Genomic DNA, 202,072 nt, shown 5'->3' with positions numbered 1-202,072 from the left:
TGCGTCCCCGCGCCGCACGCCGAACCCCGGCTTGCGCGGCCCAACACGCCCCGAACGCCTCACAACCCCGGGTTCGGCACCGTCACGACCAGCCGTAGGCCGCGACCCATCGCACGATCTCCGCGAAGTACACGGCACGTGGACCCGGCGCGGAGAGGGCGAGGTCGTGGATCCCGCCGGGGATGCGCACCACCGTGACCACGCGCCCCAGGTTCGACGCCCGCCGGGCGAGCGGCTCGACGTCGAGCACGATGTCCGCGCTGCGCATGTTCTCCGTCCAGCGTGTGCTGAACAACGAGCGCTCGGCCAGCAGCACGAGGACCGGGCAGTCGATCGACAACCCGGCCGCCACCTGCGCGTGGCCGGCGATGACGGCGCGGAGCCAGCCCGCTCTCACGGGGAACGAAGGGACCGGGCGCCACGCGTCGTCGATCGTCCACGCCCCGTCCTCCCGGTCACGGAGTGTGCGCGCGTAGTAGCCAGGGTCGACGTTCGGCAGCGGAGCGCGAGGCTGGAAGCGCGCGAGCTGACGGATCGCCGGCCCTGAGACGGTACGGGCCACGGACGACCCCTGGAGCTCGAGCCAGGGACTGTTGAGCACCAGGCCGCGGACCCGGCCCGGATGGCGGTGTGCCCACAGCGACGCCACGAGCCCACCGGTCGAGTGGCCCATGAGCATCACGGCGGCGTGCGCGCCGAGCTCCTCGCGGACGACGGCGAGCGCGGCCTCGAGGTCTTCGTCGTAGACGTCGAGGGAGTCGGCGTAGCCAGGGGTCTGGTGCGGACGCAGGCTCCGCCCGTACTTGCGGAGGTCCACCGCGTAGAACGCAGCACCCTGCGCGTGCCAGAGCGCGGCGAGCTCTGTCTGGAAGAAGTAGTCGCTCCAGCCGTGCAGGTAGACCACGGCGCGGGCCGGCCGCACCGCCTCGGGCGCAGGCGGTGCGTAGCGGACGAGCGTCGCGACCACCGGCCCCTCGTCGTCGTCGGCCAGCTCGAGGGTGCGCCGGGCGTAGCCGTCGCCCAGGACGTCCGGCTCCCAGGCGGTGCGCGCGTCGGGCACGGGTCTGCTCGCCCGCGCGGTCAGAGGAGGGGCAGCATGCGGCCGAGGTCCGGAACCGCCTCGGACGTGTGCACGGGCGTCAGTGCCTTCGCGAGCTGGTCGACGTCGTAGCGTTCGCGGCCCGTCGCGAGCCGCACCCACAGCATCGGGTCGTGCACCTCCAGGCTCCAGCCGCCGCGCACGACCACGACGTGCAGCAGCTCGGCCGCGACCGCGTCGAGCGCGCGCGGGTCCACGGGGTCGTCGTGGATCTCGGGGAACGACCGCGACAGGTCGTCGGCGTGGACGACCAGCTCGACGACCCGGGAGACCACCATGTCCTGGAGCGTGATGGGGCCGCGGCGCGCCTGGACGACGCGCTCGCCGGCCAGTGCGTCGAGGCGGGCGAAAGCCTGCGCGGCCCGGTCCTCGACCCCGCCGAGCCGGTCCGGCGCGATCTCGGCGTCGAGCGTCCGCGTCGCCTCCGCGATCTCCTCGGCGCGGTCGGGATACGTGCCGAGGTACTCGGCGAACGAGAGGGGCACCGTCCCCGGCGCGACGGGCCCGCACCGCGCCAGTGCCTCCATCACGCGGCCGAGATGGGAGACGAGCTCGCCGATCGACCACCCGTCGAGGACGCTCGGGCGGTCGACCGCGCGTCCCAGCTCACCCCCGAGACCGCGCAGCCAGCGGTCGAGCCGATCCCACTGGGAACGGAGGTGGTCGGCGGCGGCGTCGACGTCGATGCTCATGGGCCCATCGTGCCTGTTCGACAGGGCGTGACGCACGCCAGGTCCACGCCGGGCCCGGCCTCGAGCGTTCGCCTCAGTCGCGCGCGGGGGAGGGCTCGGGCAGGAACTCCGCGACGAGCGGCCCGAGCTGGTGGTGCTCGACGAGGAACCCGTCGTGGCCGAAGTCGCTGTGCAGGGTCCGGAGCGGCTCCGCGCCCGGGATCCCCGCGGCGATCCGTGCGCAGTCGGCGGGCAGGAAGAGGCGGTCCGAGTCGACGGCGACGACCAGGGCGCGCGCCGTGATCGAGCCCAGCGCGCCCTCCACCCCGCCGCGGTCACGGCCGAGGTCGTGCGTGAGCATCGCCTGGGTGAGCACGAGGTAGGAGTTGGCGTCGAAGCGGCGCGCGAGCTTGTCGCCGTGGTGGTCGAGGTAGGACTGCACGGCGTAGCGACCGTCGGTGAACGGGTCCTCGCCGCCCTGCGGGATCCTGCCGAACCGGGTGTCGATCTCGAGGGCCGAGCGGTACGTCGCGTGCGCGATCTGACGGGCGATCCCGAGACCGACGTGCGGCCCGTCGCCGTCGGCGGCGTCGTAGTAGTCGCCGTCGCGGAACCGCGGGTCGGCGCGGATCGCGCCGATCTGCGGGTGCGCCCAGGCGATCTGGTCGCCGGTGGTCTGCGCGCCCGTCGCGATCGCTGCGAGCGACTCGACACCGATCCCGGCCTCCGGGCCGAGGATCGCCCACTCGAGCACGCGGTGACCCCCCATGGAGGCCCCGACGACGAGCGCCCACGACGTGATGCCGAGCGTGCGTGCGAGCTCGATCTCGACGGCGACCTGGTCGCGCGTCGTCACGCGCGGGAACCGACCGCCCCAGGGCGCGCCGTCGGGCGCGGTCGACGCCGGTCCCGTGGTGCCCTGGCACCCGCCGAGCACGTTCGGCGCGACGACGAACCACCGGTCCGTGTCGATGGGCGCGCCCGGCCCGACGAGGTCCTCCCACCAGCCCGCGGTGCGATGGCCGGCACCGGCGGGGCCGCTCACGTGCGAGTCGCCCGTGAGGGCGTGCAGGACGAGCACCGCGTTGGAGCCGTCCGGTGCGAGCGTGCCCCACGTCTCGTACGCGACGCGCACGTCGGGCAGGCGCGCGCCGGACTCGAGGTCGAAGGTGCCGACGTCCGCGAAGAGGCGACGCCCGACGTCGTCCCCCTCGCGCCACGCGCTGCTGGCCGGGACCGCCGTGGTGGCACGAGGGCGCGACGACGGGACCGCGCTGCGCGGAGGCGCGGAGCGGGCCGGTCGGGTCGGGGGGAGCTCGTCGGTCACGGGATTCACCGTCGGCCACTGTACGGCCGGGGCGCCGACGGCGCCCCGGCTGTCCAGATGCGTCATCGTGCGCCCTCCGCGGTCACGCATCCCGCGCGGACTTGGCGGCGGTGAAGCCGAGCTCGAGGTCCGCGAGGATGTCGTCGACGTGCTCGATCCCGACCGCGAGGCGCACGAGCCCGGGTGTCACGCCGGAGAGCGCCTGCTCCTCGGGTGTGAGCTGGCTGTGGGTCGTCGACGCCGGGTGGATGACGAGCGAACGGACGTCGCCGATGTTCGCGACGTTCGAGTGGAGCTGCAGGGCGGAGACGAACGCCTGGCCCGCCTCGGCACCGCCGTCCAGCTCGAACGCGAGGACCGCGCCGGCGCCGCGAGGCAGGTACTTCTGCGCGTTCGCGTGCCACGGGCTCGACGGCAGGCCCGCGTAGTGGACCGTGCGGACGTCGTCTCGCGCCTCGAGCCACCCGGCGACCCGCTGCGCGTTGGCGACGTGCCGCTCGACGCGGAGCGAGAGGGTCTCGATGCCCTGCGCGATGAGGAACGCGTTGAACGGCGAGATCGCGGAGCCGAGGTCGCGCAGGAGCTGGACGCGCGCCTTGAGCACGTAGGCGAGGTTGGCGCCGAGGATCCCGTCGACGCCGAGGTCGCGCGCGAACACGAGGCCGTCGTACGACGGGTCGGGCGTGTTGAAGCCCGGGAAGCGCTCGGGGTCCGCCGCGTAGTCGAACGTGCCGCCGTCGACGATCACGCCACCGATCGCCGAACCATGGCCTCCCAGGTACTTCGTCGCGGAGTGCACGACGACGTCGGCCCCGTGCTCGAGCGGGCGCAGGAGGTACGGCGTGGCGACGGTGTTGTCGACGACCAGCGGGACGCCGACCTCGTGCGCGACAGCGGCCACCGTCTCGATGTCGAGGACGTCGGCCTGCGGGTTGGGGATCGTCTCGCCGAAGAACAGCTTGGTGTTCGGACGGACGGCGTCGCGCCACGCCTGCGGGTCGTGCGGGTCGGTGACGAACGTCGTCTCGACGCCGAGCTTGGCGAGCGAGTACCGGAGCAGGTTGTACGTGCCGCCGTACAGGCTCGGGGAGGCGACCACGTGGTCACCCGCCTCGGCGACGTTGAGGATCGCGAACGTCGTCGCGGCCTGACCGGACGCGAGCAGCAGGGCACCGACGCCGCCCTCGAGCGAGGCGATCCGGTTCTCCACGACCTCCTGCGTCGGGTTGCCGATGCGCGTGTAGATGGGACCGAGGTCCTTGAGCGCGAACCGGTCGGCGGCGACGGACGCGTCCGGGAAGACGAACGACGTGGTCTGGTAGATCGGCAGCGCGCGCGCCCCGGTGGTGGGGTCGGCGGACTGGCCGGCGTGGACCTGGCGGGTCTCGAAGGACCAGGCGGGGGACTGCTCGGTGCTCATGGTCTCGCTCCTGCGGGTGTCGGTGGCGGTGCCGGTCGGGATGCCGGTGTCGGCGGAGGCGGGTGCGCCGGGGCGCCGCAGGAGAGTCACGACCCGGCGGCGGAAGGGGCAGCGCACGGGGACGTGGTGCCCGGTCGTCGCGGGTACCGCCGTCGTCGGCGGCACCGGCCACGGGGCAGGCGAACGTGCGCTGGGGTCAGCAACACATTCGACGGGTCATGGACCGACAGTAGGCACGCCCGACGCGAGCCGGAAGGCCCGTCTCGCGATGCGAGACCACATGTTGAGAAAGGTCCCGCGTTCTCGGATCGCGCGTCCGCGGACCGCCGGGCAGACTGCAACGGGCGGCGCGTCGTCTGTCAACGCGACGCGCCGCGCAGGGCGGCGCGGGTTCCGGGACCGGTGCCGCAGGACGACGGCGCGCGACGGGAGGGTCGGCATGAGCGGATCGAGACGCGGTCGCACGGTCGCGACGAGCGCGGCAGCCCTCGCTCTCGCCCTGGGCCTGGGCGTCGGGTTCGCGCCCGCCGCGACGTCGGACCCCGCTCCCCCCGGGGCGTCGGACCCGGCGTCGGCCCCCGACGAGGACGTGCGCTCCGCCCACGAGGACGTCGATCGCGCGAGCGGGGACGTCGCGGCGATCGAGGCCGACCTCGCCGCGCTGCGCGACCGCCGGTCGAGCGCTCAGGCCGGCGTGCAGAGCGCCGCGGAGGACTACGCCGCCGCGCAGGCCGTGCTCACGCAGGCGGACGCGGAGCTGCGCACCGCGCGCGACGACCTGGCGGTGGCGGAGGCGGCCGAGGACGAGGCGCGTGCCACGCTCGGCGCGCTGTTCCGTGCCTCGCGCCAGGGCGCGGACGACCTCGACGCGCTGCGGGCGGTGGTCGAGGCCGACGGCGTGGCGGAGGTGGTCGAGCGCGAGCAGGCCGGGAGGGTGGTCGGACGCACCGCCAGCCGGGCGGTCGACGAGCACGCGACCGCCCGGGCCGTCGCGGACACCGCCCGTGCGCGCGCGGACGCCGCCCTGGTGCACCAGGAGGAGGTCTCCGAGCGGGCGCGCGGCGCGCTCGCGAACGCCGAGCGGGCGGCGTCCGAGCTCGACGCCGCGGTCGCCGACGCGGCGGCACGCCGGGAGACGCTCGTCGCCCAGCTGGCGCAGGCGCGCGCGACGAGCGTCGAGGTCGAGCGGCAGCGTCAGGACGCGCTGGACGCCGAGCAGGCACGGGCCGACGAGGAGCGGGCACGCGAGCGCGTGGGCGCCGGGGGGCACGCGCCGTCGGGCACCGGCGAGGCGACGACCCCGCCCCACGCGACGACCCCGCCCCACGCGGCGGCCCCGTCCACGCCGCCCGGCTCGCCCGGACCCGAGGCGTCGCCGCCGGCGCCTGCTCCTCAGCCCGCTCCTGCGCCGGCTCCCGCTCCTGCGCCGGCCCCCGCCCCGCAGCCCGCCCCGGCTCCCCGGCCCGAGCCGCCCCCGGCGACCGCGCCCCCCGGCACGGCCGTCGGGAGCGCGGCGCAGGGCCAGGCGGCGGTGGCGTGGGCGCGGACCAAGATCGGCTCGCCGTACGTCTTCGGCGGGACGGGGCCGGGCTACGACTGCTCGGGCCTGACGTCGCGCGCCTGGTCCGCGGCCGGCGTGGACATCACGCGGACGTCGCGGTCGCAGTACCAGCGCGTCGCGAAGATCTCGTACGCCCAGCTCCGCCCGGGCGACCTCGTCTTCTACGCGAACGACACCTCCGACCCGTCGACGATCCGGCACGTCGCGATCTACGCGGGCGGCGGCATGATGGTCGAGGCCCCGCAGCCCGGGGTGGACGTGCGCGAGGTGCCGATGCGCTGGACCGACGCGATGCCCTACGCCGGTCGCCCCTAGCGCTCGTGCCCGGCATGCCGGGCGCGACGCGCGACCTGGGTCGCGCACCGTCACGACCTGCGGTCGACGCGCGCGGGGCGGGCCGGTGGCGAGCCTGGTCACATGAACGACACCTCCACGCTCTCGTCCCGCCCGCCCGTCCCCACGGCGCTCGTCGTGACGGCTGCCGTCACGGCCTCCGCGACCCTCGCCGCCGGCGTCCTGCGGTGGACCGGTCCGCCGCCCGAGGGGTACTCGGCGATCTTCGCGCCGCTCGGGGTCGCACCGGCCGCCGGGGCGCTCGCGCTGGTCGCGCTCGCCGTGTCCCGCAGCCGGACGACGCCCAGGTCGCTCGTCGTCGGGCTCGGCTGGGGCGCCGTCGTCCTGCTCTTCTGGGCGGCCGGGGGACTCGCGCTCGACGCGTTCCGCGCGTTCTTCGCGGTGACGGGGATCCCGGCGGGCGACTTCGCGGTCGTCGACGTCCGGGGTGCGCTGGTGCGCGCGCTGAGCGCGACGACGGCGGTCGTCACGGCGCTGCACACCTGGTCGGCGACCACGCCGGGCTCCGCTCCGGTCCACCGCCGCTGGCCGCGCGCGCTCGCGCTGGTGATGTGCGTGCCGTACCCGGCGCTCAAGGTCTACTGGTGGCTGGGCGGTACGCTCGGACGGCCCGAGCCGCACACGGGGGGAGTGCCGCTGATGGAGCTCGCGCTGTTCGCGACCGCCGCCCTGCTGGCGCTCGCGCTGACGCACCGACCGCTGCCGGGCCGGCTCGTGCGGGGTGGGCTGCAGGCGGTCGGATGGGTCGCGGCGTCCGCGGGCCTGACGATGGGAGCTCTCATGGTGTTCGGTACCGCCGCGCAGCTCCTGGGCCTGGACGACGGCCCCGTCGACCTCGACGCGGGGGCGATCACCGTCCTCGTCGCGCTGACGTACGCCACGTGGCTCGTGATCGGCGTCGCGCTCCTGGTCGCGACCCTGGACGCGCGCGACGCGGCCCGCCTCGCTGTCCGCTCCGGGCGCGAACGGCACGCCGCCCCGGACGTCACCGTGCGCGCCGCGCGAAGGACCGTCGCCCCATGAGCGTGCTGCCCCCGCGGGGGGACGTGCTGCTCGCCGGGGCGGTGGCGCTCGTCCTGCTGCCCGCGACGTGCGTCGTCGCCGTGGCCTCGCTCCCGGCGCGCGAGGCCTGGGCCGTCGTGGCGCTCGCGGCGGTCGCGCACGTCGCGCTCGCCGCACGCCGGTCGGCACCGGTGCTCTCGCACGTCGTGGTCGCCGTCGCGCTGGCCGGCCTGCTCGCCGTCACGGGACTGTACTTCCTGCTGCCCTCCGCGCTCGTGTTCCTCGTCTCGGTCCAGGCGTGCACCGCGTGGGGCCCGGCGCGTCCGCTCGGCCTGGTGACCGGCGTCGTCGGCGCGGCCGTGACCGTGCTCCGGTACCGCGACGACCCGAGCGCGACGGCGTCGGCCGTCGGTCCGAGCCCGTGGCTGCTGGGCCTGCTCCTCCTCGCTCTCGTCGTGGTCGCCTGGACGATGGGGCTGCTCCGTCGGGCGCAGGAGCGGGTGCGGCTCGAGGCGCAGGCCGGGCGGGTCCGGGCGGAGGCGGAGCGTGAGGAGCGGGCCGCGCGGGCGGTGCTGGCGGAGCGCACGCGGATCGCCCGCGAGATGCACGACGTCGTCGCGCACTCGCTCTCGGTGGTCGTCGCCCAGGCCAGGGTGGGACGAGCGGACCCCCGGCATGCCTCGCAGGCGCTGGAGGTCGTCGAGGAGACGGGACGCGAGGCGCTGCGCGAGATGCGCGGCCTGGTGCACGTGCTCCGAGCGGAGCCGGGGGACGCGGTCGACGGCACGCTGCTCTCGAACCCGGCACCGACGCTCGACGACCTGCCCGGGCTGGTCGAGCGTGTCCGGGCGACGGGGCGCACGGTGCGGGTCGTCGAGTCGGGTCTTCCCGCGCCGCTCGGACCGACCGCCGGGCTCGCCGTGTTCCGCACGGTCCAGGAGGCGCTGACCAACGGTGCGCGCCACGCCGTGCCCGGGTCGACGTCGACGGTCACCCTCACGTGGCACGCGGACCGGCTCGACCTGGAGGTCGCCGACGTGCCGCCCGGTGCGAGCCCGGCGCCGGGGCGCCTCCGTGCGGCGTCGCCGAACCGTCCTGGTCCCTGTGACGAGCGGGATCCCGGGACCGGCCCCGGGGCCGGTCTCGGTCTCGTGGGGATGCGGGAGCGGGTCGAGGCGACGGGCGGGACGCTCGAGGTCCGGACAGGTCGCGCCTGGACGGTCGCCGCGACGATCCCCTTCACGCACCGTCGTCCCGACGTCCTGCCGACGGGCGCGCGGTCACGACCCGAGGAGGCGCGATGATCCGGGTGCTGGTCGTCGACGACCAGGACCTCGTCCGCGCCGGGGCGGTCGCCGTGATCGACGCCGCCGCGGACCTGTGCGTCGTCGGGGAGGCTGCCGACGGGGCCCAGGCGCTCGCCGTGCAGCGCGAGCGACGCGCGGACGTCGTCGTGATGGACGTCCGCATGCCGGTGCTGGACGGTATCGAGACGACCACCCGGCTGCTGGCGGCCGGGATGCCGCCCTGCCGGGTGCTCGTCCTGACGACGTTCGACCTCGACGAGTACGTCTACGCGGCGCTGCGCGCCGGCGCCGCGGGGTTCCTGCTCAAGGACGCGCCGACCGAGGAGCTGCTCGCGGCCGTGCGCACCGTGCACCGGGGCGACGCCGTGATCGCGCCGTCTGCCACGCGACGCCTCCTCGCGCAGGTCGTCCCCGCGCTCCCGGACGTCGCGGCGCGCGAACGCGCCCTCGACGTCCTCACGGAGCGAGAGCGCGACGTCGTCGCGCTGCTCGCGGACGGGATGTCGAACGCGGAGCTCGGCGCGCGGCTGTTCCTCTCGGAGGCGACGGTCAAGACCCACGTCGGCCGGGTCCTCTCCAAGCTGGGCCTGCGCGACCGCGTGCAGGTCGTCGTCTGGGCGTACCGGAACGGGCTCGCCCGCCCGTGACAGACGACGGCGGCCGCCCACCTCGCGAGGTGGGCGGCCGCCGTCGTGCGTGCTGGACCGGGTGTCAGTGGCCCGGCGTGTGGTACCCGCTGTCGATGGCGCGCTGGATGGAGCGCTCGATCTCGGCCTCGGCCTCGGCGCGGCCGGTCCAGTGGGCGCCCTCGACGGACTTGCCGGGCTCGAGGTCCTTGTAGACCTCGAAGAAGTGCTGGATCTCGAGACGGTGGAAGTCGGACACGTCGTCGATGTCCTGGCGCCACGCGGCACGCTGGTCGCCCGTGGGGACGCACAGCACCTTGTCGTCGCCGCCGGCCTCGTCGCGCATGCGGAACATGCCGAGCGCGCGGCAGCGGATGAGGCAGCCGGGGAACGTGGGCTCCTCCAGGAGCACGAGGGCGTCCAGCGGGTCGCCGTCCTCACCGAGGGTTCCCTCGATGAAGCCGTAGTCGTCGGGGTAGCGCGTCGACGTGAAGAGCATGCGGTCGAGACGGATCCGGCCGGTCGCGTGGTCGACCTCGTACTTGTTGCGCTGGCCCTTGGGGATCTCGATCGTGACGTCGAACTCCACTGCTGTCCTCCAGTCGTACCGGCACCGCGGTTCTCGGGCGGTGGCTGGTCGGGTTGATCGACGGACGACGCCGTCGTGCGGCTCCTAGTGTGACACGGGCGCCCTCGTCGGACGGGCTCAGGAGTGCGGGTGAACGCGGCCCGGTGAGTGATAATGCGCACGTGCTCGCGCCCGGTCCTGTCCTCGCCGACGCCCGGCACGTCCGCACCGGAGGTCACGAACAGGGGAGTCGCATGGGCTGGGGTACGCGCGCGGGGGTGGCGCTCGGCGTCGTCCTGGCGCTCACCGGGGGCTACCTCGTCGCGGACGCCGCCGACGTCGTCCCCGGCCTGCTCACGACGGAGCCCCTCCCGCCCGAGCCGGCGCCCTTCCCCGACGCGCCCGGCGCGGTGGCCGCGCCGCCGCTCGTCGCCGGGCTCCCCGTGCTCGACGACGCGGCACCGGTCCCTGCGGCCGGGACGGTCCAGGAGCTCACCGACGCGCTCGTGGCGGACCAGCGCCTCGGCCCGCGGGTCGGCGCGCTCGTGCTCGACGCGACGACGGGCGAGGTGCTCGGCGAGGCCGGCGCGGGCACGGGGCACGTCCCGGCGTCGACGATCAAGGTGCTCACGGCGGCCGCCGCGCTCACGTCCCCCGGCCCGCGCACGACGCTCGTGACGCGCGCGGTCCTCGAGGGCCAGGACACGGTCGTGCTCGTCGGCGGGGGCGACATGATGCTCGCCGCCGGGGCCGGTGACCCCACGGCGGTCAACGGTCGCGCAGGGCTCGCCGACCTCGCCGCGCAGGTGTCCGAGGAGCTGCGCCTCACCGGGCGCACGACCGTGACGCTCCGCCTCGACGACACGTACTTCACCGGTCCCGCCGTCAACCCCTCCGTGTTCCCCGGCAACGTCCCGGCGGGGTACATCGCGCCGGTCGCGGCGCTCGCCGTCGACATCGCGCGTCTCGAGGACGAGGAGTACGCGCGCCGTGCGGAGGACCCGGCCCTCGCCGCGGCCCAGGCGTTCGCGACGGCGCTCGGCGAGCAGGGCATCACGGTGGAGGGCGACCCCGTGCGTGCGCCCGCGCCCGACGACGGCCGCGTCGTCGGCGAGGTCGAGTCCGCGCCGCTGGGGGACGTCGTCGACTACCTCCTCCAGCACTCCGACAACACGATCACCGAGGTCGTGGGGCGCGTCGTCGCCCTGGACGCAGGTCTGCCGGGCTCCGCCGAGGGCGCGACGCAGGCCGTGCGCGCCGCCGTGGAACGCCTCGGCGTCGACCTCACGGGCGCCGTGCTCGCGGACTGCTCGGGCCTCGGGGACGGGTCGTCGCTCACGCCGCGCCAGCTCGCCGACGTCGTGCGCCTGCTCGCCGACGCGGGTCACCCGCAGCTGCGCACCGCGGCCGTCGGGCTGCCCGTCGCCGGGCTCTCGGGCACGCTCGACGACCGCTTCCTCGACAACGCGGGCCGCGGCGTCGTGCGGGCGAAGACGGGCAGCCTGCCGAACGTCACGTCGCTCGCGGGGACCGTCGTCACCGCCGACGACCGCCTGCTCGTCTTCGCGCTCATGACCGACGCCGTGCCCGACGGCGGCACGTACGGCGCGCGCATCATCCTCGACGACTTCGTGGGCACGCTCGCGGAGTGCGGCTGCACCGGCTGACCCGCCGGGCCTGCTCAGCGGGCGCCCGGAGCCCCGTCGCCGGCCAGCCAGTCCTCGATCTCGAGGCCAGGGACCCGGGAGAACTCACCGACGTTGTTCGTCACCATGACGAGCCCGAGCGACCGCGCGTGGCCGGCGAGGAGCGCGTCGTAGGGCCCGATCGGCGTGCCGCGGTCGGCGAGCATCGCCCGGATCCTGCCCGCGTGCATCGCTGCCATGCTGTCGAGAGGGATCACCTCGACGAGGGACAGCAGCTCGTCGACCGCCTGCCGGTTGCGATGGGCGTCCCGGGACCGCTCGACGCGGCACGCGAGCTCCATCTCGCTCACGGTGGAGACGGCGATGCGGCCCTCGGCCTGCCGGAGCCGTGCGCGGGCGGACTCGCCACGGCCACGGAGCAGCGCGATGAGGACGTTCGTGTCGAGCAGGTAGAGCGAGCTCACAGGGCGTCGCGCTCGTCCGCAGATCCCTGGTCCCGACCGTCGAGGAAGTCGTCGGTGGCTCGCAGGCCGTGCTCGAACCACTCGTCCCACCCGGTGAGCCCGGCGGTGCGGTACCCCTGCCACGCGCTCTCGTCGAGGGCGGCCACGGTCGCGGCAGGGATACCGTGGAGCGGTGACGCTCGTCGAGAAGCCCGACCGCCCGCCCGTCGGGCCGTCGATCGTGGACTGGTCCGCCGCCGCGCAGGTCGCGGGACGGCTCGCCCGCCCCGGCCCGCAGGCGTCGCGCGACGAGCTCGCGGACCTCGTCGACGGGCTGCGGGACGCGGCGTCGCGCGCGGTGCCGCACGTGCTCGACGTGACGCGCATGACGCCCGCCGGCGTCGCGCGCCCGGCCGAGCTCGGGTCGGTGTTCGTCGTGGACCGGGCGCGCTGGGCGCAGGCGAACACGGAGATCATGGCGTCGCTCACCGCAGGGGTCGCGGACGCGCTGCTCTCCGACGGGTCCGACCGCCCGCCGCGCGTGCCGCAGGCGACCGCGCTCGTCGGTGCCGCGCAGGTGGGTTCCGTGCTCGCGGTCCTCGCGAGCCGCGTGCTCGGGCAGTTCGACCCGTACAGCGGCTCGGCTGCCGCGGCCGAGTCCGGCGGCCGGACCGACGGCGGGACGGACCGAGAGCTGCCGGCCGGAGAGCCGGGGCGCCTCGTGCTCGTCGCGCCCAACGTGCTGCAGGTCGAGCGCGCGCTCGATCTCGTCCCGGCCGACTTCCGGCTCTGGGTGTGCCTGCACGAGCAGACGCACGCGCTGCAGTTCGCGACGGCACCCTGGCTCGCGTCGCACCTGCGCGAGCGCGCGGGGAGCCTGCTCACCGACCTGTCCGCGTCGTCGCGGCGGCTCGCCGAGGCACGGCTGGGGGAGAAGCTGCGGACCGTGGGGCGCGCGGTGCTCGACGCCGTGCGGGGCGAGGGCGGCACGCTCGTCCACGGGTTCCTCACCGACGACGAGCGCCGCCAGCTCGAGGACGTCTCGGCGGTCATGGCCCTCCTGGAGGGGCACGCCGACGTCGCGATGGACGCCGTCGGGCCGCGCACGGTCCGCACGGTGCGCAGCATCCGCCGGAAGTTCGAGGCGCGCCGAGACGGCGCAGGGGCGTCGGGCGCGGACGTCGTGCTGCGCCGGGTCCTCGGGATGGACGCCAAGATCGCGCAGTACCGCGACGGCGCCGCGTTCGTGCGCGCGGTCGAGAAGGACGTGGGTCGCGACGGCTTCAACGCCGTGTGGGCGGCGCCCGAGAACCTGCCCACGGCCCGCGAGATCGCCGACGCGCGCGCGTGGGTGCGCCGCGTCCACGGCTGAGCGTCGTGGGGGGACCGGCGCCCGTCGTGGCGGACGCGCGCCGCGCGGTGCGGGCGGCGCTCGCGGACCTCGCCGCGGGCGACCTCGTGCTCGTCGCGTGCTCGGGCGGCGCGGACTCGACGGCGCTCGCCGCGGCGGCGGCGTTCGTCGCGCCGCGGCTCGGGCTGCGGGCGGGCGCGGTCGTCGTGGACCACGGGCTGCAGGAGGGGAGCGCGGAGGTCGCGGCCGAGGCGGCCGACCGGTGCCGCGGGCTCGGGCTCGACCCGGTCGAGGTGCGTCGCGTCGTCGTCCCCGCGTCCGGGGCCGGCCCGGAGGCCGACGCACGCGACGCGCGGTACGCGGCGCTCGACGCGGCGGCCACCGCGCAGGGCGCCGTCGCGGTCCTGCTCGGCCACACGCTCGACGACCAGGCGGAGACCGTCCTGCTCGGCCTCGCACGCGGGGCCGGGGGGCGCTCGCTCGCCGGCATGGCGCCGCGCCGCGGGATCCTGCGCCGCCCGTTCCTCGGGCTGCGCCGCACGGACACCGAGGCGGTGTGCCGGACCCTCGCCCTCGACTGGTGGGACGACCCGACCAACGACGTGCCCGGCGGGGCAGGACGACGGGTCGCCGGGGCGGCCTCGGGGCCCGGCCCGGGTGCGCCGCTGCGCTCGCGCGTGCGGGCGGCCGTCGTCCCGGTGCTCGTCGAGGTGCTCGGCCCGGGCGCCGTGCCGGCGCTCGCACGGACCGCCGACCTGCTGCGCGACGACGCCGACCTGCTCGACGCGCTCGCCGCCGGCCTCCTCGACCGGGCGCTCGTCGCCCCCGACGTCGGCCCCGTGGGCACCGTGGTCGAGCTGGACCTGGACGTGCTCGCCACGGCGCACCCCGCGCTCCGGCGACGGGCGCTGCGCGCCGCGGCGCTGCGCGCCGGCTGTCCCGCGAGCGACCTGTTCGGGGTCCACGTCGACGCGCTGGACGCGCTCGTCGTCGACTGGCGCGGGCAGGGCGCGGTGCACCTGCCAGGCGATCTCCGGGGGCGCCGGTCGTGTGGCAGGCTTGCTCTGGGTCCTCCGGGGCCACCCCTCCGCACGGACCCGGCACCGACCACCGCCCCCACCCCTGCACCCCAGACCTAGGAGCGTCACCCGTGGAAGCATCGGACGTCGCAGGCGACCTCGAGAACGTGCTGCTCACCGAGGAGCAGCTCGCCCAGAGGCTCGACGAGATCGCCGCGCAGATCGACCGTGACTACGCGGGCAAGGACCTCCTGCTCGTCGGCGTGCTCAAGGGAGCGGTCATGGTCATGGCCGACCTCGCGCGGCGCCTGAGCCACCCCGTCGAGATGGACTGGATGGCGGTGTCGTCGTACGGCTCGGGCACCAAGTCGTCGGGCGTGGTGCGCATCCTCAAGGACCTCGACGCCGACCTCACGGGCCGCAACGTGCTCATCGTCGAGGACATCATCGACTCGGGCCTCACGCTGTCCTGGCTCCTGTCGAACCTGCGCTCGCGCGGCCCGGAGTCGGTCGAGATCGCGGCGATGCTGCGCAAGCCCGACGCCGCGAAGACCGACGTGGACGTGCGGTACATCGGGTTCGACATCCCCAACGAGTTCGTCGTCGGGTACGGCCTGGACTACGCCGAGAAGTATCGCAACCTGCCGTTCGTCGGCACGCTCGCGCCGCACGTCTACTCGGCCTGAGGCGCTCTGCAGCCCGACGCCGCACGGTCGCCCTCGCGGGCGGTCGTGCGGCGCGTCCGTCCACGCCCTGGGCGAACAGGGCCGTGAAGCACAGCGGACGTCAAGGTCCAGCGTGTAGTTTCGAGCCCGAACACTTGCGCGAGCGGAGGGATCCGGGGCGCGCGCCCCGTCGCCGATGAACATCAAGAAGATTCTCAGTGGGCCGATCGTCTGGATCGTGCTCGGCCTCGTGATCCTGTGGATCGCGTTCACGACGCTGTCGCGGCCGACCGTCCAGCGCATCGACACGTCCGCGGGCCTCGAGCTCCTGACCGGCGACACCGTCGACCAGGCGCTCATCGTCGACGGCGACCAGCGCGTCCGCCTGACGCTGTCCGAGAACTACGTGACCGACGAGGGCACGGACGACGAGCACGACTACGGCACGAACGTCGAGTTCTTCTACGTCGCGCCGCAGGGCGAGGCCGTGGTGGACGCCGTCGTGGCCGCCGAGCCGGTGGACGGGTACAACTCCGAGGTCGCGCAGCCGTCGTTCTGGTCGTCGCTGCTCGGGCTGCTCATCCCGTTCCTCATCATCGGCGTGCTGTTCTGGTTCCTGCTCTCCCGCATGCAGGGCGGCGGTTCGCGCGTCATGGGCTTCGGCAAGTCGCGCGCCAAGCTGGTGTCGAAGGACACCCCGCAGGTCACCTTCTCGGACGTCGCGGGCGCCGACGAGGCCGTCGAGGAGCTCCACGAGATCAAGGAGTTCCTCGCCGAGCCCGACAAGTTCCAGGCGGTGGGCGCGAAGATCCCCAAGGGCGTGCTGCTCTACGGGCCTCCCGGGACGGGCAAGACGCTGCTCGCGCGCGCCGTCGCGGGCGAGGCCGGCGTGCCGTTCTACACCATCTCCGGCTCGGACTTCGTCGAGATGTTCGTCGGCGTCGGCGCGAGCCGCGTGCGCGACCTGTTCACCCAGGCCAAGGAGAACTCGCCGGCGATCATCTTCGTCGACGAGATCGACGCCGTCGGCCGCCACCGCGGTGCCGGCATGGGCGGCGGGCACGACGAGCGCGAGCAGACGCTCAACCAGCTCCTCGTCGAGATGGACGGGTTCGACGTCAAGACGAACGTCATCCTCATCGCGGCGACGAACCGCCCGGACATCCTCGACCCGGCGCTCCTGCGCCCGGGCCGCTTCGACCGGCAGATCGCCGTCGAGGCGCCGGACCTCAAGGGCCGCGAGGCGATCCTGCGCGTGCACGCGCAGGGCAAGCCGATCGTCCCCGAGATCGACCTCGCCGCCGTCGCACGCCGCACGCCGGGCTTCACGGGCGCCGACCTCGCGAACGTGCTCAACGAGGCCGCGCTGCTCACGGCGCGCAGCGGCGCCCAGCTCATCGACGACCGCGCGCTCGACGAGGCCATCGACCGTGTCGTCGCGGGTCCGCAGAAGCGCACGCGCGTGATGAACGTCAAGGAGCAGAAGATCACGGCGTACCACGAGGGCGGCCACGCCCTCGTCGCCGCGGCGATGCGCTACACGGACCCCGTCACGAAGGTGACGATCCTCCCGCGCGGCCGCGCGCTCGGGTACACGATGGTCATGCCGACCGAGGACAAGTACTCGACCACGCGCAACGAGCTCCTCGACCAGCTCGCGTACGCGATGGGTGGCCGCGTCGCCGAGGAGCTCGTGTTCCACGACCCCACGACGGGCGCCTCGAACGACATCGAGAAGGCCACCGCGATCGCCAAGAAGATGGTCACCGAGTACGGCATGAGCGAGCGCGTCGGCGCGATCAAGCTCGGCACGGGGTCGGGCGAGCCGTTCATGGGCCGCGACATGGGGCACACGCGCGACTACTCCGAGTCGGTCGCGGGCACGGTCGACCACGAGGTGCGCAAGCTCGTCGAGGCCGCGCACGACGAGGCGTGGGAGGTGCTCACGCAGTACCGCGACGTGCTCGACGCGCTCGTGCTCGAGCTGCTCGAGAAGGAGACGCTCAACCAGGCCGAGCTCGCGCGCGTCTTCGAGCCGGTGATCAAGCGCGACCCGCGCGACGTGTGGCTGTCGAGCGAGCAGCGCTCGGTGTCCCAGCGCGGTCCCGTCCTCACCGCCGCCGAGAAGGCCGCGCAGAACGGCCACCCCGTGATCCCGCAGGACGAGGCCGCGGCGGCGAACGACGAGCTCCCGCCCGAGCGCATCGGCGAGGTCCCCGCGAGCTCCCCGCTCGACCGCGCGATCGGCGGTGCCGACGCCGGTGACGGCGTGAGCGACGCCCGCGGGCCGGGACAGGCCTGATGAGCACGGACTCTGCGCCGAGCGGCATCACGCGCTCGCGGTCGGCCGAGGACCTGCCTGCTCCCGCGGACGTCCCCCCGTACGACGCCGAGCGGGCCGAGGCCGCGGTGCGCGAGCTGCTGCTCGCCGTCGGCGAGGACCCGGAGCGCGAGGGCCTGCGCGAGACGCCGGCCCGGGTCGCGCGCGCCTACCGCGAGATCTTCGCGGGCCTGCGCCAGGAGCCGGGGGACGTCCTCACGACGACGTTCGACCTCGGCCACGAGGAGATGGTGCTCGTCAAGGACATCGAGGTGTACTCGACGTGCGAGCACCACCTCGTGCCGTTCCACGGCGTCGCGCACGTCGGCTACATCCCGAACGTCGACGGTCGCATCACCGGGCTGTCGAAGCTCGCGCGGCTCGTCGACGTCTACGCGCGGCGGCCGCAGGTCCAGGAGCGACTCACGTCGCAGGTCGCCGACGCGCTCGTCGAGCACCTGCAGCCGCGCGGCGCCATCGTCGTCGTGGAGTGCGAGCACCTGTGCATGTCCATGCGTGGCGTGCGCAAGCCGGGGTCGCGCACCGTCACGTCGGCGGTCCGCGGCCAGATGCGCGACGCCGCGACCCGTGCCGAGGCGATGAGCCTCATCCTGGGCCGCTGACCCGTATGAGTCCCGGCGGCGCGCCACGCCCGACGCGCTCGCGCGCGGTCGCCGGCCTCGAGATGCTCGCCGGGCTCGACCGGACGCTCGTCATGGGCGTCGTCAACGTCACGCCGGACTCGTTCTCCGACGGCGGCGAGTGGTACGAGCCCGACGCCGCCGTCGCGCACGGGCGCGAGCTCCTCGACGAGGGCGCCGACATCCTGGACGTCGGCGGCGAGTCGACACGACCGGGGGCGAGCCGCGTCCCGGTGGCGGAGGAGCTGGCGCGCGTCCTGCCGGTCGTGGCCGCGCTCGCGGCGGACGGGGCGGTCGTGTCGGTCGACACCACGCGCGCCGTGGTCGCCGAGCAGGCCGTCGCGGCGGGGGCCCGGATCGTCAACGACGTCTCGGGCGGCCTCGCCGACCCGGGCATGGCGGGCGTCGTCGCGCGCACCGGCGTCGCGTACGTGTGCATGCACTGGCGTGGGCACGCCGACGTCATGGACGACCTCGAGGACTACGACGACGTCGTCACGGACGTGCGCGCGGAGCTCGCCGCGCGGCTCGAGACGCTGCACGCGGCGGGAGTCCGGCGCGAGCAGGTGGTCCTCGACCCGGGACTGGGGTTCTCGAAGTCGGGAGCGTCCAACTGGCCGCTCCTCGCGCGACTGGGCGAGCTCCAGGACCTCGGTCTGCCGGTGCTCGTGGGAGCGTCCCGCAAGCGCTTCCTGGGCCATCTCCTCGCGGGCCCGGACGGGCAGGCGGTCCCGCCTCTGGCGCGCGACGACGCGACCGCCGCCGTCACGACGCTCGCGGCCGCGGCCGGGGCGTGGTGCGTGCGCGTGCACGCCGTCCGCGCGTCGGCCGACGCGGTCCGCGTCGTCGCGGCCTGGGACCGGGCACGTGCCGCAGTCCCGGGTGCGGCGACGGTCCGGGACTCGACGGAGCGGCCCGCGACCTAGCAGGATGGGCGGCGGCGGCACGACAGCGCCGTGAGTGACAGCATCGACAGCGATCCACCAGCGATCGACAGCAACGGCACGACCGATCGGCACGACCGATCGCACGAGACAGCGGAGCACGAGCGTCCCCGGACGCCACGTGCTCCCACGTCAGGACGGGAGCACGACGTGACCACAGCGTTCGCAGGAGCGGTCCTCGACGCGGACGGCCGGCCGTTCGACCGGATCCGCCTCACCGGGCTCAGCGCGACCGGACACCACGGCGTGCTCGAGCACGAGAAGGCCGAGGGGCAGCTCTTCCGCGCCGACGTCGTGCTGCACCTCGACACGCGCGAGGCGGCACGCGGGGACGACCTCGCGGACACCGTGAGTTACGCGGGGGTCGCGGAGGACGTCGTCGCCGTCCTCGAGGGCTCGCCGGCCGACCTCGTCGAGACGGTCGCCGAGCGCATCGCCGCGACGATCCTCACGCACCCCGACGTCGTGGCGGTCGACGTGGCCGTGCACAAGCCGCAGGCGCCGATCACCGTGCCGTTCGAGGACGTCGAGGTCGTCATCCGCCGAGACCGGGTCGTCGTCCCGGTCGTGGCGCCCCTCGCCCGGCGGCACGACGCGCGCGAGGCACCACCGGTGGCCCCCATCCCCGTCGGCTCGGTGGCGCCCGCGCTCATCCACGGCGTGGAGACCGCACGCGACCCGGAGCCCGAGCCGGTGCTCGCCGAGGCCCCGGCCGTCATGCCGCCGAGCATCCCGCCCGCGAGCACGGTCGAGCGGCCGGCCGAGCCGGAGCCGTTCACGGCCGTGCCCGACGTCGCCGCCCCGGCCGGGCTCTCGGCCACCGGTTCCCCGGCCACCGGGGCCTCGGACGCCGGGTCGGTCGCGGAGGCTCCCACCACCGCTCCGACCGCCGCGACGGTGGACGCGCTCGGCCACCCCGCTGGCGGAGTGCCGGTGCCCCCACCGGGTCCGGGACCTCAGGCCGTCGAGGACCCGCTCTCCGGGCGGACGGACGCGCCTCAGGGCGCCTCCGGTCCCCAGGACGACGGCGGCGAGGAGACCGGTGTCGCGCACCAGCCCGCCCACGACGCCTCCGACCATGCTGCGGCAGTCGTCGCGCACGGCCAGCCCGCCGACGCGCAGGCCGCGCACGACCCGGTCTCCGACACCGCCACGCGCGAGGCCCCGCTCCTCGCACCGCAGGAGGTCGCCCCGTCCTGGGGGGTCGCCTCGGCGCAGGAGCCGGACCCGGCTCAGGACCTGTCCGATCTGGGCGCCCCGTCGGTGCCGCCGCCGTTCGTGGACGCCGTACCGACGAGCGCCCCGACCGGCCACCCGGCGCCCCCGGCGGACGAGGTGCCCGACGTCGCGGTCGCGACGGGCCCTGCGGCCTCCGTGGCCCCGGACGCCGGTGCCGACGCAGCGCCGAGCGCCGAGCCCACGCCCGCCGGACCGGCGGTAGCCGGGCACCCGGCCGCCGAGTCTCCGGCGGCCGAGCCGCCGGTCGCGGTGCCCCCGGCCGGCGAGGAGGTGCGCGAGCGCGACCGGATGAACGACGTCCCCGCCGACTTCGTCGAGGTCGTCCTGGCGCTCGGCGCGAACCTCGGAGACGCGCAGCAGACCCTGCGTGACGCGATCACGGACCTCGACAGCATCTCGGGCCTCGAGCTGACCGAGGTGTCCCCGCTCGCGCGCACGGCGGCCGTGGGTCCGGAGCAGCCCGACTTCCTCAACGCCGTCGTGCTCGCGCGCACGCGGCTGTCCGCGCGCGACCTCCTGGAGGCGTGCCAGGCCGTCGAGCGAGCGCACGGCCGTGTCCGGCACGAGCGCTGGGGGCCGCGCACCCTCGACGTCGACCTCATCGTCTACGGCTCCCTGACGGCGGTCGCCGACGACCTCGAGCTCCCGCACCCGCGTGCTCACGAGCGCGCGTTCGTGCTGGAACCGTGGTCGCAGATCGACCCGGGCGCGGTGCTGCCGGGCCTGGGCGGCGGTCCCGTGGCCGCGCTCGCCGCGACGGCCCCGGACCGGGCAGGGATCCGCTGGCTCGCGCTCGACTGGCTCACCGAGGGGGCGCCGAACCCGACGGGCGCCGTGCCGATCGCGAGCGCCGGTCCGGCATCACCCGACGGCGGCGAGCCGGCGCAGGCAGGACCGCCGGCTCAGGTCCCGCCGTCCGCGCCGACGCCTCCGCCTGCTCCGACGCCCGCGCGGGCGGTCCAGGCGGGTCCGCCGGACCACGACCCGGCGGTGCCACCGGCCCCGGACGCTCAGACCGGCCCGCACGCCCCGGCGGTGCCGCCCGCACCGGATGCCCGGACCGGCCCGCCGGCGGCTCCCGCCCCTGCGGCGGGACCCGGGGGCGTGCCCGAGACCGAGCAGCCGTCGCCGTTCCCGTTCGACCCGCCGTCACGCTCCCAGGCGGCGCCGCACGCCTCCGCCCCGCACGCGACGTCCGCCCCGCACGGCGGACCGTCCACGCCGCCCTCGCCGTTCCCGCCCGTCATGGCCGTCACGGATCCGGCTCCTGGTCCGGCCGAGCCGCTCGTCGCGGTGCCGGTCTTCAGCCCGGTGCACGCGGAGGAGCCGGAGCGCCGCCCGGGCGAGCCGACGTGGCGCGGCGAGCCGTCGTGGCCGGCAGAGGCGGCCGAGCCTGTGCGGGACGAGGAGATCATCCGCGGGGTGCCGTTCGCCCCGGTGGGCTCGCCGTCAGGAACCCGGGACGACGCGCCGACGGGTGCGCCGGGCGCTGCGCCCGGGCCGCTCGCGGACCCGGCGCTGCACCAGGTGCTCCGGCCCCTCACGCCGTCGCCTCCCGCCCAGGGGGCGGCCCCCGCCCCGGGGACGCCGGCGGAGCCGGCCCAGCCGGTCCCGCCGGGGACCGAGCACTGGTCACCGTTCCCGCCGGTGTCCGCCCCGCCGTCGGCCTCGCAGCACTGATGCGCCGCACGTCCGTCCGGACCCTGCTGCTCGTCGCGGTCGTCACGGCGGTGGTGGGCTGGCTCGTCGTGCGGTTCGTCGAGGGTCGCGGCACGTACCTCCCAGCGGTCCCGTGGGTGGTCGACGTCGCGATCGTCGCGCTCGCGGCCGGAGTCTTCTGGGCAGGCTGGGTGGTGCGCGCGTACCAGAAGGGTCGCCGCCCGGGGCTCGACCCGATCCGTGCCGCACGGACCTTCGTGCTCGCGAAGGCCGCGGCGCTCACCGGGGCGCTGCTCACGGGCTGGTACGGCGCGCAGGTGCTCGCCGCGGTCCCGGACCTCGCGATCGAGGCGCGACGCGACCGGGCCGTCGCTGCCGGCATCGCGGTCGCGTGCGCCGTCGTCCTGGCCGGGGCGGGTCTGCTCGCGGAGCGGTTCTGCCAGCTGCCGCCCCCGGGCGACGAGGACGAGCCGGGTGCCGAGCGCCGCAGGGCGGCCGAGGCCGACGGCGAGGCCGGCGCCTCCGCCTGACCTCGACCCGGTGGCACCCGCCGGATGGGAGAATCGAGACATGACCGACTCCGACCGAGCCCTGACGCGCGACGCCGCGGGTCCGTTCGACCCGCCCGGGATCGTGTGGTCGCGCGTGTCCCCACGGTTGATCACGGCGCGCCTCCTCTCGACGGTGATCACGCTCGCCGTCCTCGCGGTCCCGGTCGTCGTCCTCGCGATCCTGTTCCCGCACTGGTGGCAGTGGCTCGTCCTCGGCGTGCTCGCGCTGATCGCCCTCTGGGCGCTGCTGCTGGTCCCGCGCCAGGTCCGCGCCATCGGGTACGCGGAGCGCGACGACGACCTGCTCATCCGCAAGGGCATCATGTTCCGCTCGCTCGTCGTCGTGCCGTACGGGCGCATGCAGTACGTGGACGTCCAGGCAGGCCCGCTCGCGCGGAAGCTGCGCATCGCGCAGATCCAGCTCCACACGGCGTCCGCGTCGACGGACGCGACGATCGACGGCCTCGAGCCCGCCGAGGCGGACCGCCTGCGCGACCGCCTCGCGTCGCGCGGCGAGGCTCGTCTGGCGGGCCTGTGAGCGGCGACGTCCCCGGCCCGCCCGACGCGCCGGCCCAGGACGACCACGTCCACGACGAGCGCGGCCACGACGTAGCGCCCCCCGAGGGGTCGACGACGGCGCTCGCCTGGCAGCGCGTGCACCCCGTCACGCCGCTCGTGCGCGGCTGGACGGTCATCGCGGTGCTGCTCGTCGTCGTCGGCCAGCAGACGCTCAACGGACTGCCCGAGGGGCAGAACCTCCTCGAGGGCGACCGCTGGTGGCAGATCCTGCTCGGCGTGCTGGCCATCGGCCTCGTCGGGCTCGGCTACTCGGCGCTCGCGTGGCGCATGACGAGCTACGCGGTCGACGACGAGTCGGTGCACCTGCGTACCGGGGTCCTGTTCCGCCAGCAGCGGCGTGCTCGGCTCGACCGCCTGCAGGCGGTCGACGTGGTGCAGCCGCTCCTCGCCCGGTTCTTCGGCCTCGCGGAGCTCAAGCTCGAGGTCGCGGGCGGCGGGGACTCGGGCGTCAAGCTCGGCTTCCTCAAGCAGGACGACGCGGACCGGCTGCGCGTCGAGCTGCTCGCTCGCGCCGCGGGCCTGCGGGTCGGGGCGGCCCCCGCGAGCCCGTCCGGCACGCACGGACCGGCCGACCAGCCCGCGCACGGCGCCGCCGCCGGGCCTGCGCCGGACGGGCAGGCCGTTCCTGCGCCCCTGCAGGAAGCGCCCGAGCAGCCCGTCACCGCGCTCCAGCCGGGGCGGCTCGTCGCGTCGCTCCTGCGCTCGGGCGCGACGCTGGGCCTCGTCCTCGGCCTCCTCGGCATCGTGGGCGTCGTCATCGGCACGCGCGAGATCGGCATCCTGTTCAGCGCGCTGCCGGCCGTCCTCGGCTTCGGTGGCTACCTGTTCCAGCGGTTCACGGGCGAGTTCGGCTTCCGCTCCGCGATCTCGCCCGACGGCATCCGGCTGCGCCACGGCCTCCTCGAGACTCGGTCGCAGACCATCCCTCCCGGCCGGGTCCAGGCGGTGCGGCTGCACCAGGGTCCGTTCTGGCGGGGACCGGACTGGTGGCGCGTCGACGTCAACGTCGCCGGGTACGGGCCGAGCGCCGACGGCTCCCAGACGAAGAGCGTCCTGCTGCCCGTCGGCACGCGCGACGAGGCGCTCGCGGCCCTGTGGCTCGTCCTGCCGGACCTCGGGACGGCCGACCCGCGCGCTCTCCTCGACGAAGGGCTGTCGGGGCGCGACGCGGGCGAGCACTTCGTGGCGATGCCGCGGCGGGCCCGGCTCCTCGACCTGGTCTCGTGGCGTCGCAGCGGGTTCGCGGTGACCGAGCGCGCGCTCGTGCTGCGCTCGGGCCGGGTGTTCCGCAGCCTCGTCGTCGTGCCGCACGAGCGCACGCAGTCCCTCGGCATCGAGCAGGGTCCGCTGCAGCGCCGGTTCGACGTCGCGACGTTCGCCGTGCACTCGACGCCCGGCCCGGTCGTCCCGAAGGTCTACCACCTCGACTCCGCGGACGCCGCGCACCTCCTCGACACGCAGGCGGCCCGGGCCCACGAGGCCCGGGCGCACCAGGGCCCGGAGCTGTGGATGCGGCGCGACGAGGTGCCCCTCGACGTCCCGGCCGGCCCCGCCCCGGACGCACCTGGCGCGGCGCCCGACGCCGTGCCGGACGCGCTGAGCGGCAGGCGCGACGCGGGGAGCGACCAGTGACCGCACCCGAGGCGCGCCGCCCCGGACGGCTCGGCGTCGGCGTGGTGGGCGCGGGTCGTGTCGGCGCCGTGCTGGGCAGCGCGCTGCGCGCGACGGGCCACGCCGTCGTCGGGGCGAGCGGCATCTCGGAGGCCTCGCACGACCGCATCGACGCGCTCCTGCCGGGCGTGCCCGTCCTCGAGGTGCCGCAGGTCGTCGAGCGCGCCGAGCTCGCCCTCCTCGCGGTGCCCGACGACGCGCTGCCGGGTCTCGTGCGCGGCCTCGCCGACGTCGGGGCGTGGCAGCCGGGCCAGATCGTCGTGCACACGTCGGGCCGCTACGGCGCTGCGGTGCTCGACCCGGCGCGCGCGGCGGGCGCGATCCCGCTCGCGATCCACCCCGCGATGACGTTCACCGGGACGTCGCTCGACCTGTCGCGCCTCGAGGGGACGACGTTCGCCGTGACGGGGCCGACGCCGGTCCTGCCGATCGGGCAGGCGCTCGTCGTCGAGATCGGCGGAGAGCCGGTCGTCGTGGCGGAGGAGTCCCGCGGGCTCTACCACGCAGCCCTCGCGCACGGCGCGAACCACCTCGTCGTGCTCGTCGCGCAGGCGGCGCAGGCGCTGGAGGCGGCGGGGGTCGAGCAGCCGGGCCGCGTGCTCGCGCCGCTGCTCTCGGCCGCGCTCGACGGCGCGACCCGGGCCGCCGACCGCGGCGCGGAGTCGGGGGCCGGGGGAGCCGCGGGCGCGATCTCGGCGCTCACCGGGCCCGTGTCGCGCGGCGACGTGGGGACGATCGTCGAGCACCTCGCCGCCCTGCGCGCGCTCGCGGCGACGAGCGACGCGGCCGACGTGCCGCCGTCGTACACGACCTTGAGCCGCGGGGCGGCGGTCCGGGCCCGCGCGACCGGGCGCATCGACGCCGCCGCGGCGCAGGCCGTGCTCGACGCTCTGGACGCCGCCCCGGACGAGGCGCCGGACCTCACGCCCGACGACGACCAGGACGGTCACCAGGAAGGACCACGATGAGCCGGGACCGCGGCGCGGACCTGATCGACGACGGCTCGGGCACGGCCGACCGCGGCACGGGACCGACGGCCCCCCGCGTCGTGACGACACGCGCCGACCTGCGCGCCGCTCTCGCCGACCGACCCGCCCCCGCGAGCCGGCCGCGGCGAGCGGTCGTCATGACGATGGGCGCGCTGCACGCGGGCCACCTCGAGCTCGTGCGGCGCGCGCGGGAGGCCGTGGGCGCGGACGGAGAGGTCGTCGTCACGGACTTCGTGAACCCGCTGCAGTTCGGCCCGGGCGAGGACTACGAGCGCTACCCGCGTGACGTCGCGAGCGACGTCACGCTCCTCGCGTCCGCCGGCCCCGACGCCCGCGTGGACCTCGTGCTCGCCCCGGGCGTCGAGGAGATGTACCCGGGCTTCGGGCAGGGCGGCGACGCGCCGATCGTGCGGGTGACGTCCGGCCGCATCGGCGCCGTGCTCGAGGGCGCGTCCCGGCCGGGGCACTTCGACGGCGTCCTCACGGTCGTGCTCAAGCTCCTGCACCTCGTCCGGCCCGACGTCGCGGTGTTCGGCGCGAAGGACGCGCAGCAGCTCCTCGCGGTGCGGCGCCTGGTGGCCGACCTCGACGTCGACGTGGAGATCCTTGGCGTGCCCACGGTCCGCGAGAGCGACGGGCTCGCGCGCTCGTCCCGGAACGCGTACCTCACGCCCGAGGAGCGCGAGCACGCGCTCGCGCTGAGCCGTGCGCTGCGCGCGGGAGCGGACGCGGCGGACGCGGGCGCCGACGCCGCAGAGGTCCTCGCCACGGCGCGGGGAATCCTCGACGGTGCTCCCGGTGTTGACCCGGATTATCTGGTGCTCGTCGACCCGGCTACCGTGGAGGACCTGGCGCCCGGCGCCGTCGGCCCGGGACTCCTCCTCGTGGCCGCGCGCGTGGGCACCACCCGACTCATCGACAACACGGCCGTCAAGATCCGTGCAGCCGCCGGTGCCCGCGACCCGGGCGTCCCGACGGCCGGCGACCGTGCCCAGCACCCAGGAGGAACCGCGTGACCGCGCCGACCCCCCGCCCCGCCGAGCGACGCCCGGCGTCGCTGCAGCGCCCCATGATGATCGGCAAGATCCACCGCGCGACGGTGACGCAGGCTGACCTGCACTACGTCGGCTCGATCACCGTGGACGCCGACCTGCTCGACGCGGCCGACCTCTACCCGGGCCAGCAGGTCGACGTCGTCGACGTGACGAACGGCGCGCGCCTGACCACGTACGTCATCCCCGGCGAGCGCGGCGCGGGCCAGGTCTGCATCAACGGCGCCGCGGCGCACCTCGTGGACCCGGGCGACGTCGTCATCCTCATCGCGTACGGGACGCTCTCCGACGAGGACGCGCTCACCTACCTGCCGCACGTCGTGTTCGTCGACGAGCGCAACCGCATCGTCGAGCTCTCGGACGAGCCGGGCCTCGTGCCGGACGTCCCCGCGGCGCGCGGGCTGGAGCCGAGCGGGCTGGCCTTCGCGGCCGTCCGGGCGGGTCATGACGCGGGCCACGACAGCGTCCCCGGAACGGTGCCCACCGGCCTGCCCGACGGCGCGGCGCGGCGCGGGTGAGCACGCTCGCCCGCTCCCTCGCCGCCCCGGAGCCCGGCTGGACGACGACGGCCGACGCCATCGTCGTCGGGTCCGGCATCGCGGGGCTCACCGCGGCGCTCGAGCTGCGCACGCGCGTGCCGCGGGTCCTGCTCGTCACGAAGGGCGAGCTGTCGTCGGGGTCGACGGTCTGGGCGCAGGGCGGCATCGCCGCGGCGCTCGACCCGGAGGACTCCCCGGAGGCGCACCTCGCGGACACGCTCGTGGCGGGCGGCGGGCTGTGCGACCCGGTCGCGGTCGAGGTGCTCGTCACCGAGGGACCGGCACGTGTGCGCGAGCTCGTGGCGCTGGGCGCGCGGTTCGACCGCGCCGCCAACGGCGACATCGCGCTCACGCGCGAGGGCGGGCACCACGCCGACCGGATCGCGCACGCCGGCGGCGACGCCACGGGTGCCGAGATCTCGCGCGCCCTCGTCGCGCAGCTCGACGCGGTACGTTCCGACCCCGGCATCGAGGTCATCGAGAACGCGCTGGTCCTCGACGTCCTCACCACCGCGCCGGACGACGAGCCGGGCGGGCGGCCGCGAGCCTGTGGCGTGACGCTCCACGTCAAGGGCGAGGGCACGCGCGACGGCGTCGGCGCGGCGCTCGCGCGGGCCGTGGTGCTCGCGACCGGGGGAGTGGGCCAGGTCTTCCGGTCCTCGACGAACCCGCCCCAGGCGACGGGCGACGGGATCGCCGCCGCGCTGCGCGCGGGCGCGGCGCTCGGGGACCTCGAGTTCGTCCAGTTCCACCCGACCGTGCTCTGGCTCGGCCTGGGTGCCAAGGGCCAGCTCCCGCTCATCTCGGAGGCGGTGCGCGGCGAGGGCGCGATCCTCCTCGACACCGACGGGCACCGCTTCATGCCCGCGCAGCACGCGATGGCCGAGCTCGCGCCGCGCGACGTCGTCGCGCACGCGATCGTCCGGCAGATGGCCGCGACCGGGTCCGACCACGTGCTGCTCGACGCGCGGCACCTCGGCGCCGACTTCCTGCGCTCGCGGTTCCCGACGATCACCGAGCGGCTGCTCGACAACGGCATCGACTGGACCGAGGAGCCCGTGCCCGTCGCCCCCGCGCAGCACTACCACTCGGGCGGTGTCATCACGGACCTGCACGGACGGTCGTCGCTCGACGGCCTGTACGCGATCGGCGAGGTCGCCTGCACCGGGGTGCACGGCGCCAACCGGCTCGCGTCCAACTCGCTGCTCGAAGGGCTCGTGTTCGCCCACCGCGCGGCGCGCGAGATCACCGGCCGTGTCGCAGCGGGCGACCTCGTCCTCGGGACGCCCTCGCCCCGCCCCGGGCCGTCCGCGCTCGTCGCCGCGGCCGCGCGGTCACGGATCCAGTCGGTCGCGTCCGCCGGGCCCGGCGTCATCCGCGACGCCGAGGGCCTCGCTGCCGCCGAGCGCCGCCTCGCCGCGATCCGCACGGACGCGCACGAGGCGAGCGACGTCGTCGCGCAGCCGCAGGCGGCGGAGTGGGAGACCACGAACATCCACCAGGTCGCGACGGCCCTCACCGCGGCGGCGACGCTGCGCACGGAGAGCCGCGGCGGCCACTTCCGCACCGACTTCCCGGCGCCGGACCCGGCGTGGGAGCGCCGCGTCGTCGTCTCGCTCGACGACGACGGCACCCTGCTCGTCCGCTGACCGGCTCCGCCGGCCGGGCTTCCCTGCCGAACACGACCTGACGGTCGTCCTGCGCGCCACAACGGCCCTCATGTCGTGCTCGACAGCGCGCAGGGTCGTGTTCGGCCGTCGCGGGGCGGCGAGGACGGCGGCTACGGTGGGGGACCGTGAGCACCCCCGCCGAGCCCGTTCCCGCCCGCCCGTCCGTGGGCGACCCGCAGCCCGGCGTCCCGTCGCGCGTCGAGCCGGGTCTCGACCCGGCGTGGGTCGCCGAGACCGTGGCGCGCGCGCTCGACGAGGACCTCGGCGCCGCACCCGGGCGCGACGTCACCACCCAGGCGACGGTCCCGCCGTCGTCCACGGGCACCGCGCACCTCGTCGCGCGCGCGGACGGCGTCGTCGCGGGCCTCGTCGTGGTCGAGGAGGTGACGCGCCAGGTGGCCGTGCGGCTCGGGCTGCCGCCCGTCGTCGTGACGTTCTCCGCCCGTGACGGCGACGCGGTCGCCCGCGGCCGCGTGCTCGCCGCGCTGACCGGTCCGGTCCAGGTGCTGCTCGTCGCGGAGCGGACGCTGCTCAACCTCGCGTCGCGCGCGTCGGGCGTGGCGACGGCGACGCGCGCGTGGGCGCGCGAGCTCGCCGGCACCGGGGCGCAGGTCCTCGACACGCGCAAGACGACGCCCGGCCTGCGCGCCCTCGAGAAGTACGCCGTGCGCGCCGGCGGCGGGACGAACAAGCGCATGGGCCTGTACGACGTCGCGATGGTCAAGGACAACCACGTCGTCGCCGCGGGCTCGGTGAGCGCCGCGATCGAGGCGATCCGCCGGACGTTCCCGGACGTGCTGGTGCAGGTGGAGGCCGACACGACCGACCAGGCGCTGGAGGCGCTCGCCGCGGGCGCCGACTTCCTCCTGCTCGACAACATGCCGACGACCGTCCTCGCCGACACGGTCGCGGCGGTCCGCGCACGGGAGGGTCGCGACGGCGTCCCGGCGAAGGTCGAGCTCGAGGCGACGGGGAACCTCACGCTGGACCGCGCGCGCGAGGTCGCCGGCACGGGCGTCGACTACCTCTCCGTCGGCGCCCTGACGCACTCCGCCCCGATCCTCGACCTCGCGCTCGACCTGCTGCCCACGGTCCCGTCGGTCCCGTCGGTCCCGTCCGTCCCGCCTGTCCCCCCGGGGTCGTGACCCGGCTCCGGCCACGGAGGGGGCGTCGGTAGACTCGTCCGCGTGACTCCCCCCGCCGGAAACCCCGACCCCTCCACGCCCGACGAGGACGACGTCCCCGAGCAGATCCAGGTCCGCCGCGACAAGCGCGAGCGCATCCTCGCGCGCGGCGACGAGGCGTACCCCGTGGGCGTGCCGCGCACGCACACGATCGCAGAGGTCCGGGCGGCCTACGCGCACCTGGAGACCGGCGAGGAGACGCAGGACGAGGTCGGGGTCGCCGGCCGCGTCGTCTTCCTGCGCAACACCGGCAAGCTGTGCTTCGTCACGCTGCAGGACGGCGAGGGCAACCGGCTGCAGGTCATGCTCAGCCAGGCCGTGGTCGGCGAGGAGTCGCTGTCCACGTTCAAGGCGGACGTGGACCTCGGCGACCACCTCTTCGCGCACGGTCGAGTCATCAGCTCGCGTCGCGGCGAGCTGAGCGTGTTCGCCGATTCCTGGAAGGTCGCCGCGAAGGCGTTGCGCCCCCTTCCCGTGCTGCACAAGGACCTGTCGGAGGAATCACGCGTCCGACAGCGTTACGTGGATCTCATCGCACGCCCCGCGGCGCGCGACACGGTGCGTCTGCGTGCCGCGGTCGTGCGCTCGATCCGTGAGAACTTCTGGGGGCGCGGGTTCGTCGAGGTCGAGACGCCCATGCTGCAGACGCGACCGGAAGGTGCTGCGGCGCGTCAGTTCGAGACGCACATGAATGCGTTCGACATCGATCTTTTCCTGCGCATCGCGCCCGAGCTGTTCCTCAAGCGTGCTGCGGTCGGCGGGGTCGAGAAGGTCTTCGAGATCAACCGGAACTTCCGCAACGAGGGCGTGGACTCCACGCACTCCCCGGAATTCGCGATGCTCGAGGCGTACGAGGCCTATGGCGACTACGACACCATGGCGGTCCTCACGCAGGACCTCGTCCAGCGCGCCGCGCAGGACGCCCTCGGCACCACGCTCCTCACGCTCGCGGACGGCACGGAGTACGACGTCGGCGGCGAATGGACGCAGCTGCGGATGTACGACTCCTTGTCGGACGCGCTCGGGGAGCAGATCACGCCGGAGACGTCGGTCGAGCGCCTGCTGACGTTCGCCGAGAAGTTCGAGCTCTCGTTCGACCCGAGGAGCACCAACCACGGAAAGCTCGTCGAAGGGCTGTGGGAGCACCTCGTGGGCGACCACCTCGTCGCACCCACGTTCGTGCGTGACTTCCCCGTCGAGACGTCGCCCCTCACGCGCGACCACCGTCGGGTGCGCGGCCAGGTCGAGAAGTGGGACCTCTACGTGCGCGGTGTGGAGCTCGCGACGGCCTACTCCGAGCTGGTCGACCCGGTGGTCCAGCGCCAGCGCTTCGAGGCGCAGGCGCTGCTCGCCGCGGCGGGGGACGACGAGGCGATGCGCCTGGACGAGGACTTCCTCACCGCGATGGAGTACGCGATGCCGCCGTCGGGCGGGATGGGCCTCGGCATCGACCGCCTGCTCATGGCCCTGACGGGTCTGGGCATCCGCGAGACCATCCTCTTCCCGCTCGTCAAGCCGGCCCAGTAGCCGGGTCTAGGATCGAGAACATGAACGACCTGCTCCCCGCTCTCGGCGCCCTCGTCCCGTCGGTCGGCGTCGGTCTGCTCTTCTGGTTCGCCATGCGCTATATCGTGCGCGCGGACCGCAACGAACGTGCCGCGCTGGCGCGTCTCGACGCCGAGGAAGAAATGCGTTCCGCCGCGGCGGTGCATTCCACGGTCCGCGGCGACGGCGCGTGACTTCAGGGCCGGCCGCGATTCACCGCGGACGACGATGATTTCTCCCGGACACGCGCTCACGACAATTGACGTGCTTGTCGCGCTGGGGCATCCTGGACAGGTCATCTCCTTCCTGTGAAGCGTGAGGAATCAACAGTGGCCCAGAAAGTCCAGGTAATTCTCGTGGACGACATCGACGGAGGGGCGGCGGACGAGACGGTGACCTTCGCGCTCGACGGCGTCTCCTACGAGATCGATCTCAGCACGAAGAATGCGCAGCAGCTGCGTGACGATTTCGCCTCGTGGGTCGGCAACGCCCGCAAGGTGTCGTCGCGCACCTCCTCTCGCCCGGCAGCGCGTCGTGGCCGCAGCACAGGTTCCGCCCGTGCCACCGAGATCCGCGAGTGGGCCCGGGCGAACGGCCACAAGGTCAACGACCGCGGCCGCATCTCCCAGGAGATCCAGGCCGCGTACGACGCGGCGCACTGACGCACGACCCAGCACGCACCGCACGGGGCGCTCCACCGGCCCGGTCCTCGACCGGGCGGTGGGCGCCCCGTCGTCGTGTCGGGAGTCGGCGTCCGGCGAACTACGCTCGGGACATGGCCCTCTCGACGCGCACCCTGTGGATCGGCACCTACCCGCACCCTGCGTCGGACCTGCAGGAGGGCGTGTGGCGGGTGGAGGTCGACGTCGAGCGGGGAGTCTTCGTCGGCGGACGCCTCGCCGCCACGACGCCGTCGCCGTCGTTCCTCGCGCTGACGGCCCCCGTCCCGCCGGGGAACGGCGCGACCCGCACGCTCTATGCCGTCGGTGAGGCCCAGGAGGGCACCATCTCCGCGTTCGACGTGACCCAGGACGGCACGCTGCGGCGGTTGGGCGCGGCGGTGCCGACGGGCGGCGACTCCCCGTGCCACGTCCTCGCGCGGCCCGGCGAGGTGCTCGTCGCCAACTACGGCGACGGCGTCCTCGCCGTGGTGCCGACGGCCGACGACGGCGCCCTCACCGGCCCGGCGCGTCGGTACGGGCACGTGGGGACGGGCCCGGACACGGACCGCCAGGACGGTCCCCACGCGCACTTCGTCGCGGACGACGGCGAGGGGGGCGTGCTCGTCGTCGACCTCGGGACGGACGAGCTGCGTCGGCACGACCCCGCGGCGCCCGAGGGCGCGCCGCCCGAGGTCGTCGCGACGTTCCCGCCGGGCACCGGCCCCCGGCACCTGGCGCCCCTCCCGGGCGGACACCTCGTCGTCGTGGGCGAGCTCGACGCCGCCCTGTTCGTCCTCGCGCCCGCGGGGGACGGCCGCTACGACGTCGTCGCGCGGTACCCCGTGACCTTCGCCGCGGCTCCGGACGGTGGGCGCAGCTTCCCGTCGCACGTCGAGGTCACGCCGGACGGGGCGCGCGTCGTCGTGGGCGTGCGGGGTGCGGACGTCCTCGCCGTGCACGCCGTCGAGCCCGGGCCCGACGGCGCGCCCCCGCGGCTGCGCCACCTGGCCGACAGCCCGGTGGGCGGGACGTGGCCGCGCCACCTCGCGGTCCTGCTCCCGGTGTCGGGCGAGGAGCCGACCCACGACCTCGTCGTCGTGGCGAACCAGCAGGACGACCCGCTGACCGCGGGCGAGGGGCCGTCGTCGAACCTGGCGCTCCTGCGCGTGCGCCGCAGCGACGGCCTGGGCGAGGTGCTCGACGTCCTCGCCCTGCCTGCGCCGGCCTGCGTCGTGGAGGCGTGACACGGTGACGGCGGACCGCCCGGACGGCGACGCCCTGCGCGTCGCGATGCTGTCCGTCCACACCTCGCCCCTGGACCAGCCGGGCACGGGCGACGCGGGCGGCATGAACGTCTACGTCACCGAGCTCGCGCACGCGCTCGCGCGGCACGGCGCGCAGGTCGAGATCTTCACGCGCGCGACGTCGTCGGCCCAGCCGCCCGTCGTCGAGGTCGCGCAGGGCGTGACCGTGCGGCACGTCGCCGCCGGTCCGTTCGAGGGCCTGGACAAGAACGACCTGCCCGGGCAGCTGTGCGCGTTCACCGCGGGCGTGCTGCGCGCGGAGGCGCGGCACCACGTCGGCTGGTACGACGTCGTGCACACCCACTACTGGCTGTCGGGCCAGGTCGGGTGGCTCGCCGCGGACCGCTGGGACGTGCCGCTCGTGCACACGATGCACACGCTCGCGCGCGTGAAGAACGCCGCGCTCGCGCCCGGGGACGCGCCTGAGCCGCTCGGGCGGATCATCGGGGAGGAGCAGGTCGTCGCGGAGGCGGACGCGCTCGTCGCGAGCACCGACGCCGAGGCCGACGACCTCGTGCGCGACTACGCGGCCGACCCCGCGCGCGTGCACGTCGTGCCGCCGGGGGTGGACCTCGACCTCTTCTCCCCGGGTGTGCCCGACGGCGCCGGGCCGGGGGAGCGCGCCGAGCGGCGCCGGGCGCTGCGGGACGAGCTCGGCCTGCCGGTCGAGGGACAGGTCGTCCTGTTCGCCGGACGCGTCCAGCCGCTCAAGGCGCCCGACGTCCTCGTCCGTGCCCTCGGGGTGCTCGCGGACCACGACGAGCCGGTGCCCACGCTCGTCGTGCTCGGCGGACCGAGCGGTCGGCCCACGGCCGTGCGCGAGCTCGAGGCGCTCGCCTTCCAGGTGGGGGTGAGCGACAAGGTCGTCGTGCGACCGCCCGTGGCGCGCGAGCTCCTCGTCGACTACTACCGTGCCGCCGACCTCGTGGCCGTGCCGTCGCACAACGAGACGTTCGGGCTCGTCGCCGCCGAGGCGCAGGCGAGCGGGACCCCCGTGGTCGCGGCTGCCGTCGGCGGGCTGACGACCGTCGTGGTCGACGGCGAGTCCGGCGTCCTCGTCCCGGACCACAACCCGTGGACCTGGGCGCGTGCGCTCGCGGACCTGCTCGCCGACGACGACCGACGCACCGCGCTCGCCGTCGGCGCGCGGCGCGTCAGCGAACGCTTCGGCTGGGACGCCTCCGCACGCCGCATGCTCGACGTCTACGCCCAGGCGACCAAGGTCCGCGCGGCGCGCTGACCTCGGCTGCCCGGACCGCAGGCGCCCGCGCGGTGTCAGGCGTCGACGCGCTCCAGCACGAGGACCGGGATCTCGCGCGACGTCCTCTCCTGGTAGTCCGCGTACGGCGGGTAGGCCGCGACGGCGCGCTCCCACCACAGCGCCTTCTCCTCGCCGTGCACCTCGCGCGCGACGTAGTCGTGACGCTCGGCGCCGTCCTGCAGCTCGACCTGCGGGTGCGCGAGGACGTTGTGGTACCAGACGGGGTGCTCGGGGGCGCCGCCGAGGGACGCGACGACCGCGTACGCGCCGTCGTGCTCGACGCGCATGAGCGGCGTCTTGCGGACCTTCCCGGTGCGTCGCCCGAGGGTCGTCAGCACGACCACCGGCATCCCGTTGAGCGTCGTGCTCTTCGTCCCCCCGGACGTCTCGTACGTCTCGGCCTGCTTGCGGGCCCAGCCGCTGGTGCTGGGCGCGTAGTCTCCGTGGATCGGCATGTCCGACCCAACGTGCCGGCGCGGGACGCCATTCCCCGCGGACGCGCTCGCCGTGGGGACGTTCGTCCCGGGACCGGCGACGTCCGTCATCAGGCGTCACCAGCACGTGGACCGGACGTGCCCCGCCCCGGACCCGTGCGGCAGGATGGAGCCATGACCTACACCCTCGTGCTGCTCCGCCACGGCGAGAGCGACTGGAACGCCAAGAACCTCTTCACGGGCTGGGTGGACGTGCCCCTGTCCGAGAAGGGGATCGAGGAGGCGAAGCGTGGCGGCGTGCTCCTCGCGGAGTCGCAGATCGCTCCCGACGTCGTGCACACTTCGCTCCTGCGCCGCGCCATCACGACGGCGAACCTCGCGCTCGACGCCGCCGACCGGCACTGGATCCCCGTCAAGCGGTCGTGGCGCCTCAACGAGCGCCACTACGGCGCGCTGCAGGGCAAGGACAAGAAGCAGACCCTCGAGCAGTACGGCGAGGAGCAGTTCATGCTCTGGCGCCGCTCGTACGACACGCCCCCGCCGGAGATCGAGCTCGGCTCGGAGTTCTCGCAGGACGCGGACCCGCGCTACGCCGACGCGCCCGTCGTGCGCACGGAGTGCCTCAAGGACGTGCTCGAGCGCGCCCTGCCGTACTGGGAGGGCGAGGTCGTCCCCGACCTGAAGGCCGGCAAGACCGTCCTCGTCGCCGCCCACGGCAACTCGCTGCGCGCGCTCGTCAAGCACCTCGACGGGATCTCCGACGAGGACATCGCCGGGCTCAACATCCCGACGGGCATCCCGCTGCTGTACGAGCTCGACGAGGACTTCGTGCCCGTCACGCGCGGTGGTCGTTACCTCGACCCCGAGGCCGCCGCGACGGCCGCTGCGGCCGTCGCGAACCAGGGTCGGTAACGCTCCCGCGTCGTCCGGTCGAGTCCGGACGGCCGACCTGACGGGGGCGCGGATCTACCATCCGCGCCTCCTTCGTCGGCGCTCCCGCCAGGCCCGCCACGATCCGCGCCCCCGCCAGGTCACCCGTCCTCGTCGTGACGTCTCCCGGGAACGTGGTTTCGTCCCGGTTCCCTCCCGAGCACCGAGACAGCGCTGTGGCCCGTCCGGAGGTCCGGACGGGCCACGGCCGACTGCTGGGTGGTGAGGACTACGCGGTCGCGCGGGTCTGGCCCGAGGGGATGCCGCGGTCGTCGGCGAAGTCGCCGGTCACGAGGTACGTGACGCGCTTCGCGATGGAGACGCCGTGGTCGCCGAACCGCTCGTAGTAGCGGCCGACGAGCGTCACGTCGACGGTCTCCTGCGTCGTGCCGTCCCAGGAGTGGTCCAGCAAGGCCGTGAACGTGTCCTGGTGGAGCCGGTCCAGCAGGTCGTCGTCGCGCTCGATGTTCGCCGCGACCGTGAGGTCCCGGGTCGTGAGGAGCGTCGTCGTGCGGCGGGCGACGCGGACCGCGGCGTCGTTCATCTGCTCGAACGTCCGGTGGAGCGTCGGGGCGATGGCGCGCGACGGGTACCGGCCCCGGGCGACCTGCGCGACGTGGCGGGCGAGGTCGCCCATGCGCTCGAGCGTCGCGCTCATGCGCAGCGCGCTGACGACGATCCGCAGGTCCGTGGCGACCGGCTGCTGCTGCGCGAGCAGCAGGACGCAGCGCTCGTCGAGCTCGCGCTCGATGGCGTCGATGGTGTGGTCGGCGGCGATGACCTGCTGCGCGAGCTGCAGGTCCGCCGTGAGCAGCGCCTGCCCGGCGCGGCTCATGGCCGCCTCGACCAGCCGGCTCATCTCGGCCAGGTCGTCACCGACCTGCTTCAGCTCGGCCTCGAAGATCTCCCGCATCGCTTCCCTCTCGTCGTGACCGGACGGCACCGGACAGCACCGGTCGGCGCGCCCGGGACGCGGCGGCGCAGTGCTCCTCGTGGTCCTCACAGGTTCCTGGCAGCCGGATGCGTCGTCGGCTCCGGTCACCCTTCCACCCGTGGTGGTCCGCGCGATGAACGCCAGGACGCCGCCAGGTGAACTCTTGCCGTCCCGGTGCGGGGAGGGCGGCTCGCCGTCGGAGAGGTGCCACGGCCGACCGTAGTCTGGACGGGTGGAAGCCGAGAGCCTCATCGAGGGCGCGACCGTCCTGCTGGCCGGGATCGTCGGCGTCGTCGTCGGCGTCGTCGCCGCGGTCGCGTTCCGTCTGAGCGAGCGCGAGCAGCGCAAGGCCGCCCCCGAGACGGCGCGCGAGCTGGACGAGGGCCTCGTCCGCGTGCTCGCGGTGCTGCGGTCGGCGGCGGTCGTGCTCGACGGCGAGGGCGACGTCGTGCGCGCGAGCCCGCCCGCGTACGCGCTGGGGGTCGTCCGGGGCGACGCGATCGCGCACGCGGCGATCCGGGACCTCATCGACGACGTGCGCCGCGACGGGGTGATCCGCGACGAGGAGCTCGAGCTGCCGCGCGGCCCGGTCGGCCGCGGCACGGTGCTGCTCCAGGTGCGCGTCGCGCAGGTCGGCCCCGACCACGTGCTCGTCCTCGCCGAGGACCGGACCGAGGCGCGCCGGGTGGAGGCGATCCGGCGCGACTTCGTGGTGAACGTGTCCCACGAGCTGAAGACGCCGGTCGGCGCCCTGGCGCTCCTCGCGGAGACGGTGCAGGACGCCGCCGACGACCCGGTCGCCGTGCGACGGTTCGCGGCGCGCATGCAGTCGGAGGCGACGCGGCTGTCCGCGCTCGTGCAGGAGATCATCGAGCTCTCCCGGCTCCAGGTGGCCGGCGCGCTGCAGCAGGTCACGGTCGTCCCCGTGCGGGGCGTGATCGAGGAGGCCGTGGACCGCGCCCGCACGACCGCCCAGGGCAAGGGCATCACCCTCACGACCGGCGGCGACCTCGACGCCGCGGTGTACGGGGACCACAACCTGCTCGTCACCGCGGTGCGCAACCTGCTCGACAACGCGGTCGCGTACTCGGGGGAGAACACCCGCGTCGGGGTCGGGGTCGCGCGGGCCGGCGACCTGGTCGAGATCGTCGTCGTCGACCAGGGCATCGGCATCGCGGCCGACGAGCAGGACCGGGTGTTCGAGCGGTTCTACCGGGTCGACCCCGCACGCTCTCGCGACACGGGCGGGACGGGGCTCGGCCTGAGCATCGTCAAGCACGTGGCCGCCGACCACGGCGGCGAGGTGACCATGTGGTCGGAGCCCGGCAGGGGCTCGACCTTCACGATCCGCATCCCCGCCGCGGTGCAGATCCCGGCCGGCACGATCCACGACGGTCTCTCCCGCAGCTCCCCCGACGGTGCCAGGAACGCTGCCGACGCCGGCGGGACGAACGACACGACGAACGATGAAGCACGGAACAAGGAGGTAGGCGCGTGACGCGCATCCTGGTGGTGGAGGACGAGGAGTCGTACCGCGACCCGCTGGCGTACCAGCTGCGGCGCGAGGGCTTCGACGTGATCGAGGCGGCCACGGGCACCGAGGCGTTGGAGCAGTACGACGCGGGCGGGGCCGACATCGTGCTCCTCGACCTCATGCTCCCGGGCCTGAGCGGCACGGAGGTGTGCCGCGAGCTGCGCCAGCGCGGCGACGTCCCCGTCATCATGCTCACCGCGAAGGACTCCGAGATCGACAAGGTCGTCGGGCTCGAGCTCGGGGCGGACGACTACGTGACGAAGCCGTACTCGTTCCGCGAGCTGCTCGCCCGTGTCCGCGCGGTGCTGCGCCGCAAGGGCGGGGAGAACGGGCACGAGGCCGTCGACGACGGGACGCTCGAGGTCGGGCCGGTCCGCATGGACGTCGAGCGGCACACGGTCACGGTCGCGGGCGAGGTCGTGCCGTTCCCGCTCAAGGAGTTCGAGCTCCTCGAGCTCCTGCTGCGCAACGCGGGCCGCGTCCTCACGCGCGGGCAGCTCATCGACCGTGTCTGGGGCACCGACTACGTCGGCGACACGAAGACGCTCGACGTCCACGTGAAGCGCATCCGCTCGAAGATCGAGCCGGAGCCGGCGTCACCGCGCTTCCTGCTCACGGTCCGCGGTCTCGGCTACAAGATCGCCGACGGCGCGACGGTCCAGCCCTAGCCCGACGTCCCGGAACGCCCGAGACGGGACGTTCCGGGACGAGCCGCGGACCGCCCGGAAACGTCTGTGCACTGTTCACCTCGCGTTCATCGGGACTCGGTGAACGCGTCACCCGCTCCTCCTACCGTCCTGGACGTCACCGGTATTCGCCGGTGCCTCGCACAGCTTCGAACAGGATGGATCGACTCGTGAAGCTCAGCCGAATCTCCCGCGCGGGTACCGCGGTCATGGTGGGCGCTCTCGCCCTCACGCTGGCTGCCTGCAGCTCCGACGGCTCGGACGGCTCCGACACCGAGCCGGGCGGCACCGAGAGCTCTGCCGGGGGCGACCTCGAGAGCCTCAGCGGCACGCTCGCCGGTGCGGGCGCCTCCTCCCAGGAGAAGGCCGTCGAGGGCTGGATCGCCGGTTTCGCGGACCTCGCTCCCGGAGTGACCGTCACCTACGACGCCGTCGGCTCCGGCGGTGGCCGTGAGCAGTTCATCGCCGGCGCGACGCAGTTCGCCGGCTCGGACGCGGCGCTCGACGAGGAGGAGCTGGCCGCGGCGCAGGAGCGCTGCTACGGCGGCGACGTCCTCGAGCTCCCGCTCTACATCAGCCCCATCGCGGTCGTCTACAACCTGCCGGACGTCGACGCCGACAACATCAACATGTCCGCCGAGACGATCGCCAAGGTCTTCAACGGCGACATCACGACGTGGAACGACCCGGCGATCGTCGCCGAGAACGAGGGCGTCGAGCTGCCCGCGATCGACATCATCCCGGTGCACCGCTCCGACGAGTCGGGCACGACGGAGAACTTCACCGAGTACCTCGCGGCGGCGTCGAACGGCGCCTGGCCGCACGAGGCCAGCGGTGACTGGCCGGTCGAGGGTGGCCAGTCCGGCGCCCAGACGCAGGGCCTCATCGACACGGTGACCGGCGCCGAGGGCGCGATCGGCTACGCGGACGCCTCGCGTGCCGGCGAGCTCGGCACCGTCGCGGTCAAGGTCGGCGAGGAGTACGTGCCGTTCTCGCCCGAGGCCGCGGCCGCCGTCGTGGACGCCTCCCCGCGCGCCGAGGGCGCGTCGGAGACGCAGCTCGTCGTCGAGCTCGACCGCGCGACGACGGAGCCCGGCGCCTACCCGCTCGTGCTGATCTCGTACTCGATCGCGTGCGGCACCTACGAGGACCAGGCCGACGTCGACAACGTCAAGGGCTACCTGGGCTACGTCGCCAGCGAGGAGGGCCAGGCCCGCGCGGCACAGCCCGACGTCGCCGGCGCCGCCCCGATCTCGGACGACCTGCGTGCCGAGGTCGAGGCAGCGCTCGACAGCATCACGGTCCAGGGCTGACCTCCCCCGGGCGGGCGGAAGGACGACTCGTCCTCCCGCCCGCCCGAGGCGGTCCCCCCGCACCTCGTCCCCACCACACGACGGAGCACCAGTGAGCGTCACCAGCCCACCCCGGCGAAGCGCCGTGGCCGCGTCCCCGCAGCGCGGGAAGCCCACGGCCGGCGTCGGCGGCAAGATCTTCTCCGGCCTGGCGCACGGCGCCGGGATCATCATCCTCGTCACGCTCGCCGCCGTCGCGGCCTTCCTCGTCATCGAGGCGTGGCCGGCCCTCACGGCGAGCCCCGAGGAGCTCGCCGAGATCTCCTGGTTCTCCGGGGGGACGCTGCTCGCGTACATCGGCCCGCTCGTCTTCGGGACCGTGCTCGCGTCGATCCTCGCGCTGCTCCTGGCGGTACCCGTCTCCGTCGGCATCGCGCTCTTCATCTCGCACTACGCACCTCGGCGCCTCGCGCAGAGCCTCGGCTACCTCGTCGACCTGCTCGCGGCCGTGCCGTCGGTCGTCTTCGGCCTGTGGGGCGCGCTGTGGCTCGCGCCGATCCTCGACCCGTTCTTCCGCTGGCTCTCCTCCGCGCTCGGGTTCATCCCGCTGTTCGAGGGCTACCAGGCCCCGGCGCGCAACATCATGACGGCGGCCGTCGTGCTCGCGGTGATGCTGCTGCCGATCGTCACCGCCGTCTCGCGCGAGGTCTTCCTCCAGACGCCGACGCTGCACGAGGAGGCCTCCCTGGCCCTCGGCGCGACGCGCTGGGAGATGGTGCGCCAGGCCGTCATCCCGTTCGGCCGCTCGGGCGTGATCAGCGCCGCGATGCTCGGCCTCGGCCGTGCGCTCGGGGAGACCATGGCCGTGCTCATGGTCATCTCGCCCGGGATGCTCTACTCGTTCTTCCTCCTCAAGCCGGGCCAGCACCAGACGATCGCGGCGAACATCGCGGCGCAGTTCCCCGAGGCGTCGGGCCTCTCCGTGAGCGTCCTCATCGCCACGGGCCTCGCGCTCTTCGTCATCACCTTCGCCGTCAACTTCGCAGCGCGCGCCATCGTCGCCCGCCGCAAGGACTTCTCGGGAGCCAACTGATGACCGTCGACACCCCCGTCCAGCAGACGGCGCTGGAGCTGACGGCGAACGGCACCCGTCTTCCTCGCTGGGTGCCGTGGGCGTTCGTCGGCGGGTCGCTCGTCGTCGCGTTCCTCGTGCTCCTCGTCGTCGCGTCACCGACGCTCGGCGGCGTCGTCGGCCTGGGCGCCGTCCTCTACGCCGTCGGGCTGACGATCACGTCCCGCGTGGTCGAGGGCGGCCGCTACGCCACCGACCGCCTCGCGACGACGCTCGTGACCTTCGCGTTCCTCCTCGCGATGATCCCGCTCGTCTCCCTGGTGTGGACCGTCCTCTCGAAGGGCGCCGAGCTCTTCAGCTGGGAGTTCCTCACCACCGACATGATGGGCGTCTTCGGCGCCATGACGAGCGGCGGCGTCTACCACGCGATCGTCGGGACCCTGCTCGTCACCCTCGCGTGCTCCGTCATCGCGGTCCCGCTCGGCATCCTCACGGCGATCTACCTCGTCGAGTACGGCCGCGGCGCGCTCGCGCGCGGCATCACGTTCCTCGTCGACGTCATGACCGGCATCCCGTCGATCGTCGCGGGCCTCTTCGCCTTCGCGCTCTTCACGCTGGTCTTCGGCCCGGCCTACCGCGCGGGCATCATGGGGGCCGTCGCGCTCGCCGTGCTCATGACCCCGGTGGTCATCCGCTCGGTCGAGGAGATGCTGCGCCTGGTCCCGAACGAGCTGCGTGAGGCGTCCCTCGCCCTCGGCGTGCCGAAGTGGCTGACGATCGTCAAGGTCGTCCTCCCCACCGCCATGGCGGGGATCGTCACGGGCGTCATGCTCGCCGTCGCGCGCGTCATCGGCGAGACGGCCCCGCTGCTGCTGACGATCGGGCTCGTCAACTCGGTCAACTGGGACCTCTTCGACGGACGCATGGCGACCCTGCCGGTGTTCGCCTACCGGCAGTGGGCGCAGGGCGGGACGGGCGTGGACCGCGCCTGGGCCGCGGCGCTCACCCTCATCATCATCGTGATGCTCCTCAACCTGGTGGCCCGCCTCGTCGGCCGCTGGTTCTCGCCCAAGAAGGGCCGATGAGCACCCCGAGCGCCGCGCGTGGCGGCGGAGCACACACGACCCCTCGGCCGGCGGCGCACCGCGCCGGGACCTCGGAAGGACCGCACGACATGAGCAACCGCATCGACGTCAAGGACCTCAACATCTACTACGGCGACTTCCTCGCCGTGCAGGACGTGAGCATGGCGATCGAGCCCAAGTCCGTGACGGCCTTCATCGGCCCGTCCGGCTGCGGGAAGTCGACGTTCCTGCGCACGCTCAACCGGATGCACGAGGTGATCCCCGGCGCGCGCGTCGAGGGCACCGTCGCGATGGAGGGCGTCGACCTGTACGGCAACGGCGTCGACCCGGTCGCGGTGCGCCGTCAGGTCGGCATGGTGTTCCAGCGCCCCAACCCGTTCCCCACGATGTCGATCAAGGAGAACGTGCTCGCGGGCGTCAAGCTCAACAACAAGCGGATCTCGCGGTCGGACGCCAACGACCTCGTCGAGGCGTCGCTGCAGGGCGCGAACCTGTGGAACGAGGTCAAGGACCGCCTCGACCGTCCGGGGTCCGGGCTCTCGGGCGGGCAGCAGCAGCGCCTGTGCATCGCGCGCGCGATCGCCGTGAAGCCGCAGGTGCTCCTCATGGACGAGCCGTGCTCGGCGCTCGACCCGATCTCGACGCTCGCGATCGAGGACCTCATCGCGGAGCTCAAGGACGAGTACACGATCGTCATCGTCACGCACAACATGCAGCAGGCGGCGCGCGTGAGCGACCGCACCGCGTTCTTCAACATCGCCGGCACCGGCAAGCCGGGCCGGCTCATCGAGATGGACGACACCGCGACGATGTTCTCGTCGCCGTCCCAGCAGGCCACGGAGGACTACATCTCCGGCCGCTTCGGCTGAGCCGAGCCGCCCGGGCCCACGGCCCACGCACGACGGCGCCGCTCCCCCCGGGGGAGCGGCGCCGTCGTGCTGCGTGGCGTGGCGCGGCGGGTGGCCGCGGCAGGCTCAGGGGATCAGGTGCGCGTACTCCTCGAGCGTGCCGTCGAGGACGGGCAGGGAGAGCGCCTCCTCCTCGCCGGTGCTCACGGAGACGGTCACGGGCAGGACGCCGCCCGGCGCGACGTCGACGCTGCCGAGCTGGGCGTCGAACCCGTCCTCGGTGCCGAGGTAGACGGTCGACCCGGCCTCGACGGGCACGGTCAGGCCGGCACCGCCCTCGGGCGCGAGCTCGAACTCGACGTCCTCGCTGGTGTCGTTCGCGAAGGCGCCGATGACGGCGCCCGGCTCGCCCTCGCCCGCGGTGACGACCATGAGGTTGAGCCCGCGGAGCTCGTCCGTGAGGTTCACCCGGAGGCCGTCGGACGGCGAGTAGGGCCGGTTGGTCTCGATGGGGGAGCACGCGGCGGTGGCTGCGACGGTCGCGACGACGACGGGGACGGCCCAGGCCCGCAGGGTCCGGCGTGCTCGGGTGGTCGTGGTGCGGGTCACGTGCTCTCCAGGGGCGCGAGGGGGCTGGGGTTTCCGGCCCCAGCCTAGTGCGTCGGCGTGCGGGAGGGTGGCCCGGCGACCCGTGGTGGCGCGGGCGTGAGCGGCGTCACGCGCCGGGCCGGGGGCCGCTCGTCCACCGATGCCGCGCCGACAGGCTCCGTGTCGAGCGACGGAACGTGCTCCACGGCCGGCGGGCTGGCGTTCGCGGGTTCTTCGCGCGGAGCGCCGCAAGCCCTCTGACCTGCACAGATACCCGCGTGAACGGGCGCGAAAAGGTGCCCGGGGCTCGGATATCCACAGATCCCCGTGGTAAGATGGCCGTCCGCGAAAGGGGACATCTGCAGATGACGTTCACAGTAGGCGAGACCGTTGTCTACCCGCACCACGGCGCCGCACTGATCGAAGAGATCAAGACGCGTACGATCCGCGGCGAGGACAAGATCTACCTCAAGCTCAAGGTCGCCCAGGGTGACCTGACCATCGAAGTCCCAGCCGAGAACGTCGACCTCGTCGGCGTGCGTGACGTCGTCGGCCAGGAAGGCCTGGACCGCGTGTTCGAGGTGCTTCGTGCACCCTACACGGAGGAGCCGACCAACTGGTCCCGCCGGTACAAGGCGAACCTCGAGAAGCTCGCGTCGGGCGACGTCATCAAGGTGGCCGAGGTCGTGCGTGACCTCTCCCGCCGGGACGCCGACCGGGGCCTGTCGGCCGGGGAGAAGCGGATGCTCTCCAAGGCTCGTCAGATCCTCGTCTCGGAGCTCGCGCTGGCCGAGCACACCGAGGAGGACAAGGCCGAGGCGATCCTCGACGAGGTCCTCGCGTCCTGACCCAGCGGTCGATCCACCGGGCACACCCGGCGCTCGACACCACGGGAGGGTGACCGTCCACGGACGGCCACCCTCCCGTCGTCGTTCCCCACGGCGCAGCCGATGGACTGGCGGGACGTCCGGAGCGGAGCGACCCGGGATACGGTGTGGCCGTGCCGACTCTCGCCGTCCTCACCGCCGCGGGCTCCGGGACGCGCCTCGGGATGGACGTCCCCAAGGCGCTCGTCGAGCTCGAGGGGCTGCCCCTCGTCGTGCACGCCGCGCGACGGCTGTGCTCGTCCGGGGTCGTCGACGCCCTCGTCGTGACGGCGCCTGCAGGCCTCGTCGACCACGTCGGCGCGATGCTGCGCGACGATCCCGGCGTCGACCGCCCGGTGCACGTCGTGGCCGGCTCAGGCACACGACAGGCCTCCGTCGCCGCCGGGCTGCGCGCAGGCCTGGCCGGTGCCGACGCGGCGTCCGGCGCCGGTCCGGTCGACGTCGTCCTCGTGCACGACGCCGCCCGGCCGCTGGCGCCGCCCGCTCTCGTGCGGCGCGTGGTGGAGGCGGTCCGGGCCGGGCACCTCGCCGTCGTCCCCGGGCTCCCCGTGACGGACACGGTCAAGCGCGTCGACCCGGCGGGTCCCGACGACCCCGTGCACGCCGAGCGGGTCACCGCGACCGTCGACCGGTCGGCGCTGCGCGCGGTCCAGACGCCCCAGGGCTTCGACCGTGCCCTGCTCGAGAGGGCGCACGCGGCCGCGGAGCACCGCGGGGACGACGAGTCGGCGGCGGCGACCGACGACGCCGGTCTGGTCGAGGACCTCGGGCACGCGGTGCACGTCGTGCCGGGCGACCCCGCCGCGGCGAAGATCACCACGCGGCGCGACCTGCGGGTCGCCGAGCTCACCCTCCAGGAGTCACGATGACCGATCCGGCGGAGCCCGTCGTCCAGCCCTCGTCGCCGCGGATGCCGGCAGGGCTCCCGCGCACGGGCGTCGGGGTCGACGTCCACGCGTACGCGGCGGAGGGCGAGGACCGCCCGCTGTGGCTCGGCGGGCTGCACTGGCCGGGCGAGAGAGGGCTCGCGGGCCACTCGGACGCGGACGTCGCCGCGCACGCCGCAGCGGACGCCCTGTTCTCCGCGAGCGGGCTGGGGGACCTCGGGTCGAACTTCGGCACGTCCGCGCCCGAGTGGGCCGGGGCGAGCGGTGCCCGCCTCCTCGCCGAGGCCGCGCGCCGCGTCCGGGCGTCGGGCTTCGAGATCGGGAACGTCGCCGTCCAGGTGATCGGCAACAGGCCGCGACTCGGCCCCCGCCGGGCGGAGGCGGAGGCCGCGCTCAGCGCGGCGGCGGGTGCCCCCGTGACCGTCACGGCCACGACCACCGACGGTCTCGGCCTCACGGGGCGCGGCGAAGGCCTCGCGGCGCTCGCGACGGCGCTCGTCGTGGCGGTCAGCCCGCCGGGGTGACCTGCACGCTCGTCAGGACGGAGCGCGTCTGCTCCGCGCCGTCGGTGTCCTCCACGGCGTGGGACGCGGTGAGGTAGACGGTCCACGGTTCGCCGTCGGCGGCGGTCGACCCGACGAGGACCACCTCCTGGGCGACCGGCGTCCCGCCGACGTCGACCGTGCCCGACACGCGGTAGGCAGGGACGTCGCCGAGGGTCGTCGCGCCCTGGCCCTCGGCGTCCGGCAGCCAGCCGTCGATCGCGGCGACGCGCTCCGCGGTGGCGGCGCCGGCGTCCTCCAGCGGGCCGTCCGCCGCCTCACCCGTGACGACGACGTCGGCGCGGAACGCCGGGTCGCCGAACCCGTCGGGGGAGCGGACCGCGAACGCGCCGTCCTGCGTCAGGCGCTCCCAGCCCGCGGGCGCGGTCACCGAGACCGGGACGTCGGGGACCGCGTACGTCGCCGGGCTCGCGGTCGCGTCAGGTTCCTCGGACGCCCCGCAGCCCACCAGGGCGAGCGTGGTGGCGACGAGGGCCGCGCCGAGCAGGGGGTGGTGAGCAGGTCGCACGGTGCTCCGTCTCGTGAGGTGCCGTCGTCGAGGTGTCATCCGACGCGCCATTCTCGCGCGCCCCGGACCCCGCGTGCCAGGCTGGTCGCAGACCCGTACGATCGTGGGAAGCCTCGCGATGTGTTTCACTTTCCCAGAGCACGACACTTGGGATGAACCGCACATGAACCGTATGTCCGTCGAAGAACGCCGGGCCCAGCTCGTAGACGCCGCGATGACCATCGCCGTCCGCGAGGGGGTGGAGGCGGTGACCATCCGTGGGGTCGCCGGCGAGGCAGGCGTCTCCCTGGGCGTCGTCCACTACTGCTTCGAGGACAAGGACGAGCTCCTCCAGGCGATGGGCAACAGCCTCGCCCTCGTCGCGTCCGAGCCGGTCCGTGCGTCGCTCGACGTGAGCACCGACGTCGTCGTGCTCGCGCACGCCGCGGCCGACGCGCTGTGGGAAGGGCTCACCCCTCGTCGGCACATGCGCCTGCTGACGTTCGAGTTCGCGACCGCGGGCGTGCGCAGCCGTGCGCTGCGGTCCGTCGCGCACGCGCACCTCGAGCAGACGTGGAACATGACCCAGGGGATCCTCGAGGAGGTCGCCCGCCGCGCCGGGGTGAGCTATCGGCTCGACCTGCGCTTCCTGTCGCGGCTCGTGGCGGGCTACATCGACGGTATCGAGATCGCCTGGCTGGTCGAGCAGGACGACGACGTCGCGATCGCGAGCTTCCACGCGCTCGCCGACTACGTCCTGACGCAGGTCGTGCAGCCGGAGGACGACGGGGTCCGGGCGGACGCCTGACGGCCTGCGGTCGACGCGACCTCCCGCGCCTCCGGTGATCTCGGAGCCGCCTGTCTACCGGCCGATCTCACGGCCCGGGGGCGGGCCGAGGACCGTGTCGGTGTACGGGTTCGAGAACACGCCGCCGGGGTCGACGGCGTCGCGCACGGCGAGGAAGTCGTCGAACCGCGGGTAGAGCGCGCGGAACCGTTCGGCGTCGAGGCCGTGGAGCTTGCCCCAGTGCGGGCGGCCGTCCACCTCGGCGACGATCCTCTCGACCGCGTCGAAGTACCGCTCGTGGGACAGCCGGGCGTACTGGTGCACGGCGACGTACGCCGTCGGGCGACCGTGCGCCGTGGAGAGCCACACGTCGTCGGGCGCGGCGAAGCGCACCTCGACCGGGAACGGGACGTGCTCGCCCGACCGCTCGAGCCAGTCGTCGACCGCCGTCAGGACGTCGACGAGCCGGTCGCGCGGCACCGCGTACTCCATCTCGCGGAACCTGACCCGGCGCGACGTGACGAACACCTGGTACGACGGCGCGACGTACGTGCGCGGGGCGAGGGCTCGCGCGGAGACCGCGTTGAGGTGCGGCGTCGCGCGCGGCACCGCCTTCGCGACGCGGTTGACGAGCTCGAACGCCCGGTTGGAGAGCAGCTCCTCGTCGAGCCACGTGCGGGCACGGGCGACGGCTCCCGGCCCGGTGCGCAGGCGCTCGAGCTCGGAGGCCTCGTCGTCGGGCGCGAGGCGGTTGTTGCGCTTGGTGAGGGCCCGCCGCGTGTGGGGGAACCAGTAGAACTCGACGTGGTCGTTGCCGCCGACGAGGCCGGCGGGGTCGTCGTCCGGGGCGCTGAGCCCGTCGAGCACGCGATCGAGGGGCCACGGTTCCTCCTGCGCCCGCAGGAGGAACGCCGGGACCACCTCGAGCGTCACCGCGGACAGCACACCGGTCGCGCCCAGCCCGAGCCGGCTCGCCTCGAAGAGGTCCGGGTCCTGCGTCGGCGTCGCCTCGCGGACCGTCCCGTCCGCGCCGACGACACGGACCCCGCGCACCTGGGTCGCGAGCCCGCCGAGGCGCGCGCCCGTCCCGTGCGTGCCCGTCGAGATCGCGCCCGCGACCGACTGCCGGTCGATGTCGCCGAGGTTGCGCATCGCGAGCCCCGCCGCGGCGAGGGCCTCGTTGAGCCGGTGCAGCCGGATCCCGGCCCCGACGGTGACGTGGATCGCGTCGCCCTCGCGCGCGATCCGCTCGACGAGGCTCAGCCGGTCGAGGTCGAGGAGCAGCCCGTCGGTGACGGCGGCGGGCGTGAAGGAGTGGCCCGCTCCGACGGCGCGCACGCGCAGCCCGTCGGCCGCGGCGCGGGCCACGTGCGCGGCCAGGTCGGCCTCGTCGCGCGGGGCGGCCCGACGGCGCGGGCGAGCGGTGGCCGTGCGGGCCCAGTTGGTCCAGACGAGGGCGTCGTCGCTGCTCACAGCACGTACTGTCTCACGCGCGACGCGTGCCGCGGCGTCGTCTCGGTGGCGTACGTTTCTCCCATGGGCGAGGCCACGACGACGGCGCGAGCGGTGGGGGGCCGCGCCGCCGGGACCGACGAGCAGGACACCACGGGGACAGGGACGTCGCCGTCGCTGCTCGCACGTCTCACCCGGGCGACCGAGCGCCTCGACGGCCCGCTCGCCGTCGTGGACCTCGACCGGTTCGACGCGAACGCCGACGAGCTCGTCGCGCGCGCCGGGGGGACACCCGTCCGCCTCGCGTCGAAGTCGGTGCGCGTGCGGGCCCTCGCGGACCGCGCGCTGGACCGCGGGTTCCGCGGCGTCATGGCGTTCTCGGTGCGCGAGGCGCTGTGGCTCGTCGGGCAGGGCACGCGCGACGTGCTCGTGGCGTACCCCAGCGTCGACCGGGGCGCGCTCGCCGCGCTGGCCCGGGACGAGGAGGCGCGCCGCGAGATCACGCTCATGGTCGACGATGCCGCGCACGTCGCCCTCGTCCGCCAGGCGCTCGCGGGGGTCGGCCACGGCACGGACGCGGCGCCGGTGCAGGTGGCGCTGGACGTCGACGCGTCGCTGCGGGTCGGCCTCGGACCGTTCGTCGCGCACCTCGGCACGCGGCGCTCGCCCGTGCGCACCCCCGACGACGCCGCGGCCCTCGCCGCGCGCGTCGCCGCCGAGCCGGGCCTGCGGCTGCGCGGCGTCATGTTCTACGAGGCGCAGGTCGCCGGGCTCCCCGACGCCAGCCCCGCGGTCCGCCTCGTCAAGCGGGCGTCCGTCGCCGACCTCGCGACGCGCCGCGGCGAGGTCGTCGGGGCGGTGCGGGACGTCGTCGGGCACGACGTGGAGCTCGTGAACTCGGGAGGGACCGGGTCGCTCGAGACGTCGTCCGCGGACCCGGTCGTGACCGAGGTGACCGCCGGATCGGGCCTCTACGTGCCCGGCCTGTTCGACGGCTACCGCGCGTTCCGCCCGCGACCCGCGGCGTTCTTCGGGCTCGACGTGGTCCGCGTCCCGGCGCCGGGATGGGCCACGGCGTTCAGCGGCGGGTACGTCGCGTCCGGGCCCGCGGCCCGCAGCAGGCTCCCGCTCGTCGCGACGCCCGGGTGGTCTCTCACCGGGCGCGAGGGCGCGGGAGAGGTCCAGACCCCGCTGCACCGCACGAGCCGGCGGGCAGCCGACCTCGAGATCGGCGACCGGGTGTGGTTCCGCCACGCCAAGGCCGGCGAGGTGATGGAGCGCTTCGACGTCGTGCACCTCGTGCGGGGGGACGAGGTCGTGGACGTCGTGCCGACCTACCGGGGCGAGGGCCGCGCCTTCGGCTGACCGGTCCGCGCGCGACGACGGTCGCGGCGCCGGGTCGCGGTTCGGACCGCGACGCGCCGCCCCGGTACCCTTGCGGACGTGACCCTTCGCCTGTTCGACACCGCCACGCGGGACGTGCGCGACTTCGTGCCCCAGACCCCGGGCGAGGTCGGCATCTACCTGTGTGGCGCGACCGTCCAGGCCGCACCCCACATCGGGCACATGCGCTCCGCGGTCGCGTTCGACGTCCTCGTGCGCTGGCTGCGCCGCGCGGGGTCACGCGTCACGCTCATCCGGAACGTCACGGACATCGACGACAAGATCCTCGCGAAGTCCGCCGCGGCCGGCGAGCCGTGGTGGGCGTGGGCCGCGACGTACGAGCGCGCGTTCACCGCGGCGTACGACGCGCTCGGCGTGCTGCCGCCCACCTACGAGCCGCGCGCGACAGGCCACGTCCCCGACATGGTCGACCTCATGGAGCGGCTCGTCGAGCGCGGCCACGCGTACACCACCGGACCGGGCGACGTCTGGTTCGACGTGCGGTCGTGGCGCGAGTACGGCTCGCTCACCAACCAGCGCCTCGAAGACCTCAACCCCGTGCCCGACGACGTCCCTGCCGACGCGCAGGAGGCCGCCGCCAAGCGCGACCCGCGCGACTTCGCGCTGTGGAAGGCGCCCAAGGACGACGAGCCGGCCACGGCGTCGTGGGAGACGCCCTTCGGCCGCGGGCGGCCGGGCTGGCACCTCGAGTGCTCGGCGATGGCTCGGCGCTACCTCGGCGACACGTTCGACATCCACGGTGGCGGTCTCGACCTGCGCTTCCCGCACCACGAGAACGAGCAGGCGCAGTCCCGGGCCGCGGGGTACGGCTTCGCCCGGCACTGGCTGCACAGCGCGTGGGTCACGCAGGGCGGCACCAAGATGAGCAAGTCGCTCGGCAACGGGCTGCTCGTGCGCGAGGTCCTGGCGTCGACCAGCCCCGCGGTCCTGCGCTACGCGCTCGCGTCCGTCCAGTACCGGTCGATGCTCGAGTGGACGCCCGCGACCGTCACCGAGGCGCAGACGACGTGGGAGCGCCTCGCGGGGTTCGTCGAGCGCGCCACGGAGCGCGTGGGCGACGTCGGCGACGTGCGCGACGCCGAGCTGCCCACCGCCTTCACCACCGCGATGGACGACGACCTCAACGTGCCCGCGGCGCTCGCCGTCGTGCACGAGCACCTGCGCGCGGGGAACTCGGCGCTCGCCGACCGCAGCAGCGCGGCCGACGCCGTCGCGCGCCACCACCTCGTCGCGCTGCGCGCGATGCTGGAGGTCCTCGGCCTCGACCCGGGCGACCCGCAGTGGGCCGACGCGGGCGACTCGCGCTACGCCGCCGCGCTCGACGCGGTCGTCGGCGCCGAGATCTCTGCCCGCGCCGAGGCTCGCGCAGCACGGGACTTCGCGACCGCCGACGCGATCCGGGACCGCCTCGCGGCGGCCGGGATCGTCGTCGAGGACTCCGCCGACGGCGCGCGCTGGAGCCTCGGCTGACCGAGCATGGGACGAGGGGCTCGCACGAGCTTCCCGGCCTCCGCCGCCCGCGCCCCGCGCGGCGGCGCACCACGACCTGAACGACCGACGACACGACGGGCAGACCCATGGCAGGCAACTCACAACGACGCGGCGCGATGCGCAAGGCCGGGAGCAAGAAGGGCGCGACCGTCGGCTCCGGCGGTCAGCGCCGCAAGGCGCTCGAGGGCCGCGGCCCCACGCCCAAGGCCGAGGACCGCGTCTACCACCCGGCGCACCAGCGCAAGGTGGCCGCCGAGAAGAAGGCCGCGGGTCAGCGACCGGGCGGTACGCGCGCCGGTCGCGGCGGCGGCCCGAAGGGCCGTGGCGGCGTCCAGGAGATCGTCACCGGGCGCAACTCCGTGCTCGAGGCGCTGCGCGCCGGCATCCCCGTCGAGGCCGTCTACCTCTTCTCGCGCCTCGACGCGGACGACCGCACGCGCGAGATCCTCGACATCGTGTCCGGGCGGGGCTACGAGCTGCTCGAGGTCGGCAAGCCCGAGCTCGACCGGCTGACCGACGGCGCCGTGCACCAGGGCGTCGCGCTCAAGGTCCCGCCGTACGACTACCGGGACGTCGACGACCTGCTCGACGCCGCCGCCGCGTCCGACCGCCCGCCGCTCATCGTCGCGCTCGACGGCGTGACGGACCCGCGCAACCTCGGCGCGGTCCTGCGCTCGGCGGGGGCGTTCGGGGCGCACGGCGTGCTCGTCCCCGAGCGCCGGGCCGCCGGCGTCACGGCGTCGGCGTGGAAGGTGTCCGCCGGGGCCGCGGCGCGCGTGCCCGTCGCGCGGGCCACGAACCTCGTCCGCGCGCTCGGCGAGCTGAAGCAGGCGGGCTGCTTCGTCGTCGGGCTGGACGCGGGCGGCACGACGTCGATCGGCGACCTCCAGCTCGCGACCGAGCCGCTCGTCGTCGTCGCCGGGTCCGAGGGCAAGGGGCTCTCGCGCCTCGTGCGCGAGGCGTGCGACGTCGTCGCCTCCATCCCCATCGACTCCGACACCGAGTCGCTCAACGCGGCCGTCGCGACCGGCATCTCGCTGTACGAGGTCGCGCGCCTGCGCGCCGCTCAGGACTGACGTCCCGCGACCTGTCAGCGCTGCACCGCCCGCGGGCCCCGTGGAGCGCTGACAGGCGCGAGCGCCCGCGACCTGTCAGCACGCCACCGGTCTGCGAGCCGGTGCCGCGCTGACACGTTGCTGCACCTGGGGAGCTGCCGCGGGTCAGCCGTAGTACTCCGGGTCCTTCTCGCCCGGCGCGAGGCCGAGGATCGACTTCTCGTCCGGCCGGTGCTGCAGCACGTTCTCGACGTACGAGCGCGTGGCCTCCGCCATCGGCACGTCCCGGCCCGCGCGCTCCGAGATGAACCACCGGTGGTCGAGGATCTCGTGGAACAGCTGCGCCGGCTCGAGCTTGCGGCGCAGGTCGCGCGGGACGGCCTGGATCGTCGGCTCGAACGCGCCGCTCAACCAGTCGTGCGCGACGAACTCCTCGTCGTCGTTCTGGCGGTCCGCCGCCGCCCGGTACGAGTCGAGGTCGTTGAGCAGCCGCCGGGCCTGGTTCTCCTGGACGTCCAGCCCGGTCAGACGCAGCAGGCGCCGCGAGTGGTGACCCGCGTCGACCACCTTCGGCTGGATCTGCACTGTCGTGCCGTCGATGTCCGTCGTGATGGCGAGCTCGCCGACGTCGAACCCCAGGTCGTTCAGGTGCTCGATGCGGGCAGCGACCCGCCACCGCTCGTTCGCGTCGAACGACTCCGACGTCGTCAGCGCCTCCCACAGCTCCTCGTACCGCGCGACCAGGGCGTCACCGATCGCCACCTCGTCCACGTCCTCGTCGAGCAGCTCGCCCGCCGCGAGGTCCATGAGCTCGCCGATGATGTTCGTGCGCGCGAGGTCGACGTCGTACGAGCGCTGGCCCGGGGACAGCTCACGGTGCAGGTCGCCCGTCTCCGCGTCCACGAGGAACGCCGCGAACGTCTCCGCGTCGCGGCGGAACAGCGTGTTCGACAGCGACACGTCGCCCCAGTAGAAGCCCACGAGGTGCAGCCGCACGAGGAGCACCGCGAGCGCGTCGATGAGACGCGTCGCCGTGTCCGGCCGCAGCGACTGGCTGAACAGCGCGCGATACGGCAACGAGAACTGCAGGTGCTCCGTGATGAGCACCGCCTCCAGCGGCTCGCCGTCAGGGTCCTTCCGCCCCGTGATGACCCCGACCGGCACGACGCTCGGCACCTCGAGCCGGCGCAGCTGGCGCAGCAGCTCGTACTCCCGGTACGCGACCGACTCGCCGATCTCCTTGATCGCGATGACCCGGCCCGAGAGGCGGACGAACCGCACGATGTGCCGGGAGATACCGCGGGGGAGCGCCGCGAGCGTCTCGGCCGGCCAGTCCTCGAGCGGGACGTCCCAGGGCAGGTCGAGGAGAGCCGGGTCGGGGGCAGACGCGGTGATCTGCAGGTTGTGCACCGTCACGCGCTCCATTGTCCATGGTCGTGGGGCGTGGGGCGTGGGGCGTGGGGCGTGGGGCGGCGGGTCGGGTCCGCCGACGCCTGCGCGGGGGCGGGGCGGGTCTACCATCCACCGCTCGTTCCTCGCGGCTCCCGCCAGACCCGCCACGACCCGCCCCGCCCCGCTCCGGCGTCGGCTCGTCCTGCGGCGGCGCCACGACCCGCCCCACCCCCGCTCCGGCGTCGGCTCGTCCTACCGCCGAACCCGGGGTTGTGCGCCCTGGCAGCGTTGTCTTGGCAACACAACCCGGGGTTCGGCGGGCTGGGGTGCCCGACCCGGGGTTCGGCGGGCTGGGGTGCCGAACCCCGGGTTGTTGGCCGATGGACGGGTTGAGCGGCGTACAAGCCGGAGTTCGGCGGTCGCCGTGTGCGCAACCCGGGGGTCGGCGGCTGCGGTGCGGACGACGAAGGGCGGGCCCGACCCGGAGGTCGGACCCGCCCTGTCGGCGGTGCAGAGGTCAGCTGAGGCGCTGGCCCGACGCGGCCGAGAAGACGTGCGAGTTGCCCGGGCGGATCGCCACGTAGATGCGCTCGCCCTTGGCGGGGACGTTGCGCGGGTCGACGCGGACGATGACCTGGTTGTCGCCGGCGCCCGAGTGGACGTCGGCCTGAGCGGCCAGCTCGCCCTTCAGGGTGCCGTAGACGAACGCGTCGGAGCCGAGCTCCTCGACGATGTTCACCTCGACGGGGAACGCGCTCTCGTTGGCCTGCGACACGACGTCGAGGGCCTCGGGACGGAAACCGATCGTCACCTTGCCGTTGTCGGCCTCGGTGAGCTTCGCCGCCACGTCGCGCTCGAGCGGGAGGCGGGCCGGGCCGACCTCGGCCACGCCACCGTTGACGGTGAACGTGCCGATGTTCATGGCCGGCGAGCCGATGAAGCCCGCGACGAAGACGTTCTGCGGGGTGTCGTACATCTCGCGCGGGGTGCCGACCTGCTGGAGCAGACCGTCCTTGAGGACCGCGATGCGGTCACCCATCGTGAGGGCCTCGGTCTGGTCGTGCGTGACGTAGACCGTGGTGACGCCGAGACGACGCTGGAGCGACGCGATCTGCGTACGGGTCTGGACGCGGAGCTTGGCGTCGAGGTTCGACAGCGGCTCGTCCATGAGGAACACCTGGGGCTGACGCACGATCGCGCGGCCCATGGCGACGCGCTGGCGCTGACCACCGGAGAGCGCCTTCGGCTTGCGGTCCAGGTACTCGGTGAGGTCGAGGATCTTCGCGGCCTCCTCGACGCGCTGGCGGATCTCCGCCTTCGGCGTGCCGGCGATCTTCAGCGCGAAGCCCATGTTGTCCGCGACGGACATGTGCGGGTACAGCGCGTAGTTCTGGAACACCATCGCGATGTCGCGGTCCTTCGGCTGGACGTCCGTGACGTCGCGGTCGCCGATGTAGATGTTGCCCGCGTTGACGTCCTCGAGGCCCGCGAGCATGCGGAGCGAGGTCGACTTGCCGCAGCCCGAGGGGCCGACGAGGACGAGGAACTCGCCGTCCTCGATGTGCAGGTTCAGCTGGTCCACCGCGGGGCGCTCGGTCCCGGGGTAGAGCCGCGTTGCGTGGTCGTAGGTGACCGTAGCCATGACTGGTACATCCCTCCACCGGCAGGTACGTGCCGGACGATCCGTTGTGCAGTGACGTGCCACGTCGACGTAGCTGTTCGCGATGGCGGACGAGCGTGTCTTCGACGACACAAATGAAGCCGGACCCCCGAACGGCAGGGACCCGACGTCATCGTGGAGCCGATACTACCCCCGGCGACTGAGTGCCAGGTCACACCCGGGTGCTCCGGAGGTCACGATCCGGTCCCGACCTCGCGGGTCAGCGCGCGCGCGAGGAGGTCGAGAGCGGCGGCCAGCGTGTCGGCGTCGGGCACGCGCTGCGACGCGGCGGTCGCGCCCGGCCCCACCTTGATGCCCAGGTCGTCGCCGTCGAGGATCCCGAGGACGGTCTCGTCGGTCGTGTCGTCGCCCGCGTACAGGACGCGCGTCCGGCCGCTCGTCCCGGCGTCCTGCCCGACGTCGTCGCGCAGCCGGTCCACCGCCTCGCCCTTCGACACGGTGAGGACGGCGATCTCGACGACGTCCTTGCCGTGCATCGCGTGCAGCCCCAGGTGCTCGGCCACCGCGTCGGCCGCGGCCTCGGCCGCCAGGGTGTCCTCGGGGGAGGCGAGCCGCGTGTGCAGGACGGCGGCGCTCGGCTTGTGCTGCACCCAGGCACCCTCGCGCCCGGCGACCGCGGCGGCCAGCCCGGTCCGCAGCTCGGCGAGCGCGCGCTCCTGGTCGTCCGTGAGGACGAGGGGGACGGCGTCCACGCCGTGCTCCGTCACGCGTCCCGTCTCGGCGCCGTGGCTCCCGACGAGGAACGTCCCGACGGGTGGCTCCCCGCGCTCGGCGAGGTCGGTGAGGTTGCGCCCCGACACGAGCGCGAGCCGCGTCGTCGACCCCTGCACCGCCGCCGCGAGGCGGTCCACGGCGGCCCGGGCCGCGGGCGTCATGCGCGCGGCGAGCGGGTCGTCGACGAGCGGCGCGAGCGTCCCGTCGAAGTCGAGGGCGACGAGGCGCGCGGGGGGCGGTCCGTCGCCGTCGGCCGCGAACGCGAGGACCGCCTGGGCGACGTCGGGCGGCAGGGTGACGTGGGACGGCGTGCCCCCGCTCATGCTCCGCGCTCCGCGTCGTCGTCCTGCGCGTCCCGGGCGGGCTCGGCGGACCGGCGCGGCACCCGCGACGGCATGGCGGTCAGGACGCCGAGGAACGACTCCGACCACTTGGCGACGTCGTCGGCGAGGACGCGGCGGCGCAGGCGCCGCATGCGCTTGCGCTGCTCGCGGTGGTCCATGTGCGCGGCCGCGACGATGATGTCCTTCATCCCGTCGATGTCGTGCGGGTTGACGAGCAGGGCGCCCGACGCGAGCTCGTCGGCGGCGCCCGTGAACTCCGACAGGACGAGGACGCCACGGTCGTCGGAGCGGGCCGCGACGTACTCCTTCGCGACGAGGTTCATGCCGTCGCGCAGCGACGTGACGAGCATGACGTCCGCCGCGAGGTACAGGGCGGCCATCTCCTCGGGCGGGTACGAGTGGTGCAGGTAGTGGATGGCCGCGTGCCCGATCTCGGCGTACTCGCCGTTGATGCGCCCCACCGCGCTCTCGACGTGCTCCCGCAGCTCCTGGTACGCGTCCACGTTCTCGCGGCTCGGGCTCGCGACCTGCACGAGCGTCGCGTGCTCGACGTCGAGCCGGCCGTCCTGCAGGAGCTCGCCGTACGCCTTGATGCGGTGGCGGATGCCCTTCGTGTAGTCCAGGCGGTCGACGCCCAGGATCATCACGTCGGGGTCGCCCAGGTCGGCGCGGACCTCCCGGGCGCGCTGCTGGACCTCGGGGGTGCGCGCGAGCTCGTCGAACCGCCGGGAGTCGATGGAGATGGGGAAGGCGGCGGCGCGCACGTGCCGGTCGTGGCCGTCGGCCGTGGGGACGGTGATCATCGGGCCGCGCGTCGTGTAGGCGCGCAGCCGGCGCACGGCGCGGATGAAGTTCGCGGCGTCTCCCGCCCGCTGGAACCCGACGAGGTCCGCGCCGAGCAGGCCGTCGAGGACCTGGCGCCGCCACGGGAGCTGCTGGAACAGCTCGAGCGGGGGGAAGGGGATGTGGTTGAAGAACCCGATCCGCACGTCGGGCCGCTGCTCGCGGACCATCTGCGGCACGAGCTGGAGCTGGTAGTCGTGCACCCACACGACGGCGCCCGGCGCGGCCTGCGCGACGGCGGCGTCGGCGAAGCGCTGGTTGACGCGGCGGTACGCCTCCCACCACGTGCGGTGGTAGGTGGGTGGCGAGATGACGTCGTGGTAGAGCGGCCAGAGGGTGTCGTTGGAGAAGCCCTCGTAGTAGCGCTCGATCTCGTCGGCGCTCAGGGTGACGGGGACGAGGCGCATGTCGTCGGCGTCGAACGGGTCGTGGGCGAGGTCGGGCGCACCGGACCAGCCGACCCACGCGCCGTCGGACGCCTGCATGACCGCCTCGAGCGCCGTGACCAGGCCGCCCGGCGAGCGGTCCCACGAGACGTCGCCGCTGGCGTCCACCGTGAAGTCCACGGGCAGCCGGTTGGCCACGACGACGAGGTCGAACCCTTCTTTGCCTGACAACGGAATTCTCCTTGGTGCTCCGATGGAACGCGGATGACGCGTCCCAGGGTAGACGGACGGTCGGGCACGGCGCGGCTCGACACCGGCGGCCACGGGCCGCCGGACGTCGCGTCTGCGGCTACCTTGTCACCATGGAGGAGTCCACGCAGCGCGTCGCCCCGACGGCGGGCGGCCGCGGGCCGGCCCCCGGCAGCGAGGTCGGTGGCTACCTCATCGGCGCGCGCCTCGGCTCCGGCGCCATGGGGACGGTGCACAGCGCGCACGACGGCGGCGGCAACCTCGTCGCGATCAAGTTCCTCCACGCGCACGTGGACGTCGACGCCGCGGCGCAGGGCCGCGAGCGCCTGCGTCGCGAGGCGCTGGCCCTCCAGCGGCTGCGCCACCCCGCCGTCGCGCAGATCCTCGACGTCGAGCTCGACGGGCCGGACGCGTTCATCGTCACCGAGCTCGTCGACGGGCCGACGCTCGAGGACGAGATCGCCGACGGCGGCCCGCTCGACGCGTGGGACCTGTACGAGCTCGCCGACCAGCTCGCCGCGGCGCTCGAGGCCGTCCACGCGGCGGGCGTCATCCACCGCGACCTCAAGCCGAGCAACGTCCTCGTGGCGTCGCGCGGTCCCGTGCTCATCGACTTCGGCATCGCGCAGGGGCTCGAGGACGCGCGCGTCACGTCGACCGGACTCGTCATGGGCACGCCCGGCTACCTCGCGCCCGAGCTGCTCGAGGGCGCGTCGCCGAGCGCCGACACGGACTGGTGGGGCTGGGCCGCCGTGCTCGCCTACGCCGCCACGGGTCGGGCGCCGTTCGGGGTGCGACCCACCGACGTCGTGCTCGCCCGCGCCCGCAGCGGACGGCCGGACCTCGCCGGCCTCGGGCCCGTCACCGCGCAGGCGCTCGCGGGCGCGCTGCACGCCGACCCCTCCCAGCGCCTCGGCCCGACCGAGGTCGTCGCGGCGCTGCGCCGCGCCGCCGACACGGGCGACGCCCCGACCCAGCTCGTCGGGCCACCGACCGGCCCGACGCAGGTCGTGGCGCCCGCGGCAGCCGCCGCCGGTGCCGGTGCCGCGTGGGCTGCGGCCCCCGCGGTCGTGCCGCCGCCCCTGCCGGTGTCGCAGACGCAGGTGAACGACGGCCGCACCGTCGCCGTGCCCGCCGACGGCTTCGCCGACCCCGACCTCCTCGACGACCTCGGGGCCCCGCCCTCGGGCGAGGCGGGCGAGCCGCTGTACGTCCGCCCGGTCCCTGCGTCCCGGCGCACGGTGCTCGCGCTCCTCGCGGTGCCGCTCGTGCTGCTCGGTGCGATGTTCCCCGGGCTCGCGTTCGGCGCCCTGGCGCTGTTCGTCGTGCTCGCGCGCGTCGTCGGCGTCACCACGGAGTCGTTGCACACGCGCCGCGAGCGCAAGGGGGTGCAGCGCAGCGACACCGCGCGCTCCGTCGCCGCGTCGCCCTGGTACGTGGTGCGGGCGCTGCTCGGCGCGCTCCCGTCGCTGCTCGTCGCGGCGTGCGCGGGCGTGCTCGTCGTCGTGGCGGGGTGGTGGCTCCTCGAGGCGGACCGCTGGGTCGTCGTCGAGGGGCCCGACGGCGGCAACTCGCCCGTCGTGACGACCGTCCTGCTGGGGGTCGCGATGCTCGCGGCCGTCGTGCTCGCGTGGGTCGGTCCGCTCACCTACCTCACGCGCTACGGGACCCGCACCGCGCTCGCCCGGGTCGCCCCGGGACGGACCGGGACGCTCGTCCTCCTCGGCCTCGGGATCGCCCTCACGATCGTGTGCGTGGTGCTGCTCGCGTCGGACCGCCCGGTCGAGTGGTGGCCGTTCCCGGGCCCGCCGGACCTGCGCTGACGTCCGTGGAGCGGCCGACGGGTGTCCTGCCGGCACCCAGGCTCGTCCCAGCCGGCGTGTGTAGTCTGGGCGCCGTGCTCCGGACGACGGCCACGCGCGGACTGCCGCGCGGCGCGACGAGGACGTCCGTCGTGCCCGCGACCGGGCCGTTCCTCGGCCCCGGCGTCCTCCTCCTCACGCTCGCCGCGGCCCTGCTGACGAACCTCGCGGACCGCGGGTTCGCCGTCGTGCACCAGTGCGTGACGGTCCCCGGCGCCTGGGGGATCGCGGGGATGCACCTCGCGCTCGTCCACGAGACCCCCGACTGCCCGTCCGGCACGGCGCTCGGCGGCGACGGCGCCGCGATGGTGACCGTGCTCGGCGTGCTCGCCGTGCCCGTCCTGCTGGGCCACGCGGTCGCCGCGCTCGTGGCGTGGGGCGTCTCGGCGCGCGTGCGCCGCGCGCACACGCGGGCCCGCGAGCTCTCCGCCGGGGCGGTGCGCGTCCTGACAGCGCTCCTCGCCCACGTCCTCGGTGCCTCGCAGGGACGCCGGGTCGCCGGGCCGCGTGCCCAGCGGCTGCCGCGGCCCGACGTCGTCCCCGCCGCCCTGCACCACCTCGCCGACGCCGTGGTGCGCACCCGGCGCGGACCCCCCGTGGCCGCCCTCGCCTGACGGCTCCCGCACCCGAGCCCGACGGCGGCACGCCCCCGCCCTCCGTCGTCCCCGCACGACGACCGCACCGCACCCGAAGGACCCACCATGCCCAGCAACGAACCCCAGACCAAGGCCCAGCGCCGCGACGCCGCGCGCGCCGAGGCGCTCGCGCTCCGCGAGGCGCAGGCCAAGCGCGACCGCCGCAACCGGCTCATCACGATCGGCGCGCTCGTCGCCGGTCTGGCCGTCCTCATCGGCGTGTTCCTCTACTTCTTCATCCCCGCCCTGAACGACCAGAACGAGACGATCGACGCGGTCGCGGCGGGGAACCTCAGCGAGGTCACCAACCCCGAGAACTCGACCGACGGCGGCATCCCGATGGGCGCCGACGGCGCCGCCGGGACCGAGAACGGCGCCGAGGCCGTCCAGGTCGACGTCTACCTCGACTACATGTGCCCCATCTGCGGCGACTTCGAGGAGGCCAACGGCGCCTCGCTCGACGCGCTGCGCGAGTCCGGCGACATCACCGTCGTGCTGCACCCCGTGTCGATCCTCGACCGCTACTCGCAGGGCTCGCAGTTCTCCACGCGCGCCGCGGCGGCCGCCGGCTTCGTCGCCGACCAGGCTCCCGAGGCCATGAACGAGTTCAACACCCTCATGTTCACCAACCAGCCCGCCGAGGGCACCGAGGGCCTGACCGACGAGCAGATCGCGGACCTCGCCGAGCAGGCCGGCGTCCCCGCCGACGTCGCGGCGCAGATCGCCGACGGCACGGCGACCGAGCAGTTCGCCGACTGGGCCGCTACGGCCACGAACCTCGTCACGCAGGACGAGTCGCTCGCCAACCCGCAGTCCGGCGGGTTCGGCACGCCGACGATCGCGATCGACGGCGAGCGCTGGGACGGCAACTGGTCCGACCCGAGCGCGCTGCCCGCGGCGATCGAGGCCGCGCAGCAGGGCTGACGCCGACCGGGTCGCGCCGGACGAGCGGGTATCCTGCTCTCTCGTCCGGCGCGAGCCGGTGCGCCGCCTTAGCTCAGCTGGTAGAGCACTCGCCTTGTAAGCGAAAGGTCGTCGGTTCGAACCCGACAGGCGGCTCCGCACGAGCCCCCGACCCGCACCGGGTCGGGGGCTTCGTCGTGCGCGGCTTCGGGAGCGGACCGTTCGGCGGTTCCCGCGTCCTTCGGCACGCGCTGCGCTCGTCGGCAGCTCGTGCTGCCGAACTGGCGCACGAGCCGCCGAACCGTCGTCCTCAGCCCTCCGCGAGCGGGACCGGCTGGAGCTCCGGGGCCTTCGGCAGCCGCCCGTCGCCCGACGACGTCCCGGTGAGCCGCCGCTGCACCCACGGCCCGACGTGCGCCCGTACCCACTGCCCGTGCTGGCGCGCTCGGTCGAGCGCGGGCGACGGCGGCAGGGGGGTCAGCGGGTCGTCCCACGCCGCGTCGTCGGGAGCCTGGCCCAGCCCGACGAGCGCGGCCTGCGCGACACGCCGGTGCCCCTCCGGCGTCAGGTGGATCCGGTCGTCCGACCACATGCGCCAGTCCTGGAGCGCGCGCAGGCCCCACAGGTCGACGACGTACGCCCCCTGACGCCGGGCGATGGCCCAGATGTGCGCGTTGTAGACCCCGACGCGCGAGCGGGTCAGCCCGACGAGCGGGGAGTGCGACGCGTCGAACCCGGTGCCCATCAGCACGTCGATCCCCGCCGCCCGCAGGCGGGAGACCGCGTGCTCGAGGTTGCGTGCGAGGCGGTCGACGTCCGCGTTGGGTCGCAGGATGTCGTTCCCCCCGCCGATCAGGCTCACGAGATCCGGCTGCAGCGCGAGGGCCGCGGGCACCTGCTCCGTGAGGATCGACCGCAGCTTGCGGCCCCGGATCGCGAGGTTGGCGTACCGCAGCGGCTCGTCGCCCGCAGCGACGCGGCGTACCGCGAGATGTTGCGCGAGGAGGTCCGCCCAGCCGCGCTGGTGGTCGTCCTGGCCGGGATACGGGTCCCACAGCCCCTCGGTAAATGAGTCACCCACCGCGACGTAGCTGCTCCAGCGCGGCGGGGAGGTCTCGGGGGCGGGCGTTCCGGCGGACGGGGAGGTCGTCGGGTTCGGCGTCGTCACCCGACCATTCTGCTCCTGCAGCTCGCGTGGTCCCGGCAGCTCGAGGGCGCGGTGAGGGGCAGTTCCGCGGTGGTTCCCGGGACGCGCGCGCGGTCCACCATCCGCCGCTCGTTCCTCGCGGCTCCCGCCAGGCCCGCCACGACCGCGCGCGCGTCCCGTCCACCACCGCTCGTCCGTCGCCTCGCCCACGCCACGCCACGACCGCGCGCGTCCCGACCACCACCGCTCGTCCGTCGCCTCGCCATGGCGCGGACCGGCGACGTCGCCGCGCATCGCTCGTCCGTCGCCTCGCCACCCTCCGACACGGTCCTGATCCGGTCGGACGTCCCCCTCGCCTAGGTGGTCGGGAGGTGCCAGTCGACGGGGGCGGCGCCCTGGGCGACGAGGAGCTCGTTGACGCGTGAGAACGGGCGGGAGCCGAAGAAGCCGCGGCGGGCCGAGAGCGGGCTCGGGTGGGCGCTCGCGACGACGGGCGTGTCGCCGAGCATCGGGCGCAACGTCGCGGCGTCGCGGCCCCACAGGATGGCGACGAGCGGGGCGTCGCGCGCGACGAGCGCCCGGATCGCCGCCTCCGTGAAGGTCTCCCAGCCCTGGCCGCGGTGGGATCCCGGCTCGCCGGGACGCACGGTGAGGACCCTGTTGAGCAGCATGACGCCCTGGTCGCTCCAGGCGGACAGGTCGCCGGTCGCGGGGGTGGGGGCGCCGACGTCGTCCGCGAGCTCCGCGAAGATGTTCTGCAGCGATCGCGGCACGGGGCGCACGTGCGGCTGCACGGAGAAGGACAGGCCCATCGCGTGGCCCGGGGTGGGGTACGGGTCCTGCCCGACGACGAGCACGCGCACCTCCGCGAGCGGGCGCGAGAACGCGTTGAGGATGGCCGACGGCGCGGGCAGGTACTCGCGGCCCGCGGCGACCTCCGCGCGCAGGAAGTCGCCCGTCGCGTGGAGCTGCGGCTCCACGGGTGCCAGGGCCTCGGCCCAGTCGGGGGCCATGATGCTCGCGAGCGAGGGGCGGGTCGTTCCGGGTGCGCTCTCCACGGGGACCGAGCGTAGCCCGCGCCCGGCGGGGACGAATGACACCGGTGTGGTTCGCTGCGTACCCTGGGGACGGTCCGGCCCTCGCGCCACGACGAGGGCGGACGGTTTCGGTGACGAGAACGTGCACGACGGGAGGGAACCATGAGCGAGGCCGCACACGTCCTCGAGGGACCCGACGCGACCGCGCCCTCCGGCGGCGACGGCGCGGCGTCGGGGCTGAGCGCGCGCGACCAGGAGATCCTCGACTTCGAGCGCCAGTGGTGGAAGTACGCGGGCGCGAAGGAGCAGGCGGTCCGCGAGCTGTTCGACCTGTCCGCCACGCGGTACTACCAGGTGCTCAACGCGCTCATCGACTCGCCGGCCGCGCTGGCCCACGACCCGATGCTGGTCAAGCGGCTGCGGCGCATGCGGTCCACGCGCCAACGCGCCCGCACCGCACGCCGTCTCGAAGGTCTCTGAGGCGGTGCGAGCGGTGAAGAACCGGCGAACCGGACGTTTAGCCATCGGCCGCGACCGGGCTACCCTGTCGCCGTGACGAAGAGCCGCTACCCCTACGCGCCCGACGAGTTCGACGCTCCCGCGCCGCAGGGTGCGCCCGTCGGCGTGCACCGCTCGCCCCGCACCCGGTGGAGCAAGACCTGGCCGTTCCTCCTCGTGGCCGTGGTGTTCGCCGGGCTCGCGTACGGCGGCTTCACGCTGCTGTCGGACGGGAGCGGCGAGGCGCCGCCGCAGGCGGAGTCCACGGACCCCCCCGCGGCGTCGACCGAGACGCCCGGCGACGCCGCGACCGAGACTCCCGCCGAGACCGAGGAGCCGCCCGCCGAGACGGAGGAGCCACCGGTCGAGGAGACCCCGGCCGCTCCGGACCTCGACGCGCTCATGGCGGCCGCCGACCCGAGCGCGTACGTGCGGGTGCTCAACGCGAGCGGGCTCCAGGGCATGGCGGCCCAGGGCGCCGAGGCGCTCGAGGCGCGTGGCTTCACGGAGGTCGAGGCCGCCGACTACGAGGGCAGCCCCGACGACGTCGCCGTGACGACCGTCTGGTACGCGGAGAACCGCAGCGACACGGCCGCCGCCGTCGCGGCGGCGCTCGGTGTCCCTGCGGAGAACGTCGTCCAGCAGCCCCTGCGCTCCGGCGACGTCGTCGTCATCGTGAAGTCGGAGCTCACGCCCGCGGGCTGACCTGGCACGGCGTTCTCCTTTCCCCGGCCCTCCGTCGCCGCTAGGCTCGCCGTACCACGAGGCGGCGGTCGTCCCGTGGGTGACGACGCACGAGGAGATCTCGATGGCTCAGGGCACCGTGAAGTGGTTCAACGCCGAGAAGGGCTACGGGTTCATCACCCCGGCCAGCGGCGGTCAGGACCTGTTCGTCCACTTCAGCGCCATCCAGTCCGACGGCTACCGCTCCCTCGAAGAGGGCCAGGAGGTCGAGTTCGAGCTCGGCCAGGGCACGAAGGGGCCGCAGGCCGAGCAGGTGCGGCCGCTCTGACCGTGCTGACGACGGTGCTGCCGAGGGGCTGAGCGAGCGCGGTGGAGAACCTCGACGCGGTCGTCGTCGGCTCGGGCCCGAACGGTCTGGCAGCCGCGGTGACGCTCGCCCGTGCCGGGCTGGCGGTGCGCGTGCTGGAGGCGCAGCCGACGATCGGCGGCGGTGCGCGGACGCTCGACCTGGGCCTGGCGGACGGGCTCGTGCACGACGTGTGCTCGGCGGTCCACCCGATGGCGTGGGCGTCGCCGTTCTTCGAGGCGTTCGACCTCGGAGCGCGCGGGGTCGACCTCGTCGTCCCGGAGGTCTCGTACGCCCAGCCGCTCGACGGCGGCCGGGCCGGCATCGCCTACCACGACCTCGACCGCACGGTCGAGCGGCTCGGCGGGCCCGACGGCGCAGCCTGGCGTGCGCTGCTCGGTCCCCTCGCGCACGGGTGGCGCGACGTCGCCGCGGTCGCGCTGGGCGACAAGCGCTCGGTGCCGGGCCGCGTGCTGCGGCCGGAGGGCGCCGTCGTCGCGGCGCGGTTCGGCGCGGCGGTGCTCGAGCAGGGCAGCCGTGCGTGGGGCCGTCGCTTCGCGACCGAGGAGGCCGCGGCGCTGCTCACGGGCGTCGCCGCGCACGCGATCACCCCGTTGCCGTCGCTCGCGGGTGCGGGGACCGCGCTGCTCCTCGCGGCGCTGGGCCACGCCCCGGGTGGCTGGCCGCTCCCGCGCGGCGGGTCCGGTGCGATCGTCGCGGCGCTCGTCGAGGACCTGCGCGCGCACGGGGGCGACGTCGTGACGGGTCACCGCGTGGCGTCCCGGGCCGATCTGCCCCCGGCCCGCGCGTACGTGTTCGACACCGTGCCGCGCGTCGTCGCGGACGTCTTCGCGGACCGGCTCGCGCCGCGCGCCGCCACGGCGCTGCGGCGGTTCCGGCACGGCGATGCCGCGGCCAAGGTCGACCTCGTGCTCTCGGGCCCGGTCCCGTGGGCGGACGCCGAGGTCGGCCGGGCGGGCACCGTGCACGTCGGCGGGACGCGCGCGGAGATGGCGTTCGCCGAGGCGGAGGTCGCGGCCGGGCGGCACGCGGAGCGGCCGATGCTCCTCGTCAGCGACCCGACCGTCGTCGACCCCGGGCGCGGAGCGGGCGGGCTCCGGCCGCTGTGGACCTACGCGCACGTGCCGGCCGGGTCGACGCGCGACGTCACGGAGGACGTCGTGGCCCAGATCGAGCGCTTCGCCCCAGGGTTCCGCGACGTCGTGGTGGCGTCGCGCTGCGTGCCGGCGGCAGAGATGAGCCGGCACGACGAGAGCTACGTCGGCGGCGACATCGCCGGCGGCGCCGTGACGATGTGGCAGATGGTCGCGCGGCCGAGTCTTCGCCCGGACCCGTACGCGGTCGGCCTGGAGGGCGTGTACGTGTGCTCGGCGTCGACGCCGCCCGGCCCGGGAGTGCACGGGCTCGGCGGCTGGTACGCCGCGCGCCGCGTGCTGCGGCGCGAGTTCGACGTGCGCGACGCCCCCGACCTCGCGCCGCGGTAGGAACCGCCCTACCGCTCGGCGGCGTCCAGCTCGACGAGAGCGAGGACGACGAGCGCCGAGCTCCACGACAACGGTGCGACGGCCGCGGGCGACCCGTCGGCCAGCACCTTCTCCGGGATGGCGCCGGACGCCGTGCGGTGCTCGTCCACCCAGCGCAGCCACTCGCGCGCGTCGGCCCGGTCCTCGGCGTCGGACGACGACGCGGCGGTCAGGGCGTAGAGCGTCGTCTGCGGCGTCCAGGAGATGCCGTCCTCGCGCCACCCCGCGCCGGGAGCGAGGCCCCCGGCCGGCCGCAGCATCTCCGTGACGGACGCCTGCCAGGCCTCGCGCGCGCCGTCGAGCGGCTCCGGCTGGAACGGCGGGAGGACGAACGCCGTCGAGGCGTCGCGCGGGCCGCCGGTCACGTGCCGCGGGTACCCCTGGCTGCCGAACGCGTCCTCGACGGCGGCGCGCAGCCGGTCTGCGGCCCCGGACGTCTGCACGACACGCGTCCACGTCCCGACCGCGGCGCCGGTGTCGGTGCCGACATCGTCGACGGCACCACTCGCACCCTCGACGCCTGCACCGGCCCCGCCCGCACCGGCTGCGCCCGCCGCACCGGCTGCACCGGCCGTGCTCGCCGCGTCTGCCGGCTGCGGGACCCTGCCGACCCCCGCGCCGTACACCGTCGCGCGTCGCGGTCGTTCGGTCGCGGCGGCGGTCCGGTAGAAGTCGGACGCCGCCTCGAGCCCGGCGAGGAGAGGCCCGGCGGTGCCGAGCGTGAGCGACGTCGGCTCGACCTCCCAGTAGTCGCTCGACGCCGGTGGCAGCGCGTCGGCTCCGGCGACGAGCGACAGCGCGTGCGCGGTGGACGCGTCGACCAGGGGACGCAGGCGGGCGACGACGTCGGCCCGGTCGGACGCGGGGGCCTCGGCCACCACGACGGCCGCCGCCCACAGGACCCAGCCGGTGCCGTCGGACTGGAGCCCGCGGTCGTCGGGGACACCGGAGCCGTCCGGCAGGTACCGCGCGTGGAACGACCCGTCCTCCTCCTGCACCCGGGCCAGGAACCCGAGCACGTCGAGGGCGTCGTCGACGTGACCCGTGCGGGCGAGCGCCGCCGCGGTGAACGACGCGTCGCGCGGCCACACGTAGCGCCACTTGGGCGAGGGCGCGGCGAGCGACGCCCCGTTGTCGAGCACGAGGGCGCGCAGGTCGAGCAGCGCGTCCTCGCCGAGCTCCGCGTACGGCCCGCCGGTGCCGGGGACGGTGCCCGCGGCGAGCCAGGCGCGCGAGGAGGCTGCGGCGTCGTCGGCGGCGGACGCGTCGAGGAGCGCGGCGGCGTCGAGGGGAGCCCCCGCGACCTGCGCGAGGCGGCCGGCCTCGCCGTCGGCCGGGTCGACGCCTGCGGCGAGCGCGGCGGCGTCGAGACTCGCCGGGTCGAGGACGCGGCTCCCGTCGAGATAGGTCACGGCGGTCCCGGACGGCAGGCGCAGGAGCGCGCCGGAGGTGACCGCGACACCGTCCTGGTACAGCTCGATGTGCTCACCCTCCGGTTCGGCCGAAGGGGTCGCCGCGCTGAGCCCCAGGCTCGGGACCAGCACGAAGCCGGCCACCGCACCGAGGCGCCACGTCGCTGTTGCGCGGATCACACCGCGCATCCTAGGGGAGCACGGCCACGACATGGACCGGCGCCGACATTCCGCCGCGGGCGATACGGGGGAGAAGGGGCCGTCGCTGTCTTGCACTCGCAGGGTGCGAGTGCCAATAATGGCGTTAGCACTCTCCCTGTGAGAGTGACAGAAGTGACCAGCGCAGGCAGCCGTTCAGGCGGGTGCCGCGCAACAACACCAGGTCGACAGGTGAGGCCCGCCCCGGCGGCGTGACATGAACGCCGCCCGACGCGGGTCGTCCGTCGCGGGCGCCCGCCGACCGCCGAAAGCCACCAGCGGAGGATCATTCCCCATGGCAAAGATCATCGCCTTCAACGAGGAGGCCCGTCGCGGGATGGAGCGCGGGCTCAACGTCCTCGCCGACACCGTGAAGGTCACCCTCGGCCCCAAGGGCCGCAACGTCGTGCTCGACAAGAAGTGGGGCGCGCCGACGATCACGAACGACGGCGTCTCCATCGCCAAGGAGATCGAGCTCGAGGACCCGTACGAGAAGATCGGTGCGGAGCTCGTCAAGGAGGTCGCCAAGAAGACGGACGACGTCGCGGGTGACGGCACCACCACCGCGACCGTGCTCGCCCAGGCGCTCGTGCGCGAGGGTCTGCGCAACGTCGCCGCCGGCTCGAACCCGATCGCCCTCAAGCGCGGCATCGAGAAGGCCGTCGACGCGGTGACCGAGCAGCTGCTCAACGCCGCCAAGGAGATCGAGACCAAGGAGGAGATCGCCGCCACGGCCGCCATCTCCGCCGGCGACCCCGCGATCGGCGAGCTCATCGCCGAGGCCCTCGACAAGGTGGGCAAGGAGGGCGTCATCACGGTCGAGGAGTCGAACACGTTCGGCCTCGAGCTCGAGCTCACCGAGGGCATGCGCTTCGACAAGGGCTTCCTCGCGCGCTACTTCGAGACGGACCCCGAGCGCCAGGAGGCCGTGCTCGAGGACCCGTACGTCCTCATCGTCGAGTCCAAGATCTCGAACGTGAAGGACCTGCTCCCCGTCCTCGACCAGGTCATGAAGCAGGGGCGCTCGCTCCTCATCATCGCCGAGGACGTCGAGGGCGAGGCTCTCGCGACGCTGGTGCTCAACAAGATCCGTGGCACGTTCAAGTCCGTCGCCGTCAAGGCCCCGGGCTTCGGCGACCGCCGCAAGGCCATGCTCCAGGACATCGCGATCCTCACCGGCGGCCAGGTCATCACCGAGACGGTGGGCCTCAAGCTCGAGACCGCGACGCTGGACCTGCTCGGCCAGGCGCGCAAGGTCGTCGTCACCAAGGACGAGACCACGATCGTCGAGGGTGCCGGCGACGCCGACCTCATCGCGGGTCGCGTGAACCAGATCCGCTCCGAGATCGAGAAGTCGGACTCCGACTACGACCGCGAGAAGCTCCAGGAGCGCCTCGCGAAGCTCGCGGGCGGCGTGGCGGTCATCAAGGCCGGCGCGGCGACCGAGGTCGAGCTCAAGGAGCGCAAGCACCGCATCGAGGACGCCGTGCGCAACGCGAAGGCGGCCGTCGAGGAGGGCATCGTCGCCGGTGGTGGCGTCGCGCTCATCCAGGCCGGTGCCGTCGCGTTCGCGAAGCTCGAGCTCGAGGGTGACGAGGCGACCGGTGCCGCGATCGTGCGCGCCGCGATCGACGCCCCGCTCAAGCAGATCGCGATCAACGCCGGCCTCGAGGGCGGCGTCGTGGCGGAGAAGGTGCGCAACCTCCCGTCGGGCCACGGCCTCAACGCCGCGACCGGTGTCTACGAGGACCTCCTCGCCGCCGGCGTGAACGACCCGGTCAAGGTCACGCGCTCCGCGCTGCAGAACGCCGCCTCCATCGCGGCGCTCTTCCTCACGACCGAGGCCGTCGTCGCCGACAAGCCGGAGAAGTCCGCCCCCGCGGGCGACCCGACCGGTGGCATGGGCGGCATGGACTTCTGATCCACGCCTGACCCGCGTCCCGGCCTCGTCCGGGTCGCACAGCAGGACATCGAGGGCCGTCGGCCGGGTTCGCCCGGTCGGCGGCCTTCGTCGTGCCCGCACGCCCGCGGTGCGGTACACACGCGTATAACGCGGCGTATACACGTCGGACACATGCGACGGGCAGGATCACCGCCATGCACCTGACACCTGGTGACACCGAGAAGCTGCTGCTCGCCGTCGCGGGCATGGTCGCCCGCGACCGGCGCGAGCGCGGTGTGCTCCTCAACTATCCCGAGACGGTCGCGCTCCTCACCACGTGGGTGATCGAACGGGCTCGCGAGGGCGTGAGCGTCGCCGAGCTCATGGTCTCCGGCCGCGAGGTCCTGGGCCGTGACGAGGTCATGGAGGGGGTCGCCGAGATGCTCCCCGACGTGCAGGTCGAGGCGACGTTCCCCGACGGGCGCAAGCTCGTCACCATCCACCAGCCGATCGCCTGACGGCGACCCGCACGAGCAGCAGCGCAGGACGGAGCCGACGATGGCGGGTATCAGCACGAGCGGGCCGGGCGCGATCCGGCTCAAGCCGGGGGCGGAGGACATCCCCGTCGTCCTCAACGCGGACCGCACCGACGACGAGCGGCTCACGCTCGTCGTGACGAACACCGGCGACCGGCCCGTGCAGATCGGGTCGCACCTGCACCTGCCCGACGCCAACGCGGCGCTCGACCTCGACCGCGCCGCAGCGCACGGTTTCCGGCTCGACGTCCCGTCGGGCACGTCGCGCCGGTTCGAGCCGGGCGCGTCGGCCGAGGTCGAGGCCGTGGCGCTCCGGGGCCGACGTCGCGTGCCCGGCCTCCAGCGCGGCAAGCCCGACGGCGGCCGCCTCGACCCCACGACGACCACGGAGGACTGAGCGATGGTCGCGATCTCGCGCGAGCGCTACGTCGCGCTGTACGGGCCCACGAAGGGCGACCAGGTGCGCCTCGGCGACACCGACCTGTGGATCGAGGTCGAGGAGGACCGGACGTTCGGCGGGGAGGAGGTCGTCTTCGGTGGCGGCAAGTCGATCCGCGAGTCGATGGCGCAGGGCACGACGACCCGCGCCGAGGGTGCGCTCGACACCGTGATCACGAACGCCGTCGTGCTCGACTGGTGGGGGATCGTCAAGGCGGACGTCGGGATCCGCGACGGGCGGATCGTCGCGCTCGGCCGGGCCGGCAACCCCGACGTCGCGGACGGCGTGCACCCGGACCTGCACATCGGGCCGTCCACCGACGTCGTCTCGGGCGAGGGCAAGATCCTCACCGCGGGCGGGATCGACTCGCACGTGCACCTCATCTCGCCGTCGCAGATCCACGAGGCGCTCGCCACGGGCATCACGACCGTCGCGGGCGGCGGCACCGGCCCGAGCGAGGGCACGAAGGCCACGACCGTCACGCCGGGCGCGTGGCACCTCGAGGCGATCCACCGCTCGCTCGACCGCCTGCCCGTGAACGTGCTCCTGCTCGGCAAGGGCAACACCGTGAGCGCCGAGGGGCTGCGCGAGCAGGCGATGGCCGGCGCGGGCGGCTACAAGGTGCACGAGGACTGGGGCTCGACGCCCGCCGCCATCGACGCGGCGCTGCGCGCGGCGGAGGACTGGGGCCTGCAGGTCGCGCTGCACTCCGACTCGCTCAACGAGGCCGGGTACGTCGACTCGACGCTGCGCGCGATCGGCGGCCGGTCGATCCACGCGTTCCACGCCGAGGGCGCCGGGGGCGGGCACGCGCCCGACATCCTCACGGTCGCGAGCCACCCGAACGTCATCCCGGGCTCGACCAACCCCACGCTGCCGCACACCGTCAACACGGTCGCCGAGCACCTCGACATGCTCATGGTGTGCCACCACCTCAACCCCGCCGTCCCGGAGGACCTCGCGTTCGCCGAGTCGCGCATCCGCGGCACGACCATCGCCGCCGAGGACGTGCTGCACGACCTCGGCGCCATCTCCATCACGTCGTCCGACGCGCAGGCGATGGGCCGCATCGGCGAGGTCGTGACGCGCACGTGGCAGGTCGCGCACGTCATGAAGGCCCGGCGCGGCGCCGACCCGGGCGGCGGGCGCGGGCCCGCGCTGCCGGCCGACAACCTGCGCGCGCGCCGGTACGTCGCGAAGTACACGATCAACCCGGCGGTCGCGCACGGCATCGACGGCTACGTCGGCTCCGTCGAGCCCGGCAAGGCCGCGGACCTCGTGCTCTGGGAGCCCAAGTGGTTCGGCGTCCGGCCGAGCGTCGTCATGAAGGGCGGCGCGCTCGTGTGGGGCGCGCTCGGGGACCCCAACGCCTCGATCCCGTCGCCTCAGCCCGTGCTCATGCGCCCGGCGCTCGCGGACGCGATCGGCGCGGACGTGTCGATGTCGTTCGTCTCGCCCGCCGCGCTCGACGACGGCCTCGAGGAACGGCTCGGCCTCGCGCGCCAGCTCCTGCCCGTCGCCGACACGCGCGGCGTCGGGAAGGCGCAGATGAGGCTCAACGACTACCTGCCGCAGATCGACATCGACCCCGAGAGCTTCGCGATCGAGGTCGACGGCGAGCTCGTCGTCCCCGCGCCCGCCGAGCGGCTGCCCCTCGCGCAGCTCTACTCGCTGTTCTGAGCCGTGGACGAGATCACGCCGGAGGCGGCTTCCGCGGGCGACGGGCGGGCCGAGCTCATGCTCGCGCTGCTCGCGGACGCACGGCTCCCGACCGGCGGGCACACGCAGTCGGCCGGGCTCGAGCCGGCGCTGCGGGCCGGCATGGACCCCGCCCGCGTGCCCGACTACGTGCGCGCGCGCCTCGCGACCGTGACGCGTGTCGAGGCGGCGACGGCGGTCGTCGCACGCCACGCGGTGCTCGCAGGCCTGCCCGACGGCGCGAGCTCGCCCTACCTGCCCGCCTCGTCGTCGTCCGTGCCCGACGCCGCGTGGTCGCCGGCGTCCGGTGCCCTCGCCGACACGTGGCGCGCCTGGGCCGCGCGGACGCCGTCGCCCGCGCTGCGTGAGACGTCGCAACGGCTCGGGCGGGGATACCTGCGGCTGCTGCGCCGCCTCTGGGCCGGGCACCCGGGCGTCGTCGCGCTCGACCAGGCGGCCCGCCTCCTCGCGGCCGAGCAGACGGCCGCCGCGGCCGGGTCACCGCGCGAGCGCGCGGCGACCGGTTCGCCGACCCGCGAGGGCGACCGGGCGGCGTCGGGCCGGACGCGCGCGCCGTCGCCGCCGCGTCCGCTCGTGCTGGGCGTGACGGCGGCGTGCGCGGGCCTGTCCGCGCTGCAGGTCGCACGTCTCGTCGGGTACGAGGACGTGCAGACCGTCGCCGCGGCGACGCTCAAGCTCGCCCCGGTCGACCCGGTCGACGCCACCGGCTGGGTCGTCGCCGCGCAGCCCGCGATCGACGCGCTCGCCCGTGACGTCGCCCACCTCACCGATCCCCGCGCGATCCCCGCGCACGGCGCACCGCTCGTCGAGCAGTGGGCCGAGACCCATGCCCGCACCACCGAGAGGCTGTTCAGTGCCTGACAACCTGACCGACCAGAGCACCACCCCTGCCACGCCGTCCACGAGATCGCTGCGCCTCGGCGTCGCCGGCCCCGTGGGGACCGGCAAGAGCTCGCTCATCGCGCTGCTGTGCCGCGAGCTGTCCGGGGTGCTGCAGCTGGGCGTCATCACCAACGACATCTACACCGACGAGGACGCGCGCTTCCTGCGGTCCGCCGGCGTGCTGGACCCCGAGCGCATCCGCGCGGTCGAGACCGGCGCGTGCCCGCACACGGCGATCCGCGACGACGTCACGGCGAACCTGCTGGCCGTCGAGGACCTCGAGGAGGACTTCGCACCGCTGGACGTCGTGCTCGTCGAGTCGGGCGGTGACAACCTCACGGCCACGTTCTCGCCGGCGCTCGTCGACGCGCAGATCTTCGTGCTCGACGTCGCGGGCGGCGGTGACGTCGCGCGCAAGGGGGGCCCGGGCATCGCCCGCGCGGACCTCCTCGTGGTCAACAAGACGGACCTTGCGCCGTACGTGGGTGTGGACGTGCCGCAGATGGTCGCCGACGCGACGGCCGCGCGGGACGGCGGCCCGGTGCTCGCGCTCTCGCGGCTCGACCAGGAGTCGGTCGACGCCCTGACCGCGTGGCTCCACGTCCTGCTCGCGGAGCACCGCGCGGGCAGCCACGTGCCGCAGGACCCGGGGCCCATGGCGCCGCACTTCCACGCGGACGAGGACGGGAACGGGTTCCTCCACACGCACGACGACGGCGACGCCGGGCACGACCACGCGCACGCGGACGGACCCGCGGAGGGGCACGCGCACGTCGACGGCCACCACCACGACGACGCGCCGGCCGGCGCGCGCGGCTGATACCGGCCCGCACGAGGAGAGGACCGGATGGACGGCACGACGCGGGTCGGGGTGACCCGGGCGGCAGGGCGCGTACGGTGCGACCTGCGTCCCGGGGCGCTCAGCGCGCGCGTGCTGTCGACCGGTCCGGGTGTCGCGCGGGTAGCGCTCGTCGCGACCCGTGCGCTTCTGCTCGGCGGTGACCACGTGCGCGTCGAGGTGCACGTGGGGGAGGGCGTCGAGCTCGAGCTCGTCGAGGTCTCCGGCACGGTGGCCTACACCGGGCGCGGGCGGGCTGCGTCGTGGTCCGTGGACGTCGTCGTGGAGGCCGGTGGCCTGCTCGTGTGGGACGCGCTGCCGTTCGTCGTCGCGGAGGGGGCCGACGTCGCGCGGAGCACGGACGTGCGGCTCGGTGCGGGCGCCGTCGCGCTGCTGCGCGAGACGCTCGTGCTCGGCCGGACGGGGGAGACCGGCGGCCGGCTGCGGTCCAGCACGCGCGCCGAGCACGTGGTGCGGCCCGTGCTCGCAGGTGGTCCCCAGCACGACGGCGGTGAGATCTCGCCGCCCGGCCGGTCGGACCCCGTGTGCCTCGAACCTGCGCGCGAGCTGTTCGTCGAGGACCTCGACCTCGGCGCGGACCGTGCGCTGCCCGGGATCCTCGGGACGGCGCGCGTCGTCGACTCCGTGCTCCTCCTCGGTGCACGGCCCCCGGCCCTCCACCCGGACGACGCCGTCGCCACCGGGCGGCACCCGCTGCGCCTCGACCTGGACGGCCCGGGCGCCGTCGCACGTCACCTCGGCGCGAGCACGCACGACGCCGGCCTCGACACCGTCGTCGCCACGTGGGCCGCGGCGGCGCGCGCCGCCCGTTCCGCGCCCCTCATCGACGACCAGGAACAGACCGCCTTGCTGCAGACGACAGGAGCCTGACATGCACGTCCCCGACCACTTCCTCAACGACCCCACGTCGGCGACCACCGCCGTCGTGTCCCTGGCCGCCGTCGGGTACGCCGCGTACCGCGCCCGGGCCGACCTCACGCCGGGCCGCGTCGCCCTCACCGCCGCGACCACGGGCTTCGTGTTCGCCGTGCAGATGCTCAACTACCCCGTCGCCGCGGGGACGAGCGGCCACCTCATGGGCGGGGCGCTCGCGGCGGCGCTCGTCGGGCCGTGGCTCGGCATGCTGTCCGTGACCCTCGTCCTGCTCGTGCAGGCGCTCGTGTTCGCCGACGGCGGGCTCAGCGCCCTCGGCACGAACGTGCTGCTCATGGCCGTGGTCGGGACGCTCGTGGGCTGGGCCGTGACGCGCGGCGTCCTGCGCCTGACGCGTGGTCGCTGGTCGCCGGCCGCTGCGGGGGCGGGCGCGCTGGCGAGCGTCCCCGTGTCGGCGGCGGTGTTCGCCGGGCTGTTCGCCGTCGGCGGGACGGTGCCCGTGCCGCTCGGTGAGCTCGTGGGCCAGATGCTCTCGGTGCACGTGCTCGTCGGGCTCGGCGAGGCCCTCATCACCGCCGGCGTCGTGGGCCTCGTGCTCGCCGTCGCGCCGGGGGTCGCGGCGATCGAGCCGGTCGCCCGGGCGGCGCGCGGTGCCGTCGTGCCCGACGCCGCGGGGTCGGCCTCCCCGGCCCTGTCGCCGTCGGCCGCCGCGTCCGCCGTCCTGACTGCCGCTCCGGCGGGCGGTGTCCGCCGGGCCGTCACCGCTCTCGGCGGCGGCGCGCTGCTCGCCGCGGTCGTGCTGTCGTCGTTCGCGGCGGCCACTCCCGACGGGCTGGAGGCGACCGCGGAGGCCGTCGGGTTCGCCGGAGCTGCGCGCGACCACGCGTTCGCCGGGCTGCCGCTCGCCGACTACGGCGAGGCCGGCGGGATCTTCGTCGGGGTCGCAGGGTTCGTGGGCGTCGTGCTCGCGGTCGCGGTGACGTGGGCGCTGCTCGCGGGCGCCCGTCGCGCGCTCGGCGCACGGACGGCCGCTGCACCCGCTGTCTGACGCTGCTCGACGACGGCCCGCCGCACCCTGGTGCGGCGGGCCGTCGTCGACGTGTCCGCCGGCCAGACGAGGAGCACGTACTCCTCGACGGGCTCGGAGACGACGAGGTCCCAGTGGGTGTCGCGGCCCCTGCCGGCGACGAGGACGTGGTGCAGCCCGGGCGCGTCGGGCTCGAAGACCTCGGACGTCGTGCCGTCGTCCAGGCCGCAGAGGTTCAGCGGTTCCTCGACCGGGACGGTCAGCCGGGTGACGTCCCACCCGGAGCGGGCGAGGAGGGCCTGCGGCGGGCGTGACCGGATCGTGACCCTGCGACACGCAGCGTTAACACGAGGGTGAAACCGCCCGAAACACGGCCTCTCTAGCGTCGACACCAGTGGGCACGGTTGCGGACACGTCCTCGTATACGTCCGCGTACACCCTGCCCGCGGCACGCGGTCCTCCCGCCCCGGAGGCCGCGCCGACCCGCTGAAAGGACCTCCGGTGACACCTTCACGCGCCACGACCCGCCTCGCCCCGGCAGCCGCCCTCGTCGCCCTCACGCTCGTGCTCACCGCCTGCGGAGCGCGCACCGAGAGCGGCGACACGGCCGGCGAGATCTCCGCTGCCGAGAGCTGCGTCGACACCTCGGGCGACACCGTCAAGATCGGCTTCCTCAACTCGCTGTCCGGCACGATGGCCATCTCCGAGCAGACCGTCGCCGACTCGCTCGCCCTCGCGGCGGCCGAGATCAACGCCGACGGCGGCGTGCTCGGCAAGCAGCTCGAGATCGTCCAGGAGGACGGTCAGTCCGAGCCCACCGTCTTCGCCGAGAAGGCGGAGAAGCTCATCACCAGCGACTGCGTCGCCGCCGTCTTCGGTGGCTGGACCTCCGCGTCCCGCAAGGCCATGCTCCCCGTCTTCGAGGCCCAGGACTCGCTGCTGTTCTACCCCGTCCAGTACGAGGGCCTCGAGTCGTCGCCGAACATCTTCTACACCGGCGCGACGACCAACCAGCAGATCGTCCCCGCCCTCGACTACCTCAAGGAGCAGGGCACCGAGTCGATCTTCCTCGTCGGCTCCGACTACGTCTTCCCGCGCACCGCGAACAAGATCATCAACGCCTACGCCGAGGCGAACGGCATGGAGGTCCTCGGCGAGGAGTACGCGCCCCTCGGCCACACCGACTTCTCCACCATCGTCAACAAGGTGAAGTCCGCCGGCGCCGACGCCGTGTTCAACACGCTCAACGGCGACTCCAACGTCGCGTTCTTCAAGGAGTACAAGAACGCGGGCCTCGGCCCGGACGCGATGCCCGTCGTGTCGGTGTCCATCGCGGAGGAGGAGGTCGGCGGCATCGGCGTCGAGAACGTCGAGGGCCAGCTCACCGCCTGGAACTACTACCAGACCATCGACAGCCCCGAGAACGCCACGTTCGTCGAGGCTTTCCAGGCCGAGTACGGCGACGACCGCGTGACGTCCGACCCGATGGAGGCCGCGTACACGTCGCTGTACCTGTGGAAGGGCATGGTCGAGAAGGCCGAGTCGTTCGACGTCGCCGAGGTCCAGGAGGCCGCCGACGGCGTGACGTTCGACGCGCCGGAGGGCTCCGTGACCGTGAACGGCGACAACCACCACATCGCCAAGACCGCGCTCATCGGGAAGATCGGCGCCGACGGCCTCATCCACACCGAGTGGAGCTCCGAGGAGCCCATCGAGCCCGACCCGTTCCTCGAGGGCTACGACTGGGCCGAGGGCCTCTCCTGACCCCGTGAGTGCTGGGTATTTGTCGTCCAGGAAGGCGCTGGACGACAAATACCCAGCACTCAGCGAGTTCCTGCCCGCACCCACCGGAAGGCGCGCCGCCCATGGATGTGCTGTTCTCCCAGCTGTTCGCGGGACTGAGCCTCGGCTCCGTCCTGCTCCTCGCCGCCCTCGGGCTGGCGCTCACGTTCGGTCAGATGGGCGTCATCAACATGGCGCACGGCGAGTTCATGATGGCGGGCGCCTACACGGCGTTCGTCGTGCAGGGGGTCGTCGGCAGCGCGGGCGTCTCGCTGCTCGTGGCGCTGCCGCTCGGGTTCCTCGTCGGCGGGCTGCTCGGTCTGCTGCTCGAGGCCACGCTGATCCACCGCATGTACAAGCGGCCCCTCGACACGCTCCTCGTCACGTGGGGCGTCGCGCTCGTGCTCCAGCAGGTCGCGCGCGACGTGTTCGGCGCGCCGAACGTCGACGTGCGCGCACCGTCGTGGCTGAGCGGGGCGTTCGACCTGTTCGGTCTCGCGGTACCGAAGACGCGCCTGTTCATCCTCGCGCTCGCCGTCGTCGCCGTCGTGGCGCTGGCCGTCGTCCTCAAGGCGACGCCGCTCGGGCGGCGGATCCGCGCCGTCGTGCAGAACCGCGACCTCGCCGAGGCGAGCGGCGTCTCCACCCGCGCCACCGACCGCCTGTCGTTCTTCATCGGCTCCGGCCTCGCCGGCATCGCGGGCGTCGCGCTCACGCTGCTCGGGTCCGTCGGCCCGACGCTCGGTACGAGCTACATCGTCGACGCGTTCCTCGTCGTCGTCGCCGGCGGCATCGGCCAGATCAAGGGCACCGTCATCGCGGCGTTCGCGCTCGGTCTGCTCCAGGCGACGTTCGAGTACTCGACGACGGCGAGCATCGCCAAGGTGCTCGTGTTCGTCGCCATCGTCGCCTTCCTCCAGGTGCGACCCCAGGGCCTCGTGTCGGTCCGGACGAGGAGCCTCGCATGACCACCGTCACCGCACGGGCCCAGACCCTGTTCCGCTCGTCGCGCGCCCGCGTGATCGTCGGGTTCGCCGTCGCCGCCGTGCTGCTCTTCGCGGTCGCGCCCGCCACGCTCTCGACGTTCCGCCTCGGGCTGCTCGGCAAGTTCCTGTGCCTCGCGATGGTCGCCGTCGGCATCGGCCTCGCGTGGGGGCGCGGCGGGATGCTCACGCTCGGACAGGGCGTGTTCTTCGGCCTCGGCGCCTACATGATGGCGATGCACCTCAAGCTCGCGGACGCCGAGCAGGCGTCCGGGCCCGGCGGCGTCCCCGACTTCATGATGCTCTACGGCTCCGGCGTCGTACCGGGGTGGTGGGAGCCGTTCCGCTCGCCCGTCGTGACGATCCTCGCGATCCTCGTCGTGCCGGCCGCCGTCGCCGCGCTGCTCGGCTGGGCCGTCTTCACGCGGCGCGTCCGCGGCGCGTACTTCGCGATCCTGTCCCAGGCGCTCGCGGCCGCGTTCGCGATCCTCCTGATCGGCCAGCAGGCGACGACGGGCGGCACCAACGGGCTCAACGGCTTCCGGTCCTTCTTCGGCTACGACCTCGCCGACCCGGTGAACAAGCGCATGCTGTTCTTCATCGCCGCCGGGGCGCTGCTCGTCATGGTCGCGATCGCGCGCCAGCTCATGGTGTCCCGGTTCGGCGAGCTGCTCGTCGCCGTGCGCGACCAGGAGAACCGGGTGCGGTTCCTCGGCTACGACCCGGCCATGGTCAAGGTCGTCGCCTACGCCGTCGCGGCGCTCATGGCGTCCGTCGGGGGAGCGCTGTTCGTCCCCATCGTGGGCATCGTCTCTCCCGCCGACGTCGGGGTCGTGCCCTCGATCGGCTTCCTCATCGGGGTCGCGATCGGCGGCCGCGCGACGCTGCTGGGCCCGGTGCTCGGGTCGATCGCGGTGAGCTGGGCGCAGACCAGCCTGTCCGAGCAGTTCCCGTCCGGGTGGATCTACGCCCAGGGCGCGCTGTTCATCGTCGTCGTCGCGTTCCTGCCGGGCGGTCTCGCGGAGCTGTTCACCCGGTGGCGCCGCTCGCGCGGTGCTCCGGTGCCCGACGCCGGTCCCGCCCCGGGCGGCGACGTCACCTCCGGCGCCGGTCCCGACGAGACCGAGCGCACCGCCGTCGACGTTCCCTCGGGGAGGGCCTCATGACCGAGCAGCACACCGCACCGGACGCCGCCCTCGAGGTGGGCGTCGCGGGCGACGGCCTCGACCTGGAGGCGGCCCAGGCCGTCCTCGGCGTCGACGACTCCCGGTTCCGGCACGACTACCTCGAGGTCCGCGGCCTGCGCGTCGAGTTCGACGGGTTCGTCGCCGTCCAGGGCGTCGACCTCACCGTGACGGCGGGCGACCTGCGCTTCCTCATCGGCCCGAACGGTGCCGGGAAGACGACGATCGTCGACGCGATCACCGGCCTCGCGAAGGCGTCCGGCTCCGTGCAGTTCGGCGGCGTCGAGCTGCTGGGGAAGAAGACCCACCGGATCGCCCGCGCGGGCGTCGGGCGCACGTTCCAGACCGCGAGCGTGTTCGAGGAGCTCAGCGTCCTGCAGAACCTCGACATCGCCGCGGGGGCGGGGCGCGGGGCGCTCACGCTCCTGCGCCGGCGCGGCCAGGTGCCCGAGTCCGTCGAGCAGGCGCTCGAGACCGTCGGCCTCGCGCACCTGCGGGACACGCAGGCCGGGATCCTCGCACACGGGCAGAAGCAGTGGCTCGAGATCGGCATGCTCCTGGTCCAGGACGCGCGACTGCTCCTGCTCGACGAGCCCGTCGCGGGCATGAGCCAGGCGGAGCGCGAGCAGACGGGCGAGCTGCTGCAGCGCATCGGCGCCCAGCGGACGGTCGTCGTCGTGGAGCACGACATGGAGTTCCTGCGCGCCTTCGCCTCGTCGGTCACGGTGCTGCACCTCGGCCGGGTGCTCGCCCAGGGCACGTACGCCGAGGTCCAGGCCGACCCGCGCGTCCAGGAGGTCTACCTCGGCAGCGCGGGCGCGACCCGCGGCGCTCGACGGCCCGGGCGAGGCGCCCCGGACGGCGAGCCCGCGGCGTCGGGCACGGGACCGACAGCGGGGCCGCAGGGCCGCGCGACCCACGAGGAGGAGGCGTGATGCTCGAGCTCACGGGACTGCACGCCGGCTACGGCCGGACCATGGTGCTGCACGGCGTGGACCTCACGGTGCCCGCGGGCGGCGTGGCCGCGGTGCTGGGACACAACGGCGCCGGGAAGACGACGCTCCTGCGGACGGCCCTCGGCCTCCTCAAGCCACGGTCGGGCACCGTCGTGCTCGACAGCGAGGACGTCACCCGGCTGCCGACGTTCCAGCGGGTGCGGCGCGGGCTCGCGTACGTGCCGCAGGGGCAGCAGTCGTTCGGCGACCTCACCGCGCGCGAGAACCTCCAGCTCGTCGCGGACATGTCGCGCGAGGGACCGCGCCGGCTCGACGACGCGCTCGACCTCTTCCCGGCGCTGCGCGGACTGCTCGGCCGTCGGGCAGGACTGCTCTCGGGCGGCCAGCGCCAGCAGCTCGCGATCGCGCGCGCGCTCATCACCGGCCCGCGCGTCCTCGTGCTCGACGAGCCGACCGAGGGCATCCAGCCGTCGGTCGTCACCGAGATCGAGGACGCGATCCTGACCCTCACGGACGCGGGCGGCCTGTCGGTGCTGCTCGTCGAGCAGCACGTCGGGTTCGCGCTCGGCGCCGCGAGCGACTACGTGGTCCTCCAGTCGGGACGCGTCACGAGCCGCGGGGCGGGCGGCGAGGACGCCGAGGCCGGGGTCCGTGCGGCGATGGCGGTGTGACGACGCCGGGCGCGCGCACGGTGCGCGAACGGTGGCCGTGCCGGTGCGGGAGGATGGGGCAGGGGACGCAGTGGCCGGACGAGTCAGGAGAGCCAGCATGGACATCGTGACCGCGACGACTCCCGGCGCGGCCGCGCGCTCCCTCCGGGACACCGTCTACACCCGGCTGCGCGCCGAGATCCTCAACGGCCGCGTCGACCCGCGCGAACGGCTCACCGAGCCCAAGCTGAGCAAGCTCTTCGACGTCTCGCGCACGCCGGTGCGCGAGGCCCTGTCCCGCCTGCTGTCCGACGGGCTCATCGAGAGGACCGACTTCGGCTACGCCGTCGTCGTGCCGAGCCTCGCGGAGCTGCACGACCTCTACGAGCTGCGCGTCACGCTCGAGCTGCGCGGCGTCGAGCGGATCATCGAGAACCCCGAGCTGCGCTACGACACCGACGCGCTGTCCGCCGAGCTCACGTACTGGCTCGGGCTGCGCGCGGACGTGCCCGAGCCCGACCCGAGCTTCGTCATGCTCGACGAGCGCTTCCACACGGTGCTCTCGCGCGCGGCGGGCAACGAACGGCTCACCGAGGCCCTCGTCGAGGTCAACGAGAAGGTCCGCGCGGTGCGGATGTACGACTTCGTCGAGCCGGAGCGCATCCGCATCACGATCGACGAGCACGTCGAGATCCTCGAGCTCGCGCTCGCGGACCGGCTGCCCGAGGCCCGCACGGCGCTGCACAAGCACGTGGGGGAGTCGCTCGCCGTGGTCATGGAGCGCGCCGCCCGTGCGCTGTCGCGCATGGCGCTCGCCGTCTGAGACCCCGCGCCCGGCGGTGGCACGCCGGGCCTACAGTGTCGTCGTTCGACCCGACGGCGCGGCACCCTCTCGCCCGCACGGCACCCGGGAGGGCGATGACCGCCACGCTGCTCGTCGCGAACCGCGGCGAGATCGCCTGCCGCATCCTCCGCAGCGCCCGCGACCTGGGGCTGCGGACGGTCGCCGTGCACTCCGACGCGGACCGCGGGGCCCGCCACGTGCGTCTCGCCGACGACGCGGTGCGGCTCGGGCCGGCGCCCGTCGCCGAGTCCTACGACGACGGCGGGCGGCTCCTCGACGCCGCGCTCGCCGCGGGCGCTGACGTGCTGCACCCCGGGTACGGGTTCCGCTCCGAGGACGCCGCGTTCGCCGGGGCCGTCGAGGCGGCGGGTGTCGCGTTCGCCGGCCCGACCCCCGGGCAGCTGCGCGTGCTCGGCGACAAGGCCCGCGCGCGGGCGCTCGCGGAGGAGTGCGGGCTGCGGGTGCTGCCCGGGTCGCCGGTGCTCGCCGGGCTCGAGGACGCGAACGGCTGGGCGCGCGAGATCGGCTTCCCGCTCGTGCTCAAGGACGCGGGCGGCGGTGGCGGCACGGGGGTCCACGTGTGCCGCGACCCCGGCGAGCTCGCGGCGGCGTGGCACCGTGAGTCGTCGCGACCGGGGACGTCCGGGCGGCTGTACGTCGAGCGGCACGTCGAGCGCGCGCGGCACCTCGAGGTGCAGCTCTTCGGGGACGGGGCGGGCCGCGTCGTCACCCTCGGCGACCGCGACTGCTCGGTCCAGCGCCGTCATCAGAAGGTGCTCGAGGTCGCGCCCGCGCCGCACCTCGACCCGGCCTCGCGGACCGCGCTGCACGACGGCGCGCGCCGCCTCGCGGAGCGCGTCGCCCTCCGCTCCGCCGCGACCCTGGAGGCGCTCCTCGACGCCGACACCGGCGACGTGACGTTCCTCGAGGTGAACCCCCGCATCCAGGTCGAGCACACGGTGACGGAGGAGGTGACGGGCGTCGACCTCGTCGCGTGGATGCTGCGCCTCGCGCTCGGGGACACGTCGATGCTCGAAGGGGTGCCGGCGTCGGGCCCGGCCCTGCGCGGTGCGGCCGTGCAGGCCCGCGTCTACGTGGAGGACGTGCGGCACGGACGACCGGTCGCCGGGACCCTCGCGCGGCTCGACCTGCCGTCCGGTCACCGGTCACGCGACGGGGGCGCGCGCCGTGCTCCGGTCGGGCGGGCGGACGGCACCCCGGCCGGACGGGCGAGGGCGACCGTCCGCGTCGAGACGGGCGCGAGCGTCGGCGACGAGCTCGGTCCGCACGCGGACCCGCTGCTCGCCAAGGTCGTCGTCCGCGCGTCGACCCACGCCGGCGCCCTCGGGGACCTGCGGAAAGCGCTCCGGGACGTGCGCGTCGACGGGGTGCCCACCAACGTCTCGCTGCTGCGCGCCGCGCTCGACGACCCCGCCGTCGCGGCGGGAACGGCGACGACCACCACGCTCGGACGGGTCCACGACCCGTCCCCGTCGATCGAGGTGCTCGACCCCGGCGTGCTCACGACCGTCCAGGACTGGCCCGGCCGCACCGGGTACTGGGCGGTCGGGGTGCCACCGTCGGGGCCGATGGACGACCTCTCGTTCCGCGCGGGCAACCGCGCGCTCGGCAACCCCGAGGGACTGCCCGGCCTGGAGGCCACGCTCACGGGCCCGACGCTGCGGTTCACGCACGCCGCGACGGTGTGCGTGACCGGGGCGCCCGCGCCGGTCACGGTGGACGGCGAGCCCGTGCGTCAGTGGGAGCCGGTCGAGGTCCCGCCCGGAGGGGTGCTCGCGGTGGGCGGGCCGCACGCGGTCGGGCTCCGCACCTACGTGCTCGTGCGGGGCGGGCTCGACGTCCCGACGTACCTCGGGTCGTCCGCGACGTTCCTCCTCGGCGGCATCGGGGGCTACGCCGGGAGGGCGCTCGCCACGGGCGACGTGCTGCACCCGCGCAGCTCCCGCGTCGGCAGCAGCGAGGAGAGCCCGGCGCCGCGGCCCGTGCCCTCCGACGAGCGCCCGCGCATGGGCCACTCCTGGGAGATCGCCGTCGCGACCGGCCCGCAGCCGACGCACCTCACGACGGCGGCGCTGGGCCGGCTGCGCACCTCCTGGTGGCGCGTCCTGCCGCACGCCGACCGCACCGGGGTACGGCTCTCGGGGCCGCCCCTCACGTGGGTACGGGCCGACGGCGCCGACGCCGGGCTGCACCCCTCGAACGTGCACGACAACCCGTACTCCGTCGGCGCGCTCAACGTCAGCGGCGACACTCCGATCCTGCTCGGCCCGGACGGCCCGAGCCTGGGCGGGTTCGTGTGCCCGCTGACCGTCGTCGCCGGCGCGCGCTGGAAGCTCGGACAGCTCCGGCCGGGGGACGTCGTGCGGTTCGTCGTCGTGGACGACGACGCGGCGCGGGTCCTGCGCACCCGTGCCGCGGCGCGTGCCGCGGCGCGGGTCCCCGCCTCCCGGCGTACGGTCCCGGACGACGGCGTGCTCGCGCGTCGCGACGGGGACGGGCCCGTCGGACGTCCGGTCGTGCGGTACCTGCGCGGCGCCGAGGACAACGCGCTCGTCGAGTACGACGACGACGGCGCAGGAGACCCGCTGCTCCTGCGGCTGCGGGTCCACGCGCTGGCGCAGGCGCTCGCGGAGAGCGCTCCGCGGGGCGTCGTCGACGTCACGCCCGGGGTGCGGACCCTGCACGTCCACGTCGACCCGGACGAGCTGCCCGCGCGACGTCTCGTCGGGTTGCTGGAGGAGATCGAGGGCGACCTCCCGCCGTCCGCGGAGATCGAGGTCCCGAGCCGCGAGCTGCGCCTCCCGCTGAGCTGGGACGACCCCGCGATCCACGAGGCCGTCGAGCGGTACGCGGCGGCCGTCCGGGAGGACGCCCCGTGGCTCCCGTCCAACGCAGACTTCGTGCGGCGCGTCAACGGGCTCGGCTCCGTGGACGACGTGCGGCGCACCGTGCTCGACGCGCAGTACCTCGTGCTCGGCCTGGGCGACGTGTACCTCGGTGCGCCGCTCGCCCTGCCTGTCGACCCGCGGCACCGCCTCCTCACGACGAAGTACACGCCCGCGCGGACCTGGACACCCGCCGACGCCGTGGGACTCGGCGGGACGTACCTGTGCGTCTACGGGATGGACAGCCCGGGCGGGTACCAGCTCGTCGGCCGCACGGTGCCCATCTGGGCGCCGCACGCGCAGCGCGACCCGTTCGAGCGCGGCGTCCCGTGGCTGTTCCGTGCGTTCGACCGCATCGTGTGGGAGCCGGTCGACGCGGCGGAGCTCGTCGAACGGCGGGCCGCCGCCCGGGCAGGTGTGCTCGACGTGCCCGTGAGCCCGGGGACGTTCTCCGGGCGCGCGCACCTCGACCTGCTCGCCACGCACGCCGACGAGATCGCTTCCGTCACCCGCTCGCGCCGCGCCGCGTTCGACCGCGAGCTCGAGGCGTGGGCGGGCGCGGGCGAGCTCGTCGGCGCTCCCGGCCGGCGTGCCCGACGGTCCCGAGACGACACCGGGGGCCGATGGTCCCGCGACCGTACCTCGGACGGCGACCCGGGGATCGGCGCTGCGGCGCGTGGTCCGGGTGACGATCCCCGAGTGCCGGGAGCCGACGAGGAGCACGACCCGGACCGCACGGTCCTGCGCGCCCCGATCGGCGGCGTCGTCTGGCGTCTGGAGGCCCGCCCGGGCGACCGGGTGCCGGCAGGAGGGGCCGTCGTCGTGCTCGAGGCGATGAAGCTCGAGCTGCCGGTGACGACGGCCCTCCCGGGGCGGGTGACCGAGGTCCTGGTCCGCCCCGGCGACCACGTCGCACCCGGCGACGCGCTCGCCGTCGTCGTCACCGTCGCCTGAGCGGCGGCCACCGCCGGCGCGGTCCTCGCTCGGCCGCCTCCGGTCAGCGGGCGACGAACAGGCGCGACGCCTGGGCCTCGGCGTCCGCGTACGTCTGCGCGGCCGACCCGAGAGCGGCGGTGATGGCGTCGAGCGCCGCCTCGACCTGGACCTGCGTGCCCTGCCACTGCACCATGACGCCCGTGAAGGCGTCGGCGGCTCCGCCGCGCCACGACGCCTGCAGGTCCGTGAGGTGCCGCATCATCGCCGCGACCTCCGAGCGGATCGCCGTCACCGACCCGTTCACGGCCGTGCTGGCCTGCGCGACGCGCGCGCTGTCGACCTCGTACCTGCTCATCGTCGTCCTCCGTCGTGTCCGGCGACCCTCGCGGGCCGCGTGACCCCGGCCGTCCGCCGGGTTCACGAGGACGCTAGGGGAGCGGGCGACGCCACCGCCCCCGAGCGCAGCGCTCCTGTGGACAGCGGCTCAGGACGAAGGGGCTGTGGACGGCGTGGATCGTCGCGTCAGCTTGATCTGCTCCTTGCGCAGGCGCTGGAGCTCGGCGTCGAGGTTCTGCCGAGCGGGCTCCTCCCAGGCCGCACCGAGCGGGCTGGAGAACAGCGACCGCCGCTCGAGCAGCTTGGTGAGGATGGCCATGCGCGCCCGGACGTAGTCCTCGGGCGGGATGTGCGCGTACTCGTCGCGCACGTCCTTGAGGTACTCCTTGTAGCGCTGCGGCTCGGCGGCGAGCACCGCCAGGTCGGCGTCGCACAGCACGGCGCAGTCGAAGTCGGTGGGGTCGGGCGCGTGCCGCACGAGGGCGTTCACGAGGTGGGCGACACGGCGCGCCGCGTCCTCGGGGACGCCGAGCTCCGTCAGCTCTGCCAGCGCGAGGGCGGCGCTCGCCGTCTCGTCCTCGCCGCCCTTGTTCGCGTAGGTCGCGCGGCCCTTCGCGTCGAAGACCGCGCCGTGGTACCAGGCGGCGAGCCGCACGAGGTCGGGGTCGTGCGTCTCCTGCGAGAGCTCGTCCACCCGGCCGAGCACGTCCGCGAGGTGACGCAGGTTGTGGAAGTTGCGGCCGGGGGTGTCCCAGCGGTCGAGGAGTCCTTGCCCGACGGCGCGGATCTCGTCGTCCGACGCGGTCGCTCCGGCGCCCCGGGCGCTGCGGACGAACGAGGAGAGGAACCACTGCGGTGCGTCGATGCTCGTGACGCCCATGGAGATCAGCCTTCTTCGACGACGAGGGAGGAGCGGCACCGGCCGGGGGAACCGACCGGCAGGCCCGACGTCGTCAGCGTTCCTGCCGGGCCTTCGCTTCCAGCCTAGGTCGATCCACCGACGACGACGCGCCATCGTAGCCCCTGCCCGGCGGCAGGTGTCAGGACGACGGGTCGCGGCCTGGGGCGAGCGGGAGCTCCACCCGGACGGTCAGCCCGCCGTCGTCGTCGGTCCTGCGCACCGAGACGTGCCCCCGGTGCGCGGCGACGATCGCCGCCACGATCGCGAGGCCGAGGCCCGAGCCGCCGGACGCGCGGTTGCGCGACGAGTCCGCCCGGTAGAAGCGCTCGAACACGCGGTCCTCCTGCCCGGCGGGGACGCCGGGGCCGTGGTCGCGGACCTCGAGCACCGCCGTCGCCCCGCGCGGCACGCCGTGCTCGGCGTCCGCGGCAGCCGCCCTGCCCGCGGGCGGCGGGGGCGCCGCGACGACACCGAGGGCGATCTGCGCGGCCGTGCCGGGGGGCGTGTGGCGTGCGACGTTGCCCACGAGGTTGGCCAGCACCTGCCGCAACCGGTCCTCGTCGCCGACGACGCGCAGCGGGTCCGGCGCGACCGACCCCGCGGCGAGCCCCACGACCTGCACGTCGCGCGACGGGTCCAGCGCGTGCAGGTCCTGCGCGGAGTCCTTGGCGAGCGCGGCGAGGTCGACCGGCTCGTGGCGCAGCGGCCGGCCCTCGTCGAGGCGCGCGAGCGCCAGCAGGTCGTTGACCAGCGTGCCCATGCGGGTCGCCGAGTCCTCGATGCGCCCCATCGTGTCGTCGACCTTGTCCGGGGTGTCGAGCGCCCCCATCCGGTACAGCTCTCCGTAGCCGCGGATGGTCGCGAGCGGCGTGCGCAGCTCGTGGCTCGCGTCGGACACGAACGTCCGCATGCGTGCCTCCGAGGCCTCCTGCACGGCGAACGCCTCCTCGATCTGCGACAGCATCGCGTTGAGCGACGCCGCGAGCGAGCCGACCTCGGTGGTCGGCGGTGCCGGCCGCACGCGTCGCGCGAGGTCGCCTCCCGCGATCCCCGCGGCGGTCTCCTCGATCTCGCGCAGCGGCCGCAGCGCGCGGTGCACCGCCAGGTAGGCGACCGCCCCGCCGACGAGCGCGATCCCCAGCGCGGACAGCGCGAGCGTACGGCCCAGCACCTTGACCGTCTCGTGGATGCCGGTCAGCGGCAGCGCGACGAACGCGGTCCCCTGGATCTCGCCGGTCAGCTCGCTGCGGATGAAGAAGGGGACGACCCGCCACGTCGCCGGGTCCGACCCACCGGTCGACGACACGGTGAACGGCTCACCGGACCGCTCGCGCACCTCGGGGTCGGACATGGCCGGGATGTCCGGCTCGCCGTACCGCGAGACCGTCTGCGGCCAGCTCAGGGGCGCGCTGTTGCCGTCCCGGTCCCGGGCGAGCACGTAGTAGTCGCTCGGGAGCACGCTGCGGACGGGCCCCTGGTTGAGCGTCGACTCGGCGACCTCGCCCGCCGACCGCCCGAGCTGTTCGTCGACCTGCCGCACGAGGAACTCGGACACGACCGTCGTCGTCAGGAGCGCGGCGATCCCCTGACCCGCGACGAGCAGCAGCACGATGATCGCGACGAGCCGCGCGCGCAGCGGGACGCGCGCGAACCAGCTCCAGTCCCCGGTGGGCACGCGCCGGCCGTAGGGGCGCTGCGTCGTCGGGCCCGGGGTACCCGTTCCGCTGCCGGCCGTGCCCCCGGCCGTGCCCGACGGCGCGTCGCCGGCCGGGCGCGCGGCGTCACCGGAGGGTGGGGGCGGCACGGCAGGCCGGTCGGTCGTCGTGCGGTCGGACCCTGCGGTCATGACGACGGTGCACCCGGCGGCTGCCGCAGCAGGTACCCGACGCCGCGCTTGGTGTGGATGAGGGGCGGCAGGGCGACGGGCTCGCCGTCCGGGCCCGGCACCGTGAGGTTGTCGATCTTGCGGCGCAGGTAGGAGATGTACGACTCGACGATGTTCGCGTCGCCGCCCCAGTCGTACTGCCACACGTGGTCGAGGATCTGCGCCTTGGACAGCACGCGGCCGGCGTTGAGCATGAGGTAGCGCAGGAGCTTGAACTCGGTGGGGGACAGGTCGACGTCGACGCCTGCGCGGCGGACCTCGTGCGAGTCCTCGTCGAGCTCGAGGTCGGCGAAGCGGAGCACGGCGTCGTCGAGGGGCTCGGCGTGGGTGCGGCGCAGCACGGCCCGGATGCGGGCGACGACCTCCTCGAGGCTGAACGGCTTGGTCACGTAGTCGTCGCCGCCGACGGTCAGGCCGGTCACCTTGTCGCGCGTGTCGTCCTTCGCGGTGAGGAAGACGACCGGCGTGCGCTGGCCCTTCTCGCGCATGCGGCGCGTGACGGTGAACCCGTCCATGTCGGGCAGCATGACGTCGAGGACGACGAGGTCCGGGTCGACGTCGCGCACGAGCTTGAGCGCGCTCTGGCCGTCCGCGGCGGCGTGCACCTCGAACCCTGCGAAGCGCAGGGAGGTGGCCAGGAGCTCGCGGATGTTCGGCTCGTCGTCCACCACGACGAGGCGTGCCTCGGGAGTGCTCATGGATCCAGTGTGCGCGCGTCCTCTGGGAGCTGCCTGGGAGACCGCTCCACCGGTGCCGGTGCTCGTCTCAGCCGCCGAGACGTGAGCTTCCGCCCCGGGATCGGCCGGATCAGGGCGGGAGCCCACGTCTCGGCGGAGCGGTCGTGGGCGGCGGCGGGCAGGATGGCGGGGTGCGCATCACCGTGGAGCAGCGTCGTCGCCTGCTCGTGGCCCGTCAGCTCGCCCCCGGCGTCGACCGTCCCGGCCTGCCCGCCGCACGGACGGTCGAGGACGTCGTCGACCGCGTCCTCGCCCTGCACGCCACGGACGCCCCGAGCGTGTACCTGTCCGTCCTCGCACGCGTGCCCGGGCTCGAGCTCCAGGACGTCCGCGACGCGCTGTTCGGGCGGCGCACGCTCGTCAAGGTGCTCGCGATGCGCCGGACGATGTTCGTCGTGCGGCGCGAGCTGGTCCCGGTCGTGCACGCCGCCGCGGGGGCGGCCGTCGGGCGACGCCTGCGCACCCGTCTGCTCAAGGAGCTCGCGACCCTGCCGACCGACCCGCCGGTCGAGGACGCGCAGGCATTCCTCGCCGAGACCGAGCGGCAGGTGCACGCCGCGCTCGCGGAGCAGGGCCCGCTCGACGGCGCGAGCCTGTCCCGCGCCGTGCCCGCGCTGCGCACCGCGTTCCTGCCGACGACCACGAAGTCGTGGGACGTGCGGCGCACGGCCACGAGCCAGCTCCTCTCGATGCTCTCGGCGGAGGGCGTCGTCGTGCGCGGGGAGCCGCGCGGCTCGTGGTCCTCGAACCGCCACGTGTGGGCACCGATGGACGACTGGTTCCCGGGCGGGATCCCGGAGGTCGACGAGCCGACGGCGCGTGCCGACCTCGCGCGCGCCTGGCTCGCCGCGTTCGGGCCGGCGACCGAGAAGGACCTGCAGTGGTGGACCGGCTGGAACCTCCGGGACACGCGTGCGGCGCTCGGCGCGCTGGACGTGCGCGAGGTCGACGTGGAGGTGGGCGCACCCGGCGGGACGGGGGAGCGGGAGGCCGCGCGCGGCGTCGTGCTCGCGCAGACGCTCGACGACGGGTCGCTGGACCTGCCACCGGACACGGTCGAGAGCGTCGTCTCGCTCGTGCCCTCGCTCGACCCGACGACGATGGGCTGGTACCAGCGGGACTGGTACCTCGGGCCGCACCGCGACCAGCTCTTCGACACGATCGGCAACGCGGGCGCGACCGTCTGGTGGGAGGGGCGGATCGTCGGCGCGTGGACCGTGCGACGCGGCGGGGAGCCCGTGTTCCGCCTGCTCGAGGACGTCGGCGCGGACGCCGAGGCCGCCGTGGGCGCCGAGGCGGGGCGCATCGCCGCGCTGCTCGGCGGGGACGGCACGACGGCGTCGTTCCCCACCCCGCTGTACCGCGAGCTGCACGCCTGAGCGCGCAGCCCGCGGCACGCGTCAGAGGTAGCGCAGCGGGTCGAAGTCCGCGAGGGGGATGATCCGGACGCGGGGGAGCATCGTCGTGAAGGCCCCGGCGTGGTCCTCGAGGTCGAACACCTCGAGCCCGCGCGCGGTGAGCTCCGAGAGCCGCACGTTGACGAACTCGCGGAACGCGAGCACGCCCACGCGCCGGTCCGGGTCCTCCAGGAGGGTCTCGACCTGCGGCAGGAAGTCGCCGTCGTGGCTCGCGAGCAGGACGTCGCCGGGCCGGTCGCGCAGCGCGTCGAGCGTGCGCTGGATACCGATGTCCACGACCTTCTCGCTGCCCGTCCCCGCGAGCGGGATGGGCCGGTAGCCCATCGCGAGCAGCGCCTGCACGAACGACATCGGCATCTGCCCGGACGACGCGTTGAGGAAGAACAGCGGCGTGACGTCCTGGCCCCAGGCCTGGCGCGCGAAGTCGACGATCCGGTCCCAGCGCGGACGCTCCTCCGGGGCCGGGCGGTGCCCGAGGACGTTCATGCCGAGCGTCGCGTCGATGTTCTCGCCGTCCACGACGAGGTACGTGCGGCGCGGCTGCTCGACGGCGGGCGGGGGCGCGACGATCTGGGGGTCAGACATGCGGTCAGCCTAGCCGTGACCCGTGTCCCGGGCTCCGGCGGTCCGGCCGTGTGACGTCGCGGTTTGCGTCGTGCGGGGGGCCAGTGGGTACGGTCGTCCTTCGTGACCACGTTCGACACCCCGTCCGGCCCGTCCGGAGCGCCCTCCGGGACCGCCGGAGCCCCGCTCGGCCCCGAGCGTCCCGCCGTGCGCCTCACGGTCGTCCAGAGCTCCGCGGACGTCACGCTCGACACCTGGGCCGACCACCTCGACGCCGACCTGCGCGTCGTGCGGGCCTACGACGGCGAACCCGTCCCCACGGTCGGCGAGGTCGGCGACGGCCTCGTCGTGCTCGGCGGCCACATGTCGGCGTACGACGACGCCCGCGCGCCCTGGCTCCCGGCCGTGCGGGAGCTGCTGCTCGGGTCGGCGACGTCCGGCGTCCCGACGCTCGGCGTCTGCCTCGGCGCCCAGCTCCTCGCCGTCGCGGGCGGGGGCCGGGTCGAGGTCGCTGCGCCTCCTGGGCGGGAGGTCGGCGCGACGCAGCTGTTCTGGCGGCACGCCGCCGAGTCCGACCCCGTCCTCGGGGCCCTCGCGACAGGCGACGACCCGGTCCGCTGGGTGGCGAGCGCGCACGGCGACGCGGTCGTCGACCTGCCGGCAGGCGCTGTGTGGCTCGCGTCGTCGGACATGTACCCCTACCAGGCGTTCCGCCTCGGCTCGGCGCTCGGCGTCCAGTTCCACCCCGAGGTCTCCTGGGCGAGCCTCGCCGGCTGGTGCGACCGCTACGACGACGTCGACACCGCCGCCGTGCTCGCCGGGTTCGACGAGCACGCCACCGAGATCGCCGACGCCGGCCGCCGCCTCGCCGCCGCGTTCGTCGCCGAGGTGCGCGCCGCCGTCGAACGGCGGTTCGTCACGGCCTGAGCCGCCGAGCTGCTGAGCCGTTTGAGTCGTTGGGCCATTGAGCCGTTGGGGCTGGGCGGCGTGGGTCCGCGATCGACGGCTCCACGAGGAAGGGGCCGGGTCTACCATCCGCCCGCTCGTACCTCGCGGGCTCCCGCCAGACCCGCCACGACCCGGCCCCTTCCTCGCTCCGCCGTCGACCGCTCGGCGACTGGTCTCGCCTCCGATCGCATGGTGACGCGTCCGCACGTCGATCGCTCGCGACCCCACGCCGAGGTGACGCGAGGCACGAGCGATCGCATGGTGACCCGTCCGCCACCGATCGCTGGCGACCCCGCGCCGAGGTGACGCGAGGCACGAGGGGTGGGGGCGGCGTCGGATGCGAAGGGCGTAAGAGCCGCGCTCCTAGGACTGACGGCTGACAGTGCGAGGTGACGGCGCGGCAGCCCGAGCACCGACGGCGCCCCCACCGCGGGGCGCACCCACCGCCGCGGACCCGACCGAGCGTCCAGGGCCCCGCGTCACCAGCCCGACGTCGGCGCGTCCTGGGTGGTCGTGCCGGACCCGATCTCGGGGGTGACCTGCGTGGGCGCGACCTGAGGAGCCGACGAGGCCGACCCGCCCTTGAGCGCGGCGAGGCGCGCCTCGATCTCGATCGCCTCGCCGGACGTCTCGAGCTCGGCGAACTGCGCGTCGAGGCTCGACGCCGCGACCTCGGCCTGGCCCATCGCCATCGCCTCCTCGCGCCGCACCATGTCCTCGTAGCGGGAGATCTCGCTCGTCGGGTCGAGGACGTTGATCGAGCTGATGGCACCCTGCACGGTCTGCTGCGCCTGCGCGCTCTTCTGGCGGGCGACGAGCGAGTCGCGCTTCGAGCGCAGCTCGCCGAGCTTGTCCTTCATGAGCGCGAGACCGGACTTCAGCTTCTCGACGGTGTCGCGCTGCGACGCGATGAGCGGCTCTGCCTGGCGCACCTCGCCCTCCGCGGCGATCTGCTTGCCCAGTGCGAGCTTGGCGAGGTTGTCGAACTTGTCGGCGTTGGCGGTGTCGCCGCTCTGGCGGTAGCGGTCCGCCTGCGCGGAGGCGGCGACGGCCTTCTGCCCCCACTCCTGCACCGCCGCGACGTCCTCGTTGTAGTCCTGCTCGGCGAGGCGCAGGTTGCCGATGGTCTGCGCGACGGCTTGCTCGGCCTCGGCGATGTTGTTCGTGTAGTCCCGCACGAGCTGGTCCAGCATCTTCTGCGGGTCCTCCGCGTTGTCGATCAGCGCGTTGATGTTGGCCCTCGTGAGCTGGGCGATGCGCCCGAAGATGCTCTGCTTCTCCGCCATGGTGCCTCTCCTGTCGTTGCGTGGTGCCGTGACCGGGTGGTGCTGCCTGCCATCTGGTGCGTGCCGTGCCTTGCCGTGCCGCAGGTGCGCCGATGCGGGTGCCGGAGCGGGGCTTCTCGTCAGAACCGCCCGCCGCGTCCCGAGCGGCCCCCGGACGACCTGCCGCCGGACCGTCCGCCCGAGCGCCCGCCGCCGAAGCCGCCGCCGCCGAACCCTCCGCCGAAGCTGCCTCCGCCGAAGCCTCCGCTGCGACCGCCCCGGCCGCCGCCCCCGCGCAGGATCGAGTCGAGGAGGATGCCGCCGAGCACCATGCCGCCGACGTTGCTCCCTCCGCCCGAGCCGTAGCCGCCGCCCCCGCCGAAGCCGCCGAGCCCCCCGCCCTGCGAGGCGTCCCACCGGGACGCGTCCTGCTGGGCGAGCTGCGCGGCGGCCTGCGCCTGCGCATCGGCCTGCTGCGCGCGCTGCAGGGCGGTCACCGGGTCCGTGGGCTGGAGGGAGCGGGCCTCGCCGAGCAGGCGGATCGCCTCCGAGAGGCGGGTGCGTGCCTCGGGCCCGACGGCGCCGCGCCGGGTCTCGATGAAGTCGTTCGTCGCGCGCACCTGGGAGTCCACGCGCAGCAGGGTCTCGCGCAGCAGCGCGTTCGCGCGGGCCGACTGCTCCGCGCGCTCGCGGAACGGGGCGAGAGCCGTGTCGAGCGCCGCCTCCGCGTCGGTGAGGCGTCGCAGGGCGGCGAGGGGGTCGCCGCCGTCGTGCACCGTCGCCGCCGCCTCGGCTGCGGCTTGCGCCTCGGAGAGGGCGGGCACGACCGCAGGGTCCTGCGGTGCGAGCCGGCCGGCGTCGGCCAGGTCCGCCCGGATCGAGGCGAGCCCCTTGTCCAGACGAGCGCCCGCCTGCGCGAGGTCCGTCCCCGCGCGCTCGACCGCGTCGAGGAGCGTGACCGCCTGACCGACGGCGTTCTGCGCCGCACGGGCGAGCGCCACCGCCGCTGCCCGGTCCTTGCGGGTGAGGGCCTCCCGGCCCCGGGTCACCGACTCCTGCGCCCCCGCGACCAGCGCCTCCGCCTGATCCGGGTTCTGCGCGACCGACGCGAGCGCCGTCGCCGGATAGGTGCGGGCGAGGGTGTCGAGCGTCGTGCGGGACGTCGGGACGCGTGCGAGAACCTCGGTCGCGCGCTGGTCCGTCTCGTCGAGCACCTGCGGCGCGCGGGCCTGGAGGTCGCGCAGCTCGTCGAACGTCGTGGACTGCGCGTCGAGGGCGTCCGCGACCTCGTCGCACAGCGTGATGATCCGCGCCATCAGCGCGCGGGCCTGCGGCTCCGACTCCGGGGTGCTGTCGTCAAGCTGTCGGCGCAGCGCGAACGCCTCGGTCACCCGCTGCTTGCCCGCGGCCAGAGCCGCCGAGAACTGCTGCGTCGCCTCGATCCCGAACTGGGCCTGCGCGAAGCCGAGCTCCTGCTCCGACGTCTTCAGCGCGTCGTCGATCGCGACCAGCGCGGCGCTCGCCCGACGGTCCAGCTCGTCGGTCGGCAACGACTCCAGGCTCCCGGGAGCGGGCCCGGCGGCGGCGCCGGCGCGCTCCGCGCGGCGTCGGCGGTTCGCGACGGCGCGCACCACGAGGACCACGACGAGCACGAGCAGCCCGCCCACCGCGAGCACGAGGAACCAGCTCACCCCGCCGCCGTCACCGCCGGTCGCCGACTCCCGCGCGGTGTCCGCGGCGGCGATCGCCGCGCCCGCCCAGTCGTCCTCCCGCAGGTGGTCCTCGACGGCGGACGTGATCCGGTCCAGGCCGGCGTCGCTCAGCGCGACGTTGTTGTCGTACGACAACCCGTACCGGCGGTCCTGGGTGCCCACCGCGAGCAGCAGGTCGTCGACGCCGAGGCCCGACAGGTTCGCCGTCGTGTTCGCCCAGTCGATGCCGTCCATGCCGTCCAGGTCGGGCACGTACACGACGAAGAGCTGCAGGTCCGTGTCTGTGGCCAACCGGTCGAGGGCGTCCTGGACCTCGCCCGTGCGGTCGCCGAGGACGCCCTCAGGGTCCGTGATCTCGCCCTCGACGGCGAGCGGCGCCTCGGCGGGGAGCGGTGACCCGGCGACCGGGGGGCCGGCGAGCGGCGACGTCGCGGGGAGCGCCGTGGCCACCGCCGTCGGGCCTGCTGCGAGCAGCACACCCGTCACGAGCGCCAGGACCCCGGCGACGCGACGCCGGATCCCGTGGCTCGCCGTCGTGACGGGGGCAGGGGAGGGCGTACGCACGAGCGGTCTCACGCGCCCGATCCTTTCCCAGGGACCCCCGGCCTGCAATCGCAGGCCACCCTCTACTGCGCAGTGTCGGTGATGCCCAGGTCCTCGGTGCTCATGGTCGGACCCGGGCGCCGTTCCGCGCCGGGCGGGTGCCGCGCTCCTGCGTCGCAGGGCCCCCACCCGTCACTGCACGACGCCCAGGTCCTCGGCGTCGACGATGCGGTAGGCGTACCCCTGCTCCGCCAGGAACCGCTGGCGGTGCGCCGCGAAGTCCTGGTCGACGGTGTCGCGCGCGACGACGGCGTAGAAGTGCGCCGTCCTGCCGTCCGCCTTGGGTCGCATGACGCGGCCGAGGCGCTGGGCCTCCTCCTGGCGCGAGCCGAACGAGCCGGACACCTGGATCGCGACCGACGCCTCCGGCAGGTCGATGGAGAAGTTCGCGACCTTCGACACCACGAGCCGCGAGATCTCGCCCGAGCGGAAGGCCTCGAACAGGCGCTGGCGCTCGCGGACCGTCGTCGCGCCGGTGATGAGCGGCGCGTCGAGGTGGTTGCTCAGCTCCTCGAGCTGGTCGAGGTACTGCCCGATGACGAGCACCTGGTCGTCCGGGTGCTGCGCGACGATCTGCTCGACGACGCGGTTCTTGCCCGCCGCCGTCGCCGCGAGCCGGTACTTGTCCTCGGGCTCCGCCACGGCGTACGTCATCCGGTCGGACTCGGGCAGCGTGAGGCGCACCTCGACGCAGTCCGCGGGCGCGATGTAGCCCTGCGCCTCGATGTCCTTCCACGGGGCGTCGTAGCGCTTCGGCCCGATGAGCGAGAACACCTCGTCCTCGCGGCCGTCCTCGCGCACGAGCGTCGCCGTGAGGCCGAGCCGGCGCCGAGCCTGCAGGTCCGCGGTCATGCGGAAGATCGGCGCGGGCAGCAGGTGCACCTCGTCGTAGACCACGAGGCCCCAGTCGCGCGCGTCGAGCAGCTCGAGGTGCGTGTAGACGCCCTTCCGCTTCGTCGTGAGCACCTGGTACGTCGCGATCGTGACGGGCTTGATCTCCTTGCGCGCGCCGGAGTACTCGCCGATCTCGTCCTCGGTGAGCGAGGTGCGGCGCACGAGCTCGTCGCGCCACTGCCGCGCGCTCACGGTGTTCGTCACGAGGATGAGGGTCGTCGTCCCGGACCTCGCCATCGCACCGGCCCCGACGATCGTCTTGCCGGCGCCGCACGGCAGCACGACGACGCCGCTCCCGCCGTGCCAGAACCCGTCCACGGCCTGGGCCTGGTAGGGCCGCATCTCCCACGGCTTCGGCGCCTCGCCCTCGGTGCGCGGCGGCGTCGTGGGACTGAGCGCGATCTCGTGCTTCTCGCCGTCCACGTAGCCCGCGAGGTCCTCGGCGGGCCAGCCGAGCTTGACGAGCACCTGCTTGAGGTGGCCGCGCTCGGAGGGGTGCACGACGACGGTCGTCTCGTCGATCCGCTCGCCCACGAGGCCCGCGGTCCGCTTGGACTTGAGGACCTCGGCGAGCACGGCGCGGTCGGTCGCCTCGAGCACGAGCCCGTGCACCGGGTGCTGCGCGAGCGTGAGCCGCCCGTAGCGCGACATCGTCTCGGCGATGTCGATGAGCAGCGCGTGCGGCACCGGGTACCGCGAGTACTCGATGAGGGTGTTGACGACCTGCTCGGCGTCGTGGCCCGCGGCGCGCGCGTTCCACAGCCCGAGCGGGGTCAGTCGGTACGTGTGCACGTGCTCGGGGGCGCGCTCCAGCTCGGCGAACGGCGCGATGGCGCGTCGCGCCTTGCCGCCGCGCGGGTGGTCGACCTCGAGGAGCAGGGACTTGTCGCTCTGGACGATGAGGGGGCCGTCGGTCATGCGTCTCCTTGCCGAGGTGGTGCCGAGGTAGTGCCGTGGTGTGCGAGGTAGAGCCGTGGTCGGCGAGATGGAGCCGTGATCGGTGACCTGGGCTCTACCTCGGCGACCACGGTTCTATCTCGCCCCGTCGTGGTCGCTCGACCGCGCCGGGGTGACGGAGGCGATGCGGTGCACCGCGACGGTGAGCTCGGCGTCGCGCGCCGGGTCCTGCGCACGCAGGCGCCCGCCGTCGAGCGTCAGCGGTCGCACGAGCCGCCGGGTCGGGGTCCCGACGGACCCCACGACCTCGAGCCACACCGACGAGCCGTCCGCGATCGCCTCGCGCAGGAGACCCAACGCGGCCGCCGGGTCCGTTGTTCCATCCCCGTCTGCCTGCCGGCTCGCGCCGCGCACCGCCGATCCCTCCGCGGGCGCCGCGTCCCCGGGCGCCGTGCCCGTGCCCGACGACGCCCGCCCGCCCCCACGGCCCGTCGCACCGTCCGGGGAGCCGGGCAGGGCAGAGCCACCGTCGCGTCGCCGGGACGAGGCACCGGCGCGGCCCGACGGTCCGCCGCCGTCCTGTCCCTGCCCCTGGAACTGACCCGCCGCCGCGTCGGCCGCGCGCAGTCGCGCGACGAGCGCCGCATACTTCTCGCCGCTCGGACCGGCACGCCCGTCGCCGGGCCGCAGGGCGTCGTCGTCGGCACCGGGGCCGAAGCCTGCCGCCACGGCACGGGCACGTCGTCGGCCCACGACCTGGCGACCGCCGCCCGGCGGGCCGGGGCGCCGACCGCCGTCGGCCACCAGCACCCGCCCGTCCGGGCCCTCGACCGCCGAGACCACGCCACGGTCGCGCAGCGCCGACTGGAGCTCGCTCGCCGGGACCGCCGCGACGAGCACGGTGGGTGCGATCCGCACGAGCCCGAGGTGCCGCAGCGCGGACGCCTCGACCAGGCCGGCGAGCAGCGCCGGGTCCTCCGCGCGGACATAGCTCGACGCGGTGCCGACGCGCACGCGCCCGTGCCGCCGCGCGGCGTCGCGCACGAGGTACTCGAGCGCCTGGGGGACCGGCGTGCGCGAGTGCGCCGCGAGCTCGGTCAGAAGGTCGTCGGCCGTGCGCCCGTGGTCGAGCGCGCGCACGACCGACTCCGCGGAGAACCGGACCGTCGTCGCGGCGCCGCGCGACTCGACGTCGGCCGCGATCTCCACGAGCCGGCTCAGCGGGCCCGACGGGCGCCCCGGCACGATCCCGGTGAGGTCGCCCTGCAGCAGGAGCTCGTCGACCTCGGGCGGCAGGACGGCCGCGAACGCGGCGGGGAGCGTCGGAGCGTTGTCGTCGTCCTGACCGAGCAGGGCGCGCCCCGGCGCCGAGAGCGCCCCCGCGCCCGTGACGCCCAGCAGCGCGGCCTCGCGCAGGAGGCCGGCGACCGCCTGCTCCGGCGGGACGGCGCGGGGCGTGCGCCAGCGCAGCACCTCGACGACCTCGGGTGCTCCAGGTCCGCGCCCGGGGGCGTCGGCGAGGACGTCCAGCACCGTCCTGCGCAGCCGCGGCACCCACGGGCGCCACAGCTCCGGGTCGAGCGCGCCGCGCAGCGCCCCCTTCTCGTCGCGGCTGCCCACGAGCCACGGGGTGCGGCGTGAACGCCACCAGCCGCGCGCGAGGGTCGCCCACCGGTCGCCGAGGTCGTCGTCCAGCCAGTCCTCGGCGGCAGGCGTCGCCGTGAACGACGGCGGGTCGTCGCCGTCGTCCGCGACCAGCCCTGCCGCAGCGGCGAGCTCCACCACCGCTGCCGCGGTCGCGTCGTCGACCTCGAGCGTCGCGGCGGCGCGGCGCAGCTCCCGCACGCCGAGCCCGCCGGAGCGCAGCACGCCGGGCGGGTCCTCCTGCCACGCCGTGACGAGCCGGGCCACGAGCCGCACGGCCTCGATCCCGGCGCTCGCGGACTCGGCGTCGACGGTCGCCTCCGGGACCTCGCGGACGTCGGGCACGGGCGCCGTCGTGCGCACGTCACGGTGCGTGCGGCCGCCGCGGAGCGCCAGCCCGACCTCGCGGGGCAGCACGACGTGGCGGTCGTCGGTCGCGTGCAGGTACCCGTGGTCGACGAGCCAGGCCACGGCGCGCCGGGCCGCCGGGTCGGTGCGCGGCGCGACGCCGACCGGCGGGCCCCACGTGAGCGCGTCGAGGATCGCCGACGCACCGGGCGGGGCGTCGGCGGGGACGGGGACCGTCGGCACGTCGTCGGGCGCGACGCCCGCCGCAGGACCGAGCCCGGCGGGATAGGGCCCGAGGATCTCGGCGAGGCCCGGCGCGGGGCGGCGGCTCGCAGGCCGCGCGGGGTCCGGGGCCCACACGAGCGCCGCCTCGGCGAGGCGCGTCAGGGCCTCCGTGGTCGCCCGGACGCCGGCCGTGCCACGGATGCCGAGCGCGGCCGCGATCTCCCGGGGGGTCGTCGGACCGGTCACCGGGTCGAGGAGCAGCACCGACTCGAGCACGTGCAGCTCGAACGCGCTCAGCCCGGCCAGGGCGCGCTCCAGGCTCGTGCGGCTCGACGCGCGGGCGGCGAGCGACAGGAGCGTCGACGGCGAGGGCGTGGCCAGGTCGGGGCGTCGCGTCAGGAGCGCGACGAGTCGCGCGTCGTCGCTCGAGCGCACCGTGTCGCTGAACGTCGCGGACCGTCCGGAGGTGGAGATGGCCATCCGTTCGATGCTACGCGGGCGGAGCGCTCACCTGCGCATGCCTGCGATGCCACGGACGTCGACGGTTCGGCGGCTCGTGCTCGCGTTCGGCGGTTCGAGACGCCGAACGGCGCTGGGAGCGCCGACCTGTGCACGAGCCGCCGAACTGTCGTGCGGCGCGCTCGGATCAGTCGAGGGGAGGGAGCCAGCGGTCCGGACGCAACTCCGACACGACGGCGCGCGGCACCCGACGCAGCACGCGCGCTCCGACCTCGGCGGGCCTGTCGCGCGCGGTGAACCGCAGGACGTGACGCCCGGTCGCCTCCATCGCCTCCTGACGGCGCTTCTCCGCCACGAGGACGCGCCCCGGGTCGTGCCGTGGGGCGAGACCGTCGCCGGAGGTCCGGTACTTCACCAGCCCGTCGAACTCGAGGAGGAGCCGCCACTCCTCCCAGCCCAGGTCGGCCCGCACCCAGCCGATCTCCGTGCGCAGGCTGAGCTGCGTCGTCGGGCGCGGCAGGCCGAGGCGGAGCACGACGTAGCGCAACCACGACTCCCACGCGGACTCGGCGCCGCCGTCGGCGAGCGTGAGCACGTGCCGTGCGGACGGGTTGCCCGCAGCACGCGGTCGACGCGCAAGGAGCGCAGCCACCTCCGCCCGGCCTATCCCTCGGGCGAGCGCGGCATCGGCGACGACCAGCCCGTCGAGCGCGGGCAGCGTGCGCAGGCAGTCCGCGACCGTGCGCGCGAGCGTGGTGACGGGCAGGCCCTGGACGACGCAGCGCTCGTCGTCCGGGACGCTGCCGAGGTGACGCGCCACCGCCGGGTCGGCACTCGCCGATCGTCGGTACCCCTGCACGACGTCGACCTGCTCCGGGAGCGACCACAGACGCAGACCGTGGACGAGCGCGGCCGTCCGGTGGCTCAGGACGTGGTCGGCGGTGAGGCCGAGGTGGAGCGCGGTCGCCCGGTCCACCAGCAGGGCCCGTCGTGCGGCGTGCCCTACCGCGATGCCGGCGTCTGCGTCGCGGTAGGCGCCGCGCCGGACCCGTTCCCACCGGCCCGAGGACGCGGCGCGCCGGACCGTCGACGGCGGGTGCTCGCGGGAGAGGCGGAGGTGTCGTCGGTCGGGCGTGCCCTGGGACGGGCTGTCGTCGGTCGTCACCCGCGCAGGGTGCCGGTCGGCCGGTGCCGGGCGCTGCGGCGGACGACGTCCCTGTGGACGAGGTGTCGTCCGTCGGGACTGTGGACGAGCTTCGGGCCGCCCACCGGGCCGCATCGGCGTCTCGCCCGCACCGCGCTTCGACGACGGTTCGGCGGCTGGGTACCGCGTTCGGCACCTGGAACCGCCGAACACCGCACCAGGTGCCGAGCGCGGTACGCAGTGCCGAACGGTGCGCACGCGCGCGAGGCGCCCCGCCGCCCGCAGCTACGCCGACCAGCAGCGCGCGGTCCCGCGACGCGCCGCTCCGCCGCAGGGCGCTCAGCCGCTGGGCGCTCAGCCGCCGGCCGTGCGGCGGCAGACCTCGTCCCAGGGCGTCGGCTCGATGCCGAACCGGGCGCGGGCCGCCGAGTCGTCGAGGACGTAGGGGCGCTCCCACTGGTAGATCAGCTCGCGGAGCTCGCGCATCAGCGGGGAGAACAGCCCCACGGCGGCGAGCCCGGCCCCGCGCAGCGACCGCACGCGCACCGGTGGCAGCCCGGCGCTCGCGAGGACGTCGGTCAGCGCCTGCTCCTGGCTGCGCGGCGCGTTGCTCGGGGTGTGCCACGTGCGGCCGTGCGCGCCGGGGTCCTCGGCGGCCGCGACGAGCGTGCGCGCGGCGTCCTGCACGTCGGTGAAGGTGTGGGGGAGGTCGGTGCGGCCCATCATCGTCACGGCCTTCCCGCGCGACGCCGCCGGGACGACGCGCGACACGTGGCCGTTGCCCCCGACGCCCGGGCCCATGAAGTCCGAGCTGCGCACCTCGACGGCGCGGACCCGTCCGTCGCGGTGCGCGGCGAGCGCGTCGGCCCAGAGCCGGGCGCGCAGCACGCCCTTGTGGTCGGTCGCGGCGTCCGGCAGGTCCTCGGTCAGGGGTGCGTCGACCGGCCCGTACGGGTAGAGGTTGCCGGTGATGGCGTAGACGGCCCCGCTGCGCTCGGCGGCCGTGAGCAGCGACGCGGCGAGCGGCGGCCACACGCGCTCCCACTCGGTGTAGTCCCCGGGGTTCGCGCAGTTGTAGAGGACGTGCGAACCCTCGACCATGCGGCTGAGCGCGTCGGCGTCGGACGCGTCGAGCGCGACGTGCCGGACCCCGGGGACCCCGGTGTCGCGGCCGCTGCGCGTGACGACGGTGACGGACGACCCGCGCGCGGCGAGCAGGGAAGCGACGTGACGGCCCACGGGGCCGGCGCCGACGACGACGTGGCGGTCGAGAGGCGTGCTGGGCATGACGGTCTCCATTTCCGAGAGCGGTGCTCTCTTTTCGAGCAGCCTGGCATGGACGGCCGGAAAGAGCAAGAGCAGTGCTCTCTTCCGAGGTTGCTGCTCTCGTTGGCGGACACTGCTCTCGTCTGGGACCCTGGGGCGCATGGCAGCACCCCGGAACGCCCGCGCCCTGGCCCGCGAGACCCTCACGCGCGAGATCCTCGACGCCGCGCGCGCCCGCCTCGCGACCGACGGCCCGAGCGCACTCTCGCTCCGGGCGGTCGCCCGCGACGTCGGCATGGTGTCGTCGGCGGTCTACCGGTACTTCCCCAGCCGTGACGCGCTCCTCACGGCGCTGCTCGTCGAGTGCTACGACGGCCTGGGCGCCGCGGTCGAGGACGCGGAGGCGGCCGTCGCGCGCGACGACCTCGAGGGCCGCTGGCTCGCCGCGTGCCGCGCGCTGCGGTCGTGGTGCGTCGCGCGCCCGGGCGACTTCGCGCTGCTCTACGGCACGCCGGTACCTGGCTACGCCGCACCGAGGGACACCGTCGAGCCGGCGACACGGGTCGTGCGGGTCCTCGTCCGGATCGCGGGGGACGCGTGGGCGGCCGGGCGGGGACCCGTCCCGGAGCCGGTCGGCGCCGACGACGCCACCGTGCTCGTCGCCGACGCGCGCGCGTACGTCGCCGAGCGTGGGCTGGTCGGCCCGGACGCGCCGACGGAGAGCGTCGTGCGGACCCTCATCGCCTGGACGACCCTGTTCGGCACGGTCTCGTTCGAGCTGTTCGGGCACCTCGAACGCACGGTCGGCGACCGCGCCTCGTGGTTCGACGCCGTCGCGCTGCGGGTCGGCGCCGACCTCGGCGTCGTCGGGCGCGCCGCCGACCCCGGGAGCGGCGCGCCGTGAGGCGCCGTCCGGCGCGCGGTATCGATGCGGCGACTGCCCGACGAGGCCGGTAGCCTGAGGTCTCTGGTCCCTACGAGCACGAACGAGGTCCACGTGCCCACCGGCAAGGTCAAGTGGTTCGACACCGAGCGCGGCTTCGGCTTCATCGCCGACGACGACGGCGGCGAGGTCTTCCTGCACGCCTCCGCGCTCCCCGCGGGCGCGCCCGCCCCCAAGCCCGGAGCGCGCGTCGACTTCGGCGTCGCCGACGGCCGTCGTGGCCCTCAGGCGCTCGCCGTCAAGCTCCTCGACCCCGCGCCGTCGGTCGTGAAGGCCAAGCGTCGCTCGGCCGACGAGATGGCCGTGATCGTGGAGGACCTCATCAAGGAGCTCGACGGGATCGGCAACGGCCTGCGCCGCGGCCGGTACCCGGAGAAGGGCAAGGCGACGAAGGTCGCCGCCGTGCTGCGCGCGGTCGCGGACGAGATCGAGGCCTGAGCATGAGTGCCGTGGCAGCCGCCGAGGAGCGCGTGCGCGGGGTGTCCGCGCGAGCCGCGCGCGACGCCGTCCTGACGGGCGCCGTCGACGTCGCCCGCGCCGCGGCCGAGGAGGTCGCGGAGAACCCTCAGGACGTCGGCGAGCACCTCGGCACCGTCGCGGAGGCCGACAGGCTCATCTCGCACCGGTTCGCGTGCACGATGCGCGGGTACTCCGGCTGGCACTGGACCGTGACGCTCGCGCGCGTGCCGCGCGGGCGGGTCGCGACCGTGTGCGAGGTCGAGCTCCTGCCCGGCGACGGCGCGCTGCTCGCGCCCGCGTGGCTGCCGTGGTCCGAGCGTCTGCGGCCGGGTGACGTGGGTCCTGGCGACGTGCTGCCGTTCCGCGCGGACGACCCGCGCCTCGAGCCCGGCTACGTGCCGACGGGCGACGAGCAGGAGGACGCCGTCGCGATCGAGGAGCTCGCGCTCGCGCGCGCTCGCGTGCTCTCGCCGCAGGGCCGGGACGAGGCCGCCGAGCGCTGGTACCGCGGCTCGCGCGGCCCGACGACGCGTGGCGCCGTCGCGTCGGCGGCCGAGTGCGGGTCGTGCGGTTTCCTCGTGCCGCTCCAGGGCGCGCTCGGCCAGGTGTTCGGCGTGTGCGCGAACGCGTGGTCGCCCGACGACGGCAAGGTCGTCAGCCTCGACCACGGGTGCGGCGCGCACTCCGAGACGGACGTGGACCCGCAGCCGAGCGACTGGCCCGACGCCGCACCGCTCATCGACGAGATGCACGTCGAGCTCGTCTCGATGCTCGAGGCGGCGGCCCCGACCGAGGCCTCCGCCCGGACGACCGACACCGCGACCGAGGCCGAGGCTGACGCGTCGGACCCGCCCGACCCCGAGGCCGACGGCTCGACCGGACCGGGCGCCGTGAGCGAGACCGAGGCGGCGGAGCCGTCGCGACCGGCTGAGGACGAGCCCGGGGCGTGAGCCACGACCCCCTCGGGACCGCGGCGCTGCGTCGCGCCGTCCTCGAGGCCTGGCGGTCGTCGCCGACCCGTCTGCGCGAGGACGCCAACACCGAGGAGGACCACGCCCACGGCTCCTACCGGGACCGCGTGGTCGTCGAGCTCGCGCAGAACGCCGCCGACGCCGCCGCTCGCGCCGGGGTGCCCGGCCGGCTGGTCCTGTCCCTGAGACCGTCCGGACACCGCGGCACCGGCGACACCGCCGACGAGAGCTGGGTGCTCCGCGCCGCCAACACCGGGGCGCCGCTGGATGCGGCGGGCGTGGCGTCGCTCGCCGCGATGCGCGCGTCCGCGACGGGGGAGCGGGGCGCCGGGACGACGGTCGGCCGGTTCGGTGTCGGGTTCGCCGCGCTGCGCTCGGTGTCCGACGAGATCCGCATCGGTGCCGGGGAGCGCGCGGTCGGCTTCGCGCTGGACGGCACCCGCGTGGCGCTCGAGGACGTGGTGCGCGACGACGTCGCCCTCGCGGCCGATGTCGCCCGGCGCGGCGACCGGCTGCCCGTCCTGCGGCTCCCGTTCCCGGCGGTCGTCGAGGTGCCGGACGGTCACGACACCGTGGTCGAGGTCGTCCTGCGCGACGCCGCCGCCCTCGCCGCGGTACGGGCGGAGCTGGCGGACGTCGGCGACCCGTTGCTGCTCGCGCTGACCGCGCTCCGGGAGATCACCGTCGACGACGGCGACGGCCCGCCCCGACGGGTCGCCGACGTCGAGGAACGCTGGACGACGGTCCGCCGCGGGGGCCTGGTCGATCCGGAGCTGCTCGCCGGGAGGCCGGTCGAGGAGCGGTCACGCACCTCCTGGGCGGTCACGTGGGCGCTGCCGCGCGCGGCGGACCCGCCGCGCGGCCGCGACGTGCTGCACGTCGTGCACGCGCCCACGCCCACCGACGAGCCCGCGACCTTCCCGGCGTTGCTGCTCGCGTCGTTCCCGCTCGACCCGTCGCGCCGGCACGTGTCTCCGGGAGCGTTGACCGAGCACGTGGCGCGCAGTGCGGGCGAGGCGTACGCGGAGCTGCTCGGGACGGAGGCGTCGGCACGCGGGGTCGACGTCCTGAGCCTCGTGCCGACGGGGCTGCCGGCGGGCGCCGTCGACGCCCTCGTGCGCGACGCCGCCACCGACGCCCTGCGCGCGACGCCGCTCCTGCCCGTGGCAGGGTCGCGTCGCCTGGTCCGCCCCATCGACGCGCGGGTGCTGAGCGGCGACGTCGGCACCGACCCCGCCGTGCTCGACGTGCTCGGCGTGCCCGACCTCGTCGCGGTGCCGCGGCACCACCTGCCGGTCGCCCGATCCCTCGGGGTGGGGGTGCTCGACCTCGCGGACGTCGTCGACGATCTGCGGACGCCGGTCGGTCCCGACGGCTGGCGCGGCCTCTACGACGCGCTCGCCCCGCACGCCGCAGACCCTTCCGTGCGGGAGGCGCTCGGCGCCCTCCCCGTGCCCCTCGCCGACGGCCGCACCGCGCGCGGGGCGCGCGGGCTCGTCCTGCTGGACGCTCCTGCCTCGCGTCACGACGCCGACGAGCTCCGCCCCGCCGGCGCCCGGTCGGCCCTCACCCCGCACGACGCCGCAGCCCTGGGCCTGCGCGTCGTCGACCCGGACGCGGCGCACCCGCTCCTGGAGCGCCTCGGCGCTCGTCGGACGTCGGTCCGCGACCTCGTCGCCGACGACGCGGTCCGCGCGCGCGTCCTGGCCGTGGCGGCTGCGTCCGACGACGAGGAGGACGTCACGGCGGCGGTCGAGTCTTTGCTCGCCCTCGTCGGAGCGGCGGTCGCGACGGGGCTCGACGCCGCGCCGTTCTGGTGGGGAGAGCTCCCGCTCGCGACAGCCGACGGCGAGACGGCGGCGGCGCGCTCGCTCGTCCTGCCGGGGTCGTGGGCGAGCGGTGTCCTCGACCTGGACGTGGTGGGCCGGGACGTGGTCGAGCACTGGGGCGAGCCCGTGCTGCGGGCGGTGGGGGTCGTCGTCGGGCCTGCGGTGCACCGGGTGCGTGACGTCCTGACGCCCTCGCCGGGCGAGGACCCGGTCCTCGCGCCTCACGGCGCCGAGGGCTGGTTGTCGGACTGGTCGGGGTACCTGGAGCACCTGACGACCGTGCTCGGGGCCGGGGTCTTCCTGGGTGACCTCGCGGCCGTCGCCGACCTCGACGCGGTCGCCGACGACGCGTGGCCCGAGGTCCTCGCGGCGATCGCCGCGGACCCGGCCGCGCGGGCCGCGCTGCTCGAGCCGGTGCGGTCACCGGCCGGGCGAGAGGCGCCGTCGTACACGGCGTGGTGGCTGCGCGGCGAGCTCGGCGGCCCGTTCGCCCGGGGCGACGTCCCGTTCCTGCGCCCGGTCCCGCCGGAGCTCGCCGGGCTCGACGGCCCCGAGACCGACGAGGCGGTCCTCGTCGCGCTCGGCGGTGTGCGAGGCCTCGACCTGCTCGTGCCGGACGAGTGGGTCGGTCTGCTGGACGCGCTGCCCGACCTCGGGACGCGGCTCGACGCCGCCGACGCCGTCGCGCTGTGGCGCGCGCTGGCGAGCCTCGCCGCCCGCGGCGAGGAGCTCGACCCGGCGCCGGACCGGCTGCCGGCTCTCGGTCCGCGGGGCGTCGAGGTCGCGGACGCGGCCGAGGTCGTGGTCGCGGCGGACCCCATGTGGTCGCCGCTGCGCCCGGTGGTCCCTGCTCCCGCTGCCCTGGTGGGCGCCGTCGCCGACCTGCTCGACGTCGCCGCCGCCCCCCTCGCCCCGCCCCCTGACGCCGCGGGCACGCCGCGGGACCTCCCCGAGCCGGTGCGCCGGGTCCTGGGGGACGACGCGCCCGGGACGTGGTGCGAGCACCCGGACCTGCGGGTCGAGGGCGTGCGGGTGCCGTGGTGGGTCGTCGGGTCGGGGGCTGCGGCCGAGGTGCACGTCGGCGCACCGCGGGCCCTCGCGCCGGCGCTGGCCGCGTCTGCGGGGAGGTTCGACCGGCGCCACCTCGTCGAGGAGGTGCTGCGCGACCCCGAGAGCGCCGAGCGGGCCGTGGCGTCGTCGTTCTGGGACCACGACGCCTGAGCGGCGCGCTCCGGGGTACGGCGGGTCAGTCGGTCGTGCTGTCCCTGCGGTCGTCGCGCGGCACGACGGGGAGCTCGGTGGTACCGGCGCGATAGCTCTCGCGGTGCCCGCGCTCCCACCACAGGCCGATACCTCCGAGCACGAGGCCGACGACGCTCGTCGCGACGCCGCGGCCCGTGGGCATGCCCGTCGTGAGGAGCACGACGCACACGAGGAGGGCCGCCGCCCACAGCGCGACACCCCACAGGATCACGGCACGCAGGTCCACGCGCAGGGGCGCGGGCTCGGGCCGCCGGCGGTCGGGGTGGAGCAGGAGCGTGACGAACGTGGGCACACCGCCATCGTACCGGGGGCCCTTTTCACCCGGTGATCCAGGTCACAGGGGTCCGTACGGGGTCTCTTACCTGGTGTGATGATCTCCAGCGTCGCCGGCCGGCACGCCACGACGCGGCGGCGAGGTTCGACGACCCGGGTCGCCACGCTCCCGGCGACCGGCCGGCGGAACGACCGAACTGGACGATCGTCCAAACTCTTTCAGTCCCGCTCCGCGATTGCAGGAATCGTTGGAATCGTGCGCTTCTCGGGTGTCGCCGGATCACGTCGGTCCGACACCTTCTCACCCGGGTGAAAGCCAGCGGGAATTCACTTTCCGGATCATCGACGAACCTAGGATGAGTCGCCATGCAGGGGTATCAGAGGACAGGAGGTGGACGGGTGTCCCACGACGTCGAGCACGACACGCGGCGCGGTCTGCGCTCCTTCCTCGCCACCTCCCCGGCAGCGCGGGTGCGCCGCGCGCGGGCGGCCTTCACCGACAGCCACTGGCAGCTGGCCTACCGCCGCCGACTCGTCCTCACGGACACGGCCGCCATCGCGGTCGGCGTGCTCGTCGCGTACTTCCTGCGCTGGGAGCAGTTCGTCGAGCAGCCGGTCCGCAGCAACCTGCAGATCCCGTACGTCGCCCTCAGCCTGCTCCTGGGAGTCGCCTGGTCGATCTCCCTCGTCGCGACCCGCACGCGCGACCCCCGCGTCCTCGGCAGCGGCCCCACGGAGTACCACCGCGTGTTCGACGCGTCGTGGCGACTCTTCGCGGTCCTCGCCGTCCTGGCGTTCCTGCTGCGGTTCCAGGAGGCGCGCGGCTACCTGGCCTTCGCGTTCCCCATCGGTCTCGGCGGTCTCCTCCTCGGACGCTACCTGTGGCGTCAGTGGCTCCACCGGCAGCGCGCCCACGGGTTCGCCCGCTCCGCGGTCCTGGCCATCGGTCACCGTGAGCAGGCGGAGCGGCTCATCCGTGACCTCAACGGGCGCAGCGAGTCCGGATACCGCGTCGTCGGCGTCTGCGTCCCGTCGGGCCGCATCGAGGAGGGCGAGACGGTCGACGGCATCCCCGTGCTGGGTTCCCTGCGCGACGCCGGAGAGGTCGCCGCGCGGGTCGAGGCGGACATCGTCGCGGTCTCCGGCTCGGACGCCATCACGGCCGAGGTCGTCCGACGGCTCGGCTGGGAGCTCGAGCCGTACGGCGTCGACCTCATGCTGACGGCAGAGCTCGTCGACGTCGCCGGGCCGCGCATCACGATCACCCCGGCCGAGAGCGTGGCGCTCCTGCACGTCGACGCCCCGCGCTTCACCGGCCCGCGCTTCGCGGTCAAGACGCTCACCGACTGGTTCGGCGCCGCGCTCATCACCCTCGTGCTGCTGCCCGTCCTGGTGGTCGTGGCTCTCGCGGTGATGCTCACGAGCCGCGGACCGGTCTTCTACCGCCAGGAGCGCGTAGGCCGCAACGGGCAGGTGTTCCCGATGTTCAAGTTCCGGTCGATGCGGTCGGGCGCGGAGCACGAGGTGGGCGCCCTCGTCGAGCAGAACGACGGCGCAGGCCCCCTGTTCAAGATGCGCGACGATCCGCGGGTCACGCGCGTGGGCAAGGTGCTGCGCCGGTACTCGCTCGACGAGCTCCCGCAGCTGCTCAACGTGCTGCGCGGCGACATGAGCCTCGTGGGCCCGCGGCCCCCGCTGCAGAGCGAGGTGCAGAAGTACGAGAAGAAGGTGCGCCGTCGTCTGCTGGTCAAGCCGGGGCTCACCGGGCTGTGGCAGGTGGGCGGCCGCTCGGACCTGTCGTGGGAGGAGAGCGTCCGTCTGGACGTGTACTACGTCGAGAACTGGACCCTCTTCGGCGACTTCCTCATCCTCGCCCGCACGGCGCGCGCCGTGTTCTCCGGGCACGGCGCCTACTGAGGTGGGGGTGGTCCGCCGTGAGGGTCTCCGTCATCGGGTGCGGTCGCCGCGGTGCGGTCCAGGCGGCGTGCCTCGCCGCGGCGGGCCACGACGTCGTCGCCCTCGAGGCTGACCCGTCGGTCCGTCGGCGGCTGCGTGCCGGGCTGCCCGCGACTGCCGAGCCGCGGCTGCGGCGCCTTCTCGCCCTCGCTCTCCTCAGCGGGAGGCTGCGGCTCACCGGTGACCGGACCGCCGTCGCCGGCGCCCGGGTGCACGTCCTGGCCGTGGGGTCTGGCGTGGTCCCTGGAGGTCTGGCCGTCGCGGACGATGACGCGCAGGCGGGCGCCCGCACGGCGATGCTGCGCGACGCCGTCGAGCAGCTCGCGCCGCACCTCGGGCCGGGGGACCTCGTCGTCGGCCGTGCGGGAGTCCTGCCCGGGACCGCCGCGTGGCTCTCGGCGTCGCTCGCCGCCGACGGCGTGCGGGCCGACGTCGTGTGGGTGCCTGACGAGCACCGGTCTGGCCACGCGGTCCTCGACACCCTGCGCCCGGCGCGGCTCCTGTACGGGGTGCCAGGTGGGGCGGCGGGGGAGCGGGCGGCGGCGATCCTCGACGCGCTCCACGCGCTCCAGCTCGCCGCGGGGACGCCCCGCGAGACGACCCTGGTCGAGCACGCGGAGCTCGTGGGAGCACCGGTCCCGGCCGTGCTCGGCGCCGCGTGAGGCGTGCCACGGCGGGGCACCCTATCCCGGTTACGCCCCCGTAACCCGCGTCTGGCAGCATTCTCCCCATGTCTTCCCCCACCTCCGTCCGAGAGGACGAGCAGGCGCCTCCGCCTGCCAACAGCGCGATCGACCGCTTCTTCAAGATCAGCGAGCGCGGCTCCACCATCGGCACGGAGGTCCGCGGCGGCCTCGTGACGTTCTTCGCGATGGCCTACATCATCGTGCTCAACCCGCTGATCATCGGGACCGTGCAGGACGGCACGGGCCAGTTCCTCGGCGGCGGCGACGCGCCCGACTTCGGCAAGGTCGCCGCGGCGACGGCGCTCGTCGCGGGTGTCATGACCATCGCGATGGGGGTCTTCGCCAACTTCCCGCTGGGACTGGCGGCGGGCCTCGGCCTCAACGCCGTCGTCGCGTACTCGATCGCGTCCCTGCCGGGCGTCACCTGGGCCGACGCCATGGGCCTCGTGGTGATCGAGGGCCTCATCATCCTGCTGCTCGTGCTCACCGGGTTCCGGGAGGCGGTCTTCCGTGCGGTACCGGTGGAGCTCAAGACGGCGATCAGCGTCGGCATCGGCCTGTTCATCGCGCTCATCGGCCTCGTCAACGCGGGCTTCGTCACCGCGGGCAGCGGCACGCTCCTCGCGCTCGGCGACCTCGGCACGTGGCCGATCCTCGTCTTCGTCGTGGGCCTCGTGCTGACCATCGTGCTCTGGGTGCGCAAGGTCAAGGGCGCGCTGCTCATCGCGATCCTCACCGCGACCGCGCTCGCCGTGGTCCTCGAGAACACCCTGAACATCGGGGCGAAGGCGCCCGACGGCTCGAACCCCGACGGCTTCAACCTCAACGCCCCGACGTTCGACGGCGTCGTCGACGTCCCGGACTTCGGCCTCCTCGGGCAGTTCTCGCTGCTGGGCTCGTTCGAGAACATCGCGACGGTCACCGTCATCCTGCTGGTCTTCTCGCTGCTCCTCGCCGACTTCTTCGACACGATGGGGACGATGGTCGCGGTCGGTGCGGAGGCCAAGCTGCTCGACGCCGACGGCACCCCGCCGCGCTCGCGAGCGATCCTCGTCGTCGACTCGATCGCCGCGGCCGCCGGTGGCGCCGGGTCCGTGTCGTCGAACACGAGCTTCGTCGAGTCGACCACCGGCGCCGGCGAGGGCGCGCGGACCGGTCTGGCGTCGGTCGTCACGGGTGTCGCGTTCCTGCTCGCGACGTTCCTGTCGCCGCTTGTCGCGCTCGTCCCCTACGAGGCCGCGGCGCCCGCGCTCGTCTTCGTCGGGTTCCTCATGATGACCCAGATCGCGGGGATCTCCTGGAAGAACGTCGAGATCGCGATCCCGGCGTTCCTCACGATCATCGTCATGCCGTTCACGTACTCGATCGCGGACGGCATCGGTGCGGGCTTCCTCGCGTTCGTGCTCATCAAGCTCGCGCTCGGCAAGGTCCGCGCGATCCACCCGCTCATGTGGGTCTCGTCGGCGATGTTCGTCGTGTACTTCCTGCTCGGCCCGATCCGCGAGGCGCTCGGCCTGTAGGGCAGGCGTGGCACGGGGCGACGACGGTGGGTCGATGAGCGCGGCGCGGGGGACGGCCGCGTTCTACCGGCTCGACAACACCGTCCAGCGGTACGACTGGGGGTCGACGTCGGCCCTCCAGGACCTCCTGGGCCTGGAGGCCGACGGCCGACCCGCGGCCGAGCTGTGGATGGGGGCGCACCCGCTCGCGCCCTCGTCGCTCGCCCCCGTGCGCGGCGACGCGGACCAGGGAGCCGGGACCGCGTCGTCGGGCACGCTGCTGGACCTCGTGCGGGCGGAGCCCGCCGCCGTGCTGGGCACGCGCGTGCTCGACACGTACGGGCCGCGGCTGCCGTTCCTGCTCAAGGTGCTCGCGGCCGAGCGCGCCCTGTCGTTGCAGGTGCACCCGCACCCCCACCGGGCCCGCGCGGGGTTCAACCGGGAGAACCGCGAGGGCGTGCCGCGCGACTCGCCGATCTGCAGCTTCCACGACGACCAGCACAAGCCGGAGATGGTCGTCGCGATGACCCGGTTCGAAGGGCTGTCGGGGTTCCGGCGGCCGCAGCGTGCGCTCGAGCTGCTCGACGGCCTTGACGGCGAGCTCGTCGCCCGCATGCGCGCGGCCCTCGCGGCGCGTCCCACGGAGGCCGGGGTCCGGGACGCGTTCACGCTCGCGCTGCACGCGCGCTCGGGGCCCGACGTCGCGGCCGACCTCGAGCGGACCGTCGCCTCGGTCCGCTCCCGGCAGGCCCTGCGGTCGCGGCGCGCCGACGCGACCGTGCTCAGCCTCGCGGAGCAGCACCCGGGCGACCCGGGCGCGGTCGTCTCGCTCCTGCTCAACCGGGTGACGCTCGAGCCAGGGGAGTCGATGTTCGTGCCGTCGGGGCACGTGCACGCGTACCTGTCGGGGTGCGCGGTGGAGGTCATGGCGAGCTCCGACAACGTGCTGCGCGCGGGGCTCACCACGAAGCGCGTGGACGTCGACGCGCTGCTCGAGTGCGCCACGTGCGCCCCTGGGCCGGCAGCCCGCCCGCGGGTGTCGGTCGACGCCGGGTCCGGGCTCTCGACGTACCGGCCGCCGGTCGCGGAGTTCGCGCTCACTGCTGGGCGCGTGCGCGCGGGCGGTGCGGTCGCGCTGCCCGACGCCGGCCCGCGCGTCGTCCTGTGCCTCGCCGGGGAGGTGGTGCTGGCAGCCGGGGCGGACGGCGAGCTGCGGCTCGCGCGCGGGGAGTCCGTGCTCGTGCCGCACGCGGCGGGGCCGCTGACGGTGCGCGGCGACGGCCACGTGGTCGTGGCGTACGTCCCCTGATGCGCACTGGGTCGGGTGGATAGAAACCATCCACGATAGAGGTCAGCCTGTATGGTTTCTATCCATGGGGACCGCTCTGGGGTCGCTGCCCGCGACCTTTACGACGAAGACCGCACGCGAGCTCGGCGTCCACCCTCGCGACCTGTACCGGTGGCGTGACGACGGCGACATCATCGAGCTCTCGCGCGCCGTGTACCGGAGAGCGGACGCGCCCCAGGCGACCTACCCCGACCTGCTGGCGGTCGCTCACCGAGCACCGCGCGCGATCGTGTGCTGCGTGACTGCTGCCGCGGTCCATGACCTGACGGACGAGCTGGAACCGACGGTGCAGATCGCCGTCTCTGCGGCGCACAACGCGGTCCGCATCGCGTTCCCTCCGACGACCGTGCTCCGCTTCGACCCGGACACGTTCGAGCTCGGGATCGACGAGGTCGAGGCGGCACCAGGAGAGAACGTCCGGATCTACGACCGGGGCCGTACCGTCGTCGACCTGATGCGCCTGCGCGGTCGGTTCGGCGAGCCGGTGGCCCACGCGGCCCTCAACCGCTACCTCCACGCCCCCGGCGCTCGGCCGGCGCTCCTGCTCGAGTACGCCAAGGCTCTGGACGTGTTCGGGCCCGTGCGAGCCGCCCTCGACGTGGTGAGCGCGCGATGAGCCGCCCGCGCCGCGACTCGGCATCCGGTCGGGCCTACCTCGACCTGCAGAACAGTGCGCGCCGCGAAGGTCGGCGTACACAGGACCTGCTGACCATGTACGTCGTCGAGCGGTGGCTGGCCCGGCTCGCACGCTCGCCGTACGCCGAGGACTTCGTACTCAAGGGCGGCATGCTGCTCGCGGCCTTCGGCACGCGCCGACCCACGGTCGACGCGGACGCACTGGCCCGCAACATGGCTGCCGACGAGAAGGTGGTCGCCGCCCGCGTGGCTGAGATCGCAGCGATCGACGAACCCGACGACGGCGTGGAGTTCCTGCCGAACACCGTCAGGACTGTGATCATCCGTGACGACGCGCTCTACTCGGGCGTTCGCGTCACGATGGAAGCCGGGCTCGGGACGGCACGGCTCAAGCTGAGGCTCGACATCAACTTCGGTGACCCGGTCACGCCTGATCCCCAGGTGGTGGAGCTTCCCGCCCTGCGTCCGGGAGCAGAACCGGTGCGCATGCTCGGGTACCCGGTCGAGACGGTGCTCGCGGAGAAGATCTCGACGGCGCTCGATCTCGGACCGGCCAGCACCAGGGTGCGCGACTGGGTCGACATCTACTCGCTCGTCCATACCCACGACCTGACGGCCCGTGCCGTCCGAACGGCGCTCGACGCGACGGCAGGGTTCCGAGGCGTCGCACTGCGCCCGCTCTCGGAGTCGGTCGGCGACCTCGTGGCGCTGCGGTCGGCGACCTTCGCCGCGTTCCGCCGCAACCTCGGCCCTGACGGCGATCACCTTCCGGCGGAGTTCGCGCCTGTCGTCGATGCCGTGGTCGCGTTCGCGGATCCTGTCCTCGGGCACGGTGTTGACGACGGACGCTGGATCGCTGCAGAACGGCGCTGGGTGAACTGACGTGTTCACGTCGGCCGAGGCGCCTGGACGCGTTCCGGTCGACTACCGGCACGGCGGTACCATGTGCGCGGTCGGTGCGCACGGGCAACGACCGTGGATCGAGCGAGACGGTGACAGTGACGGCACGCGGGGGCTCCCGCCTCGACGAGGCGCGCAAGGCCCTCTGGCACCTTCGCCGCGGCGGTTTGTCCCAGTTGCAGACGTATCTCCGTCGACGCAGCATCGCGAGGCCGGCGGGCGCGCAGGGTGCGATCCGCACGCAGAGTGGTGTGACGTTCGAGCCGTGGACACCCGTCGAGCGTCCGGTGGTGCGGCCGTCGCTGCGCGTCGGCGTGGTCCTCGACGACTTCTCCCGCCTCGCGTTCGGGTTCGAGTGGGACCAGGTGGCCCTGACGCCGCAGTCGTGGCGGACGGAGCTCGACGCGTCGCGCGATGGTGACAGCCCGGGTCTCGACCTGCTCTTCGTCGAGTCGGCGTGGAACGGCAACGCGGGCGCGTGGCAGTACCACCTGACGGGCCCGACGGCGCCCCGACCGGCCCTCGTGGAGCTCCTCGCCGCATGCCGTGAGCGCGGCGTGCCGACGGTCTTCTGGAACAAGGAAGACCCGGTGCACTTCGAGGACTTCCTCGACGCCGCGGCTCTGTTCGACCACGTGTACACGACCGACGTCGGACGCGTGGATGCGTACCGCGAGCGGCTCGGCCACGACCGCGTGGGCGTGCTCGCCTTCGGTGCGCAGCCGGCGATCCACAACCCGGTGCGCGCGCACGGGGACGGGCCGAGCGGTGACGTCGCGTTCGGCGGCATGTACTTCGCGCACAAGTACCCGGAGCGCCGCGCGCAGATGGACCTGCTGCTCGGTGCCGCGGCCGACGTCTCGCCGCGCATGGAGCACGGGCTCGATATCTTCTCGCGCTTCCAGGGCGGGGACGAGCGCTACCAGTTCCCCGCGCCGCTCGGAGCGCACGTGGTGGGGTCGCTCGAGTACGACCGGATGCTCACGGCGTATCGCGAGTACAAGGTCTTCCTCAACGTGAACTCGGTGGTCGATTCACCGAGCATGTGCGCGCGCCGGGTCTTCGAGATCACGGCGTGCGGAACGCCGATGGTGACGACTCCGAGTGCGGCGATCGGTGAGTTCTTCCCGCCGGACGAGGTATTCGTGGTGGGGGAGCGTGCCGAGGCGGAGCACACGATCCGCGCGCTCGTGCGCTCGCGGGAGCTGCGCGACCGTGCCACCCATCGTGGGCAGCGGCGTATCTGGCGCGAGCACACCTACGGCGCCCGGGTGCAGCGTGTGCTGCACGACGTCGGGTTGGCAGCGTCCCCGACGGTGCGTCGCCCGGGTGTGAGCGCTCTCGTGTCGACGAACCGGCCCGGTCAGCTCGACCACGTCCTGCGGAAGGTCGGCGCACAGCGCGACGTCGACGTGCAGCTCGCGCTGCTCGTGCACGGGTTCGACGTGGACGAGGGGGACGTGCGCGTGCGAGCGAAGGAGGCCGGGGTCGAGGACCTCGTGCTCCTCCGTGCGGGAACCGACGTGTCGCTGGGGGAGTGTCTCAACCGGCTCGTCGTGGCGTCCGACGGGGACGTCGTCGCGAAGATGGACGACGACGACCTCTACGGCGTGCACTACCTCTCTGACCAGCTCGACGCGATGGCGTACTCCGGCGCCGACGTGGTCGGCAAGCAGGCGCACTACATGTATGTGGCGGCGCTCGACGCGACCGTGCTGCGGTTCGCCGAGCGCGAGCACCGGTACACGGACTTCGTGATGGGCCCGACGATCGTGGCCGACCGCTCGCTCGCCGAGCGGGTGAAATTCGCCCATTTGGCACGTGGCGAGGACACCGGCTTCCTACGATCGGCGGTGGACGCCGGGGCACGCGTGTTCTCGGCTGACCGCTTCAACTTCGTCCAGGTGCGCACCGGCGGCGCGCACACGTGGAACGTCACCGACGCCGAGCTGCTCGCGAGCGGTGAGGTGCAGTTCTACGGGCGTGCAGACGCGCACGTCCTCGTCTGAGGGGAATCATGACCAGCACCACTGTGTGCGTCGTCGGGCTCGGCTATATCGGGCTCCCGACGGCGGCGATTCTCGCGTCGAACGGCGTGAACGTCATCGGCGTGGACATCAACGAGCGCACGGTAGAAGCCGTGAACCGCGGCGACGTGCCCTTCGTGGAGCCCGACCTAGCGACGTACGTCGCCGGAGCGGTGACCCAGGGGACGCTGCGGGCGACGACGAAGCCCGAGCCGGCCGACGCGTTCATCGTCGCCGTCCCGACGCCGTTCACGGACGGGCACAAGCCCGATCTTTCGTACATCCAGGCCGCGGCCGGGGCCATCGCGCCGCACCTGTCAGCAGACGCACTGGTGATCCTCGAGTCGACCTCGCCGCCGCAGGCCACGCAGCAGATGGCAGACTGGATCCTCGCCGCCCGCCCGGACCTGTCCCTCGACGGCTCTGAGGGCCGCGCGGTCATCCACGTGGCGCACTGCCCCGAGCGCGTGCTTCCTGGCCGCGTGATGATCGAGCTGGTGACGAACGACCGGATCGTCGGTGGGCTCACCGCGGCGGCCGCGGAGCACGCCAAGGAGCTCTACCAGGTCTTCTGCCAGGGCGAGATCCTGCTCACCGACGCGGTGACGGCCGAGATGGCGAAGCTCGTCGAGAACTCCTACCGCGACGTCAACATCGCGTTCGCGAACGAGCTGTCCCTCATCTCGGCAGATCTCGGCATCGACGTGTGGGAGCTCATCCGGCTCGCGAACCACCACCCGCGAGTCAACATCCTGCAGCCGGGGCCGGGCGTCGGCGGCCACTGCATCGCGGTTGACCCGTGGTTCATCGTGGATGCGGCGCCGGAACGGGCGCGGATCATCCGCGCCGCGAGGGAAGTAAACGATGCAAAGCCACGTCACGTCATTGACGAGGTGCTCTCCTTTGTGCGCGCGAAGCGACCGCAGCGGATCGCAATAATGGGCCTGACGTTCAAGCCAAATATTGATGACCTGCGACAATCCCCATCGGTCGAGATCGCGACGACGCTCCTTGCGGATCTAGACGAATCTGTGACGCAATTAGTCGTCGTCGAACCACATATCGAACACTTGCCTTCGGGTCTGGAAACTGCGAAACTGACCCGCCGCCCAGAGGAGCTCAACCTCGAAGAGTTCGACCTCCTCGTCGTTCTGGTTGCACATAGTGCATTCACCGAAATTCTCCGCGGCGAGCACGCCGTGCCCATCCTAGATTTTGCCGGAACATCGAAGCGGCGGACCGAAATTGTGGAGGCTTAAGTTGCAAAAGTTCCGCCAAGCGCGCGCCAACCTTCGAAAAGTAGTTGCACGAGTTCGCCGCCCACGTATGGCCAGTGCCCCGGACGCAGCCGTTGCTCGCAAACCCGGCAATTCGAGTGCCGCCGTCGGGAATCGTCACGGAGGCATTGAGATCACGTTCGCACTTGGACTGCCAAGCCCCAAAGCGACGATCGAACTCCGTACGACACAGCTATTAAAAGAAAAGAGCCTTATCGCCGTTGTGCGTCGAATCAATGGTAAAGCCACGACCCGAATGGCCTTGGGGTCCGGGTGGACATACTCGAGCGTCATGGGCGGGATGTACTCATACAACCCCGCGGTAGGAGCGCAAGGCCAGTGGCAGCTACCACCTTTGGAGTCCAACAGTCAACTGCTGACCGAGGTGGAGATCGCGGTCTACGCATGGGGTGCGTACGGCTCAGACCCGCAACAATCCATCACTAGGACGATTGCGCAATCCGTGCCCGCAGACCAATCGGTAGGAATTAAGCAGGTTCAGGCAATTGGACAGCCCGGGAAGGTAGGGGCATGACAGACCAGGCGGCTCACACTTCGATCGTCATCGGCTTTCGCGACTGGGGCTTGGGTCGACTGGAACTCTGTCTCAAGGCGCTCAAGGGAGCATTCGCGGGGACAGGCTATGAGGCCATTGTCTCGGACTTTGGCTCATCCGACGCTGCTAGTGTTCAGAAAGTTGCAGAGAATGCCGGAGCAAAGTATGTCTATACCCACTCGGATGTCTGGGCGAGATCGCGAGCACTAAACCGAGGATTCGAGGTTGCCCGGGGTGACGTAATCATGGCAACCGATGCAGACATGCTCTTCAGCCCCGGAAGCCTTGCGCAAGTGGCCACCTCCGTCCGCCGGTCCCCCAACTCTGCGGTGGCGATTCAGTGCAGAGATCTCCCGCAGCAGTACAGCAGCGAAACTGTGGCCGAGGCAGGATTTACTTGGGAAGACTTCGAAACTCAATCTAGGCTGCGACCTCGATGGGGCATGGGAGGCCTCTTCGCCACGACGCGTCGGGCTTTCGCTTCGGTCGGAGGCTATGACGAACGCATGCACACCTACGGTGGCGAAGATCTTGACTTTGCCCAGCGCTGTCAGCGCTCTGGGCTTCGCATTGTGTGGCGGGATGACCCGTCCGTACGCATGTACCACATGTGGCACCCCCCGAGCCGTGCAGCGATCGAGACCTCTACCGTGGTCAAGGAGGCCGTCGACGCCAACACACAAATCGTCAAGAACGATCCGACGGTTCTGCGCAATACGCGCGCGCGAAATGCAATGGTCGCAGCACCACTAGTCAGTGTCGTGATTGCGACTCGCGATCGCGGGGAATATCTGCGCGAGTCAATCAACTCGGTACTGGCCCAATCAGTCCAAGACTTCGAAGTAGTCGTTGTGAACGACGGTTCGAGTGACGATACGTTGGAAGTCCTCGACAAGATCGGTGACCGCCGAGTGCGTGTCTTTTCGCAAGAGCCCAAGGGGATCTCGGCTGCGCGAAATCTTGGGACGGATCGGGCGCGTGGTAGGTACATCGCCGTCCATGATGACGACGACATTATGATGCCAACACGTCTCGAGCGGTCGCTCAATGCAATTAGGCCTGGCGTGCAGGCGACCTTTGGATCATGGGTGAACTTTGACGACGTGTCCGGTGAACTCGCGCTGAATGTGTCGAAGAAGGAGTTCGAGCCGTCGACGGTCTTCAACACGGGCGCGGCCCCCGGCCACTCGACGTGGCTCCTGGAGAGGGAACTGATCCACCGCGTGCGATATGACGAGCAACTCACCTCCGCTGTTGACCATAACCTCGCCGTCCGCCTAATGAACGCAGGCGTCAAATGGGCTCATGTCGGACGGGTGCTCTTTCTCCGACGGATGCACAGCCGACAGGTTACAGTGAGCGACGGGGATGGGCAGAAACTCGCGGCAATCCTGACCAACAATTGGTACAAGGCGCAAGGGGACTCCGCACATCGTCAGAACCAGGCTTCAAGCGGCAAGAGCGCCCCTTGGCCGCGTGTTCCCGAGAAGGATGACCTCGAGGGCAGCGTCGTGCCCTATCTGCCGGACCATCTTGCGTACCGGCATGTGCTTGTTCGCGGGACGTTGACTGAAGACTCTGCCCTTCGCCTCAGTTCATCACGCCGTACCGAGTTTCAGTACGAGATTAGGACCGAGGTGGGTCCCGTGATTTCGGGTACATTGTTTCGGGACGTCCCTTGGGAAGATTTGCCCCAGCTTGCTGCGTCTGGCGTCTCATATGAGGTGTTCGGGGGTCGTCGGATTGGTCCAAATCGGGTATCGATCAGTGACGCAGAGGTTCGCCAGCGCGAGCGTTCCGCAATTCTACGGGAGTGTCTCGCCGCAATCCCGAGCTCAGTGGGTTCGCAACACGTAACGATCGCAATGCACCGACGGAAGTTTCGGGGGACACAGCGGTTCATGCTGGGTTCTGTATCTCGCGCGGGGGAGAAGCCACTTGTCATCACGGGATCTCTTCATGACGACAGAAGGGACGCGGAACTAGCTGCGCAGGAGATCGCGGACTCGGGCTCGGCACTGACGTGGGTAGTGGAGCGATGACCGCGCGGGATGGAACAGGATTCTGAATGAAGATCTCATGGCAAGAGACGTCGACGCACGGAGCGGTCCTTGAAGCTGGCTCACCGGGCCGCTGGGACGGATCCCCTAGGAGGAAACGACTTTCGCTCGACGTGATTCCAACCAGCGTCGACCACAATCGCGTTGCGGTGGCGTCAACCCTCCTCTTTGGTGAGTACATGGGCGGTACCGTCGAGTTTGCGCACCGTGTGAACATTGTAACTGCGAGTGCCGTACAGCGCTTTTGTGAACCTGCAAGGGTCTTCCCGCACAATATTGACGAGGGGCCAAAGCCCATTCCGTCGGGTGACGGTGCGCTGGAAGTCGATGTCTTCACGGGCGAGGCAGAGCTTTTCTGCCCTCCCTCTCGAAAGTCGCCGGATTTACATCGCCGACTCAACTGCGTTCCGCGGGGCCCTTTTGCATCATCGAGGAGCTCTTGTGGGTACCAATTCTCCCGCTTTCGACGCCAGCCACGAGTGCCGGGCGCCCGTCGGCGCCTTGGCGGTCGGCGTGCTGTTCGCCCAGCATTTCCACGCCGCGAGCATTGCGATTGACCTTGGCGAGAGTGTCACGCTGGATTGGGTGCAGCGTTGCCGTGATCTGCTCTCGAGTGTAGGACTTGGCCTCGAGACGCCTATCGCTGGAAGGTCCTAACAATGGCACGTGTTCTGGTTTCAGTTTTCACGGTGGCCAACTGGGGTGGACTACATGAGAACACGTTGGCAACCGTCAGAGCACTCAGGAATGCCGGCCATGAGGTCGACGTTGTCTGTAAGAAAGGCCCGTTCGCAGATGCGTGTTCCGGGCTTGGGGCTCAGATCATCGAAACTGACTGGGCTGATCCCGTACATTTCGCTCGCGCCGTAGCCGACAGTGGCGTACGCCCGGATATTGTTTATGCCTCGCCGCAAGCTTCCAGAATCTTCGGGCTTGAGATCTCTCGTCTGATAAACTGCCCGCTGTACGTAATGTTCCATGGGTACTATGCGGATGGCGCAGCCTATTGGCGAGGTGACGTTAGGAAATTTGCAGGTGTGAGTCCCTCTATTGTAGAGCTGCTCACCGGCTACTGCGCAATCGATCCATGGCGTGTTGAGATGATCCCGAACGGTATTCTGGATGAGTATCTTGATGCGCCCCGCAGGCCGCTCTCTGACAAGCTATCCACCGGCACTGGTCGCGTTGTATCGGCGGGAAGACTAGAATCTGACAAGGTTGCGCAGCGCGAAGTCTTCTCCGAGTTGGTGCCAGCACTGGCCGAGAGACGTGGCGTGTCCTGGGAGATCATTTTTCTCGGGGATGGGGATGAGCGTGGTGGAATGGAAGAATTTCTCGGAGCCCTCACCGGACAGTTCAGCAATGTCTCCTTTCGGTTTAGTGGCTGGGTCTCTCCCACCGAAGTCGAGCGAATAACGCGGCGTGCGACATTCTCTGTCGGAGCGGGTCGCTTCGCGGCGCTAAGTATGGCAACGGGCACACCGTGCTTTGGAGTTGGGAAGCACGGCTCAGCCGGGTTGCAGTACGGATCGAATCTTGGCATCGGGGCCTGGTCGAATTTTGGGGACTATCCGTTGCGGAAGGCCGTCCAGGAAGTGACTCCGATTGCGAGTGATGTCGGCGCCCTCTTAGAGAGCGACTATGCGGCGATCGCGGACGATGGCTGGCATTTTGTTTCGCGTACGAGACGTCAATCAAAGGTTGATGGCGAGACTCTCGAGTTCCTAGACCTGTAGTAGAGGGCACATTCCTTGGTGCTCGACCGGCCATGCTTGGCGCCTCGGCACCTTGATGCGGGAGAGAAGTAGATGCGGAGAATTGTTGACGAGCTCGACGCGCTGAAGTTGGTCGAGACACCCGTTTTGTCCTTCCGTGACGTGCGTCCCGCGGGGAAGACAGTGAGATACCGTCACATGGTGGGCGGCGGTTTGCCTCTCGATGCGCTCGTTGTCGATCAAGGTTCGGACACGTTGGTCGTGTCCTTCCACGGTGCGCTTGACCGAAAGAAGTTCTCCTTGCCACGCTTCGAGCGGTGTCGGACCATTGTTGAGGCTGGTTACAGCTACCTTGGATTGACGGACCCGTGGCTTCACGTGAACAATTCGCTCCAATTGTCCTGGTTTACAGGCGACGTGAGGACTGATCTCTGGCCGCTGCTCGCTGATTGGGCGGCGACCGTTGCGGACCGGCTCGGTGTAAATAATTTGATCCTGAGTGGTTCCTCTGGTGGCGGTTTTGCGGCACTTCAGACTTCCGCGCTCGTCCGGGGTTCCGTGGCGCTGGTCTTCAATCCACAAACCGAGATTTATCGTTATGTCCTACCGAACGGAAGCGTATGGGCTCAGCGGCAGTACCTTGATGCGGTACTTCCGGAGCTATGGCCACCTCGCCTCGAGGACCTTGGAACGGACATGGACTGGACGCTGCCACTGGGTGACCGCCTATCGGCGCTCAGGCGTCACGTGCGTCTCGGTGGCACGCGGGTCCTATATGCGACGAACGTAAAAGATCATCACCACCAGCAGCATTTCGAGCCGTTTGCCCGGGCTCTGATGAGCAGTGGTCGCGCGGGATCACTTCGGGTCCTTGAATACGATGACGGTTCGATTCACCGGCCGCCCGACACCGACCGTTTCATCGGTGCGCTGGGTATTGCAGTCGACTGGGCGCGGCGGTAGGTCCCCAGGCTGTCAGATTTCTTTGGGGTCTGGCTACCTCGTTGGTGGAGACCGCTCTCGCTAGATCGCGGGGCGACGAGTGCACTGTCCGATGTCGTCGGGTTGAAAGTGGTGGATATGTTGGAGAAATCCGCGATTATTGTTCGAGTTTCCGGATAGGCGTCGCAGGGACGCCGCCAACAAGGGTGTGCGCGTCGACGTCATGAACCACGACGGCGCCTGCGGCAACAATCGCCCCCTCGCCGATGCGCACACCCCCCAGGACGGTTGTTCCTGCGCCGATCCATGCGCCGTTTCCTACGCTGATCGGGTCGACGCGGTTGGTGCCGGCACGGCGTGCGCTGGATGCGATGTCGTGCGAATCTGTAATGAGTCTAACGAATGGGCCGAGGTTGACGTTCTGGCCTAATGTGACTTGGTTTCGGATATACGCGGATCGGTTGATGTATGTTCCCTCTCCTATAGAGATGCGACCGATCAGTTCTCCGTGCCTAAGGATCTTGACGTTCCTGCCGACGAGGACCGGGTTCGATGGTGACCCCAACAGGGTTACGGTCGGGTCGATTTCACATCCGGCTTGGACGATCGCGTGCTCTCGACGACCCCCCAGTGATCGCCGAAGTTCGGTCAGCGCTGTCCGGAGTTCATATAGTTCCTGGCGCAAGCGGGCGTCGTCCACCACTACGTCCTCCACTGTCCTGCGGTTCCGGGGCGCATTCCTGTGCTTTGGGGCCTCGTGTTCGACTTTCAATCGCGGCCGAAGATGTCGCGGGTGTAAACCTTCTCTACCACGTCGCTCAACACTTCGGCACGACGATTTGTGACGATGACGTCTGCGCGCCGCTTGAAGTCGTCGAGATCGTAGACGACCTCGGAATGGAAGAATTCTTTCTCTTCAAGAGTCGGTTCGTAGACGATGACCTCGACGCCCTTCGCCTTGATCCGCTTCATGACGCCCTGGATTGACGAGGCGCGGAAGTTGTCTGATCCCGACTTCATGATCAGGCGGTACATGCCGACGACCTTCGGGTCCCGGCGGAGGATGTCCGCGGCGATAAAATCCTTGCGCGTGGTGTTGGCATCGACGACCGCGGCGATGAGGTTCTGGGGCACGTCCTGGTAGTTGGCGAGAAGCTGTCGGCTGTCCTTGGGGAGGCAGTAGCCCCCGTAGCCGAATGAAGGATTGTTGTAGTGGGTGCCGATGCGAGGATCCAGACCGACACCGTCGATGATCTGATCAGAACTGAGCCGGTGCGTTGCCGCATACGTGTCGAGCTCGTTGAAGTAGGCCACGCGCAGGGCGAGGTACGTGTTGGCGAAAAGCTTGATCGCCTCGGCCTCCGTCGGGTCCGTCAGGCGGACGGGAGCGTTCTGGTCAACGGCGCCCTCGACCATGAGGTCGGCGAAGAGCTTGCCGTGCTCGCCACGGTCGCCGACGACGATGCGGGAGGGGTAGAGGTTGTCGTGGAGCGCGCGTCCCTCGCGGAGGAACTCGGGCGAAAACACTATTGCCGCACCTGTGTGCTGCGCGCGCATCCGCTCCGTGAACCCGACCGGCACGGTCGACTTGATCACGACCATGACGTTGGGGTTGGTTGAGAGTGCTTGTTCGATGACGGACTCCACCGTCGACGTGTCGAAGTAGTTGGTGTCCGGGTCGTAGTCGGTGGGCGTCGCTACGACGACGAGCTCCGCATCCCGGTACGCCGCGGTCGCGTCGGTCGTCGCCGTGAGTGACAGCGGCTTTTCGCGCAGATACTCCTCGAGCTCCGTGTCGATGATCGGCGACTCGCGGCGGTTGACCGCATCGACTCTGCCCTTATCGACGTCCACCGCGACCACATCGTGGTGCTGCGCAAGGACGACTGCGTTGGACATTCCGACGTAGCCCAGTCCGGCTATCACGATCTTCATGCGGCGAGTCTCCTGCCTAGAGGGAAAAGGCTTCACGAAACGAACGACGGAGCGCGTCGAGGACGACTTTCGAGCTCTGTCCGTCTCCGTAGGGGTTCCTTGAGCGCGCGGACGCGCCCACGGGTCTTCGCGCGTGGATCTGTGTTCCGACCTCAGTCACGATGCGCTCCTCGTCGACACCGATGAGGCGTACGACTCCGGCCGCGACGGCTTCAGGGCGCTCCGTGTTCTCCCGCATGACGAGCACCGGCTTGTTCAGGCTCGGCGCTTCCTCCTGAACACCGCCCGAGTCAGTGAGGATCACCGCGCTCAGCGACATGAGCCGCGCGAACTCGCCGTACGGCAGCGGCTCGGTGACCGTCACGTTGTTGAATCCGTCGAGCTGCGGGAGCACGGCGTCTCGGACAACGGGGTTTCGATGCGCAGGCAGGACGATCTCGACGTCTGGGAAAGCGCGTGCGATCCGTGCCAGAGCACGGCCGACACCCTCCATCGTCCCGCCCCAGTTCTCGCGGCGGTGCGTGGTGACGAGCAGGATGCGCCGCCCAGAGACAGCGAGGTGTTCGAGGCGAGGATCGGTGAAGGCTACGTCCTTGCTCACCGTCATGAGGAGCGCGTCGATCACGGTGTTGCCGGTCACGACGATCGTCGTGGGGTCGATGCCTTCAGCCAGGAGGTTGGCACGGCTCGTCTCGGTGGGAGCGAGGTGCAGGGCGGCGATCTGGGTGGTGAGCTTGCGGTTCGCTTCCTCCGGGAAGGGCGACATGATGTTCCGCGATCGCAGCCCGGCCTCGAGGTGCACGACTGGAATCTGTCGGTAGAACGCCGCCAGTGCGGCCGCCGTCGAGGTCGACGTGTCGCCCTGGACGATGAGAGCGGCCGGCTTCTCTTTCTCGAGGATCGGGTCGAGACCCGCCAGCACACGCGCGAAGATCTGCGCGAGCGTCTGCCCGTGGCTCATGATGTTCATGTCATGGTCGGGCACGATGCCGAACAGCTCGTTCACCTGGTCGAGCATCTCGCGGTGCTGGCCGGTCACCACGGTCACCGACTCGAAGTCGGGGCTCTCCTCGAGTGCCTTGATCACGGGCGCCACCTTGATCGCCTCGGGCCGAGTCCCGTAGACGGTCATGATCTTGAGGGTCATGCGTCGGCAACCTCCGCGGTCGTCAGCGGGGCCTTTGGATCCCGCTCGTGCCTTGGGCGATAATGCCGCCCTGGCGGCTCCTCGATCTGCACGTGCGTCTCCGTCTTCTCCGCGAGCGCGTCTTCGATGATCTTCTTCGCCTCGTCGGGCTTCTCCTTGGCGATCGCCCACGCCCACTTGCGGTAGCGCAGCGCCACGTCCTCCGCCGGACCGTCGAGCACGAGCCGGCCGTAGTTCAGCCAGATCGCGCGCGTGCAGGTCTCCTCGATCGTCTTGGCCGCGTGGCTCACGAGGAACACGGTGCCGGCGTTCTCCCGCAGGCGGTTCATACGCGCCTCGCTCCGTTCGCGGAAGGCCGCATCGCCGGTCGCGAGTGCTTCGTCGATGAGCATGATGTGCGGGTTCGCGGCGGTCGCGATGGCGAACCGCAGGCGCGCACCCATGCCGGAGGAGTACGTCTTCATCGGCAGGTAGATCGACTTCCCCAGGCCGGCAAGCTCCACGACGTCCGGGATCGCCTTCTCGGTCTGCTCCGGCGTGAGGCCCATCGCCAAGCATCCGAGCCGCACGTTCTGCTCACCCGAGAGGTCGGGCACGAGGGCCGCGTTCACCCCGATGAGCACCGGCGTGCTCTCCGACAGCACCCGCCCGCGGGCCGGCCGCTCGAGCCCCGCGATGATGCGCAGGAGCGTGCTCTTGCCCGAGCCGTTCTGGCCGACGAGGCCGATCTGCTCCCCGGAGCGCGCGACGAACGAGATGCCCGACAGCGCGCGCACTAGAACCATCGGCTGCTGGCCCAGCACCGACTTCGCGGCACGGACGATCCGGTTGGACCGACGGCGCTCCGCGGCGTCCGTCGAGGGCACTCGGTACCGCACGTGCACGTCCTGCACCGCGACCGTCGCTGCGGCGAACGGGTCAAGCTCGGCCATACGACTCCTCCCCGCGGTAGAAGAAGAGGAAGCCGACGACGAGCGTCCCGACGGCCCAGGCACTGAGCCCCAGCCACGACGACAGAGCCGGCGTGACCCCGTAGAGCACGCAGTTGCGCACCATGTCGAGCACCATGAACATCGGGTTGAGCTCCATGACCGCGAGGAGCGTCGGATGGCTGATGAACTTCTCGTACGAGAAGAACACGGCCGACCCGTACAACCACAGTCGTGTCGCGAACCCGATGAGCTGGTTGATGTCCGGCACAACTGCGGCACACCGCGCGAGAAGCAGCGAGAGCCCGGTCACGAACAGCACCTGTAGTGCGAGGACGGCGGGCACGAGCGCGACGCGCCAGGTGAACTCCTCGCCGGGCGGCAGCACGATGATGATCGCGGCCATCGCGCCGAGCACAGGCACCATGTTGAGCATCTCGCGCAGCACGACGGCGATCGGCAAGGACGCCCGGGGGAACGCGAAGGCGCGGATGAGATTTCGACCGGCGGAGATCGACTTCGCCCCGCCTGTGACGCAGCGCGTCGTGAAGGAGAAGAGGAAGACGCCGATGACGAGGTAGCCGAGGAAGTTGTCGATCCCGCGGTCCGACTGCAGCAGCAGCCCGAAGATGAGGAAGTACGTCAGACCGTCGAGGACCGGCTTGAGCACGAGCCACACGGTGCCCAGCAGGTTCTCGCGCGTCCCGCTCGTGACCTTGGCGCGCGCCTCGGCCCACAGGAAGTGCCGCCGGTTCCACAGCTGGCTCAGGTACACCCCGAGCGGCGGCCGGGCTCCGACGCGCGTGAGCCGGCCGCCCGAGACGACCTCCGTCGTCGACGGCGGCCCGGCGAACAGCATCGAGTAGAGGTCGCCGCTCGTCGGCTCCTCCTGCTCGGTGTTCGTGTTCCCGGCCATCTGCGGCATCCTAGGACGCCCCCGTGGGGGCGTACTCCGTGCCGTACGTCGCGACGTACGCGTCGAGCGTGTCCGTGCGCACCGCCTCGCCGAGCGCTGCGGTCTGCGCCGCGTCGACGAGGTTCACCGACGCACCCCCGCGGTTCCCGAACCCGGTGACGGGCACCATGAGCCCCACGACGTCCTCACGCTCGAGCTCGGCGGCGAGCGGGACGAGCGCGAGGGCGTCGTCCACGTCGAGGTCGCCCGTGATCTTCACGTTGCGCACGAGCATCGGGACGAGCTCTGCCAGCACGGCCGGCTCGTCCGCGCGCTCCGCGATCCGGTCGAGCATCCCGACGAGCGCCGCGCGCTGCCGTTCTGTGCGGTCGAGGTCGCCGAGCGGGAGGCGCTTGCGCTCGCGCACGTAGATGAGTCCGTCCGTCCCCGAGAGCGTGATCCGCCCTTCGGGGAAGTCCACCACCCGACCTGTGCTGTTCACGGTCACCGTGCTCGCGTGCCGGTTGTCGACCTCGAACCCGTCGAGCGCACGCGTGAGCGCGATGAAGCCCGCGAAGTTCGACTGCACCACGTAGTCGATCTCGACGCCCCCGAGCACCTGGGAGACGGTCTGCGCGAGCGTGTCCGTGCCGCCGGGCGCGAACGCCGCGTTGATCTTGCCCTCGCCGAGCCCGGGGATGTCGACCCACATGTCGCGCGTGAACGACACGAGGTACAGCTTCTCCCGGTCCGCCGGCACGTGGGCGAGCAGGATGGTGTCGGCGTTCCCCGTCAGGTCCGCCGGGTCGCGCGAGTCCGACCCGACGAGCAGCGCGTTCACCGGCCCCTCGGGCAGCGGGTCCGGCGGTCCGGTCGGCGTGGGCGAAGGAGCCGCGGTCCGCGGCACCGACGGAGTCGACGCAGAGGGTGACGTCGTGGCCGACGGCGCGGGGTCGGCCGGCTCGGCCGTGCACCCGGTGAGCACGAGCAGGGCGGCGGCGACCACGCCCGCGAGAGCACGGCGCAGGAGGGCGGATGTCATCGTGCCCCTCCAGCCAGTGCTCGTGCGTACACCTCGCGGTACCGGGCCGTGTTCGCGGCCCACGTCCTGGTGGCCGCGAGACCGCGACCGCGGGAAAGCATCGCACGACGCCCCGCGGCGTCGTCGAGCACGTCCGCCACGGCAGCGGTCCACGCGGAAACTTCACCCGGTGCGACGAGCACACCGGCATCCCCGACCGCCTCGCGCAGCGCGGGCAGGTCGCTCGCGACGACGGGCCGACCGACCGCCATCGCCTCGACCGGCTTGAGCGGTGTGACGAGACGGGTCACGCGGTCGTCTCGTCGCGGGACGAGCACGACGTCGAGCGCGGCGAGGTACGTCGTCGCGAGCGCGCGCGGGACGCGGCCGGGCAGGACCGCGTGCTCGCCCAGCCCCATCTCGTCGGCGAGGCGGAGCAGGCCGGGGCGCGCGACGCCGTCGCCCACCACGAGCGCCGTCGCGTCCACGCCGCCCGCGCGCAGGGCGGCGACGACGCGGAGCACGGTGTCGAGTCCCTCGTAGTCGACGAGGCTGCTCACCGTGCCGACCACGGGGCCCGGCGCGACGAGGCCGAGACGCGCCCGGGCGTCCTCGGGCGACGGGTGCGTCGTCTCGAGCAGCGACTCCGGCACCGCGTTCGGCACGACGGTGACGCGCGCCCCCGGCACGCCCCGCGCCACGAGCTCGGCGCGCATCGTCTCGCTGAGCGTCACGACGTGGTCCGCGGCGAGCGCGAGCTCGGTCTCCTTCGCGCGGATCAGCGTGTACCGGCCCGATGCCTCGGCCGCCCGCCGAGCCTCCGGCGACCGGTGCGACGCGGCCCACGTCTCCTCCGGCAGCCCGCGCACCTCGTACACCCACGGCACCCCCAGCCGGCGCGCGGCCTCCCGCGCGGCGGTTCCGGTCGTGTGCGGCGTGGTCGCGTGCACGACGTCGGGCGCGAACCGCTCCCCGGCCCGCACCAGGAGGTCGACCTCCGCCCGGGCGCGCGCCTCCGGGTCGGCGCGCTGGACCCACGGAAGCAGCCGTTCGTACCGCACGCCGTCGACGACGTCCGCGCCCCGGGCTCCGAGGACCCCGATGGTCACCGGGTACGCCGCACGCGTCGTGGCGAAGACGGTCAGCCCGGCCTCGCGCTGCGCGCGCAGGATCGCGTGGCTGCGCAGCGTGTACCCGCTCTGGGTGTGCGGCAGCGAGTTCGTCAGGTGGTGCAGCACGCGCGGGTGCCCGACGTCGGTGCTCGCCCTCGACGCGGGGCGAGTCCTCGCGTCGTGGTCGGCGGGGGAGAGGCCCAGCGCCCGCACCTGCGCGCGGATCGCGCGCAGCGTGCGGCGCTCCGCCCGGCCCGACGCCGTCGCGCGGGTCAGCGCTTCCACGTCACCCGCGTGCCACAGCGCGCGCAGACGTGCCGGGCCGGGGTGGGGGACGCCGTCGAGCAGGTCCGGGCTCCCGACGGCGACCGCGACCTCCGCGGCGACCCGACGCGCCAGCGCCCCACGTCGCGGTGCGGCGAGCAGGGCGGCCGCCGACGCGGCGGCGGCCTCGGGGGCGCCGTCGAGGTACAGGCCGAGCGCGCGCCGGGCCGAGGGCTCGCGTGCAGCCAGCAGGGCGCGCACGACGCCCGCCCGCACCGGCCCGGGCGCTCGGCGAGCCGCCTGGATCGCAAGCCACACGGGGTCGTCGAGCAGCGTGCGCACGCCGAAGGACGCGGCGAGGGTCAGGGCGCGCGCGAGATCGCGCGCGGGAGCCGGCGTCACCGGCACAGCCCGTCGAGGAGCTCGACGTACCGGGCGGCGAGCGCGTCGTCGTCGGCGTTGAGGGCGACCCACTCCTGCGCCGCCGGGCCGATCGACGGGACCGCACCCTCGCGGACGAAGCCCGACCACAGGGCGACGAGAGCGGCGACGTCCCCCGGCGGGACGACGTCGCCCGCCTCGAGGGACAGCACGAGCTCCGCGGCCTCGCCCGCGAGGCACGCGGTGACGTGCCGGCGCGTCGCCATCGTCTCGTACAGCTTGGACGGGACCGTCCACTGGAACGGCTCCCAGTCGCGCAGCGACACGAGCACGGTGTCCGCCCACGCGTACAGCGCGGGGACGTCCGAGTGCGGGACGCGTCCGAGGAACGTCACCGGCGCCCCGAGCGTCGACGCGAGGGCTGTGAGATGCGGGACGTCCGCGCCGGTGCCGGCGATCCGGACCTCGACCGGGAGGCCGCTCCCGGCGAGCGACGCCGCGGCGTGGATCGCGACCTCGAGCCCCTGGGACCGTCCGATCGTCCCCACGTACACGACGCGCAAGGGCCGGTGAGGGCCGAGGCGCGCGGAGTCGTCGGGCAGCGCCTCGACCTCCTCGCCGACGTCGTCCGCGAGTCGGTCGGCGCCGAAGGTCGTGCCGTTGCGGACCACGCCCACGTGCGGGGCGCCGCGGCCCGCGACGACCTCGGCGAACGTCTCGGTCGTCGTGACGACGAGGTCGCTGCGAGCCTGCAGCCGGACGATGGCACGGTGCGCGACGGCGACGACGGCTGCCCGCAACCGCTGACCCCGACCGTCGGCGACGACCCCGGCCGGGCGGATGAGGTCCGGCCACGCGTCGCGCATCTCGACGACGAACTGGGCCCGGAACAGGCGAGCGAGGGCCCACGCCGCGAACATGCTGGGGATCCCGGGGACGGTGCCGACGACGACCGTCGGCCGGTGCGCCCGCGCGCGCAGGTGCCGCCAGCCGAGGACGACGGAGTGCGCGGCGGCCACGACGTGGTCGGCCGTGCGGGACGCGAGAGAGCTCGTGTGCTCGCGGTAGCGGACGCGCAGGATGCGCTCCCCGTGGCGGCCACGCTCCACCCGCCCGGGACGGATGTCGGCGTGCGCCGGGTCGAGCGTGCCGGCGGGGTAGTGCGGGGGCGGCGCGAGAACGCTCACACGGATGCCCGCGTCGACGAGGCGGGGGACGAGCGCGCCCCAGCGGCGCTGCGGAGCGCCGGTCTCCGGCTCGTAGTGGTGCGTGACGAGCAGGAGGTGGTCGCGCGACGTCCTGGTGCGCGCCTGGGGCAACCGACGTCGAGCATGCCTCGCGGCAGTGCTGGACATGTCGCCCCCTGGCTCTCGTCGTCCTCAGGGCATCGGACCGACGAGGAACTTCGTGCTCATTACGGCACGATCGTACCGCCCGCAAACCGGGGGGTCCCGTGAAACGGCGGGGGACCGCGGGTGAAGAGGCCCGGTGACAGGCCGATCCGGGCCCTTCGGCCTGGGTGCGGACCGTAGGATTCGCCCGTGGCCGACACCCTCTTCCCGCCTTCCCCCACGCCCGAGCCGCCCGGCGAGCGACGTCACGCGCGCCGTCGTCGCGGCACCCGCACCACGCTCGTGGTGCTCGGGTCGCTCCTGGCGGTGCTCGTTCTCGGTGGCGTGGGTGGCGCGCTGTGGTTCCAGAAGCGGCTCGACGACAACATCGAGAAGCTCGCCGACCCGTTCGAGGGCCTCGAGAACCGTCCTGACCCCGCGCCGTCACCGACGGAGGAGGGCGTCACCACCGAGGCGGTGAACTTCCTGGTGCTCGGCTCCGACAGCCGCATCTCCGCGGGCGACCCGTCGCAGTGGGAGGCCGGCGCCCAGCGGACCGACGCGATCATGCTCGTGCACCTCCCGGCCGACCGCGAGACCGCGCAGGTGGTCTCCATCCCGCGCGACGCGTGGGTCCCGATCCCCGGTCACGGCGAGGGGAAGATCAACGCCGCGTTCTCCTACGGCGGGCCGTCGCTCATGATCCAGACGGTCGAGCAGCTCACCGGGGTGCGCATCGACCATTTCGCCGTCACGGACTTCGAGTCGTTCACCGCCCTCACCGACGCGCTCGGCGGCGTGCAGATCCGCATCCCCGAGGACATCGGCGACGGCAAGAAGGTCTTCTTCGAGGCCGGCGTGCACCAGATGAGCGGCGAGGAGGCCCTGACCTACACGCGTCAGCGCCACGGGCTCGCCAACGGCGACTTCGGCCGTGTCCAGCGCCAGCAGAACTGGATGCGCGCCATGCTCGGCAAGATCAACAACAACCGCAACGACGTCGCGATGATGACGCGCTTCTTCACCGCGGTGAGCGAGTCGGTCGCCGCCGACGAGGGCCTGACCATCGACGAGATGCGCACCCTCTACATGAGCGCTCGCGGCCTGAGCACCAACGACGTCACGTTCATGACGGCGCCCAACTCCGGTACCGGGCGCAGCCCGGACGGGCAGTCGATCGTCGTGCTCGACCGCGCCGCGCTCGACCCGCTGATGGCGTCGATGGCCAGCGACACCGTCGCCGACTACCTCGCCCAGAACGCCGCGGCGCTCGAGGTCCTGCCCCCGACGGTGAAGTGACCTCCGGGTCGGGCGACGGGACGCGGAGCGTCCTGATCCACGGGAGCTGCGTCACGCGTGACGCGTTCGCGCTGGAGGACGAGCGGTACCGCCTCGCGGACTACTACGCGCGCAGCTCGCTGGCGTCGGCGTTCGCGCCGCGCGGCGTGGACGGGGTGGACCTCGCGCGCGTGGAGTCGCCGTTCCAGCGCCGCATGGTCGCGCGCGACCAGGACAAGTCCTTCCGGCGGCAGCTCGCGACGACCGGCGCCGACGTGGTGGTCGTGGACCTCGTCGACGAGCAGTACGACCTCGTCGTGTCCGCGGACGGCGGGGTCGCCACCCGGTCGCTGGAGTTCCTGCACGCCGGGGGAGACGCGACGACGGGAACCCGCGTGGAGTCCGGGTCCCCGGACTTCCTCGTGCGCTGGGAGGCCGGCTGGGCCGACTTCGTCGAGACGGCGACGGCGCACGGCCGCCTGGGCCGCGTCGTCGTGCACGAGGCGCGATGGGCGCACGCGAGCGCCGACGGGACGACGTTCGACCACGCGCGCGTGGAGGCGGCGAACCGCACCCTCACGTATCTGTACGCGCGGATGCGCAAGGACCTCCCGGAGCGACGGTTCCTGCGCGTGCCGGACCGCTACCTCCTGGGCGACCCCGGGCATCGGTGGGGCGCGTCGCCCGTCCACTACGTCGAGGACTACTACCGCGCGTTCCTGGACCTGCTCGACGACGCGACGTCGGGCCGGGGCTGACGCCGCCTGCCCGGAGGAGTCAGGCGACTCCGTCGATGACGACGATGCCGTCCTTGAACGCGACGTCGGTGATGCGCACCCCGGGGTCGGTCCGCTGGACGAGGCGCTGCACGTCGAGCGCGATCCGGGCGTCGGGCAGTACCCGGACCGAGCCCGCAGGCAGACCCTTGGCCGCGACGACGGACTCGATGCGGCTCGCGGCGAGACCGAGCAGCTTGTGCGCGGGCAGGCCGCCCGCGCTCGCGTCGACCGCGATCGTCGCGACGCCGTCGGCGAAGCGCTCCACGCGGAGCCGTGCGCGCGCCGTCGGGGCGACGCGGGTCGCGAGCTTGAGCGGTGCCGGCAGGCGCTTGACCTGACGCGGGTCCACGACGAGGTCGAGCTCGTCACCGCGCCCGGACACGGAGGTGATGAACGAGGGCAGCTTCTTGCCCAGGAGCCCGAGCGCGTGGAGGGTCTCGGCGAGCGTCAGTTCGTGGTGCACGGCGCACACCATAGCGGACGAGCGGGACGTCTCGGACGCCTGCTCGGTGACCCTGCCGGGGCGTCGACTACTTTCATTACCCGAGGTAATGAGTTAGGGTAATGATCATGCCTGCTGCGGACCCCACTGCCCCGACCAGGAGCCAGTGCCGGCCCGCCACCCTCGGCGGCGAGCTCCGCGTGGCGCTCACGCGCATCTCCCGCCGGCTGCGCTCGCAGCGCGGCGAGGCCGACCTCCCTGAAGGGCAGTTCGGCGTCCTCACCGTCCTGCACAAGCACGGCGCCATGTCGCCCGGCGCGCTCGCCGAGCACGAGCGCGTCCGCCCGCCGTCCATGACCCGGGCCGTCAACCGCCTCGTCGAGCTCGGTCTCGTCGAGAAGGTCGAGCACGAGACCGACCGCCGCCAGGTCGTCGTCCGCCTGACCGACGCCGGCGTGCACGAGGTCAAGGAGACGCGGCGCCGCCGCGACGCGTGGCTCACGCAGCAGCTGACCACCCTCACCCCCGACGAGAGAGAGACCTTGGCCCGCGCCAGTGAGCTGTTGATCAGGATCGCCGCCCGATGAGCGCGACGTTCTCCTCCCTGAAGTACTTCAACTACCGCGTCTGGTTCGGCGCCGCGCTCGTCGCCAACATCGGCACCTGGATGCAGCGCGTCGCGCAGGACTGGCTCGTCCTCACCGATCTCACGGACGAGTCCGGCATCGCCGTCGGCGTCGTCACCGCGCTGCAGTTCGCGCCCGTCCTCGCGCTGTCCGCCTGGGCGGGCGTCCTCGCGGACCGGCTCCCGCGCCGTCGGCTCCTCATGGCCACCCAGAGCGCGATGGGCCTGCTCGCGCTCGGCCTCGGTGCGCTCGTGCTCTCCGGCCACGTCCAGCTCTGGCACGTGTACGTGTTCGCGACGCTGCTGGGCGTCGTGTCCGCGTTCGACAACCCCGTGCGCCAGACGTTCGTCGCCGAGATGGTCCCCGCCGACAAGCTGTCCAACGCCGTCGGGCTCAACAGCGCGTCGTTCAACGCCGCGCGCCTCGTGGGACCCGGCGTCGCCGGGCTGCTCATCGCCGTCGTCGGCTCGGGGTGGATCTTCGTCATCAACGGCGTCACCTTCGCCGCGACGATCCTCGCGCTCGGCTACATGCGCACGCGCGAGCTGCACACCATGCCGAGCGCCCCCCGGCAGAAGGGCCAGATCCGCGAGGGCATCCGGTACGTGCGCGGCCGGACCGACATCATCGTCATCATGGTCGTCGTCGGCGTCGTCTCGACGTTCGGGCTCAACTTCCAGCTCACCTCCGCGATGATGGCCAAGGTCGAGTTCGGCATGGGCCCGGGGGAGTACGGCATCCTCGGCTCGATCCTCGCCATCGGCTCCCTCACCGGCGCGCTGCTCGCCGCGCGGCGCGAACGACCGCGCGTGCGCCTCGTCATCGGCTCGGCCTTCGGGTTCGCCGTCGCGACCGGCGTCATGGCCCTCATGCCGACCTACGCGAGCTTCGCCGTCGCGTGCATCCCCGTCGGGCTCGCGTCGCTCACCATGATGACCGCCGCGAACTCGACCATCCAGATGTCCGTCGACCCCGTCATGCGCGGGCGCGTCATGTCGCTCTACATGATCGTGTTCCTCGGTGCGACGCCGGTCGGGTCACCGCTGGTCGGCTGGGTCGCCGAGGCCTGGGGCCCGCGCTGGGCCATCGGGATCGGGTCCATCACCGCGGCGCTCGTCGCCGTCGGCGCGGCCGTGTGGGCCGTGCGGAACTGGCACCTCGAGGTGCGCTACCGAGTGCTCCAGCGGCCGCACCTGCTCGTGCGCTACCTCGACGTCGGCACCCCGGTCGAGACCGGCGCCCGTGCGGAGACGAAGCGTCGCCTCGGGGTCGAGGACGCCGAGGAAGCGGTCCGCGCCGCCTGAGGCTGGTTCTGCTGCCACAGCCCGCGTGGTGCGGTCGGGTGGCGGTCGGGGGCGCTCGCGCCGGGTCTACCATCCGCGTCGCTCGTTCCTCGCGCCGCTCCCGCCAGACCCGCCACGACCCGGCGCGAGCGCCCCCGACCGCCCTCGTCAGGTCACCTCGCGAGTCGGCGAGCCTGGTGACACGACGGACGAGCGGGTGGCGCGACGGCAGGGCGGACGAGGCGACACGACAGACGAGCGGGTGGGGCGGCGTCGGATGCGAAGGGCGTCAAGCCGCGCGCGGAGACGCACGGCCGAACGCCCGAGGTGACGGCGCGGCAGCCCGAGCACCGACGCCGCCCCACCCGCGGTGGTGACGAGCACCCGACGCCCGAGGTGACGGCGCGGCAGCCGGGCGCCGAGATAGCGACGTACGGGCACGGAACCCGGGTTAAAAGCCCTGTGCGTCGCTATCTCGGCCGTGCGTCGCTATCTCGCGGCGACCGTCGAGGCGCTGCCGTCAGGCCAGGCGGTCGACGACGTGGTCGACGCACGCGGTGAGGGCGCGGACGTCGTCGGGGTCGATGGCGGGGAACATGGCGACGCGGAGCTGGTTGCGGCCGAGCTTGCGGTAGGGGAAGACGTCGAGGATGCCGTTCGCGCGGAGCGTCGCGACGACCGCCGTGGCGTCGATTCCGTCGTCGAGGTCGATCGTGCCGACGACGGTCGAGCGCTCGGCGGGGTCCGCGACAAAGGGCGTGGCCCACTCGCGGGCCTCGGCCCAGCCGTAGAGGTGGGCCGCGGACTCGGCGGAGCGCGCCGCGGCCCACGCGAGGCCGCCTTGGGCGACGAGCCACTCGACCTGCTCGGCGAGCATGACGAGCGTCGCGACGGCCGGGGTGTTGAGGGTCTGGTCCTGGCGCGAGTTGGCCGCGGCGGTGCGCAGCGACAGCGACTCGGGCACCCAGCGCGTCCCGCTCGACTCGATCTCCTCCGCCCGGGAGAGCGCGTCGGGCGAGCACAGCGCGAGCCACAGGCCGCCGTCGGACCCGAAGACCTTCTGCGGGGCGAAGTAGTAGACGTCGGTCTCCGCCACGTCCACGGGCAGCGCCCCCGCGCCCGACGTCGCGTCGACGAGCGTCAGCGCGCCGCGCTCACGCGAGCCGGCGACGCGACGCACCGGTGCCATGGCTCCGGTCGACGTCTCGTTGTGCGGCCAGGCGTGCACGTCGACGTCGTCCGCGGGCTCGGGGTGGGCGACCGTGCCCGGGGCGGCCGTGATCACCTGCGACGGGTCGAGGAACGGGGCCGCCGTCGTCGCCGCCGCGAACTTCGCGCCGAACTCGCCGAACGCCGCGTGCTGCGCCTTGCGGCGCACGAGGCAGGCCGTCGCGACGTCCCAGAACGTCGTGGAGCCGCCGTTGCCGAGGACGACCTCGTACCCCTCGGGGAGGTCGAAGAGCTCCGCGAGCCCTTCGCGCGTGCGGCGCACGAGCGACCTCACCGGCGCCTGGCGGTGGGACGTGCCGAGGAGCGAGGCGCCGGCGTCGGACACCGCACGCACCTGGGCGGCGCGGACCTTGCTCGGTCCGGACCCGAACCGGCCGTCGGCCGGGAGCAGGTCCGCGGGGATCGTGATCTGGGCGGTGGTGGCGGCAGGCGATGCGGGCTCGGTCACAGCGTCACCCTACGCGCGCGCGAGGTGCGGGTTCCGCGGCGTCCGGGGACGTCGTCCGACGGCGCTCGTTCTTCCGGGATTCTCCCCGGAAGTCGTCAGGGGATCGCCATAGACTGTCCCCCAGCCGACGGACGACAGGAGCGCGACGTGACCGATCTGATCGATACCACCGAGATGTATCTGAAGACGATCTACGAGCTCGTCGAGGAGGGCATCACCCCCCTCCGCGCGCGCATCGCGGAGCGCCTCGGGCACTCGGGCCCCACGGTGTCGCAGACGGTCGCGCGCATGGAGCGCGACGGCCTCGTCGTCGTGACGGGGGACCGGCACCTCGAGCTCACGCCCGCGGGGAACGACAAGGCGACGCGCGTGATGCGCAAGCACCGCCTCGCGGAGCGCCTGCTCACGGACGTCATCAAGCTCGACTGGGAGCACGTGCACACCGAGGCGTGCCGGTGGGAGCACGTCATGAGCGAGCTCGTCGAGGAGCGTCTCATCGGGCTGCTCGACCACCCGCACTTCGACCCGTACGGGAACCCGATCCCGGGGCTGGCCGAGCTGGGAGAGCAGTTCGAGGGCGTGGAGTTCCTCGACGGGGTCGTGCCGCTGCCCACGTACGTCGCGCAGCGCCGCGCGGCGGGCGACGACGAGGTCGAGGTCGTCCTGCAGCGCATCGCCGAGCCGATCCAGGTGGACATCGAGCTCCTGGCCCGGTTCGCGGAGGCGGGGGTGCTCCCGCGGCGGACGCTCGTGGTGCGACAGGCGGTCGGCGGGCTCGTGGTCCAGGGCAAGGGTTCCGAGCTCGTCCTGGACCTGCCCGACGAGATCGCTCGTCACCTGTTCGTCACCCGGTCCTGACTCGCGTCCCTGGCCGGGGTAGCGCTCCCACGACGCGCTGACCTGGGAGAACTTGCTCCCGAGGTCCCGGCTCGCGCGGCGGTCCCCAGACGTCGTGATGGGAACGTGACATTTGACAGGGTGTCCTGTACGGTCGGTGCTGCTCCATCGGAAGACCTGTCCGGCGGAGTCCTCGAGCGGAACGCCTAACCCTGTCGCTGCCCGAGGTTCACGACAACCCGACGACAGGGACGGGGGACCCAAATCCGGGCGCTGGAGACAGCGTCCTTGGGGTGAAGCCCGACGGACCTCGGTCCGTCAGGCCGGGTGTTTCTCCCACCCGAACCCGACAGCTGACCTCGCAGGCGTCCAGGAGAGGCAACACGTGACCGTGAGCACGACTCGCGCCCGCCACCGTGCGGCGCGGCGTCCCATGACGCCACTCAGCACCATCGCCCAGGCCGCCTCGGACCAGATGTCGACCGTCGGGCGTCGTACCGCCGTCGTCGCCGCGTCCTCCGGTCTCATCGTCTCGATGATCGGCGCCGCCGCCCCGGCGACCGCCGCCCCCGTCGACTCGGAGCCGAAGCTCAACTCCGTCGACCTCAGCGCCCTGACCGCACAGGCGCGTCAGGCCCTCGAGGCCGCGCCGGCCGTGACGGTCGCCGCTGACGCGGCGTTCTCGATCGAGGCTGCACCGGTGACGGTGACGCCGGCCCCCGAGCCGGAGCCCGAGCCCGAGCCGGTCGTCGAGCGGATGCAGAGCACCAGCCGCACGCAGGAGCGTCAGTCGACGCAGACCGAGGCCGAGGCGCCTGCCCAGGAAGAGGCCGCGGTCGCCGTCCCGGCGTCGGCCTACGGCAGCACGATCGTCTCGATCGCGGCGCGCTACGTGGGCGTCCCGTACGTCTACGGCGGCACCACGCCCGACGGCTTCGACTGCTCCGGCTTCACGAGCTACGTCTACGCGCAGGTCGGCATCAGCCTTCCCCGCACGTCGGGCGCGCAGGGCTCCGTCGGCACCAAGGTCCCGCGCTCCGAGGCGCAGCCGGGCGACCTGATCTGGACGCCGGGCCACATCTCGATCTACGCCGGCGACAACATGCAGATCGACGCGCCGCGTCCGGGCAAGACCATCCAGTTCCGTCAGATCTGGCAGTCGAACCCGACGTTCATCCGCGTCGCCTGATCGCAGGCGCAGCACAGCACGTCACCCGAGCCCCGTCCCTCCGCGAGTCGTCGCGAAGGGGCGGGGTTCGTGGCATTCTTGACTCGTTCGTGACCTGTGGTGGAGGTTCTGCCCAGGGCGCCTCGGTGACGTCGGTCGCCGGACGGCACGCGGCCGTCGAGAGGAGAGTCACTGATGACCCGCACGGAAACCGTCCTGGTCGGCGTCGACGGGTCGGCACCCAGCCTGCACGCCCTCGACTGGGCTGCCGCGTACGCCCTGCGCGTCGGTTGGTCGCTCCACGTGGTCTGCACCTACTCGCTGCCGTCGTTCACCGCGGCGTCCCTCGACGGCGGCTACGCCGCGCTCGACGACAGCGCGATCCAGGAGGGCGCCCGCGCGGTGCTCGAGGAGGCGCGCGCACGCGCCGACGCCGCCGGGGTGCGCGTCACCGCGACGGTCACGACGGGCGACGCAGCGGGTGTGCTCGTCGAGATGTCCCGCGACCACTCGCTCGTCGTGGTCGGCACCCGCGGTCGCGGCGGGTTCACCGAGCGACTGCTCGGCACCGTGTCCTCAGCGCTCCCGGCGCACGCGCACTGCCCCACGGTCGTCGTCCCGTTCCGCGCGCGGACCAAGGGCGACGACGCCGCGACCGAGGAGCTGCCGGTCGTCACCCCGCTGCGGCGCATCGTCGTGGGCGTGGACGGCTCGCCGTCGGCGGAGATCGCCCTGCGGCACGCGATCCGGCAGGCTCGCGCGTGGGACGCCGAGCTCGTCGCGGTCGCCGGGGTACCGGTCGGTGCGGGCGCCGGGTTGCTGGCGTGGCTCCCCGCGTCCATCGACCACGAGCAGGTGCTCGCCGACGTCACAGAGGGCCTCAACGTCATCATCGCCCGCCACGAGGCAGAGAACCCCGGGCTGACCATCAAGCGGATCGTGCTCGACGGGACCGGCGCCGAGCTGCTCACCGAGTTCTCCACGGCGTCCGACCTGATCATCGTCGGTTCTCGTGGACGCGGTGGGTTCCGCGGGCTGCTGCTCGGGTCGACGAGCCAGGCGGTGCTGCACCACTCCGCGTGCCCGGTCATGGTCGTGACGAAGAAGTGCGACGACGGGGCCGAGTCGGGCTGAGCCGCAGAGGCAGGACCGCAGCCGGGTCCGTGGAGCGTCGCGGTCCCGCTCCGGGCCGGCGGTCCTGCACGTCGAGCACGTCGGTGCCGGAGGCAGCATCGGGGCACACGCGGCGACGGTCGACCAGGTGATGACGGTCGTGAGCGGCCGGGCTCGCGTCGAGGGTGGGGACGGTGGCGAGGCCGAGCTGGAGGCCGGTGACGCCGTCCACTGGGGCAGGGGCGAAGTTCACCGGACGTGGGCGCTGACGGACGTCGTCGCGACGATCCTGGAGGCTCCGGACGGCATCGAGGTCGCCGGCGCCGAGGCGTGACGGGGCACGCCTCGGATGTCAGCTGCGGTTGCGGTACAGGCGCATCGTGATCGGGGCGAGGACCGCGGTGAGCACGACGGACGCGACGAGCACCCACATGATCCCGTCGACGTCGGGCTCGCCCGCCATGAGGCTGCGGACGGCCGTGACGAGGTGCGTCACCGGGTTGATCTCCACGAAGCGCTGCAGGACCACCGGCATGGTCGACGGGTCGACGAAGATGTTCGACGCGAACGTCAGCGGCATGAGCACGAGCATCGACGTCCCCATGACGGCGTTCGGCGAGCGCAGCACGAGACCGAGCGCCGTGAAGACCCAGCTCAGCGCGAACGAGAAGACGAGCAGCAGCAGGACACCGAGCACGACCCCGACGACCCCGCCCGGCGGCCGGAACCCGAGCACCAGACCGAGCGCGAGCGTGACCACCGACGCGATCGTGTAGCGCACGGTGTCGCCGAGCAGCGCGCCGACGATCGGCGCCGGCCGCCACACGGGCAGCGAGCGGAACCGGTCGAAGACGCCCTTCGAGATGTCGGTGTTCATCGTGTAGCCCGTGTAGATCGTCGTGAAGAGCACGGCCTGGACCAGGATGCCGGGCAGCAGGAACTGCAGATAGCTCTGCACGTCGCCGGCGAGCGCGCCGCCGAACAGGTACGTGAACATCAGCGTGAAGATGATCGGCGACACGGTGACGTCGAACAGCTGCTCGGGCACGTGCTTGATCTTGAGCAGCGCGCGCCAGGTGTACGTGAGCGTCGCCGACACGGGCGAGGGACGGCTCGGGCGGTGCTCGAGCGCGACGGCCTCGCGCAGCGCGCTCGCCTCCGGGGCGCGCAGCTCCGCGGCAGTGGTGGGTTCGGTCGCCATCAGGCCACCTCCTCGATCTGCTCGTCCGGTTCGTCGACCGGCTGGCCGGTCAGGGCGAGGAACACCTCGTCGAGGCTCGGCTGCCCGAGCGTGAACTCCGGGACCGTGATGCCTGCGTCACCCAGCGCGGGCAGGAGGCCCGCGACCGAGGTGGCGCCGTCGTCGGGTACGCGGGCCGAGAAGGCGTAGGGATCGTTGGCGAGCGACACCTCGGTGCCCAGCACGGAGCCGACGATCTCCGCCGCGCGTGCGCGCTGCGCGGAGTCCGCGAGCCGCACGTGCACCGCGCCCTCGCCCACCGAGCGCTTGAGCTCCGTCGCGGTGCCTTCGGCGATGACCTTCCCGTGGTCGATGACCGCGATCTTGTCGGCGAGCTGGTCGGCCTCCTCGAGGTACTGCGTCGTGAGGAGGACCGTCGCGCCGTCGGCCACGAGGACGCGCACGATGTCCCACACCTGGTTCCGGCTGCGGGGGTCGAGGCCCGTCGTCGGCTCGTCGAGGAAGAGCACGCGCGGGCTCATCACGAGGCTCGCGGCGAGGTCGATGCGGCGGCGCATGCCGCCGGAGTACGTCTTGACCTGACGGTCGCCCGCGTCGCCGAGACCGAACGCGTCGAGCAGGTCGGCGGAGCGGCGGCGCGCCGTCCCGCCGAGGAACCCGTACAGCCGCGCGAGCATCACGAGGTTCTCGGTCCCCGTGAGGTCCTCGTCCACCGAGGCGTACTGTCCCGTGAGCCCGACGACGGAGCGCACCTTGTCGGCGTCGCGCACCACGTCATGACCCAGGACGGTGGCGGTCCCGGCGTCCGGCTGGAGCAGCGTCGCGAGCATCCGCACGGCGGTCGTCTTGCCCGCGCCGTTGGGGCCGAGGACTCCCAGGACGGTGCCCTCCGGGACGGAGAGGTCGATGCCGTCGACCGCCTTGGTCACCGACTTCTTGGACGTGAAGTGCTTGACGAGACCTCTCGCCTCGACGGCGAGGTCACCGGTCGACGAGCTCATGTCCCTCCTCAGGTCGCGCGTGGAAGCACCCGGGCGGTCCCACCACCCACGCTCCGACCGGGCCGTCCAGCGGAACTCATCGGTGCACACACCCATCGTGCGCTGAGCGTCCGGCACGGTCCAGTGAGATCTGTCAGCTGCCGGGGTAGTACCCCGCCCGGCGCCCCCACCCACCCCGACATCCAGGGCGACCACGCGCCGTCGGGCACGACCGCGGTTCTACTGAGCGGCCTGCTCCGCGGCGGCGAGCAGGACGCACGTCGCGACGCCGTCCATCGCGACGCGGACCTCCTCGAGCGGGGGCAGCGACGGTGCGAGGCGCAGCACGGTGTCCTCCGGGTCCTTGCCGTACGGGTACGCGGCGCCGGCGGGCGTCAGCGCGATGCCCGCGGCCTTCGCGAGCTCCACGACACGCGACGCCGTGCCCGGCGGCACCTCGAGGCTCACGAAGTAGCCGCCCTTCGGCTCGGTCCACGACGCGACGCCCCACGGCCCGAGGCGCTCGGCGAGGATGCCGGTCACGGCCTCGAACTTCGGCGCGAGGATGTCGCGGTGCCGGCGCATGTGCGCGCGCACGCCCTCGGCGTCGCCGAAGAACAGCGCGTGGCGGAGCTGGTTGACCTTGTCGGGGCCGATGGACCGCGACGAGAGGTTCTTCCGGAACCACGCGACGTTGGCCGGCGACGACGCGAGGAACGCGACGCCCGCGCCCGCGAACGTGATCTTCGACGTCGACGCGAACAGGACGACGCGGTCCGGGTTGCCGGCCTGCGCAGCGAGACCGATCGCGTCGGCCGTCGTCACCTCGTCCTGCGTGAGGTGGTGCAGCGCGTACGCGTTGTCCCACAGGATGCGGAAGTCGGGGGCGGCGGTCGGCATCGACACGAGCCGGCGCGCCACCTCCTCCGTCACGACCGATCCGTCCGGGTTGGCGTACGTCGGCACGACCCACATGCCCTTGATGCTCGGGTCGTCGGCGACGAGCGCGGCGACGGCCTCGGCGTCGGGGCCGTCCGCGGTCATGGGCACCGTGACCATCTCGATCCCGAGCGCCTCGCACACCGAGAAGTGGCGGTCGTACCCGGGCACGGGGCAGATCCACCGCACGCGCTCCTCGCGTCCCCACGGGCGCTCGGAGCCGGGAGCGCCGAAGAGCATGGCGTCGGCGAGCGTCTCGTACATCATCGTGAGGCTCGCGTTGCCGCCCGCGAGGAGCTGGTCCACCGGGACGCCGAGCAGCTCGGCGAAGATGCGCCGCAGCTGCGGAAGCCCGTCGAGACCGCCGTAGTTGCGCACGTCCGTGCCGTCGGCGTCCGTGTGCACCCCCTCGCCGGGGAGGGCGAGCAGCGCCTCGGACAGGTCGAGCTGCTCGGCGGACGGCTTGCCGCGCGTGAGATCGAGCTTCAGCCCGAGCGCCTGCAGGTCCGCGTAGGCGCGGCGCAGGTCGTCGAGGGACGCGGCGAGGGCGGAGGGGTCCGGGTGCACGGTGGTCACGCTCCGGACTCTACCGATCGTGGGCCAGCGCCGTCAGGGCATTCTCGAGGGCGGACAGACCGGTCTCGAGGTCGTCGGCGGAGATGGTCAGCGGGGGAGCGAGCCGGATCGTCGAGCCGTGCGTGTCCTTGGCGAGCACCCCGCGGGAGAGCAGCGCCTCGCACAGGTCGCGGCCGGTCCCGCGCGCAGGGTCCAGGTCGAGCCCGGCCCACAGCCCGACGCCGCGCACGCCGTCGAGCAGGTCGGTCTCCACGAGCCCGGCGAGCCTCGCGTGGAACGACGAGCCCAGCGCGCGGGCCGCCGCCTGCGGCTCGCCCGACCCGAGCAGCTCGACCACCGCGAGCCCGACCGCGCACGCCAGGGGGTTCCCGCCGAACGTGGAGCCGTGGGTCCCCGGGGTGAGGACGTCCAGCACGTCGCGGCGGCCCACGACCGCGGACACCGGCAGGATCCCGCCGCCCAGCGCCTTGCCGAGCGTGACGAGGTCGGGTCGGACGTCCCACAGCTCGCACGCAAGAGTCGTGCCCGTGCGCCCGAGGCCGGACTGGATCTCGTCGGCGACGAGCAGCACGTCGCGCTCGGCGGTGAGCGCACGCAGCGCCGGCCAGAACCCGTCGGGCGGCACGACGACCCCCGACTCGCCCTGGATCGGCTCCATGAGCACCGCGACGGTCGTGTCGTCGATCGCCGCGGCCACGGCGTCGACGTCGCCGAACGGCACCACGCGGAACCCGGGCGTGTACGGGCCGAACCCGTCGCGCGCGTCGGGGTCGTCGGAGAACGACACGACCGTCGTCGTGCGGCCGTGGAAGTTGCCCGACGCGACGACGATCGTCGCCTCGCCCGGCGCGATCCCGCGGACGTCGTACCCCCACTTGCGCGCGGTCTTGATCGCCGTCTCGACGGCCTCGGCGCCGGTGTTCATGGGGAGCACGGCCGTGCCCGGACCACCCTCGGCGCCACCCGTCGTGAGCGGGCCGACGAGCGCGGCGAGCGCGTCGGCGAACGGGTCGAGCAGGTCGTGGTCGAACGCGCGCGACGTCAGGGTGACGCGCCCGAGCTGGCGCGCCGCGGCGTCGACCAGCGTGGGGTGGCGGTGGCCGAAGTTCAGCGCCGAGTACCCGGCGAGCAGGTCGAGGTAGCGACGACCGCCGGTGTCCGTGACCCACGACCCCTCGGCGGTCGCGATCGTCACGGGGAGCGGGTGGTAGTTGTGCGCGAGCGCGCCGTGCTCGCCGGCACCGGCGGCGGCGGTGCGCACGGCGGCGCGCGGGCCCGGTGACCGCACGTCCTGCGCGGTCACGCGGCACCACCGGCGTGGAGCCCGCGGATCTCGAGCGTGCAGCACTTGGCGCCGCCACCGCCGCGCAGCAGCTCGGACGTGTCCACGCCGATCGGCTCGTAGCCGCGCTCGCGCAGCGCACCCGCGAGGTGCTCCGCGCGCGGGTTGTGCACCACGTGCTTCCCGTCGCTCACCGCGTTGAGCCCCAGCACGACGGCGTCCTCCTCGGTCGCGAGGAGCGCGTCGGGGAAGCGTTCGCGCAGGGTCTCCTGCGCGGCGGGGGAGAAGGCGTCGGGGTAGTAGGTGACGTCCACGGAGGGGACGTCGACGAGCGCGGGGTGCGCCCCGCCGTCGGGCGCCGTGGGGACGGCCGGTGCGCCGGTCGCGCCGCGGTTGCCGCGCAGGACCGTGAGGGCGGTGTCGAGGTGGTAGAAGCGCGGGTCGACGAGCTCGAGCGTCACGACCTCGCGACCCCACAGCGCGGCGGCCTCGGCGTGCGCGGCGCGGTCCGTGCGGAACCCGGTGCCCGCGAGCACGACGTCGCCCGCGACCAGCAGGTCGCCCTCGCCCTCGTTGACGTGCTCCGCCAGGTGCGTGACGTACCCGTGGTCGGCGAACCACTTGAGGTAGGCGGGGCCCTCGGCGGCGCGCTCGGGGTGCAGGAACCGGGCCGAGTAGACGAGGCCGTCGACCACGGTCGCGCCGTTCGCGGCGTAGACCATGTCGGGCAGCCCGGGGACCGGGTCGATCGTCTCGACGGTGTGCCCGAGGTCGCGGTAGGTGTCGCGCAGGCGCTCCCACTGGGCGACGGCGAGCGGCGTGTCGACCGGCCGGTTGCGGTCCATCCAGGGGTTGATCTCGTAGCTGACCGTGAAGTACGTCGGCCGGCACATGAGGTACCGCCGGGGGTGGTCTGCGTGCATCGCCGCCTCCTCGCTGAGACCGGGCCGCGGGGTGGTGGCCCGGGGTGACCCGGCGGTGGGTGTCCGGCCGGGTGACGTGCTGGCTGCCAGCGTACGTCCGGGGGCGACGTCGGGCCCGCCACCACACGGTCCGGGCAGGGGTGTTGACAGCGATACGCTATCGATATATCGTTAGCGTATCGCTGAGCCACGAGCTGCGACTCGCGATCCCGCCCGAGGCGACGACACGTCCCCCGGCGACAGGCCCGCCGCACAGTGCCGCGGGCCCTCCGAACACCATCACCCAGGAGAACTTCCATGAGCTACGTACACCAGAACCGGGGTCGTCACCCCGAGAACCTGTCCCAGCCCTCCGGCGACCTCGGCGGGCGCGGCCCGCGGCGGCGTCGTCGCGACGGCTTCCCGTCCGTGCCCGACGACGCGGCGTGGTTCCGCGGCGACGCCCCCTCCGGCCGTGGCCGGGGCGGTGCACGCCGTGGGGCCGGGGGCTTCGGCGGCCCGGCCGACGAGCCACGCGGTCCCGAGGGTCGCGGCTTCGGCGGTCCCGAGAGGCGTGGCGGCCCGGGCTTCGGCGCCGGGTTCGGACCGGGCTTCGGCCCAGGCTTCGGGCTGGGCGGGCACCGCGGCGGCCACCGCGGCCGTGGGCCCCGCCGCGCGGGCCGCGGCGACGTCCGCGCCGCGATCCTGCTCCTCCTCGCCGACCGGCCGATGCACGGCTACCAGCTGATCCAGGAGATCGCCGACCGCAGCGAGGGCCAGTGGCGCCCGAGCCCGGGCGCGGTCTACCCGGCGCTCAACCTCCTTCAGGACGAGGGGCTCGTCGAGCTCTCGGCCGAGGGCGGGCGCAGGCTCGCCTCGCTCACCGAGGCCGGGCGGGCCGTCGTCACCGAGCAGGCCGACCAGCTCGGCGACCCGTTCGCCGACGCGGCGGGCCGGGGCGGGCGCTCGCGCCACGCGCTGCGCGCCGGCGTCGAGGCGGTCGCAGCCGCCGTGCACCAGGTCGCCCGCACGGGCACCGACGAGCAGGCGAAGGCCGCGGCCGAGCTGCTCGAGCGCACGCGCCGCGACCTCTACCTGATCCTCGCGGGCCCGACGCCGTCGGACGCCGCGGTGGACGTGCAGGACGCCCCCGTGGTGGACGACGCGCCGTCGGGCACGGGCGACGAGCCCACCGCCTGAGCGACTGGTCACCACCCACGCCGAACCCCGGGTCGAGCCCCGATCAGACCGCTGATCGAGGCATGACCCGGGGTTCGGCGTCTGCGGTGACAGTGCGCGCTGCGGGCACGGGCCGGCGGGTCTGCCGAGCGGGCCGGGTCAGGCGCGGCGCGCGGTGAGCCGCGTCTCCAGGCGGCGCAGCGACGCGTGCATCATCCAGCGCAGCGCGAGGCCGACGAGCGGCGCAGTGAGCGCCCGGGGGAGCGGACCGGCGAGGTACGCGTCCTCCCACCACACGACGCGGCACCGGCCGGAGCCCAGCGGCTCGACGTCGAAGCCCGCCTCGCCGAGCAGCACGGGCCCTTCCTTGCGCACGCTCGTGCGCCCGGCCCGGCCCGCGGTCGTCGACGGCCGCTCCAGGGACGTGACGACCATCCGGTCCACGACGCCGCGCGCGCCGCGACCGAGGAACGGTCCGCTCACCATCGCGAACCGGTCGCCGACCTCGGGACCGCGCCCGGCAGGCGTCGCCATCCGCGTGAGCGGGATGAAGCGGGGGTGCGTGCGCGGGTCGGCCACCCAGGCGAAGGCGACGGTCGCGTCGACGGGCAGCTCGCGGCCGACCGCGACCCGGTGGGTGGTCACCCGGCGTCTCGCGTCGGGTCCGGCCGGCGACGGCGCCCGGGCAGGAAGCGGCGCCGTCCGCGCGACGGCGCGGCGTCCTCGGGGACGGGGACGAGCGTGGGCCGCGCGTCAGCGGTCGGCGCCTCGACGACCTCGAGGATCCGGCCGAACGTCGACGGCGGCGGGCCGAACGCCCGGCGCGACTGCGCGACGACGCCGTGCCCGAGCGCCCGCGCGCCCGCGACCCCGACGACCGCGCCGATGCCGAACGGCACGAGACGGCCCAGGGCGAGGCCGGACTGCTTCGCGAGCTGCGTGCGCAGGAAGCGGTTGCCGAGGGCCTTGTTGACCTTGACGAGCGTCCCGGCGGGCATCCGCGTCAGCAGCACCTTGCCCCAGGCGAGGCCGGAGCCCTGCGCGGCCTTCTCGACGTCGCGCGCGCCCTTCTCGCCGAGGACCGAGGCGAGCAGCAGAGCACGGCGACGGGCGACGTCGTCCACGGCGATCCCGTGCACGTCGGCGACGGCGAGCGAGAACGCCGCCGACGACGCGAAGAAGGTCGCGATGTCGCTGGACGTGAGGACGATCCCCACGCCGGTGCCCACCGCCGGGAAGCCCGCCGCGGCACCGACCGCGCCCCCGGCGGCCTGGATGACGAGAAGGTACTCCCGCTCGAGGATGCGGATGACCTCGGCCGGGCCCGCCTCCGGGTTCCGACGGCGCACGGAGTCGACGTGCGCCCGGATCACCTGCGACGGGATCGTGACGGACTTGTCGAGCGCGGCGTCGAGGAGCGGGGTCGGCCGGTACGCGGCCCACTCGGCGACGTCCTGGGGCGCACCGGCGTCGCGCGTCGCGACGTCGTCCGGTGCGCCCAGGCGCGGCGGTGTCCCGTAGTCCGGGGTGCCGCCGTAGGGCGTCGGGGTCCTCGAAGGGTCCTGCTGGTGCGGCATCACGACTCCCGTCCTCCGTGCGTCCCGGTCATTCCGGCGGTCCTGTCGATCCGGCGGTCCTGTCGGTCCGGCGGTCCGGTCAGGCCCGCGGGTCCGGTCAGGCCGCTGGCCGGTCAGGCCTGCGTCTCGACCTCGCGGCCCGCGCCCTCCGGCTGGAAGAGGTACTCGACCTCGGCTCCTGCCTTGACCGTCCGTCCTACGGTGCACGCCTTGTCGATCGCTCGCTCGGCGACGGTGATCAGACGGTCGCGCGCGTCGTCGTCGAGCGACGTCAGGTCGATGTCGTACGTGCCGGTGATCTTCGGGTACCGGTCCTCCTCGACGAGCTTGGCGCCCTCGACGTGGATCGTCACCCGGTAGTCGTCGCCGAGCCGTCGCGCGAACGTGCGGTCCGTGCTCATGCCCGCGCACGCCGCGAGCGCGATCTTCAGCAGCTCGCCCGGCGTGAACACCGCGCCCTCGCTCGCGGGGCCGATCGAGACCTGCGCGCCGCGCGCCGAGTGCCCCGTGTACGTGCGGTTCCCGGTGCGCTCCACCCACAGGGGGTCGGTCGGGGCGGGCGACGCCGCGGGGACGTCGCGCTCCGCCTCGTCGGCGGTGCTCAGGGTGCTCTCGGCAGGCTGGGTCGTCATGCGTCGATCCTCGCACTCCTCGGGGGGCGGCGGCCGGACGGTCCGTCGTCGGAGGAACGTGCGGGAAGCGTCGCCGATTCCCGCTCCGGCCAGCACCACGGCAAGCCGGCACGACGCGGGTGTCACAAGATCCCGCGCCGATCGGTCAGGAGGGTGGCGGGCGGCAGAGCGTCGCGCGCACGAGAGGAGAACGTCATGAGGATCGTCGTGGTCGGAGGAACGGGTCTTATCGGGAGCCAGGTCGTCGCACGCCTGCGGGACGCCGGGCACGAGGCGGTGGTCGCCGCGCCGAGCACCGGCGTGGACACGCTGACCGGCGCGGGGGTGGACGAGGCGCTCGCTGGTGCGGACGTCGTGGTGGACGTGTCGAACTCGCCGTCGTTCGCGGACGACGACGTGATGCGGTTCTTCACGACGTCGACGCGCACGCTGCTCGACGCCGAGGCGCGGGCCGGTGTCGGGCACCACGTCATCCTGTCGATCGTCGGCACGGACCGGACCGACGCGGGCTACCTGCGGGCGAAGGTCGCGCAGGAGGACCTCGTCCGCGGGTCGGGGCGTGGATGGTCGGTCGTGCGGGCGACCCAGTTCTTCGAGTTCGCGCGGTCCATCGCGGACGGTGCGACCGCGGACGGGGTCGTGCGGATCCCGCCGGTGGCCTTCCAGCCGGTGGCGTCTGCCGACGTCGCTCGCACGGTCGCCGAGGTCGCGACAGGGGCTCCGCTCGACGGCATGGTGGAGCTCGCGGGCCCGGAGCGGCTGCGGTTCGACGAGTTCATCCGGTCCGCGCTCGCCGCGCAGGGGGACGAGCGGGAGGTCGTCGCGGACCCCGAGGCCACGTACTTCGGGGCGCGGCTCGTCGAGGACTCGATCGTCCCGCAGGGCGAGTCGCTGCGCGGCGGGACCACGTTCGCGCAGCACGTCGCGTGACCCGAGCCGCGAGCAGGGGGCAGACGCGCGGCCGGTCGAGGTCGTAGCGTGACCGCATGACGTCAGGACCGCACACGGTCGAGCGCCCCGAGGCCCCGGAGGACCCCGGGGCGCTCGACGCGTTCCTCGCGGCCCGCCCGCAGCTCTTCGGCATCGCGTACCGCATGCTCGGCAGCGTCCCCGAGGCGGAGGACGTCGTGCAGGACGCCTGGATCCGCTGGCAGGGCACGGACCGCGAGGTGGTGCGCAACCCGGCCGCGTTCCTCACCACGACGGTCACGCGCCTCGCGATCAACGCGGCGACGTCGGCCCGTGCACGCCGTGAGACGTACGTGGGCCCCTGGCTCCCCGAGCCCGTCGACACGTCCGACGACCCCGCGCTGGGCGCGGAGCGCGCCGAGGCGCTGGAGATCGCGACCCTCGTGCTCCTCGAGCGGCTCACCCCCGTGGAGCGCGCGGTCTACGTGCTGCGCGAGGCGTTCGGGTACCCGTACCGCCGCGTCGCCGAGATCCTCGACATGACCGAGGCGAACGCCCGCCAGCTCGCACGCCGCTCCCGCGAGCGGCTGGGCCGCCGGGAGGCCGTCCCGGTGGACCCCGGCGAGCACCGCCGCCTCCTCGACGAGTTCGTCGCCGCCGCGCACGACGGCGACCTCGCGCGCTTCGAGCGGTTCCTCGCCGACGACGTGGTCGCCCGCCCCGACGGCGGCGGGAAGGTGCACGCGTCACGCGTCGAGCTCTACGGCGTCGCGCGCGTCTCGCTGTTCTTCGACAACGTGTGGCGCAAGTACTGGGCCGACGCGGACGTGCGCGTCGTCGAGGCCAACGGGCTGCCCGCGCTGCTCGTGCGGATCGACGACGCGCCGTTCGCGCTCATCTCGCTCGAGGTCACGTCCCGCGGGATCGAGCACGTGTTCGTCCAGGTCAACCCGGACAAGCTCGGCGGGTACGCCGCGCCGGCCTGACCCCGGTCCCGGAGCGTGCTCAGAACAGGTCCGCCGCGACGGCCGACAGGAAGGGCAACGCGATCGGGACGACTGCTGCCGTGACGAGCAGCACGACGACCGTGCCGACGATCCACCGCAGCTCTCGTCGTCGGTCCTCGGCGGCCGGTCTGCGCGACATGGCGGCAGCGTAGCGGGCCCTGCGCGGTCGCCGGCTAGCGCGCGTCTCTCAAGTCGGGGGTCCCGGCCCGGTGGTCGTTGATGCGGCAGAATCTCGGCTGTGATCAGGGTTGGCTTCACGCGCAGCATCGAGGACAGCTACGAGGCGATCGTGCTGCTGGACGTGGAGTCGGGAGACACGATCGAGTTTCAACGCTCGCTGGCCCACGACCGGAAAGACGTGAGGCTGGGTATGGATACCTACGCGATCGTGCGTGGTGGTGCAGCCGTGTACTACGGCGGGCTTGTGCGGTTCGATGTGCAGGGCGACGTCCTTGCGCTCGAACTGGACTCTGAGGCAGCCGGAGCGCTCGAGCTGCCCAACCTGGTCGAACTCGCCTTGGACGGAGCAGCAGCCGGGATCATCGAGCAGCACCTGCCTCGGATCGTGGCACCGACTCGTTGATCACGGAGTGCTCGACGCCCAGAGCAGGATCGCTGCGAGAACGGCGCCGCCGCGGTAGACGAGCGCGTGCTTGTCGTAGCGGGTCGCGAGTGCTCGCCATTGCTTGATGCGGTTGATGAACCGCTCGACCGTGTTGCGGCCGCGGTAGGTGACGGAGTCGTGGGTCACGGGCCGTCCGCCGCGTGACCCGCGTCGGTGCCGGTGGGCTTTGTTGGTCGCGGGGTTCGGGGATGACCGCGACGATGCCGCGTCGGCGCAGCTCGGTGCGGATCGCGCGCGAGGAGTACGCCTTGTCGCCCAGCACGGCATCCGGCGTCGTGCGCGGCCGTCCCGCCCTTGCCCGGGGGACCCGGATCGCGTCCAGCAGCGGCAGGCACATCGGGGCATCACCGCCCTGGCCTGGTCCCACGAGCACCGCGAGCGGTCGCCCGTCGCCGTCGACAGCGGCGTGGATCTTCGTCGACAGCCCGCCCCGGGATCTGCCCAGCGCGTGGTCAGCCGGTTCGCGCCGTTCCGGATTGTTGTGATTCGCCAGTGCCCCCTGTGGTCCGGGGCAAGGTCGCGGCGTGCTGGTGCGCCCGGTTGATCGTGGAGTCCACGCTCACCCGCCAGTCGATACCGCCGTTCGCGTCCGCACGAACCTGCGAGGCCGTCAGGATCTTGTCCCACGTCCCGTCGCGCGAGAACCGCGCATGCCTCTTCCACACCGTCTGCCACGGGCCGAACCGCTCGGGAAGATCACGCCACGCCACCCCGGTCCGATACCGGCAAACGATCCCCTCCACGACCTGACGATGAACACGCCACGGGCGCGACCGCCCAGAAACCTGCGGCATCAACTGGCCGATCGCCGCCCACTGCTCGTCCGACAACTCCCGACCACGATCCACGACCGCCCACTCTGCAACATCGTGGCTGCGGCACCAAGGAGACACGCCCTCGCTAAGTGGCCGTGCCGCGTGGCGGACTGGGCGATCCAAGCTGGATTCTCGGCACAACGCAGAAGAGAGGGTAGCGGTCGCGCCCGGTTTGACACTACTGTTGGCGATGTCCTTGCGACCCATTCGCAACGATGCATCAAGGCCGCGCCGTGCCCGCATTGAGGGCCCAAAGCTGAAGGACAGCAGTCATTCTTAAGAGAAAATTCGGCGCCATCGTCGGTGCCGCCGCCATTGGTCTTGGACTGGGCGCAGCCGCACCAGCCATCGCAACAGGGCGAGACGACGCAGCCATCGCAATCGATGCGATCGAGACCATCGCCCCGGCGTCCCTCAACGCGGTCGCCACGCACGACGGCGTGGTCGTCTCCGATCCAAGCGGCATGCAGACTCCGAGCGGCATGGAGACGGAAGAGTTTGAGCGGGCCAGGATCGAGAACGCGATGATTGACCCGACCAATCCGGACAGCAAGATCAAGGTTGATCTTCCCGATGACCCGGCCGACGGGATTGTCGTGGAGCAAGTCGGATTCGAGAGCATCGTCATCGGACTCCCGAACAGCGATCGCGCTGACGATGCTCAGTACGGTGATCTCGACATCGTCACCTACGACAACAACGACGGGTCAACGACCGTGCCCATCCTCAACCCGGATGGAACCGTGCAGATCACAACCGTGATTTCCGGACCCGATGCTCCGACGCGGTACGCCTATCCGATCACCCTGCCGAAGGGCGGCAAGCTCGTCGATGCCGGCGACGGGTATTTTGCCATCCTGCGAGCCGACACGACTCCGCTAGCAATGATCGAACCTGCGTGGGCTCTCGATGCGAACGGCAACAACGTCAATACCCACTATGAGATCGAAGGCAACTCGCTGGTCCAGGTTGTTGAGCACGGGGCCGGGACCACATATCCCGTCGTTGCTGACCCTGCAGTGGTGGGAAAGTACATCAAAAAGTTCACCATTACACAGCAGTCGAATGGATTCACATTCGGGATCTACCCGGTCAATGCCTGGAATGTAACGGTGAGTCCGGACGAGTACTACGCGGAGTACAAGCTGTACGTCAATTCGCACTATGAGGGGCAGAAGTACTACGACCAGATTAGATGCCACTGGGACTTCGCACCCTTCAAGTCCCCATGGAACATCGATTCCTGGCGTCCGAACGTCGGGTACGCCGCGACCGTTGCGGCTGGGTGCAACCCGACGTGACAAATAAGTCGAGAGCACGCCGACTGTGGATGTTGCTCATGATCCTCGGCGGATGCCTACTCGTCGCAGCGGCAGCTGCTGCGATCATCGAGGGGTACGCGTCAGACGCGCAGCAGCGCGGTGGCAACCTGGCCCTCGCATTCACCCTCTTCGTCGTGGCTGTACTCGCCATAATTGTCGGGTTCATTGGATACGTCCGGTCGCCACATCGGACGGAGGGCATCGTGGCCCAGGGGGACGAACCCAACTCTGCATCACCGTCCGAGAAGTAGGGGCAGGACACTACGCAATCCGAGATGCCATTCTCGGTATACCCGGCCAAGAAGTTGTTGTCAGTTCGGGTTGCCGAACGGGGGAACCTCCGGGCTTCGTGGAGATGTCTAAAGTCTCCACAACCCGGAGGTCCCCCCGGAGGGCGTGCGCGGGCTAGCGCACTTCTCGCGTCGCACACCTGAAGCCAGTGTCCACCCGCGTGAAATCTCACGCATTAGGTTACCGGCACTATTCTGGTCGTTTGCGCGTCGATTTCGCGCGGCACGAGATGCCGCGATCCCATGGGGGAAACAGTACCCATCGTCTCCTTTTCAGGTGCTAGTGATCGCGAGCCCGTCCCGTCGCTACCGGTGGGGTCGGACAGGGCAACTCAGACTGGATTGGACGGGCGTCCATGCCAGCAGGACCGCTAACGCGCAACCCCCGGGCATGCTCGACAAGCCATCGCCTGGCTCGCGCAGCGCTGCATGGGGTGCCTGAGGGACTAGCGACCAGCATCCACCCACCGAGAATGCTCCCGTGCTGGCGCGGCGACACCTGGCCCACGAGCTCGGCGACTGCCGTTGGGCCGTGCTGGCCATCGGCGACACCTACAGCGTCGATCTCGAAGCCGCCTTCAAACCACACGATGGTGGGCCCTCACGAGCCACGTCGAAGACTTGGGAGACGCAACCTAGGTCTCGTCGGCTTCCGAGGGCAGCACGGGCTCGCCGTCGGGGCCGAGCGGGGCCACGAGGACGAGGTCCTCGGTCTCGGGGTCGACCCAGCGCTGGTAGCCCGGGCCGGTCCGGGCGGTCTCGAAGCGGACGGCGACGCGGCCGTCGTCGCCGACGCGCACGACCCAGCCGCGGCCGTGGGCCGCGGTCTCCACGTCCAGGCCGGGGGCGACGTCGGCGGCCACCACCCGCACCGGTCCGGCCGCGCCCGGCAGGGCCGGGTCCGGTCCGCCCGGGTCCGGTGCGGCCGGGCCCGTCGCGGCCAGGTCCTGCCCGGCCGGGACCGGTCCGGGCGACGGTGCGGCGGTGCCCGCTCCAGGATGCTCGGCCTCGTCGTCGAGGGGCAGCATGAGCTGCGCGTGCTCGGACAGGGCGTGGAACGAGGTCCCGAGCAGGCGTACCGGCTCGGTGACCTCGGCGAGCTCGAGCGCCCGGTGCGCCGCGGCGCGCAGCGCGCCCTCGTCCGACGTCGGGCGGGGGAGCGTCACCGACCGGGTCAGGGTCGTGAACGACGAGAGGCGGACCTTGACCACGACGGTGCGCGCCGCGACGGCGTGCCGCTCCAGGCGGGCGAGCGCGGAGTCGACGACGCGGTCGAGCTCGCGCGAGATGGCCGCCCGTCCGTGCAGGTCGGTGTCGAACGTGTGCTCGGCGCCGGCGGACTTGCGCTCGCGCACCGTCGTCACCGGCCGGTCGTCCCAGCCGCGCGCGATCCGGTACAGGTTCGTCCCGCCCGCCTCCCCGGCGACCATCAGCAACGTGTCCAGCGGTTGGCGGCGTAGGTCCGCCACGGTGCTCACCCCGAGCTCGTCGAGGCGCGCCGCGGACACCGGGCCGACGCCCGCCAGCGCCCGCACCGGCAGGGCCAGCAGGAAGTCGTCCTCGTCGTCGGGATCCACCACGCGCACGCCTCCCGGCTTGGCGTCCTCCGAGGCGAGCTTCGCGACGAGCTTCGAGCGGCCGAGCCCGATCGAGACGGACAGCCCGCTGAGCTCGCGCGCACGCTCGCGGATCCCCAGGGCGAGCTCCTCGAGATCCATGTCCTGACCGGCCGCGGCACCGAGGTCGGCGTACGCCTCGTCGATGCTCACCGGCTCCACGAGGTCGGTGACCTCGCGCAGCGCCGCCATGATCCGCGCCGAGTAGGCCGCGTACGCGGCGAACCGCGGCACGACAACCACGGTGGACGACGGGCACAGCCGACGCGCGAGCTCCATCGGCATCGCCGAGCGCGCCCCGAACCGCCGCGCCTCGTACGACGCCGTCGCGACGACGCTGCGTGGACCGACCCCGCCGACGAGCACGGGTCGGCCGCGCAGCGACGGGCGCTGGTGCTGCTCGACGCTCGCGAAGAACGCGTCGGCGTCCAGGTGCGCGACCGTCGCGCGGGCGCGCAGCACCGGGGCGAGCGGTACGCGGACGAGGTTCACCGCACCACTGTGCCGTGCCCCTCCGACACCCGGGCACGAGCCTCCTCCCGTCCGGGACGCCGCGAGCTCCCCGACCTGCGACGGAAGCCCTGAGTCAGGCGGCCCGGGCCCGCCCGTCCGTGGCCGGCGCGCCAGGCTCGGCGACCGCGGTCGTCGCCGTCGTCGGAGCCTCCGCCGGCCCGCTCGGAGCCTCCGCCGGCCCGCTCGGAGCGGCGGCCACGAACGCGGCGCGGGGACGTTGCACCGAGGCGAGCGAGACGACGTCGCGCCCGAAGAGCCCGGCGGTGAGCCACACGGCCAGCACGCGGACCTTGCGCTCCCACGTGGGGATCGCGAGGACGTGGTACCCGCGGTGCATGAGCCACGCGAGCGGTCCGCGCACCACGAGGCGGCGGTACTGGAAGATGCCGGAGCCCAGCCCGAGCGTCGCCACGACGCCGAGGCTGCCGTGCACGTACGGGTGGGTGGACCGTCCGCGGCGAGCAGCGACGAGGTTGCGCGCGAGGCGCCGCCCCTGTCGGACCGCGTGCTGCGCGTTGGGCACGGTGAGCGCTCCGGGGCGCGGCACCGCGAGGTCGGGCACCGCCGCGCCGTCGCCCGCCGCCCACGCGTCGTCGACGGGCTGGTCGACCGTGCCGACCCGCAGGTCGGGCTGCACCACGAGATAGCCGCGCGCGTCGACCGGGAGGTCGGTGTGCGTCGCGACGACGGGGTTCGCCGCGTTGCCCGCGGTCCACACGAGCAGGCCCGAGGCGAACTCCTCCCCGGTCGACAGTCGGACGACGCCGCCCGCGGCCGACTCGAGCCCCGACCCGAGGTGCACGTGCGCCCCGCGTCGCTCGAGCTGCCGCACGACCCACCGGCCCGGCCGCTCGGTGACCTCCGGCAGGATCCGCGTGTTCCGCTCGACGAGGTGGAGCTGGAGCTCCGACGCGTCGATCTCCGGGTAGACGCGCAGCAGGTCGTGCGCGAGCGACAGAAGCTCGGCGAACCCCTCGACGCCGGAGAAACCGCCGCCGACGAACGTCGCGGTGAGGAGCCGCTCACGCTCCGGCCCGGCGGGCAGGCTCGCCGCGCGGTCGAAGGACGTGAGGAGCTGGTCGCGGACGGCGACGGCCTCCTCGACGTGCTTCATGCCGATGGCGTGCTCCGCGACGCCCGGGACGGGGAAGACGCGCGTCACGGCACCGGCCGTGACGACGACCGTGTCGTAGCCGAGCTCGTACTCGTCGCCCGACGACGGCCGGACGCGGACGACGTGGTGCGCGTGGTCGACGCGCGTCACCGACCCGTCGACGAGCCGCGTGCGGCGCAGGTGGCTCCGATGGGCGACGGCCGCGTGCCGCGCCTCGACGGATCCGGCGAGCACCTCCGGGAGGAAGGGCTGATAGGTCATGTAGGGACGCGGGTCGACCAGCACGAGCTCGACGTCGCCGCGTCGCAGCTCGCGTCGCAGCCCCTTCTCGAGCTCCCGGGCCGCCGTGAACCCGGCGTAGCCCCCGCCGACGATGACGATGCGTTCCATGACCGCCTCCAGTGCGGCGCGCTCTCTGCGCGCTCTCACCCTCTCGACCACGCAGCAAGGGCTTTCGTGACGTCGCGGTGACATGGCGTACGTCACGCCCGTGCGCCCGCCGTCCGAGCCTCCGTGCGCGGTTGTCACAGAACGGTGGCAGCCTCGGTCGTGTCCAGTGGTGGCCGGCACGTCTCCCGGCGCCCGGCCCTTCGTGGACCGTCCCTTCCGAGCAAGGAGCACGAGCATGAGCGCCTCCGCGTCAGCACCCACCGTCGTCCTCGTCCACGGCGCCTTCGCCGACTCCACGAGCTGGAACGGCGTCGTCGAGCGGCTGCGCGCCGCCGGCCTGCCCGCCGTCGCGAACGCGAACCTGCTGCGCTCGCTGTCCGGTGACGCCGCCTACCTGCGCGACGTCCTCACCGGGATCGACGGCCCGGTCGTCGTCGTCGCGCACTCGTACGGCGGCATGGTCGCCACCCAGGGCGCCTCCGGTGCGCCGAACGTCGTCGGCCTCGTCTACGTCGGCGCGTTCGCGCCGGACACGGGCGAGAGCGCGTTCGAGCTCTCGGCGAGGTTCCCCGGGAGCACGCTCGGCGACGCCGTCGTGCCCACGCCGCTGGCGGACGGGGGCGCGGAGCTCACGATCCGTCAGGACCTGTTCCACCAGCAGTTCGTCGCCGACGTCGACGAGGCGACGGCCGCCCTCATGGCCGTGGCCCAGCGCCCGGTGACCGTGGCGGCGCTGAACGAGCCGCTCGCGAGCGAGCCGGCGTGGCGGACCGTCCCGTCGTGGTTCGTCCACGGTGCCGAGGACCGCAACATCCCGGCCGAGGTGCTGCGGTTCGTGGCCGAGCGGGCCGGCTCGCGCGGCACGACCGAGGTGCCGGGCGCGTCGCACGCGCTCGCGGTCTCGCAGCCCGACGCCGTCGCGCAGGTCGTGCTCGACGCCGTCCGCGCGGTGGGCGAGGCCGCCGCCTGAGGTCGACCGGCCCGGGAACGACCGCGGGCCTGGTGCCGTCCGAGGACGGCACCAGGCCCGCAGGGTCGTGAGAGGTCAGGCGTGGCTGCGCTTGGTGAGCGCGCCGTACACGCCGAGCGTGATGAGCGACCCGAGGATGGCGAGGAGCCAGGTCCGGAAGTCGCCGAGGTCGCCGAGGCTCGTGCCGAAGAGCACGGAGCCGAGCCATCCGCCGAGGAGGGCGCCAAGGATCCCCAGGAGGATCGTGATGATCAGCGAGCTGGTCTGCTTGCCAGGAAGGACGAAGCGCGCGATGAGTCCGGCGATGAGCCCGAGCACGATGTAGGCGAGCCAACCCATGGTAAATCTCCGTTTCGTCGGATCTGTGAGTTTTTCCCCCTACGACCGTGAACACTGGCAGAGGTCGCGCGACCTCGCACGCCGAAACGTCGTCCCGCGGCGTCCGGCCTAGACTGACGGCCGTGGCCACCGACTCACCGTCCGCCGTCCCCACGCCGTACGAGGACCTCCTGCGCGACGTCCTGGAGAACGGGACGCCCAAGAGCGACCGGACCGGGACCGGGACGCGCAGCGTGTTCGGCCGGCAGATCCGGTACGACCTCTCGCAGGGCTTCCCGCTCGTCACGACCAAGCGCGTGCACCTGAGGTCGATCGCGTACGAGCTGCTGTGGTTCCTGCGCGGCGACTCGAACGTCCGATGGCTGCAGGAGCACGGCGTGACGATCTGGGACGAGTGGGCCGACGCCGACGGCGAGCTCGGGCCCGTCTACGGGGTCCAGTGGCGCTCGTGGCCGACGCCGGACGGTCGCCACGTCGACCAGGTCGCCCAGGTGATCGAGCAGATCCGCAGCAACCCCGACTCGCGGCGCCACATCGTCTCGGCGTGGAACGTGTCGGAGCTCTCGACGATGGCCCTCCCGCCGTGCCATGCCTTCTTCCAGTTCTACGTCGCCGACGGCCGGCTCTCGTGCCAGCTCTACCAACGCTCGGCAGACCTGTTCCTGGGCGTGCCGTTCAACATCGCGTCGTACGCGCTGCTCGTCCACATGGTCGCGGCGCAGACGGGTCTCGAGGTCGGCGACTTCGTGTGGACCGGCGGTGACGTGCACATCTACGACAACCACGTCGAGCAGGTGCGCGAGCAGCTCACGCGCGCGCCCTACCCGTACCCGACGCTGCGCCTCGCGCCGCGCGACTCGATCGACGCGTACGAGTACGAGGACATCGAGGTCGTCGGGTACCAGCACCACCCGACGATCAAGGCGCCGATCGCGGTCTGATGCTCGGACTGATCTGGGCCCAGGCGCGCGACGCGGCCGGGCGGCCCGTCATCGGCGCGGGCGGCACCATGCCGTGGCACCTGCCCGAGGACCTCGCGCACTTCCGGCGCGTCACGTCGGGACGCCCCGTGGTCATGGGGCGGCGGACGTGGGACTCGCTCCCGCCCCGGTTCCGGCCGCTGCCGGGCCGGACGAACGTCGTCGTGACGCGCCAGGACGGCTGGGCTCCGGGCGGCGCGGTGCCCGACGGCGCGCCGTCGCCCGCGGACGTCGGCACGCCGGTGCGCGTGGCCCGGTCGGTGGACGACGCCCTCGCCGTGGCGCGCGCGGACGCGGGAGCGGACGGCGAGGTGTGGGTCATGGGTGGGGCGCAGCTCTACGCGGCGACGATCGAGCGGGCGGACCGGTGCGTCGTCACCGAGATCGACGCCGTCGTCGCGGGCGACACGTTCGCCCCGTCAGTGCCGGCCGGGTGGCGCGCGGACGCGGGGGAGTGGGCGACGTCGTCCACCGGCCTGCGCTTCCGCACGGTGGCGTACCTCCGGTCCTGACCTCGGGCGCCGTCTCCGTGACTATATTGACGCGCTATCTAGTGTGCCCTACGGTCTAGTGGTGACCTCGGACGCGGAGTGGCCCAGCGAGTGGCTGCGTGGCGTCCTGGCGGTGTGCGTGCTGCGTGTGCTCGCCGACGGGCCGACCTACGGCTACGCGATCGCGTCGGCACTCGCCGACGGGGGCCTCGGCCCGCTCAAGGGCGGGACGCTCTACCCGCTGCTCAAACGGCTCGAGGACTCCGGCTGGGTCGTCACCGAGTGGCGCCCCGGCGAGGGTGGCCCCGGGCGCAAGTACTACGCGCTCACCGCGGAGGGGACCGGCGAGCTGAACCGGTCCGCCGCGCAGTGGGAGGCCTTCACCACGACGACGCGCCGGATCGTCCGCGAGGGCGCCCACCGCCCGGCGACCACGGAGGGGAACCGATGAACAGCACGGCCACGGGTGCGAGCACGGGCACCGGCAAGGAGCGGCGAGGCGCCCGGCGCTACGCCCTCGAGCGCGAGGTCGCGCCGCACGTCGACCCGCGCTGGGCGGAGGCGATGCTGATCGAGCTGCGGCTTCAGGGAGTGGGCGGGGCGCACGTCGGCGAGGCGCTCGGCGAGGTCGACTCCCACTGTGCCGAGAGCGGCGAGGAAGCACAGGACGCCTTCGGGGACCCGGTCGAGTACGCCCGCAGCCTCGGTCTTCCGACCAGCCCCGAGCAGGAGCCGACCGCGACGGCGCGCGCGGTGCTCCCGACGGTCGTGCAGCTCGTCGGCATGTTCCTCACCCTGTGGTCCGTGCCCGCGCTCGTCGCGGGGGATCCGGTCGATGTCTCGGTCGGCCAGGCGCTCGGCGCGGTCGTCCTCGCGGCGGCCGTCGGGGTCCTCGCCTGGCGCGCCGAGCCCGTGCTGCGGATGCTCGTGCACCGCCCCGTGGTCGGGGCGCTCGCGATCGGTGCCGGCGCGACGGCTCTCGTGCTGCCCCTCCTCCTGCTGCAGACCGAGCTGTTCGCGGTCCCCGCCGTGCCGGCGCTCGTGCTCGGCGGGGCGCTGCTCGGTCTCGGCGTGGGGATGGAGCTGCGGCGCGCGACCGGCCTGCGGTCGACGGACCCCGTCGTCGCCCCGCTGCAGGACCCGGCCACCACCGCGCGCCGGCGACGGGAGGGTCGCCGGATCGGGCTGCTCGGCGTGCTCCTCGTGCCGGCGTGGACGGTCGTCGTCGCCGTGCTGCTCGGGTGGCTCGCCGCCTGACGTTGCGCGGGCGTCAGATGCCGGTCGGCTCGATCGGGTCGAGGCGCGGCGGAGGGACGGGGTGCGGCTCCTCGAGCGTCTCGACGTCGGCGTCCTGCGGCGCGGTGAGGCGCTCGACGGCACCGTCGAGGTTCGCGGTGATCGCGGCGACGAGGCCGTCGGCGTCGCGGGCCTCGAGCCGCTCGACGATGTCCGCGTGCGACGCCGCCGAGTCGCGGCGCACGGCGTACTCGTCGCTCACCGTGAAGGTCGCGACACGGACCTCGACGATGAGCGTCGTCATCCACCGCAGGAGCCACGGGTTGCCCGCGGCCGCGACGAGCGTCCAGTGCAGCGTGAGGTCGGCGTCGCCGATCCGCCGAGCGTCCTCGGAGCGGCCGGCCTCGACGAGCGCGTCGTAGGCACCGCGGACCGCTGCGACCTCGGGGTCGGACGCGCGGGCCACGGCCAGGCGCGCGGCCGTCGTCTCGACCGTCGCGCGCGCCGCGTACAGGGCGGGGATGCGCTCGCGGCCGATGGTCACCACGCTCAGCCCGCGACCGGGCGTCGCGGTGAGCAGGCCCTCCTGCACGAGGCGCTGGGCGGCCTCGCGGAACGGCCCGCGGCTCACGCCGAGCTGGCTCGCGATCTCGACCTCGCGGATGGGCGTGCCGACGCGCAGGGCGCCGGAGTAGATGGCGTCGCGGAGCTCGCGGACGATGAGGTCGACCGTCGACGGGCGCGTCACCGGTGAGAGGAACGGCGCGTTGCCGAGCGGTGCGCGCGAGGCGGGGCTCATCGGCTCTCCTTCTCTGAGGTCGTGGGGTGGTGGGCCCGCCGGACCGGGTGTGCGTGCGGGACGGTCGAGGTCACGATCCGGTATCACATCATCCCCTGTCGGAGGCCGGAGCGCGGCCTGCGGTCGAGCCGCCGAGACGTCCGCGGCCCGGTGATCGCGCGGCGAGCGTCGGTGCAGGTCAGCGAGGTTCCGGGCTGCCCTGGAACGAGCGCCGGTGACGCCCTGACGGACACCGTGCATGGTGGCCGTGTCTGATTGTAGACAATCTGACAGTCCGACGAGCGGATTGTCGAATGGTCGACATCGCGTTAGCGTGTTCGATCGTCCAGCCACCCACGACCGTCCGCCGCGCCACGCGTCCGACGGGCACGAAGGGAACCATGACTTCCACGCGATCCACCGCGACCCGACGCCGCGCGCTCCTCTCCGCGAGCGCCGTCGGCCTCCTCGCCGTCACCACCGCCTGCTCGAGCGTCGACTCCGGGGGCGGGAACGGCACCGGCGGCGAGACGGCCGAGGGCGGCAGCGGCACCCTCGCGGAGCTCCAGGAGAGCGGGTCCATCACGGTCGGGTTCGCCGGCGAGGAGCCGTACAGCTTCCAGGACGACGGCGGCGAGCTCACCGGCGCGGCCGTCGCCCTCAACGAGGCGATCTACTCCGAGCTCGGCATCGACACCGTCGAGGGCACGCTCACGGAGTGGAACTCCCTCATCCCGGGCCTGAACGCCGACCGCTTCGACTCGATCAGCGCGGGGATGTCGATCCTGCCGGACCGCTGCGAACAGGCCGCGTTCAGCGAGCCCGAGATCATGTACACGACGGCGTTCCTCGTGCCCGAGGGCAACCCCGACGCCCTCGACGACTGGCAGTCCGCCGTCGACGCCGGCGTCACCCTCGCGGTGATGGGCGGCGCCATCGAGGCCGGCTACGCCGAGGACACCGGCGTGGAGACCATCCAGGTCGGCAGCCCGCAGGACGGCCTGGACGCCGTCGTGTCCGGTCGCGCGGACGCGTTCGCGCTCACCGGGATCTCGCTGCGCGCGCTCGCGGAGCGGTCGGACGCCCCGGTGGAGGCGACCGAGGCCTTCGTCGCCGTGATCGACGGCGTGCCGCAGATCGGCGCGGGCGCCACGGTGTTCCGTCAGGCCGACTCCGAGCTGCTCGACGCCTACAACGAGAAGCTCCAGGAGATCGTCTCCGACCCGGAGAGGTACGAGGACGTCCTCGGCCCGTTCGGGTTCACCGAGGCCGAGCGTCCCGTCGAGGGGCTGACCGCCGAGATGCTCTGCGAGGGCGACCTCGAGGCGATCGCCGACGAGCTCGGCCCGGAGCTGGGTCTGGACTCCTGACCCGATGTCCGACGACATCCAGACACTTCTCGACCGGCTCCCGCAGCTCGGTGAGAGTGTCCTCGTCACCCTGCAGCTGACGGTCGGCGGCGCGGTCCTCGCGATGGTCGTCGCCCTGCTGCTCGGGTTCGGCTCGCGCACCCGCTCCGTGTGGGTGCGCGGGCCCTCCCGGGTCGTCGTGGAGTTCTTCCGCGGGACGTCCCTCGTGGTCCAGTTCTTCTGGCTCTTCTTCGTGCTGCCGGTCTTCGGCTTCAAGATGGAGTCGCTGGCGGTCGGGATCGTCGCGCTCGGCCTCAACTACGGCGCGTACGGCGCCGAGGTGGTCCGGGGCTCGATCAACTCCGTCCCGGTGGGGCAGTGGGAGGCGTCCACGGCGCTCAACCTGGGCCCGGTCCACCGCATCCGGCGCGTGATCTTCCCGCAGGCGTGGGCCCTGATGATCCCGATGCTCACGAACCTGCTGATCCAGCTTCTCAAGGGCTCGGCGCTGGCGACCTACATCTTCCTCCACGACGTGAACTTCTTCACCGACCAGCTGCGCCGCACCACGCAGGACACCGTGTTCTCCTACTCGGTCGGCCTGCTCGTGTACTTCGCGATCGCCTACCTGCTGACGCTCGGGATGAACGCGCTCGAGGTGCGCGCGAAGAACCGGCTCGGCGCCGGTCCGAGCCTGCGCGAGGTGCTGCGGCTCGCCCCGGTCCCCACGACGGCGAAGGCAGGTGCGGCATGAGCGACATCTGGAGCTGGGAACGCGCCTGGGAGGTGCTGCCCGCACTCCTCGAGGGCTTCAAGATCACGCTGGTGGCGACGGTCGTCGGCATGGCGATCGCCTCGGTGCTCGGTCTGCTCGTCGCCCTCGTGCGGCGGTCCGGCTCGCGCTGGGTGACCGTGCCCGTCGGCGTCGTCGTCGAGTTCATCCGGTCGACGCCGCTGCTCGTGCAGCTCGTGTTCGCCGCGCTGCTGCTGCCCACCGTCCCGACCCTCGCCATCGGGTGCGCGGTGCTGGGCGTGCACTACGCGACGTACATGTCGGAGGTCTACCGCGCCGGCATCGACGCGGTGCCTCGCGGCCAGTGGGAGGCGGCCACCGCCCTCAACCTGCCGCGCGGGCGCACGTGGCGCGCCGTCGTGCTGCCGCAGGCGATCCGCAAGACGCTGCCCGGCCTCGGCAACTACGCGATCTCCATGTTCAAGGAGACACCGTTCCTGTTCGCCATCTACGTGGTCGAGATGTTCGCCGCGGCGCAGAACTACGGAGCCAACACGTTCTCCTACATCGAGCCGCTCACCCTGGTCGGCCTGATCTTCCTGGCGGCGAGCTACCCGACCTCGCTCCTCGTACGACGGATGGAGAGGCGCCTTGCCTGACGTGATCGACCCTGTGACCGACCCCCTGACCGACTCAGCGACATCCCCGGAGGACAGCGTGTCGACCACCCAGGGCACCACCCCCGCGATCGAGTTCCGCGACGTCGTCAAGCGGTTCGGCGACAACGTCGTGCTCGACGGGCTGAGCTTCAGCGTCGCCAAGGGTGACCGCGTGACGCTCATCGGCCCGTCGGGCTCCGGCAAGACGACGATCCTGCGCCTGCTCATGACCCTGGAGGAGTCGGACGGGGGGCTCCTCCTCATCGACGGCGACCCGTACACGCACGAGTACCGCGGCGAGAAGCGGGTCGAGGTGCCCGAGAAGCGGCGGCGCGTCGTGCGCAACCGCGTCGGGATGGTCTTCCAGCAGTTCAACCTGTTCCCGAACATGACCGTGCTCGAGAACATCATCGAGGCGCCCGTCCACGTGCTCAAGCAGCCGAAGGCCGCGGCGATCGCCCGGGCGGAGCAGCTGCTCGAGCAGGTCGGGATGTCGGACAAGCGCGACTTCCGGACCAACCAGCTCTCGGGTGGCCAGCAGCAGCGCGTCGCCATCGCGCGGGCGCTCGCGATGGACCCGGAGATCCTCTTGCTCGACGAGGTCACGTCCGCGCTCGACCCCGAGATCGTCGCCGACGTGCTCGGTGTGCTGCGGGAGATCGCCGAGACGACGGACATCACGATGCTGCTCGTGACGCACGAGATGCAGTTCGCGCGCGACGTGTCGAACCGCGTGCTCATGTTCGACCACGGGCACATCATCGAGGAGGCGCACCCCGAGACGATGTTCACGAACCCGACGCACGAGCGCACGCAGGAGTTCCTCAAGGCCGTGCTGGGCTGACGGCTTCGCTGTGGGCATGAAGTGGGCTCGGTTTCCGCCGCGGAACCGGGCCCAATTCATGCCCACAGCGTCAGCCGGGGTCGCCGATGCGGCGGAGGGCGTCGACGACCTGGGTCCAGAAGCGGTCGTGGTCGAGCGTGACGGCGACCTGGGTGCGGCACTCGGCGGGTTCGTCGCCGCGCAGGTCGACGACGGTCATGCCGGTGGTGAGGGTGCCGGTGAGCTCGACGTCGACCGGCGCGCGGCGCGTCGTCATGACGTCCGGGTCCGCCACGTACGCGACGGCGCACGGGTCGTGCACCGGCGGGTGCGGGAAGTCCTGGGTCGCGCGGTAGGTGCCGCCGTAGAAGTCGAGCAGCTCGCCGACGAAGCGCGACGGCGCGGTGCCGAGGCCCGCGATGCGGACGCGGACGTCGGGGGTCGCGACGGCCTGGTGCGTGAGGTCGAGACCGACCATCGTCACGGGCCACGCCTCGTTGAGCACGACGTGCGCGGCCTCCGGGTCGGCGAGCACGTTGAACTCCGCCGTGGGTGTGCGGTTCCCGCCGTGGAACGCGCCGCCCATCATCACGACCTCACGGACGCGTGGCACGATGCGCGGCTCCTTGCGCGCGGCCGTCGCGATGTTGGTCAGCGGACCGACGGGCACGAGCGTGATCTCGCCGGGCTCCGCCGCGAGGACCGTCTCGATGATCAGGTCGACGGCGTGCCGCGGGTAGACGGCGCGGCGCGGGGCGGGCAGGACCGGCCCGTCCATGCCCGAGTCGCCGTGGATGTCCGGCGCGACGATCCGCGGCCGGACGAGCGGGCGGTCGCAGCCCGCGGCGATCGGCACGTGGATCCCCGCGACCTCGGCGACGGACAGCGCGTTGCGCGTCACCTTCTCGAGCGTCTGGTTGCCCGCGACGGTCGTCACCGCGACGAGGTCGATCGCGGGGGAGCCGTGCGCGAGCAGCATCGCGACGGCGTCGTCGTGGCCGGGGTCGCAGTCGAGGACGATCTTCCGCGGGGAGGAGGGCTCGAGGGTCACGCGCCCATCCTCGCGCGGCGCGGCACGCCCGGCACGTGCCCGACGGCGCGTGGCGCGCTTCGCGTCGGACGGCCCCTGGCGGCTAGGCTGTGCTGCGGCCCCGCCCCCCGGGGCTTCGCGCCTGTAGCTCAGGGGATAGAGCACCGCTCTCCTAAAGCGGGTGTCGCCAGTTCGAATCTGGCCAGGCGCACAGCGTGGGTGCTTTCCACGGTAGTGCTCGTCCCGAGGCATCTCGGAGGCGAGGCGCAGGAGGCGTCGAGGCGCCGTCGTCCTGCTGGTGAGCGTGGCGGTCGGTGGCCGTCTCGTGCTGCGGGTCGTCCGTGGCGCGACGAGAGAGGGCTGCGGCAGAGCCCGCCGTCGCGGCCGGTCGAGCGGCGTCCGTCGCCGCCTGGACGCGTACGCGCGCTCTCGTAGGTCGCGCGCAGGCGGTGGTCGTCCGGAGACGGTGCGAGACGACACGGCACCCGCCCTGTCCTCCGGGCAGGTCGCGACCCGGCGTGCTCGCCAGGGTCGGTGGGAGAATGGAACGAAGGAGGAGACGTGGCTCGAACAGGCCAGCGACGGTCCGGTCGCGCGCGCCCTGACCCCGGTACCGAGCGCCGTCGCGCGCCGCGCCCCTCCGAGAAGGGGATCATCCCGGTGCTCGCCGGGATCGCGCGTGATCTCGACGGCGCGGTCCGGCGACCGCCGACGCGCCCCGCGGTGCGCACCCAGTTCCAGGTCGTCGCGCTGCTCGTGCGCGAGGAGCGCGCCCGGGTCATGGCCGACGCCTCCCTGAGCGCGGGCAAGCGCGACCAGGAGCTCAAGCGGCTCGACGGCGTCGCGACGCTGCTGGCCAAGATCGCCGTCCGTGACACCACGCTGCTCACCCTCCTCGGCGAGGACGCCCGGCTCTCCGACGCGGCACGCGAGTACAAGGCCACCGTGATGCGCGCCGGCGGACTCGAGCCCCCGGAGGAGCCCGCACCGGCCGCGCCGGTCGCGCCGACCGCGCAGGCACCCGCCGTCGAGAAGCGCGTGGTGCCCCGGTCCGTGATCTCGCGTCAGCTCGCCAACCCGTTCCTCGCCCCGGACTTCGAGGCCGCGGCCGAGCGTACGGCCGCGCGGGCTCGGCGACTGGCCGGCTGGGAGCTGCTCGAACCGCTCTTCCGATCCTTCGAGCAGGCCGGCCCCGGCGCGCCCGCGTGCATGGCGCTTCCCGAGGCCCGCTCGCTGTCGGCGTCGTTCGGTCGCGAGCTCATGCCGCACCAGGCTCAGGTCGTCGCGGCGACCGCCCGCGGCCACCGCACCTTCCTCCTCGCCGACGAGCCCGGGCTCGGCAAGACCGCCCAGGCGCTGCTCGCAGCCCAGGCGGCCGACGCGTTCCCGCTGCTCGTCGTGGTACCCAACGTCGTCAAGACGAACTGGGCGCACGAGGTCGGGATGTGGACGCCGTTGCGCCGCGCCACGGTCGTCCACGGCGACGGCGACAAGGTGGACGCGTTCGCGGACGTCGTCATCGTCAACTACGAGATCCTGGACCGGCACGTCGGCTGGCTCGGCGACCTCGGCTTCCGCGGCATGGTCGTGGACGAGGCGCACTTCATCAAGAACAAGGGATCGCAACGGTCCCAGCACGTCCTCGCGCTCTCCGAGCGGATCCGCGCCCGCACCGCGCGGCCGCTCCTCATGGCGCTCACCGGCACCCCGCTCATCAACGACATCGAGGACTTCCGGGCGATCTGGCAGTTCCTCGGCTGGATCGACGAGACGAAGCCGGTCGGCAAGCTGATGACCGCCCTGGAGGACACCGGCCTGACCCCGGCGGACCGGGGCTTCTACGCCGCCGCCCGGTCCGCCGTGATCGACATGGGCATCGTGCGTCGTCGCAAGGTCGACGTCGTGGCCGACATCCCCGCACGCCGCGTGGCCGACCTGCCGGTCGAGCTCGACGGCGCGGCCGGCCGCTCGATCCGTGCCGCCGAGGCCGCGCTCGCGCGCCGACTGGCCGACCGCTACCGGTCCGCCGTGGCGGCGCGCGCCGGCGACGGCGCCGCCGAGACGGTCGGCGGAGAGATCGACCTCGACCTCGCCCGCCGCGTGGCGGCCGCGGAGCTCAAGGACTCGAGCTCGAAGACCGGCGGCGAGAACGTGTTCACGATGGTCCGCCGGATCGGCCAGGCCAAGGCCGGGCCGGCTGCCGACTACGCCGCGCAGCTCGCGCGCAACGTCGGCAAGGTCGTGTTCTTCGCCAAGCACGTCGACGTCATGGACGAGGCCGAGCAGACCTTCGCCCAGCGTGGGATCCGCTACGCCTCGATCCGCGGCGACCAGACGCCGAAGGTGCGCGAGAAGAACATCGACGCGTTCGTGAACGACCCGGACGTGTCGGTCGCGGTCTGCTCCCTGACGGCCGCGGGCGTGGGGCTGAACCTCCAGGTCGCGTCCAACCTCGTGCTGGCCGAGCTGTCCTGGACCGACGCCGAGCAGACCCAGGCCATCGACCGCGTCCACCGGATCGGCCAGGACGAGCCCGTCACGGCCTGGCGGATCATCGCGGCCCAGACCATCGACGCCAGCATCGCCGAGCTCATCGACAGCAAGTCCGGGCTGGCCGCCCGGGCGCTGGACGGGGCGTCGGACGACGACTCCACGTCGGCCAAGGACGTGCAGCTCGAGGCCCTGGTCGGGCTGCTCACCGACGCGCTCGGCGCCGACGGCGCGGACTGAGCCCGGCGCGTCGTTCCGGCGGGCCCGGCGGCCCGGAGGCCACGACCCGGGCTCGTCGGTGGCCCGGCGTACCGTGAGGCAGGTCACATCGTCGAGACCAAGGACGTGCCATGACCGACCCCTCCTGGGAACCGCCGCTCGCCGGCACCGACGTCGAGCATCTCGTCGGGACCCTCGAACGGCTCCGTGCCACGTTCCGCTGGAAGGCCGACGGCCTCGACGTGGAGCAGCTCCGGGCCCGCGCGGTCCCGACGTCCGAGCTGACCGTCGGCGGCCTGCTCAAGCACCTCGCCGTCTGCGAGGACGACGTGTTCTGCTGGCGCATGTCGGGGAGGCCCCCGGTCACGTTCCTCTCGGTGCCCGAGGAGGACGTCGCGCGCTGGCAGTTCACGGTCGACCCCGACGAGACGGCCGAGCAGGTGTACGGGCTGTGGGAGGCCGCCGTCGGGAGATCGCGCGTCCGGCTGCGCGAGCTCGTGGCCGACGGCGGTCTGGACCAGCCGGGGCACCTGGAGTTCGGCGACGCCCGCCCCACGGTGCGGCGCCACCTGCACGACATGATCGAGGAGTACGGGCGGCACACCGGTCACATGGACCTGCTCCGCGAGGCGATCGACGGCCGCGTCGGCGAGGACCCGCCGGCCGACTGGCCGATGCTCCCGCCCGACGACCGGGAGGCGTGAGCCGGAACGGCTGTCGTCAGCCGACGACCCGCACGGTGACCACGTCGCACTGCACGGGGAACGACTCCGCGCAGGCGTCGACGACCCACACCTCGACCTCGTCCCCCGACGCGAGACCGTCGGACTCGATCGGCTCGCCGTCCGCGCCCACGAACGACGTCTCCGCCGACACCAGGCCCATGCCGTCGAAGTAGTCGTCCGACGGCTCCGTCAGGACGGCGCGGGTCCCGGTGCGCTCGACGACGCCCGTCACGTCCGGTCCCCGGTCGGGGACGCCGCCGCCAGCCCCGCCGTCGCAGGCCGTCAGGAGCATCGCCAGCGCGACGAGCGCCGCTGCTGCCGAAGCGGTGGGAACGGACCAGGTCGAGATGCGTCGTCGGGCCATGAGGGCCATGCTGCTCGACGCCGAGAGTCCGCGGAAGGGCTACGCGCCGGGTGCGCCCGACGTCGCCGGAGCCGGCTCGGCCGAGCTGCCCGTCGTCCCGCCGGTCCCTGTGCCACCGGACGAACCGCCGGGACCGCCCGTCGAGCCGGCATCGGCTCCCGTCTCCGTGCCGCCGGTCCCCGTCCCGCCACCCGTCGGGTCCGTGCCACCGGTCTCACCGGTGCCAGGAGTCGTCGGCTCCGTGGGCTCCGGCGTCGGCGTCGCCGGATCGGTGGGCTCGTCGGTCGGGACCTCGGTCGGTGCGTCCGAGGGCTCGTCCGTCGGGAGCTCGGTCGCGTCGTCGGTGGGCGCGGCCGGGTCGGGTGTCGGCGTCGTGGTGCCGCCGTCGGGCAGCTCCTGCGACGGCGTGACGGTGCCCGTCCCGGTGCCCTCGTCGTCCGCGGTGGTCGTCCGGCTGATCGACGTGCCCGACCCCTCCTGCCCCCGCACGGCGTCGGAGATCGGCTTGCCGATCGCGAGCTCGACGACGAGCACGACGCCCATGACGACGACGAACAGCGCTGCGGCGGAGACCGCGAGCACCTTGCCCGTCCCGTAGCGGTCGATGAGGCGGAACCACGGGCCGGGGCGCGCGTCGTCGTCGGGCGACCCGGCGTCGTCCTCGGTCCGGGGCGGCGCACCGGCCGTCACCGTGACCGAGGAGGTGCCTGCGTCGTCGGCCGGGACGCTCCCGCGCGGCACGGCGGTCGCCGTGTCGTCGGCCGCGTCGGTGCGCGGCCGGTGGAGCGGCTGCGTGTCGTCGCCGCGCGGGACCGCCGGCAGCCTCGCCGTCCCGCCACGGGCTCGCGGCGCGAGATGGCTCACGACGGGCTTGAGCTGCTCGTGGGTCTTCTGGATCGACCGCGTGTACGCGTAGTTCGCCACGACGGTGATGACGCTCGCGGCTCCGGCCCCGATGATCGTCCCGGCGATCCCGAAGTACGAGAGCAGCACCGTCGTGCTCACGGCGGCGAGGGCGCTCGCGATCATCTGCGTGAGCGAGAGCTTCGGCGCCTCGGGAGCCTTCTCGTCGGGCGCCTCGGGCGCGCCGTCGGGCACGCCCGGGGAGGGGCGGGTGCTGGGGGAGGTCGTCACGTCGTCTGTCGTCCGCGCTTTCGAGTCGGGTGGCTGGTCTCGCCCGCTCTCCTCCGGCCGGCGCGTGCGCCGGGCGCTCCGCGGTCCGGCGTCGGATGCGGGCGTCCTTCCAGGGTAGCCACGCGGTGTGGGCACGCCCGCGGGCGCAGGTGACCGGGACGTGTCGGAAGGAGGAGATCGTGTGTCGGCGGACGACGTGTGACCAACGTCCCTAAACCTAGACGCGTGTTCAGGTTTATGGTGGGAGGGCCGGGCGGTCCCCGAACCGTCCCCTCGGTGGGCCGCCCGGCGACAGCAGCACAGCCAGGCGAGAGGAGTGGCCATGAAGGCCGTCCAGTACCGAGAGATCGGCGCACGACCCGAGGTCGTGGAGATCGAGACCCCTGAGCCGAAGCCGGGGGAGGTGCTGCTCAAGGTCTCGGCCGCGGGCCTGTGCCACTCCGACGTCTTCGTCATGGAGCAGCCCGCGGACGAGTACGCCTACGGGCTGCCGCTCACCCTCGGCCACGAGGGGGTCGGCGTTGTCGAGGCGGTCGGCGCGGGCGTGGACCCGGGTCTCGTCGGGACCGCGGCCGCGGTCTACGGGCCGTGGGGCTGCGGCGTGTGCCAGCGGTGCGCCGCAGGCCAGGAGAACTACTGCCTGCGGGCGGCCGAGCTGGGCATCGCCCCGCCCGGACTGGGTGCCCCCGGCGCGATGGCCGAGTACATGATCGTCGACTCGCCCCGCCACCTTGTGCCGATCGGCGACCTCGACCCCGTCCAGGCCGCGCCCCTCACGGACGCCGGCCTCACGCCCTACCACGCGATCAAGCGCTCGCTGCCGAAGCTCACGGCCGGCACGACGGCGGTCGTGCTCGGCGTGGGCGGCCTCGGCCACGTCGGCGTGCAGATCCTCAAGGCCCTGAGCGGTGCCCAGGTCGTCGCCCTCGACGTGACCGAGGAGAAGCTGGCCCTGGCGCGCGAGGTGGGCGCCGACCATGCCCTGATGTCGGACGCGTCCGCCGTCGAGGCGGTCAAGGACCTGACCGGTGGCCGAGGCGCCGACCTCGTCGTCGACTTCGCCGGCGTCCAGCCGACCATCGACCTCGGTCAGCAGCTGCTCGGCGTCGGCGGGGACTTCACGCTCGTCGGGATCGGGCACGGCTCGCCGTCCGCGAAGGTGGGGTTCTTCCAGTCCCCGTACGAGGCGTCGTTCCTCGTGCCGTACTGGGGCTACCGACAGGAGCTGTTCGAGGTCCTGGAGCTCGCCCGGCAGGGTCGTCTGACCGTCCACACCGAGGTCTTCAGCGTCGACGACGCCCCCGCGGCGTACGGCAGGCTATGGGACGGAACGCTGCGGGGACGTGCGGTCGTGCGGTTCTGACCGACCGATTCCTGCGCCGGACATGGACGGTCGTCCAGATGTCATCTGAGCCGTTCGGGGTGAATCGCGGCGCGTCCCGCGGCTTCACCCGGAGGCGAGTTGACGCGCTCCCGTGAAGCGTGCAAACTAGTGCCCGACGGAGCGCATCGCCTGCCCCCTGCGCGGTGCGCTCCGTTTCCACGTCCCGGCCCACGAGCCGGAGGGCAGAGCCCCGGACCGATGGTCCGGGGCTCTTTGCATTACTCCGGGAGAACGCCGTCCTGGGCATTTCCCAGGGCTTCTCCAGGAAGTCGACCGGACGACCGTCCGGGTCGGCACGGCGGGCGATTCGGCCTCGTCGCAGCGCCGGCACGGCGTCGTCGTGCGCCCCGAGGTCGCGTGCCCGGAGGAACCTTCCCCGGCGTGCCTCGGCCGGGCGCCGCGCCGGCACGGTTAGCGTCAGAGGGTGAATGCCGCAGCCCGCACCAGCTCAGCCGCCCGGAGCGTGGCCGATCCTGCTCGGCTGCCCACCGACCCCGCCGGCACGCCGCCGGACGCCGACGACGAGGCGACACCACCGCGTCCCGTGCTCGTGCGCCCGCCCACGACCGCCGAACTCGTCGACGAGGCCGTCGCCCGGTGGCGGGCCGGCCTCGTCGAGCTCGCCGGCGGCTCTTCGCTCGCCGACATCTCGCTCCTCGGCGACGCCGTCGTCGACCTCACCGCCGCCCACCCGTCCGGCGTCGCGCAGCTCTTCGCCGGCCGACCGACCCGGCTGTCCAACCTCTTCCGGGAGGGCGGCTCGCTCCCTGCGGCGCGGCGTCGCGCTCGCGCCGTCGTGGTCCGCGCCGCCGAGCACGCCCAGCGCTACGGCGTCGCGCCCACGTACCTCGCGATCGGTGTCGCGACCTGGACCGAGAGCGAGCCGGCGGCCTCCCGGCCGGCCGACGACGTCGGTGCGCTCGCTCGCGTCGCCGGCCGCGCGTCACGGCCTGTGACCGCGACCATCGAGGTCGCGCCGGACCCGGCGGACGTGACCGACGCCGTGCCCGGCGAGACGTCCGACGACGGGCACCCCGCAGTCCTGCCGGCGCACGACGACGACCCGAGCGAAGCCCGCGCAGCGGACGGGGAGCCCGGCACGGACGCCTCGACCGAGGACCCCGCGGACGCGGGCGTGCGCACCGTCCGGGCCCCCGTCCTCCTGCGACCGCTGACCGTCACGCCGCGCGGCGACGGCGAGACGGACTACGAGCTCACGCTCGAGCCGACCGCCGAGATCAACCCGCTCCTCGCCCGCACGCTGCGCGCGCACGGTGCGCTGCTCGACCCGGTGACGCTCGCACGCAGCACCTTCACCGGCGCCGGGTTCGACCCCGGCGACGCGACGGACCGCATCGCGGCGCTCGGCCGCGCCGTCCTGGGCGACTTCGGCCTCACGCACCGGGTGCTCGCCGGCACGTTCGTGCACCCCGGCCAGGTCCTCGTCGACGACCTCGACGAGCTCGTCGCAGGCCTCGAACGGCACGAGATCGTCGCCGCGCTCGCGGGGGACGAGGACGTCGCCGCGACCGTGCGGCGCGAGCTGCCCCGCCCGCGCGTCGGCGACGCGGACCCCGAGCTCGAGCGCGGAGTGGGCGACCTCGACCCGTCCCAGCGCCACGTCGTCGACGCGCTCGCGAGCGGCTCCCACCTGTTCGTGGACGCGCCCGCCGGGTCCGACGTCGCCGGGACGCTCGCCGCCGTCGTCGCCGAGGCCGCGGCGAGCGGTCGCCAGGTCCTGTACGTCCCGGGTCACCGTCGCGCCGCGGACGCGCTCGTCGCGCGCCTCGAGAGCCTCGGGCTGGGCGGTCTCGTGCTCGACGTCGCGCCCGACCCCACGTGGCGGGCGACGGTCTCCCACCGCCTGCTGTCCGCGATGGCGAGCGAGCCGGAGCCCGCGGACGACGACGCGGTCGAGCGCACGCGCGACGCCCTGCTCGGCTCCCGTGCACGGCTCGCCGGGTACATCGAGGCGCTGCACCTGGTCCGCGAGCCGTGGAACGTCTCGGCCTACGACGCGCTGCAGGCCCTCGCGCGCATCGTCGCGCAGCGGCCCGCCCCCGACACGAGGGTGCGCCTGGCGCCCGAGGTCGTGCTCGCCGTCGGGCCGCAGCGCGACCAGCTCGCCGACGACCTGCGCGACGCCGCCGAGCTGGGGGCGTTCACGACGCGCGCGACGTCGACCCCCTGGTACGGGGCGAACCTCACGACCCGGCAGGAGGCGCACGACGTGCTCGTGCGCGTCGAGCGCGTGCGGACGCACACGCTCCCGCAGCTGCGGGCAGAGGTCGAGCGGGTCGCCGAGGTCACCGGCCTCACGCCCGCCACGACGCTGCGCCAGTGGGGGGACCAGCTCCGCATGCTCGGCGGCATGCGCGGCACGCTCGACGTGTTCCAGCCGATGATCTTCGAGCGCACCGCCCAGGACATGGTCGAGGCGACAGCGACCCGCCAGTGGCGCGACGCGCACGGCGTCGACATGGGATGGTTCGCGCGCCGCCGGCTGCGCCGCCAGGCGCGGGACATGGTCCGGCCCGGCGTCCGGGTCCCGGACCTGCACGCCGCCCTCGTCGAGGTCCAGGCGCAGCGGGCGGTCTGGCAGACGCAGGCACCCGGTGGCGGCTGGCCACGCCTGCCCGAGGGCCTCGCGGCGATCGAGGACACGCACGAGGCCGTGCGCATCGACGTCGAGGAGATCGAGCCGGTCCTCGCGGGCACGCCGCAGGGCGCCGGGCTGCTCGACCTGCCGCTCGTCGACCTCGCCGCGCGGCTCGACACGCTCGCCGAGGACACGGAGTCGCTCGACCGGCTCCCCGCCCGCACCGCGGTGCTGCGCCGGCTCTCCGCGGCCGGTCTCGACGACCTCCTCGCCGACCTCGCCGAGCGGCGCGTGGAGACCGACCTCGTCGGTCCCGAGCTCGAGCTCGCGTGGTGGAGCTCGGTGTTCGAGCAGATCCTCACCCAGGACCACGCGCTCGCCGGACAGGACGGCGCCGGGCTCGACGCGCTCGCCCGGCGCTTCCGCGAGCTCGACCGCGCGCACGTCGCGTCGCTCGCGGCCCCCGTGCGCGCCGCGGTCCGCGAGCACCTCGCCACGGCGATGCGCGAGCACCGTGACGAGGCCGAGGACCTCTTCACCGAGCTGCTCGAGGGGCGGCTCGTCAGCCTGCGCGAGACCGCGGAGAAGCACCCCGACGTGCTGCGCCGCCTGCGGCCGGTCGTCGTGGCGACGCCCACGCTCGTGCCGCACCTGCTGCCGCCCACCCGCACCGTGGACCTCGTCGTGCTCGACGCGATCGAGCACGCGCCCGTCGAGCTCGTCCTCTCGGCGCTCGCGCGCGGGCGCCAGGTCGTCGCCGTCGGCGACCCGCGGGCGTCGTCGTCGTCGACCGTCCGCGACCTCGCCGACCTGCTGCCGACCGTGACCCTCCTCGCCGACGGCTCGCGGCGGGACCCGTACGTCACGACGTTCCTCGCCGAGCACGGCTACGCCGGCATCCTGCGACCCGCCCCCCTGCCCCGGGCAGAGGCGCTCGTCCAGCTCGACGTCGTGGACGGGGCCGGGATGCCCGACCCGACGTCCGGGGCGGTCGAGAGCACGCAGGTCGAGGTGGACCGCGTCGTGGAGGTCGCGATCGAGCACGCGCTGACCCGGCCCGACGAGTCGCTCGCGATCGTCACCGTCACGCCGCTGCACGCCGACCGCATCCGCGAGGCGCTGCTCGTCGAGGTGCGGCAGAACCCGGCGCTCGCCGGGTTCTTCGCCGCGTCGCGGCCCGAGCCCGTCGTGGTCGCGGACGTCTCGGGCGTCGCAGGGCTCGTGCGCGACACGATCGTCCTGTCCGTCGGCTTCGGGCGGACGCCGCACGGACGCGTGCTGCACCGCTTCGGCATCCTCAACACGCCCGGCAGCGAGGCGATGCTGCTCGACACCGTCGGGGCGTCGCGCCGACGCCTCCACGTCGTGTCCTGCTTCGCCGCGGCCGACCTCGACCCCGAGCGCCTGCGCGGCGGCGGCGCGAAGCTCCTCGCCGAGGTGCTCGACCTCGCAGAGCAGCGCAGCGGCGTGGCCGACCAGGTCACGCTCGGCAACGGGGTCGACGTGGGCGGCACCCCTGACCGGCTCGTGCTCGACCTCGCCGAGCGCCTCTGGCGCGCGGGCCTCGTCGTCGAGACCGACTACGGCGTCGGCGACGGCGACCGGATCCCCCTGGTCGTCGGGCACCCCGACCTGCCGGGGGAGCTGCTCGTCGCCGTCCTCACCGACGACACCGCGTACGTCGCCGAGCGCAGCGTCCGCGTGCGCGACCGGCAGACCGCCGAGCGGCTCGAACGGATCGGCTGGACGGTCGCGCAGGTGTGGTCGGCAGCCGCGTTCCTCGACCCCGCCAAGGAGGCCGAGCGCATCCGGCGCGTCGTGCAGGGGGTGCGGGACGCTCGCCTACCGGAGACCGGGGGCGTGGCCCAGACGGGCGGCGGTGACCGGATCGTCGTCGTGCCGGTGCTCGACGACGACGCCGACCACGGCGACGACGACCTCTGAGGTCTCTCACCGCGCAGCCGCCGCGACGGTGTCAGGGTGACGCGTCACGGGGATGACCTGTGGCCCTGACGCGTTGGTCGGGCGGTCCGGCGTGGTGCGACGATGGTCCCGTGACTTCCGCCCGGCACGACGACACCGCCCCGGAGCCGACGCCGTCACGTCCCGTCACGCGGCGTCCGCGCCGTGCGGTGCGCCGCGGCACGGAGACGACGGCGGTCCCTGGCGTGAGCGACGACGAGCGCCCGGGCGGCTGGGGAGATCCCGCGACGAGCGACGGCGGCGGGAACGGGCAGAACGACGACCGCCTGCTGCGGGACGTGCCTCCGCACTACGGGAAGCACTGACCGGGGCGCTCCGTCCTGGTCGTCAGAGCCGGTCGGTGGGACCGCCGAGGGTACCGCCGGCCGGCCCTGCGCCGGACGCGCCCGGTCCGTGGCCTGCTGCACCGGCCTGCGCGGCGAGCAGGTCGCGGATCTCCTGAAGGACGCGGACGTCCTCCGCCGGGGCCTCCGGTTCGGGCTCGACGTCCTGCTTGCGGCGTGCGGCGAGGTGGTTCATCGGCAGCACGATGACGAAGTAGATCGCGACGGCGACGAGGAGGAACTGCAGGATCGCGTTGAGGATCAGGCCCATGTTGATCGTCGCCTCGTTGATCGGGCCGATCTCCCACATGTTCGAGATGTCCGGCTTGCCGAAGATCATCGCGATGAGCGGGCTGATCAGGCCGTCGACGATCGCGGTGACGATCGAGGTGAACGCGGCGCCGATGACCACGCCGACCGCGAGGTCGATCGCGTTCCCGCGCAGCACGAACTCCTTGAACCCGTTGAGCACACTCATCCGGTAGATCCCCTTCACGTCTGTGGTCCGCGTGGCGGCGGCGCCACGTCAGTGCATCTGGTGCAGGGCAGATCCTCCCAACGCCACGCACGGACGGCAACAGCGGTTCCGGGCCCACGGACGGGTGCCGGCCACGGCCGGGTGCGGGTCAGGGGACGAGGACCGCCGTCACCTGGCCCCAGCCCGCCACGGCGGCGAGCCGCTCCGCCTCCTCGGGGAGCACGGCGACGAGCGTGGTCTGCTCGCCGGTCGTGGCGGGGGAGCCGAGCAGTCCACCCGAGGCCGACTCGTCCGGCCGGCCGGGCACGACGACCGCGCCGCGCGCGAGGTAGGGGTCTGCGCCGTCGGCCGCCGCCGGCTCGCCGGCCACCCCCGTGAGGCCGGTGGCGGGGGACGCGACGAGCAGGTCCACCCGGTCGCCCGCCGCGAGCAGCCCGCTGACCCCGGGGTCGAGCCGCACGGGTGCCACGACGGTTCCCGGCGGTGCGGCGGAGACGAGGTCGCCCGCCGCGACGAGCGACTCCTGGAGAGCGGTCCCCGGCGCGATGCGGACGGACGCGGACCGGCCGACGGCCTCGTCGGGCGACCGCAACGCCTCGGGGGCGAGGCCGGCGGGCACCTCGACGACCCGGACGTCCGCCGCGGCGAGCTCGTCACCGGCGGAGACCTCGCGCGCGGTCACGACGACGGGGACGGTCGGCGGAGGTTCGGGGCGCAGGGCCGAGACGGTCGCGGTCGCGGCGAGGCCGCAGCACACCGCGGCCACGACGAACCGCAGGCGCCACCACAGGACCCCCGCCCGACGGCGCACCGCACGGGCACTGGCCCGGGCGTCGTCGGGCACGGGAGCTGGGCGAGGGGTCCAGGACATGGCCGCGACGCTAGCGAGGACCCGCGCACGACCGCCGTCGCCCTTGTGGACGACGGCGGTGACGATTCCCCGGGCAGATGCCGGGGCCCTCGTGGTGCGCGCCTGTGGTCGACCGTGCGCGGCGGGTTGCCGCGCGGCGGTCGCGGGAGTCAGGAGGCGGGCGTGCTCGCGGCAGAGCTCGACGAGGACGAGGCCGAGGAGGAGCCCGCCGAGGAACCGTTCGAGGAGGACCCGGACGTGCTCGGGCTGCTCGCGCTGCCGTTCGACGAGCTCTTCGCGCTCGTGGACGCCGAGGTGGACTTCCCGCCCGAGCGCGAGTCGGTCCGGTAGAACCCCGACCCCTTGAAGGTCACGCCGACGGGCGAGAACACCTTGCGCAGGCGACCGGAGCACTCCGGGCAGACCGTGAGGGCCTCGTCCGTGAAGGACTGGTGGATGTCGAAGGCGTGACCGCAGGCGGTGCAGGTGTACGCGTAGGTGGGCACGGGTTCTCCTCGTTCACGTGACGGCGACCCGACGGGGCCAGGCCTCTGCCGCCAGGTCAACACTCGCTGGCACTCGATTCTTCCGAGTGCCAATCATACGCGGGCGGGCGCGGACCCCGGCCGGGGTAGTCTCGCACCGTGTCTGCGCACGAACCCGTCGAGAAGCCTGCCGGTGACGACCCTGAGACCGTGACCGGCACGCGCCCGGCCCGGCGGACCGGCCGACGTGTGCTCATCGCGGTCGCTGCCGTGCTCGTCGTCGTGCTCGTGGCGGTGACCGTGCTCGTCGTCACGACCGTCCGCCGTCCGCTGCCGCAGACCGGTGGCGAGATCTCGCTCAGCGGGCTCGAGGCCGAGGTGACGGTGCTGCGCGACGCGCAGGGCGTCCCGCAGATCTACGCCGACACGCCCGAGGACCTCTTCCGTGCCCAGGGCTACGTCCAGGCGCAGGACCGCTTCTTCGAGATGGACTACCGCCGGCACGTCACGTCCGGACGCCTCACCGAGCTCGTCGGCGACAACCCGGACGCTCTCGCTGCCGACAAGGTCACGCGGACGTTCGGCTGGCGCGAGGTGGCCGAGCAGGAGTGGGACCTCATCGCCCCGGAGACGAAGGCCTACCTCCAGGCCTACGCCGAGGGCGTCAACGCCTACCTCGAGAACCGCAGCCCGAGCGAGATCGCCCTCGAGTACACGGTGCTCGGCCTGCAGGTCGACGTCGCGGACCCCGCGCCGTGGGACCCGATCGACTCGCTCGCGTGGCTCAAGGCCATGGCGTGGGACCTGCGCGGCAACTACGACGACGAGCTCGACCGGGCGCTCGCGTACGGCACGCTCCAGGACCCGGCGCGCGTCGCCGAGCTCTTCCCGGCGTACCCGTCGGACGTCAACGCACCCATCCTCCAGCCGGGCGAGCTCGAGAACCCGCAGCGCGTCTCCGCCGAGCTCTCGCCGGAGGTCGCGCAGACGTACTCGTCCGACGGGCTGCAGGCCGCGGTCGCGTCGGCGGACCGCGCCCTCGCCGCCGTCCCCGTGCTCATCGGGCGCGGCGAGGGCACCGGCTCGAACTCGTGGGTCGTGTCCGGCGAGCACACGGCCAGCGGACAGCCGATCCTCGCGAACGACCCGCACCTCGGCCTCTCCGCCCCCGGCATCTGGGCCCAGGTGGGACTGCACTGCACGACGGTCGGCCCGGACTGCGCGTTCGACGTCGCAGGCTTCTCGTTCGCCGGGTTCCCCGGCGTCGTCATCGGGCACAACGCCCAGCTCGCGTGGGGCCTGACCAACATGGGCGCGGACGTCACGGACTTCTTCGTCGAGCGGGTGCGCGACGACACGTACCTGCGCGGCGACACGTGGGAGCCGCTCGACATCCGCACCGAGACCCTCGAGGTCGCGGGCGGTGACGACGTCGAGCTCGAGATCCGCTCGACGGTCCACGGGCCGATCGTCTCGACCGTCATCCCCGCGACGGCGTCGGCCGAGGACACCCCCGCGCCGGACACGCAGCTGGGCGAGTACGCCGTCTCCCTCCAGTGGACCGCGCTCGAGCCCGGCCGCACCGCCGACGCGGTCTTCGCCTTCAACCTCGCCGCCGACGCCGAGGACATGCAGGCCGCCGCCGCGCTGTTCGAGGTGCCCGCGCAGAACATCGTCTTCGCCACCACGGACGGACACATCGGCTACCAGGCCCCCGGGAAGATCCCGGTCCGGCAGGTCGTCCCGGACTCCGCGGTGCCGTCCGACGGCACGTGGCCCCGCGACGGCTCCGACGCGCGCTACGACTGGCAGGGCTACGTCCCGAGCGACCAGATGCCGCGCGTCGTCGACCCCGCCGAGGGCTTCGTCGTGGCCGCCAACCAGGCCGTGCTGCCCGCCGGCCTCGAACCGTTCCTCACCACGGACTGGGACTACGGGTACCGCTCGCAGCGCATCCGCCAGCTCCTCGAGGAGGAGATCGCGGCCGGGCGGGCGATCGACGTCGACACCATGAACGACATCCAGGTCGACGACCGCAGCCCGTTCGCCGAGGCGCTCGTCCCGATCCTGCTCGACCAGGACATCGACGACGACTTCGCCGCCCAGGGCCAGGAGCTCCTCGCCGACTGGGACTACCGCACCGACACCGACTCCGCCGCCGCGGCGTACTTCGCCGCCGTGTGGCGCAACCTGCTCCAGCTGACGTTCTGGGACGAGCTGCCCGAGTCCGCACGACCGAGCGGCGGCAGCCGGTGGCTCGCCGTCGTGCAGCGGCTCGTCGAGAACCCCACCGACCCGTACTGGGACGACCGGCAGACCGTGAGCGTCGTCGAGACACGCGACGAGGTGCTCACCCAGGCCCTGATCTCCGCGCGCCTCGACCTCACCGTCGAGCAGAGCAAGGTCCCCACCGACTGGGCCTGGGGAAAGCTGCACCAGCTCGAGCTCGAGCACCCCGTCCTCGGCGGCCAGTCGATCCCGGCGCCCGTCCGCGACTACGTCAACCCGGACCCGGTGGGCATGCCGGGCGGGTCGTCCATCGTCAACGCGACGGCGTGGGACGCGGCGTCAGGCTCGTTCGAGGTGACCGCCGGGCCGTCCATGCGCATGGTCGTCGACCTCGACGACCTCGACCGCTCCACCTGGGTCACCGTGACCGGCACGTCCGGCCACCCGGCGTCGAAGCACTACGACGACCAGCTCGGCACGTGGGCCCGCGGCGAGACCTTCGCGTGGCCCTTCACGGTCGAGGCCGTCGCCGACGCCGGGACGGACGAGCTCATCCTCGTCCCGTAGCGTTCGGTCGGGGATGGGCCGGAAGCACGAAGCAGTACCGCGGTCCTTATGCCCGATGGCGCGTGGTCGCCCTGGGTGTCGGGGTGGGCGGGGGCGCCGCGTCTACCATCCGCCGCTCGTTCCTCGCGGCTCCCGCCAGACCCACCACGACGCGGCGCCCCCACCCACCCCTCCCGGCGTCGTCTCACCCTGGTGCGCGCTCACCGCGAGATAGAGCCCTGGTCGCCGACGTAGAGCTCTGGTTCGGCGAGGTAGAGCCCTGGTCAGACGACCACGGCTCTACCTCGGCAACCACGGCACGACCTCGCGGGACCGGGGTACTACCTCGCGACGCCACGCCGCGGCGAGCAGGACCGCCCTCGCCCCGCCGTCGGACGGCGACGTGCGCGATCGACCGCCACCGCACCGTCGCGCAGTGCCGGTCACGACCGACAACTGCCGGACGGTGACGGGCAGGACGAGCGGCGGGGTCGAGGTGTGTGCGAAGGGCGTAGAAGCGCGCGCGGGAACGCAAGCCGACAGGCAAGGGTGACGGCGCGCCAGCCCGAGCGCACACCTCGACCCCGCCGCGGACCCGACCCGAGGGACGCGACCTGAGAACGCGAACGCCAGGACACGAAGGCCGGGACGCGAGCGCGAGCCGACGGCGCGCACCGATGGCGAGGGCTCAGGGGAGCCAGCGCCAGCCGAGGGGCGTCGCGACGGCGTCGACGGTCTTGTCGTGCGGTTCGAGGGGGAGGGGGCGGTCGTCGGCGTCGTACACCTCCTCGGGGAAGACGACGGCGACGACCCGCGCGCCGGGGCGGATGTGCTCGAGGGCGCGGTCGTACCAGCCGCCACCCTGGCCGAGACGGACGCCGCGCGAGTCGACGGCGAGCGCGGGCGCGACGACGACGTCGGCGAGCGCGAGCGCTTCCGGGCCGAGGGGCGCGGTGCCGGGTTCGGGCGGGCGCCCGGGGGCGCGGACCTGCAGGTCCGCCGGGCCGCCGTACTCGGCCCAGTCGCGCTGCAGCCCGGCGCCCAGCACGGGAAGCAGCACGCGGACGCCGCGCGCGGCGAGCCGTTCGAGCATCTCTGCGGTGCCGGGCTCGGTGGGGCGTGCGGCGTAGGTCGCGACGCAGGTCGCCGCCGCGACGTCGGGGATCGTCTCGATCACGTCCGCGACGGCGACGGCCGCTTCCTTGCGGAGCCGTTCCGATCGGGACTGTCGGTTCGTCCGGATGGCCTTGCGGAGGATCTCCTTCGCGTCCTCGACCTCGATGCTTCCGTGCAGGGGGTAGGGCTGGTCCGGGCCACTCATGTCCCTATTGTCACCCGGGCGGTGCGCTGGGCCGTCCACCGCGCCGGGGATGTCCCGACCGCCGTGCTCGAGGACGGGGTTCCCTCGACGCTCCGGACGGACCTATGATCGGGAGCGTACTAGTACGGACTCCTGACAAAAGCGTTCGTCCGCTCGTGTCAGGGCCGGCCAGCGCCGACCAGTGAGGACGCCATGACCGCGCCGACGACCGTCCCGACGACCGCTCCGTCCCCCGCTCCGACGCGCCGCCCGCCCGGGGGACCGGCACCCCGGACGCCCAGCCCTTCCTCCGCCGCGTCGTCGGTCCGCGCCACGCGTGCGGCGGTGGTCCTGGCTGCCGGTCACGACGCCGCGTCGCGCGACCTGCTCACCCGGCCGCTCGGGGACGCGACCGTCGTCGAGCTCGCCGTCGCGACGGTGCGCAAGGTCGTGGACCCGGGTCGCATCGTCGTCGTGGTCTCGCCCGACGACCCGACGGTGCGTGAGCTGCTCGGGGAGGACGTGGTCTACGTCGAGCAAGGCGAGCCGCGGGGCACGGGGGACGCGGTCCTCGCGGCGCGCGGGGCCGTCGCGTCCGTCCTCGGGGCGGGCGCGGACGGCCCTGTCCTCGTCGCCTACGCGGACACGCCGCTGCTGCGTCCCGAGTCGCTCCTGGGTCTGCTCACGCGCCACACGCTGACGCGCGCCGACCTGTCGCTCCTGTCGGCGGTCGTCGACGAGCCGCAGCCCAGCTCGGGTCTCGTGGTGCGCGCCGACGGGGAGATCAGCGCGATCCTCGAGCCGGAGGACCGTGCGGGCACGCCGGTGGGGGAGCGACCCGAGGTCAACGTGGGCGCGTACGTCGCCTCCCCGGCCCTGCTCTTCCGGGAGCTCGAGGCCATGGCCGCGGGTGGTGAGCACCGGCTCACGGAGCTCGCGCGCCGCGTGATCGGTGCCGGTCGGAAAATCTCCTCGTACCGGATCTACGACACCGACGAGGTGCGCGGCATCAACACGCCCGACGAGCTGCAGGAGGCTGCGGACGTCGTCCTCAAGCGGCTGTTCGTGCCGACCAAGAACACCGACACGAAGATCGTGTTCGGGACCGGTGGCTGGCGGGCCGTCATCGGCGAGGGCTACACCCTCGCGAACGTGCGCCGGCTCTGCCAGGCCATCGCGAACGAGACGGTGCGCCGCGGGCTCGACGGCAAGGGCGTCGTGATCGGCGGCGACCGCCGGTTCCTGTCGCGCGAGTCCGCGATCGCCGCGGCGGAGGTCTTCGCGGGCAACAACATCGGGGTCACGCTCCTGCCCGACGACGTCCCCACGCCTCTCGTGACGTTCGCCGCCCCGTACCTCGGGGCGGCCTACGGGATCATCGTCACGTCGAGCCACAACCCGCCCGAGTGGAACGGCATGAAGGTGTTCCGCCAGGACGGGTCGCTGCCGCTGGACGACGAGACGGACCGCTACCAGGACGAGGCCAACGCGCTCTCCGTGGACGACGTCATCACGCTCGACATCGAGGTCGCGCGCCGCACGGGCGTCGTCATCGACCGCGCGCTCACCGACCCGTACGTGGACGCGATCGAGCAGATCATCGACGTCGACGCCGTGCGCGGGTCCGACCTGCAGGTGGTCGTCGACCCGATGTACGGGACGAGCCAGCTCACGCTCGGCACGATCCTGTCCGACATGCGCGTCCGCTCGGAGTTCATCCACGCGGCGCACAACCCGCTCTTCGGGGGTGTGGCGCCGGCGCCCGACCTGCAGCGCCTCAGCACGCTCGTGTCGATGATCCGCCAGGGCGACGGGCGTTACGACCTCGGCATGGCGACCGACGGCGACTCCGACCGCATCGGCATCGTCGACGAGACGGGCGAGTACATCTCGACGAACGACCTGCTCCTGCTCCTGTACTGGTACCTGCACGAGGTCCGCGGCGAGAAGGGTGGTGTCGTGCGCAACCTCGCGACGACGCACCTGCTCGACCGTCTCGCAGCCCACTTCGGCGAGGAGTCGCGCGAGGTCAAGGTCGGCTTCAAGCACGTCACCGCGGGGATGGAGGAGATCGGCGCGGTCCTCGGGGGCGAGTCGTCGGGCGGCCTGACGATCCGCGGCTGGATCCTCGGCAAGGACGGGATCTTCGCGTGCGCGCTCGTCGCGGAGATGCTCGCCCGGACCGGGAAGCGGATCTCGGAGCTGCGCGCGACGGTCTACGAGATCACCGGCCGCCTGTACACGCTCGAGGCAGGGGTTCCCGCGACGCCGGAGATGCGTGTCGAGGTCCCGCGCAGGCTCGCCGCCGAGCCGCTCACGCACGTCGGGCCGTACCCGGTCGTGTCCGTGTCCCACCTGGACGGCACGAAGATCCTCCTCGAGCACGACAACTGGGCGCTCCTGCGGTTCTCGGGTACCGAGCCCGTCCTGCGGATGTTCGTCGAGGCGGACTCGCCCGAGAAGGCCGGTGAGCTCCTCGACTGGCTCCGCGGCTTCGTCACCGCCGGCGTCTGAGCCGCACCCGGCGCGAGCCGGGCGCGCCGACCCCGGCGACCACGCGCCGTCGGGCACGCGCGACCACCCGACACATCGGACCACCCGAGCAGCACCCCCGGAGAGGAACCCCAGCAACGATGCGCTACGGCCGCTTCGACACCGCACGCGACGAGTACGTCGTCGAGCGCCCCGACGTCCCCGTCTCGTGGACGAACTACCTCGGCACGAAGGACCTGTGCACGGTCCTGTCGCACACGGGCGGCGGGTACTCGTACTACAAGAGCTCGCAGCAGGGTCGCATCACGCGCTTCCGCCCCAACGGCGTGCCGCTCGACCGCCCCGGCCACTACGTCTACGTGCGCGACGCCGACGACGGCGACTACTGGTCGGTGTCCTGGCAGCCGGTGGGCAAGCCGTTCGTCGGGCCGGACGAGGAGGTCGACGCCGCGGGCGGCGCCGGCCGGTGGACCACGCGGCACGGGCTCGGGTACTCGACCTTCCGCGCCGAGTACAAGGGCGTCGACGCCGAGCAGACCGTCTTCGTCCCGGTCGACGACGACGTCGAGGTGTGGGACGTGCGCCTGACGAACACGACGGACCGCGAGCGCCGCCTCACGGTCTCCGGCTACGTCGAGTTCAGCTTCCACACCATCACGATCGACAACCAGAACCTGCAGATGTCGCTGTACTCGTCGGGCTCCTCGTACGAGGACGGGATCGTCGAGTACGACTTCTACTACGAGCCGTGGACGTTCCACTGGTTCGCGTCGAGCGAGACCCCGTCGTCGTACGACTCGCTGCGCGACTCCTTCATCGGCCCGTACCGGAGCGAGGCGAACCCGATCGCGATCGAGCGCGGCCACGGGTCGGGCACGAGCGCCACGACGCAGAACCACTGCGGGGCGCTCCAGCACGAGATCGTGCTGCAGCCCGGCGAGACCAAGCGCCTCGTGTACCTGCTCGGGTACGGCTCGCGCGACGCGGCCGGCCGGGCGATGCAGGCGAAGTACGCGGACCTGGACGCCGACGTCCCGGCCGTCGACGCCGAGCGCGCACGCCTCGCCGCGTACTGGAAGGCGAAGCAGGACGCGCTCCGCATCCGCACGCCTCACGAGGGCATGAACACGATGATCAACACCTGGACGCTGCTCCAGGCGGAGACGTGCGTGCAGTGGTCGCGGTTCGCGTCGTTCGTCGAGGTCGGCGGTCGCGCGGGGCTCGGCTACCGCGACACCGCGCAGGACGTCCTGAGCGTCATCCACTCGAACCCGACGAAGACGCGACAGCGCATCGTCGAGCTCCTGCGGGCGCAGACACAGGCCGGGTACGGGCTGCACCTGTTCGACCCGAAGGCGTTCGACCCCGACGCCGAGAAGCTCCCCGACGTCCCGTCGCCGACCATCGTGCCCACCGTCGACCCGAAGGACCTCGTCCACGGTCTCGAGGACACGTGCTCGGACGACCACCTGTGGCTCGTGCCCTCGGTCGTGGAGTACGTCAAGGAGACGGGTGACCGCGCGTTCCTCGACCTGGAGATCCCGTTCGCGGAGGGGGCGCCGGCCACGGTGTACGAGCACCTCGTCCGGGCGCTGGAGTTCTCCGCCGAGCAGGTGGGCCAGAACGGTGTCGCGCTCGGCCTGCGCGCGGACTGGAACGACTGCCTCAACCTCGGCGGCGGCGAGACGTCGCTCGTGACGTTCCTGCACGCGTGGGCGATCGGCGCGTTCCTCGAGATCGCGGAGCCCCTCGCCGCCGCGGGCGACGAGCGCGCGGAGGCGGACGTCGTGCGGTTCACGGCGGAGCGCGAGCGCATCGCGAAGGTCGCCGACACGCAGCTCTGGGACGGGCGGTGGTGGATCCGTGGGTACACGCGCGACGGCGTGAAGATCGGCTCGGCCGAGAACGCCGAGGGCAAGATCTTCCTCGAGCACCAGGCGTGGCCCGTCATCGCGGGCATCACGACGCAGGAGCGCGGCGAGGCGTCGATGGACGCCGTGCGCGAGCTGCTCGGGTCCGAGTACGGGAGCCATCTCAACTGGCCGGCCTTCACCCAGGTCGACGACACGGTCGGGTTCGTCACGCGCGTCTACCCGGGCATCAAGGAGAACGCCGCGATCTTCTCCCACCCCAACGCGTGGCCGATCATCGCCGAGGCGCTGCTGGGCCGCGGCGACCGGGCCGTGGAGCTCTACGACGCGATCCTGCCCTACCACCAGAACGACAACATCGAGGTCCGCGGGGCCGAGCCGTACGCCTACGTGCAGTTCCTCTACGGGCGCGACCACGAGTGGTTCGGCAAGGCCCAGAACCCGTGGCTCACCGGCACGGCCGGGTGGATGTACACCGCCGTGACCAAGTACGTGCTGGGGGTGCGCCTCGCGCTCGACGGCCTCGTCGTCGACCCGTCGATCCCGCGCGACTGGGACGGGTTCGAGGTGCGGCGCGAGTGGCGCGGCGCCGTCTACGAGATCGAGGTGCGCAACCCCGACCACGTGTCGACGGGCGTGCGGGCCGTGACCGTCGACGGCGTCGACCACGACCCGACGCTCCCGGTCCCCGTGCAGCCCCCGGGCAACGAGGTGCGCGTCGTCGTCACGCTCGGCTGACCGCGCGGCGGTCGCGGGTGGTGACACCACCCGCGACCGTGGTACACCCTGTCAGCGAGGCCGGGTCGTCCGTGCTTCGGCACGCGCGAGGAAGGCCGAGGATGGACGCCGCACGAAGGACGCCACGATGACGGGGAAGACGGCACGCGCGTGGACCGTCACCAAGCCCTGGCCGGTCACGTTGCGCGAGGACACGCTCGACGGGTCCGTGGTGCTGCGCCCGCTGCGGCGGCGCGACGCCCACGACTGGATGACGCTGCGCGCCCGCAACGCCGGGTGGCTCGAGCAGTGGGAGGCGACGTCGCCCCGCCCGGGTCCCGGTGGCTCGCCCACGTTCGGGGAGTACGTCCGTGCGCTCGCCTCCCAGGCGCGCAACGGCTCGTCGCTGCCCTTCGCGGTCGAGTTCGACGGCGAGCTCGTCGGCCAGCTCACCGTCTCCTCCATCACCTACGGGTCCCTGTGCGGGGCGAGCGTGGGCTACTGGGTCAGCGAGCACGTCGCCGGGCGGGGGATCATCCCGACCGCCGTCGCCATGTCGGTCGACTACTGCTTCGCCGTGCTCGGCCTGCACCGCATCGAGATCAACATCCGGCCGGAGAACGGACCCAGCCTGCGCGTCGTCGAGAAGCTCGGCCTGCGCGACGAAGGTCTGCGCGAGCGGTTCCTTCACATCCAGGGCGCGTGGCGCGACCATCGCACGTTCGCGATCACGACGGAGGAGGTCCCGGAGGGGCTCCTCGCGCGCTGGCAGGCGACCCGCCGCGGCGACGGCTGAGGGGTCGCGGGCCACGCGGCGTCGGGCGGGTGCGCGATGCCGGGCGCCCGACACGCCGGAGCGCGTCCGGGCCGCGTGCGAGCGCCTCGCCTACCGTCGGAACGTGGAATCGGCCTCGGGGATCGTCGCGCTCGCGGTGGTCCTGCTGTGGCTGGGGTACTACGTGCCCCACCGCGTGCAGCACCGCCAGCAGCTGCTGGAGGCGCGCACGGAGGACCGGTTCTCGGGCGCGCTGCGCGTCCTGTCCGTCGCCGGGCGGGGCCTCGGGGCGCCCGAGCGGATCGTGCCGACGCTCGACGGGACGCTCGCCGTGACGGCGGGACCGTCGGGCGGGGGCAGGGCACTGCTCGGCGCGGCCCCGGGGAGCGCCCCGCGGTCGACGGCCGCCGCCGGGGCGACGGGCACGACGAGCACGGCAGGATCGGACCGGTCGGACGGTCGGACGCACGACGAGGTGGAGGACGCCATGGAGATCAGCGGCAGCGCGTCCCCCCGGGGGACGGTCCCGAGCGCGGGGCGGGCGTCGACGTCACGCCTCGCCCTCCTCGAGCGCCGCGCGGCCGCCGCGCGGCGCCGTCTCGCGCTCACCGTCGTCCTGCTGCTCGCGAGCGTCGCGGCGTGGGTCGTCGTCGGCCTGGGCCTCGTGGCGTGGTGGGCGGCCGTCGTCCCGACGGCGCTGCTCGCGGTGGTCCTCGTCCTCGGCCGTCGGGCCGTGCTGGCCGCCCAGCGGGCCGACGCCGCGTGGCTCGCCGAGCGTCGGGCGGAGGCCCGTGCCGCGCGCGGCACGGTCGCCGGCAGCCCTGCCGCCCCGCGCAACGTCCGTCCCCGGGTCACGGGCCGGGCCGTGCACGGGTCGCAGCTCAGCACGCAGATGATCCCGCGCGTCACGGCGAAGGACCTCGCGCGGGCGAGCGCGGCCGCTGCCGCCGACAGCGCCGCAGCCACGGTCGCGACGTCGGGCACGTCCGCGCGCGGGACGTCGCGCGCGGGCTCGGGCGCCCCGCGCACCGACGACGACCCCGCGGAGGACTCCTCGGCGCGCCCGGAGCGCGACGAGCCGCAGACCACCGCCACCGCTGACGCGGCCGAGGACCACGTCCCCTCGGGACGCGCCTGGGACCCGGTGCCCGTGCCGCGGCCGACCTACACGATGAAGCCCACGGCGCCTCGGCGCGAGCCGGCTCCGCTGGCCGAGGACGAGACGTCGCCTGCAGCGGCTCGACCCCCCGTGGTCCCGGCTCCGGCGGTGCCGATGCCCGAGCGGACCGCGGCGCCGGAGCGGGCGGAGGGCGACGCGCAGAAGCCGAAGACGGAGACGCTCGGGCTGGCGCTGGACGAGATCCTCGCGCGGCGCCGAGCGGCGGGGCAGTAGGCCGACGGTCGTCCATCGGCCGTGCGGCGGGTTCCCGGACGGCTGCCGCGCGGGTCCGCCGGTTTGCAGCACCACGGCACCGAGGTGTTAGTCTGTACACCGCTCGAGGGGCTATGGCGCAGTTGGTAGCGCGTCTCGTTCGCAATGAGAAGGTCGGGGGTTCGAATCCCCCTAGCTCCACCGGCTGAGGGCCGCTGACTTCCAGGTCAGCGGCCCTCGTGCTTTCCCGGGGAACCCTGGCGACGGGCGAGAACGTTGCGATGCCGCGGCAGCCCGGGCGAGCCTCTTCAGCACGGACTCCTAGGTCGGCGGAGCGATCATGATCGCCGTCGCGCGCTGCAGGTTCAACGCCCGGATCCTCCAGCCGTAGACCGCGACGGCGAGCGTCGTGGCGAGGTAGAGCGCCATCGCCTGCAGCACGTAGGCGGGGTAGTGGATGAGCCACAGGGGCTGGCTCGGATCGGTGAGGTGCTCAGGGTTGTCGGTCACGTACGGCACCGCGGAGCCGATCCAGTAGCCCGCGGCCTGACCCCCGGCGTACATCGCGATCCCGGCGAGAAGCGCGATCGTCGCGCTACGCCTCCTGTGTCGCCACACGACCGTCGTGGCACGCAGCGCGGTCTGCGGCTCCCAGGACCCGCGGACCGGAGCGAACCACGCAGCCATGAGAGGCGCGAACGCGAACGCCGCCGTGAGCAGGATCAGGAGAAGGCCCGTGCCGATGATGAGCAGCTGCTCGCTACCGGCACGGCTGCGCATGAGCTGTGGCACGAGCAGCAGAGCGAGGAGGGGGAGGCACCCGATCAGGCAGGCGAGCCAGGTGCGTGCGAAGGTTCTGAGGTTCACAGCACCAGGGTTGCCGATCCCGGACCCCTGCCGCCATCAGGGATGTCCCCGATCTCGCACGCTCCCTCGTGTCGGCGTGCCGACCGCGCCGCGGCGACAGCCGGGATCACGGTGCCATAGCCACGAGCGCATCTGAACATCTCCGGTCGACGGCCCGACGAGGGACGCGGCGCCTGCCGGCCTCCCGCGAGCGTCTGGTCGGACGAAAGAACCCGGGGCCACGACCACCGTGGTGGTCGCGGCCCCGGGTCCGGGATGTCGGGGTCAGGTCACGGGCAGGTGACGTTGACGCCCTCGTAGACCACCGTCTCGCCGGACGGGACGCCCGAGCAGGCGTCGTTGATGATCTGGATGCCCTCGTACGTGATCCACCCGAAGACGACGGTCCCGATGAGCACCAGGACGCCGACGATGATGCCGGCGATCGCCAGGCCGTTGCTGTAGCCGGCCTTCTTGGACTTGTTCAGCGCGATGATGCTCAGGATGATGCCGACGATCGACAGGCAGCCGAGGAACGACAGGACGAAGCCGACGATGCCCATCGTCTTGCCCGGGTTCTGCGCGGGTGCGGAGTAGCCCGGCGACGACTCGCCGTACTGCGGGGCCTGGGGTGCGCCGTACTGCGGCGCCTGCGGTGCGCCGTACTGCGGTGCTCCGCTCTGCGGCGTCGACGCCCCGTACTGCGGGGTGCCGCCCTGCTGCGGTCCGCCGAAGGACGGCGGTCCGGACGGGTTCGGCTCCTGCGGCTGCTGGGGCTGGTCGGGGGTGGACATGAAAGTCGCTCCTCGGTTCGTGGGCACGGCGCGGCCAGTATGCCCTGGTACGGCACGACGTCGCCAGGTCCGGGCCGCGTGTGTCACGGTCGGTTCTTCACCGGTCCGTCACGCGCCGGGTCGATCGGCCCCCGGGTGTACGCGATGATGGGGGCGTGAACCCACGGAAGGTCCGATTCGTCACGCTCGCCGCGTCTGCCACGTTCACGGTGGCGGTCCTCCCGGCGCTGTCCGGGTGCGCCGCGGAGCCTGCGGGAGCCGAGGGCGCGTCGTCCGGGCCGGCGCAGGTCGCCCGGGCGGCGGAGCCGGCGGACAGCGTGCTCGTGCTGGGTTCCGCCGATCCGGCGGAGCTCGCCCTCACGGCCAGCCAGACCTTCTTCGACGCGGCCCCGGTGGTGGTCCTCGCGGCGGCGGACGACGTGGCGGCCCAGGCGACCGCGGCGGCCGTCGCCGCACCGCTCACGGCGCCGGTCCTCCTCGTGGGGGGCGGGATCTCGGACGGCGGCGTCCGGACAGAGCTCGACCGCCTCGGGGCGGTCGCGGTCGTCGAGGTCGACGAGGACCCGGTGCCGCCGGGCGGTGCGAAGGACGGCGAGGACGGCGACGCCTCCGAGGCCGTGGACGGGCTCGACGACGTGACGACGGTGCGCCTCGACGTCGACGCCCTGACACCCGCCGGGGAGATCGATCCGCGCGACCTCGAGGAGCTGCGGGACGCGCTGCCTGCCCTGGGCGAGGCCGACGTGCTCACGGAGGTGCTGGTGCTCGCGCAGCCCGGGGAGGCGCAGGTCGCGGCCGTCGCCACCGCTCGTGCGGCCGGTGCGCTCCCCGTGGAGGTCACCGGTGGCGACCCGCGCGCCGACGCGTCCGTGGTGGAGACGATCTCCGAGGCGAAAGCGCTCGCCGTCGTCGGGATCGGCGCGGAGTTCGGCACCTCCCAGGAGCTCGGCTGGAGGGTGCGGTCCGCGGAGTCCGGGACCCTGCTGCCGTCGGGGACGCAGCTCGTGCTCGCCGGCGACACGCGGTACGTGGCGCTGGGCGCCGACGCCGTCACCACGCGGCTCGAGGCGGTCGACGCCGAGGACGCCGCCGAGGCGCTCGCGGACGCTCGCACGGCCGCGGACGCCTTCGCCGCCGGGGGCGGCACCTCGGCGGTCCCGGTCGTCGAGGTGCGGACGACCCGCTCGTCGTCGAGCGCCGGGGCGGACGGCGACTACTCGACCGAGGTCCCGGCGGACGAGCTGCGCCCGTTCGTCGACGCGGCCGCTGCCGCCGGCGTCCACGTCGTCCTCTCCTTCGAGCCGGGGCGCGCGACCTTCGACGAGCAGGTCGCGGAGTACGCCGACCTGCTCGCCCTCCCGGGGGTCGGGGTCGCGCTCGACGTCTCGGCGCGCCGGGGTGCGGTGCGGGCGGGGACCGTCGACGTCGCCGAGGTCGAGGCGGTGGCCGTCCGGCTGGGCGAGCTCGTGCGTTCCGGTGCCCTGCCGCAGAAGCTGCTCGTGGTGCAGACGCCGTCCGCGGACGCCGTGCGCGGCCTCGCGGACCTCGACGCCGGGGCGGGGGAGGTCGCGGTCGTCGTCCAGTCGATCGCCTCGGGCGGCTACGGGCGACGTGTCGACGCGTGGGGCGGCGTGGTGGCCGGCTCGCCGACGGGCGCGGTCCCCGGGTGGACGACCGGATCGTCCGACCCGGCTCTCGACGTCGCGGGCGTCCTGGCGCTCGAGCCCGCTCCGCGGTACGTCGCGGCGGCCCCGTAGGTCTGGTGCCGGGACGTCTTGGCCCGGCAGCGGAAGGCGGGTTACGGTGTGCTCCTCACAAATGCCGAATCGATTCGATCCGGCCGCCGTACGACCAGCCCACGACAACGAGGTTCCGATGGTCTCGCTCATCCCGCAGCCCCTGGACGTCCGCACCGGTGACGGGCACGTCTCCCTGACCGGCGTCGCCGTACGCACGCACGGCCTCGACGAGCACACGGCCGCAGGGCTCGAGGACCTCGTCGCCCGCGTCCTGCGGGCGGCGCTCCCCGCAGGCACCGAGCAGGCTCCCGTCGGTCCGCGCACCGACCTGCGCGTCGACCTCCGTGCGGACCCCGCGGCGGGACCCGACGGCTCCACGAGCGACGAGCGCTACTCGCTCGTCGTCGACGCCGACGGCGCGACGCTCTCCGCCCCGACCGCCGCCGGGCTGCTGCACGCGGCGCAGACCCTGCGCCAGCTCGTCGAGCCCGACCCGGCAGCCGGCGACGGCAGGCCGACCGCCCGGTTGCCGTTCGTCGTCGTGCACGACGCGCCGCGGTACCCGTGGCGCGGGCTGTCCGTGGACGTCGCGCGCCACTTCTCCGGCCCGGAGGCGCTGCGCGCCGTGGTCGACGTGCTGAGCGCGTACAAGCTGAACGTGCTGCACCTGCACCTCACCGACGACCAGGGCTGGCGCATCGAGTCGCCGTCCCGCCCCGAGCTCGCGAAGCTCTCGTCCGACGGCGACTGCTCGGGCGGGAAGGGCGGTCACCTGTCGCTCGCCGACTTCCGGGCTCTCCAGGACTACGCGGCGGAGCGCTTCGTGCGCGTCGTGCCGGAGATCGACGTGCCGGGGCACATCAACGCCGCGACCCACGTGTACGGGGACCTGCGGCCCGACGGCGTGCCCACCGAGGCGTACACCGGCATCGAGGTGGGCTTCTCGCGGCTCACGTTCGACCTCCCGGCGACGGAGCCCTTCCTGCGCGACGTCTTCACCGACCTGGCCCACGCGACCGACGGGGAGCACGTGCACTTCGGCGGCGACGAGGTGCTGACGATGGAGCCCGACGAGTACGCGCGGTTCGTCGAGCTGTGCGAGCGCATCATCCGCGAGACCGGCAAGACGCCCGTCGCGTGGCAGGAGGCGGCCAAGGCCCCGTTGCGGCCGGGGACGATCGTCCAGTACTGGGACACGCACAAGGCCGACCTGACCTACCTGGCCGACGCCGCGCGGGCCGGAGCGCGCGTCCTGCTGTCGCCGGCGAACAAGGTCTACCTCGACATGAAGTACACCGCGGACTTCCCGCTCGGGCAGGAGTGGGCCGGGCTCGTCGAGCTCCGTGACTCCTACGAGTGGGAGCCCGAGGACGTCGTCGAGGGACTGCCGCCGTCGTCGATCGAGGGCGTCGAGGGCGCGGTCTGGACGGAGCGGATCGTCACGACCGACGACCTGTTCACGATGCTCCTGCCGCGCCTGTCCGCGGTGGCCGAGGTCGCCTGGACGACGCCCGAGCGCAAGGACTGGGAGGACTTCCGCCGCCGCGTCGCCGTCGAGGCGAGCGCGTGGCGTCGCGACGGCCGCGCGTTCCACCCCACGCCGCAGGTGGACTGGTGAGCCGTCGTCCCGCGTGACGGACGACACCGCGGAGATCGCTCGCTGAGGTCGCGCGGCGCGCGGCGCGTTGCGACCATCGACCGGATGGCCGTCCTCCGCACCCACCCCGTCCTGGACCCGCTCGGGCCCGCCCGTACCCGTTCCCGACGGCGCGCGCCCGCCCTCGTGGCCCTCCTCGCGGTGGGGACGACGCTCGCTGCCTGCACGGGTGGATCGTCCCCGGACCCGAGCCCGAGCGGGAGCGCCGCCACGACGACGGAGGAGGCCCCGTCGGCGCGGGCCGCAGCGGTCGAGGGCGTGGCGACGCTGCCCGAGGAGGACGCCGCCGGGCTGAGCCTCTCGGCGAGCCGCACGTTCTTCGCCGCCTCTCCGCTCGCGGTGCTCGTGCCGGCCGCGTCGAGCACCGACCCGGCGACGCTCGCCGTGGCCGGCGCCGCGGCCGAGTCCGTCGCAGGCCCGGTGCTCGTCGTGGGCGAGGGGGACGGCGGCGACGGTGTCGCCGAGGAGCTGCGACGCCTGGGTGCCGAGGGGGCCGTGGTCGTCGAGGGCGCACCGGAGGCGGCACCGGAGCCGTCCGGCACGGAGGAGGCCGGCAGCGGTGAGGCGGTTCGCGAGGAGTCGCCCGGAACCGGTGCCACGCCGTCGAGCCTGCCCGGCGTCCCCGGCCTGGACGACCTGGTGACCGTCGTGGTGGATCCCGCTGACGCGGCGCCCGGCGGCGAGCCGGACGCCGGGGCGCTCGACGCGGCGCTGGCCGACCTGCCGGCGACCGGCGAGCCGGAGACCCCGGCCGGCGTCCTCGCCCTGACCGACCTGACCACCACGCCGGCGAGCGCCGTCGCGGGGGCGACCGCCCGCGCGTCGGGCGCCACGGTGCTCGACGTCCCGGGCGGCGACCCGCGCGCGACGACCGCCACGGTCCAGGGCGTGCACGGCGCCGAGGCCGAGGGCGCGACGTCGGGCACCGTGGGCCTCGGCCCGTCGTTCGGCACCGCCGAGGACCTCACGTGGCGCGTCGAGACGGCCGCGACGGGCGTGGAGCTGCCGGGCGGGGGCCA

176 protein-coding genes, 3 tRNA genes, 1 pseudogene and 1 riboswitch (1 of these 181 cut by a window edge) are annotated in these 202,072 nt (G+C 73.4%); of the genes and pseudogenes, 117 read left to right on the top strand and 63 right to left on the bottom strand.

What is annotated here, in order from left to right:
• Window positions 1–82 precede the first annotated feature (82 nt).
• The 4 genes from V5D56_RS20295 to V5D56_RS20280 all read right to left on the bottom strand — a co-directional run bounded on the left by V5D56_RS20295 (window position 83) and on the right by V5D56_RS20280 (window position 4,517).
• Window positions 83–1,060, bottom strand: a complete 978-nt coding sequence (locus V5D56_RS20295; RefSeq protein WP_435737066.1) for an alpha/beta hydrolase — start codon at window positions 1,058–1,060, stop codon at window positions 83–85.
• Window positions 1,061–1,080: 20 nt separating this feature from the next.
• Complete coding sequence (locus V5D56_RS20290) at window positions 1,081–1,791, bottom strand: maleylpyruvate isomerase N-terminal domain-containing protein (RefSeq protein WP_435737065.1); 711 nt, start codon at window positions 1,789–1,791, stop codon at window positions 1,081–1,083.
• A gap of 73 nt (window positions 1,792–1,864) precedes the next feature.
• The gene (gene metX, locus V5D56_RS20285) at window positions 1,865–3,097 is read right to left on the bottom strand and encodes a homoserine O-acetyltransferase MetX (RefSeq protein ID WP_435737064.1); all 1,233 of its coding nucleotides are present in this window, start codon (window positions 3,095–3,097) and stop codon (window positions 1,865–1,867) included.
• 82 nt (window positions 3,098–3,179) lie between these two features.
• Entirely contained in the window at window positions 3,180–4,517 is a 1,338-nt protein-coding gene (locus V5D56_RS20280) for a bifunctional o-acetylhomoserine/o-acetylserine sulfhydrylase (RefSeq protein WP_435737063.1), read from the bottom strand.
• A 439-nt stretch (window positions 4,518–4,956) separates the two neighbouring features.
• Here V5D56_RS20280 and V5D56_RS20275 point away from each other — a divergent pair, with 439 nt between their 5' ends.
• The 4 genes from V5D56_RS20275 (at window position 4,957) to V5D56_RS20260 (ending at window position 9,388) form a co-directional block, all read left to right on the top strand.
• A complete protein-coding gene (locus tag V5D56_RS20275) occupies window positions 4,957–6,393 on the top strand; it encodes an NlpC/P60 family protein (RefSeq protein WP_435737062.1) in 1,437 nt (478 codons plus the stop codon).
• Window positions 6,394–6,495: 102 nt separating this feature from the next.
• Window positions 6,496–7,455 (top strand): hypothetical protein, encoded by a 960-nt coding sequence (locus tag V5D56_RS20270; protein ID WP_435737061.1) that lies wholly within the window; start codon window positions 6,496–6,498, stop codon window positions 7,453–7,455.
• A complete protein-coding gene (locus tag V5D56_RS20265) occupies window positions 7,452–8,738 on the top strand; it encodes a sensor histidine kinase (protein WP_435737060.1) in 1,287 nt (428 codons plus the stop codon). The genes V5D56_RS20270 and V5D56_RS20265 overlap by 4 nt, the downstream gene beginning before the upstream one ends.
• Complete coding sequence (locus tag V5D56_RS20260) at window positions 8,735–9,388, top strand: response regulator (RefSeq protein WP_435737059.1); 654 nt, start codon at window positions 8,735–8,737, stop codon at window positions 9,386–9,388. The genes V5D56_RS20265 and V5D56_RS20260 overlap by 4 nt, the downstream gene beginning before the upstream one ends.
• Before the next feature lie 64 nt (window positions 9,389–9,452).
• Here the strand turns inward: V5D56_RS20260 and V5D56_RS20255 are convergent, their stop codons facing one another.
• Window positions 9,453–9,956, bottom strand: coding sequence for an inorganic diphosphatase (locus V5D56_RS20255; protein ID WP_030144047.1), 504 nt, complete (start codon window positions 9,954–9,956; stop codon window positions 9,453–9,455).
• A gap of 233 nt (window positions 9,957–10,189) precedes the next feature.
• Here V5D56_RS20255 and dacB point away from each other — a divergent pair, with 233 nt between their 5' ends.
• Window positions 10,190–11,602, top strand: coding sequence for a D-alanyl-D-alanine carboxypeptidase/D-alanyl-D-alanine endopeptidase (gene dacB / locus V5D56_RS20250; protein WP_435737058.1), 1,413 nt, complete (start codon window positions 10,190–10,192; stop codon window positions 11,600–11,602).
• A gap of 14 nt (window positions 11,603–11,616) precedes the next feature.
• Here the strand turns inward: dacB and V5D56_RS20245 are convergent, their stop codons facing one another.
• Window positions 11,617–12,045, bottom strand: coding sequence for a type II toxin-antitoxin system VapC family toxin (locus tag V5D56_RS20245; RefSeq protein WP_435737057.1), 429 nt, complete (start codon window positions 12,043–12,045; stop codon window positions 11,617–11,619).
• Window positions 12,046–12,217: 172 nt separating this feature from the next.
• Between V5D56_RS20245 and V5D56_RS20240 the strand changes: the two genes are divergently transcribed.
• The 20 genes from V5D56_RS20240 to mshA all read left to right on the top strand — a co-directional run bounded on the left by V5D56_RS20240 (window position 12,218) and on the right by mshA (window position 34,848).
• Window positions 12,218–13,396: a zinc-dependent metalloprotease gene (locus V5D56_RS20240; RefSeq protein ID WP_435737056.1), complete on the top strand. Its 1,179-nt coding sequence runs from the start codon at window positions 12,218–12,220 to the stop codon at window positions 13,394–13,396.
• 5 nt (window positions 13,397–13,401) lie between these two features.
• Window positions 13,402–14,514, top strand: coding sequence for a tRNA lysidine(34) synthetase TilS (gene tilS / locus V5D56_RS20235; RefSeq protein WP_435737055.1), 1,113 nt, complete (start codon window positions 13,402–13,404; stop codon window positions 14,512–14,514).
• An 11-nt stretch (window positions 14,515–14,525) separates the two neighbouring features.
• Window positions 14,526–15,080 carry a hypoxanthine phosphoribosyltransferase gene (gene hpt / locus V5D56_RS20230; protein ID WP_435737054.1) on the top strand — a complete coding sequence of 185 codons (555 nt, stop codon included), beginning with the start codon at window positions 14,526–14,528 and terminating at the stop codon, window positions 15,078–15,080.
• A 175-nt stretch (window positions 15,081–15,255) separates the two neighbouring features.
• The gene (gene ftsH, locus V5D56_RS20225; protein WP_435737053.1) at window positions 15,256–17,361 is read left to right on the top strand and encodes an ATP-dependent zinc metalloprotease FtsH; all 2,106 of its coding nucleotides are present in this window, start codon (window positions 15,256–15,258) and stop codon (window positions 17,359–17,361) included.
• Window positions 17,361–18,002: a GTP cyclohydrolase I FolE gene (gene folE / locus V5D56_RS20220; RefSeq protein WP_435737052.1), complete on the top strand. Its 642-nt coding sequence runs from the start codon at window positions 17,361–17,363 to the stop codon at window positions 18,000–18,002. The genes ftsH and folE overlap by 1 nt, the downstream gene beginning before the upstream one ends.
• Before the next feature lie 5 nt (window positions 18,003–18,007).
• Window positions 18,008–18,946 carry a dihydropteroate synthase gene (gene folP, locus V5D56_RS20215; protein WP_435737051.1) on the top strand — a complete coding sequence of 313 codons (939 nt, stop codon included), beginning with the start codon at window positions 18,008–18,010 and terminating at the stop codon, window positions 18,944–18,946.
• A 168-nt stretch (window positions 18,947–19,114) separates the two neighbouring features.
• On the top strand, window positions 19,115–21,883 hold the full coding sequence (gene folK / locus V5D56_RS20210; RefSeq protein WP_435737050.1) for a 2-amino-4-hydroxy-6-hydroxymethyldihydropteridine diphosphokinase: 2,769 nt from the start codon (window positions 19,115–19,117) through the stop codon (window positions 21,881–21,883).
• On the top strand, window positions 21,883–22,392 hold the full coding sequence (locus V5D56_RS20205; RefSeq protein WP_435737049.1) for a DUF3180 domain-containing protein: 510 nt from the start codon (window positions 21,883–21,885) through the stop codon (window positions 22,390–22,392). Before folK ends, V5D56_RS20205 begins: the two co-directional genes overlap by 1 nt.
• Window positions 22,393–22,432: 40 nt before the next feature.
• The gene (locus V5D56_RS20200) at window positions 22,433–22,951 is read left to right on the top strand and encodes a PH domain-containing protein (protein ID WP_435737048.1); all 519 of its coding nucleotides are present in this window, start codon (window positions 22,433–22,435) and stop codon (window positions 22,949–22,951) included.
• Window positions 22,948–24,624: a PH domain-containing protein gene (locus V5D56_RS20195; RefSeq protein WP_435737047.1), complete on the top strand. Its 1,677-nt coding sequence runs from the start codon at window positions 22,948–22,950 to the stop codon at window positions 24,622–24,624. The genes V5D56_RS20200 and V5D56_RS20195 overlap by 4 nt, the downstream gene beginning before the upstream one ends.
• On the top strand, window positions 24,621–25,631 hold the full coding sequence (locus V5D56_RS20190; RefSeq protein ID WP_435737046.1) for a Rossmann-like and DUF2520 domain-containing protein: 1,011 nt from the start codon (window positions 24,621–24,623) through the stop codon (window positions 25,629–25,631). Before V5D56_RS20195 ends, V5D56_RS20190 begins: the two co-directional genes overlap by 4 nt.
• On the top strand, window positions 25,628–26,668 hold the full coding sequence (panC, locus tag V5D56_RS20185; RefSeq protein ID WP_435737045.1) for a pantoate--beta-alanine ligase: 1,041 nt from the start codon (window positions 25,628–25,630) through the stop codon (window positions 26,666–26,668). The genes V5D56_RS20190 and panC overlap by 4 nt, the downstream gene beginning before the upstream one ends.
• 53 nt (window positions 26,669–26,721) lie before the next feature.
• Window positions 26,722–27,222 carry an aspartate 1-decarboxylase gene (panD, locus tag V5D56_RS20180; protein WP_435739086.1) on the top strand — a complete coding sequence of 167 codons (501 nt, stop codon included), beginning with the start codon at window positions 26,722–26,724 and terminating at the stop codon, window positions 27,220–27,222.
• Complete coding sequence (locus V5D56_RS20175) at window positions 27,219–28,892, top strand: L-aspartate oxidase (protein WP_435737044.1); 1,674 nt, start codon at window positions 27,219–27,221, stop codon at window positions 28,890–28,892. Before panD ends, V5D56_RS20175 begins: the two co-directional genes overlap by 4 nt.
• Before the next feature lie 185 nt (window positions 28,893–29,077).
• On the top strand, window positions 29,078–30,058 hold the full coding sequence (nadC, locus tag V5D56_RS20170) for a carboxylating nicotinate-nucleotide diphosphorylase (protein ID WP_435739085.1): 981 nt from the start codon (window positions 29,078–29,080) through the stop codon (window positions 30,056–30,058).
• A gap of 42 nt (window positions 30,059–30,100) precedes the next feature.
• Window positions 30,101–31,624 (top strand): lysine--tRNA ligase, encoded by a 1,524-nt coding sequence (gene lysS, locus V5D56_RS20165; protein WP_435737043.1) that lies wholly within the window; start codon window positions 30,101–30,103, stop codon window positions 31,622–31,624.
• A 20-nt stretch (window positions 31,625–31,644) separates the two neighbouring features.
• Entirely contained in the window at window positions 31,645–31,836 is a 192-nt protein-coding gene (locus V5D56_RS20160; RefSeq protein ID WP_435737042.1) for a hypothetical protein, read from the top strand.
• Window positions 31,837–31,971: 135 nt separating this feature from the next.
• Window positions 31,972–32,304 carry a histone-like nucleoid-structuring protein Lsr2 gene (locus tag V5D56_RS20155; RefSeq protein WP_435737041.1) on the top strand — a complete coding sequence of 111 codons (333 nt, stop codon included), beginning with the start codon at window positions 31,972–31,974 and terminating at the stop codon, window positions 32,302–32,304.
• 113 nt (window positions 32,305–32,417) lie between these two features.
• Window positions 32,418–33,548 carry a lactonase family protein gene (locus V5D56_RS20150; RefSeq protein ID WP_435737040.1) on the top strand — a complete coding sequence of 377 codons (1,131 nt, stop codon included), beginning with the start codon at window positions 32,418–32,420 and terminating at the stop codon, window positions 33,546–33,548.
• A gap of 4 nt (window positions 33,549–33,552) precedes the next feature.
• A complete protein-coding gene (gene mshA, locus V5D56_RS20145) occupies window positions 33,553–34,848 on the top strand; it encodes a D-inositol-3-phosphate glycosyltransferase (protein ID WP_435737039.1) in 1,296 nt (431 codons plus the stop codon).
• 35 nt (window positions 34,849–34,883) lie between these two features.
• Here mshA and V5D56_RS20140 read toward each other — a convergent pair whose 3' ends face one another.
• Complete coding sequence (locus V5D56_RS20140; protein ID WP_435737038.1) at window positions 34,884–35,324, bottom strand: nitroreductase family deazaflavin-dependent oxidoreductase; 441 nt, start codon at window positions 35,322–35,324, stop codon at window positions 34,884–34,886.
• A 153-nt stretch (window positions 35,325–35,477) separates the two neighbouring features.
• Here V5D56_RS20140 and V5D56_RS20135 point away from each other — a divergent pair, with 153 nt between their 5' ends.
• Window positions 35,478–36,215 (top strand): phosphoglyceromutase, encoded by a 738-nt coding sequence (locus tag V5D56_RS20135; protein ID WP_435737037.1) that lies wholly within the window; start codon window positions 35,478–35,480, stop codon window positions 36,213–36,215.
• Between the two features lie 247 nt (window positions 36,216–36,462).
• Here V5D56_RS20135 and phoU read toward each other — a convergent pair whose 3' ends face one another.
• Window positions 36,463–37,146 carry a phosphate signaling complex protein PhoU gene (gene phoU, locus V5D56_RS20130; RefSeq protein WP_435737036.1) on the bottom strand — a complete coding sequence of 228 codons (684 nt, stop codon included), beginning with the start codon at window positions 37,144–37,146 and terminating at the stop codon, window positions 36,463–36,465.
• Between the two features lie 253 nt (window positions 37,147–37,399).
• Between phoU and V5D56_RS20125 the strand changes: the two genes are divergently transcribed.
• The 6 genes from V5D56_RS20125 to pstB all read left to right on the top strand — a co-directional run bounded on the left by V5D56_RS20125 (window position 37,400) and on the right by pstB (window position 43,705).
• Window positions 37,400–38,665 carry a sensor histidine kinase gene (locus V5D56_RS20125; RefSeq protein WP_435737035.1) on the top strand — a complete coding sequence of 422 codons (1,266 nt, stop codon included), beginning with the start codon at window positions 37,400–37,402 and terminating at the stop codon, window positions 38,663–38,665.
• A complete protein-coding gene (locus V5D56_RS20120) occupies window positions 38,662–39,369 on the top strand; it encodes a response regulator transcription factor (protein WP_435737034.1) in 708 nt (235 codons plus the stop codon). Before V5D56_RS20125 ends, V5D56_RS20120 begins: the two co-directional genes overlap by 4 nt.
• Window positions 39,370–39,557: 188 nt before the next feature.
• Window positions 39,558–40,700: an extracellular solute-binding protein gene (locus V5D56_RS20115; protein WP_435737033.1), complete on the top strand. Its 1,143-nt coding sequence runs from the start codon at window positions 39,558–39,560 to the stop codon at window positions 40,698–40,700.
• A gap of 91 nt (window positions 40,701–40,791) precedes the next feature.
• Window positions 40,792–41,772: a phosphate ABC transporter permease subunit PstC gene (gene pstC / locus V5D56_RS20110; protein WP_435737032.1), complete on the top strand. Its 981-nt coding sequence runs from the start codon at window positions 40,792–40,794 to the stop codon at window positions 41,770–41,772.
• Window positions 41,772–42,836, top strand: a complete 1,065-nt coding sequence (pstA, locus tag V5D56_RS20105) for a phosphate ABC transporter permease PstA (RefSeq protein ID WP_435737031.1) — start codon at window positions 41,772–41,774, stop codon at window positions 42,834–42,836. The genes pstC and pstA overlap by 1 nt, the downstream gene beginning before the upstream one ends.
• An 89-nt stretch (window positions 42,837–42,925) precedes the next feature.
• Window positions 42,926–43,705: a phosphate ABC transporter ATP-binding protein PstB gene (gene pstB, locus V5D56_RS20100; protein WP_435737030.1), complete on the top strand. Its 780-nt coding sequence runs from the start codon at window positions 42,926–42,928 to the stop codon at window positions 43,703–43,705.
• A gap of 105 nt (window positions 43,706–43,810) precedes the next feature.
• Here the strand turns inward: pstB and V5D56_RS20095 are convergent, their stop codons facing one another.
• Window positions 43,811–44,293, bottom strand: coding sequence for a hypothetical protein (locus tag V5D56_RS20095; protein WP_435737029.1), 483 nt, complete (start codon window positions 44,291–44,293; stop codon window positions 43,811–43,813).
• Window positions 44,294–44,637: 344 nt separating this feature from the next.
• On the opposite strand from V5D56_RS20095, the gene V5D56_RS20090 reads away from it, so the two are divergent.
• From V5D56_RS20090 to ispF, 3 genes are all read left to right on the top strand, one after another.
• Complete coding sequence (locus V5D56_RS20090) at window positions 44,638–45,120, top strand: CarD family transcriptional regulator (protein ID WP_031315710.1); 483 nt, start codon at window positions 44,638–44,640, stop codon at window positions 45,118–45,120.
• Window positions 45,121–45,272: 152 nt separating this feature from the next.
• The gene (gene ispD, locus V5D56_RS20085) at window positions 45,273–46,028 is read left to right on the top strand and encodes a 2-C-methyl-D-erythritol 4-phosphate cytidylyltransferase (protein WP_435737028.1); all 756 of its coding nucleotides are present in this window, start codon (window positions 45,273–45,275) and stop codon (window positions 46,026–46,028) included.
• Window positions 46,025–46,570, top strand: coding sequence for a 2-C-methyl-D-erythritol 2,4-cyclodiphosphate synthase (gene ispF / locus V5D56_RS20080; RefSeq protein ID WP_435737027.1), 546 nt, complete (start codon window positions 46,025–46,027; stop codon window positions 46,568–46,570). Before ispD ends, ispF begins: the two co-directional genes overlap by 4 nt.
• Here ispF and V5D56_RS20075 read toward each other — a convergent pair.
• Window positions 46,554–47,117 (bottom strand): hypothetical protein, encoded by a 564-nt coding sequence (locus V5D56_RS20075; protein WP_435737026.1) that lies wholly within the window; start codon window positions 47,115–47,117, stop codon window positions 46,554–46,556. The two genes, ispF and V5D56_RS20075, sit on opposite strands and share 17 nt — an antisense overlap.
• A 163-nt stretch (window positions 47,118–47,280) precedes the next feature.
• Between V5D56_RS20075 and V5D56_RS20070 the strand changes: the two genes are divergently transcribed.
• On the top strand, window positions 47,281–47,904 hold the full coding sequence (locus V5D56_RS20070; RefSeq protein ID WP_435737025.1) for a TetR/AcrR family transcriptional regulator: 624 nt from the start codon (window positions 47,281–47,283) through the stop codon (window positions 47,902–47,904).
• Between the two features lie 54 nt (window positions 47,905–47,958).
• Here the strand turns inward: V5D56_RS20070 and V5D56_RS20065 are convergent, their stop codons facing one another.
• Window positions 47,959–49,356 carry a D-arabinono-1,4-lactone oxidase gene (locus V5D56_RS20065; RefSeq protein WP_435737024.1) on the bottom strand — a complete coding sequence of 466 codons (1,398 nt, stop codon included), beginning with the start codon at window positions 49,354–49,356 and terminating at the stop codon, window positions 47,959–47,961.
• 63 nt (window positions 49,357–49,419) lie between these two features.
• Between V5D56_RS20065 and V5D56_RS20060 the strand changes: the two genes are divergently transcribed.
• From V5D56_RS20060 to rlmB, 3 genes are all read left to right on the top strand, one after another.
• A complete protein-coding gene (locus V5D56_RS20060) occupies window positions 49,420–50,700 on the top strand; it encodes an alanine racemase (RefSeq protein WP_435737023.1) in 1,281 nt (426 codons plus the stop codon).
• 78 nt (window positions 50,701–50,778) lie between these two features.
• On the top strand, window positions 50,779–52,209 hold the full coding sequence (cysS, locus tag V5D56_RS20055; RefSeq protein ID WP_435737022.1) for a cysteine--tRNA ligase: 1,431 nt from the start codon (window positions 50,779–50,781) through the stop codon (window positions 52,207–52,209).
• A 107-nt stretch (window positions 52,210–52,316) separates the two neighbouring features.
• Window positions 52,317–53,306: a 23S rRNA (guanosine(2251)-2'-O)-methyltransferase RlmB gene (gene rlmB / locus V5D56_RS20050; RefSeq protein WP_435737021.1), complete on the top strand. Its 990-nt coding sequence runs from the start codon at window positions 52,317–52,319 to the stop codon at window positions 53,304–53,306.
• 144 nt (window positions 53,307–53,450) lie between these two features.
• On the opposite strand, the gene V5D56_RS20045 is transcribed toward rlmB, so the two are convergent.
• From V5D56_RS20045 to otsA, 4 genes are all read right to left on the bottom strand, one after another.
• Window positions 53,451–54,710 (bottom strand): DUF4032 domain-containing protein, encoded by a 1,260-nt coding sequence (locus V5D56_RS20045; RefSeq protein WP_435737020.1) that lies wholly within the window; start codon window positions 54,708–54,710, stop codon window positions 53,451–53,453.
• 484 nt (window positions 54,711–55,194) lie between these two features.
• Window positions 55,195–56,319, bottom strand: a complete 1,125-nt coding sequence (locus V5D56_RS20040) for an ABC transporter ATP-binding protein (protein WP_435737019.1) — start codon at window positions 56,317–56,319, stop codon at window positions 55,195–55,197.
• Between the two features lie 212 nt (window positions 56,320–56,531).
• A complete protein-coding gene (otsB, locus tag V5D56_RS20035; protein WP_435737018.1) occupies window positions 56,532–57,395 on the bottom strand; it encodes a trehalose-phosphatase in 864 nt (287 codons plus the stop codon).
• The gene (gene otsA, locus V5D56_RS20030) at window positions 57,392–58,876 is read right to left on the bottom strand and encodes an alpha,alpha-trehalose-phosphate synthase (UDP-forming) (protein ID WP_435737017.1); all 1,485 of its coding nucleotides are present in this window, start codon (window positions 58,874–58,876) and stop codon (window positions 57,392–57,394) included. The genes otsB and otsA overlap by 4 nt, the downstream gene beginning before the upstream one ends.
• A 131-nt stretch (window positions 58,877–59,007) precedes the next feature.
• Here otsA and V5D56_RS20025 point away from each other — a divergent pair, with 131 nt between their 5' ends.
• The 4 genes from V5D56_RS20025 (at window position 59,008) to V5D56_RS20010 (ending at window position 62,450) form a co-directional block, all read left to right on the top strand.
• Window positions 59,008–60,717, top strand: a complete 1,710-nt coding sequence (locus tag V5D56_RS20025) for a serine/threonine-protein kinase (RefSeq protein ID WP_435737016.1) — start codon at window positions 59,008–59,010, stop codon at window positions 60,715–60,717.
• A gap of 74 nt (window positions 60,718–60,791) precedes the next feature.
• Entirely contained in the window at window positions 60,792–61,370 is a 579-nt protein-coding gene (locus V5D56_RS20020; RefSeq protein WP_435737015.1) for a hypothetical protein, read from the top strand.
• 87 nt (window positions 61,371–61,457) lie between these two features.
• On the top strand, window positions 61,458–62,315 hold the full coding sequence (locus V5D56_RS20015) for a DsbA family protein (RefSeq protein ID WP_435737014.1): 858 nt from the start codon (window positions 61,458–61,460) through the stop codon (window positions 62,313–62,315).
• A gap of 62 nt (window positions 62,316–62,377) precedes the next feature.
• Window positions 62,378–62,450 (top strand) — tRNA-Thr (locus V5D56_RS20010).
• 154 nt (window positions 62,451–62,604) lie between these two features.
• Here the strand turns inward: V5D56_RS20010 and V5D56_RS20005 are convergent.
• Together V5D56_RS20005 and V5D56_RS20000 are read right to left on the bottom strand one after the other, a co-directional pair.
• Window positions 62,605–63,462, bottom strand: coding sequence for an SGNH/GDSL hydrolase family protein (locus tag V5D56_RS20005; protein WP_435737013.1), 858 nt, complete (start codon window positions 63,460–63,462; stop codon window positions 62,605–62,607).
• Window positions 63,463–63,797: 335 nt separating this feature from the next.
• Complete coding sequence (locus tag V5D56_RS20000) at window positions 63,798–64,499, bottom strand: uracil-DNA glycosylase (protein WP_435737012.1); 702 nt, start codon at window positions 64,497–64,499, stop codon at window positions 63,798–63,800.
• Window positions 64,500–64,640: 141 nt separating this feature from the next.
• Here V5D56_RS20000 and V5D56_RS19995 point away from each other — a divergent pair, with 141 nt between their 5' ends.
• From V5D56_RS19995 to V5D56_RS19980, 4 genes are all read left to right on the top strand, one after another.
• Window positions 64,641–64,958, top strand: coding sequence for a DUF3263 domain-containing protein (locus V5D56_RS19995; protein WP_435737011.1), 318 nt, complete (start codon window positions 64,641–64,643; stop codon window positions 64,956–64,958).
• Window positions 64,959–65,030: 72 nt separating this feature from the next.
• Window positions 65,031–65,681, top strand: a complete 651-nt coding sequence (locus tag V5D56_RS19990; RefSeq protein WP_435737010.1) for a LytR C-terminal domain-containing protein — start codon at window positions 65,031–65,033, stop codon at window positions 65,679–65,681.
• A gap of 103 nt (window positions 65,682–65,784) precedes the next feature.
• Window positions 65,785–65,988: a cold-shock protein gene (locus tag V5D56_RS19985; protein ID WP_435737009.1), complete on the top strand. Its 204-nt coding sequence runs from the start codon at window positions 65,785–65,787 to the stop codon at window positions 65,986–65,988.
• A 41-nt stretch (window positions 65,989–66,029) separates the two neighbouring features.
• Complete coding sequence (locus tag V5D56_RS19980) at window positions 66,030–67,511, top strand: phytoene desaturase family protein (protein WP_435737008.1); 1,482 nt, start codon at window positions 66,030–66,032, stop codon at window positions 67,509–67,511.
• 8 nt (window positions 67,512–67,519) lie between these two features.
• On the opposite strand, the gene V5D56_RS19975 is transcribed toward V5D56_RS19980, so the two are convergent.
• Window positions 67,520–69,142: a glycoside hydrolase family 15 gene (locus tag V5D56_RS19975; RefSeq protein ID WP_435737007.1), complete on the bottom strand. Its 1,623-nt coding sequence runs from the start codon at window positions 69,140–69,142 to the stop codon at window positions 67,520–67,522.
• A gap of 313 nt (window positions 69,143–69,455) precedes the next feature.
• Between V5D56_RS19975 and groL the strand changes: the two genes are divergently transcribed.
• From groL to V5D56_RS19895, 16 genes are all read left to right on the top strand, one after another.
• On the top strand, window positions 69,456–71,081 hold the full coding sequence (groL, locus tag V5D56_RS19970) for a chaperonin GroEL (protein ID WP_435737006.1): 1,626 nt from the start codon (window positions 69,456–69,458) through the stop codon (window positions 71,079–71,081).
• 176 nt (window positions 71,082–71,257) lie between these two features.
• Window positions 71,258–71,560 (top strand): urease subunit gamma, encoded by a 303-nt coding sequence (locus V5D56_RS19965; protein WP_251150172.1) that lies wholly within the window; start codon window positions 71,258–71,260, stop codon window positions 71,558–71,560.
• Window positions 71,561–71,600: 40 nt separating this feature from the next.
• Window positions 71,601–71,975 carry an urease subunit beta gene (ureB, locus tag V5D56_RS19960; protein ID WP_435737005.1) on the top strand — a complete coding sequence of 125 codons (375 nt, stop codon included), beginning with the start codon at window positions 71,601–71,603 and terminating at the stop codon, window positions 71,973–71,975.
• Between the two features lie 3 nt (window positions 71,976–71,978).
• Complete coding sequence (locus tag V5D56_RS19955) at window positions 71,979–73,697, top strand: urease subunit alpha (RefSeq protein WP_435737004.1); 1,719 nt, start codon at window positions 71,979–71,981, stop codon at window positions 73,695–73,697.
• A 3-nt stretch (window positions 73,698–73,700) separates the two neighbouring features.
• On the top strand, window positions 73,701–74,597 hold the full coding sequence (locus tag V5D56_RS19950; protein ID WP_435737003.1) for an urease accessory protein UreF: 897 nt from the start codon (window positions 73,701–73,703) through the stop codon (window positions 74,595–74,597).
• Window positions 74,563–75,438 (top strand): urease accessory protein UreG, encoded by an 876-nt coding sequence (ureG, locus tag V5D56_RS19945; RefSeq protein WP_435737002.1) that lies wholly within the window; start codon window positions 74,563–74,565, stop codon window positions 75,436–75,438. Before V5D56_RS19950 ends, ureG begins: the two co-directional genes overlap by 35 nt.
• 27 nt (window positions 75,439–75,465) lie before the next feature.
• The gene (locus V5D56_RS19940; protein ID WP_435737001.1) at window positions 75,466–76,347 is read left to right on the top strand and encodes an urease accessory protein UreD; all 882 of its coding nucleotides are present in this window, start codon (window positions 75,466–75,468) and stop codon (window positions 76,345–76,347) included.
• Window position 76,348: 1 nt separating this feature from the next.
• Window positions 76,349–77,398, top strand: coding sequence for an energy-coupling factor ABC transporter permease (locus V5D56_RS19935; RefSeq protein ID WP_435737000.1), 1,050 nt, complete (start codon window positions 76,349–76,351; stop codon window positions 77,396–77,398).
• Window positions 77,399–77,511: 113 nt separating this feature from the next.
• A complete protein-coding gene (locus V5D56_RS19930) occupies window positions 77,512–77,691 on the top strand; it encodes a hypothetical protein (protein WP_435736999.1) in 180 nt (59 codons plus the stop codon).
• Between the two features lie 187 nt (window positions 77,692–77,878).
• The gene (gene urtA, locus V5D56_RS19925; RefSeq protein WP_435736998.1) at window positions 77,879–79,141 is read left to right on the top strand and encodes an urea ABC transporter substrate-binding protein; all 1,263 of its coding nucleotides are present in this window, start codon (window positions 77,879–77,881) and stop codon (window positions 79,139–79,141) included.
• A 101-nt stretch (window positions 79,142–79,242) separates the two neighbouring features.
• On the top strand, window positions 79,243–80,127 hold the full coding sequence (gene urtB / locus V5D56_RS19920) for an urea ABC transporter permease subunit UrtB (RefSeq protein WP_435736997.1): 885 nt from the start codon (window positions 79,243–79,245) through the stop codon (window positions 80,125–80,127).
• On the top strand, window positions 80,124–81,308 hold the full coding sequence (gene urtC, locus V5D56_RS19915; protein WP_435736996.1) for an urea ABC transporter permease subunit UrtC: 1,185 nt from the start codon (window positions 80,124–80,126) through the stop codon (window positions 81,306–81,308). Before urtB ends, urtC begins: the two co-directional genes overlap by 4 nt.
• On the top strand, window positions 81,305–82,261 hold the full coding sequence (urtD, locus tag V5D56_RS19910; protein ID WP_435736995.1) for an urea ABC transporter ATP-binding protein UrtD: 957 nt from the start codon (window positions 81,305–81,307) through the stop codon (window positions 82,259–82,261). Before urtC ends, urtD begins: the two co-directional genes overlap by 4 nt.
• A complete protein-coding gene (locus V5D56_RS19905; protein ID WP_435736994.1) occupies window positions 82,261–82,953 on the top strand; it encodes an ATP-binding cassette domain-containing protein in 693 nt (230 codons plus the stop codon). The genes urtD and V5D56_RS19905 overlap by 1 nt, the downstream gene beginning before the upstream one ends.
• Before the next feature lie 97 nt (window positions 82,954–83,050).
• Window positions 83,051–83,755, top strand: a complete 705-nt coding sequence (locus V5D56_RS19900) for a GntR family transcriptional regulator (RefSeq protein WP_435736993.1) — start codon at window positions 83,051–83,053, stop codon at window positions 83,753–83,755.
• A gap of 95 nt (window positions 83,756–83,850) precedes the next feature.
• Window positions 83,851–87,636 (top strand): 5-oxoprolinase/urea amidolyase family protein, encoded by a 3,786-nt coding sequence (locus V5D56_RS19895; RefSeq protein ID WP_435736992.1) that lies wholly within the window; start codon window positions 83,851–83,853, stop codon window positions 87,634–87,636.
• A gap of 43 nt (window positions 87,637–87,679) precedes the next feature.
• Here the strand turns inward: V5D56_RS19895 and V5D56_RS19890 are convergent, their stop codons facing one another.
• The 4 genes from V5D56_RS19890 to V5D56_RS19875 form a co-directional block, all read right to left on the bottom strand.
• A complete protein-coding gene (locus V5D56_RS19890) occupies window positions 87,680–87,973 on the bottom strand; it encodes a WXG100 family type VII secretion target (protein ID WP_435736991.1) in 294 nt (97 codons plus the stop codon).
• Between the two features lie 129 nt (window positions 87,974–88,102).
• Entirely contained in the window at window positions 88,103–88,834 is a 732-nt protein-coding gene (locus V5D56_RS19885; RefSeq protein ID WP_435736990.1) for an HD domain-containing protein, read from the bottom strand.
• A gap of 160 nt (window positions 88,835–88,994) precedes the next feature.
• Entirely contained in the window at window positions 88,995–90,701 is a 1,707-nt protein-coding gene (locus V5D56_RS19880; RefSeq protein ID WP_435736989.1) for a sensor histidine kinase, read from the bottom strand.
• Complete coding sequence (locus V5D56_RS19875) at window positions 90,698–91,438, bottom strand: response regulator transcription factor (protein WP_435736988.1); 741 nt, start codon at window positions 91,436–91,438, stop codon at window positions 90,698–90,700. Before V5D56_RS19875 ends, V5D56_RS19880 begins: the two co-directional genes overlap by 4 nt.
• Window positions 91,439–91,608: 170 nt before the next feature.
• Here V5D56_RS19875 and V5D56_RS19870 point away from each other — a divergent pair, with 170 nt between their 5' ends.
• Window positions 91,609–92,856 (top strand): winged helix DNA-binding domain-containing protein, encoded by a 1,248-nt coding sequence (locus V5D56_RS19870; RefSeq protein WP_435736987.1) that lies wholly within the window; start codon window positions 91,609–91,611, stop codon window positions 92,854–92,856.
• Window positions 92,857–92,877: 21 nt separating this feature from the next.
• Here the strand turns inward: V5D56_RS19870 and V5D56_RS19865 are convergent, their stop codons facing one another.
• The gene (locus V5D56_RS19865; protein WP_435736986.1) at window positions 92,878–93,480 is read right to left on the bottom strand and encodes an NYN domain-containing protein; all 603 of its coding nucleotides are present in this window, start codon (window positions 93,478–93,480) and stop codon (window positions 92,878–92,880) included.
• A gap of 102 nt (window positions 93,481–93,582) precedes the next feature.
• On the opposite strand from V5D56_RS19865, the gene V5D56_RS19860 reads away from it, so the two are divergent.
• Window positions 93,583–94,386 (top strand): type 1 glutamine amidotransferase, encoded by an 804-nt coding sequence (locus tag V5D56_RS19860; protein WP_435736985.1) that lies wholly within the window; start codon window positions 93,583–93,585, stop codon window positions 94,384–94,386.
• 500 nt (window positions 94,387–94,886) lie between these two features.
• On the opposite strand, the gene V5D56_RS19855 is transcribed toward V5D56_RS19860, so the two are convergent.
• The 6 genes from V5D56_RS19855 to V5D56_RS19830 form a co-directional block, all read right to left on the bottom strand.
• A complete protein-coding gene (locus V5D56_RS19855) occupies window positions 94,887–95,693 on the bottom strand; it encodes a PspA/IM30 family protein (RefSeq protein WP_435736984.1) in 807 nt (268 codons plus the stop codon).
• A gap of 119 nt (window positions 95,694–95,812) precedes the next feature.
• Complete coding sequence (locus V5D56_RS19850; RefSeq protein WP_435736983.1) at window positions 95,813–97,960, bottom strand: TPM domain-containing protein; 2,148 nt, start codon at window positions 97,958–97,960, stop codon at window positions 95,813–95,815.
• A gap of 159 nt (window positions 97,961–98,119) precedes the next feature.
• A complete protein-coding gene (locus tag V5D56_RS19845) occupies window positions 98,120–99,799 on the bottom strand; it encodes a DNA repair helicase XPB (RefSeq protein ID WP_435736982.1) in 1,680 nt (559 codons plus the stop codon).
• A gap of 114 nt (window positions 99,800–99,913) precedes the next feature.
• The gene (locus V5D56_RS19840) at window positions 99,914–102,475 is read right to left on the bottom strand and encodes a helicase-associated domain-containing protein (RefSeq protein WP_435736981.1); all 2,562 of its coding nucleotides are present in this window, start codon (window positions 102,473–102,475) and stop codon (window positions 99,914–99,916) included.
• Between the two features lie 166 nt (window positions 102,476–102,641).
• On the bottom strand, window positions 102,642–103,619 hold the full coding sequence (locus tag V5D56_RS19835; RefSeq protein ID WP_435736980.1) for a hypothetical protein: 978 nt from the start codon (window positions 103,617–103,619) through the stop codon (window positions 102,642–102,644).
• A 333-nt stretch (window positions 103,620–103,952) separates the two neighbouring features.
• Window positions 103,953–104,885 (bottom strand): NAD-dependent epimerase/dehydratase family protein, encoded by a 933-nt coding sequence (locus V5D56_RS19830; RefSeq protein WP_435736979.1) that lies wholly within the window; start codon window positions 104,883–104,885, stop codon window positions 103,953–103,955.
• Window positions 104,886–105,024: 139 nt separating this feature from the next.
• Here V5D56_RS19830 and V5D56_RS19825 point away from each other — a divergent pair, with 139 nt between their 5' ends.
• The 4 genes from V5D56_RS19825 (at window position 105,025) to V5D56_RS19810 (ending at window position 110,287) form a co-directional block, all read left to right on the top strand.
• The gene (locus V5D56_RS19825) at window positions 105,025–105,768 is read left to right on the top strand and encodes a TetR/AcrR family transcriptional regulator (RefSeq protein ID WP_435736978.1); all 744 of its coding nucleotides are present in this window, start codon (window positions 105,025–105,027) and stop codon (window positions 105,766–105,768) included.
• A 93-nt stretch (window positions 105,769–105,861) separates the two neighbouring features.
• On the top strand, window positions 105,862–106,245 hold the full coding sequence (locus V5D56_RS19820; protein ID WP_251150583.1) for a cold-shock protein: 384 nt from the start codon (window positions 105,862–105,864) through the stop codon (window positions 106,243–106,245).
• A 2-nt stretch (window positions 106,246–106,247) separates the two neighbouring features.
• Window positions 106,248–107,216 (top strand): DUF3027 domain-containing protein, encoded by a 969-nt coding sequence (locus tag V5D56_RS19815; RefSeq protein ID WP_435736977.1) that lies wholly within the window; start codon window positions 106,248–106,250, stop codon window positions 107,214–107,216.
• Complete coding sequence (locus tag V5D56_RS19810; RefSeq protein ID WP_435736976.1) at window positions 107,213–110,287, top strand: sacsin N-terminal ATP-binding-like domain-containing protein; 3,075 nt, start codon at window positions 107,213–107,215, stop codon at window positions 110,285–110,287. The genes V5D56_RS19815 and V5D56_RS19810 overlap by 4 nt, the downstream gene beginning before the upstream one ends.
• A gap of 25 nt (window positions 110,288–110,312) precedes the next feature.
• Here the strand turns inward: V5D56_RS19810 and V5D56_RS19805 are convergent, their stop codons facing one another.
• Window positions 110,313–110,621 (bottom strand): DUF2530 domain-containing protein, encoded by a 309-nt coding sequence (locus V5D56_RS19805; protein ID WP_435736975.1) that lies wholly within the window; start codon window positions 110,619–110,621, stop codon window positions 110,313–110,315.
• A gap of 380 nt (window positions 110,622–111,001) precedes the next feature.
• On the opposite strand from V5D56_RS19805, the gene V5D56_RS19800 reads away from it, so the two are divergent.
• The 11 genes from V5D56_RS19800 to V5D56_RS19750 all read left to right on the top strand — a co-directional run bounded on the left by V5D56_RS19800 (window position 111,002) and on the right by V5D56_RS19750 (window position 126,225).
• The gene (locus tag V5D56_RS19800; RefSeq protein ID WP_435736974.1) at window positions 111,002–112,519 is read left to right on the top strand and encodes a sugar transferase; all 1,518 of its coding nucleotides are present in this window, start codon (window positions 111,002–111,004) and stop codon (window positions 112,517–112,519) included.
• 17 nt (window positions 112,520–112,536) lie between these two features.
• Complete coding sequence (locus V5D56_RS19795; RefSeq protein WP_435736973.1) at window positions 112,537–113,220, top strand: hypothetical protein; 684 nt, start codon at window positions 112,537–112,539, stop codon at window positions 113,218–113,220.
• A gap of 68 nt (window positions 113,221–113,288) precedes the next feature.
• Window positions 113,289–114,764, top strand: coding sequence for an NCS2 family permease (locus V5D56_RS19790; RefSeq protein ID WP_435736972.1), 1,476 nt, complete (start codon window positions 113,289–113,291; stop codon window positions 114,762–114,764).
• 34 nt (window positions 114,765–114,798) lie between these two features.
• On the top strand, window positions 114,799–116,052 hold the full coding sequence (manA, locus tag V5D56_RS19785; protein ID WP_435736971.1) for a mannose-6-phosphate isomerase, class I: 1,254 nt from the start codon (window positions 114,799–114,801) through the stop codon (window positions 116,050–116,052).
• Between the two features lie 64 nt (window positions 116,053–116,116).
• Complete coding sequence (locus V5D56_RS19780) at window positions 116,117–116,707, top strand: type IV toxin-antitoxin system AbiEi family antitoxin domain-containing protein (RefSeq protein ID WP_435736970.1); 591 nt, start codon at window positions 116,117–116,119, stop codon at window positions 116,705–116,707.
• Window positions 116,704–117,609, top strand: coding sequence for a nucleotidyl transferase AbiEii/AbiGii toxin family protein (locus V5D56_RS19775; RefSeq protein WP_435736969.1), 906 nt, complete (start codon window positions 116,704–116,706; stop codon window positions 117,607–117,609). The genes V5D56_RS19780 and V5D56_RS19775 overlap by 4 nt, the downstream gene beginning before the upstream one ends.
• A gap of 269 nt (window positions 117,610–117,878) precedes the next feature.
• Window positions 117,879–119,636 carry a glycosyltransferase family protein gene (locus tag V5D56_RS19770; protein WP_435736968.1) on the top strand — a complete coding sequence of 586 codons (1,758 nt, stop codon included), beginning with the start codon at window positions 117,879–117,881 and terminating at the stop codon, window positions 119,634–119,636.
• Window positions 119,637–119,644: 8 nt separating this feature from the next.
• Window positions 119,645–120,913 (top strand): UDP-N-acetyl-D-mannosamine dehydrogenase, encoded by a 1,269-nt coding sequence (gene wecC / locus V5D56_RS19765; RefSeq protein WP_435736967.1) that lies wholly within the window; start codon window positions 119,645–119,647, stop codon window positions 120,911–120,913.
• Between the two features lie 549 nt (window positions 120,914–121,462).
• Window positions 121,463–123,529, top strand: a complete 2,067-nt coding sequence (locus tag V5D56_RS19760) for a glycosyltransferase (RefSeq protein ID WP_435736966.1) — start codon at window positions 121,463–121,465, stop codon at window positions 123,527–123,529.
• 677 nt (window positions 123,530–124,206) lie between these two features.
• Window positions 124,207–125,283 carry a glycosyltransferase gene (locus V5D56_RS19755; protein ID WP_435736965.1) on the top strand — a complete coding sequence of 359 codons (1,077 nt, stop codon included), beginning with the start codon at window positions 124,207–124,209 and terminating at the stop codon, window positions 125,281–125,283.
• Between the two features lie 180 nt (window positions 125,284–125,463).
• The gene (locus V5D56_RS19750; protein ID WP_435736964.1) at window positions 125,464–126,225 is read left to right on the top strand and encodes a hypothetical protein; all 762 of its coding nucleotides are present in this window, start codon (window positions 125,464–125,466) and stop codon (window positions 126,223–126,225) included.
• Between the two features lie 136 nt (window positions 126,226–126,361).
• On the opposite strand, the gene V5D56_RS19745 is transcribed toward V5D56_RS19750, so the two are convergent.
• From V5D56_RS19745 to V5D56_RS19710, 8 genes are all read right to left on the bottom strand, one after another.
• Window positions 126,362–126,904, bottom strand: a complete 543-nt coding sequence (locus tag V5D56_RS19745; RefSeq protein WP_435736963.1) for an acyltransferase — start codon at window positions 126,902–126,904, stop codon at window positions 126,362–126,364.
• A gap of 68 nt (window positions 126,905–126,972) precedes the next feature.
• Window positions 126,973–128,139, bottom strand: coding sequence for a nucleotide sugar dehydrogenase (locus tag V5D56_RS19740; RefSeq protein ID WP_435736962.1), 1,167 nt, complete (start codon window positions 128,137–128,139; stop codon window positions 126,973–126,975).
• Between the two features lie 16 nt (window positions 128,140–128,155).
• Window positions 128,156–129,286, bottom strand: coding sequence for a non-hydrolyzing UDP-N-acetylglucosamine 2-epimerase (wecB, locus tag V5D56_RS19735; RefSeq protein ID WP_435736961.1), 1,131 nt, complete (start codon window positions 129,284–129,286; stop codon window positions 128,156–128,158).
• Window positions 129,283–130,218, bottom strand: a complete 936-nt coding sequence (locus V5D56_RS19730; protein ID WP_435736960.1) for an ABC transporter ATP-binding protein — start codon at window positions 130,216–130,218, stop codon at window positions 129,283–129,285. The genes wecB and V5D56_RS19730 overlap by 4 nt, the downstream gene beginning before the upstream one ends.
• On the bottom strand, window positions 130,205–131,131 hold the full coding sequence (locus V5D56_RS19725) for an ABC transporter permease (protein WP_435736959.1): 927 nt from the start codon (window positions 131,129–131,131) through the stop codon (window positions 130,205–130,207). Before V5D56_RS19725 ends, V5D56_RS19730 begins: the two co-directional genes overlap by 14 nt.
• 10 nt (window positions 131,132–131,141) lie before the next feature.
• The gene (locus tag V5D56_RS19720; protein ID WP_435736958.1) at window positions 131,142–132,152 is read right to left on the bottom strand and encodes an LCP family glycopolymer transferase; all 1,011 of its coding nucleotides are present in this window, start codon (window positions 132,150–132,152) and stop codon (window positions 131,142–131,144) included.
• Entirely contained in the window at window positions 132,149–133,909 is a 1,761-nt protein-coding gene (locus tag V5D56_RS19715; protein WP_435736957.1) for a glycosyltransferase family 4 protein, read from the bottom strand. Before V5D56_RS19715 ends, V5D56_RS19720 begins: the two co-directional genes overlap by 4 nt.
• Complete coding sequence (locus tag V5D56_RS19710) at window positions 133,906–135,207, bottom strand: glycosyltransferase family 4 protein (RefSeq protein WP_435736956.1); 1,302 nt, start codon at window positions 135,205–135,207, stop codon at window positions 133,906–133,908. Before V5D56_RS19710 ends, V5D56_RS19715 begins: the two co-directional genes overlap by 4 nt.
• A 222-nt stretch (window positions 135,208–135,429) precedes the next feature.
• On the opposite strand from V5D56_RS19710, the gene V5D56_RS19705 reads away from it, so the two are divergent.
• Both V5D56_RS19705 and V5D56_RS19700 read left to right on the top strand, forming a co-directional pair.
• Window positions 135,430–136,518, top strand: a complete 1,089-nt coding sequence (locus tag V5D56_RS19705) for an LCP family protein (protein WP_435736955.1) — start codon at window positions 135,430–135,432, stop codon at window positions 136,516–136,518.
• The gene (locus tag V5D56_RS19700; RefSeq protein ID WP_435736954.1) at window positions 136,515–137,255 is read left to right on the top strand and encodes a DUF6270 domain-containing protein; all 741 of its coding nucleotides are present in this window, start codon (window positions 136,515–136,517) and stop codon (window positions 137,253–137,255) included. The genes V5D56_RS19705 and V5D56_RS19700 overlap by 4 nt, the downstream gene beginning before the upstream one ends.
• A 19-nt stretch (window positions 137,256–137,274) precedes the next feature.
• Here V5D56_RS19700 and V5D56_RS19695 read toward each other — a convergent pair whose 3' ends face one another.
• Window positions 137,275–137,739: a hypothetical protein gene (locus tag V5D56_RS19695; protein ID WP_435736953.1), complete on the bottom strand. Its 465-nt coding sequence runs from the start codon at window positions 137,737–137,739 to the stop codon at window positions 137,275–137,277.
• Between the two features lie 107 nt (window positions 137,740–137,846).
• Between V5D56_RS19695 and V5D56_RS19690 the strand changes: the two genes are divergently transcribed.
• Together V5D56_RS19690 and V5D56_RS19685 are read left to right on the top strand one after the other, a co-directional pair.
• The gene (locus V5D56_RS19690; RefSeq protein WP_435736952.1) at window positions 137,847–138,305 is read left to right on the top strand and encodes a MarR family winged helix-turn-helix transcriptional regulator; all 459 of its coding nucleotides are present in this window, start codon (window positions 137,847–137,849) and stop codon (window positions 138,303–138,305) included.
• Window positions 138,302–139,648: an MFS transporter gene (locus V5D56_RS19685; RefSeq protein ID WP_435736951.1), complete on the top strand. Its 1,347-nt coding sequence runs from the start codon at window positions 138,302–138,304 to the stop codon at window positions 139,646–139,648. The genes V5D56_RS19690 and V5D56_RS19685 overlap by 4 nt, the downstream gene beginning before the upstream one ends.
• A 499-nt stretch (window positions 139,649–140,147) precedes the next feature.
• Here V5D56_RS19685 and serC read toward each other — a convergent pair whose 3' ends face one another.
• Window positions 140,148–141,305, bottom strand: coding sequence for a phosphoserine transaminase (gene serC, locus V5D56_RS19680; protein ID WP_435736950.1), 1,158 nt, complete (start codon window positions 141,303–141,305; stop codon window positions 140,148–140,150).
• Between the two features lie 147 nt (window positions 141,306–141,452).
• Here serC and V5D56_RS19675 point away from each other — a divergent pair, with 147 nt between their 5' ends.
• The 4 genes from V5D56_RS19675 (at window position 141,453) to V5D56_RS19660 (ending at window position 144,757) form a co-directional block, all read left to right on the top strand.
• Entirely contained in the window at window positions 141,453–142,163 is a 711-nt protein-coding gene (locus V5D56_RS19675) for a metal-dependent transcriptional regulator (RefSeq protein WP_435736949.1), read from the top strand.
• Between the two features lie 201 nt (window positions 142,164–142,364).
• A riboswitch (cyclic di-AMP (ydaO/yuaA leader) is annotated at window positions 142,365–142,525 on the top strand.
• Between the two features lie 50 nt (window positions 142,526–142,575).
• Complete coding sequence (locus tag V5D56_RS19670; protein ID WP_435736948.1) at window positions 142,576–143,331, top strand: C40 family peptidase; 756 nt, start codon at window positions 142,576–142,578, stop codon at window positions 143,329–143,331.
• A gap of 174 nt (window positions 143,332–143,505) precedes the next feature.
• Entirely contained in the window at window positions 143,506–144,444 is a 939-nt protein-coding gene (locus V5D56_RS19665; RefSeq protein ID WP_435736947.1) for a universal stress protein, read from the top strand.
• 64 nt (window positions 144,445–144,508) lie between these two features.
• On the top strand, window positions 144,509–144,757 hold the full coding sequence (locus tag V5D56_RS19660; protein ID WP_435739084.1) for a cupin domain-containing protein: 249 nt from the start codon (window positions 144,509–144,511) through the stop codon (window positions 144,755–144,757).
• Between the two features lie 18 nt (window positions 144,758–144,775).
• On the opposite strand, the gene V5D56_RS19655 is transcribed toward V5D56_RS19660, so the two are convergent.
• The 5 genes from V5D56_RS19655 to ddaH form a co-directional block, all read right to left on the bottom strand.
• The gene (locus V5D56_RS19655) at window positions 144,776–145,624 is read right to left on the bottom strand and encodes an ABC transporter permease (RefSeq protein WP_435736946.1); all 849 of its coding nucleotides are present in this window, start codon (window positions 145,622–145,624) and stop codon (window positions 144,776–144,778) included.
• On the bottom strand, window positions 145,624–146,625 hold the full coding sequence (locus V5D56_RS19650) for an ATP-binding cassette domain-containing protein (RefSeq protein ID WP_435736945.1): 1,002 nt from the start codon (window positions 146,623–146,625) through the stop codon (window positions 145,624–145,626). The genes V5D56_RS19655 and V5D56_RS19650 overlap by 1 nt, the downstream gene beginning before the upstream one ends.
• Before the next feature lie 219 nt (window positions 146,626–146,844).
• On the bottom strand, window positions 146,845–148,119 hold the full coding sequence (locus tag V5D56_RS19645; RefSeq protein ID WP_435736944.1) for an aminotransferase class I/II-fold pyridoxal phosphate-dependent enzyme: 1,275 nt from the start codon (window positions 148,117–148,119) through the stop codon (window positions 146,845–146,847).
• Between the two features lie 10 nt (window positions 148,120–148,129).
• Window positions 148,130–149,380: an ornithine--oxo-acid transaminase gene (rocD, locus tag V5D56_RS19640; RefSeq protein ID WP_435739083.1), complete on the bottom strand. Its 1,251-nt coding sequence runs from the start codon at window positions 149,378–149,380 to the stop codon at window positions 148,130–148,132.
• Window positions 149,381–149,418: 38 nt separating this feature from the next.
• Complete coding sequence (ddaH, locus tag V5D56_RS19635; RefSeq protein ID WP_435736943.1) at window positions 149,419–150,324, bottom strand: dimethylargininase; 906 nt, start codon at window positions 150,322–150,324, stop codon at window positions 149,419–149,421.
• A 297-nt stretch (window positions 150,325–150,621) separates the two neighbouring features.
• Here ddaH and V5D56_RS19630 point away from each other — a divergent pair, with 297 nt between their 5' ends.
• Window positions 150,622–151,503: a PadR family transcriptional regulator gene (locus V5D56_RS19630; RefSeq protein ID WP_435736942.1), complete on the top strand. Its 882-nt coding sequence runs from the start codon at window positions 150,622–150,624 to the stop codon at window positions 151,501–151,503.
• Window positions 151,504–151,641: 138 nt separating this feature from the next.
• Here V5D56_RS19630 and V5D56_RS19625 read toward each other — a convergent pair whose 3' ends face one another.
• From V5D56_RS19625 to V5D56_RS19615, 3 genes are all read right to left on the bottom strand, one after another.
• Entirely contained in the window at window positions 151,642–152,127 is a 486-nt protein-coding gene (locus tag V5D56_RS19625) for an SRPBCC family protein (RefSeq protein ID WP_435736941.1), read from the bottom strand.
• On the bottom strand, window positions 152,124–153,059 hold the full coding sequence (locus tag V5D56_RS19620) for a hypothetical protein (RefSeq protein ID WP_435736940.1): 936 nt from the start codon (window positions 153,057–153,059) through the stop codon (window positions 152,124–152,126). The genes V5D56_RS19625 and V5D56_RS19620 overlap by 4 nt, the downstream gene beginning before the upstream one ends.
• Before the next feature lie 113 nt (window positions 153,060–153,172).
• Window positions 153,173–153,691: an OsmC family protein gene (locus tag V5D56_RS19615; protein WP_435736939.1), complete on the bottom strand. Its 519-nt coding sequence runs from the start codon at window positions 153,689–153,691 to the stop codon at window positions 153,173–153,175.
• A 195-nt stretch (window positions 153,692–153,886) separates the two neighbouring features.
• On the opposite strand from V5D56_RS19615, the gene V5D56_RS19610 reads away from it, so the two are divergent.
• Both V5D56_RS19610 and V5D56_RS19605 read left to right on the top strand, forming a co-directional pair.
• The gene (locus V5D56_RS19610; protein WP_435736938.1) at window positions 153,887–154,621 is read left to right on the top strand and encodes an SDR family oxidoreductase; all 735 of its coding nucleotides are present in this window, start codon (window positions 153,887–153,889) and stop codon (window positions 154,619–154,621) included.
• Window positions 154,622–154,677: 56 nt separating this feature from the next.
• A complete protein-coding gene (locus V5D56_RS19605; protein WP_435736937.1) occupies window positions 154,678–155,586 on the top strand; it encodes an RNA polymerase sigma-70 factor in 909 nt (302 codons plus the stop codon).
• A 19-nt stretch (window positions 155,587–155,605) separates the two neighbouring features.
• Here V5D56_RS19605 and V5D56_RS19600 read toward each other — a convergent pair whose 3' ends face one another.
• Window positions 155,606–155,746: a hypothetical protein gene (locus V5D56_RS19600; protein ID WP_435736936.1), complete on the bottom strand. Its 141-nt coding sequence runs from the start codon at window positions 155,744–155,746 to the stop codon at window positions 155,606–155,608.
• 99 nt (window positions 155,747–155,845) lie between these two features.
• Here V5D56_RS19600 and V5D56_RS19595 point away from each other — a divergent pair, with 99 nt between their 5' ends.
• A complete protein-coding gene (locus V5D56_RS19595; protein ID WP_435736935.1) occupies window positions 155,846–156,190 on the top strand; it encodes an Imm10 family immunity protein in 345 nt (114 codons plus the stop codon).
• Here V5D56_RS19595 and V5D56_RS19590 read toward each other — a convergent pair.
• A pseudogene (locus tag V5D56_RS19590) lies at window positions 156,191–157,080 on the bottom strand (IS5 family transposase).
• Window positions 157,081–157,487: 407 nt separating this feature from the next.
• Here V5D56_RS19590 and V5D56_RS19585 point away from each other — a divergent pair.
• Window positions 157,488–158,348 carry a DUF2599 domain-containing protein gene (locus V5D56_RS19585; protein ID WP_435736934.1) on the top strand — a complete coding sequence of 287 codons (861 nt, stop codon included), beginning with the start codon at window positions 157,488–157,490 and terminating at the stop codon, window positions 158,346–158,348.
• 946 nt (window positions 158,349–159,294) lie between these two features.
• Here the strand turns inward: V5D56_RS19585 and V5D56_RS19580 are convergent.
• The gene (locus tag V5D56_RS19580) at window positions 159,295–160,767 is read right to left on the bottom strand and encodes a DNA polymerase IV (RefSeq protein ID WP_435736933.1); all 1,473 of its coding nucleotides are present in this window, start codon (window positions 160,765–160,767) and stop codon (window positions 159,295–159,297) included.
• A gap of 94 nt (window positions 160,768–160,861) precedes the next feature.
• Window positions 160,862–162,292 (bottom strand): NAD(P)/FAD-dependent oxidoreductase, encoded by a 1,431-nt coding sequence (locus tag V5D56_RS19575; protein WP_435736932.1) that lies wholly within the window; start codon window positions 162,290–162,292, stop codon window positions 160,862–160,864.
• Between the two features lie 235 nt (window positions 162,293–162,527).
• Here V5D56_RS19575 and V5D56_RS19570 point away from each other — a divergent pair, with 235 nt between their 5' ends.
• A complete protein-coding gene (locus tag V5D56_RS19570; protein WP_435736931.1) occupies window positions 162,528–163,262 on the top strand; it encodes an alpha/beta fold hydrolase in 735 nt (244 codons plus the stop codon).
• 75 nt (window positions 163,263–163,337) lie between these two features.
• Here the strand turns inward: V5D56_RS19570 and V5D56_RS19565 are convergent, their stop codons facing one another.
• Window positions 163,338–163,601 carry a GlsB/YeaQ/YmgE family stress response membrane protein gene (locus V5D56_RS19565; protein ID WP_251150233.1) on the bottom strand — a complete coding sequence of 88 codons (264 nt, stop codon included), beginning with the start codon at window positions 163,599–163,601 and terminating at the stop codon, window positions 163,338–163,340.
• A gap of 122 nt (window positions 163,602–163,723) precedes the next feature.
• Between V5D56_RS19565 and V5D56_RS19560 the strand changes: the two genes are divergently transcribed.
• From V5D56_RS19560 to V5D56_RS19545, 4 genes are all read left to right on the top strand, one after another.
• Window positions 163,724–164,542, top strand: coding sequence for a thymidylate synthase (locus tag V5D56_RS19560; protein ID WP_435736930.1), 819 nt, complete (start codon window positions 163,724–163,726; stop codon window positions 164,540–164,542).
• Window positions 164,542–165,093 carry a dihydrofolate reductase gene (locus tag V5D56_RS19555; RefSeq protein ID WP_435736929.1) on the top strand — a complete coding sequence of 184 codons (552 nt, stop codon included), beginning with the start codon at window positions 164,542–164,544 and terminating at the stop codon, window positions 165,091–165,093. The genes V5D56_RS19560 and V5D56_RS19555 overlap by 1 nt, the downstream gene beginning before the upstream one ends.
• Window positions 165,094–165,154: 61 nt before the next feature.
• Window positions 165,155–165,523, top strand: coding sequence for a PadR family transcriptional regulator (locus V5D56_RS19550; RefSeq protein ID WP_435736928.1), 369 nt, complete (start codon window positions 165,155–165,157; stop codon window positions 165,521–165,523).
• Window positions 165,520–166,329, top strand: coding sequence for a hypothetical protein (locus V5D56_RS19545; RefSeq protein WP_435736927.1), 810 nt, complete (start codon window positions 165,520–165,522; stop codon window positions 166,327–166,329). Before V5D56_RS19550 ends, V5D56_RS19545 begins: the two co-directional genes overlap by 4 nt.
• Window positions 166,330–166,342: 13 nt before the next feature.
• Here the strand turns inward: V5D56_RS19545 and V5D56_RS19540 are convergent, their stop codons facing one another.
• Window positions 166,343–167,107: a GntR family transcriptional regulator gene (locus V5D56_RS19540; RefSeq protein ID WP_435736926.1), complete on the bottom strand. Its 765-nt coding sequence runs from the start codon at window positions 167,105–167,107 to the stop codon at window positions 166,343–166,345.
• Window positions 167,108–167,487: 380 nt separating this feature from the next.
• Here V5D56_RS19540 and V5D56_RS19535 point away from each other — a divergent pair, with 380 nt between their 5' ends.
• Genes V5D56_RS19535 through V5D56_RS19520 form a run of 4 tightly spaced genes read left to right on the top strand, consistent with a single transcriptional unit; the run spans window position 167,488 to window position 170,671 of the window.
• Complete coding sequence (locus V5D56_RS19535; protein ID WP_435736925.1) at window positions 167,488–168,456, top strand: transporter substrate-binding domain-containing protein; 969 nt, start codon at window positions 167,488–167,490, stop codon at window positions 168,454–168,456.
• A 4-nt stretch (window positions 168,457–168,460) separates the two neighbouring features.
• Entirely contained in the window at window positions 168,461–169,189 is a 729-nt protein-coding gene (ehuC, locus tag V5D56_RS19530; RefSeq protein WP_435736924.1) for an ectoine/hydroxyectoine ABC transporter permease subunit EhuC, read from the top strand.
• Entirely contained in the window at window positions 169,186–169,827 is a 642-nt protein-coding gene (ehuD, locus tag V5D56_RS19525) for an ectoine/hydroxyectoine ABC transporter permease subunit EhuD (protein WP_435736923.1), read from the top strand. The genes ehuC and ehuD overlap by 4 nt, the downstream gene beginning before the upstream one ends.
• 58 nt (window positions 169,828–169,885) lie before the next feature.
• Window positions 169,886–170,671 (top strand): amino acid ABC transporter ATP-binding protein, encoded by a 786-nt coding sequence (locus V5D56_RS19520; protein ID WP_435736922.1) that lies wholly within the window; start codon window positions 169,886–169,888, stop codon window positions 170,669–170,671.
• Between the two features lie 70 nt (window positions 170,672–170,741).
• On the opposite strand, the gene V5D56_RS19515 is transcribed toward V5D56_RS19520, so the two are convergent.
• Window positions 170,742–171,701, bottom strand: coding sequence for a nucleoside hydrolase (locus V5D56_RS19515; RefSeq protein WP_435736921.1), 960 nt, complete (start codon window positions 171,699–171,701; stop codon window positions 170,742–170,744).
• A 117-nt stretch (window positions 171,702–171,818) separates the two neighbouring features.
• On the opposite strand from V5D56_RS19515, the gene V5D56_RS19510 reads away from it, so the two are divergent.
• The 3 genes from V5D56_RS19510 (at window position 171,819) to V5D56_RS19500 (ending at window position 175,093) form a co-directional block, all read left to right on the top strand.
• A tRNA-Arg gene (locus V5D56_RS19510) sits at window positions 171,819–171,891 on the top strand.
• A 350-nt stretch (window positions 171,892–172,241) separates the two neighbouring features.
• Complete coding sequence (locus V5D56_RS19505) at window positions 172,242–174,410, top strand: DEAD/DEAH box helicase (RefSeq protein ID WP_435736920.1); 2,169 nt, start codon at window positions 172,242–172,244, stop codon at window positions 174,408–174,410.
• Between the two features lie 110 nt (window positions 174,411–174,520).
• Window positions 174,521–175,093: a DUF664 domain-containing protein gene (locus V5D56_RS19500; protein ID WP_435736919.1), complete on the top strand. Its 573-nt coding sequence runs from the start codon at window positions 174,521–174,523 to the stop codon at window positions 175,091–175,093.
• Between the two features lie 16 nt (window positions 175,094–175,109).
• Here V5D56_RS19500 and V5D56_RS19495 read toward each other — a convergent pair whose 3' ends face one another.
• Window positions 175,110–175,478: a hypothetical protein gene (locus V5D56_RS19495; protein ID WP_435736918.1), complete on the bottom strand. Its 369-nt coding sequence runs from the start codon at window positions 175,476–175,478 to the stop codon at window positions 175,110–175,112.
• A gap of 39 nt (window positions 175,479–175,517) precedes the next feature.
• Window positions 175,518–176,612 carry a hypothetical protein gene (locus V5D56_RS19490; protein ID WP_435736917.1) on the bottom strand — a complete coding sequence of 365 codons (1,095 nt, stop codon included), beginning with the start codon at window positions 176,610–176,612 and terminating at the stop codon, window positions 175,518–175,520.
• Between the two features lie 322 nt (window positions 176,613–176,934).
• Between V5D56_RS19490 and V5D56_RS19485 the strand changes: the two genes are divergently transcribed.
• The 3 genes from V5D56_RS19485 to V5D56_RS19475 all read left to right on the top strand — a co-directional run bounded on the left by V5D56_RS19485 (window position 176,935) and on the right by V5D56_RS19475 (window position 182,883).
• Complete coding sequence (locus V5D56_RS19485) at window positions 176,935–177,975, top strand: NAD(P)-dependent alcohol dehydrogenase (protein WP_435736916.1); 1,041 nt, start codon at window positions 176,935–176,937, stop codon at window positions 177,973–177,975.
• Between the two features lie 484 nt (window positions 177,976–178,459).
• A complete protein-coding gene (locus V5D56_RS19480) occupies window positions 178,460–182,539 on the top strand; it encodes a hypothetical protein (RefSeq protein WP_435736915.1) in 4,080 nt (1,359 codons plus the stop codon).
• A gap of 110 nt (window positions 182,540–182,649) precedes the next feature.
• Window positions 182,650–182,883 (top strand): hypothetical protein, encoded by a 234-nt coding sequence (locus tag V5D56_RS19475; RefSeq protein WP_435736914.1) that lies wholly within the window; start codon window positions 182,650–182,652, stop codon window positions 182,881–182,883.
• A gap of 22 nt (window positions 182,884–182,905) precedes the next feature.
• On the opposite strand, the gene mscL is transcribed toward V5D56_RS19475, so the two are convergent.
• From mscL to V5D56_RS19460, 3 genes are all read right to left on the bottom strand, one after another.
• On the bottom strand, window positions 182,906–183,379 hold the full coding sequence (gene mscL / locus V5D56_RS19470; protein WP_435736913.1) for a large conductance mechanosensitive channel protein MscL: 474 nt from the start codon (window positions 183,377–183,379) through the stop codon (window positions 182,906–182,908).
• A 148-nt stretch (window positions 183,380–183,527) separates the two neighbouring features.
• Window positions 183,528–184,250, bottom strand: a complete 723-nt coding sequence (locus V5D56_RS19465; protein ID WP_435736912.1) for an SAF domain-containing protein — start codon at window positions 184,248–184,250, stop codon at window positions 183,528–183,530.
• A gap of 149 nt (window positions 184,251–184,399) precedes the next feature.
• Window positions 184,400–184,735, bottom strand: coding sequence for an FmdB family zinc ribbon protein (locus V5D56_RS19460; RefSeq protein WP_435736911.1), 336 nt, complete (start codon window positions 184,733–184,735; stop codon window positions 184,400–184,402).
• 228 nt (window positions 184,736–184,963) lie between these two features.
• On the opposite strand from V5D56_RS19460, the gene V5D56_RS19455 reads away from it, so the two are divergent.
• Window positions 184,964–187,510, top strand: a complete 2,547-nt coding sequence (locus V5D56_RS19455) for a penicillin acylase family protein (protein ID WP_435739082.1) — start codon at window positions 184,964–184,966, stop codon at window positions 187,508–187,510.
• Window positions 187,511–188,177: 667 nt separating this feature from the next.
• Here V5D56_RS19455 and V5D56_RS19450 read toward each other — a convergent pair.
• A complete protein-coding gene (locus V5D56_RS19450; RefSeq protein ID WP_435736910.1) occupies window positions 188,178–188,810 on the bottom strand; it encodes a 5-formyltetrahydrofolate cyclo-ligase in 633 nt (210 codons plus the stop codon).
• Window positions 188,811–189,002: 192 nt separating this feature from the next.
• Between V5D56_RS19450 and V5D56_RS19445 the strand changes: the two genes are divergently transcribed.
• From V5D56_RS19445 to V5D56_RS19425, 5 genes are all read left to right on the top strand, one after another.
• A complete protein-coding gene (locus V5D56_RS19445; RefSeq protein WP_435736909.1) occupies window positions 189,003–191,303 on the top strand; it encodes an NTP transferase domain-containing protein in 2,301 nt (766 codons plus the stop codon).
• A gap of 119 nt (window positions 191,304–191,422) precedes the next feature.
• Window positions 191,423–193,891 (top strand): GH36-type glycosyl hydrolase domain-containing protein, encoded by a 2,469-nt coding sequence (locus V5D56_RS19440; RefSeq protein WP_435736908.1) that lies wholly within the window; start codon window positions 191,423–191,425, stop codon window positions 193,889–193,891.
• 127 nt (window positions 193,892–194,018) lie between these two features.
• A complete protein-coding gene (locus V5D56_RS19435; protein WP_435736907.1) occupies window positions 194,019–194,666 on the top strand; it encodes a GNAT family N-acetyltransferase in 648 nt (215 codons plus the stop codon).
• Between the two features lie 103 nt (window positions 194,667–194,769).
• Window positions 194,770–196,038, top strand: a complete 1,269-nt coding sequence (locus V5D56_RS19430; protein ID WP_435736906.1) for a hypothetical protein — start codon at window positions 194,770–194,772, stop codon at window positions 196,036–196,038.
• A gap of 107 nt (window positions 196,039–196,145) precedes the next feature.
• Window positions 196,146–196,218, top strand: a tRNA-Ala gene (locus V5D56_RS19425).
• Between the two features lie 120 nt (window positions 196,219–196,338).
• Here V5D56_RS19425 and V5D56_RS19420 read toward each other — a convergent pair.
• Entirely contained in the window at window positions 196,339–196,884 is a 546-nt protein-coding gene (locus V5D56_RS19420; RefSeq protein WP_435736905.1) for a hypothetical protein, read from the bottom strand.
• 269 nt (window positions 196,885–197,153) lie between these two features.
• Complete coding sequence (locus V5D56_RS19415) at window positions 197,154–197,657, bottom strand: DUF4190 domain-containing protein (protein ID WP_435736904.1); 504 nt, start codon at window positions 197,655–197,657, stop codon at window positions 197,154–197,156.
• Between the two features lie 155 nt (window positions 197,658–197,812).
• On the opposite strand from V5D56_RS19415, the gene V5D56_RS19410 reads away from it, so the two are divergent.
• The 3 genes from V5D56_RS19410 to V5D56_RS19400 all read left to right on the top strand — a co-directional run.
• Entirely contained in the window at window positions 197,813–199,414 is a 1,602-nt protein-coding gene (locus tag V5D56_RS19410) for a hypothetical protein (RefSeq protein WP_435736903.1), read from the top strand.
• 118 nt (window positions 199,415–199,532) lie between these two features.
• A complete protein-coding gene (locus V5D56_RS19405; RefSeq protein ID WP_435736902.1) occupies window positions 199,533–201,014 on the top strand; it encodes a family 20 glycosylhydrolase in 1,482 nt (493 codons plus the stop codon).
• A gap of 84 nt (window positions 201,015–201,098) precedes the next feature.
• On the top strand, window positions 201,099–202,072 hold the 5' portion of the coding sequence (locus V5D56_RS19400) for a hypothetical protein (protein ID WP_435736901.1). 772 nt of this gene lie beyond the right edge of the window; 974 of the gene's 1,746 nt are visible here — the first part of the coding sequence; the start codon lies at window positions 201,099–201,101; the stop codon falls past the right edge of the window.

This window comes from Cellulosimicrobium sp. PMB13 (genome assembly GCF_051294865.1).
GTDB lineage: Bacteria > Actinomycetota > Actinomycetes > Actinomycetales > Cellulomonadaceae > Cellulosimicrobium.
The sequence above is the reverse complement of the archived record's forward strand: the minus strand, read 5'-3'. Positions and strand labels throughout refer to the sequence as shown.

Coding starts and splice junctions, on each gene's coding strand:
- ftsH (WP_435737053.1), top strand. CDS start 15,256: ATGAACATCAAGAAGATTCTCAGTGGGCCGATCGTCTGGATCGTGCTC.
- panC (WP_435737045.1), top strand. CDS start 25,628: ATGAGCCGGGACCGCGGCGCGGACCTGATCGACGACGGCTCGGGCACG.
- V5D56_RS19500 (WP_435736919.1), top strand. CDS start 174,521: ATGACCGACCCCTCCTGGGAACCGCCGCTCGCCGGCACCGACGTCGAG.
- V5D56_RS19995 (WP_435737011.1), top strand. CDS start 64,641: ATGAGCGAGGCCGCACACGTCCTCGAGGGACCCGACGCGACCGCGCCC.
- V5D56_RS19465 (WP_435736912.1), bottom strand. CDS start 184,250: ATGTCCTGGACCCCTCGCCCAGCTCCCGTGCCCGACGACGCCCGGGCC.
- V5D56_RS19610 (WP_435736938.1), top strand. CDS start 153,887: ATGAGGATCGTCGTGGTCGGAGGAACGGGTCTTATCGGGAGCCAGGTC.
- V5D56_RS19900 (WP_435736993.1), top strand. CDS start 83,051: ATGGACATCGTGACCGCGACGACTCCCGGCGCGGCCGCGCGCTCCCTC.
- V5D56_RS19450 (WP_435736910.1), bottom strand. CDS start 188,810: ATGAGTGGCCCGGACCAGCCCTACCCCCTGCACGGAAGCATCGAGGTC.
- V5D56_RS19895 (WP_435736992.1), top strand. CDS start 83,851: ATGACCGCCACGCTGCTCGTCGCGAACCGCGGCGAGATCGCCTGCCGC.
- V5D56_RS19690 (WP_435736952.1), top strand. CDS start 137,847: ATGCCTGCTGCGGACCCCACTGCCCCGACCAGGAGCCAGTGCCGGCCC.
- V5D56_RS19815 (WP_435736977.1), top strand. CDS start 106,248: ATGAGTGCCGTGGCAGCCGCCGAGGAGCGCGTGCGCGGGGTGTCCGCG.
- V5D56_RS19790 (WP_435736972.1), top strand. CDS start 113,289: ATGTCTTCCCCCACCTCCGTCCGAGAGGACGAGCAGGCGCCTCCGCCT.
- phoU (WP_435737036.1), bottom strand. CDS start 37,146: ATGCGGGAGATCTTCGAGGCCGAGCTGAAGCAGGTCGGTGACGACCTG.
- V5D56_RS19555 (WP_435736929.1), top strand. CDS start 164,542: ATGCTCGGACTGATCTGGGCCCAGGCGCGCGACGCGGCCGGGCGGCCC.
- V5D56_RS19755 (WP_435736965.1), top strand. CDS start 124,207: ATGGCACGTGTTCTGGTTTCAGTTTTCACGGTGGCCAACTGGGGTGGA.
- V5D56_RS19875 (WP_435736988.1), bottom strand. CDS start 91,438: ATGAGCACTCCCGAGGCACGCCTCGTCGTGGTGGACGACGAGCCGAAC.
- V5D56_RS19840 (WP_435736981.1), bottom strand. CDS start 102,475: ATGGCCATCTCCACCTCCGGACGGTCCGCGACGTTCAGCGACACGGTG.
- V5D56_RS19740 (WP_435736962.1), bottom strand. CDS start 128,139: ATGAAGATCGTGATAGCCGGACTGGGCTACGTCGGAATGTCCAACGCA.
- V5D56_RS19880 (WP_435736989.1), bottom strand. CDS start 90,701: ATGACCGCAGGGTCCGACCGCACGACGACCGACCGGCCTGCCGTGCCG.
- ehuD (WP_435736923.1), top strand. CDS start 169,186: ATGAGCGACATCTGGAGCTGGGAACGCGCCTGGGAGGTGCTGCCCGCA.
- V5D56_RS20205 (WP_435737049.1), top strand. CDS start 21,883: ATGCGCCGCACGTCCGTCCGGACCCTGCTGCTCGTCGCGGTCGTCACG.
- V5D56_RS19435 (WP_435736907.1), top strand. CDS start 194,019: ATGACGGGGAAGACGGCACGCGCGTGGACCGTCACCAAGCCCTGGCCG.
- V5D56_RS19570 (WP_435736931.1), top strand. CDS start 162,528: ATGAGCGCCTCCGCGTCAGCACCCACCGTCGTCCTCGTCCACGGCGCC.
- pstB (WP_435737030.1), top strand. CDS start 42,926: ATGAGCAACCGCATCGACGTCAAGGACCTCAACATCTACTACGGCGAC.
- V5D56_RS20135 (WP_435737037.1), top strand. CDS start 35,478: ATGACCTACACCCTCGTGCTGCTCCGCCACGGCGAGAGCGACTGGAAC.
- V5D56_RS20260 (WP_435737059.1), top strand. CDS start 8,735: ATGATCCGGGTGCTGGTCGTCGACGACCAGGACCTCGTCCGCGCCGGG.
- V5D56_RS20270 (WP_435737061.1), top strand. CDS start 6,496: ATGAACGACACCTCCACGCTCTCGTCCCGCCCGCCCGTCCCCACGGCG.
- V5D56_RS19845 (WP_435736982.1), bottom strand. CDS start 99,799: ATGACCGACGGCCCCCTCATCGTCCAGAGCGACAAGTCCCTGCTCCTC.
- V5D56_RS19720 (WP_435736958.1), bottom strand. CDS start 132,152: ATGACATCCGCCCTCCTGCGCCGTGCTCTCGCGGGCGTGGTCGCCGCC.
- V5D56_RS19935 (WP_435737000.1), top strand. CDS start 76,349: ATGCACGTCCCCGACCACTTCCTCAACGACCCCACGTCGGCGACCACC.
- V5D56_RS19495 (WP_435736918.1), bottom strand. CDS start 175,478: ATGGCCCGACGACGCATCTCGACCTGGTCCGTTCCCACCGCTTCGGCA.
- ureB (WP_435737005.1), top strand. CDS start 71,601: ATGGCGGGTATCAGCACGAGCGGGCCGGGCGCGATCCGGCTCAAGCCG.
- mscL (WP_435736913.1), bottom strand. CDS start 183,379: ATGAGTGTGCTCAACGGGTTCAAGGAGTTCGTGCTGCGCGGGAACGCG.
- panD (WP_435739086.1), top strand. CDS start 26,722: ATGATGATCGGCAAGATCCACCGCGCGACGGTGACGCAGGCTGACCTG.
- V5D56_RS19605 (WP_435736937.1), top strand. CDS start 154,678: ATGACGTCAGGACCGCACACGGTCGAGCGCCCCGAGGCCCCGGAGGAC.
- V5D56_RS19650 (WP_435736945.1), bottom strand. CDS start 146,625: ATGAGCTCGTCGACCGGTGACCTCGCCGTCGAGGCGAGAGGTCTCGTC.
- V5D56_RS19540 (WP_435736926.1), bottom strand. CDS start 167,107: ATGAGCCCCGCCTCGCGCGCACCGCTCGGCAACGCGCCGTTCCTCTCA.
- V5D56_RS20040 (WP_435737019.1), bottom strand. CDS start 56,319: ATGGCTACGGTCACCTACGACCACGCAACGCGGCTCTACCCCGGGACC.
- V5D56_RS20060 (WP_435737023.1), top strand. CDS start 49,420: ATGGGCGAGGCCACGACGACGGCGCGAGCGGTGGGGGGCCGCGCCGCC.
- V5D56_RS19955 (WP_435737004.1), top strand. CDS start 71,979: ATGGTCGCGATCTCGCGCGAGCGCTACGTCGCGCTGTACGGGCCCACG.
- V5D56_RS19545 (WP_435736927.1), top strand. CDS start 165,520: ATGAACAGCACGGCCACGGGTGCGAGCACGGGCACCGGCAAGGAGCGG.
- V5D56_RS20280 (WP_435737063.1), bottom strand. CDS start 4,517: ATGAGCACCGAGCAGTCCCCCGCCTGGTCCTTCGAGACCCGCCAGGTC.
- V5D56_RS20015 (WP_435737014.1), top strand. CDS start 61,458: ATGCCCAGCAACGAACCCCAGACCAAGGCCCAGCGCCGCGACGCCGCG.
- V5D56_RS19890 (WP_435736991.1), bottom strand. CDS start 87,973: ATGAGCAGGTACGAGGTCGACAGCGCGCGCGTCGCGCAGGCCAGCACG.
- V5D56_RS19725 (WP_435736959.1), bottom strand. CDS start 131,131: ATGGCCGGGAACACGAACACCGAGCAGGAGGAGCCGACGAGCGGCGAC.
- V5D56_RS19445 (WP_435736909.1), top strand. CDS start 189,003: ATGACCGCGCCGACGACCGTCCCGACGACCGCTCCGTCCCCCGCTCCG.
- V5D56_RS19670 (WP_435736948.1), top strand. CDS start 142,576: ATGACGCCACTCAGCACCATCGCCCAGGCCGCCTCGGACCAGATGTCG.
- V5D56_RS19575 (WP_435736932.1), bottom strand. CDS start 162,292: ATGGAACGCATCGTCATCGTCGGCGGGGGCTACGCCGGGTTCACGGCG.
- V5D56_RS19440 (WP_435736908.1), top strand. CDS start 191,423: ATGCGCTACGGCCGCTTCGACACCGCACGCGACGAGTACGTCGTCGAG.
- rlmB (WP_435737021.1), top strand. CDS start 52,317: ATGGCAGGCAACTCACAACGACGCGGCGCGATGCGCAAGGCCGGGAGC.
- dacB (WP_435737058.1), top strand. CDS start 10,190: ATGGGCTGGGGTACGCGCGCGGGGGTGGCGCTCGGCGTCGTCCTGGCG.
- wecC (WP_435736967.1), top strand. CDS start 119,645: ATGACCAGCACCACTGTGTGCGTCGTCGGGCTCGGCTATATCGGGCTC.
- folE (WP_435737052.1), top strand. CDS start 17,361: ATGAGCACGGACTCTGCGCCGAGCGGCATCACGCGCTCGCGGTCGGCC.
- wecB (WP_435736961.1), bottom strand. CDS start 129,286: ATGACCCTCAAGATCATGACCGTCTACGGGACTCGGCCCGAGGCGATC.
- V5D56_RS19665 (WP_435736947.1), top strand. CDS start 143,506: ATGACCCGCACGGAAACCGTCCTGGTCGGCGTCGACGGGTCGGCACCC.
- V5D56_RS19415 (WP_435736904.1), bottom strand. CDS start 197,657: ATGTCCACCCCCGACCAGCCCCAGCAGCCGCAGGAGCCGAACCCGTCC.
- urtD (WP_435736995.1), top strand. CDS start 81,305: ATGACCGAGCAGCACACCGCACCGGACGCCGCCCTCGAGGTGGGCGTC.
- V5D56_RS19965 (WP_251150172.1), top strand. CDS start 71,258: ATGCACCTGACACCTGGTGACACCGAGAAGCTGCTGCTCGCCGTCGCG.
- V5D56_RS19780 (WP_435736970.1), top strand. CDS start 116,117: ATGGGGACCGCTCTGGGGTCGCTGCCCGCGACCTTTACGACGAAGACC.
- V5D56_RS19885 (WP_435736990.1), bottom strand. CDS start 88,834: ATGGGCGTCACGAGCATCGACGCACCGCAGTGGTTCCTCTCCTCGTTC.
- V5D56_RS20265 (WP_435737060.1), top strand. CDS start 7,452: ATGAGCGTGCTGCCCCCGCGGGGGGACGTGCTGCTCGCCGGGGCGGTG.
- V5D56_RS20070 (WP_435737025.1), top strand. CDS start 47,281: ATGAACCGTATGTCCGTCGAAGAACGCCGGGCCCAGCTCGTAGACGCC.
- V5D56_RS19565 (WP_251150233.1), bottom strand. CDS start 163,601: ATGGGTTGGCTCGCCTACATCGTGCTCGGGCTCATCGCCGGACTCATC.
- V5D56_RS19865 (WP_435736986.1), bottom strand. CDS start 93,480: ATGTCTGACCCCCAGATCGTCGCGCCCCCGCCCGCCGTCGAGCAGCCG.
- V5D56_RS19535 (WP_435736925.1), top strand. CDS start 167,488: ATGACTTCCACGCGATCCACCGCGACCCGACGCCGCGCGCTCCTCTCC.
- V5D56_RS19905 (WP_435736994.1), top strand. CDS start 82,261: ATGCTCGAGCTCACGGGACTGCACGCCGGCTACGGCCGGACCATGGTG.
- V5D56_RS19985 (WP_435737009.1), top strand. CDS start 65,785: ATGGCTCAGGGCACCGTGAAGTGGTTCAACGCCGAGAAGGGCTACGGG.
- manA (WP_435736971.1), top strand. CDS start 114,799: ATGAGCGCGGCGCGGGGGACGGCCGCGTTCTACCGGCTCGACAACACC.
- V5D56_RS20275 (WP_435737062.1), top strand. CDS start 4,957: ATGAGCGGATCGAGACGCGGTCGCACGGTCGCGACGAGCGCGGCAGCC.
- V5D56_RS19405 (WP_435736902.1), top strand. CDS start 199,533: ATGGTCTCGCTCATCCCGCAGCCCCTGGACGTCCGCACCGGTGACGGG.
- V5D56_RS20150 (WP_435737040.1), top strand. CDS start 32,418: ATGGCCCTCTCGACGCGCACCCTGTGGATCGGCACCTACCCGCACCCT.
- groL (WP_435737006.1), top strand. CDS start 69,456: ATGGCAAAGATCATCGCCTTCAACGAGGAGGCCCGTCGCGGGATGGAG.
- V5D56_RS20160 (WP_435737042.1), top strand. CDS start 31,645: ATGAACGACCTGCTCCCCGCTCTCGGCGCCCTCGTCCCGTCGGTCGGC.
- V5D56_RS20090 (WP_031315710.1), top strand. CDS start 44,638: ATGACGTTCACAGTAGGCGAGACCGTTGTCTACCCGCACCACGGCGCC.
- V5D56_RS19760 (WP_435736966.1), top strand. CDS start 121,463: ATGACAGACCAGGCGGCTCACACTTCGATCGTCATCGGCTTTCGCGAC.
- ddaH (WP_435736943.1), bottom strand. CDS start 150,324: ATGCACGCAGACCACCCCCGGCGGTACCTCATGTGCCGGCCGACGTAC.
- urtC (WP_435736996.1), top strand. CDS start 80,124: ATGACCACCGTCACCGCACGGGCCCAGACCCTGTTCCGCTCGTCGCGC.
- ehuC (WP_435736924.1), top strand. CDS start 168,461: ATGTCCGACGACATCCAGACACTTCTCGACCGGCTCCCGCAGCTCGGT.
- V5D56_RS20140 (WP_435737038.1), bottom strand. CDS start 35,324: ATGCCGATCCACGGAGACTACGCGCCCAGCACCAGCGGCTGGGCCCGC.
- V5D56_RS19685 (WP_435736951.1), top strand. CDS start 138,302: ATGAGCGCGACGTTCTCCTCCCTGAAGTACTTCAACTACCGCGTCTGG.
- V5D56_RS19600 (WP_435736936.1), bottom strand. CDS start 155,746: ATGTCGCGCAGACCGGCCGCCGAGGACCGACGACGAGAGCTGCGGTGG.
- urtB (WP_435736997.1), top strand. CDS start 79,243: ATGGATGTGCTGTTCTCCCAGCTGTTCGCGGGACTGAGCCTCGGCTCC.
- ureG (WP_435737002.1), top strand. CDS start 74,563: ATGCCCGCACCACCGAGAGGCTGTTCAGTGCCTGACAACCTGACCGAC.
- folP (WP_435737051.1), top strand. CDS start 18,008: ATGAGTCCCGGCGGCGCGCCACGCCCGACGCGCTCGCGCGCGGTCGCC.
- V5D56_RS19825 (WP_435736978.1), top strand. CDS start 105,025: ATGGCAGCACCCCGGAACGCCCGCGCCCTGGCCCGCGAGACCCTCACG.
- V5D56_RS19855 (WP_435736984.1), bottom strand. CDS start 95,693: ATGGCGGAGAAGCAGAGCATCTTCGGGCGCATCGCCCAGCTCACGAGG.
- ispF (WP_435737027.1), top strand. CDS start 46,025: ATGACCGATCCGGCGGAGCCCGTCGTCCAGCCCTCGTCGCCGCGGATG.
- V5D56_RS20290 (WP_435737065.1), bottom strand. CDS start 1,791: ATGAGCATCGACGTCGACGCCGCCGCCGACCACCTCCGTTCCCAGTGG.
- V5D56_RS20200 (WP_435737048.1), top strand. CDS start 22,433: ATGACCGACTCCGACCGAGCCCTGACGCGCGACGCCGCGGGTCCGTTC.
- V5D56_RS19940 (WP_435737001.1), top strand. CDS start 75,466: ATGGACGGCACGACGCGGGTCGGGGTGACCCGGGCGGCAGGGCGCGTA.
- pstA (WP_435737031.1), top strand. CDS start 41,772: ATGACCGTCGACACCCCCGTCCAGCAGACGGCGCTGGAGCTGACGGCG.
- V5D56_RS19730 (WP_435736960.1), bottom strand. CDS start 130,218: ATGGCCGAGCTTGACCCGTTCGCCGCAGCGACGGTCGCGGTGCAGGAC.
- V5D56_RS19620 (WP_435736940.1), bottom strand. CDS start 153,059: ATGCCGCACCAGCAGGACCCTTCGAGGACCCCGACGCCCTACGGCGGC.
- V5D56_RS19775 (WP_435736969.1), top strand. CDS start 116,704: ATGAGCCGCCCGCGCCGCGACTCGGCATCCGGTCGGGCCTACCTCGAC.
- V5D56_RS19615 (WP_435736939.1), bottom strand. CDS start 153,691: ATGACGACCCAGCCTGCCGAGAGCACCCTGAGCACCGCCGACGAGGCG.
- V5D56_RS19485 (WP_435736916.1), top strand. CDS start 176,935: ATGAAGGCCGTCCAGTACCGAGAGATCGGCGCACGACCCGAGGTCGTG.
- V5D56_RS20045 (WP_435737020.1), bottom strand. CDS start 54,710: ATGGAGCGCGTGACGGTGCACAACCTGCAGATCACCGCGTCTGCCCCC.
- otsB (WP_435737018.1), bottom strand. CDS start 57,395: ATGAGCGGGGGCACGCCGTCCCACGTCACCCTGCCGCCCGACGTCGCC.
- V5D56_RS19830 (WP_435736979.1), bottom strand. CDS start 104,885: ATGCCCAGCACGCCTCTCGACCGCCACGTCGTCGTCGGCGCCGGCCCC.
- V5D56_RS19655 (WP_435736946.1), bottom strand. CDS start 145,624: ATGGCGACCGAACCCACCACTGCCGCGGAGCTGCGCGCCCCGGAGGCG.
- V5D56_RS20025 (WP_435737016.1), top strand. CDS start 59,008: ATGGAGGAGTCCACGCAGCGCGTCGCCCCGACGGCGGGCGGCCGCGGG.
- V5D56_RS19630 (WP_435736942.1), top strand. CDS start 150,622: ATGAGCTACGTACACCAGAACCGGGGTCGTCACCCCGAGAACCTGTCC.